This is a genomic window from Pseudomonas sp. NFACC56-3, assembly GCF_900100025.1.
GTDB classification, from domain to species: domain Bacteria; phylum Pseudomonadota; class Gammaproteobacteria; order Pseudomonadales; family Pseudomonadaceae; genus Aquipseudomonas; species Aquipseudomonas fluorescens_AA.
In genome coordinates this window covers 1-214,304 of the sequence record NZ_FMTK01000008.1, presented here as the reverse complement: position 1 = coordinate 214,304, position 214,304 = coordinate 1, and the positions used below count along the sequence as shown (strand labels likewise).

The 214,304-nt window shown below is 62.5% G+C and carries 175 protein-coding genes, 4 pseudogenes and 1 riboswitch; of the genes and pseudogenes, 72 read left to right on the top strand and 107 right to left on the bottom strand.

Annotated elements, in window-relative coordinates:
- A pseudogene (locus BLO80_RS30285) lies at nucleotides 1-131 on the bottom strand (IS110 family transposase); the annotation flags it as partial.
- A gap of 378 nt (nucleotides 132-509) precedes the next feature.
- On the opposite strand from BLO80_RS30285, the gene BLO80_RS14210 reads away from it, so the two are divergent.
- Nucleotides 510-2,267, top strand: coding sequence for a molecular chaperone (locus BLO80_RS14210; protein WP_092334365.1), 1,758 nt, complete (start codon nucleotides 510-512; stop codon nucleotides 2,265-2,267).
- A gap of 168 nt (nucleotides 2,268-2,435) precedes the next feature.
- On the opposite strand, the gene serB is transcribed toward BLO80_RS14210, so the two are convergent.
- On the bottom strand, nucleotides 2,436-3,650 hold the full coding sequence (gene serB, locus BLO80_RS14205; RefSeq protein ID WP_092205345.1) for a phosphoserine phosphatase SerB: 1,215 nt from the start codon (nucleotides 3,648-3,650) through the stop codon (nucleotides 2,436-2,438).
- 133 nt (nucleotides 3,651-3,783) lie between these two features.
- On the opposite strand from serB, the gene BLO80_RS14200 reads away from it, so the two are divergent.
- The gene (locus BLO80_RS14200; RefSeq protein WP_092334363.1) at nucleotides 3,784-5,298 is read left to right on the top strand and encodes an AhpA/YtjB family protein; all 1,515 of its coding nucleotides are present in this window, start codon (nucleotides 3,784-3,786) and stop codon (nucleotides 5,296-5,298) included.
- Nucleotides 5,299-5,528: 230 nt separating this feature from the next.
- Here the strand turns inward: BLO80_RS14200 and BLO80_RS14195 are convergent, their stop codons facing one another.
- The 10 genes from BLO80_RS14195 to BLO80_RS14145 form a co-directional block, all read right to left on the bottom strand.
- Nucleotides 5,529-6,236, bottom strand: coding sequence for a PqiC family protein (locus tag BLO80_RS14195; RefSeq protein WP_092334361.1), 708 nt, complete (start codon nucleotides 6,234-6,236; stop codon nucleotides 5,529-5,531).
- A gap of 179 nt (nucleotides 6,237-6,415) precedes the next feature.
- Nucleotides 6,416-8,680, bottom strand: coding sequence for a DNA topoisomerase IV subunit A (gene parC, locus BLO80_RS14190; RefSeq protein WP_092334359.1), 2,265 nt, complete (start codon nucleotides 8,678-8,680; stop codon nucleotides 6,416-6,418).
- Between the two features lie 10 nt (nucleotides 8,681-8,690).
- On the bottom strand, nucleotides 8,691-9,212 hold the full coding sequence (locus BLO80_RS14185) for a retropepsin-like aspartic protease family protein (protein WP_092205341.1): 522 nt from the start codon (nucleotides 9,210-9,212) through the stop codon (nucleotides 8,691-8,693).
- Nucleotides 9,209-10,195 carry an esterase-like activity of phytase family protein gene (locus BLO80_RS14180; protein WP_092334357.1) on the bottom strand — a complete coding sequence of 329 codons (987 nt, stop codon included), beginning with the start codon at nucleotides 10,193-10,195 and terminating at the stop codon, nucleotides 9,209-9,211. The genes BLO80_RS14185 and BLO80_RS14180 overlap by 4 nt, the downstream gene beginning before the upstream one ends.
- On the bottom strand, nucleotides 10,195-12,099 hold the full coding sequence (parE, locus tag BLO80_RS14175) for a DNA topoisomerase IV subunit B (protein WP_092334355.1): 1,905 nt from the start codon (nucleotides 12,097-12,099) through the stop codon (nucleotides 10,195-10,197). The genes BLO80_RS14180 and parE overlap by 1 nt, the downstream gene beginning before the upstream one ends.
- Before the next feature lie 41 nt (nucleotides 12,100-12,140).
- Nucleotides 12,141-12,749, bottom strand: a complete 609-nt coding sequence (locus tag BLO80_RS14170; protein ID WP_092334353.1) for a YqiA/YcfP family alpha/beta fold hydrolase — start codon at nucleotides 12,747-12,749, stop codon at nucleotides 12,141-12,143.
- A gap of 467 nt (nucleotides 12,750-13,216) precedes the next feature.
- On the bottom strand, nucleotides 13,217-13,576 hold the full coding sequence (locus BLO80_RS14160; protein ID WP_092334351.1) for a DUF6124 family protein: 360 nt from the start codon (nucleotides 13,574-13,576) through the stop codon (nucleotides 13,217-13,219).
- Between the two features lie 736 nt (nucleotides 13,577-14,312).
- Nucleotides 14,313-15,128: a 3',5'-cyclic-AMP phosphodiesterase gene (gene cpdA / locus BLO80_RS14155; protein ID WP_092334034.1), complete on the bottom strand. Its 816-nt coding sequence runs from the start codon at nucleotides 15,126-15,128 to the stop codon at nucleotides 14,313-14,315.
- Nucleotides 15,129-15,227: 99 nt separating this feature from the next.
- The gene (locus tag BLO80_RS14150) at nucleotides 15,228-15,680 is read right to left on the bottom strand and encodes a DUF1249 domain-containing protein (protein ID WP_024618006.1); all 453 of its coding nucleotides are present in this window, start codon (nucleotides 15,678-15,680) and stop codon (nucleotides 15,228-15,230) included.
- On the bottom strand, nucleotides 15,671-16,288 hold the full coding sequence (locus BLO80_RS14145; RefSeq protein WP_072407133.1) for an NUDIX domain-containing protein: 618 nt from the start codon (nucleotides 16,286-16,288) through the stop codon (nucleotides 15,671-15,673). Before BLO80_RS14145 ends, BLO80_RS14150 begins: the two co-directional genes overlap by 10 nt.
- Nucleotides 16,289-16,502: 214 nt before the next feature.
- Here BLO80_RS14145 and BLO80_RS14140 point away from each other — a divergent pair, with 214 nt between their 5' ends.
- Nucleotides 16,503-17,246: a DUF3298 domain-containing protein gene (locus tag BLO80_RS14140; protein ID WP_092253031.1), complete on the top strand. Its 744-nt coding sequence runs from the start codon at nucleotides 16,503-16,505 to the stop codon at nucleotides 17,244-17,246.
- Here the strand turns inward: BLO80_RS14140 and cytX are convergent.
- Together cytX and thiC are read right to left on the bottom strand one after the other, a co-directional pair.
- Nucleotides 17,215-18,507, bottom strand: coding sequence for a putative hydroxymethylpyrimidine transporter CytX (cytX, locus tag BLO80_RS14135; protein WP_092333980.1), 1,293 nt, complete (start codon nucleotides 18,505-18,507; stop codon nucleotides 17,215-17,217). The two genes, BLO80_RS14140 and cytX, sit on opposite strands and share 32 nt — an antisense overlap.
- Nucleotides 18,508-18,677: 170 nt before the next feature.
- The gene (gene thiC / locus BLO80_RS14130) at nucleotides 18,678-20,567 is read right to left on the bottom strand and encodes a phosphomethylpyrimidine synthase ThiC (RefSeq protein ID WP_092333982.1); all 1,890 of its coding nucleotides are present in this window, start codon (nucleotides 20,565-20,567) and stop codon (nucleotides 18,678-18,680) included.
- 160 nt (nucleotides 20,568-20,727) lie between these two features.
- Nucleotides 20,728-20,833, bottom strand: a riboswitch (TPP riboswitch).
- Nucleotides 20,834-20,987: 154 nt separating this feature from the next.
- On the opposite strand from thiC, the gene BLO80_RS14125 reads away from it, so the two are divergent.
- Nucleotides 20,988-22,427: a TolC family outer membrane protein gene (locus BLO80_RS14125; RefSeq protein ID WP_092333984.1), complete on the top strand. Its 1,440-nt coding sequence runs from the start codon at nucleotides 20,988-20,990 to the stop codon at nucleotides 22,425-22,427.
- A 128-nt stretch (nucleotides 22,428-22,555) separates the two neighbouring features.
- Here the strand turns inward: BLO80_RS14125 and waaA are convergent, their stop codons facing one another.
- Nucleotides 22,556-23,836 (bottom strand): lipid IV(A) 3-deoxy-D-manno-octulosonic acid transferase, encoded by a 1,281-nt coding sequence (waaA, locus tag BLO80_RS14115; protein ID WP_092333988.1) that lies wholly within the window; start codon nucleotides 23,834-23,836, stop codon nucleotides 22,556-22,558.
- 22 nt (nucleotides 23,837-23,858) lie between these two features.
- Complete coding sequence (locus tag BLO80_RS14110) at nucleotides 23,859-24,749, bottom strand: LysR family transcriptional regulator (RefSeq protein WP_092333990.1); 891 nt, start codon at nucleotides 24,747-24,749, stop codon at nucleotides 23,859-23,861.
- Between the two features lie 103 nt (nucleotides 24,750-24,852).
- Between BLO80_RS14110 and BLO80_RS14105 the strand changes: the two genes are divergently transcribed.
- The 4 genes from BLO80_RS14105 to BLO80_RS14090 all read left to right on the top strand — a co-directional run bounded on the left by BLO80_RS14105 (nucleotide 24,853) and on the right by BLO80_RS14090 (nucleotide 28,383).
- Entirely contained in the window at nucleotides 24,853-25,185 is a 333-nt protein-coding gene (locus BLO80_RS14105) for a DMT family transporter (RefSeq protein WP_003197153.1), read from the top strand.
- Between the two features lie 213 nt (nucleotides 25,186-25,398).
- Nucleotides 25,399-26,574 (top strand): NAD(P)/FAD-dependent oxidoreductase, encoded by a 1,176-nt coding sequence (locus BLO80_RS14100; RefSeq protein WP_092333992.1) that lies wholly within the window; start codon nucleotides 25,399-25,401, stop codon nucleotides 26,572-26,574.
- Nucleotides 26,571-27,383 (top strand): aldo/keto reductase, encoded by an 813-nt coding sequence (locus BLO80_RS14095; RefSeq protein ID WP_092333994.1) that lies wholly within the window; start codon nucleotides 26,571-26,573, stop codon nucleotides 27,381-27,383. Before BLO80_RS14100 ends, BLO80_RS14095 begins: the two co-directional genes overlap by 4 nt.
- Before the next feature lie 34 nt (nucleotides 27,384-27,417).
- Nucleotides 27,418-28,383, top strand: coding sequence for a metal ABC transporter ATPase (locus BLO80_RS14090; protein ID WP_092333996.1), 966 nt, complete (start codon nucleotides 27,418-27,420; stop codon nucleotides 28,381-28,383).
- A gap of 148 nt (nucleotides 28,384-28,531) precedes the next feature.
- Here the strand turns inward: BLO80_RS14090 and hldE are convergent, their stop codons facing one another.
- The 5 genes and pseudogenes from hldE to BLO80_RS14065 all read right to left on the bottom strand — a co-directional run bounded on the left by hldE (nucleotide 28,532) and on the right by BLO80_RS14065 (nucleotide 34,225).
- Complete coding sequence (gene hldE, locus BLO80_RS14085) at nucleotides 28,532-29,953, bottom strand: bifunctional D-glycero-beta-D-manno-heptose-7-phosphate kinase/D-glycero-beta-D-manno-heptose 1-phosphate adenylyltransferase HldE (protein ID WP_072407151.1); 1,422 nt, start codon at nucleotides 29,951-29,953, stop codon at nucleotides 28,532-28,534.
- Nucleotides 29,954-30,052: 99 nt separating this feature from the next.
- Nucleotides 30,053-30,661, bottom strand: coding sequence for an adenylyl-sulfate kinase (gene cysC, locus BLO80_RS14080; protein ID WP_092333998.1), 609 nt, complete (start codon nucleotides 30,659-30,661; stop codon nucleotides 30,053-30,055).
- Nucleotides 30,654-31,092, bottom strand: a pseudogene (locus BLO80_RS14075) (sulfotransferase family 2 domain-containing protein); the annotation flags it as partial. The pseudogene BLO80_RS14075 and the gene cysC, both read right to left, overlap by 8 nt.
- A gap of 139 nt (nucleotides 31,093-31,231) precedes the next feature.
- Nucleotides 31,232-33,037 (bottom strand): lipid A export permease/ATP-binding protein MsbA, encoded by a 1,806-nt coding sequence (msbA, locus tag BLO80_RS14070; RefSeq protein WP_092334000.1) that lies wholly within the window; start codon nucleotides 33,035-33,037, stop codon nucleotides 31,232-31,234.
- A 15-nt stretch (nucleotides 33,038-33,052) separates the two neighbouring features.
- On the bottom strand, nucleotides 33,053-34,225 hold the full coding sequence (locus BLO80_RS14065) for an O-antigen ligase family protein (protein ID WP_092334002.1): 1,173 nt from the start codon (nucleotides 34,223-34,225) through the stop codon (nucleotides 33,053-33,055).
- Nucleotides 34,226-34,332: 107 nt separating this feature from the next.
- Between BLO80_RS14065 and BLO80_RS14060 the strand changes: the two genes are divergently transcribed.
- A complete protein-coding gene (locus BLO80_RS14060; RefSeq protein WP_092334004.1) occupies nucleotides 34,333-34,938 on the top strand; it encodes a BUD32 family EKC/KEOPS complex subunit in 606 nt (201 codons plus the stop codon).
- On the opposite strand, the gene BLO80_RS14055 is transcribed toward BLO80_RS14060, so the two are convergent.
- The 15 genes from BLO80_RS14055 to glnE form a co-directional block, all read right to left on the bottom strand.
- Nucleotides 34,924-36,027, bottom strand: a complete 1,104-nt coding sequence (locus BLO80_RS14055; protein WP_092334006.1) for a glycosyltransferase — start codon at nucleotides 36,025-36,027, stop codon at nucleotides 34,924-34,926. The two genes, BLO80_RS14060 and BLO80_RS14055, sit on opposite strands and share 15 nt — an antisense overlap.
- A 48-nt stretch (nucleotides 36,028-36,075) precedes the next feature.
- Nucleotides 36,076-36,840, bottom strand: coding sequence for a glycosyltransferase family 2 protein (locus BLO80_RS14050; RefSeq protein WP_092334008.1), 765 nt, complete (start codon nucleotides 36,838-36,840; stop codon nucleotides 36,076-36,078).
- Nucleotides 36,841-36,895: 55 nt separating this feature from the next.
- A complete protein-coding gene (locus tag BLO80_RS14045) occupies nucleotides 36,896-37,852 on the bottom strand; it encodes a glycosyltransferase family protein (protein WP_092334010.1) in 957 nt (318 codons plus the stop codon).
- A gap of 84 nt (nucleotides 37,853-37,936) precedes the next feature.
- Nucleotides 37,937-39,337 (bottom strand): PIG-L deacetylase family protein, encoded by a 1,401-nt coding sequence (locus BLO80_RS14040; protein ID WP_092334012.1) that lies wholly within the window; start codon nucleotides 39,335-39,337, stop codon nucleotides 37,937-37,939.
- 8 nt (nucleotides 39,338-39,345) lie between these two features.
- Entirely contained in the window at nucleotides 39,346-40,242 is an 897-nt protein-coding gene (locus BLO80_RS14035) for an antimicrobial resistance protein Mig-14 (RefSeq protein WP_092334014.1), read from the bottom strand.
- Nucleotides 40,242-41,372: a glycosyltransferase gene (locus BLO80_RS14030; RefSeq protein ID WP_092334016.1), complete on the bottom strand. Its 1,131-nt coding sequence runs from the start codon at nucleotides 41,370-41,372 to the stop codon at nucleotides 40,242-40,244. Before BLO80_RS14030 ends, BLO80_RS14035 begins: the two co-directional genes overlap by 1 nt.
- Entirely contained in the window at nucleotides 41,356-43,113 is a 1,758-nt protein-coding gene (locus BLO80_RS14025; protein WP_092334018.1) for a carbamoyltransferase family protein, read from the bottom strand. Before BLO80_RS14025 ends, BLO80_RS14030 begins: the two co-directional genes overlap by 17 nt.
- A gap of 320 nt (nucleotides 43,114-43,433) precedes the next feature.
- Nucleotides 43,434-44,885 carry a lipopolysaccharide kinase InaA family protein gene (locus BLO80_RS14020; RefSeq protein ID WP_092334020.1) on the bottom strand — a complete coding sequence of 484 codons (1,452 nt, stop codon included), beginning with the start codon at nucleotides 44,883-44,885 and terminating at the stop codon, nucleotides 43,434-43,436.
- Nucleotides 44,885-45,637 carry a lipopolysaccharide kinase InaA family protein gene (locus BLO80_RS14015; RefSeq protein ID WP_092334022.1) on the bottom strand — a complete coding sequence of 251 codons (753 nt, stop codon included), beginning with the start codon at nucleotides 45,635-45,637 and terminating at the stop codon, nucleotides 44,885-44,887. The genes BLO80_RS14020 and BLO80_RS14015 overlap by 1 nt, the downstream gene beginning before the upstream one ends.
- Entirely contained in the window at nucleotides 45,634-46,368 is a 735-nt protein-coding gene (locus tag BLO80_RS14010) for a lipopolysaccharide kinase InaA family protein (RefSeq protein WP_092334024.1), read from the bottom strand. Before BLO80_RS14010 ends, BLO80_RS14015 begins: the two co-directional genes overlap by 4 nt.
- The gene (gene rfaP, locus BLO80_RS14005) at nucleotides 46,368-47,174 is read right to left on the bottom strand and encodes a lipopolysaccharide core heptose(I) kinase RfaP (protein WP_092334026.1); all 807 of its coding nucleotides are present in this window, start codon (nucleotides 47,172-47,174) and stop codon (nucleotides 46,368-46,370) included. The genes BLO80_RS14010 and rfaP overlap by 1 nt, the downstream gene beginning before the upstream one ends.
- A complete protein-coding gene (locus tag BLO80_RS14000; protein WP_092334028.1) occupies nucleotides 47,171-48,295 on the bottom strand; it encodes a glycosyltransferase family 4 protein in 1,125 nt (374 codons plus the stop codon). Before BLO80_RS14000 ends, rfaP begins: the two co-directional genes overlap by 4 nt.
- Nucleotides 48,295-49,353 carry a lipopolysaccharide heptosyltransferase I gene (gene waaC / locus BLO80_RS13995; RefSeq protein ID WP_092334030.1) on the bottom strand — a complete coding sequence of 353 codons (1,059 nt, stop codon included), beginning with the start codon at nucleotides 49,351-49,353 and terminating at the stop codon, nucleotides 48,295-48,297. Before waaC ends, BLO80_RS14000 begins: the two co-directional genes overlap by 1 nt.
- Before the next feature lies 1 nt (nucleotide 49,354).
- The gene (gene waaF, locus BLO80_RS13990) at nucleotides 49,355-50,389 is read right to left on the bottom strand and encodes a lipopolysaccharide heptosyltransferase II (protein WP_092334032.1); all 1,035 of its coding nucleotides are present in this window, start codon (nucleotides 50,387-50,389) and stop codon (nucleotides 49,355-49,357) included.
- A gap of 461 nt (nucleotides 50,390-50,850) precedes the next feature.
- Entirely contained in the window at nucleotides 50,851-53,802 is a 2,952-nt protein-coding gene (gene glnE, locus BLO80_RS13985) for a bifunctional [glutamate--ammonia ligase]-adenylyl-L-tyrosine phosphorylase/[glutamate--ammonia-ligase] adenylyltransferase (protein WP_092328988.1), read from the bottom strand.
- A gap of 382 nt (nucleotides 53,803-54,184) precedes the next feature.
- On the opposite strand from glnE, the gene aceE reads away from it, so the two are divergent.
- The 5 genes from aceE (at nucleotide 54,185) to msrA (ending at nucleotide 63,857) form a co-directional block, all read left to right on the top strand.
- Complete coding sequence (gene aceE, locus BLO80_RS13980) at nucleotides 54,185-56,830, top strand: pyruvate dehydrogenase (acetyl-transferring), homodimeric type (RefSeq protein WP_092328986.1); 2,646 nt, start codon at nucleotides 54,185-54,187, stop codon at nucleotides 56,828-56,830.
- A gap of 11 nt (nucleotides 56,831-56,841) precedes the next feature.
- Nucleotides 56,842-58,482 (top strand): dihydrolipoyllysine-residue acetyltransferase, encoded by a 1,641-nt coding sequence (gene aceF / locus BLO80_RS13975; RefSeq protein WP_092328983.1) that lies wholly within the window; start codon nucleotides 56,842-56,844, stop codon nucleotides 58,480-58,482.
- Nucleotides 58,483-58,857: 375 nt separating this feature from the next.
- Nucleotides 58,858-60,249 (top strand): alkaline phosphatase D family protein, encoded by a 1,392-nt coding sequence (locus BLO80_RS13970; RefSeq protein WP_092328981.1) that lies wholly within the window; start codon nucleotides 58,858-58,860, stop codon nucleotides 60,247-60,249.
- A 182-nt stretch (nucleotides 60,250-60,431) separates the two neighbouring features.
- Nucleotides 60,432-63,125 (top strand): putative bifunctional diguanylate cyclase/phosphodiesterase, encoded by a 2,694-nt coding sequence (locus BLO80_RS13965; RefSeq protein ID WP_092328978.1) that lies wholly within the window; start codon nucleotides 60,432-60,434, stop codon nucleotides 63,123-63,125.
- A gap of 84 nt (nucleotides 63,126-63,209) precedes the next feature.
- Nucleotides 63,210-63,857: a peptide-methionine (S)-S-oxide reductase MsrA gene (gene msrA / locus BLO80_RS13960; RefSeq protein WP_092203469.1), complete on the top strand. Its 648-nt coding sequence runs from the start codon at nucleotides 63,210-63,212 to the stop codon at nucleotides 63,855-63,857.
- Between the two features lie 143 nt (nucleotides 63,858-64,000).
- Here msrA and BLO80_RS13955 read toward each other — a convergent pair whose 3' ends face one another.
- From BLO80_RS13955 to putP, 4 genes are all read right to left on the bottom strand, one after another.
- Nucleotides 64,001-64,837, bottom strand: coding sequence for a 23S rRNA (adenine(2030)-N(6))-methyltransferase RlmJ (locus BLO80_RS13955; protein ID WP_092328976.1), 837 nt, complete (start codon nucleotides 64,835-64,837; stop codon nucleotides 64,001-64,003).
- 81 nt (nucleotides 64,838-64,918) lie between these two features.
- Nucleotides 64,919-65,650 (bottom strand): DUF4123 domain-containing protein, encoded by a 732-nt coding sequence (locus BLO80_RS13950; RefSeq protein WP_175459499.1) that lies wholly within the window; start codon nucleotides 65,648-65,650, stop codon nucleotides 64,919-64,921.
- A complete protein-coding gene (locus BLO80_RS13945; RefSeq protein WP_092328973.1) occupies nucleotides 65,647-67,704 on the bottom strand; it encodes a type VI secretion system Vgr family protein in 2,058 nt (685 codons plus the stop codon). Before BLO80_RS13945 ends, BLO80_RS13950 begins: the two co-directional genes overlap by 4 nt.
- Before the next feature lie 426 nt (nucleotides 67,705-68,130).
- The gene (putP, locus tag BLO80_RS13940) at nucleotides 68,131-69,615 is read right to left on the bottom strand and encodes a sodium/proline symporter PutP (protein ID WP_092328971.1); all 1,485 of its coding nucleotides are present in this window, start codon (nucleotides 69,613-69,615) and stop codon (nucleotides 68,131-68,133) included.
- Nucleotides 69,616-70,077: 462 nt separating this feature from the next.
- Between putP and putA the strand changes: the two genes are divergently transcribed.
- Entirely contained in the window at nucleotides 70,078-74,031 is a 3,954-nt protein-coding gene (putA, locus tag BLO80_RS13935; protein ID WP_092328968.1) for a trifunctional transcriptional regulator/proline dehydrogenase/L-glutamate gamma-semialdehyde dehydrogenase, read from the top strand.
- 256 nt (nucleotides 74,032-74,287) lie between these two features.
- Complete coding sequence (locus BLO80_RS13930; RefSeq protein WP_092328966.1) at nucleotides 74,288-76,090, top strand: acyl-CoA dehydrogenase; 1,803 nt, start codon at nucleotides 74,288-74,290, stop codon at nucleotides 76,088-76,090.
- A gap of 219 nt (nucleotides 76,091-76,309) precedes the next feature.
- Here the strand turns inward: BLO80_RS13930 and BLO80_RS13925 are convergent, their stop codons facing one another.
- Both BLO80_RS13925 and BLO80_RS13920 read right to left on the bottom strand, forming a co-directional pair.
- Complete coding sequence (locus BLO80_RS13925; RefSeq protein ID WP_060739489.1) at nucleotides 76,310-76,612, bottom strand: cell division protein ZapA; 303 nt, start codon at nucleotides 76,610-76,612, stop codon at nucleotides 76,310-76,312.
- A complete protein-coding gene (locus tag BLO80_RS13920) occupies nucleotides 76,609-76,839 on the bottom strand; it encodes a hypothetical protein (protein WP_053117769.1) in 231 nt (76 codons plus the stop codon). The genes BLO80_RS13925 and BLO80_RS13920 overlap by 4 nt, the downstream gene beginning before the upstream one ends.
- A gap of 262 nt (nucleotides 76,840-77,101) precedes the next feature.
- Here BLO80_RS13920 and BLO80_RS13915 point away from each other — a divergent pair, with 262 nt between their 5' ends.
- The 4 genes from BLO80_RS13915 (at nucleotide 77,102) to selO (ending at nucleotide 85,750) form a co-directional block, all read left to right on the top strand.
- Nucleotides 77,102-78,727 carry a methyl-accepting chemotaxis protein gene (locus BLO80_RS13915; RefSeq protein ID WP_092328963.1) on the top strand — a complete coding sequence of 542 codons (1,626 nt, stop codon included), beginning with the start codon at nucleotides 77,102-77,104 and terminating at the stop codon, nucleotides 78,725-78,727.
- 382 nt (nucleotides 78,728-79,109) lie between these two features.
- Nucleotides 79,110-80,852 carry a potassium/proton antiporter gene (locus BLO80_RS13910; protein ID WP_092203455.1) on the top strand — a complete coding sequence of 581 codons (1,743 nt, stop codon included), beginning with the start codon at nucleotides 79,110-79,112 and terminating at the stop codon, nucleotides 80,850-80,852.
- A 34-nt stretch (nucleotides 80,853-80,886) separates the two neighbouring features.
- Nucleotides 80,887-84,249 carry a mechanosensitive channel MscK gene (gene mscK / locus BLO80_RS13905; RefSeq protein ID WP_092328961.1) on the top strand — a complete coding sequence of 1,121 codons (3,363 nt, stop codon included), beginning with the start codon at nucleotides 80,887-80,889 and terminating at the stop codon, nucleotides 84,247-84,249.
- A gap of 37 nt (nucleotides 84,250-84,286) precedes the next feature.
- Complete coding sequence (selO, locus tag BLO80_RS13900) at nucleotides 84,287-85,750, top strand: protein adenylyltransferase SelO (RefSeq protein ID WP_092328958.1); 1,464 nt, start codon at nucleotides 84,287-84,289, stop codon at nucleotides 85,748-85,750.
- Between the two features lie 112 nt (nucleotides 85,751-85,862).
- On the opposite strand, the gene BLO80_RS13895 is transcribed toward selO, so the two are convergent.
- The 4 genes from BLO80_RS13895 to BLO80_RS13880 all read right to left on the bottom strand — a co-directional run bounded on the left by BLO80_RS13895 (nucleotide 85,863) and on the right by BLO80_RS13880 (nucleotide 88,173).
- Nucleotides 85,863-86,264, bottom strand: a complete 402-nt coding sequence (locus BLO80_RS13895; protein WP_092253088.1) for a helix-turn-helix domain-containing protein — start codon at nucleotides 86,262-86,264, stop codon at nucleotides 85,863-85,865.
- Complete coding sequence (locus BLO80_RS13890; protein ID WP_053117759.1) at nucleotides 86,261-86,557, bottom strand: type II toxin-antitoxin system HigB family toxin; 297 nt, start codon at nucleotides 86,555-86,557, stop codon at nucleotides 86,261-86,263. Before BLO80_RS13890 ends, BLO80_RS13895 begins: the two co-directional genes overlap by 4 nt.
- Nucleotides 86,558-86,722: 165 nt before the next feature.
- A complete protein-coding gene (locus tag BLO80_RS13885) occupies nucleotides 86,723-87,001 on the bottom strand; it encodes a hypothetical protein (RefSeq protein ID WP_092328956.1) in 279 nt (92 codons plus the stop codon).
- Nucleotides 87,002-87,267: 266 nt separating this feature from the next.
- Nucleotides 87,268-88,173 (bottom strand): LysR family transcriptional regulator, encoded by a 906-nt coding sequence (locus tag BLO80_RS13880; protein ID WP_218130103.1) that lies wholly within the window; start codon nucleotides 88,171-88,173, stop codon nucleotides 87,268-87,270.
- A gap of 203 nt (nucleotides 88,174-88,376) precedes the next feature.
- On the opposite strand from BLO80_RS13880, the gene ycaC reads away from it, so the two are divergent.
- Both ycaC and trxC read left to right on the top strand, forming a co-directional pair.
- Nucleotides 88,377-89,003, top strand: a complete 627-nt coding sequence (gene ycaC, locus BLO80_RS13875; RefSeq protein WP_025211469.1) for an isochorismate family cysteine hydrolase YcaC — start codon at nucleotides 88,377-88,379, stop codon at nucleotides 89,001-89,003.
- Between the two features lie 171 nt (nucleotides 89,004-89,174).
- Entirely contained in the window at nucleotides 89,175-89,597 is a 423-nt protein-coding gene (gene trxC, locus BLO80_RS13870) for a thioredoxin TrxC (protein ID WP_092328953.1), read from the top strand.
- A gap of 3 nt (nucleotides 89,598-89,600) precedes the next feature.
- Here trxC and BLO80_RS13865 read toward each other — a convergent pair whose 3' ends face one another.
- From BLO80_RS13865 to BLO80_RS13830, 8 genes are all read right to left on the bottom strand, one after another.
- The gene (locus BLO80_RS13865) at nucleotides 89,601-90,797 is read right to left on the bottom strand and encodes an ABC transporter substrate-binding protein (protein ID WP_092328950.1); all 1,197 of its coding nucleotides are present in this window, start codon (nucleotides 90,795-90,797) and stop codon (nucleotides 89,601-89,603) included.
- Nucleotides 90,797-91,801 carry a CobW family GTP-binding protein gene (locus BLO80_RS13860; RefSeq protein ID WP_092328948.1) on the bottom strand — a complete coding sequence of 335 codons (1,005 nt, stop codon included), beginning with the start codon at nucleotides 91,799-91,801 and terminating at the stop codon, nucleotides 90,797-90,799. The genes BLO80_RS13865 and BLO80_RS13860 overlap by 1 nt, the downstream gene beginning before the upstream one ends.
- Nucleotides 91,798-92,097 (bottom strand): hypothetical protein, encoded by a 300-nt coding sequence (locus BLO80_RS13855; RefSeq protein WP_092328945.1) that lies wholly within the window; start codon nucleotides 92,095-92,097, stop codon nucleotides 91,798-91,800. Before BLO80_RS13855 ends, BLO80_RS13860 begins: the two co-directional genes overlap by 4 nt.
- Before the next feature lie 14 nt (nucleotides 92,098-92,111).
- Complete coding sequence (locus tag BLO80_RS13850) at nucleotides 92,112-92,861, bottom strand: SDR family NAD(P)-dependent oxidoreductase (protein ID WP_092328943.1); 750 nt, start codon at nucleotides 92,859-92,861, stop codon at nucleotides 92,112-92,114.
- Nucleotides 92,862-92,931: 70 nt separating this feature from the next.
- Entirely contained in the window at nucleotides 92,932-93,693 is a 762-nt protein-coding gene (locus BLO80_RS13845; protein ID WP_092328940.1) for an SDR family NAD(P)-dependent oxidoreductase, read from the bottom strand.
- Nucleotides 93,694-93,704: 11 nt separating this feature from the next.
- Nucleotides 93,705-95,045, bottom strand: coding sequence for an MFS transporter (locus tag BLO80_RS13840; RefSeq protein WP_092328937.1), 1,341 nt, complete (start codon nucleotides 95,043-95,045; stop codon nucleotides 93,705-93,707).
- Nucleotides 95,046-95,072: 27 nt separating this feature from the next.
- Nucleotides 95,073-95,954: a polysaccharide deacetylase family protein gene (locus BLO80_RS13835; protein ID WP_060739506.1), complete on the bottom strand. Its 882-nt coding sequence runs from the start codon at nucleotides 95,952-95,954 to the stop codon at nucleotides 95,073-95,075.
- 37 nt (nucleotides 95,955-95,991) lie between these two features.
- Entirely contained in the window at nucleotides 95,992-97,353 is a 1,362-nt protein-coding gene (locus BLO80_RS13830; protein WP_092328998.1) for an amidase, read from the bottom strand.
- A gap of 345 nt (nucleotides 97,354-97,698) precedes the next feature.
- Here BLO80_RS13830 and BLO80_RS13825 point away from each other — a divergent pair, with 345 nt between their 5' ends.
- Nucleotides 97,699-98,700: a GntR family transcriptional regulator gene (locus BLO80_RS13825; RefSeq protein WP_060739507.1), complete on the top strand. Its 1,002-nt coding sequence runs from the start codon at nucleotides 97,699-97,701 to the stop codon at nucleotides 98,698-98,700.
- Nucleotides 98,701-98,724: 24 nt separating this feature from the next.
- Here BLO80_RS13825 and BLO80_RS13820 read toward each other — a convergent pair whose 3' ends face one another.
- Complete coding sequence (locus BLO80_RS13820) at nucleotides 98,725-99,492, bottom strand: ParA family protein (RefSeq protein WP_063323262.1); 768 nt, start codon at nucleotides 99,490-99,492, stop codon at nucleotides 98,725-98,727.
- A 357-nt stretch (nucleotides 99,493-99,849) separates the two neighbouring features.
- On the opposite strand from BLO80_RS13820, the gene BLO80_RS13815 reads away from it, so the two are divergent.
- The 20 genes from BLO80_RS13815 to BLO80_RS13720 all read left to right on the top strand — a co-directional run bounded on the left by BLO80_RS13815 (nucleotide 99,850) and on the right by BLO80_RS13720 (nucleotide 117,336).
- On the top strand, nucleotides 99,850-100,569 hold the full coding sequence (locus BLO80_RS13815) for a beta-ketoacyl synthase chain length factor (RefSeq protein WP_092328934.1): 720 nt from the start codon (nucleotides 99,850-99,852) through the stop codon (nucleotides 100,567-100,569).
- Entirely contained in the window at nucleotides 100,545-101,354 is an 810-nt protein-coding gene (locus BLO80_RS13810; RefSeq protein WP_092328932.1) for a lysophospholipid acyltransferase family protein, read from the top strand. The genes BLO80_RS13815 and BLO80_RS13810 overlap by 25 nt, the downstream gene beginning before the upstream one ends.
- Nucleotides 101,335-101,592: a phosphopantetheine-binding protein gene (locus BLO80_RS13805; protein WP_014336216.1), complete on the top strand. Its 258-nt coding sequence runs from the start codon at nucleotides 101,335-101,337 to the stop codon at nucleotides 101,590-101,592. Before BLO80_RS13810 ends, BLO80_RS13805 begins: the two co-directional genes overlap by 20 nt.
- Before the next feature lie 9 nt (nucleotides 101,593-101,601).
- Nucleotides 101,602-101,856: an acyl carrier protein gene (locus BLO80_RS13800; RefSeq protein WP_030140951.1), complete on the top strand. Its 255-nt coding sequence runs from the start codon at nucleotides 101,602-101,604 to the stop codon at nucleotides 101,854-101,856.
- Entirely contained in the window at nucleotides 101,853-102,398 is a 546-nt protein-coding gene (locus tag BLO80_RS13795) for a COG4648 family protein (RefSeq protein WP_072407257.1), read from the top strand. The genes BLO80_RS13800 and BLO80_RS13795 overlap by 4 nt, the downstream gene beginning before the upstream one ends.
- Nucleotides 102,395-104,074 carry an ApeI family dehydratase gene (locus tag BLO80_RS13790; protein ID WP_092328929.1) on the top strand — a complete coding sequence of 560 codons (1,680 nt, stop codon included), beginning with the start codon at nucleotides 102,395-102,397 and terminating at the stop codon, nucleotides 104,072-104,074. The genes BLO80_RS13795 and BLO80_RS13790 overlap by 4 nt, the downstream gene beginning before the upstream one ends.
- A 146-nt stretch (nucleotides 104,075-104,220) precedes the next feature.
- Nucleotides 104,221-104,955: a glycosyltransferase family 2 protein gene (locus BLO80_RS13785; RefSeq protein WP_092253104.1), complete on the top strand. Its 735-nt coding sequence runs from the start codon at nucleotides 104,221-104,223 to the stop codon at nucleotides 104,953-104,955.
- Nucleotides 104,952-105,896, top strand: coding sequence for an LpxL/LpxP family acyltransferase (locus tag BLO80_RS13780; protein ID WP_092328927.1), 945 nt, complete (start codon nucleotides 104,952-104,954; stop codon nucleotides 105,894-105,896). Before BLO80_RS13785 ends, BLO80_RS13780 begins: the two co-directional genes overlap by 4 nt.
- Nucleotides 105,877-107,421: an HAL/PAL/TAL family ammonia-lyase gene (gene hutH / locus BLO80_RS13775; protein ID WP_092328924.1), complete on the top strand. Its 1,545-nt coding sequence runs from the start codon at nucleotides 105,877-105,879 to the stop codon at nucleotides 107,419-107,421. Before BLO80_RS13780 ends, hutH (BLO80_RS13775) begins: the two co-directional genes overlap by 20 nt.
- Nucleotides 107,414-107,839, top strand: a complete 426-nt coding sequence (locus BLO80_RS13770) for an acyl-CoA thioesterase (RefSeq protein ID WP_060739517.1) — start codon at nucleotides 107,414-107,416, stop codon at nucleotides 107,837-107,839. The genes hutH (BLO80_RS13775) and BLO80_RS13770 overlap by 8 nt, the downstream gene beginning before the upstream one ends.
- Nucleotides 107,836-108,429, top strand: coding sequence for an outer membrane lipoprotein carrier protein LolA (locus tag BLO80_RS13765; RefSeq protein WP_092328922.1), 594 nt, complete (start codon nucleotides 107,836-107,838; stop codon nucleotides 108,427-108,429). The genes BLO80_RS13770 and BLO80_RS13765 overlap by 4 nt, the downstream gene beginning before the upstream one ends.
- Nucleotides 108,413-110,752: an MMPL family transporter gene (locus BLO80_RS13760; RefSeq protein WP_092328919.1), complete on the top strand. Its 2,340-nt coding sequence runs from the start codon at nucleotides 108,413-108,415 to the stop codon at nucleotides 110,750-110,752. Before BLO80_RS13765 ends, BLO80_RS13760 begins: the two co-directional genes overlap by 17 nt.
- Nucleotides 110,753-110,775: 23 nt before the next feature.
- On the top strand, nucleotides 110,776-112,035 hold the full coding sequence (locus BLO80_RS13755) for an NAD(P)/FAD-dependent oxidoreductase (RefSeq protein ID WP_092328917.1): 1,260 nt from the start codon (nucleotides 110,776-110,778) through the stop codon (nucleotides 112,033-112,035).
- Nucleotides 112,032-112,760, top strand: coding sequence for a class I SAM-dependent methyltransferase (locus tag BLO80_RS13750; protein ID WP_092328914.1), 729 nt, complete (start codon nucleotides 112,032-112,034; stop codon nucleotides 112,758-112,760). The genes BLO80_RS13755 and BLO80_RS13750 overlap by 4 nt, the downstream gene beginning before the upstream one ends.
- Nucleotides 112,757-113,239: a DUF3261 domain-containing protein gene (locus tag BLO80_RS13745; RefSeq protein ID WP_092328912.1), complete on the top strand. Its 483-nt coding sequence runs from the start codon at nucleotides 112,757-112,759 to the stop codon at nucleotides 113,237-113,239. Before BLO80_RS13750 ends, BLO80_RS13745 begins: the two co-directional genes overlap by 4 nt.
- Nucleotides 113,236-114,432: a beta-ketoacyl-[acyl-carrier-protein] synthase family protein gene (locus tag BLO80_RS13740; RefSeq protein ID WP_092328909.1), complete on the top strand. Its 1,197-nt coding sequence runs from the start codon at nucleotides 113,236-113,238 to the stop codon at nucleotides 114,430-114,432. The genes BLO80_RS13745 and BLO80_RS13740 overlap by 4 nt, the downstream gene beginning before the upstream one ends.
- Entirely contained in the window at nucleotides 114,429-114,896 is a 468-nt protein-coding gene (locus tag BLO80_RS13735; RefSeq protein ID WP_092328907.1) for a hotdog family protein, read from the top strand. The genes BLO80_RS13740 and BLO80_RS13735 overlap by 4 nt, the downstream gene beginning before the upstream one ends.
- The gene (locus BLO80_RS13730) at nucleotides 114,893-115,621 is read left to right on the top strand and encodes a 3-ketoacyl-ACP reductase FabG2 (RefSeq protein WP_072407283.1); all 729 of its coding nucleotides are present in this window, start codon (nucleotides 114,893-114,895) and stop codon (nucleotides 115,619-115,621) included. Before BLO80_RS13735 ends, BLO80_RS13730 begins: the two co-directional genes overlap by 4 nt.
- Nucleotides 115,621-116,847: a beta-ketoacyl-ACP synthase gene (locus BLO80_RS13725; RefSeq protein ID WP_092328904.1), complete on the top strand. Its 1,227-nt coding sequence runs from the start codon at nucleotides 115,621-115,623 to the stop codon at nucleotides 116,845-116,847. Before BLO80_RS13730 ends, BLO80_RS13725 begins: the two co-directional genes overlap by 1 nt.
- Nucleotides 116,848-116,889: 42 nt before the next feature.
- Entirely contained in the window at nucleotides 116,890-117,336 is a 447-nt protein-coding gene (locus BLO80_RS13720) for a hypothetical protein (protein ID WP_003197008.1), read from the top strand.
- 277 nt (nucleotides 117,337-117,613) lie between these two features.
- Here the strand turns inward: BLO80_RS13720 and BLO80_RS13715 are convergent, their stop codons facing one another.
- Nucleotides 117,614-118,165: a hypothetical protein gene (locus BLO80_RS13715; protein ID WP_256573468.1), complete on the bottom strand. Its 552-nt coding sequence runs from the start codon at nucleotides 118,163-118,165 to the stop codon at nucleotides 117,614-117,616.
- Nucleotides 118,166-118,537: 372 nt separating this feature from the next.
- On the opposite strand from BLO80_RS13715, the gene BLO80_RS13710 reads away from it, so the two are divergent.
- Nucleotides 118,538-119,515 (top strand): alpha/beta fold hydrolase, encoded by a 978-nt coding sequence (locus BLO80_RS13710; RefSeq protein ID WP_256574208.1) that lies wholly within the window; start codon nucleotides 118,538-118,540, stop codon nucleotides 119,513-119,515.
- A gap of 137 nt (nucleotides 119,516-119,652) precedes the next feature.
- Complete coding sequence (locus BLO80_RS13705; RefSeq protein ID WP_092328901.1) at nucleotides 119,653-123,741, top strand: dermonecrotic toxin domain-containing protein; 4,089 nt, start codon at nucleotides 119,653-119,655, stop codon at nucleotides 123,739-123,741.
- Between the two features lie 32 nt (nucleotides 123,742-123,773).
- Here the strand turns inward: BLO80_RS13705 and BLO80_RS13700 are convergent, their stop codons facing one another.
- A complete protein-coding gene (locus BLO80_RS13700; RefSeq protein ID WP_092328899.1) occupies nucleotides 123,774-124,667 on the bottom strand; it encodes a LysR family transcriptional regulator in 894 nt (297 codons plus the stop codon).
- A 221-nt stretch (nucleotides 124,668-124,888) separates the two neighbouring features.
- Here BLO80_RS13700 and BLO80_RS13695 point away from each other — a divergent pair, with 221 nt between their 5' ends.
- Nucleotides 124,889-126,064 carry an MFS transporter gene (locus BLO80_RS13695; RefSeq protein ID WP_371914574.1) on the top strand — a complete coding sequence of 392 codons (1,176 nt, stop codon included), beginning with the start codon at nucleotides 124,889-124,891 and terminating at the stop codon, nucleotides 126,062-126,064.
- A 203-nt stretch (nucleotides 126,065-126,267) separates the two neighbouring features.
- Here BLO80_RS13695 and gspM read toward each other — a convergent pair whose 3' ends face one another.
- The 24 genes from gspM to BLO80_RS13570 form a co-directional block, all read right to left on the bottom strand.
- On the bottom strand, nucleotides 126,268-126,723 hold the full coding sequence (gene gspM, locus BLO80_RS13690; protein WP_092328894.1) for a type II secretion system protein GspM: 456 nt from the start codon (nucleotides 126,721-126,723) through the stop codon (nucleotides 126,268-126,270).
- The gene (gene gspL, locus BLO80_RS13685; protein WP_092328891.1) at nucleotides 126,723-127,826 is read right to left on the bottom strand and encodes a type II secretion system protein GspL; all 1,104 of its coding nucleotides are present in this window, start codon (nucleotides 127,824-127,826) and stop codon (nucleotides 126,723-126,725) included. Before gspL ends, gspM begins: the two co-directional genes overlap by 1 nt.
- On the bottom strand, nucleotides 127,826-128,671 hold the full coding sequence (locus tag BLO80_RS13680; RefSeq protein ID WP_092328888.1) for a type II secretion system protein GspK: 846 nt from the start codon (nucleotides 128,669-128,671) through the stop codon (nucleotides 127,826-127,828). Before BLO80_RS13680 ends, gspL begins: the two co-directional genes overlap by 1 nt.
- Nucleotides 128,668-129,201, bottom strand: coding sequence for a type II secretion system protein GspJ (locus tag BLO80_RS13675; RefSeq protein ID WP_092328886.1), 534 nt, complete (start codon nucleotides 129,199-129,201; stop codon nucleotides 128,668-128,670). Before BLO80_RS13675 ends, BLO80_RS13680 begins: the two co-directional genes overlap by 4 nt.
- Complete coding sequence (gene gspI / locus BLO80_RS13670) at nucleotides 129,194-129,580, bottom strand: type II secretion system minor pseudopilin GspI (RefSeq protein WP_092328883.1); 387 nt, start codon at nucleotides 129,578-129,580, stop codon at nucleotides 129,194-129,196. The genes BLO80_RS13675 and gspI overlap by 8 nt, the downstream gene beginning before the upstream one ends.
- Nucleotides 129,573-130,040: a type II secretion system minor pseudopilin GspH gene (gspH, locus tag BLO80_RS13665; RefSeq protein ID WP_092328881.1), complete on the bottom strand. Its 468-nt coding sequence runs from the start codon at nucleotides 130,038-130,040 to the stop codon at nucleotides 129,573-129,575. The genes gspI and gspH overlap by 8 nt, the downstream gene beginning before the upstream one ends.
- A 2-nt stretch (nucleotides 130,041-130,042) precedes the next feature.
- The gene (gspG, locus tag BLO80_RS13660; protein ID WP_092203364.1) at nucleotides 130,043-130,501 is read right to left on the bottom strand and encodes a type II secretion system major pseudopilin GspG; all 459 of its coding nucleotides are present in this window, start codon (nucleotides 130,499-130,501) and stop codon (nucleotides 130,043-130,045) included.
- Between the two features lie 3 nt (nucleotides 130,502-130,504).
- The gene (gspF, locus tag BLO80_RS13655; RefSeq protein WP_092328878.1) at nucleotides 130,505-131,713 is read right to left on the bottom strand and encodes a type II secretion system inner membrane protein GspF; all 1,209 of its coding nucleotides are present in this window, start codon (nucleotides 131,711-131,713) and stop codon (nucleotides 130,505-130,507) included.
- A 4-nt stretch (nucleotides 131,714-131,717) separates the two neighbouring features.
- Nucleotides 131,718-133,181, bottom strand: coding sequence for a type II secretion system ATPase GspE (gene gspE, locus BLO80_RS13650; protein WP_092328876.1), 1,464 nt, complete (start codon nucleotides 133,179-133,181; stop codon nucleotides 131,718-131,720).
- Nucleotides 133,178-135,103, bottom strand: a complete 1,926-nt coding sequence (gene gspD / locus BLO80_RS13645) for a type II secretion system secretin GspD (protein WP_256574206.1) — start codon at nucleotides 135,101-135,103, stop codon at nucleotides 133,178-133,180. The genes gspE and gspD overlap by 4 nt, the downstream gene beginning before the upstream one ends.
- An 8-nt stretch (nucleotides 135,104-135,111) precedes the next feature.
- The gene (locus BLO80_RS13640; protein WP_092328870.1) at nucleotides 135,112-135,642 is read right to left on the bottom strand and encodes a type II secretion system protein N; all 531 of its coding nucleotides are present in this window, start codon (nucleotides 135,640-135,642) and stop codon (nucleotides 135,112-135,114) included.
- Entirely contained in the window at nucleotides 135,639-136,181 is a 543-nt protein-coding gene (locus BLO80_RS13635) for a cytochrome b (protein ID WP_092328867.1), read from the bottom strand. Before BLO80_RS13635 ends, BLO80_RS13640 begins: the two co-directional genes overlap by 4 nt.
- Nucleotides 136,182-136,248: 67 nt before the next feature.
- Complete coding sequence (gene gbpA / locus BLO80_RS13630; RefSeq protein WP_092328865.1) at nucleotides 136,249-137,715, bottom strand: N-acetylglucosamine-binding protein GbpA; 1,467 nt, start codon at nucleotides 137,713-137,715, stop codon at nucleotides 136,249-136,251.
- Nucleotides 137,716-138,070: 355 nt separating this feature from the next.
- Nucleotides 138,071-139,138, bottom strand: a complete 1,068-nt coding sequence (gene hemE / locus BLO80_RS13625; protein ID WP_092203350.1) for a uroporphyrinogen decarboxylase — start codon at nucleotides 139,136-139,138, stop codon at nucleotides 138,071-138,073.
- 252 nt (nucleotides 139,139-139,390) lie between these two features.
- Nucleotides 139,391-140,809: an FAD-dependent oxidoreductase gene (locus BLO80_RS13620; RefSeq protein ID WP_003196992.1), complete on the bottom strand. Its 1,419-nt coding sequence runs from the start codon at nucleotides 140,807-140,809 to the stop codon at nucleotides 139,391-139,393.
- A 33-nt stretch (nucleotides 140,810-140,842) separates the two neighbouring features.
- Complete coding sequence (gene gltB / locus BLO80_RS13615) at nucleotides 140,843-145,291, bottom strand: glutamate synthase large subunit (RefSeq protein ID WP_092328862.1); 4,449 nt, start codon at nucleotides 145,289-145,291, stop codon at nucleotides 140,843-140,845.
- A 350-nt stretch (nucleotides 145,292-145,641) separates the two neighbouring features.
- Nucleotides 145,642-147,213 carry an AAA family ATPase gene (locus BLO80_RS13605; RefSeq protein WP_092328859.1) on the bottom strand — a complete coding sequence of 524 codons (1,572 nt, stop codon included), beginning with the start codon at nucleotides 147,211-147,213 and terminating at the stop codon, nucleotides 145,642-145,644.
- A 10-nt stretch (nucleotides 147,214-147,223) separates the two neighbouring features.
- Nucleotides 147,224-148,324, bottom strand: a complete 1,101-nt coding sequence (aroB, locus tag BLO80_RS13600) for a 3-dehydroquinate synthase (RefSeq protein ID WP_092328856.1) — start codon at nucleotides 148,322-148,324, stop codon at nucleotides 147,224-147,226.
- A gap of 129 nt (nucleotides 148,325-148,453) precedes the next feature.
- Entirely contained in the window at nucleotides 148,454-148,972 is a 519-nt protein-coding gene (aroK, locus tag BLO80_RS13595; protein ID WP_060739556.1) for a shikimate kinase AroK, read from the bottom strand.
- Nucleotides 148,973-148,976: 4 nt separating this feature from the next.
- Entirely contained in the window at nucleotides 148,977-151,079 is a 2,103-nt protein-coding gene (gene pilQ, locus BLO80_RS13590; protein ID WP_092328854.1) for a type IV pilus secretin PilQ, read from the bottom strand.
- Entirely contained in the window at nucleotides 151,076-151,624 is a 549-nt protein-coding gene (locus tag BLO80_RS13585; protein WP_092328851.1) for a pilus assembly protein PilP, read from the bottom strand. Before BLO80_RS13585 ends, pilQ begins: the two co-directional genes overlap by 4 nt.
- Nucleotides 151,621-152,244 carry a type 4a pilus biogenesis protein PilO gene (pilO, locus tag BLO80_RS13580; protein ID WP_092328849.1) on the bottom strand — a complete coding sequence of 208 codons (624 nt, stop codon included), beginning with the start codon at nucleotides 152,242-152,244 and terminating at the stop codon, nucleotides 151,621-151,623. Before pilO ends, BLO80_RS13585 begins: the two co-directional genes overlap by 4 nt.
- Nucleotides 152,241-152,807 carry a PilN domain-containing protein gene (locus BLO80_RS13575; RefSeq protein ID WP_092328846.1) on the bottom strand — a complete coding sequence of 189 codons (567 nt, stop codon included), beginning with the start codon at nucleotides 152,805-152,807 and terminating at the stop codon, nucleotides 152,241-152,243. The genes pilO and BLO80_RS13575 overlap by 4 nt, the downstream gene beginning before the upstream one ends.
- Nucleotides 152,807-153,871: a pilus assembly protein PilM gene (locus BLO80_RS13570; protein WP_092203334.1), complete on the bottom strand. Its 1,065-nt coding sequence runs from the start codon at nucleotides 153,869-153,871 to the stop codon at nucleotides 152,807-152,809. Before BLO80_RS13570 ends, BLO80_RS13575 begins: the two co-directional genes overlap by 1 nt.
- Nucleotides 153,872-154,079: 208 nt before the next feature.
- Here BLO80_RS13570 and BLO80_RS13565 point away from each other — a divergent pair, with 208 nt between their 5' ends.
- Nucleotides 154,080-156,524, top strand: a complete 2,445-nt coding sequence (locus BLO80_RS13565; protein ID WP_175459500.1) for a penicillin-binding protein 1A — start codon at nucleotides 154,080-154,082, stop codon at nucleotides 156,522-156,524.
- Nucleotides 156,525-156,753: 229 nt separating this feature from the next.
- On the opposite strand, the gene BLO80_RS13560 is transcribed toward BLO80_RS13565, so the two are convergent.
- From BLO80_RS13560 to rpmE, 3 genes are all read right to left on the bottom strand, one after another.
- A complete protein-coding gene (locus tag BLO80_RS13560) occupies nucleotides 156,754-158,022 on the bottom strand; it encodes a malic enzyme-like NAD(P)-binding protein (RefSeq protein ID WP_072407352.1) in 1,269 nt (422 codons plus the stop codon).
- Between the two features lie 186 nt (nucleotides 158,023-158,208).
- On the bottom strand, nucleotides 158,209-159,021 hold the full coding sequence (locus BLO80_RS13555) for a thermonuclease family protein (RefSeq protein WP_092328842.1): 813 nt from the start codon (nucleotides 159,019-159,021) through the stop codon (nucleotides 158,209-158,211).
- An 11-nt stretch (nucleotides 159,022-159,032) separates the two neighbouring features.
- Nucleotides 159,033-159,257, bottom strand: coding sequence for a 50S ribosomal protein L31 (gene rpmE / locus BLO80_RS13550; protein ID WP_053117645.1), 225 nt, complete (start codon nucleotides 159,255-159,257; stop codon nucleotides 159,033-159,035).
- Between the two features lie 289 nt (nucleotides 159,258-159,546).
- Here rpmE and BLO80_RS13545 point away from each other — a divergent pair, with 289 nt between their 5' ends.
- From BLO80_RS13545 to BLO80_RS13495, 10 genes are all read left to right on the top strand, one after another.
- Nucleotides 159,547-161,766: a primosomal protein N' gene (locus tag BLO80_RS13545; RefSeq protein WP_092328839.1), complete on the top strand. Its 2,220-nt coding sequence runs from the start codon at nucleotides 159,547-159,549 to the stop codon at nucleotides 161,764-161,766.
- A gap of 269 nt (nucleotides 161,767-162,035) precedes the next feature.
- Entirely contained in the window at nucleotides 162,036-163,772 is a 1,737-nt protein-coding gene (gene argS, locus BLO80_RS13540) for an arginine--tRNA ligase (protein ID WP_092328837.1), read from the top strand.
- A gap of 1 nt (nucleotide 163,773) precedes the next feature.
- Complete coding sequence (locus BLO80_RS13535; RefSeq protein ID WP_003196959.1) at nucleotides 163,774-164,469, top strand: SPOR domain-containing protein; 696 nt, start codon at nucleotides 163,774-163,776, stop codon at nucleotides 164,467-164,469.
- Nucleotides 164,470-164,726: 257 nt separating this feature from the next.
- Nucleotides 164,727-165,257 carry an ATP-dependent protease subunit HslV gene (gene hslV, locus BLO80_RS13525; protein WP_092328832.1) on the top strand — a complete coding sequence of 177 codons (531 nt, stop codon included), beginning with the start codon at nucleotides 164,727-164,729 and terminating at the stop codon, nucleotides 165,255-165,257.
- Nucleotides 165,258-165,307: 50 nt separating this feature from the next.
- Nucleotides 165,308-166,645, top strand: coding sequence for an ATP-dependent protease ATPase subunit HslU (hslU, locus tag BLO80_RS13520; RefSeq protein ID WP_072407360.1), 1,338 nt, complete (start codon nucleotides 165,308-165,310; stop codon nucleotides 166,643-166,645).
- 197 nt (nucleotides 166,646-166,842) lie between these two features.
- Complete coding sequence (locus BLO80_RS13515; protein ID WP_060739567.1) at nucleotides 166,843-167,220, top strand: gamma-butyrobetaine hydroxylase family protein; 378 nt, start codon at nucleotides 166,843-166,845, stop codon at nucleotides 167,218-167,220.
- A 278-nt stretch (nucleotides 167,221-167,498) separates the two neighbouring features.
- Nucleotides 167,499-169,178 carry a class II poly(R)-hydroxyalkanoic acid synthase gene (gene phaC / locus BLO80_RS13510; RefSeq protein WP_092328829.1) on the top strand — a complete coding sequence of 560 codons (1,680 nt, stop codon included), beginning with the start codon at nucleotides 167,499-167,501 and terminating at the stop codon, nucleotides 169,176-169,178.
- A 212-nt stretch (nucleotides 169,179-169,390) separates the two neighbouring features.
- Nucleotides 169,391-170,248 carry a poly(3-hydroxyalkanoate) depolymerase gene (gene phaZ / locus BLO80_RS13505; protein WP_003186648.1) on the top strand — a complete coding sequence of 286 codons (858 nt, stop codon included), beginning with the start codon at nucleotides 169,391-169,393 and terminating at the stop codon, nucleotides 170,246-170,248.
- Nucleotides 170,249-170,361: 113 nt separating this feature from the next.
- Nucleotides 170,362-172,044: a class II poly(R)-hydroxyalkanoic acid synthase gene (phaC, locus tag BLO80_RS13500; RefSeq protein WP_092328827.1), complete on the top strand. Its 1,683-nt coding sequence runs from the start codon at nucleotides 170,362-170,364 to the stop codon at nucleotides 172,042-172,044.
- Nucleotides 172,045-172,104: 60 nt separating this feature from the next.
- The gene (locus tag BLO80_RS13495; RefSeq protein WP_092253156.1) at nucleotides 172,105-172,725 is read left to right on the top strand and encodes a TetR/AcrR family transcriptional regulator; all 621 of its coding nucleotides are present in this window, start codon (nucleotides 172,105-172,107) and stop codon (nucleotides 172,723-172,725) included.
- A 207-nt stretch (nucleotides 172,726-172,932) separates the two neighbouring features.
- Here BLO80_RS13495 and BLO80_RS13490 read toward each other — a convergent pair whose 3' ends face one another.
- The 3 genes from BLO80_RS13490 to BLO80_RS13480 form a co-directional block, all read right to left on the bottom strand.
- A complete protein-coding gene (locus BLO80_RS13490; protein WP_092328824.1) occupies nucleotides 172,933-173,844 on the bottom strand; it encodes a phasin family protein in 912 nt (303 codons plus the stop codon).
- A gap of 10 nt (nucleotides 173,845-173,854) precedes the next feature.
- Nucleotides 173,855-174,277 (bottom strand): phasin family protein, encoded by a 423-nt coding sequence (locus BLO80_RS13485; RefSeq protein WP_060739572.1) that lies wholly within the window; start codon nucleotides 174,275-174,277, stop codon nucleotides 173,855-173,857.
- Nucleotides 174,278-174,543: 266 nt separating this feature from the next.
- Nucleotides 174,544-174,819, bottom strand: a complete 276-nt coding sequence (locus tag BLO80_RS13480; protein WP_092328822.1) for a polyhydroxyalkanoic acid system family protein — start codon at nucleotides 174,817-174,819, stop codon at nucleotides 174,544-174,546.
- Nucleotides 174,820-174,974: 155 nt separating this feature from the next.
- On the opposite strand from BLO80_RS13480, the gene ubiE reads away from it, so the two are divergent.
- The 11 genes and pseudogenes from ubiE to BLO80_RS13425 all read left to right on the top strand — a co-directional run bounded on the left by ubiE (nucleotide 174,975) and on the right by BLO80_RS13425 (nucleotide 184,778).
- Nucleotides 174,975-175,745 carry a bifunctional demethylmenaquinone methyltransferase/2-methoxy-6-polyprenyl-1,4-benzoquinol methylase UbiE gene (ubiE, locus tag BLO80_RS13475; protein ID WP_003196937.1) on the top strand — a complete coding sequence of 257 codons (771 nt, stop codon included), beginning with the start codon at nucleotides 174,975-174,977 and terminating at the stop codon, nucleotides 175,743-175,745.
- Nucleotides 175,745-176,369 (top strand): annotated as a pseudogene (locus BLO80_RS13470) (SCP2 domain-containing protein). The gene ubiE and the pseudogene BLO80_RS13470 overlap by 1 nt, the downstream one beginning before the upstream one ends.
- Nucleotides 176,366-177,970, top strand: a complete 1,605-nt coding sequence (gene ubiB / locus BLO80_RS13465; RefSeq protein WP_092328816.1) for a ubiquinone biosynthesis regulatory protein kinase UbiB — start codon at nucleotides 176,366-176,368, stop codon at nucleotides 177,968-177,970. The pseudogene BLO80_RS13470 and the gene ubiB overlap by 4 nt, the downstream one beginning before the upstream one ends.
- An 81-nt stretch (nucleotides 177,971-178,051) precedes the next feature.
- The gene (gene hisI, locus BLO80_RS13460) at nucleotides 178,052-178,450 is read left to right on the top strand and encodes a phosphoribosyl-AMP cyclohydrolase (RefSeq protein ID WP_003196931.1); all 399 of its coding nucleotides are present in this window, start codon (nucleotides 178,052-178,054) and stop codon (nucleotides 178,448-178,450) included.
- Nucleotides 178,443-178,775 (top strand): phosphoribosyl-ATP diphosphatase, encoded by a 333-nt coding sequence (locus tag BLO80_RS13455; protein ID WP_003186671.1) that lies wholly within the window; start codon nucleotides 178,443-178,445, stop codon nucleotides 178,773-178,775. Before hisI ends, BLO80_RS13455 begins: the two co-directional genes overlap by 8 nt.
- Nucleotides 178,776-178,799: 24 nt before the next feature.
- The gene (locus BLO80_RS13450) at nucleotides 178,800-179,087 is read left to right on the top strand and encodes a twin-arginine translocase TatA/TatE family subunit (protein WP_092328814.1); all 288 of its coding nucleotides are present in this window, start codon (nucleotides 178,800-178,802) and stop codon (nucleotides 179,085-179,087) included.
- 10 nt (nucleotides 179,088-179,097) lie between these two features.
- Nucleotides 179,098-179,517, top strand: coding sequence for a Sec-independent protein translocase protein TatB (tatB, locus tag BLO80_RS13445; protein ID WP_092328811.1), 420 nt, complete (start codon nucleotides 179,098-179,100; stop codon nucleotides 179,515-179,517).
- The gene (gene tatC / locus BLO80_RS13440) at nucleotides 179,514-180,311 is read left to right on the top strand and encodes a twin-arginine translocase subunit TatC (protein ID WP_092203302.1); all 798 of its coding nucleotides are present in this window, start codon (nucleotides 179,514-179,516) and stop codon (nucleotides 180,309-180,311) included. Before tatB ends, tatC begins: the two co-directional genes overlap by 4 nt.
- Complete coding sequence (locus BLO80_RS13435; protein WP_092328808.1) at nucleotides 180,308-181,015, top strand: 16S rRNA (uracil(1498)-N(3))-methyltransferase; 708 nt, start codon at nucleotides 180,308-180,310, stop codon at nucleotides 181,013-181,015. Before tatC ends, BLO80_RS13435 begins: the two co-directional genes overlap by 4 nt.
- Nucleotides 181,016-181,144: 129 nt before the next feature.
- Nucleotides 181,145-183,061, top strand: coding sequence for a methyl-accepting chemotaxis protein (locus tag BLO80_RS13430; RefSeq protein WP_092328806.1), 1,917 nt, complete (start codon nucleotides 181,145-181,147; stop codon nucleotides 183,059-183,061).
- Between the two features lie 1,375 nt (nucleotides 183,062-184,436).
- Complete coding sequence (locus BLO80_RS13425) at nucleotides 184,437-184,778, top strand: DUF6124 family protein (RefSeq protein WP_092328803.1); 342 nt, start codon at nucleotides 184,437-184,439, stop codon at nucleotides 184,776-184,778.
- A 125-nt stretch (nucleotides 184,779-184,903) separates the two neighbouring features.
- Here BLO80_RS13425 and BLO80_RS13420 read toward each other — a convergent pair whose 3' ends face one another.
- Nucleotides 184,904-186,052 carry a PheS-related mystery ligase SrmL gene (locus BLO80_RS13420; protein WP_092328800.1) on the bottom strand — a complete coding sequence of 383 codons (1,149 nt, stop codon included), beginning with the start codon at nucleotides 186,050-186,052 and terminating at the stop codon, nucleotides 184,904-184,906.
- A gap of 431 nt (nucleotides 186,053-186,483) precedes the next feature.
- Between BLO80_RS13420 and BLO80_RS13415 the strand changes: the two genes are divergently transcribed.
- On the top strand, nucleotides 186,484-187,410 hold the full coding sequence (locus BLO80_RS13415; protein WP_092328798.1) for a CgnE/CgnB domain-containing protein: 927 nt from the start codon (nucleotides 186,484-186,486) through the stop codon (nucleotides 187,408-187,410).
- 91 nt (nucleotides 187,411-187,501) lie between these two features.
- On the opposite strand, the gene mdoH is transcribed toward BLO80_RS13415, so the two are convergent.
- The 17 genes from mdoH to hutC form a co-directional block, all read right to left on the bottom strand.
- Nucleotides 187,502-190,072 carry a glucans biosynthesis glucosyltransferase MdoH gene (gene mdoH / locus BLO80_RS13410; protein ID WP_072407405.1) on the bottom strand — a complete coding sequence of 857 codons (2,571 nt, stop codon included), beginning with the start codon at nucleotides 190,070-190,072 and terminating at the stop codon, nucleotides 187,502-187,504.
- A complete protein-coding gene (locus BLO80_RS13405) occupies nucleotides 190,065-191,840 on the bottom strand; it encodes a glucan biosynthesis protein G (RefSeq protein WP_092328991.1) in 1,776 nt (591 codons plus the stop codon). The genes mdoH and BLO80_RS13405 overlap by 8 nt, the downstream gene beginning before the upstream one ends.
- A 320-nt stretch (nucleotides 191,841-192,160) precedes the next feature.
- Nucleotides 192,161-192,598 (bottom strand): D-aminoacyl-tRNA deacylase, encoded by a 438-nt coding sequence (gene dtd / locus BLO80_RS13400; RefSeq protein WP_092201114.1) that lies wholly within the window; start codon nucleotides 192,596-192,598, stop codon nucleotides 192,161-192,163.
- Nucleotides 192,595-193,566 (bottom strand): prolyl aminopeptidase, encoded by a 972-nt coding sequence (gene pip, locus BLO80_RS13395; protein ID WP_072407409.1) that lies wholly within the window; start codon nucleotides 193,564-193,566, stop codon nucleotides 192,595-192,597. Before pip ends, dtd begins: the two co-directional genes overlap by 4 nt.
- 105 nt (nucleotides 193,567-193,671) lie before the next feature.
- Nucleotides 193,672-194,583, bottom strand: a complete 912-nt coding sequence (locus BLO80_RS13390; protein WP_256574204.1) for an alpha/beta hydrolase — start codon at nucleotides 194,581-194,583, stop codon at nucleotides 193,672-193,674.
- 154 nt (nucleotides 194,584-194,737) lie between these two features.
- Nucleotides 194,738-195,685: a choline ABC transporter substrate-binding protein gene (locus tag BLO80_RS13385; RefSeq protein ID WP_092328792.1), complete on the bottom strand. Its 948-nt coding sequence runs from the start codon at nucleotides 195,683-195,685 to the stop codon at nucleotides 194,738-194,740.
- A gap of 263 nt (nucleotides 195,686-195,948) precedes the next feature.
- Nucleotides 195,949-196,752: an N-formylglutamate deformylase gene (gene hutG, locus BLO80_RS13375; protein ID WP_092328787.1), complete on the bottom strand. Its 804-nt coding sequence runs from the start codon at nucleotides 196,750-196,752 to the stop codon at nucleotides 195,949-195,951.
- Between the two features lie 10 nt (nucleotides 196,753-196,762).
- Nucleotides 196,763-197,965 carry an imidazolonepropionase gene (gene hutI / locus BLO80_RS13370; protein WP_092328785.1) on the bottom strand — a complete coding sequence of 401 codons (1,203 nt, stop codon included), beginning with the start codon at nucleotides 197,963-197,965 and terminating at the stop codon, nucleotides 196,763-196,765.
- Nucleotides 197,966-198,075: 110 nt separating this feature from the next.
- Nucleotides 198,076-199,608, bottom strand: coding sequence for a histidine ammonia-lyase (hutH, locus tag BLO80_RS13365; RefSeq protein ID WP_092328782.1), 1,533 nt, complete (start codon nucleotides 199,606-199,608; stop codon nucleotides 198,076-198,078).
- Between the two features lie 128 nt (nucleotides 199,609-199,736).
- On the bottom strand, nucleotides 199,737-201,260 hold the full coding sequence (hutH, locus tag BLO80_RS13360) for a histidine ammonia-lyase (protein ID WP_092328780.1): 1,524 nt from the start codon (nucleotides 201,258-201,260) through the stop codon (nucleotides 199,737-199,739).
- Between the two features lie 218 nt (nucleotides 201,261-201,478).
- Nucleotides 201,479-202,309 carry a quaternary amine ABC transporter ATP-binding protein gene (locus tag BLO80_RS13355; protein ID WP_092328777.1) on the bottom strand — a complete coding sequence of 277 codons (831 nt, stop codon included), beginning with the start codon at nucleotides 202,307-202,309 and terminating at the stop codon, nucleotides 201,479-201,481.
- Complete coding sequence (locus tag BLO80_RS13350) at nucleotides 202,306-203,157, bottom strand: ABC transporter permease (RefSeq protein ID WP_003196893.1); 852 nt, start codon at nucleotides 203,155-203,157, stop codon at nucleotides 202,306-202,308. Before BLO80_RS13350 ends, BLO80_RS13355 begins: the two co-directional genes overlap by 4 nt.
- Nucleotides 203,158-203,228: 71 nt before the next feature.
- Nucleotides 203,229-204,197, bottom strand: coding sequence for an ABC transporter substrate-binding protein (locus tag BLO80_RS13345; protein WP_092328775.1), 969 nt, complete (start codon nucleotides 204,195-204,197; stop codon nucleotides 203,229-203,231).
- A gap of 70 nt (nucleotides 204,198-204,267) precedes the next feature.
- On the bottom strand, nucleotides 204,268-205,734 hold the full coding sequence (locus tag BLO80_RS13340) for a purine-cytosine permease family protein (protein WP_092328772.1): 1,467 nt from the start codon (nucleotides 205,732-205,734) through the stop codon (nucleotides 204,268-204,270).
- Nucleotides 205,735-205,884: 150 nt separating this feature from the next.
- Nucleotides 205,885-207,573, bottom strand: a complete 1,689-nt coding sequence (gene hutU / locus BLO80_RS13335) for a urocanate hydratase (protein WP_092328770.1) — start codon at nucleotides 207,571-207,573, stop codon at nucleotides 205,885-205,887.
- 445 nt (nucleotides 207,574-208,018) lie between these two features.
- Nucleotides 208,019-208,588: a HutD/Ves family protein gene (locus BLO80_RS13330; protein ID WP_092328767.1), complete on the bottom strand. Its 570-nt coding sequence runs from the start codon at nucleotides 208,586-208,588 to the stop codon at nucleotides 208,019-208,021.
- Complete coding sequence (hutC, locus tag BLO80_RS13325; protein ID WP_170842365.1) at nucleotides 208,585-209,295, bottom strand: histidine utilization repressor; 711 nt, start codon at nucleotides 209,293-209,295, stop codon at nucleotides 208,585-208,587. Before hutC ends, BLO80_RS13330 begins: the two co-directional genes overlap by 4 nt.
- Nucleotides 209,296-209,438: 143 nt before the next feature.
- Here hutC and BLO80_RS13320 point away from each other — a divergent pair, with 143 nt between their 5' ends.
- A complete protein-coding gene (locus BLO80_RS13320; protein WP_092328765.1) occupies nucleotides 209,439-210,803 on the top strand; it encodes a formimidoylglutamate deiminase in 1,365 nt (454 codons plus the stop codon).
- Between the two features lie 120 nt (nucleotides 210,804-210,923).
- Here BLO80_RS13320 and BLO80_RS13315 read toward each other — a convergent pair whose 3' ends face one another.
- Both BLO80_RS13315 and BLO80_RS13310 read right to left on the bottom strand, forming a co-directional pair.
- Nucleotides 210,924-211,493: a lipocalin family protein gene (locus tag BLO80_RS13315; protein ID WP_092201136.1), complete on the bottom strand. Its 570-nt coding sequence runs from the start codon at nucleotides 211,491-211,493 to the stop codon at nucleotides 210,924-210,926.
- Between the two features lie 31 nt (nucleotides 211,494-211,524).
- Nucleotides 211,525-211,779 carry a hypothetical protein gene (locus BLO80_RS13310; RefSeq protein WP_092328762.1) on the bottom strand — a complete coding sequence of 85 codons (255 nt, stop codon included), beginning with the start codon at nucleotides 211,777-211,779 and terminating at the stop codon, nucleotides 211,525-211,527.
- Nucleotides 211,780-212,062: 283 nt separating this feature from the next.
- On the opposite strand from BLO80_RS13310, the gene BLO80_RS13305 reads away from it, so the two are divergent.
- Both BLO80_RS13305 and BLO80_RS30275 read left to right on the top strand, forming a co-directional pair.
- On the top strand, nucleotides 212,063-213,955 hold the full coding sequence (locus BLO80_RS13305; RefSeq protein WP_218189373.1) for a methyl-accepting chemotaxis protein: 1,893 nt from the start codon (nucleotides 212,063-212,065) through the stop codon (nucleotides 213,953-213,955).
- Nucleotides 213,956-214,193: 238 nt separating this feature from the next.
- Nucleotides 214,194-214,304: pseudogene (locus BLO80_RS30275) on the top strand (IS110 family transposase); the annotation flags it as partial.

Here is a 214,304-nt window from a genome sequence, read left to right as displayed (position 1 = left end):
CACTTCTTGATCGCTGCCTTGGTGTTGGGGAGCGCTTCCAGTCGATCTGTTTCTGCGTGATAAATCACCAACTCATCTTTGGCGACATCAACACCCACGATCGGCTTTGCGACAGAAACCGGCATTGCCATTGAAAATCCTCCGGGCTAAGGTTTGAACACTTGAAGGGTTCACCCAGAGGCGCAGGCTTGTTCCTATCGTCGGTCTAGGCCAGATGCATTCTTTATCGGCGCTTGGGTGAAAGGAGGAGGGGTGAAATCTCCCACGGTCTGTACTGCGGCTAACAGTCAGAATCGAGCTTTGTCCCTCCTCCCCCCTTCAAGTCCTACCATACAAGCGAGCTTGCTCGCGATGGCGATGTAACGGTCACCTCGATGGCGACTGACCTGGCGTCATCGCGAGCAAGCTCGCTCCCACAGGGTATCCAGCATAGATAGCGCACCTCCTTCGGCTACAACTGCTAGAGTTGGAAACATCACGTTTATTTCCCGCCGGAGCCCGTACACGGCATGAATGAGACCAGCCCTCTCCAGCTATTGCGCGTCCTGACCCCGACACAATCACGCCTGTCGTTCTGCGATGCTACGCCACGGGACCTCAAGCGCTGGATCGCCAACCTGCCCAAGGCCAACATCGGCGAAACGGCCCGCCTGTTGTACCAGGCCCTGGGCGAACTCAACCAACTGCTCACGCCCAGCGACAATCGCCTGCAACTGCTCGAACTGCTGCGGCCCGAGGTGTACTACGTCTGCAAGCACCTGGAGCGGCACTTCCTGCAACAAGCCATCGTGCTGGATGATCGCTCGCGCAAGATCGTCAACCTATGCCAGGCCTTGCAAACCCAACTGGCCATGGGCTACAAACAGATCGTGGCGCGTATCGCGTCGAAATACACCAAGGACCGGGCCCGCCTGCTGAGCACCGCGCTACAACGGGCGATGCATGCCCTCAACGGCCCGCTGCTGCGTGCCAGCCAGCTCTACAGCCCGGTGCCCGAGGGGCTGTGGCTCGACTTGCATCAGTTGTACCGGATCGCCTGCCTGCACCGCTTGCAACACCTGAGCGTGAGTGACGAGCTGGCCAGCCAGGTTCATCAACTGAACGCCGAGCAAACCTATGTCGTCGCCCTGCTGCTGGGCGCGTCACGCAGCAATCAATTGCGCCAGAGCCAGATCGGGCGACTGACCGAGGTGCTCGAATCCTGGAGCCAGTGGGTCAAGCTGGACCCTGCCACCGCTGCCAGCAGCCTGTTCGCCGTCGCTCCAGAGCTGGATGTCGGGCCACGCTACCGCTCCAAGTTCCGAGCCGAACAGCAGCCAACCTTGCAGGGCTTCGATCCCCAGCCACTGGTGCGTGCAATCGCCACTCACCTGGAACAACCTGCCGATAATACGTTGCCAGTCCCTGGTGGCATGAGCGTCGACACTTTGCATCACCTGCAAGCCGCCTGGGGCGAAGCGGCTGAACGCAGCTTCCAGCGCACCGAGGGCAACGGCACGCTGACCCTGTGCGTGGGCATGAGTGCGCTGCACTATTACCTTGGCGGCGAGCGCTCGTTCAACGAAATCCTGAAAAGCCCCGCCACCCGCAAGGCCCGCTTCGAAGCCTCGCCGAGCAAGACAAACGACACCTGGAAGCAAGCGTTCGACGCCGCCCCCGCTGGCGACAGCGACCTGCTGCCCTATGAAGAAATCGAGTACCCGGTCAACCCGGCCGATGACGATGGCACCAGCTCCGACAACCAGCATCACTTCCCCACCTACGACCTGCCGATCATCAACCACAGCCCTGGCGGCTATTGCCTCGGTTGGCCCAAGGAGGTGCCGGAACAACTGCAAGCCGGGGAAATGATCGGCATCCGCGACAGCAGCGACCAAGCCTGGAGCGTCGCCGTGGTGCGCTGGATCCGCCAAGTGCGCAACGGCGCCATGCAAATGGGCATCGAACTGGTCGCCCCCCATGCCCAGCCTTGCGGGCTGCAACTGGTCCGGGAAAACGAGCACGGTCACTACCTGCGCGGGCTGTTACTCCCCGAGATCAGCGCCATTGACCTGCCCCCGACCATGATCGCCCCACGCCTGCCCTTCCAGGAGGGCCAGCGGGTGTTGATCAATACCAACGGCCAGGAACGCCGCGCCGGCCTGGACCGCCGGGTGACCAGCACCCACAGCTTCAACCAGTTTTCCTATCATCCGGAAGACTCGGGAGCCACCGAGGAGAGCAGCGACCAGGAAGGGAATTTTGATTCGTTGTGGAAATCGCTTTGAACCGCACATAACCCGTTGTGGCGAGGGAGCTTGCTCCCGCTGGCCTGCGCAGCAGGCCCCTGCGGTCGATCCGAAACAGTCAGGCCCCAGGCTTCAGGGCCGCTTCGCGCCCCAGCGGGAGCAAGCTCCCTCGCCACAATTGCGCTGACTCCAACGTCAGTGTGTCAGTCAGAGCTGTCCGTCACGATCCCTGAAGCCCAGCAAGTACAACACCCCATCCAGCCCCAGGGTGGAAATCGCTTGCCTGGCCGACTGCTTGACCAGCGGCTTGGCGCGGAATGCCACGCCCAGGCCCGCGATCGCCAGCATCGGCAGGTCGTTGGCGCCGTCGCCCACAGCGATGGTCTGCTCCAGGCGCAGCCCTTCTTTTTCAGCCAGTTCACGCAGCAGGTCGGCCTTGCGCTGGGCATCGACGATCGGCTCGACGGCCACGCCGGTGACCTTGCCGTCCACCACTTCCAACTCGTTGGCGAATACGTAGTCGATACCGAGCTTGGCCTGCAACTGCTTGGCAAAGTAGGTGAAGCCGCCGGACAGGATGGCGGTCTTGTAGCCCAGGCGCTTGAGTTCGGCGAACAGGGTTTCGGCGCCTTCGGTCAGGCGCAGGGAGGCGCCAATGGAATCCAGCACGCTGACATCCAGCCCCTTAAGCAGCGCCAGGCGCTCCTTGAAGCTGGCACGGAAATCCAGCTCGCCGGCCATGGCTCGCTCAGTGATGGCCGAGACCTTGTCGCCCACGCCGGCCGCCTTGGCCAGTTCGTCGATGACCTCGGCCTCGATCAGTGTCGAGTCCATGTCGAACACCGCCAGGCGGCGGTTGCGGCGGAACAGCGAATCTTCCTGGAAGGCAATGTCGACGTTCAGTTCCTGGGCCACGCTGAGGAATTCCGCACGCAACGCCTGGGGATCGGCCGGCTCGCCGCGCACCGAAAACTCGATACAGCCCTTGCCCTTGTCGGCAGGGGTGTCCAGCGGCATGCGCCCGGACAGGCGGTCGATGTGGTCGATGTTCAGGCCATATTGGGCGGTGATCGAGCTGACGCGCTGCAACTGCTCGGCGGTGACCTTGCGAGTCAACAGGGTCACGATATGGCGCTTCTTGCCCTGGCCGGCCACCCAATGCTGGTAATCGTCCTCGGACACCGGGGTGAAGCGCACCTGCTGGTCGAGCTTGTAGGCGGTGAACAGGATGTCCTTGAGCACGGACTTGCTTTGTTCGGCGTCCGGGATTTCAACCAGGATGCCGAACGACAGCGTGTCATGGATCACCGCCTGACCGATGTCGAGAATGTTCACACCACCCTGGGCCAGAACGCCGGTAATGGCCGCAGTCAGACCCGGACGGTCGCTGCCAGTGATGTTTATCAGGACGATTTCGCGCAAGGCGCACCCCCGCAGGTGGAAAAAAACCGCATTCTACCCACATTCAGTGACCATCGGGCACCGCCAGTGCTTTGCCGGCCATGGGCCTGTCGCTATACTGCGCGTCAATTTCACGGACAAAGAGCCGAGCTCAGTGAACCGGCCCACGCCAGTCAAAACCGACAACTTCTTCCTGCTGATCTTCCGTGCACTGCGCCATCGCCGTGTGCCGATCGCATTGCGCATTGCCAGCCATAACGTGATCCTGGTCGCCCTGGCCCTGGTCATCTATGCCTGTGTGATGGGTTTGCAGTTCAAGCAGGCGATGCACGAGCAGGCCGATGCCCTGGGTGAAAGCCTGACCACCCAGACCGCCACGTCCGCCACCGAGCTGCTGGTGTCCAACGACATCCTCAGCCTCAACGTGCTGCTCAACAACCTGACCAAGAACAAGCTGGTGGCCCACGCCGCCATCTACAGCGTGGACAACCGCATCCTCGCCGAGGCCGGCCAGCGGCCCAAGCCTGGCCTGCTGGGCGAGTCCGGCGGCATGTACCAGAGCAAGATCACCTTCCAGGACGTGACCGCCGGGCAACTGCGCATCAGCCTGGACATGGACCAGTTCCAGCAACCGATGACCATCAGCCTGCAAAGCATGGGCATCCTCAGCGCGATCCTGCTGGCCCTGGCACTGGCCCTGAGCCTGCGCCTGGGGCGGCACATCTCCACACCGCTGCTGCAATTGCGCGTCTGGCTGCGGGACATCGACGAACACACGCCGGCCACCCAGCGCCAGGACGAGATCGGCGACCTGGCCCGGCAACTGCACGCCAGCTTCGCCCCGGAACCCGAGCCCCAGCCGGAACCTGAAGACCTCGACTACACGGACGACGATGCCGAGCCAGGCTTCGAAGTGCGTAACCTGCGCGACCCGGGCTTCGACGAAAGCCAGCCGATGCCGGCCTCCAAACCGGCCCCACGCCACGTGGTGCACGCGGTAGAGGACGAGGAAGACGATGATGCCTTCGCCGATCTGCGTGACGAATCGATCGATGGGGCACCCCGGCCGGTCGCCAAGCCTGTGGCCTCGAACCTGCCCCAGCACAGCGCCGTACTGGCCGTGCAACTGGGCGCCCAGGATCAACTGCGTCGCCTGCCCCAGGCACGCCTGAAGGAGTTGCTCGAGCGCTACCGCGACTGCCTGGACCAGGCCGCATCGCTCTACCAGGGCGAATTGCACACCTTGAACGACGGTAGCACGCTGATGCTGTTCCACACCGAAGACAGCGGCGACGACTACCTGACCAATGCCATTTGCTGCGGTGAGTTGCTGCGCGCCCTGGGTCACCAGTTGCAGATCGAAGTCGCTGACAGCGGCATCACCCTGCAACTGCAGTTGGGCCTGACCTTGGGCGATGGCCTGTTCGGCTTGAGCCAGATCGACCTGCTGCTGACCGAAACCGCCCAGGACGCCCTGGCGCTGTCGCAACACAGCCGCAACCTGCTGCTGGTGGAGCGCAAGATCAACGACGACGCCCTGATCCGCCAGCGCGCGCGCATCCGCCCCATCGCCAGCCCCGAAGGCGCGTGTTGCGTGGAGCGCTTGATGGAGCCTTATCCATCGATGCTGGAGCGGCAGTTGGCGCGGATGCATGAGCGCCAGGCCTGAGTCCCGGAACATGAAATAACGAAGCCCGCAGATGAGTGATTGTCTGCGGGCTTTTTGTTGTCTGGGCCGGCCTCATCGCGAGCAAGCTCGCTCCCACAGGGGGCTGACCTCAGGCTTAGCGTGGGAGCGAGCTTGCTCGCGATGAGGCCGGCCCAGGCACAAGAGATCCAACCGGCAGAAACAACAAAGCCCGCATCAACGCGGGCTTTGTCGTGTAGCCGGTCCAACCGTCAGAACCTGAACACTTCCATGTCCGTACGGATCGGCAAGGCCATGGGAATCTTGTCCTTTTCCTTCTCTACCGGTTTGGCCGGGGCTGTCGTGGCCTTGCGAGGCACTTCGGCGGCGACAGGCGGCTGGTTGGCCAGGGGCTTGAGCGACACCGACAGCTGTTCGGCCAGGCGTTGCAGGAGCACGCCCTGGGCCTGGACCTGTGCCGCGGTGGTGCCGGCATGTTGCTCTTGCAGATGAACGATGCGGTTCTCACGCACCTTGCCACGACGGTCGATCAACCGCCATTGGGCATCGAGCACGGCCGGCTGGGCTTTACCCGAGTCCAGGCGGGTAATCGACAGCAGTACCTGCACATCCGGGGTGAAACCCTGGGTCGCCGGTGCCAGCACCACACGCTGGCTGTCCAGGTGCCCGGCGAGCTGGCGCAACAGCAACTGATCGATGTCAGAGGACAGGCTGCCGGCCCAACGGCCGTCAGTGGCGGCTTGCAGGCTGCCGTCCGGTTGGCGTTGCAACAAGGTTTCACGCTGCAGGTAATCAGCGATCAGAACCGGGCCGAGCAATACGGCCATACCTGTGCTTTGCGCAGGCTGGGCCGGGGTGCCGCTGTCCAGTTGGTACAGCGACACCGGCTGGTTCATGCTGCAGCCCGCCAGGCCAAGCAGGCCGGCGAGCCACAAAATAGGGAGGCGCAGAGCAGTCATCGTTCCGTCCAGGTGGCAGCCACAAGGCTTGCCACAGTGAAAAAATACTCGGTCAATGTGAAGAACGCTCGGCTACGCCGGCGCTTGAAAGGGCCTATCATCCGTGAATATGCGCGCCGACTCCAGCGCGAAAGCATCGATCTGCGGCATTTAATCGCAGACCGAGCCCTCTACTACGCCTAATTGAGGTTTTCGACGAGCAGCGCATCGACCCGCTGAAATCCCCTCGGAAGCTTGTTACCCCGCCGACCACGTTCACCCTTGTAATGCTCAAGATCGTCCGCCTTCAACGAAAGCGTACGCTTTCCTGCCTGTAGCACAAGCGTGGCGCCCTCCGGCAACACTGCAATATCCGTGACATATTCCTCACGGCTGGCGACCCGTTCGCCGGAAATACCGATAATCTTGTTGCCCTTGCCTTTACCTAGCTGCGGCAGGTCGCTGATCTTGAACACCAGCAACCGACCTTCGGTGGTCACCGACGCCAGCCAGTTGCTCTCTCGATCGGCCACCGGACGCGGCGCAATCACCTTGGCGTTGTTCGGCAGGCTCAACAACGCCTTGCCCGCCTTGTTCTTGGCTTGCAGGTCCTCGCCCTTGACCACGAACCCGTAACCCGCGTCCGACGCAATGACGTACAGTCCATCATCATCAGGCATCAGCACACATTCAAAAGTTGCACCCGGTGGAGGCGTTAATCGACCGGTCAGCGGCTCGCCCTGGCCGCGAGCCGATGGCAGGGTGTGGGCCGGCACCGAATAGCTGCGCCCGGTAGAGTCGACGAACACCGCGAACTGGTTGGAACGCCCGGCCGCCAAGGCCTTGAAACCGTCCCCGGCCTTGTAGGAAAGCCCCGTCGCATCAATATCATGACCCTTGGCGGAACGTACCCAACCTTTTTCCGACAGCACGACGGTGACTTTCTCGTTCGGCAGCAGATCGTGCTCAGTCAGGGCCTTGGCTTCGGCACGTTCGACGATCGGCGAGCGACGGTCATCGCCATAGGTTTCGGCGTCCTTGAGCAGCTCGGTGCGTACCAGCTTCTTGAGCTTGGCTTCACTGCCCAGCAAGGCTTGCAACTTGGCCTGCTCCTTGAGCAGTTCGTCCTGCTCGGCGCGCAGCTTCATTTCTTCCAACCGCGCCAACTGCCGCAGGCGGGTGTCGAGGATGTAGTCGGCCTGGATTTCGCTCAGGTCAAAGCGGGCGATCAGGCTGGCCTTGGGGTGCTCCTCGGTGCGGATGATGTGGATCACTTCATCCAGGTTGAGGTAGGCAATCAGCAAGCCGTCCAACAGGTGCAGGCGGCGCTCGACCTTGTCCAGGCGGAATTGCAGGCGCCGACGCACGGTCTTGACCCGGAACTCCAGCCACTCCACCAGCAATGCCCGCAGGTTTTTCAACTGCGGCTTGCCGTCCAGGCCGATGATGTTGATGTTGACCCGGTAGCTGGACTCCAGATCGGTGCTGGCGAACAGGTGCTGCATCAGCGCGTCGTGGTCGACCCGGCTGTTGACCGGGATGATCACGATGCGGCAGGGATTTTCATGGTCAGACTCGTCGCGCAGGTCCGCCACTTGCGGCGCTTTCGACGGTTTTGCCTGCATCATCGCGGCAATCTGCTCCAGGACCTTGGCCCCGGAGACCTGATGCGGCAGCGCCGTGACAATGATGTCGCCGTCTTCGATGTGGTACACGGCGCGCATGCGCACCGAACCGCGACCGGTCTCGTAGATCTTCACCAGGTCGGCGCGCGGGGTGATGATTTCGGCTTCGGTCGGATAGTCCGGCCCCTGGATGTGCTCGCAGAGCTGTTCCACCGTGGCTTTTGGCTCGTCCAGCAGACGCACGCACGCCGTGGCCACCTCCCGGAGGTTGTGGGGCGGCACGTCGGTAGCCATGCCCACGGCGATGCCGGTGGTGCCATTGAGGAGGATATTCGGCAAACGTGCTGGCAGAACCAGGGGTTCGTCGAGGGTGCCATCGAAGTTCGGCCCCCAATCCGCAGTGCCCTGGCCCAGCTCGCTGAGCAGCACTTCGGAGTAGCGCGACAGCCGCGCCTCGGTGTAACGCATGGCCGCGAAGGACTTGGGATCGTCCGGCGCCCCCCAGTTACCCTGGCCGTCCACCAGCGTGTAGCGATAGCTGAACGGCTGGGCCATCAGCACCATGGCTTCATAGCAGGCCGAGTCGCCGTGGGGGTGGAATTTACCGAGCACGTCACCGACGGTACGCGCCGATTTCTTGTGCTTGGAATCCGCATCCAGCCCCAGCTCACTCATGGCATAGATGATCCGCCGCTGAACCGGCTTCAAACCGTCGCCGATGTGCGGCAAGGCACGGTCCATGATCACGTACATGGAGTAGTTGAGGTAGGCATTTTCGGTGAAGTCAGCCAGCGATCGGCGTTCTACGCCGTCTAAGCTGTCTGCAAGAATGTCGCTCATGCGGGCCTCATCAGTTCGTTGTCTGGCGCAGCAGCATGGTGCCGTCGCGCTGGGTAAATTCAAGTTTGTTCAAGGCGCTCATGCCCAGCAGCACTTGCGTGCCACCCAGGCCAGGCGCCACCAGGGCACGGACATCGCGCAAGACGATGTCGCCCAATTGCAGCCGGTCGACGCGGGTACGGTAGCCCTCGCTCACACCGTTGGCGGTGCTCAAGGTCACGCCGAAGCCTTTTTCCAGCTTGAGGCGCTCGGCCAGCTCCATCGGGATCGCCACGTCAGTGGCACCGGTGTCGAGCATGAAGTCCACCGGCTGACCATTGATCTGGCCGCTGGCGACGAAATGCCCCTGTTGATTGCCGACCAGCTTCACCTCGATAAAACCTTCACCTTTTTGCGAGTACACCTGGGTATTGGGGTTTTGCTGACGCTGCTCCCATTGGGCAAAAAACCGCGTCGCCAGAAACAGCGCGGCGCACCAGGCCAGGATCATCAGCACCCGGCCGGCGCGCTTGCCCGGCACCTGCTGGCTCACGGCGAGGCACTCCAGCCACCCTCGGGCGCGGCGAAGCGCCAGACGATTGGCCGCCGTTCACCATCGGCCCGCTTGCCATCGTTGTTGTCCAGGCCGATCCAAGCCCCCTCGGCATCCACCACCAGCGCTTCGGCCAGCCCGTAAGCCTGGGGATAACGGCGGTTATCCTGCAACGCCTCGGCGGCGAACGACCAGCAACGCTCGACCTGGGCGGTCTGCGGGTCACGCCGGCAGATCTGATAGGCGTTGCGTTCCAGGGTAAACAGCTTGCCATTGAACAATGACAGGTCCGCGAAATCCCGCGGAACCGCCTTGGCCTTGGGGAACTGCGCCGGCTGCATCTCCCGCCCGGCTTCGCTCAGCAACACGCAATTGCCATCGCAGTCCCACACCGTCTGCTGACGCTTGATCAGCAGCAGGCCGCGCCGTTCGCGTTCGGCGGCCAACCACAGTTGATCACCAGCTGGGTTGATCGCCAGCCCCTCGAACAAGGCGTTGAAATGCAGCAACATGCCACTGCCCCGGGCCTGACGGATCAGAGTCGGGGCGATTTTCAACCAGGATGCGTCTCCCGAAGGCGACACTTGCAACACTGCGGCATGAGACTCGCTGACCACATAACGGTTGCCAGCGCTGTCACAGCTGATGCCTTCGAAATCCAGCTCGCCACCGCGCAGGAACGACGCTGCCCAGGTCCGGGAACGCAAGCCCCAGGGCAAACCGCTGTCCGGCACCTCCGGCACCTCGATTTCAACCACCTCGGCCTGCCAGACCGGCGCCTCGGAGGGTGCGAGGCGATAGATTCGGTCGTCGTCGCGATCGGACACCGTCCACATCTCGCCGCCGCACAGCGCCAGCCCGGACAGGTTGCCGCCGCGCATGCCATCGACGGCGTGCTCGGACAGCAGCTTCAGTTCTGGCGCAGGTCCTGCGACTACCGCCCCCGCCCACAGCCACAACGCCAGGGCGAAACCGTTGCGCATCAGGCCAGCACCTCGGCCAGGTCCCCTTTGGATTCGAGCCAGGACTTGCGGTCGCCGGCGCGCTTCTTCGCCAGCAACATATCCATCATTTCCGAGGTCGCTGCGAAATCATCCAGGGTCAACTGCACCAGGCGGCGAGTGTTCGGATCCATGGTGGTTTCGCGCAACTGCGGCGGGTTCATCTCGCCCAGGCCCTTGAATCGGGTGACTTGCGGCTTGCCACGTTTCTTCTCTGCCACCAGGCGATCGAGGATACCGTCGCGCTCGGCTTCGTCCAGGGCGTAGTAGATTTCCTTGCCCAAGTCGATGCGGTACAGCGGCGGCATCGCCACGTAGACGTGACCGGCGTCCACCAGCGGGCGGAAATGCTGGACGAACAAGGCGCAGAGCAACGTGGCGATGTGCAAGCCGTCGGAGTCGGCGTCGGCCAGGATGCAGATCTTGCCGTAGCGCAGCTGGCTCATGTCCTCGGCGCCCGGGTCGACGCCGATGGCCACGGCGATGTTATGCACTTCCTGGCTGGCCAGCACTTCGCTGCCGTCCACTTCCCAGGTGTTGAGGATCTTGCCCCGCAACGGCAGGATGGCCTGGAACTCTTTGTCCCGCGCCTGCTTGGCCGAACCACCGGCGGAGTCACCTTCCACCAGGAACAGCTCGGAACGCATCGGGTCCTGCCCGGCGCAATCGGCCAGTTTGCCCGGCAAGGCCGGCCCCTGGGTGATGCGCTTGCGCTCGACCTTCTTGCTCGCCTTGAGACGACGGCCGGCGTTGTTGATCGCCAGCTCCGCCAAGGCCAGGCCGGTTTCCGGGTTGGCGTTGAGCCACAGGCTGAACGCATCCTTGACCACCCCGGAAACAAACGCCGCCGCCTCACGGGACGACAGGCGTTCCTTGGTCTGGCCGGAGAATTGCGGTTCCTGCATCTTCATCGACAGGACAAAGGCAATGCGCTCCCAAACGTCTTCCGGCGCCAGCTTCACGCCACGGGGCAGCAGGTTGCGGAACTCGCAGAACTCGCGCATGGCATCGAGCAGGCCCTGGCGCAAGCCGTTGACGTGGGTACCGCCCTGGGCCGTAGGGATCAGGTTGACGTAGCTTTCCTGGACGCTTTCGCCACCTTCGGGCAGCCACAGCAGCGCCCAGTCCACCGCTTCCTTGTTACCGGCCAGGCTGCCGCAGAACGGCTCGTTGGGCAGACGTTCGAAATCGTTGACCGCGTCCACCAGGTAAGAGCGCAGGCCGTCTTCGTAATGCCACTCGACTTTCTCGCCGGTGGCCTTGTCCTCGAAACTGACCAGCAGCCCCGGGCACAACACGGCCTTGGCCTTGAGCACGTGCTTGAGGCGGGTCACGGAGAATTTCGGCGAATCGAAGTACTTCGGGTCCGGGGCGAAATACACACTGGTCCCGGTGTTGCGCTTGCCGACGGTGCCGACCACTTCCAGCTCGGTGGCCTTGTAGCCGTCGGCGAAGGTCATCTGGTATTCGTTGCCATCACGCTTGACCCGAACCCGCACCTGGGTCGACAAGGCGTTGACCACGGAAATACCCACCCCGTGCAAACCGCCGGAGAACTGGTAGTTCTTGTTGGAAAACTTGCCGCCGGCGTGGAGCTTGGTGAGGATCAGCTCGACGCCCGACACACCCTCTTCCGGGTGTATGTCCACCGGCATGCCGCGGCCGTCATCGCTGACTTCCAGCGAGTGATCGGCGTGCAGGATGACCTGCACCGACTTCGCATGCCCGGCCAAGGCTTCGTCGACACTGTTGTCGATGACTTCCTGGGCGAGGTGGTTCGGCCGACTGGTGTCGGTGTACATGCCGGGGCGCTTGCGCACCGGGTCGAGGCCCGAGAGGACTTCGATGGCGTCTGCGTTATAAGAGCTAGCGCTGGGAGTGGCCATGGGGTCTCGTCGTCAGTGTTCAATGAAAAAGGGGCGATGGCTCACAGCGACGTGAAGTCGATCGCCTGGTACAAATCGGCGCCAATGCCGGCAAAACTCAACAGCGCCGGCAACTGCTGGGCAAACCCTTGGAAACTGTGGTCGCCGCCGGCCTGGATGCGCAAGGCACAGGCGCGGTAATACTGCTGGGCGTGGCGATAATCCAGCGTTTCGTCACCGGTTTGCAACCATACCTGATACCGCTGCGGGTCCCGGGGCGCCGGCACTTCCAGCTCGGCCAGGGCCGTCACGTGGTCGTGGGTCAATTCCCAGGTTTCGTCGGTATACAAGTTCTTCTGCGTACCCAGGTAACCGTCGAACATCCGATGCGGGCTGACGGCCGGGTTGACCAACAGGGCCTTGAGGCCGTGGCGCTCGGCCAAGTGAGTCGCATAGTAGCCGCCGAGCGAGCTGCCGACTAGCAGCGGCCGCCCCAGTTGTGCAATCGCCTGTTCCAGCTGACCGATGGCTTGGCGGGGGTGGTGGTGCAGGGCTGGGACTTGTAGGTGGTCGCTCAGGCCCAATTGCGCCATGACTTTGATCAACTGACTGGCTTTGGTCGACGCGGGGGCGCTGTTGAAGCCGTGGATATAAAGGATAGAACCCGCCATTGCCGACTCCCTGGGTGTTGGGCAAAGGCCGGAGTTTACAGGGAGATTGAAGGGGTTTGGGTGTTTTAACACCTTTCCCAAGTGGCCCATTGGCCTTTGTGGCGAGGGAGCTTGCTCCCGCTGGGCTACGCAGTAGCCCTAAACCTATGGACTGGGTGCATATCCATTGCTGCGGTAACGGCTGCTGACGGTTCCGCTCTTACAGCGGCTCACTTTTGAAAAGCCTGCGCGGCCCGGCGAAAAGTAAGCAAAACGCTTCTGCCCCACCACTCGGCACCTCGCCTAGGCTCGGTGTGCCCTCACTCCGGCATTGCTCCATGGGCCCGCTGCGAAGGGCCATCCATGGCCCAGCGCGGTTAACGGGGCGCCGAGATCAACGTCCGACGCGAGGCGGCCTGAGAGCCGGCCTGGTTTAGGGTGATCGCGTTTCTCCAGTGCGAGCTTGCTCGCTTTTGCGCGCGGTGTGGTCAGGGTTGTGTATTGACGTTGTCCAGCACCCGATTTGTCAATAAAGCGCCCAGCTCGATCAGTTGCTGAATGCCAAGGGCAACATGGCGTCGTGAGCCTTCCAGGTCGAAGGCAAGGTCGCTGACCATGGCATCGGCTGAAGCCAGGGTTTCGCTGAGGTTGGCCAGCAGGCTTTCGGTATCGACGCCGTCCACGACAGCGAACAGTTGACCTGAGGGCTTTTTCTTTTTGGCTTGAGGTTTGGGGTCGAGATAGTGGTCGATGACGCGCTTGGCGGCTTCATCAAGTATCGGGGGAATCTGGCTGGCTTCGGGAGAAATGGAATCGTTTTTTGTTGGCCCAGAGTTATCTTCAGACATGTTGGCGCTCCATTAGGATTGAAATAAAGCTCCTTTTTTTTTCAGGTTTCCAGGCCCGGCCGCTGAATTGGCAGCGACGGGAAAAGGTTAGCGACAGCCCTTCCCACCCGGCAACCGCCAGGGCTCGTCGGAAAAATCTACTTGAATCAGAAAGTGTGTCCGACCATTCCCACAAATTTTGGTCGGCTGTCAGACCGCCATCGCGAGCAAGCTCGCTCCCACAATGGACCTGCTGTGCCACAAGATCTGTGTACACCAGCGTTCCACTGTGGGAGCGAGCTTGCTCGCGAAAGCGGTGGGTCAGCTTGCATCAGCATTGCATGTGCCGCCGTCTTCGCGAGCAAGCCCGCTCCCACAATTGGATCGGAGTACGACAAAAGAGCCAGGCCGGCTATAAGGCCGCCTCGCGGTGGACGTTGATTTCGGCGCCCCGTTAACCACGCTGGCCGAACGCAGGTATTGCGCAGTGGGCACCTCGGCATGGATGCCGAGGTAGCCGCGCTGGGCCATGGATGGCCCTTCGCGGCGGCCCACGGAGCAATGCCGGAGTGAGGGCACACCGAGCCTAGGCGAGGTGCCGAGTGGTGGGGCAAAGACCTTTTGGTTACTTTTGGGGCGTTTGCCAAAAGTGACCCGCTGTAAGAGCGGAACCGCCAGTAGCCGTTACCGCAGAAATGGATATGTACTCAATCAGACCGCCATCGCGAGCAAGCTCGCTCCCACAGTTGGGCCGAACTCAGTACCCGTTGGACTCATAGTCCGGGGTAAACGCAAACCCAACCACCCGCTCAACCCCCGTCTCCAACCGCCCATCCGGCAAGAGCCGCAACCACCGATACCCCGGCGCCTGCGAGCCCACCGCAAAATCCTCACTCCCAGGCTCAAACTGAATACAGGTCGAAGGCGAAGCCAACAAACGAACCCCCTCGCGCACCCGATCGACCTCCTGGTGCACATGCCCCCAGAGCACCGCCCGCACCTGGGGAAACCGATCCAGCACCGCAAACAACGCTTCCGGATTACGCAACCCAATCGGCTCCATCCACACACACCCAATCGAAACAGGATGATGGTGCAGACACACCAGATGATGCCGCTCTGGCGCCTCGCTCAACGCATTGGCCAACAGAATCAACTGCTCCTCGGCCAAAAACCCCGGCACCGAACCCGGCACGGCCGAGTCCAGCATCGTCACCCGCCAATTGCCGATGTCCACCACCGGATCGAGCAACGTGCTCTTGACCGCCGCCTCGAGCATCACCCGCGGCTCGTCATGGTTGCCGGGGATCCACCGCGCCGGCGCATCGATTCGGGCAGTCAACTGTCGAAACGCCGCGTAGGACTCCAGCGTGCCGTCCTGGGACAGATCCCCCGTGGCGAGCATCAGGTCAATGCCCGGCTGCTGCTCGAGCACCAGATCGATGACCGCCCGCAAACTGTCACGGGTATTCATGCCCAGCAACGAGGCATCGGCCTCGGCGAACAAATGGCTATCGGACAGTTGGACCAACAACGCCGCGTCGGCAGTGGTCAAGCTGGATACGCTCGGCAAATCGCTTTCTCCCAGGCGCAATCACGCCGCTGCATGAAGCCGCAATTATGCTGGGGGACGATCGAAAGGGGAAACCCGCGAACCGGAACCGGTTCACAACTACCGAACGACTTCGAACTCGTGGCCCAGCGCCAGGCAATGACTCAGCCACTCGCCCAGGAACAGGTTCAACTGGGCCTTTTCATCCGGCTGGTGCATCGAGGCATTCGGATAAGGATAGATGCCACGAAAGCGTCGTGCATGTTCGGCGCTGACGACTTCGGCCATGCGCGCATCGTGATAGACCTGCACTTCCAACTGCGGCACCGGCAACCAGGGCAGGCTGTGCTCCTGGCGCACCTGCAGGGTGGTGGTGTAGGGACAGGTCTGCAGCACTTCCAAGGCCAGCACGCCGAGCATCTGGTCGCCGTGGGTCACGGCGATGCGGCGCGGCAACGGGTCGTTGCGCATGTCCGGCAACAAGCGCATCAGGCGGGCGTAATTGGCCTCGCAGGCGGCCTGCAACCCCACCAGATCGACGCGATAGCGGTCGCGCAGCTTGTTCAGGACCATAGCCCCCTCACTTCATCGCGATTCAAGGCCAGCCATTGCAAGGCAATGATGCTGGCCGCGTTGCAGATACGCCCGTCGCGCACGGCTTGCAAGGCATCTTCGTAGGCCCAGACCTTCACCCGAATGTCCTCGGCTTCTTCCAGAAGGCCATGCAGGCCGCCTGCCCCCGTGCTGTCGCAACGCCCCAAGAACAAATGTACGAATTCATTGCTGCCGCCTGGCGATGGAAAATACTGAGTCATCGGCCAAAGCGCAGCGAAGACAAGCCCAGCTTCCTCCTGCGCTTCGCGATGAGCAACTTCTTCCGGTTGCTCATCCTTGTCGATCAGGCCGGCCACCAATTCCACCAGCCAGGGGTTGGTGGTCTTGCCAATGGCCCCCACGCGAAACTGCTCGATCAACACCACTTCATCGCGCTGCGGGTCATAGGGCAGCACGCACACCGCGTCATGGCGCACGAACAGTTCACGGCTGATCTCACGGCTCATGCCACCGGCAAACAACTCGTGGCGCAAGACGAGGCGGTCGAGCTTATAGAAACCCTTGAAGCAGGTTTCACGCTTGACGATGTCCACGGTGTTCGGTGTGGCGTTGGCGAAGTCGGTCATGACAATCCTCGTGTGCAATGGATCAATACGAGGTTCCAACCTCGGCTTCGCGCCATCCTAACGCGCCCGTACCCTTTGATGCAGCCCCTTTCCGGTGATCGGGATGGACGGCTGCGCTGAAAATCACTCTAATGAGCTTAGTGGCGAACTGATTGCCTTGCCGACAGTCGAAGCGGGTAACTTTTTGCCTTTCCGTGTTTCATGAAGGACGCCCATGTCGCTTTTCAAAACCGCCTCCGTGGCTGCCATTGCCCTGACCCTGGGCGCTTGCCAAAGCCTGTTCCAACCCAACTATCGCGCACCGCTGGAGACCACCCGCGACGCTTCGGAACAACTGCAACCCGGCTGCGCCAGCGCCGACTGCCCATTGGTGAACATCGATACCCTGCACTTTCCCACCGAGCCTGCCTTGGACGGCATCGTCGAAAAACGCCTGCTGCAAATGACCCGCACCCCGGACGCCCCGGCGGCACCGACGCTGGCGGCCTACCGCGAACAGTTTTTGCGCAACGCCGCACCGCGCAACAGCAGCTATTTGCAGGCCAAGGTACGCGAGCAACATGACGGCCTGGTGATCATCGAATTGTCCAGCTACCTGGACACCGGCGGTGCCCACGGCACGCCAGGGCGCGGCTTCATCAACTATTCGCGCCAGCAGCACAAGGTGCTGACCCTGTCGGACATGCTGCTGCCAGGCCAGGAAGAAGCCTTCTGGAAAGCCGCCCAGGTCGCCCACAACAGTTGGCTGATCAGCACCAAGCTGGATCAGGAACCCGAGTTCCTGAAACAGTGGTCCTTCCAGAAAACCCCGCACGTGGCGCTGACCTACGGCGGGGTGATCCTCAAGTACGAAGTGAGCACCATCGCGCCATACGCCCTGGGTCACATCGAACTGAAGATCGCCTATCCCCGCCTCAATGGCATTCTCAAGCCCGAGCTGTTCCCCGGCCGTAGCTGAAAGCCCGACCCAACAGCAGTTGCAGCAACCCTGCCAGAACCAGCGACGGCAGGGTTGCACCGACATCCGGATAGAGGTTGGCCAGCACGTGATAAGTGCTCACCCCACCCAGCCAGGCCAACAGGGCCGGCCAGCGCAACGCGGCTGACACCACTTGGCTGCTGCGCTTGCGCAGGATGAAGTGGTCCACCAGCACCACGCCGAACAGCGGCGCGAACACCGAGCCGATCAGCAACAGGAAGTTCTGGTACTGAGCCAACGGTGCGAAGCAGGCGATCAAGGTGCAGATGACGCCAATCGCCAAGGCCAGGTGCTCGACCTTCAACCCCGACAGCATGCCGCTGGACACTGCCGCCGAGTGGATGTCGGCGAAGGCGTTTTCCGACTCGTCCAGCAGAATCAGCAACAACGGAATGCCCAGCCCGGCACCGGCCAGGGCCAGCAGCAACGCGTTGACTTCACCGCTCGGCGCGAAGGCCAGGGTGTAGGCCACGCCCAGGCTCATCAGCCAGACGTTACCGATGAAGAAACCCACGGCCGTGCCGCCGAAAACGTTCTTGGCGCGTTGGCCGAAGCGTGAGTAGTCGGCGATCAGCGGCAACCACGACAGCGGCATGGCAATGGCGATGTCGAACCCCACCGCCAGCGGCATCGAGCCGTCGCCTGCCTGGGCCCACAGCGCCGCCAGGTCAGCCTTGGCAAACAGGTTCCAGGTCAACCAGAGGCAGGCCGCCAGCAGCAGCCAGATGCCCCATTTGCGCAGGACCTTGCGCACAAAGGTCAACGGCCCGCTCACGGCAAGCAGGGTCGCCAGGGCGCCGAAGAACAGCGTCCACAGCAGCGGGTTCGAGCCCAGGCTGCCTTCGCTGAAGGCTCGGGCACCGAGCAGGCTGGCGGCATCGCGCATGACGATGATTTCGAACGAGCCCCAGCCGATCAATTGCAGCAGGTTCAACACCGCCGGCACGCTCGCGCCTTTGGTGCCGAGGCTGAGCTTGAGGGCGGCCATGGCCGACAGGCCAGTGTCACTGCCGATCACTCCGACCGCCGCCAGCAGCAGGACGCCCACCAGCGTGCCGAGGAAGATGGCCAGCAACGAACCGCTCAGGCCCAGGCCCGGCGCGAGCAAGGCACCGACCTGCAAGACCATCAGGCCGATACCGAGGGAGAACCACAGGGAAAACAGGTCGCGGGCGCCGAAGACGCGTTTGTCCAGGGGCACGGCGGTGTCTGGGGAGTAGGTGCTGGGTTGGATGTTCAAGAGTGTTATCTCAGAGGGATATTTATTGTTCTGATGATCGCCTTCGCGAGCAAGCCCGCTCCCACAATGGACCTTCTGTGAACACAACAGCTGCGTACACCAACGATCTACTGTGGGAGCGGGCTTGCTCGCGAAGGCGGCGGTGAAGTCACCGCCACCTTTGGCTCACATCACACTTTCTTGTAAAGCTGACTACCTTCCTGCTTGAACCGCTCCGCCTGCTCCGCCAAGCCTTGGGCGACATCGACATCCACCGCTTCAATGCGCTGGTTGGCGGCGTACTCGCGCACTTCCTGGGTGATTTTCATCGAGCAGAATTTCGGCCCGCACATCGAGCAGAAATGCGCCACCTTGGCCGAGTCCTTCGGCAGGGTTTCGTCGTGGTACGAACGGGCGGTGTCCGGGTCCAGGCCGAGGTTGAACTGGTCTTCCCAGCGGAACTCGAAACGCGCCTTGCTCAAGGCGTTGTCGCGGATCTGCGCGCCCGGGTGGCCCTTGGCAAGGTCGGCCGCGTGGGCGGCGATCTTGTAGGTGATGATCCCGGTCTTCACGTCATCCTTGTTTGGCAAGCCGAGGTGTTCCTTCGGCGTGACGTAGCAGAGCATGGCGCAACCAAACCAGCCGATCATTGCCGCACCGATACCCGAGGTGATGTGGTCGTAGCCCGGCGCGATGTCGGTGGTCAGTGGGCCGAGGGTGTAGAACGGCGCCTCGTCGCAGCACTCGAGCTGCTTGTCCATGTTCTCCTTGATCAACTGCATCGGCACGTGGCCGGGGCCTTCGATCATGCATTGCACATCGTGCTTCCAGGCGATCTTGGTCAGCTCGCCGAGGGTTTCCAGCTCGCCGAACTGCGCTTCGTCGTTGGCGTCGGCAATCGAGCCCGGACGCAGGCCATCGCCCAGCGAGAAGCTGACGTCGTAGGCCTTCATGATTTCGCAGATGTCTTCGAAGTGGGTGTAGAGGAAGTTTTCTTTATGGTGCGCCAGGCACCACTTGGCCATGATCGAACCGCCACGGCTGACGATGCCGGTGACACGCTTGGCGGTCATCGGCACATAGCGCAGCAACACGCCGGCGTGGATGGTGAAATAGTCGACGCCCTGCTCGGCCTGCTCGATCAACGTGTCGCGGAACAGCTCCCAAGTCAGGTCTTCGGCCACACCGCCGACTTTTTCCAGGGCCTGGTAGATCGGCACGGTGCCGATCGGCACCGGCGAGTTGCGGATGATCCACTCGCGGGTTTCATGGATGTGCTTGCCGGTGGACAGGTCCATGACCGTGTCCGACCCCCAGCGGATGCCCCAGGTCAGCTTCGCCACTTCTTCTTCGATGGACGAACCCAGTGCGCTGTTGCCGATGTTGCCGTTGATCTTCACCAGGAAGTTACGGCCGATGATCATCGGTTCCAGTTCGGTGTGGTTGATGTTGGCCGGGATGATCGCGCGGCCACGGGCGATTTCGTCACGCACGAATTCCGGGGTGATGACTTTCGGCACGCTGGCGCCGAAGCTGTGGCCGGCGTGTTGCTGGTCCAGCAGGCCGGCGGCGCGGGCCACTTCCAGCTTCATGTTTTCGCGGATGGCGACGTATTCCATCTCGGCGGTGATGATGCCTTTGCGCGCGTAGTGCATCTGGCTGACGTTGGCGCCCGGCTTGGCACGACGCGGGTTGTTCACGTGGGCAAAGCGCAGCTTGGTGAGCTCGGGGTCGGCCAGGCGTTCCTGGCCGAAGTTGGAACTCAGGCCCGCCAGGCGCTCAGTGTCGCCACGGTCTTCGATCCACGAAGAGCGCACGTCGGCCAGGCCTTTGCGCACATCGATGATCACGTTCGGGTCGGTGTACGGACCCGACGTGTCGTACACCACCACCGGTGCGTTGATCTCGCCGCCAAAGTCGGTGGGGGTCACGTCCAGGCTGATTTCGCGCATGGGCACGCGGATATCCGGGCGGCTGCCCTGGACATAGATTTTTTGCGAGCGGGTAAAGGGCTGGACCGATTGCTCATCGACCTTGGCCGAATCACTGAGGTTGGTCGCATTTTTTGCTTTTGTCGTCATCACGGGCTCTCCAGACACACATCCAGGCAGTGGATTTTTGTCGGAGCGAACCTGTAGCGAATGGACGCACCCAGCACGAAAGTGCGGATGCTGTGCTTGCTGCTCGAGTGCGTTCAATGGTCGAACGACATCCCGGACGAAGCACAAGAGGACTCGCCGGGTGACGAGAAATCTTGTTCCCTACGCAGGCGTTAACCTGATCAGGTTCAACGGGATCCGAAATTATTCGATCTCAGCCTCATAGCAAGGCACCCCGACAAGAACCCGGCCAGTCTAGACATAACCACCACAGAACGCCATCACCCGGATAAAAGGCGTGATGAATGGCGTATATACAGGATTGTTGCCGTGCGCGGGCGCAACTACACTCGCTACGCCGCGCCTCTTGTGCGCAAACATTCGAGAAGTAGGGATTGCCTCATGCTGCGCAAACTTTCACTGGCCCTCGCCGTGTCTTGTGCGTCCAATGGAATGGCCTGGGCTGCCGAAGCGCCCCTGACCACCAAAACCGATCTGGTGAGCGTCTATCAGGAAGCGGTGGACAATAACGCCGACCTGGCCGCTGCCCGCGCCCAGTATGGTGCCCAGAAGGAAGTGGTGCCCCAGGCGCGTGCCGGGTTGTTGCCCAACCTTTCGGCCGGCGCCGACCTGAACAACACCCGTACCGAGCTCGACCAGCCGGCGATGACCGCTACCCGCAGCTCCACGGTCTACCAGGCCACGCTATCCCAACCGATTTTCCGTGCCGACCGCTGGTTCCAACTCCAGGCGGCCAAGTCCGTCAACGAACAAGCCTCGCTGCAATTGTCGGCCACCGAACAGAACATGATCCTGCAAAGCGCCGAGAGCTACTTCAACGTGCTGCGCAGCCAGGACAATCTGGCTTCGACCAAGGCCGAGGAAGCCGCGCTCAAGCGCCAGCTCGACCAGTCCAACGAACGCTTCGACGTCGGCCTGTCGGACAAGACCGACGTGCTGCAATCCCAGGCCAGCTACGACACCGCACGGGCCAACCGGATCCTCGCCCAGCGCCAGGTCGAGGACGCGTTCGAAGCGCTGATCACCCTGACCAACCGCCAGTACAACTCGCTCCAGGGCATCGTCCACACCCTGCCGATCCTGCCGCCGACGCCGAACGACGCCAAGGCCTGGGTTGACACGGCGGCCAAGCAGAACCTGAACCTGCTGGCCAGCAACTACGCCGTTGATGCCGCCGAAGACACCCTGCGCCAACGCAAAGCCGGTCATGCACCGACCCTCGATGCGATCGCCCAGTACAGAAAAGGTGACAACGACGGCCTCGGCTTCACCAACCCGAGCCCTACCGGACAGCGCTATGGCGGTGATGCCGAGCAACGTACCATCGGTTTGCAGTTGAGTATCCCGATCTATAGCGGCGGGCTGACCAGCTCCCAGGTGCGCGAGTCCTACTCGCAGCTCACCCAGACCGAACAGCAACGCGAAGGCCTGCGCCGGCAGGTGGTGGAGAACACCCGGAACCTGCACCGCGCCGTGAACACGGACGTGGAGCAGGTCCAGGCCCGGCGCCAGTCGATCATCTCCAACCAGAGCGCGGTGGAAGCCACGGAAATCGGCTACCAGGTGGGCACACGCAACATCGTCGATGTGCTCGATGCCCAGCGCCAGCTGTACACCTCGGTGCGCAACTACAACAACGCCCGCTACGACTACATCCTCGACAACCTGCGTCTGAAGCAAGCCGCCGGGACGTTGAGCCCCGCGGACCTGCAGGACCTGTCGCGCTACCTCAAGCCCGACTACAACCCCGACCGCGACTTCCTGCCGCCGGACCTGGCCCAGGCCGCCTCGCAGCAGTTGCGCTCGCGGCCGGCGCAATAACGACGATACCTTTGTGGCGAGGGAGCTTGCTCCCGCTGGATCGCGAAGCGGTCCCATTTCTAGTGGGCGCTTCGCACCCAAGCGGGAGCAAGCTCCCTCGCCACAACAGCGGTTCCCAAGGGCAAAGATCACCGACCAGCGAGCAACCGCCCCAACCCCTCCAGCAACCGCTGCAACGCGCCCTGGTTGGTGCGCATCACCTTCAGCCCTGCCTCGGCCATGCGCTGGGCGTCGCGGGGCAGTTCGAACAGGCGCTGCACCGCCAGGGCCAGGCTTTCGGCATCTTCCACTTCCGCCAGCGCTCCGGCAGCACGCAGTTGCGCGGCGATTTCGAGGAAGTTGAACAGGTGCGGCCCACTGAGCACCGGTTTCGCCAGGGCCGCCGGTTCGAGCAGGTTATGCCCACCGTTGGGCACCAGGCTGCCACCGACAAACGCGCTGTCGGCCAATGCGTAGAGAAACAGCAGTTCGCCCATGGTGTCGCCGAGCAGCACCGAAGCCTGGGCGGTAACCGGCTGGCCGCTGGAGCGCCGCACCGTGACCAGACCTTCGTTTTCACACAACTGGTGCACTGAGTCGAAGCGCTCGGGATGACGTGGCACCAGGATCAGCAATGCATCGCGATGACTGTCGAGCAACCGACGGTGAGCCGCCAGTACCACTTCGTCTTCACCTTCATGGGTGCTGGCGGCGATCCACACCGGGCGCTCGGTTGCCTGCCACTGGCGGCGCAAGGCGCTGGCGTCTTCGAGCAGTTGCGGGTCGATGGTCAAGTCGAACTTGATGGAGCCGGTAACCTCGACGGTTTCCGCCCGGGCGCCCAATTGGCGAAAACGCTCGGCTTCGGCCTCGGTCTGCACGGCGAACAGGCTCATCTCGGCGAGCATGGGCCGGGTGAGCTTGGGAAAGCGTGCATAGCCCCGGGCCGAACGCTCCGACAACCGCGCATTGGCCAGGGCCACGGGAATGCCGCGCCTGGCGCATTGGTGAATGTGATTGGGCCACAGCTCGGTTTCCATGATCACCGCCAGGACCGGGCGGACCCGGTCGAGAAAACGCTTGGCGGCACAGGGCAAGTCGTAAGGCAGGTAACAGTGCTGGATGCGCGGCTCACCGGCGAACAACGCTCGGATCCGCTCCGACCCGGTGGGCGTCATGCAGGTGACGGTGATGGGCAACTGTGGATAACGTTGCAACAAGGCCCGGATCATCGGCGCGGCGGCAATGCTCTCGCCCACCGACACCGCGTGGACCCAGATGCCGCCCGGCACCATGACCGGCAGGCCCCAGGAGAAACGCTCGCCGATGCGCCGGGCATAGGCCGGCGCCTTGCGTGCCCGCAGCCACAGCCGAATCGCTACCAGTGGCAGCCCCAGATAAAACAATGCGCTATAGAGAGTTCTGTTCATGGCGGCGGAGTTTATCGGTTTTTCAGCCGATCGCCTGCAACTGCACGGCAAAACGTTCCGCCAGCCAACGGGCCGCCGGCCCCAGGGGTTCGTCGCGGCGCCAGACCAGTTCCACCACCAGGGCCGGCGGGGTCCATTCGCTGCTGAGTTCGATCATGTCCCCCAGGTACGCCGGGTATTGCACCACGTGCCGCGGCAGCCAGGCCCAACCCAAGCCACTCCTCAGCCATTCGGCCAACACATAGAAACTGTCGGCCCGCCAGACCTGCGGGCTGGCCTGCTCACTGCCGGGATAGACGCTGGACTGGGTCGCCATCAACAACTGGCGGTGCCGGGCCATTTCCCGGCAGGTCACATAAGCATGGTTCGCCAGGGGGTGGCCCCGGCCGCACACCGTGACCATTTCGACGCTGCCCAGTACCCGGCGCTCCAGCGCCTCAGGGATCTGCTCGTGATAGAACAGCAAACCGAGGTCGGCGCGCCGCTCCACCAGTTTGCGCGCCACGTCACCCTGGGCAGCGCTGGCCAGTTGCACTTCGAGGGTGGGAAATTGCTCGGCCAGGGCCGCCAGACTGTCGATGACCGGTTGATAGGGCATGGCTTCATCCTGGGCCAGGCGCAGCGACGCTTCCTGCCCGCGCATCAAGGCCAGGGCCCGACCGTTGAGGCGCTCGCACTGGCGCAGCACTTCCCTGGCTTCTTCGAGCAGGGCTTCACCCGCGTCGGTGAGCCTGGGCTGACGACCGCTGCTGCGCTCGAACAGGCTCACCCCCAAGTCGGCCTCCAGCAAGGCGATCGCGCTGCTGATGGCCGATTGCGCCTTGCGCTGGTCCCGGGCCACGGCGGAAAACGAACGTTTCTCGGCGACCTCGATAAACAGCCGCAATTGCTCCAGGTTCCACTGTACGTTCATGGCCCAGCCTATCTCTATTACAGATAGGTAATGACTTTACCGCATCTGGGCGGTCTCTAGAATGGCCCCATCGAAAGACGCCACCGTCAAAGAGGAACTGCCCATGAACGCTTACTACTACCTGGCCATCGCCATCTGCGCCGAAGTGATCGCCACTGTTTCGATGAAAGCGATCAAGGGCCTGAGCACACCCCTGCCCTTGCTGCTGGTCATCGTCGGCTACGGCACCGCGTTCTGGATGCTGACGCTGGTGGTGCGCACCGTACCGGTGGGCGTGGCCTATGCGGTCTGGGCCGGGCTGGGCATCGTCATGGTCAGCGTGGCGGCGTTGTTCATCTACGGGCAGAAACTGGACGTGCCAGCGATGCTGGGGATGGCGCTGATTGTGTTGGGGGTGGTGGTGATCCAGCTGTTCTCCAAGACCGCCGGGCACTGAAAACACCTGATCATTAAACTGGAATACTTTTGTGGCGAGGGAGCTTGCTCCCGCTGGATCGCGAGCGGTCCCATTTCTAGTGGGCGCTTCGCACCCAAGCGGGAGCAAGCTCCCTCGCCACAGGTTTATCGCCATCGCGATTGATCACCAACAAAATCCCATCCCCATCGAGTCTGTATACTGCGCCCTCGTCTTGAACACTGAGGTCGCTGCATGCCATCCGTTATTTCCACCGACATCTTGATTGTCGGCGCCGGAGTCGCCGGCCTCTGGCTGAACGCGCGCTTGCGCCGCCTAGGGTTTTCAACCGTGCTGGTGGAAAGCGCCAGCCTCGGTGGCGGGCAGAGTGTCAAATCCCAGGGCATCATCCATGGCGGCGCCAAATATGCCTTGCATGGCGCCCTGACCGGGGCCTCGGAAGCCATCGCCGACATGCCGCGCCGCTGGCGCGAAGCCCTGACAGGTGACGGTGAACTGGACCTGTCCGGCGTGCGCATGCTGTCCGATGCCCATTACCTCTGGTCCCCCGGCACCCTGGCCGGCAACCTCACCAGTTTCTTTGCCAGCAAGGCCGTGCGCGGACGGGTCGACCAGGTCAAGGGCGACCAATTGCCGCCGGCCCTGCAAGACAAGCGCTTCAAGGGCAAGGTCTACCGCCTGGCCGAGTTGGTGGTGGATGTTCCCAGCCTGATCGAGCGCCTGGCGGAACTGGCCGGCGACAGCCTGCTGGCCGGGCAGCACATCGAGCCACTGCGCGAAGCGGGTGAATGGGTCGGGCTGAAGGTCGACGACCGCGAGATTCGGGCCCAGCGCATTGTCCTCAGCGCGGGCGCGGGCACCGCTGACCTGCTCAAAGCCCTGGGCCAGGACAAACCGGCCATGCAGACCCGGCCGTTGCACATGGTCCTGGCCAAGGGGCCGAGCCTCAAGCCGCTTTACGCCCATTGCCTGGGCGGCGGGCCGAAGCCACGCGTCACCGTGACCACCCACCCGGCCGCCGATGGCCAATGGGTCTGGTACCTGGGGGGCGACCTCGCCGAGGGCGATGCCATCGCCCGCGAGCCCGCCGAGCAGATCGCCGTCGCGCAGAAAGAACTTGGCCAATTGCTGCCGTGGATCGACCTCAGCACCGCGCAATGGGCCACGTTGCGGGTTGACCGCGCCGAACCGTTGCAGTCGGGCCTGACCCGCCCGGATAACGCCTTCCTCGCCGAGCAGGATCGCCTGCTGGTGGGCTGGCCGACCAAACTGGCCCTGGCCCCGGACTTCGCCGATCGGGTGGTCAACGCGCTGCAACGCGATGGCATCCAGCCCAGTCACCCGGCTCCGCTGCCGGACCTGCCGAAGCCGCCCATGGGCGTGCCTGCCTGGGAGCAACTGCTGCCATGAGCCAAACGACACTGCATGACCTCTATCGTCCTCTGGGCCATGACGGCCCGCGGGTTTCCCCCTTGGGCCTGGGCACCGTCAAGCTGGGACGCGACCAGGGCGTCAAATACCCCAACGGCTTTCAGATCCCCGATGACGACGAAGCGCGCATGTTGCTCAAGCTCGCGCGCGACCTGGGTATCAACCTGATCGACACCGCACCAGCCTATGGCCGCAGCGAAGAACGCCTCGGCCCGCTGCTGCGCGGCCAACGTCACGACTGGGTGATTGTCAGCAAGGTTGGCGAAGAATTCAGTGACGGCCAGTCACGCCACGACTTCAGTGCCGCCCATACCCGACTCTCGGTGGAACGCAGCCTCAAGCGCCTGGAAACCGACTACATCGACCTGGTCCTGGTGCATTCCGACGGCAACGACATGGCGATCCTCAACGACAGCGAGGTCTACCCGACCCTGGCGGCGCTCAAGCGCGAAGGCAAGGTCGGCGGCTTCGGCTTTTCCGGCAAGACCGTCGAAGGTGGCTTGAAGGCCTTGGAGCAAGGCGATTGCGCCATGGTCACCTACAATCTGAACGAACGAAACGAAAAGGCGGTCATTGACTACGCCAACGAGCACGGCAAAGCGATCCTGGTGAAAAAGGCCCTGGCCAGCGGCCACGCCTGCCTGAGCCCCGGGGTCGACCCGGTTCGTGCCAGTTTCGAACTGTTGTTTGAGCATCCTGGGGTCGCCAGTGCTATTGTCGGCACCATCAATCCGCTGCACCTCGCCCATAACGTCGCGACCGTAGCCACGGTCCTGCGTAAACACTGACGCCGCCCTACGCGGCCTTAAGGAAGGAGCCGACATGCCGCGTACGCTCATCAGAAAGAATCCGAGTAACTTCAAGACCCTGCCCCTGTTCGTCGAAGCGACCCCCGAAGGCCTGACTTACCAGAGCGTCGGGATGCCACTGAATTTTGCCCAGACCTTGCAACGCCGCCGTCCTGTCGCGGTGGCCGATGCCGAGCGTTTTTCCCTGGAGCTGGCGAACCTGGGCGTCTCGGTGCGCCTGACCCTGCATTGGCAGAACCGCGACTATTGGGTGCTGGTACGCCAGCGTCGGCAGGATCGCGGCGACGTGGTGCTCAAGCTGATTTCCGGCTACGTCCCGGCCCACGAACTGAACCTGCCGCTGCTCACCGCCATCAGCGAAATCGCCGAAGAGTGCCTGCTGGAAACCCCGGAAGGCTGGCTGGGCGGTCGCTTCAACGACACCTGGCTGCCAGCCCCCTACGCCACGGCCTTGCACTACCGCGAGGCCTTGCCGTTTCGCCTGACGCCCCTGTCGGGCTCGGCCCGCCCGGTGCGTAGCGCCAACCTGCAACTGATCGAACGGCCACGGGCCTACGTGCACCTGCCGACGGCATCCCTGCAATTGATCTATGACTTGCGCCTGGACGTGCCCAAGGAAGCCAAGTCCCTGAGCCTGTTTCACGTCGATGAGCGCCTGGAGGGCGACCAGTTGGTGGCACGCCTGGACCGCAAGCGACCGGACCTGTACCTGATGCCGCTGCAGGATGGGCAACCCTTGCCCGAGCTGTACACCTTGAAAAAGGATCAGCTGTACCCGGCCAGCACCCGGGGGCTGTACCTGGCGGAAAGTTTCGCACGGCAGGACGGCTGGCTGGTGCGTGACGAGCGGATTCGCTGGAAGGACTGGCTGCGCCAGCAAGGGCTGACGCCACCGGGCAAGGAGTCGGGCCTGACCCGGCTCAAGGGCAAGGCCCGGCAATTGCTCAAGAAGATCGTGCCGCGCAAGGTGGTTCGTTAGGCCTGATGTCCATTTTCTGGCTGGACAGTGAGCCCTGTGGGAGCGAGTTTGCTCGCGATGGCGTTGGATCACTCAGCCTTAATTTGGCTGACACACCGCTATCGCGAGCAAGCTCGCTCCCACAGGTTCCGCGCTTTTGCCTGACACATCAGTTGTTGCGGATCTTCTCCACAATCGCGGTCGTCGAGCTGTTTTCCACCAGCCCCAACACCTTCACGGTACCGCCGTAGGCCGCGACGATGTCGGCGCCGACGACCTGGTCGATCCCGTAGTCACCGCCCTTGACCAGCACATCCGGCTTGACCTGGCGCAGCAGGTTTTCCGGCGTGCCCTCGCTGAAGCTGATCACCCAGTCCACCGCGCCCAGGCCGGCCAGGACCGCCATGCGCCGGTCGACGCTGTTGATCGGACGCCCCGGCCCTTTGAGACGGCTCACGGAGGCATCGTCATTGACCGCGACGATCAGGCGATCACCCTGGGCCCTGGCCTGCTCGAGGTAGGTCACATGGCCAGCGTGCAGGATGTCGAAGCAACCGTTGGTGAAGACGATGCTTTCGTTGTGGGCACGGGCGTCGTCAACGGCCAGCAGCAGTTGCTCCAGGCCCAGCACGCCCCGCTCGGAGCCTTCCTCGCGCTGGATGGCGCGGCGCAGCTCGGGGGCGCTGATGGCTGCCGTTCCGAGCTTGCCGACGACAATGCCCGCCGCCAGGTTAGCCAGGGCGACCGCATGGGGCAGTTCCTCGCCGGCAGCGATCGCCGCGGCCAGAGTGGAAATCACGGTGTCGCCGGCACCCGTCACGTCGAACACTTCACGGGCACGGGCCGGCAGGTGCAACGCGGGGTGACCGGGGCGCAGCAAGGTCATGCCGTGCTCGCCACGGGTCACCAGCAAGGCACCGAGGTCGAGGTCTTGCATCAGTTGCGCGCCTTTGCTCACCAATTCGTGCTCATCGACGCAACCGCCGACGATGGTTTCGAATTCGCTGAGGTTCGGCGTGATCAGGCTGGCGCCACGGTAGATGGAAAAATCCTTGCCCTTGGGATCGGCCAGGACCGGAATGCCACGGGCACGGGCGGCCTGGATCAGCGCCTGGTGATTCTTCAACGCGCCTTTGCCATAGTCCGACAACACCAGGACCTTGACGCCCTCGAGCAAGTTGTCGACCTCGGCACCGAGGGCCAGAGGGTCGGTGGCAAAAGGTTCTTCGAAATCGATGCGCAGCAGTTGCTGGTGACGACTCATGACCCGCAGCTTGACGATGGTCGGCTGGTGCGCGACGCGCTGGAATATCGCACGTACACCCGCGCCCTTGAGGCTGTTGGTCAGACTGTCGGCGGCCTCGTCGTCGCCGGTCACGCCCACCAGGGAGGCCGGTGCGCCGAGGGCAGCGATGTTCAAGGCAACGTTGGCGGCACCGCCTGGGCGATCCTCGATGTGCTCGACCTTGACCACCGGTACCGGCGCCTCAGGGGAAATCCGTGAGGTACCGCCATGCCAGTAGCGGTCGAGCATGACATCGCCGACCACCAATACAGGGGCTTGATCGAATCGCGGCATGGACAACTTCATGGAGCATCCCACATACAAAATGAACAGGGCCGCGATATTAGCACAGGGTTGGCGAAGGCTTGTCCATGGCTGCAATGCGAAGCCAAGACGTTCGCTCCGTCAGATTTGCAGCAACGCCGACAGTCGCGCACAGGCCTGGTCCAGCTCCACCTCGCTGGTATCGATCGCGCAGTCTGGCGCAAGCGGCGCTTCGTAGGGGCTGTCGAGCCCGGTGAAGTTCTTGATCCGCCCGGCACGGGCCTCGCGGTACAACCCCTTGGGGTCACGCTGGGCGCAGACGTCAAAGGGTGTACTCACATAAACCTCCACGAAGGTGCCCTCGGAAAACAATTGCCTGGCAGCTTCTCGGTCGGCACGAAACGGGGAGATGGCCGCCACGATGACGATCAGGCCGGCATCGACCATCAGGCGCGCGACCTCGGCAATGCGGCGGATGTTTTCCTTGCGGGCCTCGGCATCCATGCCCAGGCCCCGGCACAACCCCTGGCGCAGGTTGTCGCCATCGAGCAGGGAGGTGTGCAAGCCCTTCTGGTTGAGCTGCACTTCCAAGGCATTGGCCAGGGTCGACTTGCCCGCCCCCGATAGTCCCGTCAGCCAGATGCAGCGTGGCCGCTGGGCTTTGATGGCCGCCCGATCCGCCGGCGTGAGCGACTGTGCATAAGGACGAATCCGCGCCTGCTGCATCGGCACGTTTGACGTTTCATTCATAACCAAGCATCTCGTAATCACGTTGGTATACCCGCTGCACCAGTCGACGGGTCCGTACTGAGCACATGTCCCTGACCGGCATCGTGGTGCGCTGCCAGCTTTGGTTCACATGGGGCAACCTCGCGCCCCCCAGGTGTTCGCACACTCGCTGATAGTCCCGGTCCAGGTATTCCTGGTAGCCGACGAAGTCCATCGCCAGGTGGCCGAGGGAATCGATGAGGAAATCCGTCTGGGGAGCTAAATGCAATTGCCGGGTGATGTTCTCCGGGTGCAGCCATCGCGCGACGAAATCATCGAAGTCGCGGTATTGGCCCACCATTTTCTGCGCCGCCTGATCGCGCGCCCAACGTATTGCCCCGCAGGAAAGCATAGGCTGAATACGCACGCTCCAGCGGATCGCGAACAAAGGCAAATTTGAAACTGACGGCGTATGCGGGCCGGACACACCGCTATCGCGAGCAAGCTCGCTCCCACATGGGTTCCGAGGTGCATGCAACATGTGTGTCCAACACCGGATGGGAGCGAAGCCGGCCGAGAGAAACCGGCCGGCTCACTGCCTGGGGTCCGAACTCAGGCGATATTCTGGGCGGGAGCGTCCAGCCCCATGGCATGAAGACGCGCGTAGTAGCCGTTCTGCGCCAAGAGCTCGCCATGGGTCCCGCGTTCGACGATCCGCCCCTGGTCCATCACCAGGATCAGGTCGGCCTTTTCGATGGTCGACAAACGGTGGGCGATGACCAGGGTCGTACGGCCTTTCATGACCTGGTCCAGCGCGGCCTGGATATGCCGCTCGGACTCGGTGTCCAGCGCCGAGGTGGCCTCGTCGAGGATCAGCAACGGCGCGTTCTTCAACAATGCCCTGGCAATGGCCAGGCGCTGGCGTTGGCCGCCGGACAACAGCACGCCGTTTTCGCCCACCTCGGTGTCCAGGCCATTGGGCAACTGCTCGATGAAGTCCATCGCATAGGCATCCCGGGCCGCCTTTTCAATGTCGGCCCGTGGCGCACCGGCCAGGTCGCCGTAGGCGATATTGTTGGCCACCGTGTCGTTGAACAGGGTGACATGCTGGGTCACCTGGGCGACATGACGACGCAGGTTACGCAGGCGGTAGTCTTCGATTTCCACGTCATCGAGCAGGATCTGGCCGACCTCATGGTGATAGAAGCGCGGGATGAGGCTCGCCAGGGTCGACTTGCCGCTGCCCGAACGACCCACCAGCGCAATCATCTGCCCGGGTGCCGCGGTGAAGCTGATGTCCTTGAGCACTTCGCGCTCAGCGCCGGGGTAGGTGAAGCTCAGGTTGCGCACGTCGAGACGACCGCTGACCCGTTCCTGCTCGACCGTCCCCCCATCGACCTCCGGCTCGACATCCAGTTGCTCGAAGATGCTCTCGGCACCGGCCACGCCTTTCTGGATGGTGGAGCTGACTTCCGAGAGTTGGCGAATCGGCTTGGGCAGCAGGCCGGCAGCCGTGATGTAGGCCACCAGGTCACCGGCCGTCGCGTCACCGCGCAGGAACAGCACCAGGAACATCAGGGCCGCCATGGCGGTGTAGATCACCAGTTGCAGCATCGGCGTATAGACCGCACCGGTACGCGTCATGCGCAATTGCTTGTCGGTGTTGCCCTGGCTGGCGTTGGTAAAGCGCTGCTCTTCATAGGCTTCACCGCCGAAGCTGCGCACCACGCGGTAGCCCTGGATGGTCTCGGAGGCAACGTGAGTCACGTCGCCCATGGCCACCTGGATCTTTTTGCTCTGCTTGCGGAATTTCTTGCTGGTACTGCTGACCATGACCGCGATCAGCGGCAGGATCGCCAACATCACCAGGGTCAGCTTCCAGTTCATCCACACCAGGTAGGCGAAGAGGAACACCACGGTGAGACCTTCGCGGATCACCACCTTGATGGCATCGGTAGCCGCACCGGTAACCATGGTCACGTTGAAGGTGATTCGGGAGATCAGGTGGCCGGAGTTGTGGGTGTCGAAGTAGCGATTGGGCAACACCAGCAACTTCTTGAACAGCTCGACCCGCAGGTCATGCACCAGTCCCAGGGAAACCCTGGCCAGGTAATAGTTGCCCAGGAACGACCCCAGGCCCTGCCAGGCAGCGATCAGAATGATCAGCAGCGGCACCGCCATCAGCAGTTTCAAGTCCTGGAGGTACGGCACGCTGGGAAAGAGCACCGCATCGGGGTTGCTCAAGCCGTCGACGAAATATTTGAGAATCCCGGCCAGCATGGGCTGGGTCGAAGCAAATATCACGAAACCCAGGATGCTCAGCAGAAAAATGCCCGCGTAGGGTTTGACGTATCCCAACAACCGAAAATAGATCTTCAGGCTGGAATCCTGTTCCGCTTTGGGCGGTGCGTCACTCATCGTCGGGCTCACTGATTAGGAAGAACGCGGAATTTTATCACAGCCATCGGCATTGGCCTGCGCCCAGGTCAAAACGCTGGCCAGGCCAATCGGCAACCAACTGATGAACCATTCGGCACGGGGGGTTCCGGTCAGGCTGGCGGCATCGAATTGCATCGCCAGGAACGAAAACACCCACATGCCGAGCACGCCCCGGCCCAACAGGCTGTCCCGGGCCCGCCAGGCTTCGCGCAGCACCGCGAACCAGACGACGCACCATAGCAACAGTCCCGGCAGCCCGAGTTGAATGGCGACATGGCTGAACAGGTTGTGGGCGTGATCGAACGTGAGACCATGGCTGGTAACCCTATAGTCAGCCGCCACACCAAGACCACCCCATGGGTGCTCGGCAATCATGTGCAGGCTCGCCATGAAAATCTCGGGCCGATAGGAAGCGCCACGCTCCATCACCAACGGTTCGAGCAACCAGAAGGTCAGCATCGCCAGCACCAGCGCCGTGGTGGCGATCACGCGGGCCCGCTGGTCCCGGCAATAGATCGGCATGGCCAATACGCTGAGCAGCAAGGCCAGCGCCGCACCACGACTCTGGCTCGCCACCACGAAGCCCCCCAACAGCGCCAGGGCCAGCACCCAAAGCACTTGCAGGCCGCGGTGACGCGGTATCCAATGCAACATCCAGATCGCCGCCAGGCCAATCACGTAGCCGCCGAGGATCGGATGGGACAACTCCCCCAACCCTTCCAGGCGCGCATTCCACGGGTTGTTTGCCATGCCGTAGAAACGGACGATAGCCATCAGCGCCGTCACTGCCAGCCCCAGACCACCCCATTGCATGATGCGTATCACCCGTTCGGGGTGGCCGTCGGCGAAAACCGGGAAAAACATCAGGAACACCAGGATGTAGAGCAGTCGCTTGGCCTCGCGGGCCGGCTCCGCCGCTTCAGCCCAGAACAGCGAGATCAGCGCCCAGCCCATCAGCGCCAGCAACGCCGTGTAGATCAGCCGCTTGGCACGCCATAACTCTGCCAGTCGATGACGGGCCGGCCAGGCGAAGACGATCGCCGGCAACCAGACGAATGCAACCAACCCCTGTTGATAAACCTTGTTGGTCGGTGCCAGGGCTATCGCCAGCAAAAACCATAACAAGCCAAAGGCCATCCAGCCCTGTGCCCAACGTGTTGCCTGCATCTAACGCTCCTAAACGGTCTACCAGCCAAGCCGGCATGGTGAAAACAAAAACTTTTGGGCATCATGGCCCGCCACGGCACCGGTTCTTTCAACAAGGTTTCCCTACGATGCAATCCTCACGGCTTCCCCAAGCCGCTTTGAATCAATTGATTGAAGGCGCCAGCATTCTGGAGGCCGACAGCTACGGCCCAAAAGTCTATCTGCTGCAGGATGGGAATATCCTCAAGCTGTTTCGCCGCAAGCGGCTTTTTTCTTCGGCCCTGCTAAGGCCTTATTCAACGCGTTTCATTGATAATGCGGCCCGCCTGCAGAAACTCGGCGTACCGACTCTCCAGGTGCTGGCCTTCTACAAACTGCAAAAACCCGGCATGACCGCCGTACTGTATCGACCGCTTCCCGGTAAAACCCTGCGTCAATTATCGAATCAGGAAAATTTCAGCTGGCAGCAGACCCTTCCGGCGCTGGTCGAACTGATCCGCAGCCTGCACGCCCGGGGTATTTATTTTCGCTCGCTGCACTTGGGCAACATCGTCGTCACGCCCGAAAGCACACTGGGACTGATCGATGTGGCCGATATGCGCTTCCTGCGCTCGCCATTGCCGCGCTACCTGGCACGCCGCAACCTGCAACATTTCGCTCGTTATATTGCCAGGGAGAACCTGAACGGGAGCTTTCCGATGCAAGCATTGGAGAACGCCCTACTGGCTGCCTGAGATCAACTGCCGCGCGACCTGGCTAAAGCTCGACCAGGCCTCGTCAGGGGCCAGAGCCCGGTACTGGGCCAACGCGACGGCCTCGGCCGGCGCCTCGGCGGCCCGCAGGATCGCCTCGCTCCAGCCCCCGTCGTCATTTACCGGCGCGTACCAGCCGGTGTCGCCCAACTGCTCGCGAAAGACCGCGATATCACTCGCCAGCACCGGAATGCCAGCCAGCACCGCCTCTTGAAGAATCAACCCGAGGCCCTCGTCCCTGGATGGGACCAGCACCCAGTCAAACGCCCTGTAGAGTGTTGCCGCCTCCTCCAGATGCCCCGTCAGCAAGACCTTGCCGAGCAGGTCCGGCTGCTCGATCCGCGCCTGCAACGCCTCACGCGTGGGGCCCTCACCGACAATCACCAGGCGCCAGTCGGGATGGTCCGCCGCAGCCCGGCCAAACGCCTCCAGCAGACTGGCGAAGCCCTTTTTATCCACCAACCGCCCCACCGCTCCAAATACCCGCACGCCTGAGCGCGGCAAGCCCAGCCGGTCACGTGCATCTTCGCGGGGGAGAAGGTCCGCCTGGAACGCCGCCGGATCGAGCGCACTACGCAGTGCAATGACCTGGATACCCAAATCGTCGCGCAGCGACATCGCCAGGGTTTCGGAAACCGCCGCCAGGGCCAGGCGCGAAGCCGGGAACCCACGCAGCAACTTTCGGCCAGCCGGATTGATTCGTGTCGCACCATGGAAAACCACCACCACACGAATCTGCGGCAAATGCTTGAGCACCGGCAGCAAAGTGCGGGCTACGCCGACGCCATCGAGCAACACCACGCGGGCCTGGCTGTCGAGCAACGCCTGGCGGAAACGGCTGTGCATCAGTGGTTTGAGCAGGCGCCAGATGTGCCGGCCCTTGAGCCGGGCCGAGGTCATATTCCACTCGAGCGCCGCCCCCACATCAACCTGGCAGGCAGCCGCCGAGCCCTGCAAGAGCCATGTCTTGACAGGCATCGCTGGTTCCATCCGCGAGAGAATCTGATTATGAACCTTGTGTACCGAAGCGAACGGTGCACCGCCCGCCCACATGACATTGATAATGCTCATCGAGCAGCAAACCTTTTATCGCGGACCGGGACTCATGCTTCGCGGCATTCAGTAGTTGATAAGCCAGCCAATGCAGACTCCGAGCAAGAGGACCAGGGACAGCTTGACTTGCTCGCGGCGCCTGCGGCGTGCCTTGCGTTGACGTTCCACGGGCACTTCCACATGAACCCCGAATCCGGTGTGCAAAACAGCATCCCCTTCCAAAGCGACCGCCGTCAAGTTCAGTTGCGCATAGCGAAGGGACAGGGCTTTTTCGCCGCCGAAACCGGCAAAGGGGGCGCAAAGCTGGTACTCCTTCAGCCGTCGCAGACCCGGGTTGAGAGAAAAGCTTTGCCATTCGGGTTTATCTGAAATCAACGGATAACACGGCACTCCACCGATGACTTCCCGTTCGCCCAGGCGGATATAGGGGCTGTGTACGCACAAGTCATAGACATAGTTGCGCAGCCACACCTGGAGGATCCCGGGCCGCTGCTCCAGGATCGTGCGCGAGTCTTCCACGAAGGCCGGGCGATAGAACTCCCAGTCATCCTCGCAATGGAAAATGTAAGTCGTCTTCACCTGCCCGTACGCCAGGTCGATCGAGGCCAACTGCCCAAGCTTCGGCCGATTGACGAAGACCGTGGTGCGGTCTTTCCAATGGGCGGGAACCACGCCATGCACGCCTTCGTCGCCGGAATCTTCGGTAATGAAGACCTCACGAATGGGCGCGGTATTGAAGCGGTCGAAACTCTCCAAGGTCCGCTTGAGCAGATCGAGCCGGCCGCAACTGGTTACCACCAGGGTAATGTCACTATCGTCGGAAAACTGCACTGAAATACCATTTAGTCAAACGCCATCTGAACACCGGATGGCTCAACGGTTCGTATCAGACGCCCAGCTTCAGGCGCAATGTCTCCAGCAGGCTCAACGGGGCACGAGGCCGCAACGGCGGCTCCAATGCTTCAACGATTTTCTGCCCGATGCGCGCGAAACTGAACTGTTCCAGCGCCAGCTTCTGGCCGTTGTGCGCCACATTGCGCGCCAGCTCGGGGTCGGCGCGCAGCCGGGAAAGCTTTTCCTGGAGTTGCGGGATGTCACGGTACAACACCACGTTATGCATGTCCTGCAACCCCAGCGCCCGTGCCTCGTCGATGCCCTGATCGAACGCCAACAGCACACAGCCGCAGGCCATGGCTTCGAAATTCTTGATCATGAATTCGCCCATGCCCACGTCGGCACTGACGAAAAAGCGGATACGGTTGAGGGTCTCGCAATATTCTTCGCCGGACTTGGTCCGGGTCACGACCAGTGGCTCAACCCGGCCCAGCTCATCCAGCAGCGCTTTGCGACCACTATAGGCAACACTGTTGGTGCTGCCGACGAAGGCCAACTCGATATCCCGTTCACGCCCCTGATCCTGCAATAACGACTGATCGTAGCCCTTGGGCACGAATACCGCATCGAAACCTTCGCCGCGCAGACGTTCGGTCACCATGAAGCCGGAACTGATCACCCGCACCCACGGCAGGCGACGGTAATGCGCACTGAATTTTCCGGTGTATTTGCACGGAATGTAATTCTGATAGGCATCGTGCTCGAGGATCACCAGGTTGGGGATCGTGCGGATGAAGCCGGCCTGACGAATTTCCTGCTTGAAACGCAGGAAAAATATGATCCGGTCATAACGCGATACGTCCACATGGCGACGGAAATACCCCCGCAGGTTGCGTTGTTCCTTGCTGTCGAGCCAGCGCAGGTCGCACTCGCAATGAGCGGCCACGCCTTCGTAGAGTCGGTCCAGGATGGCCCGCTGTTCTTTCTGCACCAGAAACAGAACTTTCATCGTTTTCCTTGCGGCACCGAACGACTTGATAAATAACCGGAGGCCGGTTTGCGCCGTAGCGCAAAGACGCCCCGCCTTGGGCCTCTACAGCCGCCAGAACAGTTCATGACGACGCACAGCCTTGCGAAAAAATTCGTTCTCGCCATAGGCCGAGCCCGTGCGCCCCGCCAGCAGACGCTGGATGCCACGGCGCAGGCGACGCTTGAACGGCGCGCGCGGTTGCAGGTCATGCATCATGCCCAACGCCATGGCCTTGTCGCGCTGGCCGGACAACACCAGCGGCAGGCTGACGGGATGCATCGGCCGCGCCGGATCGAAATACGGCGGCAACGCAATGCCCGCCCCCGCATCACCCATGGGCCAGCGGTCATTGTCGTGCAGGTGATTGGCATAGCCTAGCAGCGTGGTCGGCTGCCAATCCAGGCCTTCGAGGGCTTGCAGGACGGCCTGATGGGCGCAGAGATGATCAGGGTGCGGATCAAGGGTCGGGTGTGGCAATACAATGACTTCAGGACGCGCCCTGAGCAGCAGCTCGCGCAGGTCTGCCAGCAGGTTGTTCCAGGTTGGCGCGCCGTCGTCATCGCCGGGCAGGGCGAACGGGTTCAACTGGCGGAACAGCCGTGTATCGCTCAGACCCGCCTCGCGAGAGCCCTGGGGCTGGCTCGGCGCGGCTTGCATGGCCGCCAGTTGCAGGCAGAAATAACCCAACTGCACACAGTGCGCTTCAGGCACGCCGGCCCAGCGGGGTACGGCGATGCTGTCCCAGGCTCGCAAACGGCCCTTGAGTCGCGCGGCCTCGACACTGTCCAGGCCCATCTTCCGATAATGCCCGGCCTCGATTTCACCCGCTGTCAGCGTCACGATCCAGGCCTCGTCAGCCTGGCTGTACAAACCGTAGGCAGCCAGCTCCGCGTCATCGGCATGGGGAGCGATGACCATCACCCGCTGATGCTGCACTGGCGGCGGCGTGAAGGACCACAGCGTCGGCTCGCCCAGCAAACGGCAATGACGCCCGCGCAGGCGCAAGTCGCCCCGGGACAACGCCGGGCTCTGCTCGCTGACGTTGAGATAGCGCAAGCCATTGACCCCGCGCTCGAAGGCTTGCAGGTCCCTTTCACCACCCGACAACTCGACGAGCGGGTCGATGAAACGTCCCAGCCAGGTGCTCTTGATCCGCAGCGCGAGGATCAGCGTCGCGCCATCATCCAGAATCACGCCTTCGTCCAACCGAAGCCGCCCGGCCTTCAAATGCACCTTGGGTTGCTGGGTGAACGGCGGGAAACTGTATTGGTAATCGTCCCGGGGAGAATAGAACAGGTGATCGGCGAACCACGCCTCGTGGGCGATCCAGCCCAACACCGCCAGTATCAGGGGCAGCCACCAGGCGACCCCGACGCCCAGCGATACCAACACCACCAGGGCAAGCAACAACCCTACGCGCTTGTTGCGACGGTGGCGCCGGAGTAACTGTTGCTTGCGACTCATGGGTGGGTTCATACGGTAAACACCGGCACGGGGTTGCACCAACGGTCCTTGTATTCCCGGTCCGCCCGGCCGAATGAAAAACGCAACGGCTTGCCGGCGGCACGGGCGTGTTCCCAGGCGCTTTGAGTGTTGAGGAAACTCAACACGCTGCCGGGGCTGAATTCGCGGGTCTGCGGGTCGACGCCTCCGTTGATGTACTCGACACTGATCCACTCGGGCGCTTCGACGCGATACACCAGCTGGATCGCAATCGGCGCATCGTTGAGAAAGATCACCGAGCCGATCAGCCATTCGCGCAGCAGCTCGATCACCTCGCCCATGCGTTCGGCGCCGGTGGCCGCAAAGCCCCAGCGACGCAGGAACAGGTCGCAGTAGATCGAGGCCAGCTCGGTGCTGGAAAACTCGCCGACCGGCCGCACCACGCCGCCCGCCTCTTCCAGCAAACGCAGTTCACGGCGCTGGTTGTAGCGAAACTTCTTGGACAGCTCTTCCGGCGTGCGGGCCATGGCCAGTTGTTCCTGCTGCAACTTCAAACCGCTGAAGCGCCCCTCGTTGAGGGCCGACAGGTAACGTCCACGATGACGCAACGGCGCTTGCGCATCGGGGGCCGCCGGCAGGATCAGCTCGGCATTGCCCAGGTCGAACAAGCCCTTCTTGCCGCTGCGCTTGAGCACGTCTTTGGACAGCGCCAGGTCACGGCCCCAGGTCGGTATGGCCGCCTTGAGCTCACCGTCCTGTTCGAACGCCAGGTAACGCACGGGAATCCCGGCCAGGGCCGCCAGGCGCTCGACCACCAGGGGATGAGTGGCCACGCTGCCGCCGAAACGCTGCCAGGCCTGGGCATAAATCGACGCATCGACGGCGGTCCAGCCACGCTCGCGCCAGCCTTGGAATCGGTTGAACATCAGGCCCTCGGCGCCAGTTCGGTGACTTGGGGCAAACGCCAGAATGCCTCGCGTACGGCGCGATCCGAAAAACGTTCGCGCAAGCGATCGAGCATCAGCTCGGCGCATTGACGACGCTGCAGCTCGTCCATGGCCGCCAGGTGTTGCAGCCCCTGGGCCATGTGCTCGACGTCGCCCAACGGAAACAGGATGCCAACGCCCTCGACCACTTCCTTGGCACCACCACAGGCCGTCGCCAGCAACGGTACGCCGGCGGCCATGGCTTCGAGCAGCACCATGCCAAACGGTTCATGGTCGGAGCTCAGGGCGAACACATCAAAAGCACGGAAATAACGGCGCGCCTCGGGCACCTGGCCGAGGAACAGCACACGATCAGCAACGCCCAATTCTCGGGCCAGCGCCTTGAGGTCCTGCTCCAGGCGGCCCTTGCCGAGAATCGCCAACTGGCTGTTGACCGGCAGATGCCCCAGCGCCGCGGCAAAGCCGCGCAACAGTGTGGCCTGGTCCTTGTCCGGGTGCAGACGGCCGACGTTGCCGACAATCCAGGTGTCCGTATCCAGCCCCAGCGTATGCCGCGCCTCCTCCCGGGAGACCAGGCTGGCCTGGACGGCATCCAGGTCGATGCGGTTGTAGAGGGTCTGGATCCGGGCAGCCGGCCATTTCGGCAGGCAATGGCGCATGTCATCACGCACGGCGTCGGAGACCCCGAGCAGGCTCAGGCGCTTGCGGTAAACGTGGGCGAACAAGCGGCGAGTGCGCCGCTGGTAGTCCCCGAAGGCATGGTGCACGCCAATCACCGGCAAGCGAGTACCCAGCAGGGCGATGTAGATCGGCTTGAAGCGATGGGCAATGCAGAAACTGAAATTGCGCGAGGCCGCGATCTTGCGCAGATCGCCGATGGCGCCCAGCTTCAGGCCACGAATGGCGCTGGAGCTGTATTCCATGAACAGCACCTCGTCCGAGGCACAGCCGGCAGCGACTTCGGCATCGGCCGCCCCGGTGAGGAACACCGTGGTCACGCGATAGCCAGTGCCCGCGAACAAGCTGGCGTACTGACGGGCGCAGTCCAGGAACGGCCCGTCATAACCGTGGCAGAACTGCAGCACATGTCGCTCAGCCGAGCGTGTCATAAGCGTCCACGCCGTCTTTGACCACCAGGATGTCTTCCATGATCAAGTACTGCAGGTCAGAGCCATAGAACATGTTCAGCGCGTCGGTCGGCGAGCAGATCATCGGCTCGCCACGACGGTTGAGCGAGGTGTTCAGCGACACGCCGTTGCCGGTCAGCACTTCCAGGGCCTTCATCATGTCGTAGTAGCGCGGGTTGTATTCGCGCTTGAGCACCTGGGCCCGGGAGGTGCCGTCTTCATGGACGACTTCCGGCACGCGGGTCTTCCACTCTTCGGCGACTTCGAAAGTGAAGGTCATGAACGGTGCCGGGTGATCGACCTTGATCATCTGCGGCGCAACGGTGTCGAGCATCGACGGGCAGAAAGGCCTCCAGCGCTCGCGGAACTTGATCTGTTCGTTGATCCGATCGGCCACGCCGCTGGCGCTTGGGCACCCGATGATCGAACGACCGCCCAAGGCACGCGGGCCAAACTCCATGCGGCCCTGGAACCAGGCCACCGGGTTGCCGTCGACCATGATCCTGGCAATGCGCTCGGGGGTGTTGTCGATCTTGCGCCAGGCAGGCTTGCTCGGATGACGAGCGCACGCGGCGATCACGTCTTCGTTGCTGTAGGCCGGGCCGAGGTAGACGTGCTCCATCTTTTCCACGGGCACGCCACGGGCATGGGACACATACGCCGCCGCGCCCACCGCCGTACCGGCGTCACCGGAAGCCGGTTGCACGAACAGCTCCTTGACGTCGTCACGGGCGATGATCTTCTGGTTCAACTTGACGTTCAACGCACAGCCGCCGGCGAAGGCCAGCTTGCCGGTTTCCTTGAGCACGTCGCCCAGGTAGTGGTCGATCATTTGCAGCGCGAGCTTCTCGAACAGCGCCTGCATGCTCGCCGCGTAGTGGATGTACGGCTCGTCGGCGATGTCGCCTTCGCGTTTCGGGCCGAGCCATTCGATCAGCTTCGGCGAGAAATAGAAGCCCTTGCCCTTCTCTTTATAGCGGCGCAGACCGATCACGTTGGCGTAGTCAGTGTTGATCACCAGTTCGCCGTTTTCGAACGAGGCCAGGCGCGAGAAATCGTACTTGGTGGCATCGCCATAGGGCGCCATGCCCATGACCTTGAATTCGCCGTCGAGCATTTCAAAGCCGAGGAACTCGGTGATCGCGCCGTACAGGCCACCCAGGGAATCCGGGTCGAAGAATTCCTTGATCTTGTGGATCTTGCCGTTTTCGCCATAGCCGAAGAAGGTCGTGGCGTATTCGCCTTTGCCGTCGATGCCCAGGATCGCGGTTTTTTCCTGGAAGCCCGAGCAGTGGTAGGCGCTGGAGGCGTGGGCCAAGTGGTGCTCGACCGGCTCGATCTTGATTTTCTTCGGATCGAAGCCCAGTTGCTCCAGGCACCAGACGATCTTGCGGCGATAGCGCTTGTAACGACGGTTGCCCATCAAGATCGCGTCGAGGGCCCGGTCCGGGGCGTACCAGTAACGCTTGGCGTAGTGCCAGCGCGCCTCGCCGAACAGGCTGATCGGGGCGAACGGAATCGCCACCACATCGACGTCGGAAGGCTTGATGCCGGCTTGTTCCAGGCAGAACTTTGCCGACTCGTAGGGCATGCGGTTCTTTGCATGTTTATCGCGTACGAAGCGCTCTTCCTCGGCCGCCGCGATCAGCTTGCCGTCTATGTACAGCGCTGCGGAAGGATCATGGCTAAGGGCGCCGGACAGGCCAAGAATCGTCAATGCCACAGGGTCTAGCCTCTTATGTCTGCATACGGGCGACAAGCGCCGCGAAAAATGGATGTGCCCGCGCGCCAGGGGTGCGGGGCAGCTAAAGGGCGGGATTATAGCTTAAAAGCGATCTTAAGCCTCTAGCGGTGAGTGGCGGGTCGCTGTCCGGTGTTAATTGGGAAGGCAGAGCACCGTCCCTGTGGCGAGGGAGCTTGCTCCCGCTCGGCTGCGCAGCAGTCGTAAAACCTGCCCGCCGTTTTCTTCCTGGCGCACCGCGCTGGATGGCTTTTGGGGCTGCTGCGCAGCCCAGCGGGAGCAAGCTCCCTCGCCACAGGACTCTACGAGGTGCTATCGACTGTTTTGGGCAACCGCTGATCGATCACCCGATACAGCGCACTGTCCTCAGGCCAATTACGCATGAACCGTGCCCGATCCCGGGCGTAGGCCGGGGCGAAGCTGGCCTGGGTGCGGTGTTGGCACATCGAGTCGAGGTCGATCAGCGCCCAGCGGTCATGCTGCCAGAACAGGTTGTGGCCCTTGAAGTCGCCATGGCTGATGCGCTCGCGGATCAGGTCGGCGAACAAGCGATCCAGCGCCAGCAACTCGGCTTCGGGGGCTTCACCGCTCTGCACGTAAGGGCCGAAACGCTCGATGATGTCCGGCCCCGACAAGTGCTCGGTGACCAGATAGGCGGCACGGCGCAACCACAGGAAACGCTTTTCCAGCAAGGCCAGTGGCTTGGGCGTGGCAATGCCGAGGAAGGCCAGGCGATGGCCTTCGCGCCAAGAATGCCAGGCCCGGCTCGGGCGCCAGAAGCGCTTGAGCCAGTGGGCGAAGTTCTTGATGTTGTAGCGCTTGATCACCAAGGTGCGACCGTTCGCCTCGACTTTGCCGACGCTGGCCGCGCCGCCGGTCTTGTACAGATGGCCCTGGTCGAGCAGCGCATCGGCCTGCTCCAGCACCGGCGTCATGGCCGCTTCTTCATCCCGACGGATCGCCCGCAAACCGAACGCCCCGCGCTGTACGCTGAACAGGCTGCACTCGCGCCCGACTTTTTCGAGAAAATCCTTCAGGCGCCAGGCCTGCACCTTGTCGATCTGCTTTTGCAGCGCTTCCATGGGCAGCGCGTGTTCGGCGTTGCCCAACAGGTAATACACCAACAGCTCTTCATTGAACGGCTGGAGGGCCTTGGGAAGCTGGGCGAAAAACACCCCCAGGTTTTCCAGGACTTTCTGCCGCGACAGCGGTTGCCCTGGGGTTTCGGCGCGGATGCCGGCACCGTCGATCAAGTAGAGCTTGCCGTCGTGGCGCAGCAGATTGTCCAGGTGCAGGTCTTCCTGCCACAGGCCTTTGCCATGCAGTTGCGCAATGGCGCCCAGGGCTTCGGCCAGCACCGCCGTCTGTTCGTCGGCCAGCAAGGGCAAGTGTTCGACCCGTTGCCAGGCATCCCCCAGGCTCTCGGCGCCTTCGAGCAATTCGAACAACAACCAGCCGCCTTCAGCCTCGTTCAAGCCATCGGCGAGCAACAGCGGCGTCGTCAGCCCCTGTTCCGCCAGCAAGCGCACGCCTTGCAGTTCCCGCTGGAAGTGCCGGGCGGCTTTGTTGCCCACCAACAATTTGGCCAGCACCGGCCGACCACGCCAGATGCCCGCCCCGACATAACGTTGCCCCGGCAACACCCGCAACAGCGAAAGCAGCTGCAATTGCGCCGGTCCGGCGGCGTCAGCCAGTTCCAGGCTCAATGGCAGGCTGGGACTGCGGCCGGCATTCTTCAATTCGGACAAATGCATCAACGGGCTCCCTTGTGGCTGCGCCGGGCGCTCAGGCGCTCCATCCAGCTGTCGACCAGCCCGGCGTCGAGCGGTTGGGCCAGGTAGACAGACAACAGCTGGCGTACATCGGCCTCACTCCAGATGGACGCGCGCCGCAACAACGGCTCCAGGTCCTTGACCCGATCACGCCGACCAAACAGCAGCGGCCGAGTCTTTTCCAAGTCGATCAATTGCGCTTGATAACCATCGGCGGTGGCTTGCAGGAAGATGTGTTTGGGATAGAAGCAACCGTGCACCTGATGCATGCCATGCAGGCGCCGCGCCAACTGCCCGCAGGCGTCGAGGACGGTGGTGCGCTGCGTCGCCGTCAGGCTCGGCCAGCGTTGCAACAGCGAGTCCAGGTCGTCCCAGCCATCCAGGGCTCGGGTCAGCAGGATCGCCCGCACCTCGCCCTCCACCTTGCGCTGGCCATAGAACACCGCTTGCAGGGCCGGAATCCCCAACTGCCGATAACGGCTGATGTTGCGAAATTCCCGGGAAAAACTCGGCTCGCCAAAGGGGTGGGTCCAGGTCCGGGTCAGGTAATTGCTCTGGCGCTTGAGGTAATAACCCTGCCCTTCCAGTTCAAGCCGGAACACACTGCTCCAGCCGTCGCCCGAGGTATTGGGTTCGTCCACCGCGTCCAGTTGCCGCGCCCACAAGGCTTCGAAGCTGTCCAGGCCATGGCGTTGCAACAACGCTCGGTCTTCAGCGGCCAGAAAGTCAGTCATTCACGCCCCTCGAAAAATCTCACCACGTGACGGATGCGTTTCTTGTCGCACGCATCGAGCCGGTCGCGCTGGCGGTATTGCAGGTAAAAACGCAGGCGCTGCGTGGCCGACAGATGGTATTTGGCCACTTTATCCAGGCATGCCAAATCCTTGGTGATACGGTACTTGAGCCAGAAACCACGCCAGAAATCCCCGTTCGGGCAGTCGATCAGAAACAGCCGCGAGTGGTCGTCGATCAGCAGGTTGCGCCACTTCAGATCGTTATGGGTGAAGCGGTGGTCGTGCATGGTCCGTGTATAGCCGGCCAGTTGCCGACTGACATGATCGACCCAGGCACGGTCCGCCAGCCGCGAATCGTGACGCTCGGCGAGCGCCGAGAGATCTTCGGTGCGGGGCAGTTCGCGGGTGATCAGCGCGCCACGGGCGTAGCTCGCACCGTTTCGCTCCAAGCCCCAGCCCACGACTTCGGCGGTGGGAATGCCCCATTTGGCGAAGCGCTTGAGGTTCTGCCATTCGGACTTGACCCGTGGCTTGCCCAGGTAGCGCCGCAAGCCTTTGCCGGCGCCGACGTAGCGCTTGACGTAATAGTTCACGCCGTTGCGCTGCACCCGGATCACTTCTGACAACGGGTCACGGGTCAAACGCTCCCCTTGCAACGCGAACACCGCTTCAAGGCTGCCAAAATCCTCCGCCAGCTCGACGTACTCCGGTTCCAGATTCCAACCCGACATCAGAGCGCGTCCCCGTACCGCTGCTTGCGGGCATACAGCTTGTTGGCCTTGCCTTCGAGCCAGGCCAGCAACGAAGCCTCTTCGGCGAGGATCCGCCGCAGCGGCTGTTGGAAATACCCCTTGAGAAAACGCAGCTTGTCGCGGCGGGTCAGACCGATGTCCAGCGCAGAGAAATACAGCGCCGCCAGGTCCTTGTTGCGCCAGCGAGTGGTGATGGCGGGACGGGTCTGGGCGCGGTGCAGGTCGATCACCGAGAGTTTGAAATCCCCAGGGGTCACCGGCTTGTCGGTGTGCAGCAGAAAGTGGCAGATGTAGCAGTCACGATGGTTGACGCCGGCGCGGTGCATCATGCCGGTCATACGCGCCACTTCGGCGATCAGCGCACGCTTGAGCGTCGGTTGCGGCGGCTGCTTGACCCAGTCGATGCTGAAATCTTCGAGGCTGACAGTCGGCGCCAGCTCTTCGGTGACGATGAACGAGTGCTGGTCCGCCGGGTTACTGCCCTTCTCGCCGTAGGCGACAGCGGTCATGGTCGGCACGCCGGCTTCCTGCAAACGCTGGATAGCCTTCCACTCCTGCCCTGCGCCGAGTACCGGCAGCTTGGCAGTGAACAGGTTCTTGAAGATCTCGCCCCAACCGATGCCACGGTGGATCTTCACGAAAAAGCCGCGACCGTCCACCTCCGTGCGCAAGGTGCGCCGGGCTTCCAGTTCACGATAGACCTCGCCCTTGAGCGCTTCGACTTCGGTGAACGCATCGCGCCCGGCCCAAAGGCTCTTGAACGGTTCGGCCAGCATCAACTTCATTGTGCGTGCTCCGCCAATATCACATCGGCCGCGTGCTGCGGCATGCTGTAGAGGTCGGCCGTCTCGGCGAAGGCCAGACCGTTGCGGCTCCAGGCCGCCCGGGCATCGGCATCGTTCAACATGCGGCCCAGGTATTCGTTGAGCTGGGCTTGTTCGAACGGCTCATCCAGCACCAGGCCACTGTCGGCCTCGGCGATGTAATGGGCGTACCCACACACCGCGCTGACCAGTACCGGCAACCCGGCCACCAGCGCTTCGAGCAGTACGGTGCCGGTGTTCTCGTTGTACGCCGGATGGATCAACAAATCGGCGCCCAGCAGGAACCGCGGGATGTCGCTGCGGCCCTTGAGGAACCGCACATTGTCGCCCAGACCCAGCGCGGCGCTCTGCAATTGGAATACCTTGGGGTCGTCCTGGCCAATTACAAATAGCCGGGTGCGTTTTCGCAGCTCGGCTGGCAACGCGGCCAGGGCCTTGAGGCTGCGATCCACGCCCTTGGTCTTGAACCCGGAACCAATCTGCACCAGCAGCAGGTCGTCGTCGGCCAGCTCGAACTCGGCCCGGAACGCGGCGCGGATCTCATCGGCATCGGCGGGCCGCCGGCGGTCCTGGGCGATGCCCGGTGGCAGCAGGTGAAAGCGTTCCAGCGGTGTGCCGTAGTGCTTGATGAACAGCGGCTGCTGGACTTCGGAGATCATCAATACGTCGGTTTTTGCATCCTTGGCGAACACGGCCCGCTCGTACTCGGCGAAATGCCGGTAGCGGCCCCAGCGCCGGTACAGCGAGTTGCGCAGGTTCTGCGCCTTGTCTTCGAAACAGCCGTCGGCGGCGTAGTACACGTCCAGGCCGGGCATCTTGTTGAAGCCGATCAAACGGTCCACCGGGCGCCTGGCCAGGTCGGCCTCCATCCACGCACTGAGTTTCTCGTTGCGGCGATGATTGAACAGCGCCTTGACCGGCGCCACCAGCACCTCGAAGCCGGGCGGCACGTCACCTTCCCAGATCAGCGTGTAGACACGGATCTGGTGACCGCGTCGCTGGCATTCCAGGGCGATGCGCATGAAGTCACGCTGCAGGCCACCGAAGGGGAAGTACTTGTAAAGGACAAAAGCCAATTGCATCAGCGCGGCTCCTCAGCCAATAACGTGCTCAGGTGGCTGGCAACACGCTCGGGGTTCAGACGCGTGAAGCACAGGGGCTGCTCGCGTTTCAGGTCAAACCGCCGGGCATCTTCGGCGGTCGGCGGATAAGTGCAATGTTTCTGCATGCACGGCGCGCAAGGGAAATCACTGGCGAGGTGAATTTGGCCCTTGCCATAGGCACCGGTCAGCACCGGATTGGTCGGGCCGAGCAGCGAAATGGTCGGCACGTCCAGGGCCGCGGCCAGATGCCCGAGGCCGGTGTCCACGGCCACGCAGGCCTGGGCGCCGGCAAGCACCTTGCCCATGCCGCCGAGGTTCAGCTTCGGCAGGACCAAGGCGTTGCGCAGCCCGCTGGCGATGCGTTCGGCCCGGGCCTTTTCGGCCGGATTGCCCCAAGGCAGTTTGACGACCACGCCGAACTGCCCCATGCGCTCAGTGAGCTGGCGCCAGTAAAGTTCGGGCCAATGCTTGGACTCCCAGGTGGTGCCGTGCAGGAACACCACGTAGGGATAGGGACGTGGCAACTCCACCAGCCGGTCGACATCGAGGCCGTAGTTACCCAGCGTCTGCGGCAAGTCATACCCCAGCGCCACGGCAAACAGCTGGCGCACGCGCTCGACCGCATGCTGACCACGGGCCACCGCCAGGCGCCGGGAATAAAAGCGCGCCGCCAGGGGCTCACGCGCCGAGTTTTTATCCAACCCGGCCACTGGCGCTTTGATGTAACGGGTCAGCCAGGCGCTTTTCAACAGGCCTTGGGCGTCAATCACCAAGTCATATTTTTCGGCGCGCACGCTCTGCTTGAAACGTCGCCATTCGCCGCTCTTGATGGTTTGCCAGAGGTTCTTGCGCCAGCGCCGGATCGCCACCGGAATGACCTTGCCCACGGCCGGGTGCCAGGTGGGGATTTCGGCGAAGCCTTCTTCCACCACCCAATCGAACTTGATGCCCGGAATCGCCCGTGCCGCATCGGTCAGCGCCGGCAGGGTGTGGACCACATCCCCCAGCGAAGAGGTCTTGATCAGCAATACCCGCAAGTTACCGAACCTCCACGGGTGTGCCCTGCAAACGCTCCAGGGCCTCGTTCACCGACGGCGGCATGAGCTGGCGCAGGCAATTGTAATGGCCGAAACGGCAGGTGCGGTCGAAGCACGGGCTGCATTCGATGCCCAGGCGCACGACTTCGACCTGGTCGGCCAGCGGTGGCGTGAAGCCTGGCGAGGTGGAACCGTAGACCGCCACCAAGGGACGGTTAAGGGCTGCGGCCACATGCATCAGGCCCGAATCGTTGGACACCACCGAATCGGCGCAGGACAGCAGGTCGATGGCCTCGGCCAGGGACGTGTCGCCACTGAGGTTCACCGACTCTTCCCGAAGGCCCGGGATCAATCGCGAGCGAATGTCCTCGCCCACCGGGTGATCTTTTTTCGAGCCGAACAGCCAGACTTGCCAGCCGTCGCGAATCTTCGCTTCGGCCACCTGGGCGTAATGCTCCGCCGGCCAGCGCTTGGATTCGCCGAACTCGGCCCCTGGACACAGGGCCAGCACCGGACGGTCCAGGCTCAGGCCGAACTTGGCCAGCGCCGCGTCACGGGTCACCGGGTCGATCCGCAGGTTCGGTCGCGGATACGGCTTGGGCAACTCGGCCCCTGGCGCGTAGGCCAGGGCCATGAAACGTTCGATCATCAGTGGGTAACGGTCTTTATCCAGGGCGCGCACGTCGTTGAGCAGGCCGTAGCGAAACTCGCCACGCCAACCGGTGCGCTTGGCAATACCGGCGAAGAACGGCACCAACGCCGATTTCAACGAATTGGGCAACAGGATCGCCTGGTCGTACTGACCGGCCAGGGATTTGCCGATGCGTCGACGGGTCGCCAGCTCCAGCACGCCGTGGCCGAGCGGAAAGCTCAAGGCCTTGCGCACTTCGGGCATGCGCTCCAGGATCGGCCGGCTCCACTCGGGGGCCAGGACATCGATTTCGCACTGCGGATGACGCTGCTTCAGGCACTGGAACAGTGTCTGCGCCATCACCATGTCACCGACCCAACTGGGCCCAACGATCAGAATATTCATGTGCTTTCCAAAAACGATACGGGGAGGCCTACGCCTCCCCGCCTCGAGAATCACTGTGGCTTAGGTCGTTGCCTGTTGCCTTCAATCTACACTGTGGGAGCGAGCTCGCTCGCGATGAGGCCAGCCCATTCAACATCAATGTCGCCTGACACTCCGCTATCGCGAGCAAGCTCGCTCCCTCAAGGTCCTGCATAGGTTTCAAATACTGTGCAACACCACATATCCACTGTGGGAGCGAGCTTGCTCGCGATGAGGCCAGCCCATTCAACATCAATTCTTCTTGCTTCTCTGCAACGGCGATTAATCTCGCCCCACCAGGGTCCTGCATAGGTTTCAAATACTGTGCAACACCACATATCCACTGTGGGAGCGAGCTTGCTCGCGATGAGGCCAGCCCATTCAACATCAATGTCGCCTGGCACTCCGCTATCGCGAGCAAGCTCGCTCCCACATTTAAAGCCTCAGCTCAGCCCCAGCTCTCGCCAGATCCGCAATACCTGCCGACGCTCATCCACGAACTGGTCGCCTGCGATCACCCCGGCATCTTTCTGCAAGGCCTGGCGGTGGGCGGCGGAGCGGTAGGCTTTGTAGGCTTCGCGCAACAGCGTGGCATCTTCGACCGACATCAACCCGAGCGCTTGCAACCCGTCCAGGATGCGGATGTTATCGGTATAGCGCACCAGCGATGGATGCTCTTGGGACCACGCCAGGGCCGCGTATTGCACCATAAATTCAATATCGACGATACCTCCGGCATCCTGCTTGAGGTCGAAGGGCGCCGTGGCCTCGAAGGCATTCGCCGCGGTCCCGGCGGCAGTGGCCTTGCTGCCAAGGTTGTCGCGCATCTTGGCGCGCATCTCGCTGACTTCCTGGCGCAGCGTCGGCAAGTCACGCTTGCGTCCCAGTATCTGGACGCGGACCTTCTCGAACGCTTGGCCCACATCCTGGCTGCCCACCAGCACGCGCGCTCGCACCAGCGCCTGATGCTCCCAGGTCCAGGCTTCGTTCTCCTGGTAACGGGCAAACGCCCCGAGGGAGCTGACCAGCAACCCCGACGCCCCGGAAGGCCGCAAGCGCATGTCCACTTCATACAGCTGCCCGGAGTTGGTCTGGGCCGTCAGCAGGTGAATGATCCGCTGACCGAGCCGGGTAAAGAACTGCGCGCCGTCGATGGGTTTCGGGCCGTCGGTTTCCGCCTGTGGGTCGCCATCGTGGATGAACACCAGGTCCAGGTCGGAACCATGCCCCAATTCCAGGCCGCCGACTTTCCCATAACCGACAATAATGAAGCCCGGATCGCACAGGCTGCCGTCGGTGCGCAATGGCACGCCGTGCTTGGCGGCCGTCTGGCGCCAGGCCAGGGCCAGCACTTGCTCGAGAATCGCCTCGGCCAGCCAGGTCAGATAATCGCTGACCTTCATCAGCGGGAGGCTGCCGGCGATTTCCGAAGCCGCCACCCGCAGGCGGTGCGCCAGCTTGAAATGCCGCAACGCCTCCATTTGCTGCTCCAGGTCATCCTCGGGAATGCGTGTCAGGCGCTCACGCAACTCCGCGGCCAACTCCGGCGCCAGGGGTGGCTTGAACAGCCGACCCTCGTTGAGCAACTCATCGAGCAGCAACGGGAAACGGGTGATTTGCTCAGCAATCCACGGGCTCGCCGCGCACAGCGTCAGCAAGCGTCGCAGGGCGCCAGGGTTTTCCGTCAACAACACCAGGTAGGCCGAACGGCGAGCCACGGCCTCCACCAAGGGCAGCACTCGCTCCAGCACCAGGTCCGGATCGGCATGTTCCACGGCCTGGGCCAGCAGGCGTGGAATGAATGCATCCAGGCGCTCGCGCCCCAAGCGCTGCATGGCGCGCAATTGCGGGCTGCCACGCAGGGCGGCCAGGGCCTTGAGGGCTTTGGGCGCATCGGCGAAGCCGCCCTCTTCCAACTGACGGCACGCCGCCCCTTCATCCTGGCTGTCTTCCCACAACGGCAACCATTCGCCGCCCACCACCACTTCGCTTTCGCCGCCCTCGTCTTCATCCGGGTCGGCAATGACCTGGCCGAAATGCCAGGCCACGCGCCCGCGCCAGTGCATCAACTGCTCATGAAAGGCCGACCAGTCGGCGAACCCCAACATGAATGCAATGCGTGCCTGATCCTGCGGGCTGTCCGGGAGCCTCTGAGTCTGGCGGTCGGCGATGGCCTGGATCGCATGCTCGGTGTAACGCAGGAACTCATAGCCCTCGCGCAGCTCGTCGATCACCTTGGCCGGCAGGTAGCCCTGGCCCTCCAGGGTGCTCAACACTTTGAGCAACGGGCGCTGCTGCAAGCTCAAGTCCCGACCGCCATGGATCAGTTGGAACGCCTGGGCAATGAACTCCACCTCGCGAATGCCGCCCGAGCCCAACTTGATGTTGTCGGCCATGCCCTTTCGCCGCACCTCCTGCTGGATCAGTTGCTTCATGGTGCGCAGCGCTTCGATGGCGGAAAAATCCAGGTAACGGCGATAGACGAATGGACGCAGCATGTCGAGCAACTGGGCACCGGCCACCTGGTCGCCCGCCACCACCCGCGCCTTGATCATGGCGTAGCGCTCCCAGTCGCGCCCCTGATCCTGGTAATACTGCTCCAGGGCATTGAAGCTCAGCACCAGCGCACCGGCCGAGCCGTAGGGGCGCAGGCGCATGTCGACGCGGAACACGAAGCCGTCGACGGTCATCGGGTCCAGGGCCTTGATCAGGCGCTGGCCGACACGGATGAAAAATTCCTGGTTATCCAGCGGCCGCTTGACGCCCACGGTTTCGCCGCCCTCGGGGTAGGCGAAGATCAGGTCGATGTCCGACGACAGGTTCAGTTCCATGGCACCCAGCTTGCCCATGCCCAGGATGACCATCTGCTGCGGCTCGCCGCTACGCCGTCCGGTGGGCGTACCGAATTGCTGGCTGAGGCGCTGGTACAACCAGTGGTAAGCCTGGTCGATGCAGGTGTCGGCCATGTCCGAAAGATCGCGACAGGTCTGGACCAGATCGGCCTGACGGGTCAGGTCGCGCCAGATGATCCGTACCTGTTGGCGGGTACGCTGGCGGCGCAGGACGCGGCCCAGTTCGTCTTCGGTTTCGGCGGCCTGCACGGCGGCGGCAATCTGCGCGCGCATTTCACCGGGCGCCAGGCTGCGGTCCAGTTCGCCGCTGCGTACCAGCTCCAGCAGCATCGCCGGGTCACGGACACTCTGCTCGATGACAAAGTCGCTGGCGGCGGCAATACGATTGAACGCTTCCCAGCGTTGAGGGGTCCAGGCCGACAGCCCCCGATCGTCGTCGAGGGAGGCGACCGCCGCACGGAACGACTGCTCGGCACGGTTGACCAATGACTGGAGAATGGCCGGTACCATTTCCGGTATTGGGACAAGCGAGGGCAGGCTCATGGTCTATCCTTGATCGGCGCGGGAGAAGCTGGATGTAGTGTTTTTTCACAAGACACTACCTGCTCGACTGTCGAACAAAGATGATAAATAGCTGAAAATCTGATTTTATTGGCAGCCGGCATCAAGTTTTTACCTGTTCGAGTTGGCTAAAGACCAACAGTAACGATTATTCTCACAACGAAATGAGGGGCCATACGCCGCTCATGTGTAGTTTCACTACTCGTCTATACATTCGAAAGGCTGAAACGGCCGACGATTTGTAGTAAAACTACACGCCGCCGAAACAACCTTCGGCAATCCAAGAATTTATACCGTCTGCCCACAAGGCCAGTCGCAAACTCAGGCAACCGATTCTGGTAGCCTTTCCGCCCTGGAGCAAGCCATGCAAGACCTCGATCCCGTCGAAACCCAGGAATGGCTGGACGCCCTGGAATCGGTTCTCGACAAAGAAGGCGAAGACCGCGCTCATTATCTGATGACCCGCATGGGCGAACTCGCGACCCGCAGCGGCTCGCAACTGCCCTACGCCATCACCACGCCGTACCGCAACACGATCCCCGTTACCCACGAAGCACGCATGCCTGGCGACCTGTTCATGGAACGCCGCATTCGCTCGCTGGTACGCTGGAACGCGTTGGCCATGGTCATGCGTACCAACCTGAAAGATTCTGACCTGGGCGGTCACATCTCCAGCTTCGCCTCCAGCGCGACGCTGTATGACATCGGCTTCAACTACTTCTTCCAGGCCCCGACCGACGAACACGGTGGCGACCTGATCTACTTCCAGGGTCACGCATCGCCAGGCGTCTACGCCCGTGCGTTCATGGAAGGCCGCATCACCGAAGAGCAGATGAACAACTTCCGCCAGGAAGTGGACGGCAACGGCCTGTCCTCGTACCCGCACCCTTGGCTGATGCCGGATTTCTGGCAGTTCCCGACCGTATCCATGGGTCTGGGCCCGATCCAGGCGATCTACCAGGCGCGCTTCATGAAGTACCTGGAAGCCCGCGGTTTCATCCAGCCAGGCAAGCAGAAAGTCTGGTGCTTCATGGGCGACGGCGAGTGCGACGAGCCGGAATCCCTGGGCGCGATCTCCCTGGCCGGCCGCGAGAAGCTGGACAACCTGATCTTCGTCATCAACTGCAACCTGCAGCGCCTCGACGGCCCGGTTCGCGGCAACGCCAAGATCATCCAGGAACTCGAAGGCGTGTTCCGTGGTGCCCAGTGGAACGTCAACAAAGTCATCTGGGGCCGCTTCTGGGACCCACTGCTGGCCAAGGACGTCGACGGCATCCTGCAACGCCGCATGGACGAAGTCATCGACGGCGAGTACCAGAACTACAAGGCCAAGGACGGCGCGTTCGTCCGCGAGCACTTCTTCAACTCGCCTGAACTCAAGGCCATGGTTGCCGACTTGTCCGACGACGAGATCTGGAAGCTCAACCGTGGCGGCCACGACCCGTACAAGGTCTACGCGGCGTACCACCAGGCGGTCAATCACAAAGAACAGCCGACCGTCATCCTGGCCAAGACCATCAAGGGTTATGGCACCGGTGCCGGCGAAGCGAAGAACACTGCGCACAACACCAAGAAGGTCGATGTCGAGAGCCTGAAGTTGTTCCGCGACCGCTTCGACATTCCGGTCAAGGACAGCGAGCTGGAAAACCTGCCGTTCTTCAAGCCTGAAGAAGGCAGTGCCGAAGCCCGTTACCTGGCCGAGCGCCGTGCCGCACTGGGCGGTTTCGTGCCCCAGCGTCGTGCCAAGAGCTTCAGCGTTCCGACCCCGCCACTGGAGACCCTCAAGGCGATCCTGGACGGTTCGGGCGACCGTGAAATCTCCACCACCATGGCCTTCGTGCGAATCCTCGCGCAACTGGTCAAGGACAAGGAAATCGGCCAGCGCATCGTCCCGATCATCCCGGACGAAGCCCGTACCTTCGGTATGGAAGGCATGTTCCGCCAGTTGGGCATCTACTCGTCCGTCGGCCAGCTCTACGAGCCAGTCGATAAAGACCAGGTGATGTTCTACCGCGAAGACAAGAAGGGCCAGATCCTCGAAGAAGGCATCAACGAAGCGGGCGCCATGAGCTCCTTCATTGCCGCCGGTACTTCGTACTCCAGCCACAACCAGCCGATGCTGCCGTTCTACATCTTCTACTCGATGTTCGGCTTCCAGCGCATCGGCGATCTGGCCTGGGCCGCTGGCGACAGCCGTACCCGTGGCTTCCTGATCGGCGGCACCGCCGGCCGCACCACCCTCAACGGTGAAGGCCTGCAGCACGAAGACGGCCACAGCCACATGCTGGCCGGGACCATCCCGAACTGCCGCACCTATGATCCGACCTACGGCTACGAGCTGGCGGTGATCATCCAGGACGGCATGAAGAAGATGATCGAAGAGCAACAGGACGTCTTCTACTACATCACCGTGATGAACGAGTCCTACCAGCAGCCAGCCATGCCGGCCGGTGTCGAGGCAGGCATCGTCAAGGGCATGTACCTGCTCGAGGAAGACACCCGCGAAGCGGCGCACCACGTCCAGTTGATGGGCTCGGGCACCATCCTGCGCGAAGTGCGCGAGGCAGCGAAGATCCTGCGTGAAGAGTTCAACGTCGGTGCCGACGTCTGGAGCGTCACCAGTTTCAACGAACTGCGTCGCGACGGCCTGGCCGTAGAGCGCAGCAACCGCCTGCACCCTGGTCAGAAGCCAAAGCTGAGCTACGTCGAAGAGTGCCTGAACGGCCGCAAAGGTCCGGTCATCGCCTCTACCGACTACATGAAGCTGTTCGCCGAGCAGATCCGCCAGTGGGTTCCTTCCAAGGAATTCAAAGTGCTGGGCACCGACGGTTTCGGCCGTAGCGACAGCCGCAAGAAGCTGCGTCACTTCTTCGAAGTCGACCGTAAGTTCGTTGTGTTGGCAGCCCTCGAAGCCCTGGCTGACCGTGGCGATATCGAACCTAAAGTGGTGGCCGAAGCCATCGCCAAGTTCGGCATCGATCCGGAAAAACGCAACCCACTGGACTGCTGAGGAGAATTTTCGTGAGCGAACTCATTCGCGTACCTGACATCGGCAGCGGTGAAGGTGAAGTAATTGAACTGTTTGTGAAGGTCGGCGACCGTATCGAAGCCGACCAGAGCATCCTGACGCTTGAATCGGACAAGGCCAGCATGGAAGTGCCCGCGCCGAAGGCCGGTGTCATCAAGAGCCTGAAAGTGAAGCTGGGCGACCGCCTGAAAGAAGGCGACGAACTGCTGGAGCTGGAAGTCGAGGGCGCCGCTGCGGCGCCTGAAGCGGCCGCCCCCGCTGCTGCCCCGGCGGCGGCTGAAAAGCCTGCCGCCGCACCGGCTGCCGAAGCGGCTCCCGCGCCCGCCGCCGCCCCTGCCGCAGCCACGGTCCAGGACATTCATGTCCCGGACATCGGTTCGTCGGGCAAGGCCAAGATCATCGAAGTGCTGGTCAAGGTCGGTGACACCGTCGAAGCCGACCAGTCGCTGATCACCCTGGAATCCGACAAGGCCAGCATGGAAATCCCATCGCCGGCCGCCGGTGTGGTGGAAAGCATCGAGATCAAGCTGGAAGACGAAGTCGGCACCGGTGACCTGATCCTGAAGCTCAAAGTGGCAGGCGCCTCGGCACCTGCCGCGCCAGCTCCGGCCGCGGCACCTGCCGCCAAGGCTGAAGCAGCCCCAGCGCCAGCCGCCGCGCCTGCCGCTAAGGCCGAAGCAGCGCCTGCGCCTGTCGCCGCCGCGCCTGCGCCAAGCGGTGCCAAGGTGCACGCCGGCCCGGCGGTGCGTCAGTTGGCCCGTGAATTCGGTGTCGAGCTGTCGGCCGTTGGCCCAAGCGGCCCGCACGGTCGTGTGCTCAAGGAAGACGTGCAAGCCTACGTCAAGGCCATGATGCAGAAGGCCAAGAACGCACCGGCCGAAGGCGCCACCGGCGGCGCGGGTATCCCGCCGATCCCGGCGGTGGACTTCAGCCGCTTCGGTGAGACCGAAGAAGTGGCCATGACTCGCCTGATGCAGATCGGCGCGTCGAGCCTGCACCGCAGCTGGCTGAACATTCCCCACGTGACTCAGTTCGACCAGGCCGACATCACCGAGCTGGAAGCTTTCCGCGTCGCGCAGAAAGCCGTGGCGGAAAAAGCCGGCGTGAAGCTGACCGTGCTGCCACTGCTGCTCAAGGCTTGTGCGCACCTGCTCAAGGAACTGCCGGACTTCAACAGCTCCCTGGCCCCAAGCGGCAAGGCTGTGATCCGCAAGAAATACGTGCACATCGGCTTTGCCGTCGACACCCCGGAAGGCCTGCTGGTACCGGTCATCCGCAACGTCGACCAGAAGAGCTTGCTGCAACTGGCTGGCGAAGCCGCTGCCCTGGCCGAAAAAGCCCGGAACAAGAAGCTCACCGCCGACGACATGCAGGGCGCCTGCTTCACCATCTCCAGCCTCGGCCACATTGGCGGCACCGGCTTCACGCCGATCGTCAACGCGCCGGAAGTGGCGATCCTGGGTGTTTCCAAGGCCACCATCCAGCCGGTCTGGGACGGCAAGGCCTTCCAGCCCAAGCTGATGCTGCCACTGTCGCTGTCCTACGATCACCGTGTGATCAACGGCGCCGCCGCTGCACGCTTCACCAAGCGCCTGAGCGACTTGCTGGGCGACATCCGCACCATCCTGCTGTAACACCGGACGGCCCTCCCTTGGGGAGGGCCATTCGGAGCACCGTTTTCCGAGCGCCACGCTCGTACCTCAACCCCGTCCGTTTGGCGGGGCTTTTTTTGCCTGGCATTCAAGCCAGGTGCAGGGATGTGGCGGCCTCATCGCGAGCAAGCTCGCTCCCACAATTGATTTGCGGTGTTCCTGTGGGAGCGAGCTTGCTCGCGATAGCGGTATTTCCTACCCCGCAAGTTTTAAATGACTACACCCCCTGTTAGTCATTGCCCACAACTTCCGCCCCCTTCCCCGTCGATATTTATGACGCGCCGGGCTTTAGCATCAAAGCCGCCAAGGCCACTTGATGCTTGCACCCACCGACTAAAACTTCGAATGGATTCGAATATGTTCAAACCTACCGTCGGCCCCATTGTCGGGCACACGACCACTGACCACGCCCGGATATTCCTGCGGGGCGATCACGGCAACAACCGGGTATTCGCCGGTATCCGACACCGGCGCCGAGGAGACACACGCTGGTCAAAAGGGCACTTCGTCCAATTGAAGGCCTACCGCGACATGTCCGATGTGATCGTGTTGAAAGACCTTGAACCCGACACCGCCTACGAATACCAGGCCGGCTGGCTCAGCCCCTTGAGCCCGACCCATACCGTGGAAACCATCCAGGAACTGCCACTGCAATGGCCTCGACACACCTATTGTTTGCACACGCCGGCCGACAAACCCGATGCGCCACGGGCTTATATCGTGGGCTCATGTCGCTACTTGCGGATCGCCGCCAGTACCCCGTTACTCCCCAGCCTTGGGGATCGCACCTTTGCCGGCATCAATCGCATCGTCGAACAGGCCGACCCGCCGATCAGCGCGGTGTTGATGACCGGAGACCAGGTTTATCTCGATGACCTGAATATCATCGGCCCGGACCGCACCTATAAGCGCATCCTCTTCAGATACCGAACGGTATTTACCCAGCCACACATCAAAAAGCTGATGTCTGGCACGCCGACCTACATGATCCTCGACGACCACGAAATCGAAGACAACTGGCCCGCCAGGAAAACCGGCCACGACGACGTCCTGTATGCCAATGCCATGAGCGCCTACGGGCTTTACCAGGCCAGCCATGGGCCCGCCCATGAACTGTCGAGCGACGGAACATTGAACAAGTCGTTGACCCGCTACTGGTACACCTTTGCACAGGGCGATATCCACTGGTTCGTCACCGACAGCCGGACGCAACGCAACCTGTCGGCGGACGATCGGCGCATCCTCGACGCGGACCAGGAACAATCCCTGCTCGAATGGCTCGTCAACAGCCCCGCCCGGGTCAAGCTCGTCGTCACCAGCGTGATGTTTTTCCCTGACAGCCAGCGCAATGACGGCGATGCCTGGCAGGCCTTCCCGGAACAACGCCTACGCCTGCTGGAAACCATCCGCCGCCATCGGATCAAAAACGTGGTATTCATCTCGGGTGACGTCCACGGCTCCATGACCAGCCGCCTGCGTCACACTCAGGATCCTGATTTCGAGGTCAACACCGTCGTTGCCTCGCCGTTCTACAACAGCAAATTGTTGCCTTTTGCAAAAGCCGCGGATTTTATTTTCCACAGGCCCATGGCCCGCACGGACAGCGGTGAGTACCGCTATGAACTGACCAGCGAAGTGGTGAGCCAGGACAACTTCGCCCGCCTGCAGGTCACGGCCCAGAGCCTTCACGTTACGTTCCACGACCGTGACGGCGAGCCCTTGCAGACGCTCGATATCGCGCTGCGATGAACTTGCGTGCCCTCTGATCGGCTGGCGACTGGAGAAATCCCTTTGTCGGCCGATAAAAGGTTTATAGCACTTGGCCTTCATCTCTCTTGTCAGCCAGTGCCGCAATGATGCAACCTTGCGCCAATCCGTAATAACGAGGGCGTCAGCCCGGCGCGATCAGCATTTTCGAAGCGAGTTTCCCCATGAAAAGCCAACCCGATGCCGCCAGCCGTATGGCGGCCGAGGTAGTGACGCAGTTACCGGTGCCCGCGCGGCTCGGTATGCTGCGTTTCGAACGGCTGAATGAAGCTAGCTGGGCGCTGTTGTTTCTCGATCCCAATTGCGAGCGACACTTCGGCCTGCCGGCGGTAGAACTGTGCTCGCTGGTCAGCTCGCCCTACGCCAGCCTGATGGAACCCGAAGCGCGCTATCAATTGCACGACGCCATCCAGCAGCAACTGGCCCAGGCCGCGCATTACCAGATTCGCTACACGCTCCACACCGCCAAGGGCCCGATGAATGTGCTGGAGACGGGCGAAGCCTACAGACAGCACAATCGTCATCTGCTGCGCGGTTACCTGCTGGTGGTGGACAATTTGCTGCAAAGCGAACCCTCCCTGCCGGCCCTGGACCTGGAAACCCAGAACTCGCGCCTGCAGATCGCCCTGGAACTGAACCAGCGTGCCCAGCAAGAGCAGCTCCAGCACCTGGACCGGGTACGCGCCCAACAAGACCTCATCCTGCTACTGACCCGCCAACGCTACAGCGCCAACAACTCCCTGCTCGAAGCGGCCGAACTCATCACCCGCAGCGCCTGCGACATCTACCAGATCGACTGCGCCAGCATCTGGAACCTGGACGACGGCAAACTGGTGCCGATTTCCGCCTACAACCGCGCTTCCCAGGAATACTTCCTGCCGGCGGTCATCGACGTCAACGAGTTTCCCGACTACATGGAGGCGCTGCAGACCTGTCGCGCCATCGACGCCCACAATGCGATGCGCGACCCGCGCACCCGGGAAATGGCCGAGAGCCTGCGCGCCCGCGACGTCAACGCCATCCTCGACGCCAGCGTGCGCATCGACGGCCAAGTGGTGGGCGTGCTGTGCCTGGAACAAGTGGGGGCCACCCGCGCCTGGCAGTCGGATGAGATCGCCTTTGCCGGGGAGCTGGCGGACCAGTTCGCCCAGGTCATCAACAACCACAACCGCCGCACCGCAACCAGCGCCCTGCACCTGTTCCAGCGCGCCGTGGAGCAAAGCGCCAACGCGTTCCTGCTGGTCAATTGCGACGGTGTGGTGGAGTACGTCAACCCAAGCTTCACCGCCATCACCCAGTACACCACCGAGGAAGTCCACGGCCAGCGCCTCTCGGAACTGCCGGCCCTGGAGAACCTCAGCGAGTTGCTGTTCGACGCGCCCTCGGCGCTGGCCCAGAGCAACAGTTGGCAGGGCGAGTTCAAGAGCCGACGCAAGAACCTGGAACCCTACTGGGGCCAGTTGTCGATCTCCAAGGTCTACGGCGACAACCGCGAGCTGACCCACTACATCGGCATCTACGAAGACATCACCCAGACCAAACTGGCCCAGCAGCGCATCGAGCGCCTGGCCTACACCGACAACCTGACCAACCTGGGCAACCGCCCGGCGTTCATTCGCAACCTCGATGAGCGCTTTGCCCGGGACAGCGACTCGCCCATCAGCCTGCTGCTGGTGGACATCGACAACTTCAAGCGCATCAACGACAGCCTCGGTCACCAGACCGGTGACAAGCTGCTGATCAGCCTGGCCCGGCGCCTGCGCAACAGCCTGAGCCCCAGCGGCAGCCTGGCGCGCTTCGCCAGTAACGAGTTCGCCGTGCTGCTGGACGACACGAGCCTGGAAGCCGGGCAGCAGATCGCCAGCCAATTGCTGATGACCCTCGACAAACCGATGTTCGTCGATAACCAGTTGATCAGCGTGACCGGCTCCGTAGGCCTGGCCTGCGCGCCGCTGCACGGCCGTGATCCGCAGACCCTGATGCGCAACGCCGGCCTCGCCCTGCACAAGGCCAAGGCCAACGGCAAGCATCAGGTCCAGGTGTTCACCGAGGCGCTGAATGCCGAGGCCAGCTACAAGCTGTTCGTGGAAAACAACCTGCGTCGCGCCCTGACCCAGAACGAACTGGACGTGTTCTACCAGCCCAAGCTGTGCCTGCGCAGCGGCCGTCTGCTGGGCATGGAGGCACTGCTGCGCTGGAACCATCCGGAAAAGGGCATGATCCGCCCGGACCAGTTCATCAGCGTGGCCGAAGAAACCGGCCTGATCATCCCCATCGGCAAATGGATCGCCCGCCAGGCCTGCCGTATGAGCAAACAGCTGACCGCGGCCGGCCTGGGCAACCTGCAAGTGGCGATCAACCTGTCGCCCAAGCAGTTCTCCGACCCGGACCTGGTCGCCTCCATCGCCAGCATCCTCAAGGAAGAACAACTGCCGGCCCGCCTGCTGGAACTGGAGTTGACCGAAGGCTTGCTGCTGGAGGCCACCGAAGATACCCACTTGCAGCTCGACCAGCTCAAGCGCCTGGGGCTGACCCTGGCCATGGACGACTTTGGCACCGGGTATTCGTCCCTGAGCTACCTGAAAAAATTCCCGATCGACATCATCAAGATCGATCGCAGCTTCATCCATGAGATCCCGGACAACCAGGACGACATGGAAATCACCTCGGCGGTGATCGCCATGGCTCACAACCTGAAACTCAAGGTCGTGGCCGAAGGCATCGAAACCGCCCAGCAACTGACGTTCCTGCGGCGTCACCGCTGCGACGTCGGCCAGGGCTACCTGTTCGACCGGCCAATCCCCGGCGCGGAGCTGATCGAAAAGCTCAGGCGCTACCCTCGCGGGCCTCTGGTCTGACAGCTGCGTATAGCTTGCGGCGGCTTTTCTGAGGCACACTGGCGGTCTATTTCCCTCAATTCAATCTGACTGAGAGGACTGATAATGGTCTTGCGCTCGGAAATCCTGGTGAATAAAAACGTGCTTCCTACTCAAGAACAAGCCCTGCCTGGCCGTGAAACCCCGATGACCGTGCCGGACAAACACTTCGTCCTCGACGCGCCCCTGCTGGGCCCGTTCGCCATGGACGTGGATTTCGCGATCTTCGGCCTCGGCTGCTTCTGGGGCGCGGAACGCAAATTCTGGCAGCGCGAAGGCGTGGTCAGTACCGCGGTGGGTTACGCCGGTGGTTTCACACCGAACCCGACGTACGAAGAAGTCTGCTCGGGCCTTACCGGCCACAGCGAAGTGGTGCTGGTGGTCTACGAGCCCGCGAAAGTCAGCTATGAACAGCTTCTGAAGATGTTCTGGGAACTGCACAACCCGACCCAGGGCATGCGCCAGGGGAACGACATCGGCACCCAGTACCGTTCGGTGATCTATACCACCAACCCGGCCCAACTGGCGGCGGCCGAACACAGCAAGCAAGTCTTCCAGGCCGAGCTGACCAAGGCCGGCAAAGGCACCATCACCACCGAAATCGAAGAGGCACCGACGTTCTACTTCGCCGAGGCCTATCACCAGCAGTACCTGGCGAAGAACCCGGAAGGCTATTGCGGGATTGGCGGGACCGGCGTGACCTGCCCGATCTGACTAATAGCGGTGGACCTGGGGCGGTGATGTTGAATGTGCCGCAGTCATCGCGAGCAAGCTCGCTCCCACAGGTACGTACACCCTAGACCCCATGTGGGAGCGAGCTTGCTCGCGATAGCGCCCTTCCGGACGCCAGCAAAACCTCACTCAGCGATCAACCAATCCATCTGCCACCCGCCCTGGGTCTGCCCCAGCTTTTTCGACAGCCACGGCAGCAGCTCACGCAACTCCTCTTCCAGCCCCCACGGCGGATTGGCAATCGCCAGGCCGGAGCCATTCAGGCTGTTGGGCGTCGCCAGCGGGTGCACCAGCAGTTCCACGCGCAACAGCTTCGGCGCTCCCGTGCCGGCCAGGTCCTGGTAGAAGCGGCGCAACATCCGCTGGTCCTTCACCGGGTACCAGATGGCCGCCACCGTCTGGCGCATCCGGCCAACGGCCTCCTTGAGCGAGGCGGCGCAGCGCTGCATCTCGTCAAGCTGCTCGAAGGGCGGATCGATCAGCATCAAGGCACGCTTTTCGGCCACCGGCAGCAACGCCCGCGGCACATGCCAGCCTTCACCCAGGTGCACCGCCACGCGACGGTCGCCTTTCATGTTGTCCTTGAGCAACACGCCGTCTTCGGGGTGCTTTTCGTTGAGCAGCACACGGTCCTGGGGCCGAGTCAGGCGCCGCGCCAGTTCCGGCGAGCCCGGGTAGTAGCGCAGTTGCCCGTCCGGGTTCATCTCGTGCAGCACCTTCATGTAATCGGCGGTCAACGGCGGCAGATCGCCCTCGCCCCACAACCGCGCAATGCCTTCCAGGTACTCACCGGTACGGTTGGCCTGGTCACCCTGCAAGTCGTACAGCCCGATGCCCGCGTGGGTGTCGAGGTAGGCGAAGGGCTGTTCCTTGCGCGACATCAGCGCGATGAGGCGGGTCAAGGTCAGGTGTTTGAACACGTCGGCGTGACTGCCGGCGTGGAAGGCGTGGCGATAATTCATGGCGGCTCCTGCGAAGGGCGACGAGTTTACCTTGAAGCGCGTCGAACGTCAGGGGTTGGCAGCCCGGCGGACGCGCCACGATCAGCCCAGCTCCCGCAGCAAGTACGCCTGCAAGGGCGCCTTTGGCGCGACAACCGGCTTCGATCGCTCAAGAAAGTGAACAATCTTGCGCCGCAGGATGCGGTGGTCGACGCGCTCGTACAGAGACGGATGCTCTTGGCCAAGCCACGTGAGCAAGTTATCCACCAGACAATTCGCCGGGTTCTCGGTCATGGCATCCAGCAGCGCCACCGGCACTTCCCACCAAGGAAAAATCCGCGCCGGTCGCTGGACGTTTCCGACTAACTCAAGGGATTGACCATTGATCAGGCAACGATTGATGACCGGCAAGAGTTCCCCGGCATCCACCGCCGCCGATTGCAGGATCGGCCCCATGAAGCGCCCATCCCAAAAACGCAGGAAAACCGACTTGCCACCCGGCAACAGCACCTGCGTCAACCCACGCAAATGCTCGGCAAGGGTTTCCTGGCTGGCACACGACACCGCCAGCCAACCCCAATCGAGCGAGTCGGTGGCCGCTATCCAATCAAGAAACCCACAGTCTGCGCGAACAAGCCCTACATAGGGCATGACCGCTTCCCACTCGGCATACGGCGTGTCGGCCCAGATCGCCGTGGGTGTCGTGGCCATCGAACGCCGCCAGGCCGCCAACGCCCCCGGGCCGCTGGCGTTGCAGAAAATGGCGAAAAGTTGCTCGGCCGCCTGCAACGGATGGCTCTCAAGCCAGGCGCGGGGCGTTTGACCGCTGTTCATGGGCGCTCCTGTGTATCGACCGTTTTGTGGAAGGCCGATGGCCCTGCGCAGACGCCGTTTCTGCAACGCTCGCACTCCTCGCAGAACGGTGCCGAGCCTTGGAAGCTGAGGATTTGCGCCAGGGAAAGCCGAGGGGCCGGCACAGCGACCTGCTTCCCGGAGCTGTCCGGCGAACCCGCTACCGCCCCCATGACCGCCACCGGCGCCCCACCGACCTCGATCGGCACGCTGCTGAAAATCCCGTCGGCGCCAATGTTGATCCAATGACCGCCAGCCTGGAGGGTCACACTGGCGCCAGCCTCCAGGACCACTTGCTGGCCGGCGCTGACATGAAACTGCCGGCTGGCGCTCAGGACCTGGCTGGTCACGCGAACATGCCGCTCGCCGCCCACCAGCAAATGATCGTCCTGGCGGACCTCAGCCTGGCGCCGGCCATGGGTAACGCGCTGCTCATCGGCCTTGAGTTCGTGCCGTGCCGTACCGGTGACGACGATGCTACGCTCGTGATCGACCTGCACCCGCTGGTCGTGCAGCACGTGCTGGGTCCAGTTGCGCTGGGCCCGCAGGTAGATTTCCTCGGCCCCCTTGCGGTCCTCGATGCGCAACTCGTTGTAGCCTGCCCCACCGGGACTGCTCTGGCTGCGCCATACACTGCGGGTCTTGTCCGCGGGCAGGTCCAACGGCACCGGGTTGGCGCCGTTGGGCAGACAGCCCACCACCAATGGCTTGTCCACGTCGCCATCGATGAACCCCACAAGGACCTCCATGCCGACCCGGGGAATCATCACTGCACCATAGTGATCATGGGCCCAACCCGAGGCCACTCGCAGCCAGCAACTGGAATGCTCGTCGCGCTGGCCGTCGCGATCCCAGACCAGTTGCACCTTGACCCGCCCGAATTCATCACAATGGATCTCGCTGTCCACCGGACCGGTCACCACCGCTGACTGATAACCGTGGGCACGGGGCTTTTCAAGGTGCAGGGGCGGCCGAAAAAACACCTCCCACGGTGTGGCGAGAAAAATGTTTCTGTAGCCCTGGAATTCATCCGGGCCGGCGGAGGCTGTTTCTTCCAGCACCTGGGGCTGGCGGCCATGATGGTCGATATGTGTCAGGAGCCAGAGATCGTTCCACTGCTCCCTGGGGTGGCCCTCGATACGCATGAAATGCCCGCTGACGAAAGCGCTGTCATCGCTGCTGCCCTGCGCCACGCGATGATCGGCGCCGTGACGCTCAAGGGCACGCCGGGCCAGGTGCTTGCCATCGTCCCGGTCGCAGAACCCTCCGGGGTAGCGATAGTCCTCGAGCGCTGGCAGCTGCCGGTTGTCGAGGTGGGTTTGCAACAACAGGCCGGGCTTGCGGAAGTCGTAGTCGCGCAACGTTACGGCCGTGGCGCGGGTCTGGAGTCGCACCGCCAAACGCTTGATGGCCGGCGCGTCGGCAGCCATGCCGCTGTCCGCCAGGTACAGCGTCGATTCGGGCAGGCGGGGGAACCCGGTCTGATCGTCACCGAACACCAGCAAATGGCCGTCAGGGCGGTGCCGAAAGTGATAGTGGATACCGACTTCGGCACAGATCCGCTCGATGAACGCCAGGTCGCTTTCGGCGTACTGCACACAGTATTCACGCTCGGGATAGTGCCCTCCGAGGATGAACTGGAAGGCCCCCTCCAGGACCCCGTGTTCCTTCAACAGCCGAGCGACGATAGCGGGCACGCTCAGATGCTGGAAAATCCGCTGGTTGATGCGGTGGCGCAAGTAGGCCAGGCGCGGCACCAGGCTGACCTGGTAACGGGTCAGGCGCCTGCCTGAATCGCCTTGGGCTACGCTATAGACCTGACCGTGCACGCCCCCTCCCCGGCCATCGAACCGCAGGAATGCCTGGCGATGCAGAAGTTCTTCCAGTACCAGGTCGCAGCGCTCGCTGACCAGTTCCACGTCAAAGCGGTAGGGCTGGCTGATGGTTTCCGTGCCCTTGAACTCAAGCACCCTGAGTTCATTCGGCCCGCTGTCGAAGGTCAGCGTGAAACGCGGTGGATTGGCAGGCGGGAACATCCGATGTGCCTCTGCTGAATGGAGGCGGGCGATTCTGCACGAGCAGTGGGGGACGTGTATGGGAGGTCAGGAAAAACAGATTTCCCCTACATCCAAGAAGCTATAAAGCTGCAAATCGTGATGCATTTTCCGATAGACGTTCGAAGCATCGCAACGCACTCGATCTGGCGGCGGATGGTTCCGGGGGTGTCAATCAGAAATCAGGAACGGCTAGGACGCTGCGCTCAGGTTCCATCGCTTGCAGGCCTACAGAGCCCAGCGGTAGGAGCTGTCGAGCGGAGCGAGGCTGCGATCTTTCTCCAGACACTTGAACCTCAAGTGAAAGATCAAAAGATCGCAGGCTTCGCCAGCGCTTACAGAGCCCAGCGGGAGCAAGCTCCCTCGTCACAATGGATCGCCCGCGGGCTCGAAGCCGCACTGAAGGTCTTACTGGTTCAGACGAAAATCTTTTTCCGCCGCGTCGAAGCGCTGCAACATACCTGCGGTAGGCGAGCCCAGCTTGCTGACGAGGTAGATGGCCAGGCTGGCGAAGAGGAAGCCCGGGATGATTTCGTACAAGCCCAGCAGCGCGAAATGCTTCCAGACGATCACGGTAATTGCACCCACCAGAATACCGGCGAGCGCGCCATTGCGGGTCATGTTCTTCCAGATGACGGAGATCAGGACAACCGGGCCGAAGGCAGCACCGAAACCGGCCCAGGCGTAGCTCACCAGACCCAGTACGCGGTTTTCCGGGTTAGCGGCCAGGGCAATGGCGACCAAGGCCACCAGCAACACCATGGCGCGACCGACCCAGACCAGTTCCAGCTGGGAAGCGCTCTTGCGCAGGAAGGTCTTGTAGAAGTCTTCGGTCAGGGCGCTGGAGCACACCAGCAACTGGCAGCTCAGGGTACTCATCACCGCCGCCAGAATGGCCGACAGCAGTACACCGGCAATCCATGGGTTGAACAGCAGTTTTGCCAACTCGATGAACACGCGCTCAGGGTTATCGGTCACAGGACCGGCCACGTCAGGGTGCGCCGAGAAGTACGCGATACCGAAGAAGCCGACGGCCACGGTGCCGCCCAGGCACAGAATCATCCAGGTCATGGAGATGCGACGTGCGTTGGCGATGGACTTGACCGAATCAGCCGCCATGAAGCGCGCCAGGATATGCGGTTGGCCAAAGTAACCCAGGCCCCAGCCCATCAGCGAGATGATGCCGATGAAGGTGGTGTTCTTGAGCATATCGAACGAAGTAGGGTCTTTCGCTTCGATGGCCAGGAAGGTGGTATCCACGCCGCCAGTGGCCAGCAGCACGATGATCGGCGTGAGGATCAGCGCGAAGATCATCAGGGTCGCTTGTACGGTGTCGGTCCAGCTCACGGCCAGGAAACCGCCAACGAAGGTGTAGGCGATGGTCGCTGCGGCACCGGCCCACAGCGCGGTCTCGTAGGACATGCCGAAGGTGCTTTCGAACAGACGGGCACCGGCCACGATGCCGGAAGCGCAGTAGATGGTGAAGAACACCAGGATCACCACCGCGGAGATAATCCGCAGCAGGCCGCTCTTGTCTTCGAAACGGCTGGAGAAGTAATCCGGCAGCGTCAGGGCATCACCGTTGTGCTCGGTCTGCACCCGCAGGCGACCGGCCACGAACAGCCAGTTCAGATAGGCACCGACGATCAAGCCGATGGCGATCCAGCTTTCCGACAGGCCAGACATATAGATGGCACCCGGCAAACCCATCAACAACCAACCGCTCATGTCGGAGGCACCGGCGGACAAGGCCGTGACCACGCTGCCCAGGCTGCGACCGCCCAGGATGTAATCGGAAAGATTATTGGTGGAGCGGTAAGCCATCAGGCCGATCAGGACCATGGCTGCGATGTAGATCACGAAAGTGATCAAGGTGGGATTACTAACACTCATGAGTTACGCCCTGGCTTTGTTTTTATGGTGCGGTGGCAGTTGGAAGCGCCGACAACGCAGACGTTGTAGCGACGATTTGCAATCCCGCGAATTTATGACTGATGTTTCCCCAGGAAAGCCATCAGCCGATGCCCCTTGGCTTGGAGCCGGTTGCACCTTGGCCGCGAATGCTATTCAACAAATCAAATAAGGTGCAACCAGTTTCGCTCGAATAAGTTGCACCTTATCGTTTTTATCGCGAAATCGCCGTTTTTTGCTCCCTTTTAGTGCAGTCCGTAGGGCATCGCTAGAAGCCAAAGCACTAAGCCGGTGCAGGATTGACGGGGTCGTCCTGGCTTCCGGATGAGCTGCCTGTCGTTTCAAGAAAAAAAGGGTTGCACCCGGTTGCACCTCAATCATCGCGCAGCTAATCTTGCCGCCAGCTGATGCCACGCCATACGTGGTAAACATGAGGATAAAAATATGGCTACCACCACCCTTGGGGTCAAACTCGATGACCCGACCCGCGAACGCCTCAAGGCGGCCGCAACCTCGATCGATCGCACGCCGCACTGGCTGATCAAGCAGGCAATTTTCAATTACCTGGAAAAACTCGAGGGTGGTGCAACCCTGACCGAGCTGAACGGTTCACCTCGCGCCGACAGCGAGGATGCCGGCGACGTACAGGTCGACCACGCTCACCAATGCTTCCTCGAGTTTGCCGAGAGCATCCTGCCGCAATCGGTCCTGCGCGCCTCCATTACCGCCGCTTACCGTCGCCCTGAGCCGGAAGTGGTGCCGATGCTGATCGAGCAGGCCCGTCTGCCGGTGGAAATGGCCGAAGCCACCAACAAGCTGGCGGCGTCGATTGCGGAAAAACTGCGCAACCAGAAAAGTGCCGGCGGCCGTGCCGGTATCGTTCAGGGCTTACTGCAGGAATTTTCCCTGTCGTCCCAGGAAGGCGTAGCCCTGATGTGCCTGGCCGAGGCGCTGCTGCGCATCCCGGACAAAGGCACTCGCGATGCGCTGATCCGCGACAAGATCAGCACCGGCAACTGGCAGCCGCACCTGGGCAACAGCCCGTCGCTGTTCGTCAATGCCGCCACTTGGGGCCTGTTGCTGACCGGCAAGCTGGTCGCCACCCATAACGAAACAGGCCTGACCTCCTCCCTGAGCCGCATCATCGGCAAGAGCGGCGAGCCGATGATCCGCAAGGGCGTCGACATGGCCATGCGCCTGATGGGCGAGCAGTTCGTCACCGGCGAAACCATCGCCGAAGCCCTGGCCAACGCCAGCAAGTTCGAAGCCAAGGGTTTCCGCTATTCCTACGACATGCTGGGTGAAGCCGCGCTCACCGAACATGACGCCCAGAAGTACCTGGCCTCGTACGAACAAGCCATTCACTCGATCGGCAAAGCGTCCCATGGCCGTGGGATTTATGAAGGCCCGGGCATTTCCATCAAGCTCTCGGCCCTGCACCCGCGCTACAGCCGCGCCCAGTACGAGCGCGTCATGGACGAGCTGTACCCGCGCCTGCTGTCGCTGACCCTGCTGGCCAAGCAATACGACATCGGCCTGAACATCGACGCCGAGGAAGCCGACCGCCTCGAACTGTCCCTGGACCTGCTGGAGCGCCTGTGCTTCGAGCCGCAGCTGACCGGCTGGAATGGCATCGGCTTCGTGATCCAGGCCTACCAGAAGCGTTGCCCGTATGTGATCGACTACGTCATCGACCTGGCCCGGCGCAGCCGCCACCGCCTGATGATTCGCCTGGTAAAAGGCGCGTACTGGGACAGCGAGATCAAGCGCGCCCAGGTCGAAGGCCTGGAAGGTTATCCGGTCTACACCCGCAAGGTGTACACCGACGTGTCCTACATCGCCTGCGCGCGCAAGCTGCTGTCGGTGCCGGAAGTCATCTACCCGCAATTCGCCACGCACAACGCCCATACCCTGTCGGCCATTTACCACATCGCCGGTCAGAACTATTACCCGGGCCAGTACGAATTCCAGTGCCTGCACGGCATGGGTGAACCGCTGTACGAACAAGTTGTAGGCAAGGTCTCCGAAGGTAAGCTGAACCGTCCGTGCCGTGTGTACGCCCCGGTCGGCACCCACGAAACACTGCTGGCCTACCTCGTACGCCGCTTGCTGGAAAACGGCGCGAACACCTCGTTCGTCAACCGCATCGCCGACCAGTCGATCTCCATCCAGGAACTGGTGGCCGATCCAGTGGCCAGCATCGAGCAGATGGCAACCCTGGAAGGCGGTTTCGGCCTGCCGCACCCGCGTATTCCGCTGCCGCGCGATCTGTACGGCAGCGACCGCGCCAACTCCAGCGGCATCGACCTGGCCAACGAGCATCGCCTGGCGTCGCTGTCCTGCGCCCTGCTGGCCACCGCCCATAACGACTGGAAAGCCGCGCCGATGCTCGGTTGCGCTGCCAGCGAAGAAACCCCGGCAGCGGTGCTGAACCCGTCCGATCACCGCGATGTGGTCGGCCATGTGCAGGAAGCGACAGTTGCCGACGTCGACAACGCCATTCAGTGCGCCCTCAACGCCGCACCGATCTGGCAGGCCACGCCACCAGCCGAACGCGCCGCGATTCTCGAGCGTGCCGCCGACCTGATGGAAGGCGAGATCCAGCCCCTGATGGGCCTGCTGGCCCGCGAAGCCGGCAAGACCTTCGCCAACGCCATCGCCGAAGTGCGTGAAGCCGTGGACTTCCTGCGGTACTACGCGGTGCAGGCGCGCAACGATTTCACCAACGACGCCCACCGCCCACTGGGCCCGGTGGTCTGCATCAGCCCGTGGAACTTCCCGCTGGCGATTTTCAGCGGCCAGGTCGCCGCCGCACTGGCCGCCGGCAACCCGGTTCTGGCCAAGCCCGCCGAGCAGACGCCGCTGGTGGCGGCCCAGGCGGTGCGCCTGATGCTCGAAGCCGGCATTCCGGAAGGCGTCCTGCAACTGCTGCCGGGCCGCGGCGAAACCGTTGGCGCCCGCCTGGTGGGTGACGAGCGGGTCAAAGGCGTGATGTTCACCGGTTCCACCGAAGTCGCCCGCCTGCTGCAACGCAACATCGCCGGTCGCCTGGACAACCAGGGCCGGCCGATCCCGCTGATCGCCGAGACCGGCGGCCAGAACGCCATGATCGTCGACTCCTCGGCCCTGACCGAACAAGTGGTCATCGACGTCGTGTCCTCGGCCTTCGACAGTGCCGGCCAGCGTTGCTCGGCCCTGCGGGTCCTGTGCCTGCAGGAAGATTCCGCCGACCGCGTCATCGAAATGCTCAAGGGCGCCATGGCCGAATCGCGCCTCGGCAACCCGGAACGCCTGTCGGTGGACATCGGCCCGGTGATCGACGCCGAAGCCAAGGCTGGCATCGAGAAACACATCCAGGCCATGCGCGACAAGGGGCGCACCGTCTACCAGATGGCAATCGCCGACAGCGACGAGTGCAAGCGCGGCACCTTCGTGATGCCGACCCTGATCGAGCTGGAAAGCTTCGACGAGCTGCAGCGGGAGATCTTCGGCCCGGTGCTGCACGTGGTGCGCTACAAGCGCAAGGAACTGGGTCAGCTGATCGACCAGATCAACGCCTCCGGCTACGGCCTGACCCTGGGCGTACACACACGTATCGACGAGACCATCGCCAAGGTGATCGACAACGTCCATGCCGGCAACGTCTACGTCAACCGCAACATTGTCGGCGCCGTGGTCGGTGTACAGCCGTTTGGTGGCGAAGGGCTGTCGGGCACCGGTCCCAAGGCCGGTGGCCCGCTGTACCTGTACCGCCTGCTGTCGACTCGTCCTACCGATGCGATCCAGCAGTCCTTCGTGCGCGGCGATGCCTTGGTTGCGCCGGACCTGCGCTTGCGCGATGCCCTGAGCAAACCGCTGACCGCCCTGCAAGCCTGGGCCGACAGCCAGAAGCTCGCCGAACTGAGCGCCCTGTGCGTGCAGTTCGCGGCCCAATCGCAAAGCGGCATCACCCGCCAGTTGACCGGCCCGACCGGCGAACGCAACAGCTACGCCATCCTGCCGCGCGAGCACGTGCTGTGCCTGGCCGACGTGGAAGGCGACCTGCTGACGCAACTGGCGGCCGTACTGGCCGTGGGCGGCTCGGCCGTGTGGCCGGAAACCGACACCAGCAAGGCCTTGTTCGCCCGCTTGCCGAAAGAGATTCAGGCACGCATCCAGCGAGTTGCCGACTGGACCAAGGACGATGTGCTGTTCGACGCGGTCCTGCATCACGGCGATTCGGACCAACTGCGCGACGTTTGCCAGCAGGTGGCCAAGCGTGCCGGCGCCATCGTCGGGGTGCATGGTTTGTCCCAGGGCGAGACCAACATTGCGTTGGAGCGTCTGGTGATCGAGCGGGCCTTGAGCGTCAACACCGCTGCGGCGGGGGGTAACGCCAGCCTGATGACTATCGGCTAAGCGCGACATTCGCTGAGCATCGGCAATAGATGCTCAGCCCACCGACCCTGTGGGAGCGAGCTTGCTCGCGATAGCGACCTGACAGGCAACATCTTTGTTGTGTGTGAAATCGCTATCGCGAGCAAGCTCGCTCCCACATTTTATCCGCGTCAGATCACCCCCTGCGTTCTGCCACTCCATCACCCAAATCAATCTTGCTGTTCACCCTCCTGCCTCGCACCTAGACTCGGCCCATTCCAAAAAAAGGTAGGCCGCCATGTCCGAGACGCTGCTCAGTTCCCGCAATCTGGCTTTCGAGCTGTACGAAGTCCTCGATGCCGAGGGCCTGACCCAGCGCGAGCGGTTTGCTGAACACAATCGCGAGACCTTCGACGCAGCCCTCGGCACGGCCCGCAGCATCGCCGAAAAATTCTTCGCGCCCCACAACCGCAAGAACGATGAAAACGAACCGCGCTACGAGAACGGCCAGGCGGTCCTGATTCCCGAGGTAAAACCGGCCGTGGATGCCTTTCTGGAGGCCGGTTTTCTCAATGCTGCGCGCAGCTTCGACGCCGGAGGCATGCAGTTGCCGACGCTGCTGTCCCAGGCTTGCTTCGCACACTTCCAGTCGGCCAATGCCGCATCGACCTCTTACCCGTTCCTGACCATGGGCGCGGCGAACCTGATCGAAAGCTTCGGCAGCGATGAGCAGAAGCAACGCTTCCTGCAACCGATGATCGACGGCCGCTTCTTCGGCACCATGGCCCTGACCGAGCCCCATGCAGGTTCTTCGCTGTCGGATATTCGTACACGGGCAGAGCCTGCGTCCGATGGCACCTATCGACTCAAGGGCAACAAGATCTTCATCTCCGGTGGCGATCATCCGCTGTCGGAAAACATCGTGCACATGGTCCTGGCGAAATTGCCGGACGCGCCGCCAGGCGTGAAGGGCATTTCGCTGTTTATCGTGCCCAAGTTCCTGGTCAACGACGATGGCAGCCTCGGCCCGCGTAACGACGTGCTGCTGGCCGGGCTGTTCCACAAGATGGGCTGGCGCGGCACCACGTCGACCGCGTTGAACTTCGGTGACAACGGCGAATGCGTCGGTTACCTCGTGGGCAAGCCGCACCACGGCCTGAGCTACATGTTCCAGATGATGAACGAGGCGCGCATCGGCGTCGGCATGGGTGCGGTGATGCTGGGTTACGCCGGCTACCTGTATTCCCTTGAATACGCCCGCGAACGTCCGCAGGGCCGAGTGCCCGACAGCAAGGACCCGACCACCGCCCCGGTGGCGATCATCCAGCACGCCGACGTGCGCCGCATGCTCTTGACCCAAAAAGCCTACGTCGAGGGTTCGTTTGACCTGGGCTTGTACGCAGCGCGGCTGTTCGACGACACCACCACCCTGGACAGCGAAGCCGAACGTCGGCGCGCCCATGAACTGCTGGACCTGCTGACCCCCATCGTCAAATCCTGGCCCTCGGAGTTCTGCCTGAAAGCCAACGAACTGGCGATCCAGATCCTGGGCGGTCACGGCTACACCCGCGAATACCCGGTGGAGCAGTATTATCGCGACAACCGCCTGAACCCGATCCATGAAGGCACCCACGGCATCCAGTCCCTGGACCTGCTGGGGCGAAAGCTGGCGCAGAATGGCGGCGCCGGGCTCAAGCAGTTGATCCGCCTGGTGGCCGACACCACCGAACGGGCCCAGACGCACCCATCATTGACGCCATTACGCCAGCCGCTGGAAGCGTTGGTGGCGCGCCTGCAAACCGTCACCCTGGGCCTGCTGACGGACCTGGCCCAGGGCAAGGTCAACAGCAGCCTCGCCAACTCGGCGCTGTACCTGAAAGTGTTTGGGCACATGGTGATCGGCTGGCGTTGGCTGGAACAGGCGATTCGTGCCGAGGAAGGCCTGGCCAGGGGCAATGCCGCGGACAGCGACTTCTATAAAGGCAAGCTGCAAGCGGCGCGCTACTTCCTGACCTGGGAAGTGCCGGGGTGCCACCATGAGCTGGCGATTCTCGAGGCGCGAGATGATACGTGCCTGGGGATGCGGGATGAGTGGTTCTGAGGCAAGACTCGTGGCGCGGCTGAGATCCAATCGCGAGCAGGCTCGCTCCCACAGTGGATCGGCGGTGGACACAACTCTGTGTCCACAGAAATATCCTGTGGGAGCGGGCTTGCTCGCGAAAGCGGCGGATCAGACCAATCAATTGTGACTGACATACCGCCTTCGCGAGCAAGCCCGCTCCCACATTAGATCACCACCAACCCTGGGTCCTAAAAGACTTCAGGCCTGCTGGATCGTCTTGGCAATCACCTCGACCGTGGCGCTGACTTGCTCTTGGTAACGGTCGAGTTCCGCCTGATGGCTTTTCTGCATTTCGATCTGTTGCGAACACAGGTTCATGGCCGCCAGTACCAGCAGGCGGTCACCAATCAGCGTCGGGTATTTCCTTTTCGTGTCGGCCAGTGCGGCCTTGAGCATCGAAGCGGCGTCCAACAGGGCCTGTTCCTGCCCGGCCGGCGCTTTGATTGAATAGTCTTCTCCCAGGATCGAGATAACCGTCACTCCATCGGCGCCGTGCTTCATGCGCTGACAGGACCGGCGCTGGCGCGCTCGATCAGGGCCTGGATGCGGGCGGCGGTGGCGCCGTGCAGTTCTTCCTGTTCCATCAGGCTCAGTTGCAGGCTTTCGTTTTCATCCTTGGCCCTGGCAAGTTCGGCGCTCAGGGTTTCGTTCAGGCCGGTGAGGTGCAGGTTCTGTTGCACCAGGTCGTTGACCAGTTGCTCCAGTTGGCTGAGGGATGTTTCCAACATATTGATTTCCAGGCTTTTTCAAGGGGCGCGTACGATAAAGAAAAGTCACCGCCGATGCCACGCTTTACACGGTGGCGGTGCTTGGCTCGCGAGCTGTAGAGACTGCGATTCAAGCATCGGGTTCCTACCCTTCGTCGCGTGGCAGGCCTTGTCCTGCGACAAAAGCCCACAACGCCTCAAGACTTCAGGCCCATGACCGATAAGCCAGCTAACAGCAGTCTCAGCCCCGCACGGACGCCTCTATTTTCTTTCGGTATTTTCCATGTCCCTACGTAATATGAACATCGCGCCGCGGGCGTTCCTGGGGTTTGCCTTGATTGGCGCCCTGATGCTGGCCCTTGGGGTATTCGCCCTGACCCAGATGAGCAAAATCCGCGGGTCTGGCGAAATCATCGCCCAGAACAGCGTGCCCAGTATCAAGGCCCTGGATGAGTTCACCCAACTCACCCTGCGCCTGCGCGTCTTGTCCTATCGCTTGCTGGTCAACCGCGAGCCGGACATCCAGCAGAAAACCTACGATCTGTTGGAACAACGCGGCCAACAGATCCGCGTGGCCCAGGCCGCCTACGAAAAGCTCATCAGTGCTCCAGAAGAACGGGCCGCCTACGATCAGTATGGGCAACTGCTCGGGCAGTACCGCCAACTCGAAGAGCGCATGAAAACCCTGTCACGCAACAATCAGGTCGATGAACTGCGCACGTTGCTCAACACTGAACTGCTGAGCAACTCCGATGCCATCAATGTCGCAATCGGCCGCTTGCTGGAGATCAACAACCTGCAAGCCGAGGCGCTCAATAAGGGCGCGGCGCAACAATATTCAAGCGCTTTCATCTGGGTGGTCACCCTGCTGGTCATCGCCACCGGCCTGACCCTGCTGTTCGCCTGGCTGCTGACCAACAGCATCACCAAGCCGATCGCCAACGCGTTGGATGCCGCCGAGGAAATCGCCAAGGGCAACCTGACCCGGCCGATCACCGTGGACGGCAGCGACGAAGCTGGTCGCCTGCTGCGGGCGATGTCGACCATGCAGGAAAAACTGCGCGATACCTTGCAACGGATCTCCGGTTCGGCCACACAGCTGGCGTCGGCGGCCGAAGAGCTCAACGCCGTCACTGACGAAAGCGCCCGGGGCCTGACCCAGCAGAACAACGAAATCGAACAGGCCGCGACAGCGGTCAACGAGATGACCAGCGCCGTGGAAGAGGTCGCACGCAATGCGGTCAGCACGTCGGAGGCGTCGAAGCACGCCACCACATCCGCTGGCGACGGCCGCGACCTGGTGCAGGAAACCGTCGGTGCCATCGAACGCATGAGTGCCGACGTACAAAGCACCGCCACGCTGATCGGTAACCTGGCCAATGAGTCCCGCGATATTGGCAAAGTGCTGGACGTGATCCGCGGCCTGGCCGACCAGACCAACCTGCTGGCTCTGAACGCCGCCATCGAAGCCGCCCGTGCCGGTGAGGCCGGTCGTGGTTTTGCCGTGGTGGCCGACGAAGTTCGCGCCCTGGCCCACCGTACCCAGCAGTCGACCAGCGAAATCGAACGCATGATCGGCAGCATCCAGAGCGGCACCGAACACGCCGTGGATTCGATGCGCAACAGCACCGAGCGCGCCGAGTCGACCCTGAACATCGCCCGTGGCGCCGGCCTGTCCCTGGACACCATCAACACGGCCATCGTCGAAATCAACGAACGCAACCTGGTGATCGCCAGCGCCGCCGAGGAACAGGCCCAGGTGGCCCGTGAAGTGGACCGCAACCTGGTGAACATCCGCGACCTGTCGGTGCAGTCTGCCACCGGCGCCAACCAGACCAGTGCCGCCAGCGCCGAACTGTCGCGCCTGGCCGTGGACTTGAACAACATGGTCGGGCGGTTCAGCCTGTAACCCACTAATGGTTGATCGTCCACAGACCGTGAGCGATCAACCCTCCAGCTTTTGTGGCGAGGGAGCTTGCTCCCGCTGGGCTGCGAAGCGGCCCCAGGACCTCAAAAGCGACGACTGCTTCGCAGCCGAGCGGGAGCAAGCTCCCTCGCCACGGATGATCGTTCCCACGCTCCGCGTGGGAATGCAGCCGGGGACGCTCTGCGTCCCTAAAGCCAAACGCGGAGCGTCCGTTGAGGCATTCCCACGCAGAGCGTGGGAACGATCAACTCCCCTCCCTCCCAACCTTTTTTGACAGCATCACATTTCAACAGGTTAGAATCGCTGGCACGCAGACTGCATGGTCAGTCTGTGCCCGCCCCTCAGTTTTCCCGGAGTAACGCCTTTGACTGCAGCGACCATCAACAGCCTGTTCTTGATCGGCGCGTTGCTGGTAGGTGCGAGCATCCTGGTCAGTTCTCTTTCGTCCCGCCTGGGCATCCCGATCCTGGTGATCATCCTGGCCGTGGGCATGGTGGCCGGTGTCGACGGCGCCGGTATCCTTTTCGATAACTACGCCACGGCTTATCTGGTCGGCAACCTCGCCTTGGCCGTCATCCTGCTGGACGGCGGCTTGCGCACACGGGTCTCGAGTTTCCGCGTGGCGCTGTGGCCGGCGTTGTCCCTGGCCACGGTCGGTGTGTTGATCACCACCGGGCTGACCGGCTTGGCGGCGGCCTGGCTGTTCAATCTGAACCTGATCCAGGGCCTGTTGATCGGTGCCATCGTCGGCTCGACCGATGCCGCGGCGGTGTTCTCGCTGCTGGGCGGCAAGGGCCTGAACGAGCGGGTCAGCGCCACCCTCGAGATCGAGTCCGGCAGCAACGACCCCATGGCGGTGTTCCTCACCGTCACCCTGATCGGCATGCTCGCCAGCGGTGAAACCGGCCTGCACTGGAGCCTGCTCGGGCACCTGGTGCGTGAGTTCGGCATCGGTTCGGTACTCGGCCTGGGCGGTGGCTGGCTGATGCTGCAGTTGGTCAATCGCATCAATCTGGCCAACGGCCTCTACCCGATCCTCGTCATCAGTGGCGGCCTGGCCGTGTTCGCCCTGACCAACGCCCTGCACGGCAGCGGTTTCCTGGCGGTGTACCTGTGCGGCCTGGTGATCGGCAACCGCCCGGTGCGCAGCCGCCACGGCATCCTGCACATGCTCGATGGCATGGCCTGGCTGGCCCAGATCGGCATGTTCCTGGTGCTGGGGCTGCTGGTCACGCCCCACGACCTGCTGCCGATCGCCCTGCCGGCCCTGGGCCTGGCGCTGTGGATGATCCTGTTTGCCCGTCCGTTGTCGGTCATGGTGGGCCTGCTGCCGTTCAAGGCGTTCCATGGTCGCGAGAAAGCCTTCATTTCCTGGGTCGGCCTGCGCGGCGCGGTGCCGATCATCCTGGCCGTGTTCCCGCTGATGGCCGGCCTGCCCCACGCCCAGCTCTACTTCAACCTGGCGTTCTTTATCGTGCTGGTCTCGCTGCTGGTACAGGGCACGAGCCTGCCGTGGGTCGCCAAGTTGCTGCACGTGACCGTCCCGCCCGAGCCGCTGCCGATTTCCCGGGCCGCGCTGGAAGTGCACGTCACCAGCGAGTGGGAGCTGTTCATCTATCGCCTGGGCGCGGAAAAATGGTGCATCGGCTCGCCCCTGCGGGACCTGAAAATGCCCGAAGGCACCCGCATCGCCGCCCTGTTTCGTGGTCAGCAACTGCTCCATCCGTCGGGTAGTACGGTGTTGGAAGTCGATGATTTGCTGTGTGTTATCGGTCATGAACACGATTTGCCGGCCCTTGGAAAACTGTTCAGCCAAGCGCCGCAACGGGGCCTGGATCTGCGCTTCTTCGGCGACTTCGTACTCGAAGGAGACGCCCAGCTGGCCGCGGTTGCCGCGCTGTACGGGTTGAAGCTGGACGGCATCGATCCGGACATGTCCCTGGGCCGCTTCATCGCTCAGAAAGTAGGCGGCGCACCAGTGGTCGGCGACCAGGTGGATTGGAACAACACCCTGTGGACCGTCGCGGCCATGGACGGGAACAAGATCGGCAAAGTGGGCGTCAGATTCCCCGAAGGAAGTCGCCCGGGCCCCGGCTTGTTCCTCTAAACTGCTCCCACTCTCATTTGCTTGACCGGTCTCTATGCCTACCCTGCGCTCCTTTTTCGCCACCGCCCTGCTGGGCCTGAGTCTCTCCATCTGCACGCTGCAAGCCGCTGATCTTCCCACCAGCGCTTCGGTGCAGGCCAGCCTGGACAAGATCGCCGAAAGCAAACTGCCGGAAGCCGACCAGAAAGCCCTGCAGGCCGTCTTGCAGGGCACGCTGACCCAGCTCAACAACAAGGCCGACTACGAACAGAAGCTGCAGGCGCTCAAGCAGCAACTGGCCACCGCGCCCAAGCAGAACATCGAGAACCAGCGCGAACTGGCACGGCTCAAGGGCACCACGGTGGTGCCGGTGGCGCAACGCTACGCCAACCTGCCGATTCCCCAGCTCGAGCAAATGCTCTCGGATCGCTCCACCCAGCAGGGTGATCTGCAAAAAGCCCTGGCCGACGCCAACAGCCTGATCATCACCGCCCAGACCCGTCCCGAGCGTGCCCAGGCGGAAATTTCCAGCAGCCAGACCCGCATCCAGCAGATCAATGCCATCCTCAAGGCCGGCCGGGACGCCGGCAAGACCCTGAGCAGCGAGCAACGCGACCAGCTCAACGCCGAGTCGGCGGCGCTCAATGCACTGATCCCGCTGCGCCGCCAGGAACTGGCCGGTAACAGCCAACTGCAGGACCTGGGCAACGGCCAGCACGACCTGCTGATGGAAAAAATCGCCCGCATGGAGCAGGAAATCCAAGACCTGCAGAACCTGATCAACCAGAAGCGCCTGGCCCAATCCCAGGAGACGGTGACCCAGCAATCCATCGAAGCCCAGAAGGCCGGTGGCAGCAGCTTGCTGGCGACCGAAAGCGCGGCCAACCTGAAGCTCTCCGACTACCTGCTCAAAAGCACCGACCGCCTCAACGAGGTCACCCAACAGAACCTGCAGACCAAGCAACTGCTGGACAGCGTGACCCAGACCGACGCGGCCCTGGACGAGCAGATCAGCGTGCTCAAGGGCAGCCTGCTGCTCTCCAAGATCCTCTACAAGCAGCGCCAGACCTTGCCGCGCCTCAAGCTCGACCAGAACCTGGCCGACCAGATCGCCGACATCCGCCTGTACCAGTTCGAAGTCAGCCAGCAACGTGAGCTGCTGAACAACCCCAGCGCCTACGTCGACAGCCTGCTGGCCTCCCAGCCGTCGGAACAAGTCACCCCGCAACTGCGCAAGACCTTGCTGGAACTGGCCCTGACCCGTGTCGACCTGCTGGAACGGCTGAACCGCGAATTGAGCGCGGTGCTCAACGAATCGATCACCTTGCAGCTCAACCAGAAACAACTGCTCAGCACCGCCCAGAACCTGCGGGCGACCCTCGAAGAGCAGATGTTCTGGATTCCCAGCAATAAACCGCTGGATTTCGAATGGATGCGTGCCGTACCGACGCGCCTGGAAAAACAGATCGACTCGTTGCCCTGGGCCTCCAGCCTCAGCGAGCTGGCCGATGGCCTGACGCAGCGGCCGCTGCTGTTCCTGCCCCTGGCGCTGCTGATCGGTGCGCTGCTGTGGCGGCGCAAGCATCTCTATGCCCGCCTGAACAAGGTTCACCAAGACGTTGGCCACTTCAAGCGCGACAGCCAGTGGCACACCCCCCAGGCGATCCTGATCAATATCCTGCTGGCCATGCCGGTGGCCCTGGCGCTGACCCTCTGCGGCTATGCCTTGCAGATCGACGCCCGCGGTCAGAACGCCAACCTCGGCGCGGCGCTGCTGCAGATCGGCCAAGCCTGGCTGGTGTTCTACACCGCCTATCGAGTGTTGTCGCCGGGCGGCGTGGCCGAGTTGCATTTCCGCTGGGAGAAACCCCAGGTCGAATTCCTCCAAGGCTGGATCCGCCGGCTCGGGCTGGTGGTGCTGGCGTTGGTGGCCGTGGTGGCCGTGGCCGAGTTGCAACCCGCGAGCCTGGCCGATGACGTGCTCGGCATGCCGGTGGTGCTGACCTGCTACGCGCTGATGGCGTGGTTGCTCAGCCGCCTGCTGCTCAGCAGCCCGACGCACCGGAACACTTCGCTGTTCCGCAAGGCCGTCGGGGTGCTGTTCACCGCGCTGCCCATCGCGCTGTTCGTGGCGGTGTGCTTTGGCTACTACTACACCGCGCTGAAACTCAGCGACCGCTTGATCAATACCCTGTACCTGCTGATGTTCTGGCTGGTGATCGAGGCGACCTTCGTCCGCGGCCTGTCGGTGGCGGCGCGGCGCCTGGCCTACCAGCGCGCCCTGGCCAAGCGCCAGGCGGCCAAGGAGGCCGGCGATGGCGAAGCGGTGGTCGAGGAGCCGACGCTGGACATCGAGAAGGTCAACGAACAGTCCCTGCGCCTGATCCGACTGGCCCTGCTGGGTGGTTTCATCGCCGCGCTGTATTGGGTCTGGTCGGACCTGATCAGCGTGTTCTCGTACCTGGACAACATCACCCTCTACGAATACACCAGCGGCACCGGCGCCAACATGAGCATGGTGCCCATCAGCATCGGCGACATGCTCGGGGCGCTGATCATCATCGGCATCACCTTCGCCCTGGCGCGCAACCTGCCGGGCCTGCTGGAAGTGTTCGTGCTGTCGAAGCTGAACCTGGCCCAGGGCAGTGCCTATGCCACCACCACGCTGCTGTCCTATGTGATCGCCGGCGTCGGTTTCGTCACCACCCTCTCCACCCTGGGCGTGAGCTGGGACAAACTGCAATGGCTGGTGGCCGCGCTGTCGGTGGGCCTGGGCTTCGGCATGCAGGAGATCTTCGCCAACTTCATCTCCGGGATCATGATCCTGTTCGAGCGCCCGGTGCGCATCGGCGACACCATCACCATCGGCAACCTGTCGGGCACGGTGAGCAAGATCCGCATTCGTGCGACCACCATCACCGATTTCGACCGCAAGGACATCATCGTCCCGAACAAGACGTTCATCACCGGGCAACTGATCAACTGGTCGCTGACCGACACCGTCACCCGGGTGACCCTGAAACTGGGTGTGGACTACGGCTCGGACCTGGACCGGGTGCGTGAGTTGCTGCTCAAGGCCGCCCGCGAGAACCCACGGGTGCTGAAGGAACCGGAACCGATCGTGTACTTCCTGAACTTCGGTGAAAGCACCCTGGACCACGAGTTGCGCATGCACGTACGCGACCTCGGTGACCGTAACCCGGTGCTGGACGAAATCAACCGTTTCATCAATCGGGAATTCAAGAAGGAGCACATCAACATCTCCTTCCGGCAGATGGAAATCTATCTGAAGAACATGCAAGGCCAGGAATACAAACTGGTGCCTGCCGAGCCCGACAAAAAGACCATCACGCCCGTGCCGTCGGCTGTCGCCAGCATCAAGCCGGTGCCTGAGCCGCCGCAAGGCACACTCGACTGATCGCGGGTTGCCTGTGGGCGTCCCGCCGGAGACGGCCATGAAAACGCTGGAAACCCTGACCTTCGATAACCGCTTCGCCCGCCTGGGCGACGGTTTCTCGACCCACGTGCTGCCCGAGCCCATCGACAATCCACGCTTGGTGGTCGCCAGCCCGGCGGCCATGGCGTTGCTAGACCTGGACCCGGCGCAAGCCCAGGCACCGCTGTTCGCCGAGATCTTTGGCGGCCACAAGCTCTGGGCCGAAACCGAGCCACGGGCGATGGTGTATTCCGGGCATCAGTTCGGCCACTACAACCCACAACTGGGCGACGGTCGAGGATTGCTGCTGGGCGAGGTGTACAACGAGGCTGGCGAGCACTGGGACCTGCACCTCAAGGGTGCCGGCCAGACGCCGTTCTCACGGATGGGCGACGGGCGCGCGGTGCTGCGTTCCTCGATCCGCGAATTCCTCGCCTCCGAAGCCCTGCACGCCCTCGGCATTCCCACCACCCGGGCCTTGTGCGTGATCGGCTCGGACACCCCGGTATGGCGGGAAAAGCAGGAGCGCGCCGCCATGGTGCTGCGCCTGGCCCCCAGCCATGTGCGCTTCGGGCATTTCGAATACTTCTACTACACCAAGAAACCCGAACTGCAGGCGGCCCTCGCCGAGCACGTGTTGAACCTGCATTTTGCCGAGTGCCGCGAGCAGCCGGAGCCGTACCTGGCGATGTTCCGCGAAATCGTCGAGCGCAACGCCGAGCTGATTGCCAAATGGCAGGCGTACGGTTTCTGCCATGGCGTGATGAACACCGACAACATGTCGATCCTGGGCATCACCTTCGACTTCGGACCGTTCGCCTTCCTCGACGACTTCGATGCCAACTTCATCTGCAACCACTCCGACGATCAGGGCCGTTACTCCTTCAGCAACCAGGTGCCCATCGGCCAATGGAACCTCAGCGCCTTGGCCCAGGCCCTGACACCCTTCATCAACGTCGACGCCCTGCGCGAGACCCTCGGGTTGTACTTGCCGCTGTACCAGGCCCATTACCTGGACCTGATGCGCCGCCGCCTCGGCCTGACCCGCGCCGAAGAAGACGACCAGAAACTGGTGGAGCGCTTGCTGCAATTGATGCAGAACAGCGGCGTCGACTACAGCCTGTTCTTCCGCCAACTGGGCGACCAGGCGCCCGAGCAAGCCGTGGCCACCCTGCGCGATGACTTTGTCGACCTCAAGGGCTTCGACGCCTGGGGCGAACTGTATGTCGCCCGCGTCAATCGCGAAGGCCCCGTCGATCAAGACCAACGCCGCGCGCGCATGCACGCCGTCAACCCGCTGTACGTGCTGCGCAACTACCTGGCACAGAAAGCCATCGACGCCGCCGAATCAGGCGACTACGAAGAAGTACGCCGCTTGCACACCGTGCTGAGCAAACCGTTCGAGGAACAACCGGGCATGGACAGCTACGCGCAACGTCCGCCGGAGTGGGGCAAGCACCTGGAGATCAGTTGCTCGTCGTAACGCGGCGCCACGGCTGAAATCACCTTCCCGCCCCCACACATACTGTTCGGGGGCATGGTTAACCCTGTGGCGAGGGAGCTTGCTCCCTCGCCACAATGAGCGTGCCTAGCCATCAAATAAAGGTTTCCACCGATACACCGAAGCGCTCGGCCAACCAGCGGATCTGCCTCAAATTGAGCTGACGCTTACCGCTCAATACCTCCGATACCACCGACTGGGTACCAACGCCTGGCAAGTCGCTCTGGCTCATGCCATGTTCACGCATCAGGTAACGCAGCGCCTCGACACCGCTCGCCTTGGGCATTGGCCGGTGCTGCTGGTCCCATGCCTCAATCCATTCGCCGATGATATCCACCAGGCTCATGAGAGGATGGGTTTCGTCTTCGCCCACCAACGCCAACAGCTCATCAAGAGCACTCGCCAATCGGTCATAATCCTCTTCGCTCCTGGGTTTTCGCAGCAGGGGCGACACAAACTCCCAATGGGCGGCGACTTGTTCAATCAGTGCACTCATCCCTTTTCCTCCTTCCACTTGCCTCTGTCGTATTCCCGATGGTCAAGCACGCATTTGATATACAGACGCTGTGCTCGGTATCGAATCACCGCAATCAGCCGCAACTTGTTTCCACCGATGTCAAACACATGCAGCGGACCGACCTTATCGGTTGCCGGAAATATGGATTTCATCGCCGCAAAATCAGCCGGGCTATTGCGCTTGATCAGCCGATACCATTGATCCAACGCATTCGCTGAATGTGGCCATTTCTCCTTGGCCTCCCAAATGCGTTTCTCAGTGATCACATGCATGCAACGTCCTTATCGCATTTTGCTATGGGGAAGTTAAACACAAATCTGGCGCATCGCAAATTGCGATAGCGCCAGTTAGACAAATGGTTAGCTCTTGCTGGTTTCCAGCCTAGTCGCCAAAAGATTTAGGTCTCGGTAAGAAATGTGAGCAGAGATGAGTCCTGCTCACCCAACCTTATCGTTCCCCTGCTCGGGCGTCTCGATCCCCGGCTCCGCCTCTTCAACCCCCTTCTCTTTGGGTTTTGCCGGTGGTTTTTCCTCGGGATAACCGGGCATGCCGCGGGCGTCTTCGGGGGTCAGCTCGTCCCGGTCGTGGCGGCGGTCGATGGCGTAGGCCGGGGCGGCGTTGGGGTCTTCATCGCGGCCGGCGGTGCCAAGGACGAAGCCGTCGTCATTGGGGTTGTCCACCGCCTGTGGGGTGTCTGGGTCTTGAGGATTGCTCATGGGACCTCCGGGTTGCGAACAGGTACGTTGTGATTTTTTTGAGGGCCTGGCGGGCGTTGAGTGCAACGCACCTGATGAATGGCAGCCTGGGTGGCTAATGCCGGTCAGTTAAGGATCAAACGACACAAAACCTGTGGGAGCGAAGCTTGCTCGCGATGACGGCAGCCCCGTCAATGGCGTAGTCGACTGCTCACCCCAATCGCGAGCAAGCTTTGCTCCCACGGGATTGAGGCTTAACTGACTCGCATAAACCAACGGGCCCGATCCTACGCCATGTCGCTGTGACTGAACTCCTCGGCCAGAAAATCGATCAGCGTACGCACCGACGGCAGCAACCCGCGTCGTGAGGCGAAGATTGCGTGGACGATCCCGCACTTGGGCGTCCAGCCCGGCACCAGTTCCACCAGCCGGCCAGCCGCGATGTCTTCACGTACCACCACGGTGGGCAAATGGGCGACGCCGATGCCGGCCAGCACGGCGTGCCGCAGGGCCAGCAGGTCGTCGGTGACCATGCGCGGTTCATGGCGGATCAATGCGCGGCTGCCGTCCGGGCCGAATAATTCCCACTGATACTCCCGCTGCGCTCCCCCCCAATGCACGCTCGGCAGGCCGTTGAGGTCCGCCGGCGAAGCGGGTGAAGACAAGCGCTCAAGGTAAGCCGGGCTGCCCACCAGGCATTGGGTGCTGTTGCTCAGCACTTTCATGACCATGTCGGTGTTCTCCAGGGGCGGAAAGCGCACCCGCAAGGCGATGTCGAACCCTTCATGGATCAGGTCGACTCGGCGGTTGGTGCTCTCGATGAACAACTCCACTCGCGGGTACTTGAGCATGTAGCGGGTCAGCATCGGCCCGACCCAACTATTGAGCAGCGCCGTCGGGCAACTGATACGCACCAGTCCCTGGGGCTCGGAGCGGTTGCGCTCGATCACTTCCGCCGCGCTCTCGGCCTCGACCCGCATCGCCAGGCAGCGCTGGTAATAGGCCTGGCCGATCTCCGTCAGCGTGCAGTGGCGACTGGTGCGATGGAGCAAGCGTACCCCGAGCCGATCTTCCAACTGGGCGATACGCCGGCTGAGCTTCGACTTGGGCATGTCCAGCGCCCGGCCCGCAGCGGCGAACCCACGGTGCTCGACCACCTGGGTGAAATAGTAAAGCGTGTTGAGGTCTTCGATGATCGTTCTCCAAATAGAACGCTAAGGCTAATTTTCGCAGTCTAGCGCATCAAAGGTGCCAGTTTTAATCTACACCCATCGAAACGCAACACGGATTGAAGCCGGGCGCTTCGACCGGATGAGTCACCGAACAATCGCTACACCGACATTGAAAACCTTAACCACGCCGACCTTCGGCAACCAAACTTAATGAGGACTACGCCATGACCACTTCCTACAACCGTCTCGACAAAGATAACGCCGCCGTTCTGCTGGTTGACCACCAGGCCGGCCTGCTGTCCCTGGTCCGCGACATCGACCCGGACCGCTTCAAGAACAACGTGCTGGCCCTGGCTGACCTGGCGAAGTACTTCCAACTGCCGACCATTCTCACCACCAGCTTCGAAACCGGCCCCAACGGCCCGTTGATGCCGGAGCTCAAGACGCTGTTCCCGGACGCGCCGTACATCGCTCGCCCTGGCCAGATCAACGCCTGGGACAACGAAGACTTCGTCAAGGCGATCAAGGCCACCGGCAAGAAGCAACTGATCATCGCCGGCGTGGTCACCGAAGTCTGCGTAGCCTTCCCGGCACTGTCGGCCCTGGCCGAAGGTTTCGACGTGTTCGTGGTCACCGATGCCTCCGGCACGTTCAACGAACTGACCCGTCAATCGGCCTGGGACCGCATGTCGTCCTCCGGTGCGCAACTGATGACCTGGTTCGGCCTGGCCTGTGAACTGCACCGCGACTGGCGCAACGACGTGGAAGGTCTGGCGACCTTGTTCTCCAACCACATCCCGGACTACCGCAACCTGATGACCAGCTACAACACGCTGACCAACGCTAAATAAGCAGCAACACCACCTCCTGTGGGAGCGAGCTTGCTCGCGATAGCGGTCTGACAGTCGATGCATTTTTGACTGATCCTCCGCCTTCGCGAGCAAGCTCGCTCCCACAGGGTTTTGTGGTGGTTTATGTATAGTGCTCAATCTGTGCCAACGATTTTCCGGGAGACCGACCTGATGCTGATCCCCTGCCCCCATTGCAACGGGCTCAACCGCATACCCGCCGAACGCTTGGGCGACCAGCCCAAGTGCGGGCGCTGCAAGGCCCAGGTGTTATTGAGCAAACCGTTCGAACTCAAGCAAGGCGACTACGCCAGCCAGATCAAGGGCGACCTGCCGTTGTTGGTGGACGTCTGGGCCAATTGGTGTGGGCCGTGCAAATCCTTCGCCCCGGTGTTCGAACAGGCCGCCGCGCAACTGACGGGCAAATGCCGCTTGGCCAAGCTCGACAGCGAGGCCAACCAGCAACTGTCGGCGCAGTTGGGAATCCGCTCGATTCCCAGCCTGATTCTGTTCAAGGAAGGCCGGGAAGTGGCGCGTCAGAGCGGAGCATTGCCGTTGCCGCAATTGATGAGCTGGTTGCGTAGCCAGGGGATTTGATGCTCAGCGGCCTTTGTTGGCCGCACGCAGAAAATCCCCCCAACGCCGCACCAGGTAGTTGTGCTCGTCCATCACCGAGTTCCACACGGCGATATGGCCCATGCGTTGCTCATACGAACCGCCATCGCGCATTTCGCCGATGTCGATCAGCGGTTCGCCATCGCTGCCAGGCAACACTTCACGGGCCGGTTTGCCGGCGTACCAATAGTCCCATTCGGCATCGCTCAAATGATCGCGGCTGCGGGGCGGGTTGCTGATGTAATACCCCTGGCGCGCCATGACCGCGCCGGGCCATCCCGAAAGCCACCAATTAAGGAACGCATAGGCGGCATCCAGCACCGCTCCCCGGGCATGGCGTGACACCGACAACCCACCGAACCAGGCGCGATAACCTTCACGGGGCACCGCAAGGCGGTACTTGATCCCGGCCCGATGCAGGCGCATGAGGGTCGGGGACCAAAGGCTCTCGATGTCGATGGTCGGGCTGAGCATCAGTTGCGCCGCCTGTTCGTCATCCGACCAGAACGCCGCGAAATGACCTTCGCGCTGCTTGCGCACCAACACGTCGGCCAGGCTGTCGATCTCTTCGATGCTGAGATTGCCGATGTCCTTGAACGACGCCAAACCCATGCCCTGTATCGCCAGCGCCGCGTCGATGGCGCCAATCGCCGCGTCGCTTTGCAGCGCGGTACGCCCGCTCCAGGCCGGATCGAGCAGCCAGCCCCAACTCTCGTTGTCACGGGAAAACCCCGTCGGCAAGCGTTCCGGGCGATAGGCAAAGCTGTCGGCGTTGTGGGTCAACGGCAACATGCTGATGCAGTCGCTGACGGTGCTGCCCAGGCTGCCGTCGTGTTGCACGTACAAGCGCTCATTGGGCACGCTGCCGCTGACCGGGCGATCCGCGGCAGACAACCGGCCGCGCTTGGGCAGGTCGTTGATCTCGTGCCACAGCGCGATGCGCCGGGTGTCGATGGGCTGGATCGCTCTCGCCGGCCAGACGAAATCAACGTTGTGAAACCACTGGTCGTACAGGTCGTAGCTGTCCGGTTGCATCACCGCGATGCGCTGGGCCTGCTCGACACTGTGGACCTGATAGACCAGGCGAATGCCCAGGTCCTGTTCGGCACGAACCCGCAGGGATTCGAGCAAGGTGACGGAGGTGCCAAGCACCCGCAACGTGATAGGTGAGCCGCTAGGCATCAGGCACTCACCTCAGCCGCCGGGGCGAAACAACGGGCGAAGACATCGAACGAATGCCGTAACCGCTCCGGGTCCAGGCCCCTGACGATAAATACCAAGCGCGATTGGCGCTCGGCACAGGGCCAGTTGGGCAAGTGCACCGGCGCGTGCAGGCAATGCTGCACACCATGGATGACGACTGGGGCCTGGAGGCTGTTCACATTGAGCAATCCCTTGACGCGAAGAATGCGTTCGCCGTGGCATCTTAGCAGCATCGACAACCAGACCCCGAAGCCGATCCAGTCCAGCGGCTGATCGAAGGTCAGGCAGCACACCTGGGCCTCGCCGTGGGGCGTGGCCTGGCCGTGCGGACGATGCAATTGCCAACGGGCCACCTCGACTTCAGGCGTGGCGCCACGCAGGCCTTCGCCTAACAATAATTGATCGCCACTGAGCACGTCGTGGGTGTCGAGCAGCGGCACCCCCGGGTTCAACGCTTGCAGCCGCTGACGCAACGCGCTGACAGCCGGCGCAGTGGCCTGATCGGTCTTGCTCAGCAGCAGGCGGTCCGCGGCGGCTACCTGGGCCAGCCACTCCGGATGGATGCGCGCCTGCAACTCGGCGTGACAGGCGTCGACCAGCGTCACCACCAAACCGACATGGAAGCGTCCGCGCAATTGCACGTCGTTGTTGAGTGTCGCCAGGATCGGCGCCGGATCGGCCAGCCCGGTCGTCTCCAGGATCACCCGTCGAAAAGCCGGGATCTCGCCCCGGTCACGCCGCGCCAGCAAATCGAGCAACGCGTCTTTCAACTCGCCGCGGATGGAACAGCAGACGCATCCACTGGGCAACAGCACCGTGTCCGGCGCCACCTCCTGGACCAACAAGTGATCGATGCCGATATCACCGAACTCATTGATCAGCAGCGCTGTGTCGCCGAGGCTTTCGTCTTGCAGCAGACGGTTGAGCAAGGTGGTCTTGCCGCTGCCGAGAAACCCGGTCACGACGTTCAGGGCGATGCTCATGAGGCCGACTCCAAAGACTGGAGCAGGACCGGGTCGAGAGGATCCGCCGCGCGGCCCGTCATCGACTCGGCCAGGCTCCACAATTGGTCGAGCCCACTGGCCAGTTCCTGCCGCCCGGTGGCGCCCAGCAGTAGATACGCCGTGCCCTGGAAATCTTCGACCTTGAGCCGTAACGGCGCCAATACACGATTAATCGCTGAAATCCGCCGCAATCGCTCGCGACGACGGGGCAGCCCGTCACCCAGCGGATCGCTCCAATGCACGTCTTCGCCCAATAGGCCGCACAAGCCACACATGCTTCAGCACTCCTTCATGGCATGACGTCGCCGGCGTTCGGGCCCAGGGTTTGCCCCACGAACAGGTTGCCTCCCGGGTCACTGGCCAGCAGCACGGCGGTGGGCGCCACTTCCGTGGCCAGGCCGAAGCGTCGCAAAGGCAGTTCGGCGGACTTGGCCTGTTTCCAACGCTCACTGATGCCGGCCACCAGCGGTGTTTCGATCGGCCCGGGGGCGATGGCATTGACCAGCACGTTGTCGGCGGCCACCTCCAGGGCCAGTGACTTGGTAAAGCCGATCACCCCGGCCTTGGCCGCCGCGTAGTGGCTGAGCTCGGCCCCGCCCTTGATGCCCAATTGCGAGGCGACGTTGATGATCCGCCCCCAGCGCTGCGCCAGCATGTGGGGCAAGGCTCGCTGGCTGGCGATGAACACGCTGGTCAAGTCGACCCGGAGCATGTCGTTCCACATGTCGATGCTCAGCTCGGTGCAACGCGCCTGGGTCAGCATGCCGGCGTTGTTGACCAGGATATCGATACCGCCGAACTGCTCGACGCACGCATCGACCCCAGCCTGGGCCCCTTCGACCGTGCCGACATCGGCCACGCACTCGTACACCTCGACCGCCAGCGCGCGACAGTCGTTTGCGGTGGCGGACAAGCGTTCCGCATCGCGATCTGCCAACACCAGGCGCGCGCCTTGCGCGGCATAAGCCCGCGCGATGGCGGCACCGATGCCGCTGCCGGCGCCGGTGATCACGGCGCGGCGGTTGAACAGTTGTTGCATGGGACTATCCTCCAGAACCAGGGCAAACAGGGATGGCCGTCACTGAAAACAAAACCCGTGACGCCCGGCTTCAATCCGGCCAACGCACGGTCAGGCCGCCGTCGATGATGATGCTCTGGCCCGTCAAGTAGCTGGACTCATCGCCGGTCAAGAACCGCACCAGCGACGCCACCTCATCGGCGCGGCCGACGCGCCCCAGCGGAATCGCCCGGGCCGCCTTGGCCAGGCCTTCGGGGCCGAGGGAGTTTTTGCTGTCCAAGGACTGCGGCGTCTCGATCAGGCCCGGGATCACCGCATTGCAGCGAATGCCCTGTCCAGCCAACTCCACCGCCAGCGAACGGCATAGGCCTGGCACACCGGCCTTGGCCGCAGCGTAATGAGAATGGTCCTGCCAGCCATACACGCCGCCGGCGATCGAAGAAATCGCCACCAACGCACCGCCCTCGGTCATGTAGCGAACGCTGGCGCGGAAGGTGCGCATCACCCCGGTCAGATCGACATCGAGCATGGCGTTCCAGGCCTCGTCGTTCATTTCCAATAGTGGCGCGCGGCGCAGCAGGCCGGCGTTGGCCACCGCGTAATCAAGGCGCCCGAAGGTGCTGAATGCCTGCTCGGCCAGGTTATCCACCGAACGACTGTCGGTGACGTCCAGTGGCAGCATCAGGCATTCGCCACCCAACGCCTCGATCTGCTGGCGGGTGTCTTGCGGGTTGTGGGGGTCCGCCGGCAAGTAGCCCGCGGCCACGGCCACACCGTGACGGGCATACGCCACGGCCAGCGCCTGGCCGATGCCGCTGGCGGCACCGGTAATCAATGCAACTCTACGGGTCATGAGGGGCCTCCTTATTTCACGGTTTCCGGACGGACGTGGCGTGCCGCGAACATCAGCGCGCCAGAGAGGAAACAAGGCAGCGCGCCGAAGTACAGCGCCGAGGTCTGCCAGTTGCCACCTGCCGCCAGCACCTGGGTGGCACCGAACCCGGCCACCACCGCGCCGATCGGCCCCATGGCATGGATAATCGCGCCGCCCGTGGCGCGGATGCTGGTGGGGAAACTCTCGCCGATGAAGAACAGCGCCGCCGAATAGGGCCCGATCAGGAAGAATAGACCCAGGCTGTAAAGACCGACCACCATCGGCAGGTTGCTCGGCCCGTAGAGCATGCCGGCAAACGACAGCCCGCCCAGCATCCAGCCCAACGCGATGACATTGCGCCGGCCGATCTTGTCGCCCATCCAGCCATGGCTCAGGTAACCGCAGTAGCCCACCAGGTTGGAGAGCACCAGGATGATCAACGAGTTTTCGAAGGAGATATGGTGCACGCTGACGATCACCGTCGTGCCGAGCACGCTGAACACCTGGATCGCCGCCCAATTGAGCAGGATCGCCGCACCGATCACCAGTGTCGCGCGCCGCGACGTGCCGCGAAAGGCCGACGCGAGGCCGGCCTTGCTGTGTTCCTCATAGTCGACGCCGTAGGTGGACGCCACTGCCTGGGCATCGGCGACCGCGCCGCTTTTGCGCAACTGGCCGATACGCTGGTGAATCTGGAACTGTGGGCTTTCCTTGAGCTTGCGCGCCATGATCGCAATGACGATGGCCGGGATCGCCGCAAAGATAAAACAGCCCTGCCAGCCGATGGTCGGCAGCAACACGGCGGTCAATCCGGCGGCGGTCAGCGCGCCCACCGGCCAGCCACCCTGTACCAGGCTGTAGATGAAGCCACGTCGCTTGGCCAGCCTCGGGTCATCGGAGGCGGCATAAAGCTCGCTCAGATAAGTGGCATTGACGGTTTCTTCCGCGTAACCCAACCCGCCGAGAGAACGGATCAGGATCAACGGAGATTTGCCCCAGGCACCGCCGATGGCCGTCAGCGCCGAACAGATCGCCGCGCCGCTGACAGTGAAGATGATCCCCATGCGCCGGCCCAAGCGGTCCACCAGCGGGCCGATGGCCAACGCCACCACCGCCGTGCCGACCGCCACCCAGGTGGCGATTTCGGCTTGCTCGACTTCGCTCCAATTGAAGTGCCGGCCGATTTCCGGCAACAACGTGCCGAACAGAATGAAGTCGTAGACCGCAAACACCCAGGCAAAAAAAGCGATCCAGGTGGCGAAGCGCACCTGGGCCGAGGTCAATTGCTCGGGTTTCCAACCAGTCAGGTCGAGTTTGTTGTAGATGGACATGAGAACACGCCTCGAATAAATGCCGGATCAGCGGCTGCGGGGGTTGCGGCGAATGAAGTCGTCGGCAATTTCATCGAACGTGACGAAGCGCACGCCGGCATGGCCCTGGATGTGTTCGATCAGGCGCTCCAACATCAGCAGCACCTGCGGGCGCCCGGAGACGTCGGGGTGGATCGTCATGGTGAACACGGCATGCTCGTGTTCGCGATAGACCCAGTCGAACTGGTCGCGCCACATCTCTTCGAGGTGCCGCGGGTTGACGAAACCGTGGCTGTTGGGCGACTTCTTGATGAACATCATCGGTGGCAGGTCGTCGAGGTACCAATTCGCTGGGATCTCCACCAGATCGGTTTCCTGGCCACGCACCAGCGGTTTCATCCAAGTGTCCGGGTGCTGGCTGTAGTCGATCTTGGTCCAGCTGTCGCCGACGCGAACGTAGTAGGGGTGGAAGTCGTTGTGCATCAGGCTGTGGTCGTACTTGATGCCTTTCTTGAGCAGCAGCTCGTTGGTCACTTTGCTGAACTCCCACCAGGGCGCGACATAGCCGGTAGGCCGCTTGCCGGTCACCTGGGTAATCAACTCGATGGATTTATCGAGCACCGCCTCTTCCTGCTGTGGGGTCATCGCGATGGGGTTTTCGTGGCTATAGCCGTGCACGCCGATCTCGTGGCCCGCATCCGCCACGGCTTTCATCTGCTCGGGGAAGGTCTCCAGGGAATGCCCGGGGATAAACCAGGTGGTGCGCAGGCCGTAGCGTTCGAACAACTTGAGCAGCCGCGGCGAGCCGACTTCACCGGCAAACAGGCCGCGGGAAATATCGTCGGGTGAGTCTTCACCGCCGTAGGAGCCGAGCCAGCCCGCCACGGCGTCGACATCGACCCCAAATGCACAAAGAATATCTTTAGCCATGATCGGCCTCCGGTTGTGGTGGTTGTTCAAACATCAATCAGCAATTGGCCAGCGTCGCTTCGACCGAGCGCGCGACTCGCAGGAGCCGCGCATCCTCGCCTTGGGGCACGCTGAGCAGCAGGCCGGTGGGCAGCCCCTGGCTGTCACGGCCGCTGGGCAGGTTGACGCCGGGCATGTCGAGCAAACTGCCGGGCATCGTCAGGCTCAGGGTGGCGAGATTGGTACGGACAAACAGTTCGTCGTCGGCCTCCAAAGGCGCCAGCGGCGGGGCGACATGGGCCACGGTCGGCGTGATCAGCACCGCGCCGTCGAGTTCCTCGACGAGTTGGCGTTGCAAGGTCGATCGCGCGTCGTAAAGCTTGAGCACCTGGCTGGCGGTCATGGGCCGCGCCGCTTCGAGACGCCGGCGTACCCGCGGGTCGAGACGTTCGGCATCGGCGCTGTCGAGCAAGGCCTCATGCAAGGCGAACGCCTCGGCGGCCCCCAGCCAGCCGTGGTCGCGGATCAGCGCGAGGCTGGCCTGGAAAGCCGGCAATGGCCGAATCTCCACCAACGCCCCAGCGGTGCGCAGCGCCTGGACACCGGCCAGCACATTGGCCCGCACCGCGGCCTCGACACGGGCATCCTCCATTACCGCTTGCTCGACCCAGAAGCGCTGCCCGGCCAGGCTGCGCACCGGTGGCGCTTGTCGTGGGTCGCGCCCCTGAAGCAGTTCGTCGATCATCCAGGCGTCACGCACGCTGCGAGTCAACGGGCCGATGCTGTCGATGCTGTGGGCCAGAGGAAATACCCCATCGCGACTGTAACGACGGGAACTGGCGCGAAACCCCACCAAAGCGTTGAAAGCCGCCGGGATGCGGATCGAACCGGCGGTATCGGTACCCATGGCGATCGGCACGATGCCCGTCGCGACCGCCACCGCCGAACCGCTGGAGGAGCCGCCGGGGATCCGCGGTTGTGCATCGCTGAACGGGTTGACCGGCGTGCCGAAGTGCGGGTTGAGACCGAGCCCTGAATAGGCGAACTCGCTGAGGTTGGTCTTGCCCAGGCAGACCATGCCGGCCCGGCTGAGCAGGCTGACACTGGCCGCGTCCAGCAGCGCGGGCGGTGCGTTCCGGCGCACCGCCGCTGCCGCGGTGGTGACACTGCCGGCCACATCGAACAAGTCCTTCCAGGCCAACGGTACACCGTCGAAGCCGCTCAACGGTTGCCCGGCACGCCAGCGCGCCGCCGAGGCCTGCGCTTCACGCCGGGCCCGGGCGTCGGTCAGCGACACGAACACGTGTTCGGCGCGAGCGGCTTGCTCCAGCGCTTGTTCCAGCACCTGGACCGGATCTGTGCGCCCTGAGGCGAAGGCTTCGGCGAGTGCAATGGCATCCAGCGAGGAAAATGGGCTCATGGGCTGCGGCATCCGAAAACGTATCTATTATTAAAATGTACATTTTTTATGGAGCAGTTTCCGTGCCAACTACGCTTGCACAATCCATAGCTGCCGAACGCCAATGCTCCCATAGAGGCTGGAACTATCGGCTTAGAGCTGCGTGGATGACTTGGATGAGCGGGGGCCTGGCCAATGTCCGGATGGCATGCTTATCTAATGTATATTTTTATAAAAGATACATTTAGGTGCATAAAAGTAACGTTTTGATGGAGCGAGCCCCACAAAAGGGCGCGCCATGTGACCCTCAGTGACACAGGACACTGTGAGAGAATCCCTCCATCGCCGTCATGCCCAGAGGAATCGATGAAAGCAGCGCCAGCCCAAGACCCGCGTACCGCGTCTCGCTACGCAATGATTCATCAGGTATTGCGTGATGCAATCACCGAGGGCACCGCACTGCAGGGCTTGGTGTTACTGGAAGCCCCCCTGGCGGAGCTGTTCGGCACCAGTCGTGTGCCGGTGCGCAAGGCGCTGGATCTGTTGCACGAGGAGCGGTTGATCAGCCGTTTTGACGGGCGTGGGTACTTGATCAATCCCCTGGGCTTGGACATCGAGCCGCTGCGCCTGCCCTTGAGCCATGTTCACCTTGGCCTGGCGCGTGGCGAAGAACGGGTGGACACGCGACCACTGGGCGAGCGGATCCACGAAGAAATCGGCAGCGCGCTGCTGACCTGTATTACCTTCGGCCACTACCGCCTCGATGAACAAGCCGCCGCCGAGCACTACGGCGTGAGCCGGGCCGTGGTGCGAGAAGCCTTGATGCGCTTGAGGGACCGGGGCTTGCTGGAAAAAGAGCCCTACTCGCAGTGGCTGGCCGGCCCGCTCACGGCCCGGGAAGTCACCGAAGATTATGAGTTGCGCGCCTGCCTGGAGCCCGAAGCGCTACGTCAAAGTGCGCCAGGGCTGAGCCGCGAGCAACTGCAAGCCATGCTGGAACGGGTAACCCAAGCGCAACAGGCTGAGCATTGCCCGGAAGAGACGATCCAGCGCATCGAGGAAGACCTGCACCAGCACTGCCTCAGCGGCCTGCAAAATCGCAAAATGGCAGCACTGATTCGCCAGGCCCAAAGCCCGATGATCATCAGCCGGATTTTTTCCCGGCTGCTGGGGATCGGTGCGGACCCCGCCATGCTGGCCGAGCACCGCCTGATTCTGGAACTGTTGCTACACGGTGCCTTCGACGCCGCCGCGTTGAACCTCAAGGAGCATTTGCAACGCGCCCGGCAACGCATGTTGCAACGCCTCAAGGTGCTATCGGTCGTGCCGGAGCAGGACTTGCCGCCCTACCTGAGCAAAATCAGCTGATCGCCCACGGTCGGCGGCCAGCCCTCAGCTTTCCAGCAATCCATGCAATTCCACGAACTGCTGGGTCAGCTTGTGCCGCGGGTCAAGGTGGATCAGCGGCAGGCTGGCCTGGTGGGATTCGCGCATGCGCACCGAGCTGCTCAGGTACACCGGCAGTACCGGCAGGCCTTCGGCGATCAGTTCGTCGAGAATCTGCTGCGGCAGGCTGGCACGGGCCTGGAACTGGTTGACCACGATGCCTTCGACTTCCAGGCCTTCGTTATGGTCATCCTTGAGTTCTTCAATTTCCGCCAGCAGGCCGTACAAGGCCTGACGGGAGAAGCTGTCGCAGTCAAAGGGAATCAGCACCCGATCAGCGGCGATCAACGCTGAAACCGCATAGAAATTCAGCGCTGGCGGGGTGTCCAGGTAAATCCGGTCGTAATCCTCCTCCAACTCTTCGAGCAATTTGCGCAGCTTGTTGATCTTGTGCTTCGCCTCGAGCTTGGGCTGCAGGTCCGTCAGCTCCGCCGTGGCGGTGATCACGTGCAGGTTGTCGAACGGCGTTTCGTAGATATCCACCTTGTTCTTTTTCGAGAAAGGCCCGGACGACAGGGTCTGCTTGAAGAAGTCGGCAATGCCCATGGGGATATCGTCGCCGGTCAGGCCAGTCAGGTATTGAGTGGAATTGGCCTGGGCATCCAGGTCCACCAACAGCGTGCGATAGCCCTCGCTGGCGCTGACTGCCGCCAGATTGCAGGCGATGCTGGACTTGCCCACGCCACCTTTCTGATTGAACACCACACGCCGCATGTCAAAACCTCCGTGTATCAAAGATTCCCGAGTGTAGTAGGCCGCGACACTGCTTAGCTACCTTCTGCGTAGAAGGACTACAGCAACAGTGGCTTTTCCAACGATTCAGACGTCAATCGTGCCCGGATAAAGACAGAAACAACCGACAGACAAGCCCGTGACAATCGCAATAATGGTCCAAGCCAGCATCGAGTGGACCGACTCGTACATTTTGCCGGGCAAAATGTAACCAGTATTTGCTACAAGCCAACCGCACCGGGATAATGCGCGCCACTTGGGTCGCAAGGCCATGCAGGGTAGGACGCGGGTCAAACCACTGAACCGTGACAATAAAGCCCCGCAGGGGTGGGATGAGTCTTGATCAATTTCAATATCGCCCAATGGCGCGCGTGGGCCCCTGGGCTCGAAAGCGTGGACGACTGGCAGGCCTGGAGCCGACAGCCGGTTGTATTGCCGGCCAGCGATGCCGCCCCTGACGTATCGTTCCTGCCCGCCATGCAGCGTCGTCGCCTCAGCCGCCTGGCGCGGATGGCCTTCAGCGTCGGCTGGCCACTGGCCGAGGGCCAGCCGGACCTACCGTTGGTCTTTATTTCCCGCCACGGCGAAACCCCGCGCACTTTCGAGATTCTCAAGGACCTGGCGGCCGACCAGCCCTTGTCGCCCACCCAGTTCAGCCTGTCGGTGCACAACGCCGTGATCGGCCTGTGGTCGATCATGCGCGGCGAAACCAGCGAAATGACCGCCCTGGCCGCCACCGGCGACGGCTTGGAACACGGCGTGCTGGAGGCCGCCGCCTTGTTGAACGAAGGCGCGCCGGCGGTGTTGCTGGTGATCACCGAAGAACAACCGCCACAAGTCTACGCACCGTGGGTCGATGACGTGCCTTTCCCCTATGCCGTGGGCCTGCTGCTGACGCCGGGCGACGACTGGCAATTGGAGCTGTCCGCGCAGGCCGGCCAACGATCCGGCGGCGACTGGCCCCATGCCCTGGACCTGTTGCGTACCCTGCTGAATAACGAAACCACCTGCCAACATGCCTGGAAGAATCGTGTATGGAACTGGCAACGCAACCGGTGACCGGTAAACATCGCGACGCCTATTACTGGCGCCTGGTCGCGACCGCCGCAAGCTTCGCTCTGTTCGGGCTGGGCGGACTGTGCCTGCGTTTGCTGGTTTTTCCGTTGCTGGCCTGGCTGCCCGGCGATGCCCAGGCCCACCGACAAAGGGCTCGTCGCACCGTCGGGCGGTTGTTCTGGTTTTTTATCCGGTTCATGGCCCGTACCGGCGTGCTCACCTACCAGATCGATGGCGCCGAACGGCTCGGGCGCCCCGGGCAGATGATCATTGCCAATCACCCCTCGCTGATCGACGTGGTGTTCCTGATCGGGCTGGTGCCCAACGCCAACTGCGTGGTCAAGCAAAGCCTGTGGGACAACCCCTTTACCCGTGGTCCATTACGTTCAACCCAGTACATCAGCAACGACGGCAGCATGGACATGCTCGATGCCGCCAGCGATACCCTGCAAGATGGCCAGACGCTGATCGTGTTTCCCGAAGGGACGCGCACCCAGCCAGGCCAGGTGCCGGCCTTTCATCGGGGGGCCGCGGCCATCGCCCTGCGGGGTGCGAAAATCCTCACGCCCGTCACGATCAAGGTCAACCCCACGACCCTGACCAAGGCCGAACCTTGGTATCGCATCCCCCGACGCCGCGTTCACTTCAGTTTTCACGTCGGGGCCGATATAGATCCACAGGCGTTCGCCGCGCTCGGCCCGCCACCCCAGGCTTCGCGCAGGCTCAACGATTTCTTGCATCACTATTTCATCAAGGAGCTCGCCGAAGATGAGCGATCTGCACCGTGACATCAAACAGCTGATCATCGACGCCCTCGGCCTGGAAGACATCGGCATCGACGACATCGGCGACCACCAGACCCTGTTCGGCGAAGGCCTGGGCCTGGATTCGGTGGATGCCCTGGAGCTAGGCCTGGCGATCCAGAAGGAGTACGGCATCAAGATCGACGCCGACGCCAAGGACACTCGTAACCATTTCAGCAATGTGGCAAGCCTTGCGGCCTTCGTCACTGCAAAACGCCCCTGAGACCGGACCATGCAAACTCGTGACGACATTTTCAACACCCTGCGTGACGCCCTGGTCGAGCTCTTCGAGCTGGACCCAGAGCGCGTGACGCTGGAATCGAACCTGTACCAGGACCTGGAAATCGACAGCATCGATGCGGTTGACCTGATCGACCACATCAAACGCCAGACCGGCAAGAAAATCGCCGCCGAGGAATTCAAGTCGGTGCGCACCGTCAATGACGTGGTCGAGGCGGTCTATCGACTGGTTCAACCGGCCGCATGACCCGGCTGATTGGCCTCGGCCTGCTGCTGGCAGGCCTGCTGTACCCCTTTGCGGTGTATTTCGGCATGGAGCATTTCGCCCCGTGGCAGTTCGGGCTGCTGCTGGGTAGCCTGTGGCTGGCCCGGGCGTTGCTAGGCAAGGGCGGTGACGGCAGCCGCTGGATGGCGACCACGGCGATCGTGTTTTGCGTGTTGCTCGCGCTGTTCGACAGCCCGCTCCTGCTGCGTTGGTACCCGGTGCTGATCAGCGGGTTCATGCTTGGGCTGTTTGCCCTGAGCCTGAAATACGGCCCGCCAATGATCGAACGCCTGGCCCGCCTGCGCGAACCGCAGTTGCCGGCCAAGGCGGTGGTCTATACGCGTCAGGTCACGGTGGCCTGGAGTGTGTTTTTCCTGTGTAACGGTTTGCTCGCCGCCGCCCTGACCCTGTGGGCGCCGCTGAGCTGGTGGATGTTGTACACCGGCCTGATTTCCTACGGATTGATGGGGCTGCTGTTTGCCATTGAATGGCTCATACGACAACGGGTAAGAGGCCGCCCATGAATTGGATAACACTTGAGCGGATGTTGCTCAGGGCTCAACCGGAACGCGCCGTCGCGGTCGAGCCGGCGCTGGATCATTCGCAACTGCGGGGCGCGGCGTTGCGCCTGGCGGCCGGCCTGCAAGCCCGGGGCGTGCGCCAGGTGGCGGTGCACCTGGAAGATGCAGCCGACCTGGCCATCGCCCTGTTCGGTGCCTGGCATGCCGGGGTGCGCGTCCTGCTTCCCGCCGACCTGCAAGCGCAGACACGCCAGCGCTGGACGTCCGAGGTGGACCTGTGGCTGACCGACCAGCCCGGCGACACCCATCCCGACGACGTGCAACACGCGCCGATGGACGCCGCCGAACTGGACCTCGATCACTGCTGGCTGAGCCTGTGCACCTCCGGCTCCAGCGGCGAGCCCAAGCGCATCGAGAAAAACCTGCGGCAGTTGAGTAACGAAGTCCAGGCCCTGGAACAGCTGTGGGGCGCCGACCTGGGCCCGGCCTGCATGATCGGCAGCGTTGCCACCCAGCATATCTACGGGCTGCTGTTCCGAGTGCTGTGGCCGCTGTGCGCCGGGCGTCCGTTCGGACGCAGGCAATTGGCGTTCCCCGAAGACCTGCAACGCGCCAGCCGCGAGCAACCGGTGTTCGCCTGGGTCGCCAGCCCGGCGTTGCTCAAGCGCATGGGCGATAACCTCGACTGGCCGGCCCTGAGCAGCGTGCGCCGGGTGTTCTCCTCCGGCGGCGCCTTGCCAACCGAGGCCGCGCAAAGCTTGCAGCGACGGCTGGGACAATGGCCGACGGAAATTTTCGGCAGCTCGGAAACCGGCGGTATCGCCTGGCGCCAGGGTGACCCATGGTGGCAGCCCTTTGCCGACGTCGAGCTGAGCCAGGACAGCGACGGCGCCTTGCTGATCGCTTCGCCCTATCTGCCCGCCGGGCATGTGGAACACACCGCCGACGCGGCGCGCATCGCCGAAGATGGGCGCTTCGAGCTGCTCGGGCGACTGGACCGTATCGTCAAGCTCGAAGAGAAGCGCATCTCCCTGCCCATGCTCGAACAGGCGCTGGTGGCCCACGACTGGGTCAGCGAAGCGCGGCTGGGCGTGGTGCGGGAGAATCGCGCCTCCCTCGGCGCGCTGCTGGTGCTGAGCGAAGCTGGCCTGCGAGCCTTGCGCAACCAGGGTCGACGGGCGGTGACCGGGGGCCTGCGCCGGCACCTGAGCGAACATTGCGAAACCCTGGCCCTGCCACGGCGCTGGCGCTGGCTGCGGCAGTTGCCGCTCAACGCCCAGGGCAAGCTGCCCCAGGCCGAGGTCGAGGCGCTGCTGATGGCGCCACGCCCCAAAGCCCCCGACGTGTTGGAGCAAGTCGAAACCGACGGTGAGTGGAACCTGCGCCTGGTCGTGCCGCCTGACCTCGCGTACTTCAGCGGCCACTTCCCCACCGCCCCGGTCTTGCCCGGCGTGGTGCAGGTCGACTGGGCCTTGAGCCTGGGCCGCCAACTGCTGGACCTGCCGCCCCGGTTCGTCGGCATGGAGGTGCTGAAATTCCAGCAACTGGTTCGCCCCGGTGACGACATCCAACTGCACCTGCGCTTCGACCGCGAGCGCGGCAAGCTGTACTTTGCCTACCGCAATGCCACGGCGGCCTGTTCCAGCGGGCGGATTGTGTTGGGGGAAAACAATGCCTAGGCCTGCAATCAAATCCCTGTGGCGAGGGAGCTTGCTCCCGCTCGAGCGCGCAGCGCTCGCCCGGCGTTCTCAAACACAGGGGCCTGGCAAGCTCCCTCGCCACAATAAGCTTCCTGGTGACAATGGATCGATGGAGGACAGGCAAGATGCATAACCCCTGCGCCGTCATCCCGGTCTACAACCACGAAACCGCCATCTCGGCGGTGGTCCAGGCGTTGCTCGCCAACGGCCTGCCCTGCGTGCTGGTGGATGACGCCAGCAACCCGGCATGTGCCGCCGTACTGGAACGGCTGGCCGAGGGCGAGCAGGTGCATCTGGTCAGGCTGGCCGTCAACCAGGGTAAGGGCGGCGCGGTGATGACCGGCTTGCGCGAAGCGTCGCGCCTGGGTTTCAGCCACGCCTTGCAGGTGGACGCCGACGGGCAGCACGACCTGGGCGACGTGAAGACCTTCATCGAGCAATCCCGTGCCCACCCGGACGCAGTGATCTGCGGCTATCCGCACTACGACGCCAGCGTGCCGAAAGGTCGCCTGTACGCGCGCTACCTGACCCACGTCATGGTCTGGATCAACAGCCTGTCCCTGCAAATCCGCGACTCGATGTGCGGCTTTCGGGTCTATCCCTTGGCACCGACCCTGGCGCTGATCGACTCGGCCAATATCGGCAAGCGCATGGATTTCGACTCGGACATCCTGGTGCGCCTGGCCTGGCGCAATCAGCCGATGCACTGGCTGCACACCCGGGTCCATTACCCTCGGGACGGCGTTTCGCACTTTCGCCTGTTCCACGACAACGTGCTGATTTCCAGCATGCACACCCGGCTGTTCTTCGGCATGCTGGTGCGCGCGCCCCTGATTCTCTGGCGACGGTGGCGGGCATGAGCCTTCAGACAGACAAGCAACATTGGGCCGACCGCCAGGAGCGCGGCAGTTTCTGGCTGATGAAACTCACCGCGCTCGCCGCCAAGGTGCTCGGCCGACGCTTGCTGACCCCGGTGCTGTACGGCATCGTCCTGTACTTTTTCATTTTCGGCCGCAGCGCGCGCCAGGCGGCCTGGCAATACCAGCAGCGCCTGGCCGACTGGAGCGCGCGCCCCGAACTGCGCCCGACCCGCTGGCGGGTGTTCGGGCAGTTCATGGCGTTCGCCGATTCCTTGCTCGACAAGCTCGACGTCTGGAACGGCAAGCTGAGCATCGACCAGATCGAAATCGCCGACCCGGCGCTGCTGCGCAATCACCTGCGCGATGCCCGCGGGCAAATGCTGGTGGGCGCGCACCTGGGCAACCTGGAGATGTGCCGGGCCCTGGCCGAACTGGGCGAGAAAGTGACCATGAACGTGCTGGTGCACACCAAGCACGCCGAGCAGTTCAACCGTTTGCTGGGCGAGGCCGGTGCCACGCACTTGCGGCTGATCCAGGTCAGCGAGCTGAACCCGGTGATCATGTTGCAACTGAGCGAGCGCCTGGAGCGCGGCGAGTGGCTGGCGATTGCCGGCGACCGCGTGCCACTGCACGGCGGACGCAGCGTGATCGTGGACTTCATGGGCCACCCCGCGGCATTCCCCCAGGGGCCCTGGTTGCTGGCCGGCCTGCTGAAATGCCCGGTCAACCTGCTGATGTGCCTCAAGCACGAGGGACGCTATCGCGTCACGCTCGAACCCTTCGTCGAGGCCGTGGCGTGGAAACGCAACGACCGCGAGCAAGTGATCGCCCATTGGGCCGGCCACTATGCCGAGCGCCTGGCGCAGTACTGCCTCCAGGGCCCCCAACAGTGGTTCAACTTTTACCCTTTCTGGAAGACCGATGACGATGCCCACTCTTGAGCCGGTAACCTTCGGCGAACGCCCCCTGCGCATCGAAGATGTGCTGGCCCTGGCCAACCGTCAGGCCCCGACGCAGTTGCAGGATGACCCGGCGTTCCGCCAGCGCATCGCCAAGGGTGCGCAATTCCTCGACTCCTTGCTGGACAAGGAAGGCGTGATCTACGGCGTGACCACCGGCTACGGTGACTCTTGCGTGGTGGCGGTGCCGCTGCACCATGTCGAGGCCCTGCCGCGTCACCTGTACACGTTCCACGGCTGTGGCCTGGGCAAGCTGCTGGACGCCCAGGCCACCCGCGCGGTGCTGGCGGCGCGCTTGCAGTCGCTGTGCCACGGTGTGTCCGGGGTGCGGGTGGAACTGCTGGAGCGGCTCCAGGCCTTTCTCGAACACGACATCTTGCCGCTGATCCCGGAAGAAGGCTCGGTGGGCGCCAGCGGTGACCTGACGCCACTGTCCTATGTGGCGGCCACGTTGTCCGGCGAACGGGAAGTGATGTTCCGCGGCGAGCGGCGCCTGGCCGCCGATGTGCACCGTGAGTTGGGCTGGACCCCACTGGTGCTGCGGCCCAAGGAAGCCCTGGCGCTGATGAACGGCACCGCTGTGATGACCGGCCTGGCCTGCCTGGCCTTCGCCCGGGCCGACTACCTGCTGCAACTGGCGACCCGTATCACCGCGTTGAACGTCGTTGCCCTGCAAGGCAACCCGGAACATTTCGACGAGCGCCTGTTCGCCGCCAAGCCACACCCAGGGCAAATGCAGGTCGCCGCGTGGCTGCGCAAGGACCTGGCGATCGACGCGCCGACGGCGCCGCTGCATCGCCTGCAGGATCGTTATTCCCTGCGCTGCGCGCCCCATGTACTCGGCGTGCTGGCCGACAGCCTGGGCTGGCTGCGTTCGTTCATCGAGACCGAACTCAACAGCGCCAACGACAATCCGATCATCGACGCCGAAGCCGAACGCGTGCTCCACGGCGGGCATTTCTACGGCGGGCATATCGCCTTCGCCATGGACAGCCTGAAGAACCTGGTGGCCAACGTCGCGGATTTGCTGGATCGGCAACTCGCGCTGCTGGTGGACGAGCGCTACAACCATGGCCTGCCGAGCAACCTGTCCGGCGCCAGCGCCGAGCGGGCGATGCTCAACCATGGCTTCAAGGCCGTGCAGATCGGCACCAGCGCCTGGACCGCCGAAGCCCTGAAAAACACCATGCCGGCCAGCGTCTTCTCGCGCTCCACCGAGTGTCACAACCAGGACAAGGTGAGCATGGGCACCATCGCCGCCCGGGACGCGATCCGCGTGCTGGAGCTGACCGAACAAGTCGCTGCCGCCACGCTGCTGGCGGCCAACCAGGGCGTATGGTTGCGCAGTCGCGGCGAAGACGCACGGCCGCTGCCGCCGGCCCTGGCCGCCATGCACCAGCAATTGACCGAGGATTTCGCCCCGGTCATCGAAGACCGCGCCCTGGAAGGCGAACTGCGCCTGTGCCTGCAACGCATCGCCGAACAACATTGGAGGCTGCATGCGTAGCCAAGGCGTTCTGCACGTCGACACCCACATCGTGGTGCCGTTTTTCGACGTCGATTCGATGAACGTGGTCTGGCACGGCCACTACGTCAAATACCTGGAAGTGGCCCGCTGTGCGCTGCTCGACCTGATCGGTCACAACTACAACGACATGCTCGAATCCGGCCATGCCTGGCCGGTCATCGACCTGCAACTGCGCTACGTGCGCAGCGCCGTGTTCGGCCAGGCCCTGACCGTGCGTGCCAGCCTGGTGGAATGGGAAAACCGACTGAAGATCAATTACCTGATCAGCGACGCAGCCACCGGCGAGCGCCTGACCCGCGCCAGTTCGGTGCAAGTGGCCGTGGACATCGCCAGCCGCGAAATGCTGCTGGCCTCGCCCCGGGTCTTTGTCGAAGCCGTCGAAAGGAAACTGCCATGAAGCGTTTGTCGATCTGCCTGCTGCTGTGTTGCCTGGCGCCGTTGGCCCAGGCCTTCGACCTGCAGCAATTGAGCGACCAACTGGCCCGCCCGGAGGTGATCCACGGCCAGTTCATCCAGGAAAAACACCTGCGCGCCCTGCCCCAACCCCTCACCAGCAAGGGCCGCTTCGTACTGGCGAAAAACCACGGCCTGCTGTGGCTGCTGCAAACCCCGCTGCAACAGGACTACCGCATCACCGCCCAAGGCATCGCCCGACGGGACGGCAATGCCTGGCAGATGCTGCCGAACAAGAGTGCCGGCGCCGAGCAGAACCGCCTGTTCCTGGCAGTATTGCAGGGCGACAGCAGTGGCTTGCAACGGGATTTCGAACTGAACCTGTCGGGCGAGCCACAGCAGTGGAAACTCACCCTGACCCCGCGCTCGGTGCTGCTCAAGCAGGTCTTCAAGCAGATCAACATCGACGGCGGCGAACTGGTCCAGCGCATCGAATTGCTGGAAACCCAGGGCGACAGCACCGTACTGCGCATGCAGGACAGCACCAGCGCACAGCCCTTGAGCGAAACGGAGCAACATGATTTTGCCGAGTGAACGGATGCTGCCACGGCTGTTCCTGATCCTGCTGCTGGCCGTGCTCGCGCTCGCCGGCTGGCAGTGGCGCAACGGCGCGCCGCTGTCGGCCAATCTCATGGAGCTGGTGCCGGGCACGTCGCCTGATGCCCTGGAACTGATCGCCGAGCAGCGCATGCAGGAACCGTTGAATCGCGAGGTGCTGGTGCTGGTGGGTCATGCCGATCGCCAGCAAGCCATCGCCCTGGCGCAAACCCTGGGCGAGCAATGGCAGGCCAGCGGCCTGTTCGACAAGGTGCAATGGACATTGCAGGCCGACTTGCCGGCGCTGCGTACGCAACTGCTCAACGGGCGGTTGGCGATGCTCTCGGCGGCGGACCGGCAGCAACTGATCGAACAGCCCCAGGCGTTCATCCAGCAACGGGTGCAGGCCCTGTTCGACCCATTCAGCGGCTTCAGCCTGGTGCCGAACCAGGACGATTGGCTAGGCCTGACCGGGCGCATCCAGAACAGCCAGCCCCAACGCGGCGCGATCAAATTCGACATCGGCAGCGGGGCCCTGGTCGCCGATGCCGACGGTAAAAGCTGGGTGATGCTGCGGGCCCGCGCCCAGGGCAACGCCTTCGACATGAACCTGCCGTTGCAAGTGGCCGAGTTGCTGCAACGCAGCCGCGACCAGGCGGGCCAGGCCCAAGGGCAACTGCTGGCAGCCAGCGGCCTGCTGTACGCCGCCAGCGGCCAGCAACAGGCCTCGCGGGAAATCACCTGGGTCGGCGGTGGCGCGACAGTCGGCATCTTACTGCTGCTGTTGCTGGCCTTCCGACGCCTGCGGGTGTGGCTGGCGTTCGTGCCAGTGCTGGTGGGTATGCTGTTCGGCACTGTGGCGTGCGTGGCCTTGTTCGGGCGCATGCATGTGATGACCCTGGTATTGGGATCCAGCCTGATCGGCGTCGCGGTGGATTACCCCCTGCACTACCTGTCCAAGAGCTGGAGCCTCAAGCCATGGCGCAGCTGGCCGGCCTTGCGCCTGACCCTGCCGGGGCTGAGCCTGAGCCTGGCGACCACCTGCATCGGCTACCTGGCCCTGGCCTGGACGCCGTTCCCGGCCCTGACCCAGATCGCGATATTTTCCGCCGCCGGGCTGGTGGGTGCCTACTTGACCGCGGTGTGCCTGTTGCCGGCGCTGCTCAACGGTGCGGATTTGCGTCCGGCCCAGTGGCCGCTGCGGCTGTGCGAAGGCCTGCTCCAGATCCGCCAGGCGTTGTTGGCACGGGTGCCTACGCCAGTGCTGCTGGTGTTGCTGCTGAGCTTCTGCGCGGGCGGCCTCTGGCACCTGACCACGAAAAACGACATCCGCCAGTGGATCGGCACGCCTCAGCACCTCACCGACGAGGCCCGCGACATCGCGCGCATCACCGGTTTCCAGCCCACCAGCCAGTTCTTCCTGATCCGCGCCGACAATCAGTCTCAACTGCTGGAGCGCCAGACCGCTCTCAACGAACGCCTGGACCAGTTGATCGCCCTGGAAAAGCTCCAGGGCTACCTGTCGCTGAACCAACTGGTGAGCCCACCCGCCGACCAGCAGAAAGTGCGCGAGGCCCTGGCCCGGTTGCCGGCTGTCTGGCAGCCGTTGCTGGACCTGGGCGTGCCGGTCGCCGCGCTGCAAGCGGAACTGGCGCAATTGCAGGCCTTGCCGATCACCGACATCGATGCCGCGCTGGCCGGCCCCCTGGCCGAGCCGTACCGCACGCTCTGGCTCGGCCCCACCGCCCAAGGCGTCGCCGCCATGATCAGCCTGCAAGGCTTGAACGATGCCGCGCTGCTGCGGGTGCAAGCCGTGGATCTGCCGGGGGTACAACTGGTGGATCGCCTGGGCGACCTGAACCGGGTCTTCGCCGCCACGCAGGTCAGCGCCGCCGAGTTGAAACTGGCCTCCTGCGTGCTGATCGTGCTGGTGCTGATCTGGCCGTTCGGGGTCGGTGCGGCCTTGCGCATCGTCGCCCTGCCATTGCTGGCCGCGCTGTGCAGCCTGGCGAGCCTCGGCTGGCTGGGACAGCCACTGACCCTGTTCAGCTTATTCGGCCTGCTGCTGGTGACGGCCATCGGCGTCGATTACGCGATCCTGATGCGCGAGCAGATTGGTGGCGCGGCGGTGAGCCTGCTGGGCACTTTCCTGGCAGCGATCACCACCTGGCTGTCGTTCGGCCTGCTGGCGCTTTCCAGCACACCGGCGGTGAGTAATTTCGGCCTGGCGGTGAGCCTGGGGCTGGCCTTCAGTTTCATGCTGGCGCCGTGGGCCGGGCGTCACGAACACCCCACACCCGCTCAAGAAGACCCACGATGATTACGGATATCCAAGGAATCCCAATGCCTGTGACTGAAACGGAATATCGCCAGGTCGTCGTCATCGGTGCCGGCCCCTCCGGGGCCATTGCCGCCGCGCTGCTCAAGCGCAAGGGCCACGATGTGCTGGTCATCGAGCGCCAGCATTTCCCACGGTTCTCCATCGGTGAAAGCCTGTTGTCCCATTGCCTGGATTTCGTTGAAGAAGCCGGCATGCTCGACGCGGTGAATGCCGCCGGGTTCCAGCGCAAGAACGGCGCCGCGTTCGCCTGGGGCGAGCGCTACAGCGCCTTCGACTTCGGCGATACCTTCAGCAACGGCAAGCCCACCACTTTCCAGGTGCAACGGGCCGACTTCGACAAATTACTGGCCGACCAGGCCGCCCTGCAAGGCGTGGAGATCCGCTACGGCCAAGCGATTGCCAGTGCCGATTTCACCCTCGCCAAACCACGACTGGGCGTGCAGCGTGAAGACGGCAGCCAGTACTGCGTCGAAGCTGACTTCGTGCTCGATGCCAGCGGCTACGGTCGCGTCCTGCCGCGCCTGCTGGACCTTGAGGCGCCGTCGAACTTCCCGTTGCGCCAGGCGGTGTTCACGCACATCGAGGATCGCATCGACGCTCCGACGTTCGACCGGGAAAAGATCCTCATCACCACCCACCCGAGCAAACGTGACGTGTGGTTCTGGACCATTCCGTTCAGCGGCGGGCGCTGCTCGGTGGGCGTGGTCGCGGCGGCGGAACATTTCGCTGGCCGCACCGACGACCTCGATGCCTGCCTGCGTGGTTTCATCGACGAAACCCCAAGCCTGGCCGGCGTACTGCAAAATGCCGAGTGGGACACCCCGGCGCGGACCATCGGCGGCTACTCGGCCAACGTCAAGACCCTGCACGGCCCTGGCTTTGCCCTGTTGGGCAACGCCGCGGAATTCCTCGACCCGGTGTTCTCCTCCGGCGTGACCATTGCCATGCGCTCGGCGAGCATGGCCGCCGACGTGCTCCACCGTCAGTTGCAGGGTGAAAGCGTCGATTGGCAAAGCGAGTTTGCCGAGCCGCTCAAGCGCGGCGTCGACACCTTCCGCTGCTATGTCGAGGGCTGGTACGCCGGTACCTTCCAAGACGTGATTTTCTACACCGAAGGCTCGGACGACATCCGGCGCATGATCAGCTCGATCCTGGCTGGCTACGCCTGGGATCAGCGCAACCCGTTTGTCAGTGAACCCAAGCGGCGCCTGCGCATGCTCTCGGAAATCTGCGCAAGCCCGGCGCCGAGTCAGCAACCATGAGCTACCTGAGCGACAACTACGTCGAAGAAACCCGCTTCGGCTTCTGGTTCCTGCGCAGCCACACCTGGCAGCACCACGTGTTGCGCGTGGCGATCGACGACCTGCGCAGCCTGTTCAGCACCGCGCTGCCCGCCAACCCGGTGCTGCTGGACGCCGGCTGCGGCCAGGGCAAATCATTCCAATACCTGCGCCAGGTGTTCGCGCCACAACGCCTGATTGGCGTGGATGCCGACCCTCACAGCCTGGACTTGAGCCGGGAGGAGGCCGCGCGCCAAGGCATGAGCGTGGAACTGATCGGCAGCGACTGCGCGACCTTGGCGGTGCCCGACGCCAGCGTCGACCTGCTGTTCTGCCACCAGACGTTCCATCACCTGGTGGAGCAGGAAAAAGCCCTCGCCGAGTTCTACCGCGTACTCAAGCCCGGCGGCTATTTGATGTTCGCCGAATCCACCGAAGCCTACATCGATACCTGGGTGATCCGCTGGCTGTTCCGCCACCCCATGCACGTGCAGAAAAGTGCCGCGCAGTACCTGCAGATGATCCGCGAACAAGGGTTCCGGTTCGAAGACCGCAACGTCTCCTACCCGTACCTGTGGTGGAGCCGCGCCAAGGATTTCGGCCTGCTGGAGCGCTTTGGCCTGCGCCGCCCCAAACCATTTGGCGAGCGTGAGGAAACCCTGGTCAATGTGGTGGCGCGCAAGCCTGGCGAAGGGGCTGCCGGATGATCCGTGGCCTGCTGATCGCCTGTGTGTTGCTGCTCAGCGCCTGCGCCAGCCAGGCGCCGCTGCCCGCACGCACGCCGACCCTGGCGTTGCCGATGCAACTGCACATCGAGCGGACCCTGGCCGGCCAACGCCAGGACTGGCTACTGGTGATCCAGCGCGAAGACACCGGCATCCGTTGGTCGATGATGGACCCACTGGGCATTCCCGTGGCCCGCCAGCGCCTGGTCCACGGCCAGTGGCAGGCCGACGGTCTGCTGCCACCCAATGCCGAGGCCCGGGAGTTGTTCGCCGCGCTGTTGTTCGCCCTGACCCCCGAAGCCGAGCTGTCCGGCAACTATCCGGCGGCCCGGCGACAGGCGTCGCAACGGACCCTCGATAATCGCTGGCAGGTGCATTACACGCAGCCGCTGGATTTTGAAATGAGCCTGCCCCAAGGCCCCCGCTACCGCATCACACCGTTGACCGAGAACGCCCCATGACCGCCTACCTGAATGCCCTCGGGGTGATCTGCGCCCTGGGCCGCGACAAGCACACTGTCGCGCGCAACCTGTTTGCCGGCGACTGCTCGGGCGTGCGCAGCGAGGATGGCTGGGTGGCCGAACGGGCCTTGCCGGTCGCCGCGGTACCGGGTGAACTCGCGCCCATCCCCCCAGCCCTGGCGGCGCAACGCAGCCGCAATAATCAACTGCTGTTGGAAGCGGGGCTGCAGATTCGCGCGGAGATCGACCAGGCCATCCAGGCCTATGGGCGCGCTCGCATCGGCATCGTCCTGGGCACCAGCACGTCGGGCATCGATGAGGCCAGCCAGGGCATTGCCCACTACCTGCGCGAGCAGCGCTTCCCCGACGGCTACGACTACCAGCAACAGGAACTCAGCGCGCCGGCCAACTTTCTTTCCGACTGGCTCGGCCTGAGCGGCCCGTCCTACGTGATTTCCACGGCCTGTACCTCCAGCGCCCGCGCCTTGATGAGCGCCCGGCGCCTGTTGGACCTGGGCCTGTGCGATGCGGTGCTGTGCGGTGGCGTGGACAGCCTGTGCAAACTGACCCTCAACGGTTTTTCCGCGCTGGAAGCGGTGTCGAACGAACGCTGCAATCCGTTCTCGGTGAACCGCAGCGGCATCAACATTGGCGAAGCGGCGGTGCTGTTTCTCATGAGCAAGACGCCAGGCGAGGGAACACCGATTGCCTTGCTCGGCGACGGCGCCAGTTCCGATGCCCACCATATTTCCGCGCCCGAACCCAGCGGTCGCGGCGCGCGCCAGGCCATGGAAAAAGCCCTGCGCTGCGCCGGCCTCGACGCCCGCCAGATCGACTACCTGAACCTGCATGGCACCGCTACGCAACACAATGACGCCATGGAAAGCCAGGCCGTGGCCGGACTGTTCCCGGCGGGCGTGCCCTGCTCGTCCACCAAGCCCATGACCGGCCATACCCTCGGCGCGGCCGGGGCGCTGGAAGCGGCGTTCTGCTGGCTGGCCCTGAGCGTCGAAAACACCGCCCAGGCCCTGCCGCCGCACATCTGGGACGGCCAGGCCGATCCTGCCCTGCCAGCGCTGAACTGGGTCACCGCCGATACCCGCCTGAAACCCGCCACTACGCGCCGCCTGATGAGCAATTCATTTGCCTTCGGCGGCAACAACGTCAGCCTGATTATCGGAGACGCCCCATGACTGACTGGCCGCTCGCCGAACTGCTGCCCCATGCCGGCGACATGATCCTCATCGACCGGATCCTGTCGTTCGATGACGAACAGATCCACACCCACGCCATCGTCAAGCCCGGCGGTTTGTTCAACCGCGACGACGGCGCATTGCCGGCCTGGGTCGGCATCGAGCTGATGGCCCAGAGTGTCGCGGCGTTTGCCGGTTGCCACGCCCGCCGACGCGGCGATGCCGTGGAGTTGGGCTTTTTGCTCGGCACCCGCAAGTTCGAATGCAACGTCGACTGCTTTCCCGTCGGCACCGAGCTGAGCATCCATGGCGTGCGCTCCCTGGAAGACGACAACGGCATGGGCGTGTTCGAATGCCACATCCACGCCCCCGGCATCCATGCCACGGCCCGGCTCAATGTATTCCGTCCGCCCCAGGCCGCCCATTACCTTCATGAACCGTCCGCAACAGGAACCCCGCCATGACTGAATCCGTACTGGTCACCGGCTCCAGCCGTGGCATCGGCCGCGCCATCGCCCTGCGCCTGGCCCAGGCCGGGCACGACATCGTGCTGCACTGCCGCAGCGGCCGCGCCGAGGCCGAGGCGGTCCAGGCACAAATCCAGGCCCTGGGCCGCAACGTCCGGGTGCTGCAATTCGACGTGGCCGACCGCGCCGCCTGCAAGGCCATTCTCGAAGCCGATGTCGAGGCCCACGGCGCCTATTACGGCGTGGTGCTCAATGCCGGCCTGACCCGCGATGGCGCCTTCCCGGCCCTGAGCGAAGACGACTGGGATGTGGTGATGCGCACCAACCTCGACGGTTTCTACAACGTACTGCACCCGGTGATGATGCCGATGATCCGTCGTCGCGCCGCTGGAAGGATCGTCTGCATCACTTCGGTTTCCGGGCTGATCGGCAATCGCGGCCAGGTCAACTACAGTGCTTCGAAGGCCGGTCTGATCGGCGCGGCCAAGGCGTTGGCAATCGAGCTGGGCAAGCGCAAGATCACCGTCAATTGCGTCGCGCCGGGGTTGATCGACACCGCCATGCTCGATGAAAACGTACCCGTGGAAGAACTGATGAAAATGATCCCCGCCCAGCGCATGGGCACCCCGGAAGAAGTGGCCGGCGCGGTGAACTTCCTGATGTCCGCCGAAGCCGGCTACATCACCCGGCAGGTGCTGGCCGTCAACGGAGGCTTGTGCTGATGAAGCGCGTCGTCGTCACCGGCATGGCCGGCATCACCTCCGTGGGCAGCGACTGGGAAACCATCGCCAGCAACTTCGCCGCCAACCGCAGCGGCATCCGGCGCATGGATGAGTGGGACCGCTTCACCGAACTGAACACGCGCCTGGCCGGCCCCATCGACGACTTCCAGGTCCCGGCCCACTGGACCCGCAAGCAATTGCGCAGCATGGGGCGGGTTTCGCGCCTGGCGGTCGCGTCGGCGGAACAGGCCCTGGCCGACGCCGGCCTGCTGGGCGACGAATCGATCAAGGACGGGCGCATGGGCGTGTCCTGCGGTTCATCCACTGGCAGCACCGACGAGATCAAGGCGTTCGGCAACATGCTGCTCAACAGCGTGGCCGAAGGCCTGAACGCCAACTCCTATGTGCGCATGATGCCCCACACCACGGCGGCCAACATCAGCATCTTCTTCGGGCTCACCGGGCGCCTGATCCCCACTTCCAGTGCCTGCACCAGCGGCAGCCACGGCATCGGCTATGCCTACGAGGCCATCAAGTTCGGGCGCCTGCCGTTGATGCTGGCCGGCGGTGCGGAAGAACTGTGTCCGACCGAAGCGATGGTCTTCGATGCGCTCTACGCCACCAGCCTGAAAAACGATGCGCCGCAAACCAGCCCGCGTCCCTACGACAAAGACCGCGATGGCCTGGTGATCGGTGAAGGCGCCGGCATGCTCGTGCTCGAGGAACTGGAACACGCCCTGGCCCGTGGCGCACGGATTCATGCCGAGATCGTTGGCTTCGGCAGCAACGCCGACGGCCAGCACGCCACCCGCCCCGAACTGGTCACCATGCGCCGGGCCATGGAACTGGCCCTGGAAGATGCCGGCCTCGAACCCTCGGCCATCGGCTACGTCAACGGCCATGGCACCGCCACCGAACAGGGCGACATCGCCGAAACCCTGGCCACCAGCAGCCTGTTTGGCGAGCACATGCCCATCAGCTCGCAGAAGAGCTTCCTCGGCCACACCCTGGGTGCCTGCGGGGCGCTGGAATCCTGGTTCAGCATCGAAATGCTGAACAGCGACCAGTATGTGCACACCTTCAACCTCGATGAGGTCGATCCCCAATGTGGCCAGCTCGACTACCTGCGCAGCGAGTTCAGGTCGATGAGCAACGAGTACGTGATGAACAACAACTTCGCCTTTGGTGGGGTCAACACCTCGTTGATCTTCCGCCGCTGGCGCTGAATCGGATTCAAAACCCGTTACCCCTACGTCAAGGAGACCCTGATGTCGTTGAAGAAAATCGCCGTGACCGCTGCCCTGTTGCTCAGCACCCTGCCAAGCCTCAGCCAGGCCCGTGATACCGCGCTGTTCCTGCCGTTCGACAAGGTCGTCGCCGAAGCCATCCGCACCGGCAAGATCGACGGCAGCGTGAAGTTCTACCTGGCCGGCAACAAACCGGCTGGCAACGTCACCGTGGTCAGCCCCGGCGCCGTGACCAACAAGAAAACCAACGCCTTCAACAAGTCCGATGAAGTGGCCTGCGAATGGGTGCTGCAATCAGCCCTGATCAGCCTGCACCAGGCCGCCAAGAACGCTGGCGCCAACGCCGTCACCAACATCGTCAGCTTCTACAAGAGCAACGAACGCAAAGACCCCACCACCTACGAATGCCACGCCGGCGCGATCATGGCCGGTGTTGCGTTGAAAGGGGATTTGGCGAAGGTGCAATAAAAAGCGCCTTTAGGGGCATTGGAGAAGCCTGGCGAACGATGCCAGGCCATCCAACAACCCTCATGTGGGAGCGAGCTGGCTCGCGATAGCGGTGGGTCAGTACTGGCGATGCTGAATGTGCTGCCGTCTTCGCGAGCAAGCCCGCTCCCACAGGGTTGAGTGGCATACCTGGATATTCACAGGCATCAGGTAGATCATCTTCACTCTGTTTGTGTGTCCAGCACGAACCTTGTGGCGAGGGAGCTTGCTCCCGCTGGGCTGCGCAGCAGGCCCTCGTTCATGGGATGTCTTCCTTCATCCCATTCGAGTGCAGGCGATGAACATCCGCCCGTTTAAGAGCAGGCAAGAAATCCTCCGCCATCGGCACGCCTTCACGCACGATGATCAGGAAACGTTTCTGAAGCGTATTGATGATTTCGTCACCATTGCTCAAACGACTGCCGACCAGCGCGATATTGCTATTGGCTTCCCCGGCGCCAGTGATGATCCGTGCCGTGCTGCCATCGGCGTAAACCACCTGGTCGCCTTTCTGCGCGGCGCATACTTTCCAGCCATTATCCAAGGTGAACGTCAACGAAGACGACACCTGCTGGATCGTTCCGCCGTAACGCGTCTGGCTGCCCTCGGTGGCCACTCGATAAATGGCGATTGGCGGATGCGCTTGGACGAATGCTTTTTGTCGATTGACGAATGCCGCGACTTCTTCGCCGTAACCCTCCAAGTGGCGTTGCTCCAAGTACAAGTCATCCAAATGACGGAGAGATTCATGGGAGATTTCGTTGGTGTAGAGGGCATCCAAAGATGAGTGCATTTCCAGGGCCTTATTCATGGGCTTCTGGCTGCGCCCCTTGCCGCAGGGAAGGAGCACTGAGCCGGACGATTCGGAATGATGAATAAGACGACGCAGCACAGCCGAGTGGCAATCCCAACGGCGTGGTACCTGGAACGAATAGGAAGTGTCTCAACTAGAAATGCGCTTTTTCCTACAGCCGAAAGGAGCCTGACACAACGTCCGCCCCCCGGCCTTTCTTCTGCCGCCCTCAATCGAAGCAGCACTTTTCGCCTGTTGTCGGAACTGTCAGCTCTGACAGTAGCGAAAGTGCCCGGGGTAGCTTCAGGCTTCCAGACGTCGATGCTCAATCAAGCCGTTCGACCTTATGAGCTGTGATTCGTAGCTCATGAAATTAATCTGGCTCCAAACATGGACAAAAAATTGTTGAACACAATCGCCTGGTCGGGCCGCGCAGCCATGTCCCCCGAACGCCACGCCACCTCGCCTTCAGCGGAACAAAACAGCGTCGTTGTCGACGGTGAGACATTTACACATGCCTATGCATTCGTGAACGGCATTCGCCTTCACTACCTCATGGGCGGTGACGGCAAACAACCGGTTCTGCTGGTGCACGGGTTCCCGGGCAGCTGGCGTAACTGGGAGCCCTTGATGGGCGCATTGGTGCGGGCCGGTTTCAGCCCCATCGTTCCCGATTATCGCGGCGCTGGCGAAACGGATATTTCCGTCGATGGCTACGACAAAAAAAGTATGGCGCATGATCTGCACGAACTGATCACCCTCTTGAACATCAAGCAGGTCGATATCATTGGCCATGACATGGGCTTGATCATTGCCTACGCCTACGGGGCGCTTTATCCACTTGAAACCGGGCGCATTGTATTGATGGATGGATTCATTCCGGGCGTTCCCGGGTGGGAACTTGCCTATAACGGGAATGCTGCAGCCGGCATTGCCAGCAAATGGCACTTTCGTTTCTTTGGCAAAGCGGCCCTCACCCTGATTCAAGGACAAGAGAAAACCTACCTGGACATGTTCTTCGATGACTTCGTATTCGCGGGCAACGCTCAAGTCAGTCGTGAGGTGCGACAGGCGCTGGTGCAAGACTACTCCCGGCCTGGACGCATGGAAGCGGCCTTCAAGCTCTATTCGGCCTGGGTAGAACATGACGCGAACGACAACCTGGAATTCTCCAAGAACAAATTGGTTGTTCCACTGCTCACCATCGGCGGGGACCACTCGAGAGGAAAAACCTTGGCCGAACAGGCCTTGTACATTGCGACGCAGCCGCACTCATTGATACTGGTCGATACCGGGCATTGGGTGCTGGAGGAACAAACGCAGGCGACTCGCGAAGCTATTCTGGCATTTTTCACGATCACTCAATGATCCGTCAGCGCCCACGTCATAGCGCTCATTGACGGTGCTTACCCTATCGCCCTTCCCCCCATGCGGTACCTATATACCACCCACCCGGACTTTTCCTGAATAGGTTGTGCTGCCAACATTCCTCCAGGAAGAAAGCAGTGGAACACACCCCCCTTGCAACGTCTCATGACTTACCGCTCGCCGACAGCACCGCGCTGCCGGATGCCCCGCTGATCAGCCAGCTCAAGGCGTCGCAGCGACACATGATCCGCCTGAACGACGCCATCCCACGGCCTTCCAAGGTGATGAGGCAACACCTGGATTATTGGTTCAGGAGAACCTTCCCTGCCTTGGCGAACAGCATGACGGTACACGAGCTGTCCGTGCGCACGCTACGCGGAGAGACGATCCCGCCTGCGCAGCGCACAGCCGATGCCCCGGCAACCGGTAAGACGGTGGCGGACACCCTCTTGCTGGAAACGCTTTTGCTGCAAGTCGTCGCCGGCAGGATCGATCCGCGCGCGTTCTTCGGTAATCTGGACAACATCGAGATTGTCACCTCCCAGGACAACACCGCAGCAGCGCCCGCCGCCCTGAACGAGCGCGCCGCAAAAACTGAAATCAAGCGGCTGATCAGCGCCACACCGGCGCTTTATGAACGACTGCTCACCCGTGCATTGGATGAGTTCTGGAACACGCCGGCCGACTTCAGCCAGGACCGCAACGTCGGCGACTGGCTGGCGGACGAACTCGCCAGGCAACTCAAGACCCAGGCCGACCTGCATCGGCTGGACACGACATTGAGCCCGCAGATGCACCAGGCGCTGACCGACTATGCGTTGTCGGCGCCGGACGCAGCGTCTCGTGCACAGTTGGCGGAACGGGTCCGACCCGGCGTGTTCAGCCTGGGGATCACACCCCGCCGGTGGAGCTTCAGCGTACCAATGTCGGGCGCCGTGGCCTTGTCGCGGTATGACAACGCCAGCGATTCGGGACCTGCCGTGCTGTACCGCCCGGGCCAGCCGTTGCAACTGTACGACACGCTGGTGGCGCTCAAGGCTGGCCTGGCGCAAGACGGCAACACTGGGGATGAAGTCGACACCGCGCCTGTGACCGAGCACTTCCTCGTTCGCCTGGTCACGGAACTGCGGGCGGAGCAGAAAACTGCCGTGTGCGATGCCGTGCTGGACGGTCCCGCGGCGTCGGAAGAAATCAGCGCCTGGATGAACCGGGTCGATGTGGCCGCGGATATCGGCCACAAACTGGACCTGGCGAACGTCATGGGCGAGCGCGAACTGCGGCTAAACCTCAAGAGACTCAATGACTGGCTGCACGGCAACCCGCACGTTACCGCCAGCGATCGCCTGGCATGGTGGGCGGCGACGCGGGCCCTGCACAAAGCCCTGACGGATCAGCCCCCGCCGCCAGACCCGGTGGCGCTGGCCACCATGGACGCTCTTCGGGACCGGACCCGTCAGTTGCTCGCCGATGTCATCAAGGCGAAATACCCGCCGGTCGACCCTGAGGACGTGTCCCTGAGCATCAGAAGAACCGTGGTCGATCCCCACGCACCGATGGGGAGCTCGCCGTTTGGCTCCGGGGTCTCGCAAGGCAGCGTGAGGGGAATCGTCGATGACCGTCGCTCCCTGACGCAGTGGGCGATGTCCAACCTGACCCAGGACGAACGCAATGCCTCCCACCCGACCGTGGAAGGACCGCTGAGCTTCGCGCAAATTGTGGACGTCATTGAAAGGGCGAACATCGGCGCCCGGCTTCCGGCCGAGCTGCAACGCGTGGCCCGGGCACAGCAGGCGCAGTGGATGGCCTTGAAAGCGCAACAGATGCGCGCCCAAGTGTGGGCCGCGCATATTTCGGGGGACTTGCGGCACGACCGGGACAATACCGGCTTGAAGCTGGTGCTGGCGGCACTGGACGGCCCGACCGCGGCGGCGCGCGACAAGGTCAACGGGCACGAGGTGGTGGTCCGCCAACTGCAATGGGGCGACAGCGTGCTGAAGGAATTGCTGGCGTTTGGGGTGAAGGCGACGGCGAGCCGCCCCTCGTTGACGCTGTACACACCAGGCGCCCCCGACGGCAAGACGTTCAGGGACGTGGATGCGCCAAGCGCGCGGGCGTTGGAAACAACCTTGGCGCACACACTCACTGCCACGTCGGAGATGACCCGTTGGCTCATTTCGCACCTGCCGCTGCTCGAACAGGCCGAGCAACTTGCCAGCATGGTATCGATCTCGGAGAACCTGACGCTCGAGGAAAAAATCAAGAAAGTCACACAGTCTGTCTTCGCGTGGGCCAAGGACCGGGCACAGGATGATTTCGCGAAGACCATCGCTTCGCCCATCGTCGAGGGGGATGTGTTCAAAGCGTTGCATGAGACGCAAATCGCCCATGGGATCAAGACGGTGGACATGTTGACAGTGACCCATGCCGAGCGCGACAGCACCGGCGCCCAGGAGGGACGCCGCAGCGCCGTCATGCTGCTGACGGGAGCGATGTCGATGTTCCCGGCAGGCCGGCTGGGCGGCCTGCTAGGACGGGCGATCCTGCCGACCATGGCCGGCGGTGCCGCGGTCTCGGCGATAGACGAGGAGAACGGCAGCCTGCGGCAGTGGACCCTTGATTTTATCGGCGGGCTGGGAGAGGTCATTGCCGAGGCGGGGCAAGACTTGATCATGGCCCGCGCCGGACGCCGTCGCAGACAAGCACGCCCGGCGCTATCGGCGCTTCCCCCCATGACGGACCCGGAGCTGGGGCCGTACCGGCTCAAAGGATTCGTCGGCCACGGATTGATCCATGAGGGTCGCCACCGGTACCGGGATGCAAGCGGGCAAGGCTACCTGATGCTGGGGAACGGCTATTACAAGACCGCGGTCCAGGCAGGCGAGCAAATCATCTACGCGCCCAACAACCGCTCGGACCAACGGACTGTCATTTGGGAGAATGATCGTTGGCAGGTTGAAGAACGGCAGCGCCTACGCGGAGGCGGCGCGCTCCAGAGCCTGTTCAGGCGAGCCCCGCAGACGCCGCGAGAGCGCAATTTCAATGCATTGGTGGAAGGGGTGCTGGTCAACAACCGCTACCCCACCCTCGAAGCCGTCAACACGGCAAAGGAGATTTTCCACTCCATGCCCGACACGCTGCTCGAACGCCTACTGGACGAAAGCATGGCCGACATAGGCGCGCTCGACATCAACGCTTATCTCTCGAAAATAAGGGACCTGACCCAGGGCCGGGGCAATCTGTCCCGGCATCAGGCTTCCCACGACGAGCTGTTGGACAAGATGAACACCTGGCGAATCGTGACCCTTAGCTATAAGGACATCGAAGCCAACGTGCCTGACGTCGAACTGAGCGAAACACAGAAAATAAAAATATATGACACGATCCTTTCACACAAAAACGTGTTCTTTACCGAAGATCGAATCCAGGTGCACACCACGCTTATCACGGACAATCTGACCGGCGCGGTCTTCATGACCTTCACGCCCCATAAGGGCAGGAAAAGAGTGGCCATGGATAAGATATCCAAGGACACCCGGGCCATGTTGAAGACCGTGGAAGCCAAATTGAATGCCAAAGCCCAGGCGTTATATCCGGGGGACAGGCCGCAAGAGCAGGCCGCCCGAGAAAACTACAGGGCTTCGGAAGATTATTACAACGAGATGATCACTGCGCTTCGGGAAGAGAAGCAGCGCATGCACAAGCCTGGCCTGTTGACGGAAATAAGGAACAATCGCGTGCCTTATCTCATTCTCAACAAAGGCAGGGCCCAGCGAAATACCATGCTGCTCACCGGCGAAGACATTACAAACTTCACCAGTTCGCTCGCAAACTATGAACCCTTCGACATCGAAATCGTTACACAGGCCAAGTCCAACAAAGTGACAGGGACACCCTCACCCACCGCCCCCATGGTTTTACCCGCACCAGAGCCTGTACCGGATAAATTCCAGACCCGCACCAGCGCGTTGGCCGAAACACAGATGTCATACGCCAGCTTTCCCAAGGAGGCTGAAGCCAAGGTCGGGGAAATCCTGGCAGATATCCGCGCCGGCAGGATAACCACCAAGCGAATCTATCGGTACTACTGGTACACCATGGCCCAACTGTCCCCCGGCGGTGGCAAAGGCGCATGGCGCGCCGCGTTCGAACGCCAGGGCGACACCTGGATACTCCAGGGTTTTTATGATTACCACGGCAATAGGCCCGCGACGGTCTGGGAAGGATAGGCCGATCGAATCGAGGTCGAGTGGTTGGGGATTTAACGGCAAGTGCCTTGCGTCAATAAATCCACAAACGCCTTCGCCATCGGCGAACGCTGTTCCTTGCGCTGCACCAGCCACACGGCCGAGACCGCCGCCGGGTCGAGCAGCGGTCGATAGACCACCCCATCGATACGCATGCGTTGGTAGGACGCCGGCAATACCGAGACGCCCAGCCCTGCCGCGACCAGGCCGATGATGGTCATGGCTTCACCGGCTTCCTGGGCGAAGTGCGGGCTGAAGCCGGCGTCGCGGGCCAGGCTCAGCAATTGCGCGTAGAGGCCGCTGCCGTAGCTGCGCGGGAAAAACACGAACGGTTCCTGGGCCAACGCCGAGAGGAATAGGCCTTTTTCATCGCCCTGGGCCAGGGGATGCTTGGCGCTGAGCACGGCCACCAGGGGTTCGCGGCTGAGTTCGATTTCCCTCAGGGCGTCGGGCAGCGGCAACGGCCGCATGATGCCGACCTCGATCGACTCATCCAGCAATGCGTCGGCCACTTGGGTGCTGCTCATTTCCCGAAGGTTCAGGTGCACCGCGGGGAAGCGCTGACGGAACGAGAAGATCGCCTGGGGAATGGTGGAGTTGAACGGCGCCGACGAAGTGAAACCGATTTTCAGCTCACCCAGTTCCCCCAGTTGGGCACGGCGGGCCACGTCGGCGGCCTTGTCGACCTGGGCCAACACCCGTCGCGCTTCTTCAAGGAACAGCCGCCCGGCCTCGCTCAATTCGACTCGACGATTGGTGCGCTCGAACAACCGTGCGCCAATCTCCTGCTCCAATGCCTGTATCTGCTGGCTCAACGGCGGCTGGGAGATGCCCAGGGCCAGCGCGGCGCGGCCGAAATGCAGCTCTTCGGCAACGGCGATGAAGTAACGCAGATGTCGCAGTTCCATGGGTCATCCAGTAGGTCGTCAAACGTCTTAAACAGGTCGAATAATATATTGGATAGAAACATTAGCTAGCTATATGCTTTTTTCATTGCCTGTCTGATCGTGTCCTTGCGAGGTCCACCGTGAAAACTGCTGTCGCTCCATTGGCCCATGAAATCCCGCCCCACGCGCAGGACGATGTCGTCGCCGAACTCAAGGACATCTATATCGAGAAAGGCACGCCGATGTTCATGCGCACGGTGCTGGCGCTGTTCTGCGGAGGCTTTGCAACCTTTGCCCTGCTGTATTGCGTGCAACCGATGATGCCGCTGCTGTCCAGGGAGTTTTCCATCAACGCGGCGCAGAGCAGCCTGATCCTGTCGATGGCGACCGGTATGCTCGCCATCGGCCTGTTGATCACTGGCCCGATTTCCGACCGCATCGGCCGCAAATCGGTGATGGTGACGGCGCTGTTCGCCGCATCGGTGTGCACGATCGCCAGCGCCATGATGCCGACCTGGGAAGGCGTCCTGCTGCTGCGCGCCTTGGTCGGACTGTCGTTGAGCGGGTTGGCGGCGGTCGCGATGACGTATCTGAGCGAAGAGATTCATCCCAAGCACATCGGCCTGGCGATGGGGCTGTATATCGCTGGCAACGCCATCGGCGGCATGTGCGGGCGCCTGATCACCGGGGTCTTGATCGACTTCGTCAGTTGGCACACCGCGATGCTGGTGATTGGCGGCCTGGCGTTGATCGCGGCGGCGGTGTTCTGGCGGATTCTTCCCGAGTCACGCAACTTCCGTCCCCGTTCGCTGCACCCACGCAGTCTGCTGGAGGGTTTCACCCTGCACTTTCGCGACGCCGGGTTACCGCTGCTGTTTCTCGAAGCCTTCGTGCTGATGGGCGCCTTCGTAACGCTGTTCAACTACATCGGCTACCGCCTGCTGGCCGAGCCTTATCATCTGGACCAGGCCTTCGTCGGGTTGCTGTCGGTGGTGTACCTGTCGGGCATCTACAGCTCAGCCAAAGTCGGCGCACTGGCGGACAAACTCGGTCGCCGCAAAATGCTCTGGGCGACCATCGCGCTGATGCTGGCCGGCCTCCTGCTGACCATGGCCACCCCGCTGTGGCTGGTGGTCCTGGGCATGTTGGTGTTCACCTTCGGCTTCTTCGGCGCCCATTCGGTCGCCAGCAGCTGGATCGGCCGCCGCGCCCTCAGGGCCAAGGGCCAGGCTTCGTCGCTTTATCTGTTCAGCTACTACGCCGGATCCAGCGTGGCGGGTACGGCCGGCGGCGTGGCCTGGCACCTGGGCGGCTGGAACGGGATCGGCCTGTTCATCGGTGGCTTGCTGGTGATCGCGTTGTGGGTGGCGGTGAAGCTGGCGAAATTGCCGTTGTTGCCGGGGAATGTGCAGGTCTAGCCATCGCTATCCGCATCGGGAACAAAGTGGACACTTTGTGGCGAGGGAGCTTGCTCCCGCTGGGTGGCGCAGCCGCCCCAAAACCAGCCACCGCGGTGCAACAGGTAAACCCTGTAAACCCGTTTACGACTGCTGCGCAGCCGAGCGGGAGCAAGCTCCCTCGCCACAAAGGCCTCTCGCGCCCTGATCAAAACTGCCGTGTGTCATTGGCGCAAAACCACTCGCGCGCCCAACACACCATGCTCCACTTCCAACGTCAGCGACCGCAGCACCGATCCCTCTCGCTCCTGTTGATCCAACCAATGCAGCAACGCACTCGCCTCACCACTGACGGCGAGTCGCACCGAGTCGCCGTCGACTTCCATTTCCGCCATGTCCAACCCCGCCGCTGACGCACTTTCATTGACGCGCACCGACAAGGGCCGCGTGGCGACAGTCGTATCCCGGGTGGGTTCGGCACGCTGGATCCGGGCGTTCAGTTCAGCCTGTTGCTGGTACTGGCGTTCGGCAACCTCCCGTCGTTGCCAGGTCGGTTGCCAAATCGCGGTGTAGGCCAGCGCCACCGACAATACCCCGGCAAGCCCCAGCAACAGCCCTTGCTCTCGGCGCGACAGGCTTCCCCAACTCTGTTTCAAGACCCGCCATCCATCGATGTTCATCAACTGTTCTCCAGTGTGAGGATGGCCTGCACCCGATTGTTCTGTTTGCTCGCGCTGCCCAGGGTGACGGGCAAGCCGTTTTGCTGCCCGCGTTCACGCAGTTGTTCAAGCTCGACGAAACTGTTCGCCGTCAACTGGATCTTCCAGCCTTCGCCCTCACGAAAATCGATGCGCTGCACCTCGACGTTGCTGGCGCCAATGACCTGCTCGGTCAGACGGGTCAGGCGCGCGACCTGAGTGTCGTGGCTTTGCCCGCGCCGACTCTGCAATGCCTGGAACTGCGCCGCCAGGTCGACGATCCGCTCCTGCCCGGGGTACAGCGACCTGAACCGCTGTTCACTTTGGGCATACAAAAGCCGGGTTTCGCTTTCAAGAAAACGAACGCGGGCATCGCAGAAAACCCAGGTGAGCACCAACATGCCCAGTGCCACTGCCGAAACGCCACGCCATGGCAGCGCTCGACCACGTCGACGGAACTCACCTTGCAACAGGTCGATGGGCCGTCCACCCGCGCTCAGCAGCCATTCATCGATGCCAGGGCAATCGCGCTCTTCGTCCAGCCACTGAATGTCCTCGGGCAAGCCGGGCTTGAGCGTCGCCAGGGCCCGTGCCGACAACGCCAGCCGCGCCGGTAGCCCTGCGCCCAACAACCAGCGCCCGAACCAACGCACGCCCAATGCCTGCTCATCGGCAAGCAGGTCGGCGTCGACATGCACCGCCCGTGTATCGATGCCTTGTTCGGCGAGCAGCGCCAGCAACGCCTGGAACCGGGCGCGCTCCGTCACCATCAGCGGATAGCGGTGCTGACGGTCCCGCGGGCCGACGCTGACGTGCAGCGCCTCCAGGTTTTCACTCAGTTGTTCTTCGATGGCGAATGCCAGGGCCTGGGGCCGGGGCTGGCGTCGAGAGGGCCACGGATCGCTGCGCAACCAACTGCACATTTCCATCGGCAACAGCACATCCACGGGCCGTCCGCTCAACTCGCCGGCCGCCTCGTGCAACGGCAGGCGACGACGCTCGCCAGTGGACGACCACACGCAGCACGGCCAGTTGGCGCAAGGCGCGGTCAGGCCCTCGGCAGTCAGGTAAAGCCAGGTTTTCATCAAGGAAGCTCACTGGGGCTGAAGGGTAAGAAGCGTCGCTGACGAACCGTCCAGCGCCCGCTGACAGCATCACGCTCGATATCCGAGGCCAGGCGCAGACGGCTGTCGGCATGGATCACGCTCACGGTGATTCGAAACCAGCGGCTGCCCACCCCCAGGCCATGGCTGCTGAGGCCCATGCCGGACAGCAACGGGTCGTTGGTGAACGCCTGCACGCTGGGGTATGGCGCGTGGCGACGCTGGTTGACCAAAGCCTGGGCGGTCCCGGCCTCCATGCCATCGAGGGTCATCAGCACGCGCTGCGGGGCGGTATTGATGTTCATCCGCGCGTCCTTGGGAAGCAACGCCACCCAGGGCTCCAGGCGCCGTAGTGTCGGGCCGTCAACGCCGGGCAACAGGCGCAGTTGACTCAACTCCTGCATCGGCCCGACCTGGGGCAACGACAGCGGCGGCAGATCCAGCGAGGCCAGCAAGCGGGTCCAGCGACCGAGGGTGACCTGATCGATTTGCCCTTGGGCCAGCAGTCCGTTGAGGTTCAGGCGCCCGGACAAATCCTCGATAGCGATGCGCAGCTCGGCGCCGTCCATTTCCATGGCAGGCCCGAGCCGGGCCCAATCCTGGCTCAGGTCAACGGGCCCGGACGGCGTTATCCCACTGCTTTCCAACACCACCCGCGCCCAGTCTTCCCCAGCCAAGCCCAATTGCCGCAAATGGACCTGTTGCAGTTGCTGCGCGCTGCTGTGCAACAGCAGGCGATGGCTGCGCAACAGCCCACCGACCAACAGCAATGCCAGGCTCAACACCAGCAGCACGCTGATCAGCGCCACGCCGCGTTGGCGCTTCATGGCAACGCCTCCGGCAACAGCAGCACCCGGCGGATCTGTTCGAAACGCCCCGCGGACACGATCAACTCCAACGCCAACGGCGCGGTGCCGCTCGCGGTTTCACCGTGCCAGCGCCGTTGCCGGTCGAACACGCGCCAGTTCAGGCTGCGGACGTCGTCGAGCACTATCTGCCGCTGCACAAGCGTCATGCCTTCGCCGACACTCTCGCGCCATAACGTGCCGCCCTTGAGCTGATAGCTCACGGTTTGCCGTTCGCTGCGAGGCTGGTCCAGTGGGTTGCGCCAATGGCTGCGCTGCAATTGCAAATGCCCGGGCGCGAGCACGACCGAGTCGGCAACCGCCTGCCACACATCCCGTTCGATCATGCCGACAGCGCGCTGCAAGGCCCTGATGTCGCGCTCATGCTGACCGACTCCCTGCTGGGTCCGCACGACCCCGTCGAACAACCGCCAACTGGCCAGGCCGAGCAAGGCAAAAATGGCGATGGCGATGACCAGCTCCAACAAGGTGAAGCCCGATTGCTTATTCATGATGGCCGCGGATCCAGCCGATGGTGCGGTGCGCGACGGTCGCGCTGTCGTCGCGGCTGACCTGGATCTCGACCTGCAACAGGCGCCCATCGCGGGCCGGGGCGATACGTTGTTGCAAGACCCAATCGCGGCGATCCAGGTGTCGGTTCAGTCGCTGTTGTCCAGGCGACGTGACGACTTCCAGGCGCAGTTCGCTTAGTTGATTGTCCGCCAGCCAGGCGCCGAACAGACGTTCCTCAAGCCCGGCGCTTTGCTTGAGTACGAAATGGCTGGCCGAAAGTACGGCCGCCGCCAGCGTCGCGAAAATCGCCAGGGCGATCATGACTTCCAACAGCGTGAACCCCTGGCAACCGGCGGCCTGCCTGCGCGCGTCACTCATCTATCAGCGGCTCCGCCAGGCCATCGCTCGATACCCGGGCAACCGTCTGCCCAGCGACGTTGATGAACAGCTTGAACGGACTGGTCTCGTCACTGCTGAGCATCAGCAACTGGGGTGAGCCTTGAACGGCATCGAGCGACAGGACATGACCGTCCAGCTCCAACCCGAGCGTCAAGTCCTCGGGCAATCGATGAGGCACCGACACGGCCGTCCAGCCCTGAACTCCGAGTCGCAACGCCTGATAACCGCCCGGCTGCACGTGCACGCCATATTCCTGCCCGTCCAGTACCGCCCGCTCGCGCAACTGCTGCACCAGCGCCACGAAGTCCCGGGCTTGCTGGCGGGCTTCACGCGCCGGGCCCGGCCCCGTGGCGAAGCGGACCATGCCCGCCAGGACGCCGATCAAGACGATAACGACCATCAGCTCCAACAAGGTGAAGCCCCGGCAGAGACGCGGCATGTTCACTCGGACCAATTGCCGATGTCGGCCGCCATCCCTTCACCACCCGACACGCCATCGGCGCCCAGGGAGTAGAGGTCATAGCCACCATCGAGGGATTTGTGCCCGGGGTTGAGGTACTGGTAGGGCGTGCCCCAAGGGTCGACCGGCAAGCTTTTCAGATAACCCTGGGGGTTCCAGTTCCTGGCCGCGGGGGTACCGGACGGGCGTTTGCTCAACGCCTCCAGGCCTTGTTGGGTCGAGGGGTAATGGAAGTTGTCGAGGCGGTACATTTCCAGGGCCGTGGCGATCGCCTGGATGTCGGTGCGGGCGGCCGTGACCTTGGCCTGGTCGGGTCGGCTCATGAACTGCGGCACGACGATGGCGCCCAGCACGCCAATGATGACCACCACCACCATGATTTCGATCAGGGTAAAACCGCGTTGTTGATGATGTGCGGGTCGGTTGCTTTGGAGTTTCATCGGTCAGTTCACCAATTGGTTGAGGCTCAGGATCGGTAGGAGAATGGCCATGACGATCAGCAGCACGACGCCGCCCATCAGCACCAACATGGCCGGTTCGAAAAGGCTCACCACCAGCGCGATGCGCGCCGCGAGGCTGGCCTCCTGTTGTTCGGCGGCCCGGGCCAGCATGTTGTCGAGTTCGCCGGCCCGTTCGCCGCTGGCGATCATGTGCAGCATCAGCGGCGGAATATCACCGCCCTGCTCCAGGCCACGCGTCAGGGTCCCGCCCTCACGTACCGAACGTGCAACGTCAGCCATGCGGGCGCGGATCGTCAGGTTGCCGATCACCTGCGCGGCGATATGCAAGGCCTCCACCAGCGGTACCGCGCTTTTGCTCAGGATCGCCAAGGTGCTGGCGAATCGCGCCGCTTCCATCGCCCGCAGCACCTCGCCCAGCAGCGGCAACCGCAGCAACAAGCGATGCCAGCGCAGGCGCCACGCCGGTTGGCGCAAGCTCCAGCGCCACACCCCGAACAGCCCGGCCAGGGCACCGAACAGCAGCAGGCCATGGCGACGCAAGCCGTCGCTCACAGCGATCAGTGCCTGGGTCAGCCAGGGCAACGGCTGACCGCTGTCGATGAAAATCTTCACCACATCCGGCACCACATACCCCAACAGGAACGCGACAATCGCGACACAGGCCAGCATCAGGATCAGCGGGTACACCAGCGCCAGTTGAATGCGCTGGCGCGAGGCCTGGCGCGCCTGGGTGTAGCTCGCCAGTTGTTCCAACACCTGGCCCAGGTGACCCGACTGCTCGCCCGCCGCGACCGTGGCGCAGAACAGTTCGGGGAACGCTTGAGGGAAGGCCCTCAGTGCCGTCGCCAGCGCGTGGCCTTCCATCACCCGGCTGCGCACCGCCGCCAGCAGGTGGGCAACGCGCCGTTTCTGGCTCTGTTGCGCCACCGCCCCCAGGGATTCCTCAAGGGGCAGGCCGGCCTGGATCAAGGTGGACAGCTGCAACGTCAGCAAGGCCAGATCCGCCGGGCCCAGGCGCCCCCCGGCATGGCGCCCGCCCAGGACTCGCTGCTCCTTGGCTTCCACCAGCTCGCTGGGCAGCAAGCCACGCTCGCGCAACAACTGTCGAGCATGCCGGGGGCTGTCGGCTTCCACACGGCCCTTGCAGCGTCGGCCCTGGGTGTTTTCGGCCCGATAATCGAAGGTCGGCATGGCGCTAATCCTCCTGGGTAATGCGCAGTAATTCGTCGACGCTGGTCAGGCCTTCCAGCACACGCTGGCGACCGTCCTGGAACAGGCTGCGGGAAGTCTTGCGGGCCTCGGCGGCGAGCGCCTGCTCGGTGGCGCCCTGGTGAATCAGCTGCGACAGCGCTGCGTTGACATGCACCAGTTCATAGATGCCGAAGCGCCCGCGATAGCCTTTCTGGCATTGCTCGCAGCCCTGGGCCTTGAACAGCCTGGGCGCGGCGTCGGCGTCGAGGCCCAGGCGCCGACACGTGGCGGCGTCGGCCACATAGGGGGTCTTGCAGGACGGGCACAGACAGCGCAACAAACGCTGGGCGACGATGCCGGCCAGGGACGACGCCAACAGATACGCATCCACGCCCATGTCCACCAGCCGCGTGACCGCGCCGACGGCGGTGTTGGTGTGCAGGGTCGAGAGCACCAGGTGCCCGGTCAGCGATGCCTGGACGGCGATTTCGGCGGTCTCGCGGTCGCGTATTTCGCCGACCATCACCACATCCGGGTCCTGGCGCAAAATGGCCCGCAAACCGCGGGCGAAGGTCATGTCGACTTTCGGGTTGACCGGCATCTGGCCGATGCCCGGCAGGTGATACTCGATGGGGTCTTCGACCGTGAGGATGTTGCGGCTCTGGTCGTTGATGCTGCTCAGCGCCGCGTACAGACTGGTGGTCTTCCCCGACCCCGTGGGCCCGGTGACCAGCACGATGCCGTGGGGCTTGCCGAGCAACTGGCGCAGGCTCGCCAGGGTGTCGTCGGGCAGGCCCAGGCGTTGCAGATCCAGGCGCCCGGCCTGCTTGTCGAGCAGGCGCAACACCACCCGCTCGCCATGGGCCGAAGGCAGGGTCGAGACCCGCACATCGACCTCGTGCCCGGCCAGGCGCAACGCCATCCGGCCGTCCTGAGGCACGCGTTTTTCGGCGATGTCCAGGCGCGCCATGACCTTGATCCGCGACACCAACAGGTTCGCCAGTTCCCGGCGCGGGCGCAGCATTTCCTGCAACTGCCCGTCGATGCGCATGCGCACCGACAGGTATTGCTCGAACGTTTCCAGGTGCACATCCGAGGCATGCTCGCGGACCGCCTCGCTGAGCAATGCATTGATCAGGCGAATGATCGGCGCATCGCCCTGCTGCTCCAACAGGTCGGTGGTCTGCGGCATCTGATCGGCCAGGCTGAGCAGGTCCAGCTCCTCGTCCAGGCCTTGGGCCACCTGCTCGGCGGCGCTCTGGCCCTGGCGATAGACGCTGGCCAGGCGCGCGGCGAACTGCGCCGGCTCCAGGACCTGGATAGGCAGATCCCGCCCACACAGGCGTCGGACTTCCGCCACGGCAGTCAGGGGCGTGTCGCTACGCATCGACAGGCTCAAGGTCGGCCCCGCGCCTTCCAGCAGCACGCCCAGGCGCCTGGCGAAACCAAAGGGCAACGGCTCGCTCACAGGCCCTCCGGCTGCGGTGGACGCACGTCGAGCGCCGGTTCCCGCGCAGACGATTCGAACAACTGGCGGGCGTCCCGGGGCAGCAGCAACGAGTTGTTTTTCCGCGAGCCGGGTTTGCTCAGCTCCCGGAGCGCGTCGTAGCGTTGCCGGCTCACATCGGCCAGGTCTTCGCTGCTGCGCACGATGGTCGGGCGCAGGAACACCATCAGGTTGCTTTTGGTCTGGGTGTCGCGGTTCCAGCGAAACAACGCGCCCAGGTAGGGAATACTGCGCAGCAGCGGCACACCGCTTTGCTGGCTTCGGACACTGTCGCGGATCAGGCCGCCGATCACGATGATCTCGCCATCGTCCGCCAGGATCGTGCTCTTCAAGGCGCGCTTGTTGGTGATCAGGTCCGAGGAGTCCACGCCGGAGACCGACGGCGCGATGTCCGACACCTCCTGCTCGACTTCAAGGCGCAAGGTCGAGCCTTCGTTGATGTAGGGCTTGACCTTGAGGCTGATACCCACGTCCTTGCGCTCCACAGTGGTGAACGGATTGTCCGCGCCGTTGCCGCTGGTGGCGTAGGAACCCGTCTTGAACGGAACGTTCTGGCCCACGATGATTTCCGCTTCCTGGTTATCCAGGGTCAGCAGGCTGGGGGTGGACAGCAGGTTGCTGTGGGCATTGCTCGCCAGGGCCGAGACCAGCGCACTGAAGCGATCGCCACCGAGGCGCAGGAATGCGCTTTCCTTGGTTTTATCCAGCTTGTTGAAGTCCAGGCCGATGATCGGGATGTCGGTTCCCGGGAAATTGATGCTCCCTGCCGCGCTGCCGCTCTTGAGCCCCCACTGCACCCCCAAGGCTTCGGAAATATCTCCGCTCACCTCGACGATGGCCGCATGAATGAGCACTTGGGCCCGGGGTTGGTCCAGCTCCCGGACGATGTTTTCGATGATGCGGACCTGGGCCGGTTCGGCGATCAGGACCAAGGCATTCTGGCTTTCATCGGCCTTGATCCTGAAGGGGCTGGCCCCCGCGGTTTCCCGTTGGCCAGCGAGGACCGGCGTGGTTTTCCTATCCTGCCCGACACCTTCCAGGACCTCGGCCAACTGTTTGGCATCGCTGTGACGCAGACGGATGACCCGCGCGTTGTCCTGGGAAGCGGCTGCCGGTACGTCCAGGGTCCGGGCCAGGTCGACCAGGCGTTGACGCACCGCTGGCGCGCCGATGATCACCAGCCGGTTACTGCGGGCATCGGCGATCACCACCCCCGCCGTATCCCCCTCGCGCTTGCCGCCGGAGGCTTCCACCAGTGCGGCGATGTCCCCGGCCTGGGCGTGCTTCAAGCGCACCACCACGTGATTGCGGTTGCGTCCTGAATCCAACCGTTGCACCACGCCGGCGATGCGCTGGACGTTGGCCGCCGTGTCGGTGACCACCAAGGCGTTGGACGAGACCGAAGGGCCGACATAACCGTTGGTCGACACCAGGGGCCGCACCAGCCCCGCGACATCGGCGGCGATGCTCGATTGCAGGTCAAGGACCCGGGTGACGAACTGCGACGGTGTGGCGCTGTGTTCATCGGCGACACCGGCACGTGTCTTGGCATCGCTGACCGGCGTGATCAGGATCCGCTCGCCTTCGTCGATCACGGTGAAGTTATGGGCATCGAGTACCGAATAGAACAACCGCCGCACCCCTTCGCGGTCCAGCGCCTCCCGGGACATGACGGTGATGCGCCCCGACACCCGGGGATCGAGCACCACGGTCTTGCCCAGGATCGCTGAGAACTCTTCGACCACATCGCGCAGTTCCGCATTGTTCATCGCCAGTTGCCACTGGGCCTCTTCGGCCTGCAGCCAACCGGCGGGCGTCAGCAGGCAAGACGCGGCGAAGCAGAACAGGACACGCGTAACACGCTCCCGGATAAAGCTGTTCATGAATTCGATCACTCTGATTGCCCGGCCACCGGGCGTAGGTATTGCGAGGAACGCGGCGCGGCATGGCCGCCGTCTTCGAGGTCCAGCCGGCGCAGCAAGGGTTTGGCTGCGGGTTGCAAGGCCAAGCGCTCTTCACGTCCGTTGCGCCACAACGTCACATGGCTGGCCTCGACCCGGCGCAGCACGCTGCCACCCGGCAAACGCTCGCCCACTTGGTAAATGCGCGGGCCAGCGGCGTCCGCCAGCAAGGCCCGCGACAAACCTTGGCCAGCGACAAAACTGGCTTGCAACGTGATTGGTTCGGTGCTTGGCGCCTGGGCACCTTCGGGCGCCAAGCCGAGCACAGTCGCCACCGCTTGGACGTTGGGCAAGTCGCGATGCGGCGCCACCGGCGAGTCGCTCACCACCGGCACGTCATGACCCAATGCCTGGCGAAAACGCCACTCCTGCCCGGCCAGCAATGCTCCGTAGAGCAGCGGCACGAGCACCAGCGCCAACGTTGGCAAACGGCTGCCGACCCGCAAAGAAAACAGGCTCAACTTTGCGCTCGCGTGAGGGTGACCGTCGGCTTGGCGAAGGACATCCGGCGCACCACCCTGCGCCCGGAAAACTCATGCCAGAGCACCGCGCACAGGTGCAACGCGACAAGCATCGAAAGCACCATGCAAGACAATGCGTGGATCGTGTTGGCCAGTTCGATCAGCGCCGGATCAGCCAATGGCTGAGGAAATCGAACGAGGCCGAAGACACTGATGGCGCTTTTCATCATCAGCACGCCGGTCACCAGCACGACGCCGATCACCAGGTAGATCAGCGCGTGCACCGCCAAGGCCAGCCTCTTGTTCAATGAAAGCGCCGTCCCCTGGGGCTCCCGTTCGCACACGAACAGCCAGGTCCGCCATACGAAAAACGGAATGAACAGCGTGGTCAGCGACACATTGAATGACCCGACCCATTGTTGGGTCGAAGCGGACACCGGGTTGAACGCCACATAAAAACCGGACGCCAACGCCCACAGGATAATGACCGCCGACAGCCAGTGCAGCAGCACCCGCCGCCTTGAGTAATTGATAGACATCACTGTGTTCTCGTCTGAAGGCCCCAGGCAACCTTTGCGAGTCGCCCGGGGCCGTGCCTGTCAGGACTTACAGCTTGTCCCAGGCGCTTTGCCACGACGCACCGACACCTGGCTCGAAACCGTTCGATGTCGGGGTGTATTGCTTGCAGTAGCCGGACGCTGGGAACGGCTTGCATTCGAAGACTTCGTCAGTCGCGCGCTGCAGCACTTTCGTGCCGGCGGTGTACTCGCTGATGCCATTAGGGAATTCGAAGTCGTACTCGATGCCTACGCCCTCGCCGGTCAGGGTGACCGCCTGGGTCTCCTGGCGAGTGGTGCGGCCGTCTTCGGTGGTCCCCACCAGCGTCAGGGTGTGCGCGCCCGGGGCGCTGCGCACGTCCAGGTTCAGGCCGGTGCTGCCTGCGCCCACGGTCTGGCTGACGACACCCACCTGCTTGTTCTTTTCATCGAACAAAGTGGCTTCCAGATTCATGCTGCGGTTGGTCTGCGCAGTGAACGCCATGCTGACCCGACCTTTGTCGAGGACGTACTCTGGCTGCAGGGAAGCAATCTCCATGTTGGCGCCAGCGTCTTCGCGCATGTCCAGCTGCACTTCGTAGCGCGTCACACCGCTTTCTTTCTGGGCATACAGGCTGTTGGCACCCTTGACTGGCGCGATGTTGCCGTCCTCGTCCCGAACACCGGCACGAATGAGCGGATAGGCCCTGTTGAGGGCCTCGGCCAGTTTGAACGACCAGTTTTCCGCCTTGCCTTCCTCAGCGTTGTCGATGCTGATTTCCACGCTGTACTCGGCATTTTCGCCAGCGGCGGAGAATGCCCGGGCCTTGACCTTGTCGCCCACCAGCAACGGGGTCGATGGCGCAATGCTGCCCACCGCCGACCAGCCGCCCGGCAACGCGGCTTCGGCGAGGATGTTCACATCAATCGGGTTGTAGAACGCGTTGTCGGTGTCGCCCACGGTCCAGACCGCCAGGACGACATGATGTCCCGTCTTGCTGTCGGGAATGACGCAGTTGTGAGGGGCACCTGCTACCGGGACTTGATTACCGCCATCCACCGTACAGAACGGCGTGCTGTCGAACGAGGCACGCTTGAGCACTTCGTTCGGGTTCCAGCCGTCGCGGGTAATGAAATACTCATGTTTGGTCGCCGGGTGCGCGGCCGAGTATTGCCATTGGAAGGCAATGTTGCGGTCCTTGATTTCAGTCAGGTGCCAGCGCGAAGCCGATTGCGCATCAAGGGCAGAAAACAGGGCACTGCCGCCGCTGGCGATCTTGCCATCGACAGGGCCTTGCAATGGCCCGCCACCGGCTCCATTCGGGAAACCCTTGAAGGTTTCGCCGGTACTCTGCGGCTCGTATTGCGCGTCGCCGCAGTTCTGGTTGACACCTCTCTGGCACAACAAAGCACGAGAAGGCGGTACTTCGACGAAACCATGAGCCAGCACACTTTGGGATGCCGCCATGGCCGACAACAGAACTAGCGAGGACGCACACCCCGTTAATACATTGCTCTTGTTGAAGTTGTTCTTCATATAAATTCCAGACTAGTCATCAAAAATGAAAGACGTATCACCGTCCTCTTGAAAGGTGCGCCAGACCGCTCAGCGCCTACCCTTGCAAGTGCCCGGAACCTTATAGAAAGTTGATAGCTCCATGTGTAGGACAAATCTCTCAACTTAGAAGGAATGATCTCTGAATCAATTCCCCCTACATAACTTGAGAAAGTTCTTACGAATAGAAATAACTATCGAAAAAAAGACAAATAAACACACACAAACACGTCAGGCATAACTACCGACGGGGTTCATGACGGATTTGTTAAACAAGTGAGCAATAAAAAAGCCTGTCCGGCACAGGACCGGACAGGCTGGGTGACAGAGGTCGCAATCAGACGTGATATTGCGCCGACAACTCATGCACCGCCCGCAGGAAGGCGCCGGCGTGTTCCGGATCGACTTCCGGGGTGATGCCATGGCCCAGGTTGAACACATGCCCGCTGCCGCTACCATAGCTCGCCAAAATACGCCCGACTTCGGCGCGAATGGCTTCGGGCTTGGCGTAGAGCACGGTCGGGTCCATGTTGCCTTGCAGGGCGACTTTGTGACCGACACGTTCGCGGGCATTGCCAATGTCGCAGGTCCAATCCAGGCCCAAGGCGTCGGCGCCGGCCTCGGCGATGCTTTCCAGCCACAGGCCGCCGTTCTTGGTGAACAGGATCACCGGGACTTTGCGACCTTCGTGCTCGCGGATCAGGCCGCTGACGATCTTGCGCATGTAGGCCAGGGAAAATTCCTGGTATGCCGCCGCCGACAGGTTGCCGCCCCAGGTATCGAAGATCTGCACCGCTTGCGCGCCGGCCAGGATCTGGCCGTTGAGGTAGGACGTGACCGATTGGGCCAGCTTGTCCAGCAACAGGTGCATGGCTTGCGGGTTGTCGTAGAGCATGGCCTTGGTCTTGCGGAAGTCCTTCGACGAACCGCCTTCGACCATGTAGGTGGCCAGGGTCCAGGGGCTGCCGGAGAAACCGATCAGCGGCACGCGACCGTTGAGTTCACGGCGAATGGTGCTGACCGCGTCCATGACGTAGCCCAGGTCCTTCTGCGGATCGGGAATCGGCAGCGCCTCGATGTCGGCCAGGGTGCTGACGACTTTCCTGAAACGCGGGCCTTCGCCGGTCTCGAAGTACAAGCCCTGCCCCATGGCGTCGGGAATGGTGAGGATGTCGGAGAACAGGATCGCCGCGTCCAACTGCGGATAACGGTCCAGCGGCTGCATCGTGACTTCGCAGGCGAACTGGGGGTTCATGCACAGGCTCATGAAGTCACCGGCCTTGGCGCGGCTGGCGCGGTACTCCGGCAGGTAGCGACCGGCCTGGCGCATCATCCAGACAGGGGTGACGTCCACGGGTTGCTTGAGCAGGGCGCGAAGGAAACGGTCGTTCTTCAGGGCAGTCATGTCGGCATCCGGAAAAAAAGTGCGGGCATTTTCTCAGAGCGCGACGCAAAAGGCACGGCAAGAGCCGTGCCTTTTATCTATCGGGGCAATTTGTCGCGGTGTCATGCAATGTTCAGCAACACCACAAAACAATTGTGGGAGCGAGCTTGCTCGCGATGAGGGCGTCCCATTCAACATGTTCGTCGACTGATCCATCGCTATCGCGAGCAAGCTCGCTCCCACATTTTTACTGCATTTCAGCTCGGGGCCGAGTCAGACTTGCAGGTAATCCAGGATCCCTTCCGCCGCATTGCGGCCTTCGAAGATCGCCGTCACCACCAGGTCGGAACCCCGGACCATGTCGCCACCGGCGAAGATCTTCGGGTTGCTGGTCTGGTGCTTGTACTGGCCCTGCTCCGGGGCCACGACGCGGCCCTGGCTGTCGGTCTGGATGCTGAACTGCTCGAACCACGGCGCCGGGCTCGGGCGGAAGCCGAAGGCGATGACCACGGCGTCGGCCGGGATGATCTCTTCGGAACCGGGGATCGGCTCGGGGCTGCGACGACCGCGGGCGTCCGGTTCGCCGAGACGGGTCTCGACCACCTTCACGCCTTCGACCTTGTCTTCACCGACAATGGCGATCGGCTGGCGGTTGTAGAGGAATTTCACGCCTTCTTCCTTGGCGTTCTTCACCTCTTTGCGCGAGCCGGGCATGTTCGCTTCGTCGCGACGATAGGCGCAGGTCACCGACTTGGCGCCCTGGCGGATCGACGTGCGGTTGCAGTCCATCGCCGTGTCGCCACCGCCGAGCACCACAACCTTCTTGCCTTTCATGTCGACGAAATCTTCCGGCGACTTTTCAAAGCCCAGGTTGCGGTTGACGTTGGCGATCAGGAAGTCGAGTGCGTCGTAGACGCCCGGCAGGTCCTCACCGGCAAAGCCACCCTTCATGTAGGTGTAGGTGCCCATGCCCATGAAGACCGCATCGTATTCCTCGAGCAGTTGCTCCATGGTCACGTCCTTGCCCACCTCGGTGTTCAGGCGGAACTCGATGCCCATGCCGGTGAAGACTTCGCGACGATTGCTCAGCACGGTCTTTTCCAGCTTGAACTCGGGAATGCCAAAGGTCAGCAGGCCGCCGATTTCCGGGTTCTTGTCGAACACCACCGGGGTCACGCCACCGCGTACCAGCACGTCGGCACAACCCAGGCCCGCCGGGCCGGCACCGATGATCGCCACGCGCTTACCGGTCGGCTTGACCTTGGACATGTCCGGGCGCCAGCCCATGGCGAACGCGGTGTCGGTGATGTACTTTTCCACCGAACCGATGGTCACCGCGCCAAAACCGTCGTTGAGGGTGCAGGCACCTTCACACAGGCGATCCTGCGGGCACACCCGGCCGCAGACTTCCGGCAGGGTGTTGGTCTGGTGGGACAGCTCGGCGGCCTGGAGGATGTTGCCCTCGGCCACCAGTTTCAGCCAGTTGGGAATGAAGTTGTGCACCGGGCACTTCCATTCGCAATACGGGTTGCCACAACCCAGGCAGCGGTGGGCCTGGTCGGCCGACTGCTGGGGTTTGAAAGGCTCGTAGATTTCCACGAACTCTTTCTTGCGTTGACGCAACAGTTTCTTCTTCGGATCCTTGCGCCCGACATCGATGAACTGGAAGTCGTTATTCAGACGTTCAGCCATTGTTAAAACCTCATCAAACTCTTCAGGCGCATATCACTGCGGGTTGGCACGAGTGCTGGAAAGCAACGATTTCAGGTTGGCAGCCTTGGGCTTGACCAGCCAGAAACGACGCACGTAGTCATCGAGGTTCTCGGCGAGTTCACGACCCCACTCGCTGTCGGTTTCCTCGACGTACTCATCCAGTACACGCTGCAAATGGCTGCGGTAGGCTTCCATCGCCTCGCCGCTGATCCGCTGGATTTCCACCAGTTCGTGGTTGACCCGGTCAACGAAGGTGTTGTCCTGGTCGAGCACGTAGGCGAAACCGCCGGTCATGCCAGAGCCGAAGTTATAACCGGTCTTGCCCAGCACGCAGACAAAACCACCGGTCATGTACTCGCAGCAATGATCGCCGGTGCCTTCCACCACGGTGTGGGCCCCGGAGTTACGCACGGCGAAACGCTCGCCCGCGGTGCCGGCGGCGAACAGCTTGCCGCCCGTGGCGCCATAAAGGCAGGTGTTGCCGATGATGGCACTGTCCTGGGTCTTGTAGACGCTGCCCTTGGGCGGAACGATGACCAGCTTGCCGCCGGTCATGCCCTTGCCCACGTAGTCGTTGGCATCGCCTTCCAGGTACATGTTCAGGCCACCGGCGTTCCAGACGCCGAAGCTCTGGCCTGCGGTGCCCTTGAAGCGGAAGGTGATCGGCGCCTTGGCCATGCCCTGGTTGCCGTGCTTGCGGGCGATCTCGCCGGAGATCCGCGCGCCGATGGAGCGGTCGCAGTTGCAGATATCCAGGTCGAACTCGGCACCGCTCAGGTCGTTGATCGCCGAAGCGGCCATGTCGACCATCCTCTCGGCCAGCTCGCCCTTGTCGAACGGCGGGTTGCGGTCGACCTGGCAGAACTGTGGCTTGTCCGCCGGGATGAGATCGCTGCCCAGCAACGGGGTCAGGTCCAGGTGCTGCTGCTTGGCGGTCTGGCCCTCGATCACGTCCAGCAGGTCGGTGCGGCCAATCAGCTCTTCAAGCGAACGCACGCCCAGCTTGGCCAGCCACTCACGGGTCTCTTCGGCCACGTAGGTGAAGAAATTCACCACCATGTCGACGGTACCGATGTAGTGGTCCTTGCGCAGTTTGTCGTTCTGGGTCGCCACGCCGGTGGCGCAGTTGTTCAGGTGGCAGATGCGCAGGTACTTGCAGCCCAGGGCGATCATCGGCGCGGTGCCGAAGCCGAAGCTCTCGGCGCCGAGGATGGCCGCCTTGATCACGTCCAGGCCGGTTTTCAGGCCACCATCGGTCTGCACCCGGACCTTGCCGCGCAAATCGTTGCCGCGCAGGGTCTGGTGAGTTTCGGCCAGGCCCAGTTCCCACGGCGCGCCGGCGTACTTGATCGAGGTCAGCGGCGATGCGCCGGTGCCGCCGTCGTAGCCGGAGATGGTGATCAGGTCGGCATAGGCCTTGGCCACGCCGGCCGCAATGGTGCCGACGCCGGCTTCCGCCACCAGCTTCACCGAGACCAGCGCCTTGGGGTTCACCTGCTTGAGGTCGAAGATCAGTTGCGACAAGTCTTCGATCGAGTAGATGTCGTGGTGCGGCGGCGGCGAGATCAGGGTCACGCCGGGGACCGCATAACGCAGCTTGGCGATCAGGCCGTTGACCTTGCCACCGGGCAACTGACCGCCTTCGCCGGGCTTGGCGCCTTGGGCGACCTTGATCTGCAGCACTTCAGCGTTGACCAGGTATTCCGGCGTCACACCGAAGCGGCCGGTGGCCACCTGCTTGATTTTCGAACTCTTGATGGTGCCGTAGCGCGCCGGGTCTTCGCCGCCTTCGCCGGAGTTGGACCGCGCACCGAGGCGGTTCATGGCTTCGGCCAGGGCTTCGTGGGCTTCCGGGGACAAGGCGCCGAGGGAAATACCGGCCGAATCGAAGCGCTTGAGCACCGATTCCAGCGGTTCCACTTCACTGATGTCCAGCGGCGTGTCGAGGGTCTTGACCTTGAGCAGGTCGCGGATCATCGACACCGGACGGTTGTCCACCAGCGAGGTGTATTCCTTGAACTTGCTGTAGTCGCCCTGCTGCACAGCCGCTTGCAGGGTGTTGACCACGTCGGGGTTGTAGGCGTGGTATTCGCCACCGTGGACGAACTTCAGCAGGCCGCCCTGCTGGATCGGCTTGCGCGGGCTCCAGGCTTCGGCGGCCAGGGCTTTCTGTTCGGCTTCGATGTCGACGAAACGCGCACCCTTGATGCGGCTCGGCACGCCACGGAAGCTCAGCTCGCAGACTTCCTCGGACAGGCCGATGGCCTCGAACAGTTGCGCGCCACGGTACGAGGCGATGGTCGAGATGCCCATCTTCGACAGGATCTTGAGCAGCCCCTTGGTGATGCCCTTGCGGTAGTTCTTGAACACCTCGTAGAGGTCGCCCAGTACTTCACCGGTGCGGATCAGGTCGCCCAGCACTTCATAGGCCAGGAACGGATACACCGCCGAGGCACCGAAGCCGATCAACACCGCGAAGTGATGCGGATCGCGGGCGGTGGCGGTTTCCACCAGGATGTTGGAATCGCAACGAAGGCCTTTTTCGGTCAGGCGATGGTGCACCGCACCGGTGGCCAGCGAGGCGTGGATCGGCAGCTTCCCTGGGGCGATGTGACGGTCGCTGAGGACGATCTGGGTACGCCCTGCGCGCGCGGCTTCTTCAGCCTGATCGGCGACGTTGCGGATCGCCGCTTCCAGGCCGACGCTTTCGTCGTAGTTCAGGTCGATGACCTGGCGCGCGAAGCCTGGGCGGTCGAGGTTGGTCAACGAACGCCACTTGGCCGGGGAAATGACCGGCGAGCTGAGGATCACCCGCGAGGCGTGTTCCGGCGATTCCTGGAATATATTGCGCTCGGCACCGAGGCAGATTTCCAGGGACATCACGATCGCTTCGCGTAGCGGGTCGATCGGTGGGTTGGTCACCTGGGCGAACTGCTGGCGGAAATAGTCGTACGGCGTGCGCACGCGCTGCGACAGCACGGCCATCGGCGTGTCGTCGCCCATGGAGCCGACCGCCTCGTAGCCCTGTTCGCCCAGCGGACGCAGCACCTGGTCACGCTCTTCGAACGTCACCTGGTACATCTTCATGTACTGCTTGAGCTGGTCTACATCATAGAAAGCCGAGCCGTGGTCGTTGTCTTCCATGGTCGCCTGGATGCGCAGGGCATTCTTGCGCAGCCATTGCTTGTACGGATGACGGGACTTGAGGCGGTTGTCGATGGCGTCGGTGTCGAGGATCTGGCCGGTCTCGGTGTCCACGGCAAAGATCTGGCCCGGGCCTACGCGGCCCTTGGCGATGACGTCTTCGGGCTGGTAGTTCCAGACGCCGATTTCCGACGCCAGGGTGATGAACCCGTTGGTGGTGGTGACCCAGCGCGCCGGACGCAGACCGTTACGGTCCAGCAGGCACACGGCGTAGCGACCGTCGGTCATGACGATACCGGCCGGGCCGTCCCACGGCTCCATGTGCATGGAGTTGTATTCGTAGAAGGCGCGCAGGTCCGGGTCCATGGTCTCGACGTTCTGCCACGCCGGCGGCACCAGCATGCGCACGCCGCGGAACAGGTCGATGCCACCGGTCACCATCAGTTCCAGCATGTTGTCCATGCTCGAGGAGTCCGAACCCACGCGGTTGACCAGCGGGCCGAGCTCTTCGAGCTCCGGCATCAGGTCGTTGGCGAATTTGGTGCGACGGGCCACGGCCCAGTTGCGGTTGCCGGTGATGGTGTTGATCTCGCCGTTGTGGGCGAGGAAGCGGAATGGCTGGGCCAGCGGCCACTTCGGCAGGGTGTTGGTGGAGAAGCGCTGGTGGAACACGCAGATCGCGGTTTTCAGGCGCTCGTCGCTCAGGTCCGGATAGAAGGCGGTGAGGTCCGCCGGCATCATCAGGCCTTTATAGATAATGGTCTTGTGGGAAAAGCTGCAGATGTAGTGATCGGTGTCGGCGGCGTTGGCCACGGACGAACGACGACGGGAGCTGAACAGCTTGATCGACATGTCCTGGTCGCTCAGGCCTTCGCCGGCGATGAACACCTGTTCGATCTGCGGCAGGCGCTCGAGCGCCAGGCGGCCGAGGACGCTGGTGTCGATCGGCACTTTACGCCAGCCAACCAGTTGCAGGCCGGCGGCCAGGATCTCGCGATTCATGTTTTCGCGAGCTGCCTCAGCCTTCACCGGGTCCTGGTTGAAGAACACCATGCCCACGGCGTACTGCTTGGGCAGGGTCACGCCGAACGTTTCCTGGGCTACGGCACGCAGGAACTCGTCGGGCTTTTGAATCAGCAAGCCACAACCGTCGCCGGTCTTGCCGTCGGCGTTGATCCCACCGCGGTGGGTCATGCAGGTCAGGGCCTCAATGGCCGTTTGCAAAAGGGTATGGCTGGGTTCGCCCTGCATATGAGCTATCAGGCCGAAACCGCAGTTATCCTTGAATTCATCTGGTTGGTACAGACCTGCTTTCATAGACACTTTCTCACCAGGCTGCCTCTAATCGAGGCAAATTTCTTTTCAATTCAACCGGTTGCATGCCGCGCCGAACGTACGCCAGCTTTGCGGGGGCAAAAGGGAGGTCATTGTACACACCGACACAGAGGCTCACAAATTTGACGACGAACTGTCGCAAATCCATGTCGCATTTGTGAAAGGTTTAAAGCTATATGCTGTGCTAGTCAAAACTTTTTTGGGTTTGACCGCTACGACTCAAACGCTACTGTGACGCAGACACCACAAGGCGCGCGGCCTGAAAGGTCGCCCGCCCTTGCGGAAATTTTGAGGTTGCCGGGAGAGGCGGCCTGGGTAAGGCCGCCGAATCTTCAGCGAGTTGCAGCCAGTTCCTGTTGGACGCTGGCGACAGTGCGAGGCCAAGGTTTACCAGCCTGAACCTTCGCTGGCAAGGCCTTGATGGCGGAAACGGCCGCATCACGGTTGGCAAAGCTGCCGTAGGTGATGACATACAGCGGCTTGCCGTTGAGCACTTTCTTGAAATAACGGTACTCGCCACCCTGCTCCTTGACGAAGTTCTGCGCCGTGGCTTCGGAACTGGTGCCGAGGATCTGCACCACGTAGTTGCCCGGCGCCTGGCCGGCGTACCAGCTACCGGCCGCGGCCTTGGCTGGAGCAGCAGCTGGCTTGGCCGCCGGTGCTGCTGGCGCCGCTGGCTTGGCCGCAGGCGCCGGAACCGGTGCCGGCTTGGCAGTGGCCAGCTGGGTCGGCTTGGCGGTCGGGGCAGCCGTTGGCGCCGGGCCGGCCGGCACGCCCGCAGGCGGTGCGGTGGTGGTCACGGTCGGCGGCGTGTCGCTGCTGTCGTCGATCGGTGGCGCTGCGCCGTCGTCGCCTTCGGTGATACCGCCGGCCGCTTCGGCCAGCGGGCCGCGCATGACCGGCTGCGACTGGCCGACCAGCGGCAGCGGCATCGGCTGGGTGTTACCGGCGAATTCCACGGCCGGCGCGCCACCGTTGGGTTGCGGCGTACCTTGGCCAAGGGGCAGTTGCGCCTGTTCGTTGGCAGGGGCACCCGTGGCAGGTGCCTTGGTGCGACCCGGCATCAGCCAGGCGGCGGCAACCGCGACCACGACGACGGCGGAAATTGCCAATACGTGTTTCTTCGGCATGTTGAACCCCATACTTGGACGCTTCACCGCTGAGCGGCTGGCAATCATGACTTCGATCAGAGCATCGCGGGCGACCTGGTTGATGTTGCCAGGCCAGCCGTCGGAGCTTTCGTGAATCTCAGAGATCTGATCGGCGGTGAAAAGTTCGATACCCCGGCCCGCGCCCTCGAGACGCTGGGCCAGGTATTCACGGGTTTCTTCCTCGGTGTAGGGCGCCAGCTCGATGACGTGGAAGCGCTCTTCCTCGAGGTTCAACTGGTCCAGGTCGGCGATCAGCGACGACTCGCCGAACAGGAACACGTGAGGCCGGCCCTCCGGCGCACCGGCCGCCAAGGCCAGCAGGGCTTCGAGGGCAGACTCGTCGAGTTGCTCGGCATCGTCCACCAGCAGATAGACTTCCTGCCCGGTCAGCGCCAATTGCACGATCTGATCGAGGATTGCACCGATTTCGGCCTGGGCGACGTTCAGCGACTGGGCCACCTGGCGCAACACACCGGCGGCATCGCCGGCGCCACGGGCCGACACCACCACGCTTTGCACAGATTGTTTGTTGGTACTGGCCACCAAGGCCTGGCGCAGCAAGGTCTTGCCGCTGCCCTGGGGGCCGGTGACCACCAACAGCAACTGGCTGTAGCGCGCCAGGTGATGCAACTGGCCCAGCACCGGCTTGCGCTGGGCGGGGAAGAACTTGAAGCCCGGGACCCGTGGGGCGAAAGGGTCATGACTCAATTGGAAATGGCCGAGGAAAGCCTCGTCGGCATGCAAACTAGTCATCGGAATCTTATTAACCTTTAAGCTGAGCCAGGGCGCGGTAGTCCGCTCCCAGCGTGGCCTGTAGAACTTCTTTCGGATAATCGTCGGTCACCACCGCTTCGCCCATGTGGCGCAGCAGCACCAGGCGCAGACGACCGTCGATCACTTTTTTGTCGATTGCCATGTGTTCAAGAAAATCCGCCTCGCTCATTTCCTCGGGCGGAACCACCGGCAGCCCGGCGCGCTGGAACAGACGAATACCGCGATCGCGCTCCTGTTCGCTGATCCAGCCCAGGCGCGCGGACATCTCCAGGGCCATGACCGTACCGGCCGCAACCGCTTCACCGTGCAGCCAGACACCATAGCCCATGTGAGTTTCGATGGCATGGCCGAAGGTGTGACCCAGGTTGAGCGTGGCGCGTACCCCCGACTCACGTTCATCGGCACCGACCACGGCGGCCTTGGCGGCGCAGGAGCGCTCGATGGCGTAGGTCAGGGCCGCTTGATCCAGCGCACGCAGGCGGTCGACGTTCTCTTCGAGCCAGCCCAGGAACGGTTCGTCGCAGATCAGCCCGTACTTGATGACTTCCGCCAGCCCCGCGGACAGTTCGCGGGCCGGCAGGGTATTGAGGGTGGCGGTGTCGATCAGCACGACGTTGGGCTGATAGAACGCACCGACCATGTTCTTGCCCAGCGGATGGTTGATCCCGGTCTTGCCACCCACCGACGAGTCGACCTGCGACAACAGCGTGGTGGGGAGCTGGATGAAGTCGACGCCACGCTGATAACAAGCGGCGGCAAAACCGGCCATGTCGCCGATCACACCACCGCCCAGGGCAACCACCGTGGTGCGGCGGTCATGCCGTGCGCTCAGCAGGCCGTCGAAAATGAGTTGCAGGGTTTCCCAGTTCTTGAAGGCTTCGCCGTCGGGCAACACCACGGAAATGACGGAGAAAGCCGACAGGCTGCGGGTCAGACGTTCCAGATACAGAGGCGCGACGGTTTCATTGGAAATGATCGCCACTTGCCGCCCGGCGATGTGCGGCGCCAGCAGTTCGGGCTGGTCCAGCAAGCCTTCGCCAATATGAATCGGGTAGCTGCGCTCGCCCAGGTCGACCTTAAGTGTCTGCATGTGTCCCCACAGTGAAGATGGAATCAGGCGTCCTGCCTGCAATTAACGAAAGTACCCTACGGGGATAAATCCCCTCGCCACAGGCGGGCCATGACGGGACGTCGAGGATAGCGCATTTCGCCAGGCGCATTAACGGGGTGGCAGTTGCTGCAGGCGATCGAGAATGTCCAGCACCACCATCCGCGGCGGCCGCTCGTCGGTTTCCACCACCAGGTCGGCGATCTCCCGATACAGCGGATCACGCAGTTCCAGCAGGTCCCGCAGGGTCTTGGCGGGGTCGGCGGTGCGCAACAGCGGCCGGTTGCGATCCCGGGCGGTGCGGCCGACCTGCTGCTCGACAGAGGCGTGCAGATAGACCACTCGTCCGCCTGCATGCAGCGCCCGACGATTGGCTTCGCGCATCACCGCGCCGCCGCCGGTGGCCAACACTACGCCCTCGAACGCGCACAGCTCGGCGATCATCGCCTGCTCACGGTCACGAAAGCCCGGCTCGCCTTCCTTGTCGAAGATCCATGGGATATTGGCACCCGTGCGCAATTCAATTTCCTTGTCGGAATCTTTGAACGGCAGGCGCAGCTCTTTGGCCAGCAAACGGCCGATGGTGCTTTTTCCAGCGCCCATCGGCCCAACAAGAATCAAATTTCGCACAGAATCAACGACTCACAGCAATCGCCTGGTTATTCATGATACGCGGAGTGAGGAACACCAGCAGCTCGGATTTTTTCTCCGAAACCACATCACGCCGGAAAAGGCGGCCAAGATACGGCACATCGCCAAGAAATGGCACCTTATCTACGACCTTGCTCTGAGTATTTGAGAAAACTCCGCCAATCACAATGGTCTCGCCATCATTGACCAGGACCTTGGCGTTGACTTCGTTTTTCTTGATCGGCGGCACTTCCTGCACCTTGTTCAGGTAGTCCGGCTCATCCTTGGTGACCTTGACCTCCATGATGATGCGGTTGTCCGGGGTGATCTGCGGGGTCACCTCCAGCGACAGCGAGGCCTCCTTGAACGACACCGAGGTGGCGCCGCTGGAGCTGGCTTCCTGATAGGGGATTTCCGTGCCCTTGAGGATCTTTGCCGTCTCCTTGTCGGACGTCACCACCTTGGGCTGGGAGACGATTTCGCCGTTGCCGGTCTTCTCCATGGCCGTCAGCTCGAGGTCCAGCAAGACGTTGTCGGTGATGAACGCAATGCCGATCCCCGACGTATTGCCCGAGGCGCCCAGGTCGACGAACGGCTGGTTGGTACCGGTACTGCCCGGCGTGCCGATGGTCGTGGAGGTGCCGCTGGTCACCCCCGAGGAGTTCCAGTTGCCCTTGTTCTGGATCGACCCTCCCCAGCGCACCCCCAGGCTTTTGTCGTAGTCGACGTTGGCCTCGACAATCCGCGCCTCGATCATCACCTGGCGTACCGGAATATCCAGCTGCGCCACGATCCGGCGCAATTCGTCGAGCCGGTCCTGGGTCTGGTAGGCAATGATATTGTTGGTTCGCTCATCCACCGTGATCGTGCCGCGCTCGTCGGCTTTCGCCTCGGCACTGGTCACCGACTGGAACAGCTTGGCGATGTCCGCCGCCTTCGCATAGTTGACCTGCAGCAGCTCACGCCGCAGCGGCGCCAGGTCGGCGATCTGCTTCTGCGACTCCAGTTCCTGGCGTTCGCGCGCGGCGATTTCATCGGCCGGGGCCACCAGCAGCACGTTACCGACCTTGCGCTTGTCCAGGCCCTTGGTCTTGAGCACCAGGTCCAGCGCCTGGTCCCAGGGCACATTCTGCAAGCGCAGGGTGATGCCGCCCTGCACCGTGTCGCTGGCCACCAGGTTCAGGTTGGTGAAATCGGCAATCAGTTGCAGGACCGAACGCACTTCGATGTCCTGGAAGTTGAGCGAGAGCTTCTCGCCGCTATAGGCCGCGCGGTCGGCATTGCGTTTTTGCAGGTCGTCGACGGTCATGGGCCGGACGCTGACGGTGAGCTTGTTGTCGGTCTGGTAGGTCGAGTAGTCGAAGGTGCCACTGGGCTCGATGCTGATAGTCGCCCGGTCGCTGCCGGCGCTGGCATTGACGAATTGCACCGGGGTGGCGAAGTCCTTGACGTCCAGGCGCACCCGCAATGGTTCGGGCAATTGGGTCCTGGCGAAATTGAGGATGATCTTGCCTTCGCGTTCCTGGATGTCCGGGGCGATGGAAGGATCGGACAAATCGATCACCACGTTGCCTTCGCCCTGGGTCCCCCGCTGGAAATCCACCCCACGAATCGCCTTGCCCACCGGCGCACCGGCCCTCGCGGGCGCAGCGCTGGCCAGCGCCGGGCGCGAGGCCTGGGCGGCGTTCTTCGGAACATTACTCTTCGCAGCAGTGTTCTTCGCCGCGGCGCCCTTGCCAACCACCACGAACAGGCTATTGCCTTCGACCCGGGTGTCGTACGGCGCCAGCTGGGTCAGGCCGATGATCAACCGGGTGCGATCACCTGCCTCGACCACGGTGGCGCTACGCGCATTGCCCCCGCCCAGGTCGCGGCGCTTGCTGGCCAGTTGATTGGTCACACCTGGCAGGTCCAGGGCAATCCGGGCCGGTTGTTCGGTGGTGTAGCCCCGGGGGGGCGGCGGCGGCCCGTCGAAGGTGAGCTTCAACTCGACGCGGTCACCCGGCAACGCCGCGACATCCAGTGTCTTCAGACTGGCCGCGTGAACCATCGGCGACAGCAGCGCTATCCATAGCGAAATACCGAAGGCTGACAAAAACCTGTTCATTGTTGGGGTTCCACTATTGAGTGCTCTTTCAAAGGAATGGTCCGAGGTCGTTCCAGCCAGGCACCCTCGCCATCGGGAACGATTTCGATCACATCGACCTGGGTGGCGCTGATGGCGAAGATTCGCCCGTCGTTGCGCCCCAGATAGTCACCGACCTTGAGCCGATGCACCCCGCCCGCGCCCCGCAGGAGCGCGAAGGAGCCACTGGCGTTGGAGATCGTACCGACCATTTCAAACTGCTCGATGTTGAAGCCTTCCAGGTATTGCTTGACCCGGTTGGGGTCGGGCCGGACGTTGCGCGAGCCGCGCTGGCGGTCGGCCTGGTCCACGCGGACTTGCCGGGAAAACGGGCTGCGCAGGTTCGCGGCGCTGTAGGTAAAGGTCTCGTAGGGCCTGAACGTCGGCGTCGGCTCGATCTTGCCGGGCGGACGCAGGCGCACTTCGTTCATGTAAGCGTCCAGGTCGCTGAAACCGTTGTCGTCGTTGCAACCCGCCAGCGCGACCAGGCCCGCCAGCAGGCAGAGGCGACACACCAGCGGCCTCATGGCTGCGCCTCCTGCTCATTGTAGCGGTAGGTCTTGGCCTGGATGCTCATGCGCAGCTTCGTGCCGGCCTCGGACTCCATCGGGGCGATTTCGAAATCGTGCAGCGTGACGATCCGGGGCAGTCCGGCCACGCCACTGACGAATGTCGCCAGGTCGTGGTAGCCGCCGGTCACGGTGATCTGGATCGGCAGCTCGATGTAGAACGGTTGGGTGACTTCCGGCAGCAGCTTGATTTCCTCGAACTCCAGGCCACTGCCCAGGCCGGTGCGGGTAATGTCTTCCAGCAGGCCCGGCACCTCGGTGTCACTGGGCAATTGCCGCAACAGTACACCGAAAGACGTTTCCATCTGCTTCATCTGCTCGGTGTAGCGTTCCAGGTTCGCGGCCATGTGGGCCTTGCCCGCGAATTGTGCCTTGAGGGTATTTTCTTCCTCGCGCACCTGCTGCAACTGGTTTTCCAGGTCGCTCAAGGCAAAGTTATAGCCCAGCCCCAGCACCAGGGCCACCAGCAGGATGCCCGCCAGCCACTTGATGGGCGCTGGCCAGGAACCGATGTTGTTGGTGTCCAGGTCACTGACGTCGATCTTGCGCAGCGCGTCGAGCCATTCCCCCGGCCTCATTGGGCGTCCCCCTCATCGGCCGGACGGGTCTGGCGAACCGTCAGCTGGAAAACGTTGGCCTGGTCGAGCTGACCGGCGGTCGTGGCCTTGACCTCCGTCAGGCTGGGCGCATCGAACAGGTCCGACGAGTCCAGGTTGCGCATCAGGTCCGAGACCCGGTTGTTCGATTCCGCGGCCCCTTTGATGAAGAGCGTCCGGTCCTCCATCTTCACTTCGGTGAAGTACACCCCATCCGGCAAAGTCCTCACCAACTGGTCGAAGATACGCCCGCTGACCGGTCGATTCCCTTGCAAGTTTTGGATAATGCGCATGCGCTCCAGCAATTGCTGGCGACGGGCTTTCAATTCGCTGATCTGCTTGATGCGCTCGTCCAGCACGGCGATCTGCTCGGAGAGGTGACTATTGCGGGCGACCTGGTGGTCGATGGCGCCGTCGATGTAGCGGACGGCGACCAGGACCACGCCGACCGCCCCGATCAGCGCCGCCACCAAGGCCAGTAGAAAGCGCTTGCGCCGCTCTTCGCGCAGCTCTTCGCGCCAGGGAAGCAGGTTGATCCGCGCCATCAGTCGAAACTCCTGAGGGCCAGCCCACAGGCAATCATCAGGGCCGGTGCATCACTGGCCAGGGCACCGGCATTGACCTTGCTGCTCAGGGCCATGTTGGTAAACGGGTTGGCCACCTGGGTCGGCGTGCCCAGGCGCTGCTCGATCAGCCGATCCAGGCCGGCGACCGAAGCCGTGCCCCCGGCCAGCAGGATGTGGTCCACCGCGCTGTACTGGCCCGAGGCGAAGAAGAATTGCAGGGACCGCGAGACCTGCTGCACCAGGGCCTCGCGGAAAGGTTGCAGCACCTCGCTGAGATAATCGTCCGGCAACCCACCCTGCTTCTTTGCCAGGCCGGCCTGCTCGGGTGTCAGGCCGTAGCGGCGCTGGATCTCCTCGGTCAACTGGCGACCGCCGAACAACTGTTCGCGGGTATAGATGATGCGCCCGTTGTGCAACACGCTGAGGGTGGTCATGGTGGCGCCGATGTCGATGACCGCCACCGTCAGCCGTTCCTGGGACGCGGCCAATTGCGTGGCGAGCAGGCCAAACGCCCGCTCCAGCGCATAAGCCTCCACATCGACCACCCGGGCCGTCAGCCCGGCGAGCGCCAACGCGGCCTCGCGAACCTCGACGTTTTCCTTGCGACAGGCGGCCAGCAGCACTTCGACGCGCTCGGCGCTGCGCGGCGAAACGCCCACCACCTCGAAATCGATGGCCACCTCATCCAGCGGATAGGGAATGTACTGATCGGCTTCGATCTTGAGCTGGTTCTCCATGTCATCGTCGGAGAGGCCGGCGTCCATCTCGATGATCTTGGTGATCACCGCCGAACCCGCCACGGCCACCGCCACGCTGCGCAAGGGCGTCCTGGCCTTGGCCAACAGCCGCGACAACGCCTGGCCCACCCCTTCGAGCTCGGCGATGTTCTTCTCGATCACGGCGTTGGCCGGCAACGGTTCGACCGCGTAGGACTCGACGCGGTATCGCTCGCCCTGGCGACTCAACTCGAGCAGCTTCACCGACGTCGAACTGATGTCGATCCCCAGAAGCGCATGGGCTTTTTTATTGAAGAGTCGTAGCACTACCAATTCCCTATGACTATCCGTGAGTTACGGACTCTCTAATATGCATTGCGTTCAATCACGGCCGTCCGACGGACGTCCGGATGGCATTCCCGACGAAAAAAAATGCTTATAATGCCCAGCGTTTTTTTTCGCTTTGTTGCAAGCACGGATCCTTCCCTGCACCTGGCGCCTTTTTCATTCTTTGCCTGGATATCCAAAAGCCTTGATTCGTCTGCTGAAATTTTTCGGATGGTCCATCGTCGCCGTTTTCTGCGGACTGCTCTTGGGCCTGAGCGGTGCCTTTCTTTACCTTAGTCCGGGATTGCCGTCCGTGGAGGCGCTGAGAAGTATTCAGTTGCAGATTCCTTTGCGGGTGTACAGCAGCGATAACAAGCTGATCGCCGAATTTGGCGAAATGCGCCGCACACCGATCCGTTTCGCCGACATTCCCCCCAATTTCATCAATGCGTTACTAAGTGCTGAAGACGATAACTTCGCCAACCACTATGGCGTCGATCCCGGCAGCCTGATGCGCGCCGCCAGCCAGTTGGTCAAGAGCGGGCACATCCAGTCCGGCGGCAGCACCATCACCATGCAGGTGGCCAAGAACTTCTTCCTGACCAGCGAGCGCAGCTTCTCGCGCAAGACCACCGAGATCCTCCTGGCCCTGCAGATCGAGCGGCAGCTGACCAAGGATGAAATCCTGGAGCTGTACGTGAACAAGATTTACCTGGGCAACCGCGCCTACGGCATCGAGGCGGCTGCACAGGTGTATTACGGCAAGTCGATCCGCGACGTGAGCCTGGCGCAGATGGCGATGATCGCCGGCCTGCCCAAGGCACCGTCGCGCTTCAACCCGCTCGCCAACCCGGCGCGCAGCAAGGAGCGTCGCGACTGGATCCTGGGGCGCATGTACAAGCTCGGCAAGATCAGCGAGGCCGACTACACCGCCGCGATCAATGAGCCGCTGAACGCCAGCTATCACGTGCCGACCCCGGAAGTGAACGCCCCGTACATCGCCGAGATGGCCCGTGCCGAGATGGTCGGGCGCTATGGCAGCGACGCCTACACCGAAGGCTTCCGCGTCACCACCACGGTGCCGAGCAACCTGCAGGAAATGGCCAACACCGCGCTGCACGAGGGCCTGATGACCTACGACCAGCGCCACGGCTACCGTGGCCCTGAATCGCGCCTGCCAGGCAAGACCAAGGAAGCCTGGGCCCTGGAACTGACCAAGCAGCGCACCATCAGCAGCCTGGAGCCGGCGATCGTCACCTCGGTGGACAAGGATGGCATCAAGGTGTTGACCCGCAACGGCGAGCAGGAAGAACACGTGGCCTGGGACACCATGAAATGGGCCCGTCCGTTCCTCAATACCAACAGCATGGGCGCCAACCCACGGCAGCCGTCGGACGTTGCCCAGGTCGGAGACCTGATCCGCGTCCAGCGCCAGGCGGACAACACGCTCAAGTTCAGCCAGATCCCGGCGGCCCAGGGCGCCCTGGTGTCCCTCGACCCGCAGGACGGCGCCATCCGCTCGCTAGTGGGTGGCTTCGCCTTCGAGCAAAGCAATTACAACCGTGCACTGCAGGCCAAGCGCCAGCCAGGCTCGAGCTTCAAGCCGTTCATCTACAGCGCCGCCCTGGATAACGGCTACACCGCCGCCAGCCTGGTGAACGATGCGCCGATCGTGTTCGTCGATGAGTACCTGGACAAGGTCTGGCGGCCGAAGAACGACACCAATACATTCCTCGGCCCGATTCGCCTGCGCGAGGCACTGTACAAATCCCGCAACCTGGTATCGATCCGCCTGTTGCAGGCGCTGGGCGTGGATCGCACCATCGACTACATCAGCAAGTTCGGCTTCAACAAGCAGGACCTGCCGCGCAACCTGTCCCTGGCCTTGGGTACCGCGACCCTGACGCCGATGGAAATCGCCACGGGCTGGAGCACGTTCGCCAACGGCGGCTACAAGATCACCCCGTACATCATTGATAAGATCGAAAGCCGCAACGGCGAGACATTGTTCGTTGCCAACCCGCCACGGGTCCCCACGGGCGAGCAGGCCAGCGATGGCGTCGCCGCACCGTCCACCGACACGTTCACGGTCAATGCGACGCCAGGCGAAGCCACCACGGCCCCAGGCCTGCCGCAAGCCCCCGCCGTCGCGGAGCGCATTGTCGATGGCCGCACCACCTTCATTCTCAATAGCATGCTGCAGGACGTGATCAAGCTTGGCACCGGCCGTCGCGCCCTGGCCCTGGGCCGTACCGACCTGGCGGGCAAGACCGGTACCACCAACGAATCCAAGGACGCCTGGTTCTCCGGCTACAACGCCGATTACGTGACCACGGTCTGGACCGGTTTCGACCAGCCCGAAAGCCTGGGTCGCCGTGAGTTCGGTGGTACCGTGGCGCTGCCGATCTGGATGACCTACATGGGCGCCGCCCTCAAGGACAAGCCGCCGCACACCCAGCCGGAACCGGAAGGCATTCTCAGCCTGCGGGTCGACCCGGTCAGCGGCCGCGCGGCCACGCCGGGCACCCCGGGTGCGTACTTCGAGCTGTTCAAGAGCGAAGACACGCCACCGTCGGTCAACGAACTGGGCAACGGTGTCGCACCGGGCAGCCCGCTGCCAGCGGACGAAGCGGCACCCATCGATCTGTTCTGACCGGTCTCATCCAAAAGCCCCGCCTTCGAAAGAAGTGCGGGGCTTTTGTTCTCAATGACACCACAACCTGTGGGAGCGAGCTTGCTCGCGATAGCGTCGGATCAGCTTGCATCGATGTTGAAGCCAGGCCGTCATCGCGAGCAAGCTCGCTCCCACAGGGGTCTGTGGCGGCCAACAAAAAGCCCCGACTCTCAGGAGCCGGGGCTTTTTGTTGAAGCGCTACGACGGCTTAGCCGTTGAACACGTCATCCACGCTCTTGAGCGGGTAGTTCTTCGGGTACGGCAGGGTGGCCACGCCCGTCTCGATGGCGGCCTTGGCCACGGCGTCGGAGATCAGGGTGATCAGGCGGGCGTCCATGGGTTTCGGGATGATGTACTCACGACCGAATTCCAGCTTGATGCCGCCGTAGGCGTCGCACACTTCCTGAGGCACCGGCAGCTTGGCCAGTTCGCGCAGGGCGTTGGCGGCCGCGACTTTCATCTCTTCGTTGATGCGCTTGGCGCGAACGTCCAGGGCACCGCGGAAGATGAACGGGAAGCCCAGTACGTTGTTGACCTGGTTCGGGTAGTCCGAACGGCCGGTGGCCATGATCACGTCGCTGCGAGTCGCGTGAGCCAGCTCCGGGGAGATTTCCGGGTCCGGGTTCGAGCAGGCGAACACGATCGGGTTCGGCGCCATGCGCAGCAGGTTTTCCGGGCTCAGCAGGTTCGGACCCGACAGGCCGACGAACACGTCGGCACCGTCCAGCGCGTCCGCCAGGGAGCGCTTGTCGGTCGCGTGGGCGAAGACGGCCTTGTACTGGTTCAGGTCGTCACGGCCGGAGTGGATCACGCCGGTACGGTCGACCATGAAGATGTTTTCGATCTTGGCGCCCATGCTCACCAGCAACTTCATGCAGGAGATGGCCGCGGCGCCGGCACCCAGGCAGACGATCTTGGCTTCCGGCAGGGTCTTGCCGGCGATTTCCAGGGCGTTGATCATGCCGGCCGCGGTGACGATGGCGGTGCCGTGCTGGTCATCGTGGAACACCGGGATGTCGCACTGTTCGATCAGGGCGCGCTCGATCTCGAAGCACTCAGGTGCCTTGATGTCTTCCAGGTTGATGCCACCGAAGGTGATGGAGATGCGCTTGACGGTGTCGATGAAGGCTTGCGGGCTCTCGGAATCGACTTCGATGTCGAATACGTCGATACCGGCGAAGCGCTTGAACAGTACGCCCTTGCCTTCCATGACAGGCTTGGAAGCCAATGGGCCGAGGTTACCCAGGCCGAGAATCGCGGTGCCATCGGAAATGACTGCAACCAGGTTGCCTTTACCGGTGTATTTGTAGGCCAGTTCAGGGTCGCGAGCGATTTCGCGGACTGGTTCGGCTACGCCGGGGCTGTAGGCCAGCGACAAGTCGCGAGCAGTAGCGGTGGCCTTGGTGAGCTCGACACTCAGCTTTCCTGGACGAGGATGCGCGTGATATTCGAGAGCGGCAGTTTTCAGATCAGACATGTGGGCATTCCGCTTTTTTACTGTGTTGGACAGACGGACCGCCGAGGATACGCGCCTCGCAAAGTCCCTACAAGACTGACCAGTCACCACTGTCAAGCGCCCTACTCTACGACTTTGGACCAAGAGCCGCGGAACACAAGGGCTACATGCATACAATCTTACCGAATAATGTCTACAATTATTTTCCTACAGGACCGCTTCCAACATGGCCGGATCGGTCAGCGGCAGCATCCATCGCGCCTGGCCAGCCTTGTTCCCGCCACGCCGGGCGCGGTCGACGACCCAGCCCCGGGCCTCGACTTTCCGCCCCTTGAGCCGTTCCAGGGCCGAGGCGTCGAAGCGCCTCTGCAACCCCGGCGCAATGTGCAGGACAACCGGCCCCTGCAATTCAATCCAGATGCCACCGCGATTGCGCCGCACGCTTTCCACCCGCCCGCTCATCAGCACGAAACCCGGGGCATCGATCTGTTCCGCCCGGACGACAGGGGATTTCTTCCAGAGGCCTGCCCCGGCTTGCCGCGCATGACGCTCAGCCACTTGCTGGCAACTGACCAGGTCGACGTTCGGCGCGACCGCCACCAGAAACCCCAGCCCCTCGGCAATCAAACGCTCCTCGAGGTTCTCGCCCCGGGCGTTGTAGACGTGGGCCAGGGTACGACCGTAATCATCGCGGTCGTCCTTGCCAGGCAATACGCCCACCCGGCCATCGTTGGCGGCCACCAGGGCTTCGAGCCGCTGGCGCGCCGCCACGGCGAAGGGTTCGTCGGCGCGGCCGCGCTTGCCCAGCTCGGGGCTGTTGAGACCGATCATCCGAACGCGGCGACCATCCTTCAGGTACAAGGTGTCGCCGTCCACCACGCGCTGCACCGCCACCTGGGGCAGGCTGCCCGGCGAAGGACAGGCCCCCTGGGCGCCACCGAGCCAAATCGCAGACACAAAAAAGGCGCCCGCAAGGGACGCCTTCTTTATCAATCTGGAGCAGTCGAAACGACCATCCAAAATGATCAGCCTCAGGCTTTTGGAGTAACTTTGCCGAAAGCACCGAAACGATCGGCGAACTTCTGAACGCGGCCGCCGGTATCCAGAGTCTTTTGCTTACCGGTGTAGAACGGGTGGCATTCGTTGCAAACGTCGATCGCCAGGGCTTTGCCGTAGGTCGAACGCGTTTCGAACTTGTTGCCGCAGCTGCAGGTTACGGCAATTTCTGGGTATTCCGGATGGATATCGGTTTTCATGCTGTTTTCCTCAGGCTAGCGTGCCGCCACCCAACACTATTGTTGAATACCGCACGTAATTAGGCCGCGGATTCTACCAGACATCGTCATTCGCGCAAGCTGTCGCTTATACCAACCGTCTGCTAGGCTCGCGCCCTCAAGCACAATCCCTGTGGGAGCGAGCTTGCTCGCGATAGCGGTGGGTCAGTTGCGGTGATGTTGGCTGTGCCGCCGCTTTCGCGAGCAAGCTCGCTCCCACATTGAATCGCGCTCAGCCTTGCGAACTTGTCCGCTTACCGAGATTCCCCGCGTGCCCAACGCCATCCTGCGCCTCGCCCTGCCGTCACCCCTGCGCCGCCTGTTCGACTACCGCGCCCCCGCCGGGGTTCTGCGCGCCCAGTTGCAGCCGGGCATGCGCCTGCGGGTGCCGTTCGGCCGGCGGGAAATGATCGGCATCCTGGTGGAGGTCACCGATCACAGCGAGGTCCCGGTCGACAAGCTCAAACCAGCCCTGGCCCTGCTCGATGCCACGCCGCCGCTGCCCGCCTCGCTGTTCAAGTTATGCCTGTGGACGTCCCAGTATTACCAGCACAGCCTCGGCGACACCCTGAGCTGGGCGCTGCCGGTGCTGCTGCGCCAGGGTGAGCTGGCCGAGGCGCGCCAGGAGCGGTTCTGGTCGGTGGCCCCTGGAGCCTCGCTGGACGATCCGCGCATCGCCCGCGCGCCGCGCCAGCGCGAGGCCTTGGCCACCCTCGCCCAACACCCCCATGGCGTGGCCCACCAACTGCTGAGCAAACTGATGCTCAGCAAGGACAGCCTCGACCTGTTGCTGGCCAAGGACCTGGTCCAGGTGGAGATCCGTCGGCACGCCCCCGACGCCCGCCACGAACATTGGCTGGCCCAGCCGGAACTGCCGCTCAACGCCGAACAGCGAGCCGCTTGCGAAGCGATTCGCGCAGGTTTCGACAGTTACCACGCCTTTTTGCTGGCGGGCGTCACCGGCAGCGGCAAGACCGAGGTCTACCTGCAACTGATCCGCCAGACCCTGGAGGCCGGCAAGCAGGCCCTGGTGCTGATTCCGGAAATCAACCTCGGCCCCCAGACCCTGGCGCGTTTCGAGCAACGCTTCAATGCGCGAATCGCCCTGGTGCACTCGGCAGTCAACGACCGCGAACGCCTGGAAGCCTGGCTCGCCGCCCGCGACGGCGAGGCCGATATCATCATCGGCACCCGCTCGGCCCTGTTCACGCCGATGAAAAACCCCGGCCTGATCATCATCGACGAAGAACACGACGGCTCTTATAAACAGCAGGAAGGCCTGCGCTATCACGCCCGCGACCTGGCGCTGGTGCGCGCCCGCCAGGAAAACATCCCCATTGTCCTCGGCTCGGCCACGCCCTCGCTGGAAAGCCTGCACAACGCCTACACCGGCCGCTACGGCCTGCTGCGCCTCAACGAACGGGCCGGCGGCGCCAAGCAACCGCGTTTCCTGCGCCTGGACGTGAAAAGTCGTCCACTGGACAGCGGTATTTCCGGGCCGATGCAGCAAGCCATCGGCCAGACCCTGGCCGCCGGACAACAGGTCCTGGTGTTCCTCAATCGCCGCGGTTTTGCCCCGACCCTGCTGTGCCACGACTGCGGCTGGATGTCTGGCTGCGAACGTTGCGACGCGCGGATGACCGTGCATCAACGCCATGGCGAGCTGCGGTGCCACCATTGCGGCCACGTCGAACGCGTGCCAAGGCATTGCCCGCAGTGCGGCAAAGTGGACTTGCGCCCGGTCGGCGCCGGCACCGAGCGCGCCGAGGAACGGCTGGGCATCCTGTTTCCGGACTACCCGGTCTTGCGGGTGGATCGCGACAGCACCTCGCGCAAGGACGCGATGAACCAGCTGTTCGCGACGATCCAGAAGGGCCAGCCGTGCATATTGGTGGGCACGCAGATGCTCGCCAAGGGGCATCACTTCCCGCGGGTCACGCTGGTGTCGATCCTCGATGCCGATGGCGGGTTGTTCTCCGGAGACTTCCGCGCCAGCGAGCGCATGGCGCAGTTGATCGTCCAGGTCGCAGGCCGGGCCGGACGGGCCGAGGAGCCGGGCAAAGTGATTATCCAGACGCACCTGGCCGACCACCCGCTGTTGATCCAACTGACCGAGCAGGGTTATTTCGCCTTCGCCGAACAGGCCTTGAGCGAACGCCGCAGCGCCGGCCTGCCACCCTTTTCCCACCTGGCGCTGCTGCGGGCCGAAGCCCACAAGCCGGGGCAGGCCGAAGGCTTCCTCGATGAGGCCTGTAGCGAGGCGGAGCGTTTGCTGGCAGAGCAGAACCTCACCGGGATCGAACTATTGGGGCCGGTCCCGGCTCCGATGGAACGGCGGGCCGGGCGCTATCGCGCGCAGCTTTTATTGCAGGCCAACGCCCGGGCACCGCTGCATCGACTGCTGAGTGCCTGGCTGCTGGCGCTGGAACAGATGCCGAGTGGGCGCGCGGTGCGCTGGTCGCTGGATGTGGATCCGGTGGATTTGTATTGATTGAGCAGATCGCAAGCTTTGTCCCCTGTGGGAGCGGGCTTGCTCGCGAAGGCGGTGGGTCAGTTGTGGTGATATTGGCTGTGCCGCCGCTTTCGCGAGCAAGCCCGCTCCCACAGGTGGACCGAGTGCATCCAGGCCAGCAAGAATAGTCACCACACATCCCCAACCGACCCGCTACAGTTGGCAAGCTCGTCCGGGCCACGGATAATGCCCAGTTTTTCCACCAGCGCATCGAAGCGCCGCCGCGCCTGCGGTTGAAAGAGAAGACCATGAAAGACACCATTCGCCAGCTCATCCAGCAAGCCATCGCCCAACTCGTCGCTGAAGGTGTGCTGCCAGAAGGCCTGTCGCCGGCGATTCAGGTCGAGAACACCCGCGACAAGACCCACGGCGACTTCGCCAGCAACATCGCGATGATGCTCGCCAAGCCGGCCGGCATGAAACCTCGCGACCTGGCGGAAAAAATCATCGCCGCGCTGCCGACCGACGAAAACGTCAGCAAGGCTGACATCGCCGGCCCCGGGTTCATCAATTTCTTCCAGAACACCCAGGCCCTGGCTTCGCGCCTGGATGCGGCCCTGGCCGACGAACGTATTGGCGTGCGCAAGGCCGGCCCGTTGCAGCGCACCGTGGTCGACCTGTCGGCCCCCAACCTCGCCAAGGAAATGCACGTCGGCCATTTGCGCTCGACCATCATCGGCGACGGCGTGGCCCGGGTCCTGGAGTTTCTTGGCGACACCGTGATCCGCCAGAACCACGTTGGCGACTGGGGCACCCAGTTCGGCATGCTGATGGCCTATCTGCAGGAAAACCCGATCACCAGCGACGAACTGGCGGACCTGGAGAACTTCTACCGCGCCGCCAAGCAACGCTTCGACGAGTCGCCCGAGTTCGCCGACCGTGCCCGTGGCCTGGTGGTCAAGCTGCAGGCCGGCGACGCCGAGTGCCTGGCGCTGTGGAGCAAGTTCAAGGACATCTCCCTGTCCCACTGCCAGAAAATCTACGAACTGCTGAACGTCAAATTGACCATGGCCGACGTGATGGGCGAAAGCGCCTACAACGACGACCTGGCCAACGTGGTCAACGACCTCAGGGCCAAGGGCCTGCTGGTGGAAAGCAACGGCGCCCAGTGCGTGTTCCTCGAGCAGTTCAAGACCGCCGACGGCGAGCCGCTGCCGGTGATCATCGTCAAGGCCGACGGTGGCTACCTCTACGCCACCACCGATCTGGCGGCCGTGCGCTACCGCAACAGCGTGCTCAAGGCCGATCGAGTGCTGTATTTCGTCGACCAGCGCCAGGCCCTGCACTTCCAGCAAGTGTTCGAAGTGGCGCGCCTGGCCGGCTTCGTGACCCGCCCGATGGAAATGGAACACATGGGCTTCGGCACCATGAACGGCGCCGACGGCCGCCCGTTCAAGACCCGCGATGGCGGCACGGTGAAGCTGATCGACCTGCTGACCGAAGCCCAGGACCGCGCCTACACCCTGGTCAAGGGCAAGAACCCGGACTTGGCCGAGGACGAACTGCGCAACATCGCCAAGGTGGTGGGCATCGACGCGGTGAAGTACGCCGACCTGTCCAAGCACCGCACCAGCGACTACAGCTTCAACTTCGACCTGATGCTCAACTTCGAAGGCAACACCGCGCCGTATCTGCTGTACGCCTACACCCGCGTGGCGGGGGTGTTCCGCAAGCTCGGCAAGGGCTTTAACGAAGTGGACGGCCAGATTGTGCTCGAGGCCCCTCAGGAACAGGAGCTGGCGGCGAAGCTGGCGCAGTTCGGCGAGGTCCTGAACAACGTCGCCGACAAGGGCACGCCGCACACCCTGTGCGCCTACCTGTACGACGTGGCCGGCCTGTTCTCCAGCTTCTACGAGAACTGCCCGATCCTCAATGCGCAAACCCCGGAGCAAATGCAGAGCCGCCTGCGCCTCGCCGCGCTGACCGGGCGCACGCTCAAGCAAGGCCTGGAACTGCTGGGCCTGAAAACCCTGGAGCGCATGTAAGTTGGCCGCCAAGAAAAAACCTGCACCCAAGCGCGGCGCCAGTCGTTACCAGCCTCCAGCCAAAAAACCGATTCCAGGTTGGTTGTGGATGGCCATCGGCCTGACCGTCGGCGCGTTCATTGTGTTCTTGATGAAGCTGGAGCCGGGCCAGGGCGATGACGTCAAGCGCGTCCGGCAAGAGCAGCAGAAAGCCACTCGCATCGCCGAGGCCAACAAGACCCCGCCGAGCCCGACACAACCGGTGAAGCCGAAGTACGACTTCTACACGTTGCTGCCGGAATCGGAGGTCATCGTGCCGCCCGATGCCGTGCCGGAGAAAACCCTGCCGACGCCGCAAGTGCCCACCACACCGGTGACCCCGGCCGAAGCGGCGAAGATCGACACCGCTCGCGCCCAGGCGGCCCTGGCCGGCATCACGCCGCCACCCGCCCCTCCGGTGCAGAAAGCCGCGCCGGTGACGAAGTTCTTCCTGCAGGCCGGCTCGTTCCGCAAGGAAGCCGACGCCGACAAGGTCCGCGCGCAGATCATTCTGCTGGGCCAGTCCGTGTCCGTGGAATCCGGGACGGTGAAGGACGAAACCTGGTACCGGGTGTTGGTCGGCCCGTTCAGCAACCGCGAGGAGCTGACCAAGGCCCAGAAACAATTGGCGGGCAGTGGTTTCAGCAATCTGTTGTTACAACAACGCCAGAGCCGCTGATTTCCACCGATAACGCCTGTGGCTATGGCTTTTTGTGGCGAGGGAGCTTGCTCCCGCTGGGCTGCGCAGCAGCCCCCAAAAGCCTGGGACCGCTACGCGGTCCAGCGGGAGCAAGCTCCCTCGCCACAGAGCATTTCTTTGACACAAACGGCCAGATGCCGCTCGTCCCCTCCCCCACCCCGCAGTTGAAAAACCCCACGCCACCCCCATATGAGTTCCATCCGGGCATTTTCGCCCCGCTGCGTGGAGACTCTCCCTTGACCACCATCGTTTCAGTCCGCCGTCATGGCAAAGTCGTCATGGGCGGCGACGGCCAGGTTTCACTGGGCAACACCGTGATGAAAGGCAACGCGAAGAAAGTCCGCCGCCTGTATCACGGCGAGGTCATCGCCGGGTTCGCCGGCGCCACCGCCGATGCCTTCACCCTGTTCGAACGTTTCGAAGCCCAGCTTGAAAAGTACCAGGGCCATCTGATCCGCGCCGCCGTGGAGCTGGCCAAGGAATGGCGGACCGACCGCTCCCTGAGCCGCCTCGAGGCCATGCTCGCGGTCGCCAACAAGGACGCCTCGCTGATCATCACCGGCAACGGCGACGTCGTTGAGCCCGAGGATGGCTTGATCGCCATGGGTTCCGGCGGTGCCTACGCCCAGGCCGCGGCCAGCGCCCTGCTGAAAAAAACCGACCTGTCGGCCCGTGAGATCGTCGAGACTGCCTTGGGCATCGCCGGCGACATCTGCGTCTTCACCAACCACACCCAGACCATTGAGGAGCAGGACCTCGCCGAATAAGCCTGCCACCTGCGCACCGGCTCATTCTTGCTTGAGGACCGCCAATTATTATGTCCATGACTCCCCGCGAAATCGTCCACGAACTCAACCGCCATATCATCGGCCAGGACGATGCCAAGCGCGCCGTCGCCATCGCCCTGCGTAACCGCTGGCGCCGGATGCAACTGCCCGAAGAGCTGCGCGTCGAAGTGACCCCCAAGAACATCCTGATGATCGGCCCGACCGGTGTCGGCAAGACCGAAATCGCCCGGCGCCTGGCCAAGCTCGCCAACGCGCCGTTCATCAAGGTCGAAGCCACCAAGTTCACCGAAGTCGGCTATGTCGGCCGCGACGTCGAGTCGATCATCCGTGACCTGGCCGATGCCGCCATCAAGCTGCTGCGCGAACAGGAAATCACCAAGGTCCGCCACCGCGCCGAAGACGCCGCCGAAGAGCGCATCCTCGACGCCCTGCTGCCACCGGCGCGCATGGGCTTCAACGCCGACGCCGCCGCGACCCAGGACACCAACACCCGCCAGCTGTTCCGCAAGCGCCTGCGCGAAGGCCAGTTGGACGACAAGGAAATCGAGATCGAAGTGGCCGAAATGGCCGGTGTCGATATTTCCGCGCCGCCGGGCATGGAAGAAATGACCAACCAGTTGCAGAGCCTGTTCGCCAACATGGGCAAGGGCAAGAAGAAAAGCCGCAAGCTCAAGGTCAAGGAAGCGCTGAAGCTGGTGCGCGACGAAGAAGCCGGCCGCCTGGTCAACGAAGAAGAATTGAAGGCCAAGGCCCTGGAAGCGGTCGAACAGCATGGCATCGTGTTCATCGACGAAATCGACAAGGTCGCCAAGCGCGGCAACGTCGGCGGTGCCGATGTGTCCCGCGAAGGTGTACAACGCGACCTGCTGCCGCTGATCGAAGGCTGCACGGTCAACACCAAGCTGGGCATGGTCAAGACCGACCACATCCTGTTCATCGCCTCCGGCGCGTTCCACCTGAGCAAGCCGAGCGACCTGGTGCCGGAACTGCAGGGTCGCTTGCCGATCCGTGTCGAACTCAAGGCGCTGACGCCGGAAGACTTCGAACGCATCCTCAGCGAGCCCCATGCGTCCCTGACCGAGCAGTATTGCGCGCTGCTCAAGACCGAAGGCCTGAGCATCGAGTTCACGCCAGAAGGCATCAAGCGCCTGGCCCAGATCGCCTGGCAGGTCAACGAGAAGACCGAGAACATCGGTGCCCGTCGCCTGCACACGCTGCTCGAACGCTTGCTCGAGGAAGTGTCGTTCAGCGCCGGCGACCTGGCCAGCGCCCACAACGAAGCGCCGATCCTCATCGACGCCGAGTACGTCAACAGCCACTTGGGTGAATTGGCGCAGAACGAAGACCTGTCGCGGTATATCCTGTAGGTCACACGCTGTGTGAGCGGGCTCCTGTGGCGAGGGAGCTTGCTCCCGCTGGGTCGCGAAGCGGCCCCAAAAACCCGACGCCGCCGCTTATCCGGCGGATTGTCGCGAGTCTTTTAGGAGGGCTTCGCCCTCCAGCGGGAGCAAGCTCCCTCGCCACGGACCGCCCATGCAAGGCGTCACGAAACGGACGATCTGCCATGACCAAACTCCCCACCGCCATCAACCTGCACAAAGCCTCCAAGACCCTGACGCTCAAATACGCGCCGGACGAGGAGTACCACCTGCCCGCCGAATTCCTGCGGGTGCACTCGCCTTCCGCCGAGGTCCAGGGCCATGGCAAACCCATCCTGCAATACGGCAAGCTCAACGTTGCCCTGACCAAGGTCGAACCGGCCGGCCAGTACGCACTGAAACTGACCTTCGACGACGGCCACGACAGCGGATTGTTCACCTGGGACTATCTCTACCAGTTGGCGGTGCGCCAGCAAGACCTGTGGAACGATTATCTTGGCGAACTCAAGGCCGCCGGAAAAACCCGCGATCCGAACGCGTCCGTCGTCAAGCTGATGCTCTAGCTCACGGGCTGGCGCTTTAGGGCGATTTTTCTAGACTCATCTGCTTGAATGCCCGCGCAGCAACGTCAATGACTGGCCTGCTTGCGAAAAAAATTAAACTCGGGTAACCAATGGAGCTGGCAAGTTCCCTGCAAAGGAACCGGCGAGTTCCTGGCATACGTTTCCTCATTGCCCCTCGATGCGGAATTAATGGTCACCCGAGCAGCGTACCTGGTATCGGATGTGTGGCTTCATGGCACCAACCGGGTACTCGTCTGAAGGACAATGGAGCGTCGTAGATGAGCAACAAGAACAACGATGACCTGAAGTACCAGGCCTCGGAAAACACCCTGGGGTTGAATCCCGTCGTCGGCTTGCGCAGGAAAGACCTGCTGGCCTCTGCCCGCATGGTGCTGAAGCAGGCCATCAGGCAACCGCTGCACAGCGTCAAGCATGTCGCCCATTTCAGCGTCGAACTCAAGAATGTCCTGTTCGGCAAATCCGAACTGCAACCGGCCGGCGACGACCGTCGCTTCGCCGACCCGGCGTGGAGCCAGAACCCGCTCTACAAACGCTACCTGCAAACCTACCTGGCGTGGCGCAAGGAGCTGCACGCCTGGATCGACGACAGCAGCCTCTCGCCCGCGGACATCAGCCGTGGGCATTTCGTGATCAACCTGATGACCGAAGCCATGGCCCCTACCAATTCGGCGGCCAACCCGGCGGCGGTCAAGCGCTTCTTCGAAACCGGCGGCAAAAGCCTGCTGGACGGCCTGTCCCACCTGGCCAAGGACCTGGTGCACAACGGCGGAATGCCGAGCCAGGTGAACATGGGCGCGTTCGAGGTCGGCAAGAGCCTGGGCGTGACCGAAGGCGCCGTGGTGTTTCGCAACGACGTGCTGGAGCTGATCCAGTACCGGCCTATCACCGAGCAGGTCCACGAGCGACCGCTGCTGGTCGTACCGCCCCAGATCAACAAGTTCTACGTGTTCGACCTGAGCCCGGACAAGAGCTTGGCGCGCTTCTGCCTGCGCAGCAATGTGCAGACCTTCATCGTCAGCTGGCGCAACCCCACCAAGGAGCAGCGCGAGTGGGGCCTGTCGACCTACATCGATGCGCTCAAGGAAGCGGTGGATGTGGTCACGGCCATCACCGGCAGCAAGGACGTGAATATGCTCGGCGCCTGCTCGGGCGGCATCACCTGCACCGCGCTGCTGGGCCATTACGCCGCCCTCGGCGAGAAAAAGGTCAACGCCCTGACCTTGTTGGTGAGCGTGCTTGATACCACCCTGGACACCGACGTGGCGCTGTTCGTCGACGAACAGACCCTGGAAGCGGCCAAGCGCCACTCCTATCAGGCCGGCGTACTCGAAGGCCGCGACATGGCCAAGGTCTTCGCCTGGATGCGCCCCAACGACCTGATCTGGAACTACTGGGTCAACAATTACCTGTTGGGCAACGAACCGCCCGTGTTCGACATCCTGTTCTGGAACAACGACACCACGCGGCTGCCGGCGGCGTTCCACGGCGACCTCATCGAAATGTTCAAGAACAATCCACTGATCCGCCCCAACGCACTGGAAGTGTGCGGCACCCCCATCGATCTCAAGCAGGTCACCGCCGACATCTACTCCCTGGCCGGCACCAACGACCACATCACGCCATGGAAGTCCTGCTACAAGTCGGCGCAGCTGTTTGGCGGCAAGGTGGAGTTCGTGCTGTCGAGCAGCGGCCATATTCAGAGCATCCTCAACCCGCCAGGCAACCCCAAGTCGCGCTACATGACCAGTGATGACATGCCGGCCAAGGCCGAAGACTGGCAGGAGAATTCAACCAAGCACACCGACTCCTGGTGGCTGCACTGGCAGGCCTGGCAGGCCGAGCGCTCGGGCAAACTGAAAAAAGCCCCTACCGTGCTGGGCAACAAGGCCTACCCGGCGGGTGAAGCGGCGCCCGGCACCTATGTGCATGAGCGCTAGACAAGACAACTCGTCTGCCGAGGCGTGGGCTTGCTCACGAAAACACCCCGGCAGCCGACACGCTGATAACCCCCGGTGGGAGCGAGCTTGCTCACGATGACGGTGTATCAGGCGACAGCGATGCTGGCTGTAATGCCCTCATCGCGAGCAAGCTCGCTCCCACAGGGACGGGGTACATGAACGACAGCGATTCACCTGACAGGGCTTGAAGCATGCCGCAACCGTACATCTTCCGTACCGTCGATCTGGATGGCCAGACCTTGCGCACCGCGGTACGTCCCGGCAAGCCTCACTTGACGCCCTTGCTGATTTTCAACGGCATCGGCGCCAACCTCGAGCTGGTGTTCCCGTTCATCCAGGCCCTGGACCCGGACCTGGAAGTCATCGCCTTTGACGTGCCCGGCGTCGGCGGTTCATCGACGCCCAACCGGCCGTACCGCTTTCCGGGCCTGGCCAAGCTCACCGCGCGGATGCTCGATTACCTCGACTACGGGCAGGTCAACGTGATCGGCGTGTCCTGGGGAGGTGCCCTGGCCCAGCAGTTTGCCTACGACTACCCGGAGCGCTGCAAGAAGCTGGTGCTGGCGGCCACGGCTGCCGGGGCGGTGATGGTGCCGGGCAAACCGAAGGTGCTGTGGATGATGGCCAGCCCCCGGCGCTACGTTCAGCCTTCCCATGTGATGCGTATCGCACCGCTGATCTATGGCGGTTCGTTCCGCCGGGACCCGAGCCTGGCGGCCAGCCACGCGGCCAAGGTTCGTTCGGCGGGCAAGCTCGGTTATTACTGGCAATTGTTCGCCGGCCTCGGCTGGACCAGCATCCATTGGCTGCACAAGATCCACCAGCCCACGCTGGTGCTGGCCGGCGATGACGACCCGCTGATTCCCCTGATCAACATGCGCATGCTGGCCTGGCGCATCCCCAACGCCCAATTGCACATCATCGATGACGGTCATCTGTTCCTGATCACCCGGGCCGAGGCGGTGGCGCCGATCATCATGAAATTTTTGGAGGAAGAACGTCAGCGTGCCGTGATGCATCCGCATCCCTCGCCGCTGGGCGGCGGCTGAAACCCGCCCATTAGCGCCTGGCAGGACGCCTGATCGCGCAACGACCCGAAACAGCGACTATGTTGTCTGGTTCGGTGTGTTTGTTTTTAGCCTGATGACGAAGGAGTTGACTCATGCGCGACAAACCGGCGAAGGGTTCCATGCCCGCCCCTGCCAGTTTCATCAACGCACAAAGTGCGGTCACCGGCCTGCGCGGCAGGGACCTGCTGTCCACTTTGCGCAGCGTGGCCACACACGGCTTGCGCAACCCGATGCACAGCGCCCGGCATGCGTTGAAACTGGGCGGTCAATTGGGCCGTGTGTTGCTGGGCGAAACCCTGCACCCCACCAACCCCAACGACCCGCGCTTCGCCGACCCCACCTGGCAGCTCAACCCGTTCTACCGCCGCAGCCTGCAGGCCTACCTGAGCTGGCAAAAACAGGTCAAGAGCTGGATTGACGAAAGCGACATGAGCCAGGATGACCGCGCCCGCGCTCACTTCGCCTTCACCCTGCTCAACGACGCCGTATCGCCGTCCAATACCTTGCTCAACCCACTGGCGGTCAAGGAGCTGTTCAACTCCGGCGGCGCCAGCCTGGTTCGAGGCATCAGCCACCTGGTGGACGACCTGCTGCACAACGACGGCTTGCCGCGCCAAACCACGCCCCATGCCTTTGAAGTCGGCAAGACCCTGGCGACTACACCCGGCGCGGTGGTGTTTCGCAACGAATTGCTCGAACTGATCCAGTACCGGCCCATGAGCGAAAAGCAGTACGCCAAGCCATTGCTGATCGTGCCGCCACAGATCAACAAGTTCTACATTTTCGACCTCAGCCCCTCCAACAGCTTCGTCCAGTACGCCCTGAAAAACGGTTTACAGGTATTCATCATCAGTTGGCGCAACCCTGACGTACGCCACCGCGAATGGGGCCTGTCCAGCTATGTCGAGGCCACGGAGGAGGCCATGAACGTCTGCCGGGCGATCACGGGCGCCCGTGAGGTCAACCTGATGGGCGCCTGTGCCGGTGGCATGACCATCGCCGCCCTGCAAGGCCACCTGCAAGCCAAGCGCCAGTTGCGCCGAGTCGCCAGCGCCACCTACCTGGTGAGCCTGCTGGACAGCCAGATCGACAGCCCGGCCACGCTGTTCATCGACGAGCAGGCCCTCGAGGCCGCCAAGCGCCGCTCCTACCAGAAGGGCGTTCTCGATGGTCGCGACATGGCCCGGGTGTTCGCCTGGATGCGTCCCAACGACCTGATCTGGACCTACTTCATCAACAACTACCTGCTGGGCAAAGAGCCGCCGGCCTTCGACATCCTCTACTGGAACAACGACTGCACCCGGCTGCCGGCGGCTTACCACGGCGATCTGTTGGACTTCTTCAAGCACAACCCACTGACCCACCCCGGCGGCCTGGAAGTGTGCGGCACGCCCATCGACCTGCAGAAAGTGACGGTGGACAGCTTCAGCGTGGCCGGCATCAACGACCACATCACGCCCTGGGACGCCGTCTATCGCTCGACGCTGTTGCTCGGTGGCGACAAACGCTTCGTGCTTTCCAACAGTGGCCATGTCCAGAGCATTCTCAACCCGCCGGGCAATCCCAAGGCCAACTACATCGAAAGCGCAAAAATGAGCAGCGATCCACGGGCCTGGTACTACGATGCCGCCCACGTCGAAGGAAGTTGGTGGACGCAATGGCTGGGCTGGATCCAGGAACGCTCCGGCGCCCAGCACGAAACCCAGATGACCTTGGGCAACGCGAACTACCCGCCTCTGGACGCCGCCCCCGGCACCTATGTTCGCGTGCGCTGAAGCCCCCACCCCACGACCAGACGATGGGCCGTGGCACGACTCGATCATTAAGAAGACCGGATGAAAACCCGCGACCGCATCCTTGAATGTGCCCTGCAATTATTCAACGAAAAGGGCGAACCGAACGTATCCACGATGGAAATTGCCAACGAAATGGGCATTAGCCCAGGCAACCTCTACTACCACTTCCATGGCAAGGAACCGCTGATCCTCGGGTTGTTCGAGCGCTTCCAGAGCGAACTGGCACCGCTGCTGGACCCACCGGCGGATGCGCAGTTGGCGCCGGAAGACTACTGGCTGTTCCTGCACTTGATCGTCGAGCGCCTGGCCCAGTACCGGTTTCTGTTCCAGGACCTGTCGAACCTGGCCGGGCGCCTGCCGAAGCTGGCCAAGGGCATCCGTCAATTGCTCAACGCCCTGAAGCGAACCCTCGCCTCACTGCTGGCGCAGCTCAAGGCCCAGGATTTGCTGGTCAGCGATACCCAGGCCCTGGGGCAACTGGTGGAGCAGATCACCATGACGTTGCTGTTCTCCCTGGACTACCAACGGATCCTGGACCGCGAGGGCGAGGTTCGACTGGTGGTCTACCAGATCATGATGCTGGTGGCGCCGCACCTGCCGCCCGCGACCAAGGTGGCGACGGAGCGGCTGGCGTTGCGGTACCTGGAAGAGCATGACTGAGGACCAGCAGTGGAAGATCCATTGTGGGAGCGAGCTTGCTCGCGATTGCGGTGTATCAGTCAAGATCAATACTGCTGACCCACCGCTATCGCGAGCAAGCTCGCTCCCACATTGTTTTCCGGGTGATTTCAAGGTTTGAGATTGATCTGTGTACAAACAAAAACGCCCGACCTTCACAGGCCGGGCGTTTTTGCATGTCCCGCAGAATCAGGACTGGGTGGAAGGCGTCGTTGGAGCCGCCGAGGGTGCTGGAGTGGCGACCGGAGTCGGAGCGGCGGCGGAGTTCGTCGTGCTCGCCGGGGTTGCCGGTTTGGCGGCCGCGGTTGGCGCCTTGGGCGCGGCGGCTTTTGGCGCGGCCGGTTTTTTCACGGCAGGCTTTTTCGCCGCAGCGGGTTTGGCCGCCGCTTTTGCCGCCGGCTTGGCTGCAGGCTTAGCCGCTGGCTTGGCCGCTGCGGGTTTGGCTGCAGCAGTCTTGGTCGCTGGCTTGGCAGCCGGTTTGGCGGCGGGCTTGGCGGCCGCTTTCGCCGCTACCGGCTTGGCCGTCGCCTTGGCAGCAGGTTTGGCCGCAGCGGTTTTAGCCGCGGGCTTGGCCGCTGCTTTCACCGCTGGTTTGGCGGCGGGTTTTGCCGCAGCCTTGGCCAGTGGTTTGGCTGCTGTTTTAGCGGCCGGTTTGGCCGCCGCCGTCTTGGTCGCCACGGGTGCGACTTTGGCGCCGGTGAGTTTTTCGATCTGCTTGGTCAGGGTGTCGACCTTGCTGTGCAGCGCCTTGACTTCATTACGGCTCGGCACGCCCAGGCGAGAGATCGCGCTGTTCAGGCGCTTGTCGAAAGCCCCTTCCAGTTCGTCCCATTTACCCAGTGCCCGATCCTTCACGCCGCCGATGCGCGACTTGGCGGACTCGGCAGAGTCCTTGGCGGCATCGACTTGTTTGCCGACTGCCGTCTTGGTGAGTTTTTCGGCCTTTTCGCCGTCCTTAACCAGGGACTCGAAGAGCTTGCTGCCGTCAGTGTCGATCTTCGAGTACACGCCTAAACCAGCAAGCCAGATTTTGCGGGAATATTTTTCAATCTTCCCGGCCCACGAGCTGCCCTCTTTTTCTGTGATCTTTTTGCCAGCCATCCCGTTCTCCTTAATGTTTACGCGCGACACGTTCGAGCAATGCTGTCAGCTCATCGAGCTTAGCAGAGAGTGTCTCAACGTCATGTTTAGACGGAATGCCGATACGATTCAAGGCACTTGCAACACGCGCATCGAATACCTTCTCGACTTTATCGAGTTGTACTTCAACCCGGGCCTTGAAAGTATTGACGTCACTCTTGGCTTCAATCAATTCGCTGTTGGCCGCTTCAAGTTTCCCGGCAATTTTCTTTTTGCCTTTGGTTTCAATAACTTCGCCAGCCTTAACCAACTCCTGGAAGTACCCGCTGCCTTCCTGGCCGACCTTCGTGTAGGCGCCCAGGCCAGCCAGCCAGATCTTGCGCGCGTACGTTTTCACGTCGCTGAGCGTGGAAGATTCAACGTCGGTTTTTTTCTTCAGAATAACTTTGGCCATGGTGCACCTCACTCGAAAAAAGGTTTGAGGAACTGCCCGCACATGGACGGGCTCAGGCACAAAGTAGTGACAATAATTAGAAACGGCACCCTAACAACTGACACAAAACCGGAGGGCGATGACTATCCCGGTGGGAGCGAGCTTGCTCGCGATGGCGGAGTGTCAGCCAACCTTGATGTGACTGAAACAATGCAATCGCGAGCAAGCTCGCTCCCACAGGGTGGGGAGGGGAATTTCAGCTTTGCGTTCACCTCCCTTTTGGTCGATCAAGCCAACGCCTTATCCAACGCCTTTTCAATTTCCGTCTTGATCGTGCCGCTCATGGCCGACATCAACATGCCCAGTTCCACGTCGACGCGGATCGAATCCTCGCCCACATGCACTTCGCCCTTGACCCCGGAACGCTTGAGTTTCAGGGTGTCGCCCACCCAATGCGGCTCCAGGCCATAGCTGTCGGACAACTTCTGCGCCAGCTTGTCGGCTTTCTCTCGCGCCGCTTCCTTGCCCAGGCCATGGGCACGCTCAACAGTTATACGGGCCATCGGGTGACTCCTGTTTTATCGGGACTTGCCTGAACGTTTCAGACCCTGGCTGCGTCAAAACGTCCCGGCGGTGGCCCATCTTACCTTCAGCCTTGCCAAGACAAAGCCCTCCACCGGGATTAGAATGTCCCGCATTCTTTTTTGGTGACCGCGATATGACTGATCAGCGCAAAGGCAGCGATGCCGAACCCACCACTCACTTCGGCTTCAAGAACGTGCCGGAAAGCCAGAAAGCGGAAAAAGTCGCTGAGGTTTTCCACTCGGTAGCCGCCAAGTACGACTTGATGAACGACCTGCTCTCGGGCGGCATGCACCGCCTGTGGAAGCGTTTCGCGATCGAGTTGTCGGGCGTGCGCAGCGGCAATCGTGTGCTGGACATCGCTGGCGGCACGGGCGACCTGACGAAGAAGTTTTCCCACATCGTCGGGCCGACCGGCCAGGTGGTGCTGGCCGACATCAACGAGTCCATGCTCAAGGTCGGCCGCGACCGCCTGCTGGACCTGGGGGTGGCCGGCAATGTCGAGTTCGTCCAGGCCGACGCCGAAAAGCTGCCGTTCCCCGACAACCATTTCGACTGCGTGACCATCGCCTTCGGCCTGCGCAACGTCACCCACAAGGAAGACGCCCTGCGCTCGATGCTGCGCGTGCTCAAGCCCGGCGGCCGCCTGCTGGTGCTGGAGTTCTCCAAGCCGACCAACGCGCTGATGTCCAAGGCCTATGACGCCTACTCGTTCGCCTTCATGCCGCTGATGGGCAAGCTGATCACCAATGACTCGGAAAGCTATCGCTACCTGGCCGAATCGATCCGCATGCACCCGAACCAGGAAACCCTGAAGTCGATGATGGTCGAAGCCGGTTTCGACCGCGTGACCTACCACAACATGACCGCGGGCATCGTCGCCCTGCACCGCGGTATCAAGCCCTGATGTTGCTCACCGGCCTGCTCGCCAGCGTCGAACTCGGCATCAACCGGGTGCTGCGCCTGGACAGCACGGCGCTCGCGCGCCTGGCGCACTTGAGCGGCAAGGTGATCGCCGTCGACTGCCGCAACCCGGCGTTGCAGTTGTTCATCCTGCCCAGCGACGAAGGCCTGATGCTCGCCGCCCACTGGGAAGCCGAAGCCGATTGCACCCTGCGCGCCCCGGCCTCGAGCCTGCTGAACCTGGGCCTGGGCAAGGACAAGACCGCGGTGCTGCACAGCCCCGAAGTCGAACTCGACGGCGACAGTGGCGTGCTGCTGGAACTGGCGGCGATTCTCCAGGACCTGGAACTGGACTGGGAATATGAAGTGTCCCGCTGGATCGGCCCGGTGGCGACCCAGTTGCTCAGCGGCCATCTGCACAGTCGCCGCCGCTGGTATCGCCAGGGCTTCGCCAGCCTGGGACAGAATCTGAGTGAATACCTGGCCGAAGAATCGCGTACCCTCGTAGGCCAACGCGAGGCCCAGGCCCGTTTTGATGAACTGGACCAGGTCAAGCTTGACCTGGAACGTCTCGAGGCGCGTTTCGAGCGCCTTTCCCGATCCCTTGAAACCAAGCGATAACGCATGAAGCTGCTTGCCGTCCGCCGTTTGTTGCGCATCCAGCGCGTCGTGATCCGCTACCGCCTCGATGACCTGCTGTTCGCCCTGCCGCTGCCCTGGTTTCTCCTGGCGCTGCGCTTCGTGCTGCCGTGGCGCTGGTTCCCCCGGCGAACCCTGGACCTGACGCGTGGCGCGCGCCTGCGCCTGGCCTTGCAGGACCTGGGACCGATCTTCATCAAGTTCGGGCAGATCCTCTCGACCCGGCGCGACCTGCTGCCCGAAGACATCGCCGATGAACTGATGCTGTTGCAAGACCGCGTGCCGCCATTCGATTCCAAGCTGTCGGTGGCGCTGATCGAGGAACAACTGGGCAAGAAGATCAGCGAAGTGTTCAGCCGTTTCGACGTCGAGCCCCTGGCCTCGGCCTCCGTGGCCCAGGTGCACGCCGCCCAGCTCAAGAGCGGCGAAGAGGTGGTGGTCAAGGTCATCCGCCCGGGCCTCAAGCCCATCATCGCCCAGGACCTGGCGTGGCTGTTCATCCTCGCCCGCGCCGCCGAACGGTTGTCGGCCGATGCCCGCCTGCTGCACCCGGTGGACGTGGTCCAGGACTACGAAAAAACCATCTACGACGAACTCGACCTGCTGCGCGAGGCCGCCAACGCCAGCCAACTGCGCCGCAACTTCGAAGGTTCGCCGCTGCTCTATGTGCCGCAGGTCTATTGGGACTGGTGCCGACCGAAAGTACTGGTGATGGAGCGCATCTACGGCATCCAGGTCACCGACCTGGCGACCCTGGCCGACCAGCGCACCGACATGAAACTGCTGGCCGAGCGCGGCGTGGAAATCTTCTTCACCCAGGTGTTCCGCGACAGTTTCTTCCACGCCGACATGCACCCGGGCAACATTTTCGTCAGCACCGTGCAACCGTGGAGCCCGCAATACATCGCCATCGACTGCGGCATCGTCGGCAGCCTGACCCCCGAGGACCAGGACTACCTGGCCCGCAACCTGTTCGCCTTCTTCAAGCGTGATTACCGCCGTGTCGCCCAACTGCATATCGATTCGGGCTGGGTGCCGGCCGAGACCAAGCTCAACGAATTCGAAGCGGCGATCCGAACCGTGTGCGAACCGATCTTCGAAAAACCGTTAAAAGATATTTCCTTCGGCCAGGTACTGATGCGCCTGTTCCAGACCGCGCGACGCTTCAACATGGAGGTCCAGCCCCAGTTGGTGCTGTTGCAGAAAACCCTGTTGAACATCGAAGGCCTCGGTCGCCAGCTGTACCCGGACCTCGACCTGTGGAACACCGCCCAACCGTTCCTCGAGCGCTGGATGCGCGAACGCGTCAGCCCGCGGACCCTGCTGGGCAACGTGCAGAGCCAGTTCGAGCAGATCCCGCACCTGGCCAACATGACCCGCGACCTGCTCGAACGCATGTCCCAACCCCACGCCCACGACCCGGCGCCACCGTGGCAGCGACGCAAGGACGACTGGCTGTTGCGCCTGCTTGGCGCGGCTCACCTGGGCGGCGGCGCGGTGCTGGCGACCGGCGGGCCGTTGAGCGAACTGGGTCACTGGCCGGCGGGTATCATGATGGCGGTCGGTCTGTATCTGGTCGTTCGCCGATAGCCAGCACCGATTCGCGCTGGCACACTGTTTCAACGCTGGGCCCGCCGACGTCAGGTGCGCGGCCCATGGTCGGAGTCAACGATGAAAAACTGGCAGGACGAGATCAAGTGGGACGCTGACGGCCTGGTGCCGGCCATCGCCCAGGACCACAAGACCGGGCGCGTATTGATGATGGCCTGGATGAACCGTGAAGCACTGGCCCTGACCGCCGCCGAGAACCGAGCCATCTATTGGTCACGTTCCCGTGGCAAGCTGTGGCGCAAGGGTGAAGAGTCCGGGCATGTGCAGCACCTGCATGAGATGCGCCTGGATTGCGACGGCGACGTCATCATCCTGATGGTCGAGCAAGTCGGTGAGATTGCTTGCCACACCGGCCGTCAAAGCTGCTTCTATCGCGTCTTCGAGAACGGCGATTGGAAAACCGTCGACCCGGTGCTCAAGGACCCGCATGCCATTTATTCAGGACATACCCATGAGTGACACCCTGACCCGCCTGGCCCAGGTGCTGGAAGAGCGCAAGGGCGCCGCGGCCGACAGCTCCTATGTCGCCAGCCTGTACCACAAGGGCTTGAACAAGATTCTGGAAAAAGTCGGCGAAGAATCCGTCGAGACCATCATCGCTGCCAAGGACGCCGCCATCAGCGGCGACTGCAGCGACGTGATCTACGAGACCGCCGATCTGTGGTTCCACAGCCTGGTCATGCTGGCCCAACTGGGGCAGCATCCGCAGGCCGTACTGGATGAACTCGACCGTCGCTTCGGTCTGTCCGGGCACGTCGAGAAAGCCTCGCGCCCGTCCGCCTGATCCATTTTTGAGAGGAGTAGCCACATGGGTATCTTTGACTGGAAACACTGGGTCGTCATCCTGATCGTCGTGGTGCTAGTGTTCGGCACCAAGAAACTGAAGAACCTCGGCACCGATGTCGGCGAGTCGATCAAGGGTTTTCGCAAGGCCATGAACGATGACGAGAAACCGGCCGATCCGACGACAAACCAGACTCAGCCCGCACAACCGACCCAACCGGTACATCCACAGGCCACTCAGCCTGTGAATGCGCCGAATACCATCGACGTGCAGGCCCAAAAAGTCGAAGAGCCCATCCGTAAAGACTCGTGAGCACTGACTAATGTTTGGGATCAGCTTCACTGAACTGCTGCTCGTCGGCCTCGTCGCCCTGCTGGTACTGGGCCCCGAGCGCCTGCCGGGTGCTGCGCGCACCGCCGGTCTCTGGATCGGGCGCCTGAAGCGCAGCTTCAATGCGATCAAACAGGAAGTTGAACGTGAAATCGGTGCCGACGACATCCGTCGGCAACTGCACAACGAACACATTCTGTCCCTGGAGCAGGAGGCGCGGAAAATCTTCACGCCCACCCAGCAGGAACCGACGCCAGTTCAGCCTGAGGCCGAGCCGACGGTGGCTCCCCAAGTGCCAGAAGGTGGCGCGCCGGTGGCTGAACCGGCGCCAGTGACACCGACGGTCGCGGACACAGCGCCCCCAGCTGTCCCTGCGCCTAACGATCCTACTTTGCCGCCGCGAGCCCCATGAGCGATATTCCTGAAAACGACCAGCCGATGCCGCTGGTATCGCACCTCACCGAGTTGCGCACCCGCCTGCTGCGTTGCGTCGCGTCGGTGTTCATCATCTTCGCCGGGCTGTTTTCCTTCACCCAGCAGATCTACACCTTCGTCTCCACGCCACTGCGCCAGTACCTGCCGGTAGGCGCGACAATGATCGCCACCGACGTGTCGTCGCCGTTCCTGACGCCATTGAAGCTGACGATGATGGTCTCGCTGTTCCTGGCGATCCCGGTGATCCTCCATCAGATCTGGGGCTTCATCGCACCGGGCCTGTACAAGCATGAAAAGCGCATCGCCGTGCCGCTGCTGGTGTCCAGCATCCTGCTGTTCTACACCGGCATGGCTTTCGCCTATTACCTGGTGTTCCCGCTGATCTTCAAGTTCTTCGCCGCCGCCACCCCGGCGGGCGTGGAGATGATGACCGACATCAGCAGCTACCTGGATTTCGTCATGACGCTGTTCTTCGCCTTCGGCGTGGCGTTCGAAATCCCTGTGGCCGTGGTGCTGCTGGTGTGGATCGGCGTGGTCGACGTGGCCTACCTGAAGAAAATCCGCCCCTACGTGATCATCGGCTGCTTCGTGGTCGGCATGATCCTGACCCCGCCGGACATTTTCTCCCAGACCCTGCTGGCGGTGCCGATGTGGCTGCTGTTCGAGATCGGCATCCTGTTCGGCAGCCTGGTGCGCAAGCGCCGGGAAGAAGAACCCGAGGACCAGCCGGTCGATGACCACAACGACCAGCCGCCAGCGACCCAAGCGTGAACCTGCTGCTGCTCGAAGAGGCCGACTTCATCGGGCCTGACCGCGTCATCCTGAGCGATCGCCGGTTGACCCATATGCAGGAAGTCCATCGCAGTGCCGTCGGTGACAGCCTGCGGGTCGGGCGCATCGGTGGGTTGATGGGCTCGGCCCAGGTGCTGCGCCTGGAAGCTCGCGAGGCCGAACTGCAAGTGACCCTCGACCAGCCGCCGCCGGCCAAGTTGCCATTGACCCTGGTGCTGGCGCTGCCACGTCCGAAGATGCTCAGGCGAGTATTCCAGACGGTCGCCACCATGGGCGTGCCGAGGGTGGTGCTGGTCAACAGCTATCGCGTGGAAAAGAGCTTTTGGCAGACACCATTCCTCGAGCCCGAGGCCATCCGCGAGCAACTGATCCTGGGCCTGGAACAAGCCCGGGACAGCGTGCTGCCAGACATCATCATCGAAAAACGCTTCAAACCCTTCGTCGAGGACCGCCTGCCGGCCATCGCCAACGGCACCCTCGGCCTGGTCGGCCACCCTGGCGGCCACCCGCCCTGCCCGCGAGCGCTGACAGAACCGGTGACCTTGGCCATCGGCCCCGAAGGCGGTTGGATTCCCTACGAGATCGACCTGCTGGGCAAGGCCGGCCTGCAACCGGTTCAACTGGGCGAACGAATCCTGCGGGTCGAGACCGCGGTTACGGCGCTGCTTGCCCGGTTGTTCTGAGCCGGCAACCCCCGCACAGACATGATCTTTGTGGCGAGGGAGCTCCCAGCACCTATTTTCTACAGATCCCGCCAAAGCCGCCGATACAGATCCCATAAAACCAATTCAACGCTCCAAGGGAGTATCAGCATGTTCCGGTGGCTTGCCCAGGGTCTGGGAAATGTAAGCGTCAATCGCAAACTCGGCGTAGGCTTCGGCTTGGTGTTGTTCCTCACCTTGATGATCGCATTCACCGGCTGGTCCGGCCTGAGTAATGTCATCAGCCGGGGCGATAAACTGGGGTTCATTGCCAGTCTCAACGACTTGAGCAAAGACTTGAACCTGGCCAGCATCGACTACAACACCACGCGGGGCGAGAAAGGACCGCAAGCGGTCAACGATCTGCTTGGCAAGCTCGAGGCCGGTCTGAAAACCGCTCGCGAGTTGATCGAACAGCCGGCCGACGTCGCGCTGATCGACAAGCAACTGGCTGCCGTCGCCGAATACAAAAGCGCCTTCGCCCAGATGACCCGCGCTACCGTCAGCCGCGAAGATGCACGCAGCAAACTCGGCGCCAGCGCCGACAACGCCGTGGCCCGCGTCGCCGAAGTTGAAAAGTTGATGCTGCAAGCCGGCGATGTCACCCCGTTCAACAGCGTGGTCACCCTGAGCAAGGCCATCCAGCAGGCCCGCTACCAGGTTCGCGGCTACACCTACAGCGGCAAGAGCGAAGCCCAGCAACCCGCCCTCGATGCCATCGACAACGTCCTCAAACTGCTTGCACGCCTGCCAGACGAATTGCCCCAGGAACACGCCGCCAACCTGCAGCAGGCCAGCGACTCGTTCAATCTGTACCGCGCGGCGGTCGCCCAGTTCCGTGATTCACAAATCGAAAACGCCGCCGCACTCCAGCGTATGACTGAGCAGGGCCAGATTCTGATCGATTCCAGCCAGAAACTGACCGTGTCCCAGACAGCCGTGCGTGACCACGACGTTGCCCAAGCCAAGACGCTGCTGGTCGTAGCCGCCACGCTGGCGCTGCTGTTCGGTGTGATCGCTGCCCTGTTCATCACCCGGCAGATCGTCGGCCCGCTCGGCGAGACCTTGAAAGTTGCCGAACGCGTCGCCGCCGGCGACCTGACCCACAACCTCACCTCCGACCGTCGCGACGAACTGGGCCAACTGCAACGCGCCATGCAAAGCATGACCGTGGGCCTGCGACAATTGATCGGTGGCATCAGCGAAGGTGTGACCCAGATCTCCAGCGCCGCCGAACAACTCTCGGCGGTGACCGAGCAGACCAGCGCCGGGGTCAACAGCCAGAAAGTGGAAACCGATCAGGTCGCCACCGCCATGCACGAAATGACCGCCACAGTGCAAGAAGTCGCGCGCAACGCCGAGGAAGCCTCCGAAGCCGCCGTCGCAGCCGACCAACAGGCCCGCGAAGGTGACAAAGTGGTGGGCGAGGCCATTGCCCAGATCGAGCGGCTGGCCAAGGAAGTAGGCAATTCCACCGCCGCCATGGGGGAGTTGAAGCGCGAAAGCGACAAGATCGGCAGCGTCCTGGACGTGATCAAGTCCGTGGCCCAGCAGACCAACCTGCTGGCGCTCAACGCGGCCATCGAAGCGGCCCGCGCCGGCGAAGCCGGGCGTGGTTTTGCCGTGGTGGCCGATGAAGTCCGCAGCCTGGCCCAGCGCACCCAGAAGTCCACCGAAGAAATCGCAGAACTGATTGTTGGCCTGCAAAGCGGCACCGAACAGGTCGCGACCATCATGGACAACAGCCGCAGCCTGACCGACAGCAGCGTCGAACTGACCCGCCGCGCGGGAGGCTCGTTGGAGAGCATTACTCGCACGGTTTCGGCGATCCAATCAATGAACCAGCAGATCGCGGCCGCGGCCGAGCAACAGAGTGCAGTGGCTGAGGAGATCAACCGTAGCGTACTGAATGTGCGTGATGTGTCGGAGCAGACAGCCTCGTCCAGTGAAGAAACTGCGGCCTCCAGTGCCGAGCTGGCGCGGTTGGGGGTTCATTTGCAGACGTTGGTGGGACGGTTCCGGGTTTAACTTGGCGTGGGGATACCCGTGCTCTTCAGGGCACACAGTATTCACGCACACCGCCGAGCCCTGTGGGAGCCGAGCTTGCTCGCGATAGCGGTGGGTCTGCTTGCATCCATGCTGAATGTACCGCCGTCTTCGCGAGCAACTTGGCTCCCAAACAGTTTTTGGTCGTTTACAGGATCAGTGTCCACCGCCGAGCCCTGTGGGAGCCGAGCTTGCTCGCGATGGCGGTAGGTCTGCTTGCATCAATGCTGAATGTGCCGCCTTCGCGAGCAAGCTCGCTCCCACAATTGGATCGGAGTACGACTGGGTGAACCAGGTCGGCTATCAGGCCGCCTCGCGAGCAAGTTTTGCTCCTACACAGGTTTTTGGTCGTTTATAGGATCAGTGTCCACCGCCAAGCCCGGTGGGAGCCGAGCTTGCTCGCGATGGCGGTGGACCTGCTTGCATCCATGCTGAATGTACCGCCGTCTTCGCGAGCAGGCTCGCTCCCACAACTGGATCGGAGTACGACTGGGTGAACCAGGTCGGCTATCAGGCCGCCTCGCGAGCAAGCTGTGCTCCCACACAGTTTTTTGGTCGTTTATAGGATCAGTGTCCACCGCCGAGCCCTGTGGGAGCCGAGCTTGCTCGCGATGGCGGTGGGTCTGCTTGCATCAATGCTGAATGTGCCGCCGTCTTCGCGAGCAAGCCCGCTCCCACAGGGGGAACGCGGTCCCCATCAAGAATCAGGTCGGCTATAAGGCCGCCTCGCGTCGGACGTTGATCTCGGCGCCCCGTTAACCACGCTGGCCGAACGCAGGTATTGTGGAGTGGGCATCCCGGCATGGATGCCGGGATAGCCGCGCTGGGCCATGGATGGCCCTTCGCGGCGGGCCCACGGAGCAATGCCTGCGTTCGGGCACACCGAGCCTAGGCGAGGTGCCGAGTGGTGGGGCATAAAGCGTTTTGGTTACTTTTGCGCTTCTCAAAAGTGACCCGCCGTAAGGGCGGAACCCTAAGCAGCCGTTACCCAAATAACGGATATACACACAAAAACCCCCACTCCCACAATCCGTCATCCCAAGGCTACGGAGCCTTGCGCCATTGCCCACAACTACGCCAGAATCCGCCGGCTTGTGCGCCTTGGGCCTGGGCTTTAACGTTTGCGGGTCGCTGTCAGTTCAGCGATCGGGTTTAGCAGCCTGGACATCCTAGACGTACGCTCTCCACATGCATGAGCAGGCTTCAACGCTTGCGCATCTATGCCATGGCGGTTGTGCGTGGGAGACCTTCGGGTCTGCCGGGTTCTAGGGTCCCGGTCTGCTAACCCGCGTACAGTCGCCACCATTCTCGTTTAGCAGCGATATCTGGCGGCTCCACTACCCTAGGAGCGTCAACCATGCACAAGGTCACACCCAACCCACCCGAACCAGAAACAGACCCCAAGAAACTCCAGGAAGCCTCTGATCGCGCGCTCGATTACTACCTGAACCCCAAACAGGCCAAATCCGAGAATAAACCGTCGCCAGGCCAGCTCTTCACCATCGTCGACGGCATCGACACCGAAAGCCTGCTGGCCAACCTCAGCGAAACCCTGGCCTCAGCCGATGCCATGGTCAGCGACCTTGCGTTCGACCTGAAAGGCTCACGACGCCATGTTGCCCTCGGCATCCTGCAACTGATCGAACTGAGTGGTTTGTTGGCGAATCGACTGTTGGATAACGTCAACCCGCAGCACTGACCAACATCGCCGCAAAACTCAGGACCACAGATAAAAAACTCGCCAACAAAAAGCCCCGCGTTCTTTCAGAGGCGGGGCTATTTTGATTTATCTGGGAGACGGAACCAGCACGATTGGCGAGTGCATTAACGTACCGTCAAGTCCATTCGGTATCCTGCCCCCGGAGCGCCTTCGTGCAACGCCGACTGAATCCTTTCATACAAAGCATTAGCCTCCGCAGTCGTTATTGACCGAGAACAATCACGCAGTACGACGCGCAGTAGAACATTCTCCTGATCGGCCAGAAGGCCAAGCCGCTCAATAGCCTGGGGCGGCAATTCAGATGAAACCCAACGTCCTTTGATCTGCATTTCCTCGATCCAGCCAGAACAGTCCCCGGCCGCCTGAAGCATCCTCTCCGTCAGCACCTCCTCGCTCAATCCAGGAGACACCGCCACCGAAATATCTCGAGAAATCGAAGGCAAGCGCGAAACGGCGCTCCATGGCCGCAGATCTTGCATTTGAGCCTGCACTCGTTCGTTAGAGTCTCGCAACAAACGGATATCTGGAATGCCCTTGCGTAGCATCGTCAACCGATCCAGGCCCATTCCCAACGCTAGTCCACCATGGCTCCGAGGATCAATTTTTAATCGCCTCAGTAGCGAAGTGGCGATGAGGCCGCATTCGAGTACTTCAACATTGGCGCCGTCGTTCAATACATTCACTTCGATTCCACCCTCGGTGTAGTGATGCGGGCTGTCGCTGTAGACCCAAGGCTTATCGGGTACCGCGGCGCCAAGAATATCGCCGACCAGACGCAACAGATGCTCACGATCCGAAAGTTCTGGATCGCCCAGAACCCAAACATCCATTTGATGCGGTTCGGCGCAATGCCACCTATCCCGACTGTCGCGGCGAAATGTGATGCCCGGAGCGGCGAGCAGGATCATTTCCCCCGTCTTGCGCTCTTGAGCAGCCAGTTGAAGGGCGACGGGAATCTGGCTGGTAGTTTGCGTGCGCAATAGCGAATGTTCGCTCACCCAGCGCGTGTGTTCACTGCCCAAGGTGATCTCTGCCGGGTCATAGCCCAGTAGCCCATAGTTTTCTTCGGCAGACACGATACGCGGGCCAGTCTGAATACGTGCCCGAGGCCAGCCGTTACGAATCAATCCCTCGACAATCTCATCGACCATCAGCCGAACCGCGTGGACGGGTGTATGTGTTTCCGTCAGGTCTGTTACGGACAGCGCCTGCTGGAGAGCTGCATCAGACAAATATTTTTTTGTACCTGCCATTTCCGACCCCTTAGTTTAAAACATCAAACGAACAGCAATAAAACCTATCAACACTAGACCACCCAAACAACGCCAGCGGGTCATTTACTTAAATTTCAGAAAACTGCTACAGACACTTCCCACACAAATAACCTCTTCGCAGCCAACAAACAAAAAACAGCACAATCCATTCTAAAAAACTCAAAAAAACCTATTCCAAACATTAGAAATACTTGAATTAATACAACCTCCCTTGTTCGACAAAGGGATTCCCAACAAAAAGGAGGGTAACCATGAAACAGCAAATAGATACATCAGAAAAACTGAGTCGCATGACCTCTGGCCCTGAAAACTTTGGATGGGCTCCATTGGCTTGGGCCTACATGGAGGACTGACTTCCGCTAACCAGCGGACGGCATTGTAGATGCCGTCCGCCTACCCAGGAGCAATCCATGTCATCCATGACCAGTATCCACACACTTTTTGGAGAGGAAGAATTCTGGGTCATTGCAGACTCCCAAGAATTCCTTGATGAATGCAGTCATCAAGGATTAAACACTGCGCACATTCACGAGCTCAGTACTCTTCCTCGAAATAGCATAATTTTCTCGTTCAGCGACAACGCGGCCAAGCTCACGTTGGAGATTGCCAAGGCCACCCCAGTCAAGAAGAGCGTTTTCTGCGCAGCACAGGTCTTCGATCCGTCTTTCAGTAGCGCGAACTACGGTTTACGCTTACTGCTTAACAGCGATTTCAGAAGAGCGTTAGAAAGACAGCGTTTCTTTTTAAACATGCTTAACTCCTATGACTCTTTTCTCCTATCAGGCGAAGACACTTTCGGAAAGGTCACACTCAACCGCCAGGCTGAGCCCTACGCTTTGATAGAGGAGGATATTTCAGAGAACTTCATACACTCAGCAGCCGAATTTTTCGAAGTGCACTATGCCCATATGAATATTCATGAACGCTGCCCGTTCTGTTTGAACGGAAAAATTAAGATTTCTGGAATCTTAACAGTATTAAGAAAAGCCAACCCACAATTACCCAAGAACATTCGAGCCAGGCTTGCGCTGTTATCAGACTCGCTAGCCAAGGCGGGAGGATTTCTGACAGTTGTGGAAAACAAGGTCACGTCTTTACAAGCCGACAACGAGGAGCATATCGAAACATTGAAATTAGCTGCCGGGGCTCGAGGACTCGGACTCACCGAATTCGCCATCGGCGTCAACGAGGAAATAGCAGCCTGCATAGATTACAAGGTGAACTCTCAAATGAATGAGGGCATCAACGGTGTCCACTTGGCTATCGGGGATGGTTCCAGCGGCTTTCACATTGACTTCCTCAGTCCAGACGTCAATGTCACTCCAGTTGTTCAATAACGCTAGTCACTCGAAATCCGGAAGTCCCACGTACAAATCCTTAGGCCAACAAAAAGCCCCGCTTCCTTTCAGAAGCGGGGCTTTTTGCGTATCAGGCCACTTGAGGCTGCACGCTCACCGGCTGTAGCGGTAGCAGCGGTGCATGAGGGTCGGCCTTGACCGACTCACGCCATGCTGCCAGCCACTCGGGATGCGCCTCGCTCCAGACCTGCTCGTGCAGGCGAGACAAGGCCACCGGGTCGCTCAGCAGGGCCAGCCGCTCGGCATTGCTGAGACCGGCAGGGCCGACCTTCAGGGCGTGACGAACGCGTTCGACCCGCAGCCATTCGATCGGCTCGGCCTTGCCGTGACGCGAGGTCGCCAGCGCATACGCCAAGGCGTTCTGTTGTGGATCGACCACCGCCCGGATGAAACCGTCGTTCAGTGCATGCCAACGGTTCTCATGGGTGTACTGGTCAGTCGACAGCAGCTCCTGCGGCGGTGCGTATTCCTCAGGGATCAGGAACAGGCTTTCATCACGGGACTTCAAGCCCAGGCCCACGCGGCTGGAGATCACCGACACCGGGATCGACAGCATCAGCGAACCCACGATCGGCACCAGCCACCACAGGAAGCTCGGGTTCAGCCAGATCACCAGGAGGGCCCAGAAGAAGCCCAACAAGGTCTGCGGACCGTGGCGCTTGACCGCTTCGCTCCAGGGTGTGGAGTCATCGTCACGCTTGGGCGAGTTCCAGGTTGCAGCCCAGCCCAGGAATGCGGCGAGCACAAAGCGGGTGTGGAAGATCATCCGCACCGGCGCCAACAGCATGGAGAAGAGCATCTCCAGCAGCATGGACAACGTCACCTTGAACTTGCCACCGAACGCCTTCGCCCCTTTCGCCCATATCAGCACGATGCTCAAGAGCTTGGGCAGGAACAGCAGCACGATGGTCGTCGAGAACAGGGCGATGGCCTTCTCCGGATGCCATTGCGGCCACAACGGATAAAGCTGGCGTGGCTCGAGGAAGTACTGCGGCTCCATCAATGTGTTCACCGCCAGCAGCGCGGTGGACAGCACCAGGAAGAAGAACCACAGCGGCGCCGACAGGTAGGACATCACGCCGGTCAGGAACACCGCACGGTGCACCGGGTGCATGCCCTTGACCAGGAACAGCCGGAAGTTCATCAGGTTGCCGTGGCACCAGCGACGGTCACGCTTGAGTTCGTCCAGCAGGTTTGGTGGCAGTTCTTCGTAGCTGCCCGGCAGGTCATAGGCAATCCACACGCCCCAGCCGGCACGACGCATCAACGCGGCTTCGACGAAGTCGTGGGACAGGATCGCGCCGGAGAACGCGCCTTTACCCGGCAACGGCGCCAAGGCGCAGTGATCGATGAACGGCTTCATGCGGATGATCGCGTTGTGCCCCCAATAATGGGATTCGCCCAACTGCCAGAAGTGCAGACCGGCAGTGAACAACGGACCATACACCCGGGTGGCGAACTGCTGCATGCGCGCATACAGCGTGTCCATGCCCGAGGCCCGCGGCGCGGTCTGGATGATGCCGGCGTCCGGTGTGGCTTCCATCAGCCGGACCAGGCTGGTCAGGCATTCGCCGCTCATCACCGAGTCCGCGTCGAGCACGACCATGTACTTGTAGTCGCTGCCCCAACGACGGCAGAAGTCGTCGAGGTTGCCACTCTTGCGTTTCACGCGACGGCGACGACGGCGGTAGAAGATCTTGCCGAAGCCCCCGGTTTCACGGCAGACATCCAGCCAGGCCTGCTGTTCGGCCACGCAGATATCGGTTTCGTTACTGTCGCTGAGCACGAAGAAGTCGAAGCGATCCAGGTCGCCGGTGGCGGCCACCGACTCGAAAGTCGCGCGCAAACCGGCGAATACCCGCGGCACGTCTTCGTTGCAGATCGGCATCACCAGCGCAGTGCGGGCGTCCTTGGGAATGGGCTCGTTGCCAGCGCTGGCGCCGGAGATGCGGTATTTGTCATGGCCGGTGAGCAATTCGAGAAAGCCCATCAGCGCCGTCCAGAAACCCGCCGACACCCAGCAGAACAGGATCCCGAACAGAATCAGGATGCTGGTCTGCAACGCATACGGCAGCACTTGCGTGGCCGTCTGCAGCAGCGGTTGGTGCAAGACTTCGTCCAGATCCACCAGCGACCAGCCCTGGTACGGCATGATGCCTTTCATGTACCAACCGGCAACGATGGTCTGGCCGAGCATCAGGATCAGCAGGATGTAGCGGCGGATCGACCCCACGGTACGCCAGCGCGCATGAGGCAGCACGCGCTCATCCTTGGGCGGCTTCGGCGGGTTGGTACGCCCGGTCAGGCGCCGCCAACCGCGCACCAGGATATTGGTGCGCCACGGTTCCGGCACGACCTTGGTGCGGCGAATCGGCGGCGTCGCCTTCAAGCACACCCGGCCGTTGGCATCGAGGGCCAGCATTTCGGCATCCTCGAGTTCCTCGGCAGTGCTCAGCGTCAGGCGACGGCCCACCGAGGCTTGCGCCGCCTCGTTGGGTGCGTCGAATGTCGAAGAAGCCAGGCGCTTGTGCAATTCGCTGAATGACGTGCAGCCCGCCAGCTCGGCGCGCTGCTCGTCGGTCATCGGCAAATGGGCCAGATACTCACTCAGAGATTCTGGTTGTACGGACGTATTACTCATCGGCAGGCAACTGGTAGCTCCAGGTCTCGGTCAGGACTTGTTCAGTCTGCTCCGGTTCCTGTGGGGTTGGGGTCGGCTCGGCAGCGGCGGCGGCGGACGACTTGACGGCCTTGGCCTCTTTCGGCTCGCCGGCCTGCTCGTTGGCTTGCTCTTTTTCGCTCTGCTGCTTGGCGACCTTGTCGGCCTTGGCCAGCGTGGTCACGGAATGCGTGGTGGCTGGCAGCTCGACAGGGACAAGCGGCCTGACCAATGCGGCACGCATCTCGGTCGCTTTGCTCGGGTCCTTGATCTTCATGCGCAGCGTCAGGCGCCAGCCCTTGGTTTCAGGGTTGTAGCGCACGCTGTTCTCGACGATCTCGGCGTTGTCGCCAACGCTCACCTGGCTACGCACCTCGGCCTCTTCAGGCAGCGCTTGCAGGGACGGCCCTTCGAAATCCACCAGGTAAGCCACACTTCCGTCCGGTTGACGGATCAGGTTGGACTGCTTCACGTCACCGGTCGAACGCAGGGTCTGCTTGACCCAGGCGCTGTCTGGCGAGTGCAGGTTGGCTTCGTCGAGGGTCCAGTGCAGACGGTAGGCGAAGTCCAGTGGCTGGCCTGGCTCAGGCAGTTTTTCCGGACTCCAGAACGCAACGATATTGTCGTTGGTTTCGTCGGCGGTCGGGATTTCAACCAGATCGACAGTCCCTTTGCCCCAATCGCCTTTCGGTTCGATCCAGGCGCTTGGACGTTTTTCGTAACGGTCATCCAGGTCTTCGTAATGGCTGAAGTCACGACCACGTTGCAGCAGGCCGAAACCACGCGGGTTTTCTACCGAGAAGTTGCTCACGGCCAAGTGTTTCGGGTTGTTCAGCGGACGCCAGATCCACTCGCCGTTGCCGGCATGGATGGACAGGCCGCTGGAATCGTGGAGTTCACGACGGTAGTTAAGCACCTTGGACGGCTGGTTGGCGCCGAACAGGAACATGCTGGTCAACGGGGCGATGCCCAGCTTGTTGACACGATCACGCAGGAACACCCGTGATTTCACGTCCACAACAGTGTCGGTGCCCGGACGCACGATCAGGCGATAGGCGCCAGTGGCCCGTGGCGAATCCAGCAGGGCGAAGATCACCAGGTGCTTGTCGGTCGGTTTCGGACGCTGGATCCAGAACTCGCGAAAGCGCGGGAACTCCTCGCCGGATGGCAACGCGGTGTCGATGGCCATGCCACGAGCGGACAAGCCGTAGACCTGGCCTTTGCCGATGACGCGGAAATAACTCGCGCCCAGCATGGTCATGATTTCGTCTTGCTTGTCGGCCTTGTTGATCGGGTACAACACGCGGAAACCGGCGTAGCCCAGCTGTTCGGTGGCCTTGGGATCGAACTTCACGTCGCCGAAATCGAAACGTGTCGGGTCGTACTTGATCTCGTCGACGGTGGTCGCGGTGATTTCGTTGATCTTCACCGGTGTGTCGAAATGCATGCCCTGGTGATAGAAGGACAGCCGGAACGGGGTCTTCTGGTCGGCCCATTCAGCTTTTTCGGTGCGGAAACGAATTTTCTGATAATCGGCGAATTTCATTTCGCGGAATTCGTTCGGCAAATTGCTGCGCGGGGCTTCGAACTTCTGCCCGGCCAATTCTTGTGCCTTCGCCGATACATCATCCAGGCTGAATGCCCACAGTTGGCCCGCGCCGAACAGGCACAACAGGGCCGAGCCCGTTACCAGGGCGCTTCTCAACCGTTTGGCCGTCATTTTTGGTGCATTACAGGGACTAACAATCACGAGCAACCCTCGCCGAAAACTGATCAAAAAACCAACGGCCAGATAAAGTATCTGCACGGTAACGGCGCTGAAAAACCGCTCCTGCGGACCACTCTTGCCAAGTTGGCGAGCATTGTTCCGACTCCGACGGGGCAAAATGATTCCCCAAACGGTCCAGGACAACTCTCTACCTAAGTCAAATGGACCAGCGAACGCTGATCCCCCGTAGCGCGCGATTATCTAGTAGCCCGCGTGACAACGCATCAGGGGTAGCAAAGTATTTATCGAGAAAACTCACCGTTTTACCTCGAAACAGAACCGAAAAGATGTTTCTAACGCTTTCAGGACTGTAACAGGAAGGTTACCGGGCCATCATTGACCAGATGAACCTGCATGTCGGCGCCGAATCTACCTGATGCCACAGTGCCATGCACCTGTTTCGCCTGACTCAACAAATAGTTGAACAATTCTTCGCCCAGGGCCGGAGGCGCAGCCGTGGAAAAACTCGGGCGCAGACCGCTCTTGGTGTCTGCCGCCAAGGTGAATTGCGACACCAGCAGCAACCCACCACCGACATCCGCCAAGGACAGGTTCATCTTGCCCTCGGCGTCGCTGAACACCCGATAGTTAAGCAGCTTGTGCAGGAGTTTGTCGGCGCTGGCCCGGGTGTCCCCTGGCTCGACGGCCACCAGCACCAGCAAGCCCTGGTCCACGGCCCCGACGATTTCGCCTGCCACCTCGACCCGGGCGCCGCGCACCCGTTGCAACAGCCCCTTCATGCTTCTTCGGGCGGCAAGTCGAGCAGGCGCCGGGCCATTTGCGCGGCGGCGCGCACCAACGCGTCAGTAATCCCCGGTTCCGAGGCGGCGTGGCCGGCGTCGCGGATCACCTGCAGTTCGCTGTTGGGCCAGTTCTGATGCAGCTCCCAGGCATTGTCCAATGGGCAGATGACGTCGTAGCGGCCGTGCACGATGACGCCTGGCAGATGGGCGATCTTGCCCATGTCGCGAATCAACTGGTTGGGTTCGAGGAAAGCGTTGTTGGTGAAGTAGTGGCATTCGATCCGGGCGATCGACAGCGCCCGCTGCGGCTCGGAGAAGCGATCGACCACCAGCGGGTTCGGACGCAGGGTGGCGGTACGACCTTCCCAGGTGGACCAGGCCTTGGCCGCGTGCATCTGGGCGATCTGGTCGTTGCCGGTCAGGCGCTTGTGGAAAGCGCTGAGCAGGTCGTCGCGCTCGTCCAGCGGGATTGGTGCGATGTAGTCCTGCCAGTAGTCGGGAAACAGGCGACTGGCGCCAGCCTGATAGAACCACTCGATTTCCTGCGGACGGCAGAGAAAGATCCCACGCAAGATCAGGCCATGCACCCGCTCCGGATGGGTCTGGGCGTACGCCAGGGCCAGGGTCGAACCCCAGGAACCGCCGAATAGCACCCATTTGTCGATACCCAGGTGCTTGCGGATACGCTCCAGGTCTTCGACCAGATCCCAGGTGGTGTTGTTTTCCAGGCTGGCGTGGGGGGTGGACCGACCGCAACCGCGCTGGTCGAAGGTGACGATGCGGTACAGGTTCGGATCGAAGTAGCGACGGCTCTGCGCATCGCAGCCGGCACCCGGGCCGCCGTGAATGAACACCACTGGCAGCCCTTCTGGGGAACCGCTTTCATCGACATAGAGCGTATGGGTGTCATCGACAGCCAGATCGTGCCGGGCATGGGGTTTGATCTGCGGGTACAAAGTCTGCATTGCGCGCTCCGTAAGGGGTCGAGTCATCCCTGTAGGGACTTCTATTTAGTCTGCCGTCCGGCATCATAAACCCGAATGACCTTAATGAGCATGTCCCCTGCGCAGTCAAAGCATGTCAGCCAGGTACGCCAGCAGCGCGCGATACATCCGATCGACCTCCGGCACCTGGCCCCGGCCACGCAGGCAACCGTGGACCAGCCCGTTGCCGACATACAGCACGGCGGCCCTCCCTGCGGCGTTCAGCCGCTCGCAATAAAGGATGCCGTCGTCGCGCAGTGGATCCCATTGCGCGACGACAACCAGCGCCGGCGGCAAGCCGTCCAGGTTGTCGGCGAGTAACGGCATGGCATAAGGCGAGGGATGAGCGCCACCCAGGTACAGCGCCTCATAGCGCTCCAGGTCGCGACTGCTCAGGAGCGGGGCATCGAAGCACTCGTGACGCGACGGCAGATCCGCGGGGCCACCGAGCGCCGGATAAATCAAGACCTGGGCCCGGGGCAACGGTTGCCCGGCATCGCGCAAGGCCAGGCATAACGCGGCGGCGAGATTGCCGCCGGCGCTGTCACCGAGCACCAGCCGGCGACGGGGGTCGATGGCAAACGGGGCGTCCGCCAAGTGGCGCCACACCGCGAGGCAATCTTCGAAACCGGCCGGAAACGGATGCTCCGGGGCCAGCCGGTAATCCACCGCCACCACCAACGCGCCCAGCTCAGCGGCCAGCTCCATGCAGATGAAGTCATGGGAATCCAGGTCCCCCACGACCCAGCCGCCACCGTGCAGGTAAAGCATGCATGGCCAGCCGGCGAGCGGTGCCGCACATTGCGGGTAATAGGCCCGCACCGCCACGCCGGCCAGTTCGAAATCCTCGATGGCCAGCGTCGGCGGGCAAGGCGCAGTGAACGCCCGGCACATCTGGCTGTAGGCCTGGCGCGAACCGACGAGGCTGTCGTCCGCGCTGGTGAAGCTCAGGGTTTTGTCGATGAAGGCTGACATTGCCTGGGAGAGTGGGTAAGTCATCTTGGTTTGCCGTGGTGTGGCTTGGAGGCTTTTGTGGCGAGGGAGCTTGCTCCCGCTGGGTGGCGCAGCCGCCCCAAGAATCTTGTGAGCGCTGCGCACTCAAGCGGGAGCAAGCTCCCTCGCCACAGGGGTTATCAGTGCCCGGAAAACTGCCTCAGTTCTTGAGACTGGCCTGCACCGCCGCCACGCCATCCTTGCCATCGAAGCTCGTGACACCCGCCAGCCAGCGCTGAAGATCCTCGGGGTGCTCGCGCAGCCACTGGCGGGCAACGTCCTGGGGTGTCTTGCGCTCCATGATCGGCACCATCAACTGACTCTCCTGGGCAGCGGTGAAGGTGAGGTTTTCCAACAGCCGGCTCACATTCGGGCAACGCTGGGCGTAGTCCGGCGCGGTCACGGTGGACACGGTCGCGGCGCCTTCGTTCGGACCATAGACGTCCTCGCTGCCGGTCAGGTACGTGATGTTCATGTTGATGTTCATCGGGTGCGGGGTCCAGCCGACGAAGACCACGAACTCCTTGCGGTTCACCGCCCGCTGTACCGCCGCCAGCATGCCTGCTTCACCGGATTCGATCAGCTTGAAGTCCTTGAGGCCGAAGTGGTTGGTCTCGATCATGGTCTTGATGGTGGTGTTGGCGCCGCTGCCCGGCTCGATGCCGTAGATCTTGCCGCCAAGCTGATCCTTGAACCGGGCGATGTCGGCAAAGGTCTTGAGGCCCGCCGCCGCCACGTAATCCGGTACGGCCAATGTGGCCTGGGCGTCGGCCAGGCTTGGTTTGTCCAGTACCTTCACCTGGTTGGCCGCCAGGAACGGGGCGATGTTCTTGTCCATCGCCGGCTTCCAATACCCCAGGAAGATGTCGAGCCGCTTGTCGCGGATGCCGGCGAAGATGATCTGTTGCACGGCACTGGTCTGCTTGCTGTCGTAGCCCAGGCCGGTGAGCAGTACATCGGCCATGCCGCTGGTGGCGATCACATCGGTCCAGTTGACCACGCCCATGCGCACGGTCTGGCAGGACGCAGGCTCGGCGGCCATCGCCCCGGTGCTGAGTAGAACGGTACCGCAGAGGAACGACAGACAGCGTTTGAACAGTCTTTTCATCGCGAGGGTCTCGTGCGGCAGCGGATTATTGTAGGGCGGTGTCTTCGCGCACCGTGACCGGAACATTACGCAGCGTCGAGGGGGTCAAGATGAACTGTGGCGACTCGGTTTTGCACGGTGGCGACAGGTAGGGAGGCATGAAATGCTTTTGTGGCGAGGGAGCTTGCTCCCGCTGGGTTGCGCAGCGGCCCGCAAAATTTCACGAGCGCTACGCACTCGAGCGGGAGCAAGCTCCCTCGCCACAAAAGCGGCCTCGCCACAGGTCAGTGTTTGTAAACCTGCTGTCCCCACGCCAGGAAACCTTCCAGCAACTCCTTGAGCACCACCTGGGTCGGCGCCGCCAGATCCGGGCGGTAGTTGAACGGTTCGAATTCTTCCATGTAGGTGCTCTGGCACAGTTCCAGTTGCACCGCGTGGATGTCTTCGGCCGGGTTGCCGTAGTGCCGCGTGATGTGTCCGCCCTTGAAACGCCCGTTGAGCACATGGGTGAACTGGCCGTGGCGGGCGCAGATGGCTTCGAGCTGGCTGGCCAGGGTCGGGTCGCAACTGGCACCGTTGAACGTACCGAGGTTGAAGTCCGGCAGCTTGCCGTCGAACAGGTGCGGGATCACCGAACGGATCGAGTGGGCGTCGAACAGCAAGGCGTAGCCGAACTCGGCCTTGAGCCGCACCAGTTCCTGCCGCAGCGCTTGGTGGTACGGCATCCAGACCTGCTGCAGATACGTCGCCCGTTCCTCGGCCGACGGTTCCAGCCCTTCGCGAAATAACGGCACGCCATCGAACAGCGTCGCCGGGTACAAACCGGTGGTGGCGCCGACGTACATCGGTTTGTCATCGGAGGGGCGATTCAGGTCGACGACGAACCGTGAATACTCGGCGGCCAGGATGCTGGCGCCCAGCTCATTGGCGAACTCATAGAGCTTGGGAATGTGCCAGTCGGTGTCCGGCAGGCTCTGGGCTTCGGGAATCAACCCGGCCTTCACCGCCGGGGTCAGGCGCAGGCCGGCGTGGGGCATGCTGACCAACAGCGGCACGCGCCCTTGCTTGAAATTCAGGACCTTCTCCACAACATTCTCCTCAATCGATTTCAACGCCGTGACGCACGACGCGTTTTTCCAGATCGCCACCGAGCCAGTACGCCAGGTCGGCCGGGCGGTCGATGTGCCAGGCGACAAAATCCGCGACCTTGCCGACTTCCAGCGAACCGTGGGTGGCGGCCATGCCCAAGGCCTGGGCCGCATGAATCGTCGCCCCTGCCAGGGCTTCTTCCGGGGTCATGCGGAAACAGGTGCAGGCCATGTTCAACATCAAGCGCAGCGACAGCGCCGGCGAGGTGCCGGGGTTGAGGTCGCTGGCCACGGCGATTTTCACCCCGTGCTTGCGCAGGGCATCCATGGGCGGCAGTTGGGTTTCCCGCAGGAAATAAAACGCCCCCGGTAACAACACCGCCACGGTGCCGGAAGCGGCCATGGCCTTGGCGTCGTCCTCGGTCATGAACTCCAGGTGATCGGCCGACAGCGCCTGGTAACGCGCCGCCAGGCTGGAACCGTGCAGAGACGACAATTGTTCGGCGTGCAGCTTCACCGGCAACCCTAATTGTTGCGCGGTGATAAACACCCGCTCGACCTGCGCCGGGGAAAACGCCAGGTATTCGCAAAAGGCATCCACCGCGTCCACCAGCCCCTCGGCCGCCAGGGCCGGCAGCATCTCGGTGCAGATGTGTTCGATGTAGTCATCGGCGCGATCCTTGTACTCCGGCGGCAAGGCGTGGGCCGCCAGGCACGTACTGCGCACGCTGACCGGCAATGCGTCACCGAGGCGACGGATGACCCGCAGGATCTTGCGTTCACTGGCCAGGTCCAGGCCGTAGCCGGACTTGATTTCCACCGTGGTCACGCCGTCGCGCATCAGGCTTTTCAGGCGTCTGGCGGCGCTGGCGAACAGTTCGTCTTCACTGGCGGCGCGGGTGGCACGCACGGTACTGGCGATGCCTCCGCCAGCCGCCGCGATTTCGGCGTAGCTGACGCCTTGCAGGCGCTGTTCGAACTCACCGCTGCGGTTGCCACCAAATACCGTGTGGGTGTGGCAGTCGATCAACCCCGGCGTGACCCAGGCGCCCTTGAGGTCGGTGACCGCCGGGTAGTCCCCCGTTGGCAATTCGGCACGCGGGCCGATCCATTGAATGTGCTCGCCCTGGGTGACGATGGCGGCGTCTTCGATGATCGAGTAGACGCCCTGGGCCATGGTGGCGGCGTGGCAGTTTTGCCAGAGGGTTTTCATCCCGGTTTCCTCGTCGCGTTCAAAATCGAATCGCGAGCAAGCTCGCTCCCACAAGGATTTCCGATGCACTCAAAACCCCTGTGGGAGCGAGCTTGCTCGCGATGAGGCCCTTACAGGCTCGGCAACAACTGCGCCGTGACCAATTCGTTCAGGCACCGACTCGCCAGCAACTCACTGGCGGCATTGATGTCCGGCGCAAAGAAGCGATCCTTTTCATAAAACGGCACTTGTGCACGCAACAGACCACGGGCCCGCTCCAGTTTGGAAGAAGTCTTCAAACCGCCGCGCAGGTCCAACCCCTGGCATGCCGCGAGCCATTCCACCGCCAGAATCCCACGGGTGTTCTCGGCCATTTCCCACAGGCGCTTGCCGGCGGCCGGGGCCATGGAGACGTGATCTTCCTGGTTGGCCGAGGTCGGCAGGCTGTCCACCGAATGGGGGTGGGACAGCGCCTTGTTTTCACTGGCCAGGGCCGCCGCGGTGACCTGGGCGATCATGAAGCCGGAGTTCACCCCGCCATTGGCTACCAGGAACGGCGGCAACTGCGACATGTGCTTGTCCATCATCAACGAAATCCGCCGTTCGCTCAGGGAGCCGATTTCGGCAATCGCCAAGGCCATGTTGTCGGCGGCCATCGCCACCGGTTCGGCGTGGAAGTTGCCCCCGGAAATCACGTCACCCTCGGCAGCGAACACCAGCGGGTTATCCGACACGGCGTTCGCTTCGATCACCAGCACTTCGGCGGCCTGGCGGAACTGGGTCAGGCAGGCGCCCATCACTTGCGGTTGGCAACGCAGGGAGTACGGGTCCTGGACCTTGTCGCAGTTCTGGTGCGAGTCGGAGACTTCGCTGCGCTCGCCCAGCAGGTCACGGTAAGCGGCGGCAGCATCGATCTGGCCTTTCTGGCCGCGAGCCGCATGGATGCGCGCGTCGAACGGCGAGCGCGAACCGAGTACCGCTTCCACCGTCAGGCTGCCCAGGGCCAGGGCACCGGCAAACAGGTCTTCGCCTTCGAACAGGCCACGCAGGGCAAACGCAGTGGAGACCTGGGTGCCGTTGAGCAGCGCCAGGCCTTCCTTGGCGGCCAGGGTCAGCGGCGCGAGACCGGCGACTTTCAGCGCCTCGACGGCCGGCAGCCATTCGCCCTTGTAGCGGGCCTTGCCCTCACCCAGCAGCACCAGGGACATGTGGGCCAGCGGCGCCAGGTCACCGGACGCACCGACCGACCCCTTGAGCGGAATGTGCGGGTAGACCTCGGCATTGATCAGCGCAATCAGCGCATCGATCACCTGCCGACGGATGCCGGAAAAACCCCGGCTCAGGCTGTTGACCTTGAGCACCATGACCAAGCGCACCAACGCATCGCTGATCGGCTCGCCCACGCCGGCGGCATGGGACAGCACCAGGGAGCGCTGCAAGTTTTCCAGGTCCTCGCTGGCGATGCGAGTCGAGGCCAGCAGGCCAAAACCGGTGTTGATGCCGTAGGCGGTGCGGTTCTCGGCCAGGATCTGCTCGACGCAGGCGACGCTGGCCTCGATCTGCGCCGACGCGCTGGCGTCGAGGCTCAAGGTCACCGGTTGCTGATAGATGTCACGCAATTGAGCCAGGCTCAATTGACCGGGAATCAGGTTTAAGGCAGTCATGTATTGCTCCTTTTGAGAGTTTTGTTTTTTCACCCGCCAGTCGCTCCGGAATGTTCCGTTGTCCGTCACCTTCGCTTTGGGCGATGCCTTGTGGGCAATGGGTGTCTTGGCACGCTGGCGTTTTTCGATCAATTCAAATCAGGTAAAGCGTTGTGCAGCACAAAGGGATCCTTGAGCAACCCGGCGGCACTGGCGATGTCCGGCGCCAGCCAGCGGTCCTGGTCGTAGGCCGGAACGCGCTCGCGCAGCAGTTTCCAGGCGATGTCGGTGCCGGCGCCGAAACGCTGGGCCTTGAGAAACTCAAAAGCCTGGGCTGCCAGCAGGTACTCGATGGCGAGGATCTGCGTGCAGTTTTCCAGCGCCCGGTGCAGCTTCAGGGCGGCGTTGGTACCCATGCTCAGGTGGTCTTCCTGCAAACCGGAGGTGACGAAATTGTCCAGCACCGCCGGTTGCGCCAGTTGCTTGTTCTCCGCGCACAGCGACGCGGCGACGTATTGCACGATCATCATCCCCGAGTTCACACCGGGATTGGCCACCAGGAACGCTGGCAGGCCACTGACGTGGGGGTTGATCAGGCGGTCGAGGCGACGCTCGGCGATGGAGCCGATTTCGGCCATGGCAATCGCCAGCAAGTCCGCCGCCAAGGCCACCGATTGGCCGTGGGGGTTGGCCTGGGACATGACCCGGAAGTTTTCCGGCGTACCCAGCAACAGCGGGTTATCGGTGACCGCGTTGAGTTCGGTTTCGATCTGTTGCCGGGCATGGGCCAACTGATCGCGAGCCGCGCCGTGCACCTGGGGGATCGAGCGAATGCTCAAGGCATCCTGGGTGCGAATGCCCAGGCTCGAGGCGATGACCTCGCTGCCGTCGAGCAAGGCCCGCAAATTGCTCCCGACCTGTTGCATGCCCGGGTGCGGCTTGAGGGCGATGATCTCGGCATCGAACGCGGCTATCTGGCCGCGCTGGGCCTCGAAGCTCATGGCGCCGATCACATCGGCCCATTGCACCAGCCGCGTCGCATCGGCCAGGGCCAGGCAACTGAGGCCAGTCATGCACGGCGTGCCGTTGACCAGGCACAAACCGTCCTTGGCCCCCAGTTGCACCGGATGCAAACCCTCGGCGGCCAAGGCCTGTTGCGCCGGGACTATTTGTCCGCGATAGCTGACCTGACCAACGCCCAGCAGCGCGATGCCGATGTGGGCCATGTGGGTCAGGTAGCCCACTGAACCCTGGGACGGTACTTGCGGCGTGATGCCGCGATTGAGCAGTGCGAGCAACGCCTCGACCACCCGGCGATGGATGCCGGATTTGCCCTGACTGTAGTTGAGGATGGCGGCGCAGAGGATCGCCCGAGTCTGTTCATCCGTCAGCGGCGCGCCGACGCCACAGGCATGGCTGAGCAGGGTGTTGCGTGACAGTTGGCTGAGTTGTTCGTCCTTGAGCGAGACATTGCACAAGGCCCCCAGGCCGGTATTGACGCCGTAGGCGCGCTCGCCACTTTCGACGATGCGCTGGACGATGGCCTGGGCATTGTCGATACGCGCCCAGGTCTGGGCCGACAGCTCGAGCTCGGCACCGAAGCGGGCGACGGCGACGACGTCCTGCCAGCGCAACGGAGCGCCGGTGATTACGATTTTTTCAGCCTGGGACATCCTCAACCTCGTCTGTACAACTTGAATATTGATGCAGCTGGGCCGGCCCTATCGCGAGCAAGCTCGCTCCCACAGGGTACGCATTCCAAAGTGGGCCGTCCTTGTGGCGAGGGAGCTTGCTCCCGCTGGACTGCGCAGCAGGCCCAAAAAAGCGGCCGCTGCGCGCCCAAGCGGGAGCAAGCTCCCTCGCCACAAAGCACACACAGGCCACCACAGCCTTACACCACCGCCGTTCGCCGCTGCACAAACCGATCGACATACTCATCCGCCGGCGAATGCAGGATCTCCCTGGGCGTGCCGACCTGGATCAGCTTGCCGTCCTTGAGGATCGCAATGCGGTTGCCGATGCGCACGGCCTCGTCGAGGTCGTGGGTGATGAAAACGATGGTCTTGTGCAGGGTCTTCTGCAGCTCCAGCAACTGGTCCTGCATTTCCGCGCGGATCAGCGGGTCGAGGGCGCTGAAGGCTTCGTCCATCAGGATGATGTCGGTGTCCGCCGCCAAGGCCCGGGCCAGGCCAACGCGCTGGCGCATGCCACCGGAGAGCTGGTGCGGGTATTTGTTCTCGTAGCCCTTCAGGCCCACGGTGTCGATCCAGTGCAGCGCCCGCTCGGCGCACACCTGCTTGCTCTCGCCGCGCACTTTCAAGCCATAGGCGACGTTGTCCAGCACGCTCTTGTGGGGCAGCAGGCCGAAGCTCTGGAACACCATGCTGATCTTGTGCCGGCGAAATTCGCGCAGGGCGTCCATGTCCAGTTTCAGGATGTCTTCGCCGTCCACCAGAATCGCGCCGCTGGTGGGGTCGATCAGCCGGTTGAAATGGCGCACCAGGGTGGACTTGCCAGAACCGGACAGGCCCATGATCACGAAGATCTCGCCGGTGCCAATGCTCAGCGACAAGTCGTTCACGCCGACCACGCAACCGGTCTCGGCCAACACCTGGTCCTTGGTCTTGTTCTGGTGGATCAGCGCCAGGGCTTCCTTGGAGCGACTGCCGAAAATCTTGAAGACGTTCTTGACTTCGATCTTGCTGATGGCTGCGTTGCTCATTTGCTCACCTCATGCCGAGGACGACCATAGGCCTGGGTAATGCGGTCGATGACCACGGCGAGAATCACGATGGCCAACCCGGCTTCCAGGCCACGGCCGACGTTGAGGGTCTGGATGCCCACCAGCACGTCTTCGCCCAGGCCACGGGCACCGATCATCGAGGCGATGACCACCATCGACAGAGCCATCATGGTGGTCTGGTTGATCCCGGCCATGATGCTCGGCAGGGCCAGGGGCAGTTGTACGCCGAACAGCTGCTGCCAGCGGTTGGCGCCGAAGGCGTTGATGGCTTCCATCACTTCGCCGTCCACCTGGCGGATGCCCAGGTCGGTCAGGCGGATCAATGGCGGCGCGGCATAGATCACCGTGGCGAAAATCGCCGGGACCTTGCCCAGGCCGAACAGCATCAACACCGGAATCAGGTACACGAAGCTCGGCATGGTCTGCATGATGTCCAGCAATGGCATCAGCACCGAACGCAGGCGGTTGCTGCGTGCCGAGAGAATGCCCAGGGGAATGCCGATCAACACCGAGATCAGCGTCGCCACCAGCATCAGGGCGAGGGTCTGCATCAGCTTGTCCCACAGGCCTACCGCACCCACCAGGAACAACAGGCCGACGATGACTGCCGTGGCCACGACCTTGCGGGTGGCGTGCCAGGCAATGCCGCCGACGATGGCCAGCATCAGCCACCAGGGCGCCATGCGCAACAGGCCTTCGAGGTTGACGATGGCCCACAGCAGGGTGTCGGAGATGTGCCGGAACACATCGCCATAATTGGTCACCAGGGAGTCGACCCAACCGTTGACCCAATCGGCGATGGAGAAGGTAAAGCTTTCGGGAAACATAAGAGACTCTCGATCAAGTGGATGCGGTGAACGTCCCGGCCAGCCCCACGGTTGGCCGGGAAAGATTCGACCTACAGAGCCGCGTCGATTTTCTTGGCAGCGTCTGCACTGACCCAGGCGTGCCAGACTTCAGGATGTTCCTTCAGGAAGATCTTCGCCAGTTTCGGCGACTCGATCCGATCTTTGGCCATGCGCCCGAGGTTCTGGTTCAGGATATCGATCGGCAGGTTGACCTTTTCCAGCACCGCCACCAGCTCCGGGGCTTCGTCGTGGAAGGTCTTGGACAGGCCGACCTTGATGCTCACGCTTTTATCCACGCCGGGTTTTTCTTCCAGTTTCACCAGGTCCACCTGGCCCATCAGCGGCGTAGGCGACCAGTAGTAGAACAGGATCGGCTCCCCACGCTTGTAGCTCGACAGCACCGCCGCATCCAGCGCCGGGCCGGTGCCTGGACGGAAGTTGGTGTAGGTTTTTTCCAAGCCGTAGCTTTTCAGCATTTCGCTGTTGTCCAGCTCACAGGTCCACCCGGCCGGGCAGTTATAGAAACGGCCCTTGGACGGTTCTTCCGGGTCCTTGAACACGGCGGCGTACTGGCCCAGGTCGGCAATGTTCTTCAGGCCCGGGGCCTTGGCTTCGAGCTTGCGCTTGGCGTCGCCTTCAACCACGTAGCGCGGCACATACCAGCCTTCGATGGCGCCCACCACCGGCGCGCCGACGCCCACCACCTTGCCGGCTTTCTCGGCCTTGTTCCACACCTCGCTGCGGCCGACCCACTCTTCGGCGAACACCTGGATGTCGTTGCTGCTCAGGGCGTTTTCCATGGTGATGGAGTTGCCCGGCAGGCTGTCGGTCTTGCAGTCATAGCCTTTTTCCAACACCACTTGCAGGACGTCGGTCAGCAGCATGGCGCTTTCCCAGTTCAGGCCGGCGAACTTCACCGGTTTGCCCGACTCACACCAACCCGCTGCTTGCGTGGCGCCAGCGCTGGCCAACAGGCCCAAGGAAAGCAATGTGGTCAGCAGGGTCTTGTTCGACTTCATTATGTGACGCTCCTAATCAGTTGGATTGGCTTACGGCAGTCAAGAGGCATCCAGCCCTGTCAACGTCCCATCAGACCGCTTGAATGCGGCCCGCCCTGCTCGGTTGTGCGTCAACCGCGTCCTGCTCGAGCGGCAGGATCAATTGATCGGGTACTGCGCTGTGCCACTTCCTGGCGAGGACGTAATACAGCACCGCCGGGACCACCAGGCCGATGATCCAGGAGATATCCACGCCGCCCATGGCTCCCACCAGCGGACCGGTATAGAACTTGGTGGCGATGAACGGCAGTTGAACCAGTACACCGAAGACATAGACGCTGATACCCAAGGCGTTCCAACGACCGTAGCGGCCGTTCGGATCGGCCAGTGCCGGCACGTCATAGCGCTCGCGCGTGATGCAGTAGTAGTCCACCAGGTTGATCGCGCTCCAAGGCGTAAAAAACGCCAGCAAGAACAGGATGAAAGACTTGAACGCACCGAGGAACGAGTGCTGGCCGAGCAGCGCGATCAGGGTCGCAGCGCCGACGATGGCCAGCACGAAGACCAGACGCTGCAAGCGCGTGACGTTCAGGTGACCCCGGAAACCGCTGATGATGGTGGCAATGCACATGAAGCTGCCGTAGGAGTTCAGCGTAGAGATGGTGACCTTGCCGAACGCGATGCTGAAGTACAGCAGCGCAGCGGTGGCGCCGGTACCGCCCAAGCCCACGATGTAGGCCACTTCGTGACCGGCGAACTGCCCATTGGCCGAGGCGGCGGCAAACACGCCGAGGATCATCGCCACCTGCGCGCCGATGACCGAACCGGCGCCTGCGGCGAAAAAGGTTTTCACCGAAGACGTCTTGCTCGGCAGATAACGCGAATAGTCAGCCACATAGGGGCCGAAGGCGATCTGCCAGGAGGCCGCGAGCGACACCGCCAGCAGGAAACTGCTCCAGCTGAAATGGCGGATTTGCAGGAGTGCGCCAATGTCCGTCTGGCTGATCAGGCGAGCGAACAGGTAAACGAAGGCAATCACGCCAATGATGCTGGCGACGCGGCCAATGAAGTGAATCACCCGATACCCAAGCACCGTGACCAACACGATGACGCTGGCGAACATGAGGATACCGGCACTGTCACTGACGCTGAACAGTTGCCCCAGCGCCTGGCCGGAAAGCACGGTGCCCGTCGCGGTGAAACCCAGGTACATCAGGCACACCAGCACGATCGGGATGGCCGCGCCATACACACCGAACTGCACCCGGCTGGAGATCATCTGCGGCAGGCCAAGCTTGGGCCCTTGCGCGGCATGCAAGGCCATGACGCCACCGCCGAGCACTTGGCCGATCAGCAAGCCGATCAACGACCAGAACACATCACCGCCCAGCACCACCGCCAATGCTCCGGTGACGATGGCAGTGATTTGCAGGTTGGCCCCCATCCAGAGGGTGAACTGGCTCAACAGCCGACCGTGTCTCTCCGCTTCCGGGATGTAGTCGATCGAGCGCTTCTCGATCAACGGTTTGCTGCTTGCGCGTGTGCTGGTGACAGCCATGGTTCAACCTCTGTGGATTGTTCTGGAATTCATTTGCGCCGCTGCTTCCCTGTGGGAGCGAGCTTGCTCGCGATAGCGGTGTATCAGCCGATGCCTGTGTCGAATCTGATGACGCCATCGCGAGCAAGCTCGCTCCCACAAGGGCCGGGGTTATTTGCCGGTGATCATCGGCAAGTTCAGCCCCTGTTCCTTGGCACAATCGATGGCGATCTGGTAACCGGCATCGGCATGGCGCATCACCCCGGTGCCCGGGTCGTTGTGCAGTACGCGAGCGATACGTTCGGCCGCTTCGTCGGTACCGTCGCAGACGATCACCATGCCCGAATGCTGGGAGAAGCCCATGCCGACGCCGCCACCGTGGTGCAGCGATACCCAGGTCGCGCCGCTGGCGGTGTTGAGCAAGGCATTGAGCAGCGGCCAGTCGGAAACGGCGTCGGAACCGTCCTGCATGGATTCGGTTTCACGGTTCGGGCTGGCCACGGAACCGGAGTCCAGGTGGTCGCGACCGATGACGATCGGCGCCGACAATTCGCCGCTGCGCACCATCTCGTTGAAGGCCAGGCCCAACTTGGCGCGCTGGCCCAGGCCGACCCAGCAGATACGTGCCGGCAAGCCCTGGAAGCTGATGCGCTCGCGGGCCATGTCCAGCCAGTTGTGCAGGTGAGCGTCGTCGGGGATCAGTTCCTTGACCTTGGCGTCGGTCTTGTAGATGTCCTGGGGGTCGCCGGACAGCGCAGCCCAACGGAACGGGCCGACGCCACGGCAGAACAGCGGGCGGATATACGCCGGAACGAAACCAGGGAAGTCGAAGGCATTTTCGACGCCCTCTTCCTGGGCCATCTGGCGAATGTTGTTGCCGTAGTCGAAGGTCGGCACGCCCATTTTCTGGAAGGCGAGCATGGCTTTGACGTGGACAGCCATCGATTGCTTGGCGGCCTTCACCACGGCAGCGGGCTCGGTCTTGGCGCGGGCACGGTATTCGTCCCAGGTCCAACCGGCCGGCAGGTAGCCGTTGAGGGGATCATGGGCGCTGGTCTGGTCGGTGACCATGTCCGGGCGCACACCACGGCGGACCATTTCCGGCAGGATTTCGGCAGCGTTCCCACACAGTGCGATGGAAATCGCCTTGCCTTCGGCAGTGTATTTCTCGATGCGCGCCAGGGCGTCGTCGAGGTCTTTGGCCTGCTCGTCGACGTAGCGGGTTTTCAGGCGGAAATCGATACTGACCTGCTGGCACTCGATGTTCAGCGAGCACGCACCGGCCAGGGTCGCGGCCAGGGGTTGTGCACCGCCCATGCCTCCCAGGCCGGCGGTCAGGACCCAACGGCCCTTGAGGTTGGAGTCGTAGTGCTGGCGACCGGCCTCGACGAAGGTTTCATACGTACCCTGGACGATGCCCTGGCTGCCGATGTAGATCCAGCTGCCAGCAGTCATCTGGCCGTACATGGCCAGGCCCTTGGCGTCGAGTTCGTTGAAGTGCTCCCAACTGGCCCAGTGCGGCACCAGGTTGGAGTTGGCGATCAGGACGCGAGGGGCGTTGCTGTGGGTCTTGAACACGCCCACCGGCTTGCCGGATTGCACCAGCAGGGTTTCGTCGTCGTTCAGGTTGGTCAGGCTTTCGACGATCTTGTCGTAGCACTCCCAATTGCGCGCCGCGCGGCCGATGCCACCGTATACCACCAGTTCCTTGGGGTTCTCGGCCACTTCCGGGTCGAGGTTGTTCATCAGCATGCGCAGCGGCGCTTCAGTCAGCCAGCTCTTGGCGGTCAGCGTGTTACCGCGAGGGGCGCGGATTTCAACGTCACGGTATTTTTCGGGTTTGCGGGTAGCGTCGGTCACAGCAAAAACTCCTCAGCGATCAATCCAGACCAGCCCGGGCAGTGGGCAGCGATTTCTACGAACGTTGCGTTGAATATCGGCGACTCATACGCATACGTCTTTACTTGTATGTACAAGCATATGCAATCAAGCGGCCAACTTGTTGAGCACACGCTTGCAAGGTGACTTGAGAATTGGCTGAAAGGCCCGTGATTGAGCGGTTTGAGAGCCAGATGAAATTTCTGAAGGAGGGATTTATGAAGAAGACAGGCAGGTTACGAAAGTACGGGGCTGCGCCACGCTGGGGCATTCGGTAACAAATTGGTGCGCACAGAAGGAAACGGTGAGGTGGCTTTTGTGGCGAGGGAGCTTGCTCCCGCTGGGCTGCGCAGCGGCCCCAAGAAACAACGGGCGCTGCGCACCCGAGCGGGAGCAAGCTCCCTCGCCACGGAGGTATAAAGCGAAATCAGCGAGCCGTCAGTTCGATCACACAGCATTGGCCGTGGCTGGTGATGTCCAGCAGCCCGGTGTTACCGCTCAACTGCAAGCAGTCGTAGAGGCCCAGTCCAACGGCGGACTCACCAATCTTGATGGTCAATCCCGGGGCTGCGCTGAACACCAGCAACGTCCCCGCTTCGCTGAAGAATCGTTGCTGCCCCCCCACCCACTGCAATCGCGCGCGGTAACGCTGCGGTGCATAGATCAGGTTGAAATCCCGAATGGGGCCGCCCAGCAAGGTGCAATGCACATGGCTCTCGCCGCTGAAGGCAAAGGGGTCCAGCGGATGCAAAGGTCGCGTGGCCTGGCCATCGACGTTCAGCGTCATGCCGCCCCCCTGCAAGACGCTGATGATCCGCTCGTAACCGGCAAATGTGGAAAAACCACCCGACTCACCGATATCGGCAATCGACAGACGCCAACCGAAACCTTCCAGGCCAGTGCCGGCATCGCGAGTGATTTCCTCGGTGCTGCCGCCACCGTTTTTCCACGGCATGCGTGGGTAATCGGCAGCGCGTAAAACCTTCAACTGGCTCATTTATGAAAGCGCCCTTCCAGACTGTGACGGGAACCCGGATGGATCAGGCGCGCGGCGGTCACCGGCTGGCGCCCGGACCAGGTGCGGCGGCGGATCAACAGGCACGGCTCGCCTCGCTCGATCTGCAGCAGTTTGCACTCGCTCGGCTCGGCCAGGATCGCCTCGACCACATGCTCACCCTCGGTCAGCGGCGCGACCTGGTTCAGATAGGCGTAGGGCGTCTGCAAGGTGAAGTCCTGCTTGAGGTAGTCCGGCGCCACCAGTGCGTTGACGAAACGGTCCTCGATTTGCACAGGGATGTCGTTCTCGAAATGCACGATCAGCGAATGGAACACCTTCTGGCCTTCACGCATGTCCAGGGCCAGGGCTCGCTCGGAACCGGCCGCCTCTTCTTCCAGGGTGATGACCTTGCAGGTGTGGCGATGACCACGGGAGGCGATTTCGTCGGCGATGTTATGCACTTCAAACAACGCGGATTGGCTCTTGGGCTCGGCCACGAACGTACCGACCCCCTGCATGCGCACCAACAGGCCGTCGGCGGTCATTTCCCGCAGGGCACGGTTGATGGTCATGCGACTGAAGCCCAACTGGCTGACCAGCTCGCTTTCCGATGGCACGCGATAATGCGGCGGCCAGTTTCCACTGTCGATCTGCTGGGTGATCATCTGTTTGACGCGGGCGTACAAGGGCGCCGGACTGTCACCCATGTGTGCGGCCAGCGGCGGTTTGGCAGGCGGAGTCGGCACGGCGGTTCCCTGTTCTGCGAATAAGGTTGCTAGCTTGCCGGAGTTTACCGGCCAGGCAAACGTCTGTATATGTATATACAAATTACGCACGATGAGGTTGAACCATGTCCGCCTTCTTTGCCGAACGCGCGCTGCTGCCTAGTGGATGGGCCCATGATGTACGTCTTGAGGTCGATGCCCAGGGCGTCCTGACCCATATCCAGGCCGGTTCCCACGCAGACGGCGCCGAACGGCTGGGCGGTGCGCTGTTGCCGGGCATGCCGAACCTGCACTCCCATGCCTTTCAACGGGCGATGGCCGGGCTGGCGGAAGTGGCGGGCAATCCCAACGACAGTTTCTGGACCTGGCGCGACTTGATGTACCGCCTCGTCGGAAAAATCAGCCCGGATCAACTCGGCATCATCGCCCGCCAGCTGTACATCGAAATGCTCAAGGCCGGCTACACCTCGGTCGCCGAATTCCATTACGTGCACCATGACACCGACGGCGCGCCCTACGCCGACCCGGCGGAGCTGGCCCTGCGCATCAGCCACGCCGCCAGCGCCGCCGGCATCGGCCTGACGCTGCTGCCGGTGCTCTACAGCCATTCCGGTTTTGGCGGCCAGGCGCCCAATGACGGGCAGCGCCGGTTCATCAACAGCACCGAAAACTACCTGAAGCTTCAGTCACGCTTGCAACCGATCCTGGCCGGGCAACCGTCCCAGGCCCTGGGCTTGTGTTTCCACTCGCTGCGCGCCGTGACACCGGGGCAGATCCAGGACGTGCTGGCCGCCAGCGACCGTGATTGCCCGGTGCACATCCACATCGCCGAGCAGCAGAAGGAGGTCGATGATTGCCTGAGCTGGAGCGGCGCCCGCCCGCTGCAATGGCTGTACGAAAACACCGAAGTCGACCAGCGCTGGTGCCTGGTGCATGCCACCCATGCCAACGCCCAGGAAGTCAGCCTCATGGCCAAGAGCCGGGCGATTGCCGGCCTGTGCCTGACCACCGAAGCCAACCTGGGGGACGGCATTTTCCCGGCCGTGGATTTCCTCGCCCAGGGCGGGCGCCTGGGTATCGGTTCCGACAGCCATGTGTCCTTGAGCGTGGTCGAAGAACTGCGCTGGCTGGAATATGGCCAGCGACTGCGTGACCAACGGCGTAACCGCTTGTATCGGTCGGATCAGCCGATGGTCGGCCGCACCTTGTTCGACGCGGCATTGGAAGGCGGCGCCCAGGCCCTGGGGCAACCGGTCGGCGCCCTCGACATCGGCAAGCGCGCCGACTGGCTGGTGCTCGATGACAACGATCCGTACCTGGCCACGGCCAATGGCGACGGGATTCTCAATCGCTGGTTGTTTGCCGGCGGCGATCGTCAGGTGCGGGATGTGATGGTCGGTGGACGGTGGGTTGTGCGTGATGGGCGTCATGCCGGCGAAGAGGAAAGCGCCCGGGCGTTTACCCAGGTATTGCGCGAACTTCTAGACTGACGCGAATAAAAATGTGGGAGCGGGCTTGCTCGCGAAGAGGCCTTCACATTCAACAGAGATGTTGATTGCAAGTCCATCTTCGCGAGCAAGCCCGCTCCCACATTGGCTGTTCGGAGGCAGTTAATTCGAAGTCTTGGCCATCTGCCGATCCGACGCGCGCCAGATCAGTCGTGTCGTGTCGTAGCCCTGCTGGCGCGCCTTGCTCAGCAGCTCCTCGCGCACGACGCTATTGACGGTCGGTGTGCGGGACAGCAGCCACATGTAGCGGCGACTCGGGTCGCCGACGATGGCGGTCTTGTAGTCATCGCTGACGTACAGCACCCAGTATTGCCCTTTCGCCACGCCCGGCACGATCCGTGAAAACCAGTTGTCGAACTCGACCCAGAGCTTGTCGGTCTTGCCCGGCACCTGCGGCGTGGCCGTGCCCCTGGCCTCCTCCCACTGCCAGTCCGAGGTCAGGCAGCGATTGAGCACACCCACGTTGCCGTCTGGCTTGAGGAGGTAGTGAGCTTCCGATTGCGCGCAATTGCGCTGGAAATACATGGGTAGACGGGCCAACTCATACCAGGTCCCTTGGTAACGCTTGAGGTTGACGCTGTTGACCGTCTTGGGCGCCAACGGATCCACGCCAGAAGTGGCGCAGCCGGCCAATACCAGGCCAGCCAAAAGCACAAACACTAACCGCATCATTATTTTTCTCCCGCAGGCCTCTGGCCTCGGTTTACTTCAAGCCTTGGCCGGAAAACATCAACACTTTGTCACCGGCGTACTGCACGCTGATAAAGCTTTTCTGGTCGCCCCAGGTACAGCTGGACATGCCGAGTGCGCCTGAGCAATCGGTCGGTTTCCCCAGCAACGTTTCGACTTCGGCCTTGGGCATGCCAGCCGACAGTTTCGAATAGTTTTCCTGGTTGACCTTGCTGCATGCGGTCAACACGACGCACACAAACAGCAGGGCGATAGATCGCAGCGACATGGTGTAACTCCTGGAACGGAAGGGAGGTGGCAGGGCGCCAACCTGATCCTTAGAAGAGAAAACCCCTATCTGGTTCCCTGACACCCCTAGTATTTATTGGCTGTGCAGAGGTGTTTCATCGATGAATCACCCGGTTTGTGACGCCGTCGTACCTTTCGTCGGGACTGAGGCCCTGGCGCCTGATGGGCCAGGCTTTTACGCCGATAAAAGTCACAGCGCAAAATTCTGCGCTATGGCAAATTGACAGCCCTTCCTGACCCGTCCCTCCGCGGTAGTGTTCTTAATGACCAGAAACATGAAATTCAGCCACAAGATCCTGCTGGCTGCCGCCCTCGTGGTGGCCGTTGCATTCGCCTGTTTCATCCTGTTCAACGACTATCGGCAACGCCAGAGCCTGCACGCCAGCACCGAGACCTCCATGCAGGAACTCGGCAACCTGACCAGCCGTAACATCCAGACGTGGGTCGACGGCCGTATCCAATTGCTGCAGTCGCTGGCCCAACAGATCGCCGTGGACGGCAACAGTGCCGACAGCCTCAAGCGCGCCGTGGGCCTGCCGGTGTATACCGGCAACTTCCAGCTCAGCTATTTCGGCGGCACCGACGGCGTGATGTTCTCGGTACCGGCCGGCAATCGCGCCGCCGACTACGACCCGCGCGCCCGTGGCTGGTACAAGGCCGCCAACAGCGCACAGCAAACCATCGTCACCGAACCGTACATCGCCGCCTCGTCGGGTAAGCTGGTGATCACCGTCGCCACGCCGGTCCAGCGCCAGGGTCAGATGATTGGCGTGGCCGGTGCGGACATCGACCTGTCCAGCGTCAGCGCCATCATCAACTCGCTGAACTTCGGCGGCCACGGCCACGCGTTCATCGTCAGCGCCGACGGCAAGATCCTGATCCATCCCGACAGCAAGCGCGTGCTCAAGACCCTGGCCGAGGCCTACCCCAACGGCGCGCCGCAAATCAGCCCTGGGGTGAAGGAAGTCGACCTCGACGGCAAGACCCAATTCATCTCCTTCACCCACGTCAACGGCGTGCCGGGCACCGACTGGTACGTGGCGCTGGTGCTCGACAAGAACACCGCCCTGGCGATGCTCAGCGAGTTCCGTACCTCGGCGCTGATCGCCATGGTCATCGCGGTGGTGTTCATCATCGCCCTGCTGGGCATGTTGATCCGCGTGCTGATGCAACCACTGCTGACCATGGGCCGTGCCATGCATGACATCGCCGAAGGCGAAGGCGACCTGACTCGCCGCCTGGTCATTCACGGCCATGACGAATTCGGCGCACTGGGCACATCGTTCAACCGCTTTGTCGAACGCATTCACACCTCGATCCGCGAAGTGGCCTCGGCCACCGGCCAGGTCAATGAAGTCGCCTTGCGCGTGGTCAGTGCGTCCAACTCGTCGATGTTCAATTCCGACCAGCAGGCATCACGCACCAGCAGCGTGGCCGCGGCCATCAACCAGCTTGGCGCCGCTGCCCAGGAAATCGCCCAGAACGCCGCCCTCGCCTCGCAACATTCCAGCGAGGCCCGCAACCTGGCCGTAGACGGCCAGCACGTGGTGGATAAAACCATTGCGGCCATGCAGCAGTTGTCGGCCAAGATCAGCGATTCGTGCGGCAACATCGAAACCCTGAACAGCAGCACAGTGAACATCGGCCAGATCCTCGAGGTGATCACCAGCATTTCCCAGCAGACCAACCTGCTCGCCCTCAACGCCGCCATCGAGGCGGCCCGGGCCGGTGATGCCGGGCGCGGTTTCGCGGTGGTGGCCGATGAAGTGCGCAACCTGGCGCACCGCACCCAGGACTCGGCGCAGCAAGTGCAGAAGATGATCGAAGAGCTGCAAGTCGGCGCACGGGAAGCGGTGCTGACCATGACCGATAGCCAGCGCCAGAGCGAAAGCAGCGTCGGCATTGCCAACCAGGCCGGCGAGCGACTGGGCAGCGTGACCCAGCGTATCGGTGAAATCGACGGCATGAACCAATCCGTGGCGACCGCCACTGAAGAGCAGACCGCCGTGGTGGAGTCGATCAACGTCGACATCACCGAGATCAATACCCTGAACCAGGAAGGCGTGGAAAACCTGCAAGCCACCTTGCGCGCCTGTGCCGACCTCGAGCAGCAGGCGGCGCGGTTGAAGCAGTTGGTGGGTAGTTTCCGGATCTAGCGCCTTCAAGGTCCCCATCGCGAGCAAGCTCGCTTGTATGGTAGGACTTGAAGGGGGGAGGAGGGACAAAGCTCGATTCTGACTGTTAGCCGCAGTACAGACCGTGGGAGATTTCACCCCTCCTCCTTTCACCCAAGCGCCGATAAAGAATGCATCTGGCCTAGACCGACGATAGGAACAAGCCTGCGCCTCTGGGTGAACCCTTCAAGTGTTCAAACCTTAGCCCGGAGGATTTTCAATGGCAATGCCGGTTTCTGTCGCAAAGCCGATCGTGGGTGTTGATGTCGCCAAAGATGAGTTGGTGATTTATCACGCAGAAACAGATCGACTGGAAGCGCTCCCCAACACC

Bases quoted from the DNA above. Each gene is read 5' to 3' on its own strand.
- BLO80_RS13310 (WP_092328762.1), bottom strand. From the start codon at position 211,779: ATGTCGCTGCGATCTATCGCCCTGCTGTTTGTGTGCGTCGTGTTGACC.
- BLO80_RS13920 (WP_053117769.1), bottom strand. From the start codon at position 76,839: ATGTTGGAAACATCCCTCAGCCAACTGGAGCAACTGGTCAACGACCTG.
- BLO80_RS14030 (WP_092334016.1), bottom strand. From the start codon at position 41,372: ATGACACGCTCGGCTGAGCGACATGTGCTGCAGTTCTGCCACGGTTAT.
- BLO80_RS13825 (WP_060739507.1), top strand. From the start codon at position 97,699: ATGAAAGCAGCGCCAGCCCAAGACCCGCGTACCGCGTCTCGCTACGCA.
- BLO80_RS13855 (WP_092328945.1), bottom strand. From the start codon at position 92,097: ATGTGTGGCTTGTGCGGCCTATTGGGCGAAGACGTGCATTGGAGCGAT.
- msrA (WP_092203469.1), top strand. From the start codon at position 63,210: ATGGTCTTGCGCTCGGAAATCCTGGTGAATAAAAACGTGCTTCCTACT.
- gbpA (WP_092328865.1), bottom strand. From the start codon at position 137,715: ATGAAGAACAACTTCAACAAGAGCAATGTATTAACGGGGTGTGCGTCC.
- BLO80_RS13720 (WP_003197008.1), top strand. From the start codon at position 116,890: ATGTCGTTGAAGAAAATCGCCGTGACCGCTGCCCTGTTGCTCAGCACC.
- BLO80_RS13955 (WP_092328976.1), bottom strand. From the start codon at position 64,837: ATGAATTATCGCCACGCCTTCCACGCCGGCAGTCACGCCGACGTGTTC.
- BLO80_RS13795 (WP_072407257.1), top strand. From the start codon at position 101,853: ATGACCCGGCTGATTGGCCTCGGCCTGCTGCTGGCAGGCCTGCTGTAC.
- pilO (WP_092328849.1), bottom strand. From the start codon at position 152,244: ATGAGGCCGGGGGAATGGCTCGACGCGCTGCGCAAGATCGACGTCAGT.
- BLO80_RS13620 (WP_003196992.1), bottom strand. From the start codon at position 140,809: ATGGCTGAACGTCTGAATAACGACTTCCAGTTCATCGATGTCGGGCGC.
- gspL (WP_092328891.1), bottom strand. From the start codon at position 127,826: ATGAAAACCTGGCTTTACCTGACTGCCGAGGGCCTGACCGCGCCTTGC.
- hldE (WP_072407151.1), bottom strand. From the start codon at position 29,953: ATGAAGTTGTCCATGCCGCGATTCGATCAAGCCCCTGTATTGGTGGTC.
- hutH (WP_092328924.1), top strand. From the start codon at position 105,877: ATGACGATGCCCACTCTTGAGCCGGTAACCTTCGGCGAACGCCCCCTG.
- BLO80_RS14045 (WP_092334010.1), bottom strand. From the start codon at position 37,852: ATGAAAGTTCTGTTTCTGGTGCAGAAAGAACAGCGGGCCATCCTGGAC.
- BLO80_RS13780 (WP_092328927.1), top strand. From the start codon at position 104,952: ATGAGCCTTCAGACAGACAAGCAACATTGGGCCGACCGCCAGGAGCGC.
- BLO80_RS13710 (WP_256574208.1), top strand. From the start codon at position 118,538: ATGGACAAAAAATTGTTGAACACAATCGCCTGGTCGGGCCGCGCAGCC.
- phaZ (WP_003186648.1), top strand. From the start codon at position 169,391: ATGCCGCAACCGTACATCTTCCGTACCGTCGATCTGGATGGCCAGACC.
- BLO80_RS13945 (WP_092328973.1), bottom strand. From the start codon at position 67,704: ATGTTCCCGCCTGCCAATCCACCGCGTTTCACGCTGACCTTCGACAGC.
- gspI (WP_092328883.1), bottom strand. From the start codon at position 129,580: ATGAGTGACGCGCGCAGGCAGGCCGCCGGTTGCCAGGGGTTCACGCTG.
- BLO80_RS13785 (WP_092253104.1), top strand. From the start codon at position 104,221: ATGCATAACCCCTGCGCCGTCATCCCGGTCTACAACCACGAAACCGCC.
- gspG (WP_092203364.1), bottom strand. From the start codon at position 130,501: ATGAAACTCCAAAGCAACCGACCCGCACATCATCAACAACGCGGTTTT.
- BLO80_RS13810 (WP_092328932.1), top strand. From the start codon at position 100,545: ATGGAACTGGCAACGCAACCGGTGACCGGTAAACATCGCGACGCCTAT.
- waaF (WP_092334032.1), bottom strand. From the start codon at position 50,389: ATGAATATTCTGATCGTTGGGCCCAGTTGGGTCGGTGACATGGTGATG.
- hutI (WP_092328785.1), bottom strand. From the start codon at position 197,965: ATGAAAACCCTCTGGCAAAACTGCCACGCCGCCACCATGGCCCAGGGC.
- trxC (WP_092328953.1), top strand. From the start codon at position 89,175: ATGCTGATCCCCTGCCCCCATTGCAACGGGCTCAACCGCATACCCGCC.
- BLO80_RS14055 (WP_092334006.1), bottom strand. From the start codon at position 36,027: ATGAGCATTATCAATGTCATGTGGGCGGGCGGTGCACCGTTCGCTTCG.
- BLO80_RS14020 (WP_092334020.1), bottom strand. From the start codon at position 44,885: ATGCATTTGTCCGAATTGAAGAATGCCGGCCGCAGTCCCAGCCTGCCA.
- BLO80_RS14125 (WP_092333984.1), top strand. From the start codon at position 20,988: ATGCTGCGCAAACTTTCACTGGCCCTCGCCGTGTCTTGTGCGTCCAAT.
- ycaC (WP_025211469.1), top strand. From the start codon at position 88,377: ATGACCACTTCCTACAACCGTCTCGACAAAGATAACGCCGCCGTTCTG.
- aroB (WP_092328856.1), bottom strand. From the start codon at position 148,324: ATGCAGACACTTAAGGTCGACCTGGGCGAGCGCAGCTACCCGATTCAT.
- aceE (WP_092328986.1), top strand. From the start codon at position 54,185: ATGCAAGACCTCGATCCCGTCGAAACCCAGGAATGGCTGGACGCCCTG.
- gspD (WP_256574206.1), bottom strand. From the start codon at position 135,103: ATGAACAGCTTTATCCGGGAGCGTGTTACGCGTGTCCTGTTCTGCTTC.
- BLO80_RS13315 (WP_092201136.1), bottom strand. From the start codon at position 211,493: ATGATGCGGTTAGTGTTTGTGCTTTTGGCTGGCCTGGTATTGGCCGGC.
- BLO80_RS14040 (WP_092334012.1), bottom strand. From the start codon at position 39,337: ATGAGTCGCAAGCAACAGTTACTCCGGCGCCACCGTCGCAACAAGCGC.
- glnE (WP_092328988.1), bottom strand. From the start codon at position 53,802: ATGAGCCTGCCCTCGCTTGTCCCAATACCGGAAATGGTACCGGCCATT.
- rpmE (WP_053117645.1), bottom strand. From the start codon at position 159,257: ATGAAAACCGATATCCATCCGGAATACCCAGAAATTGCCGTAACCTGC.
- BLO80_RS13895 (WP_092253088.1), bottom strand. From the start codon at position 86,264: ATGAGTGCACTGATTGAACAAGTCGCCGCCCATTGGGAGTTTGTGTCG.
- BLO80_RS13845 (WP_092328940.1), bottom strand. From the start codon at position 93,693: ATGACCCGTAGAGTTGCATTGATTACCGGTGCCGCCAGCGGCATCGGC.
- gltB (WP_092328862.1), bottom strand. From the start codon at position 145,291: ATGAAAGCAGGTCTGTACCAACCAGATGAATTCAAGGATAACTGCGGT.
- BLO80_RS13675 (WP_092328886.1), bottom strand. From the start codon at position 129,201: ATGAATAAGCAATCGGGCTTCACCTTGTTGGAGCTGGTCATCGCCATC.
- BLO80_RS14060 (WP_092334004.1), top strand. From the start codon at position 34,333: ATGCAATCCTCACGGCTTCCCCAAGCCGCTTTGAATCAATTGATTGAA.
- BLO80_RS13585 (WP_092328851.1), bottom strand. From the start codon at position 151,624: ATGAGGCCGCTGGTGTGTCGCCTCTGCCTGCTGGCGGGCCTGGTCGCG.
- BLO80_RS13560 (WP_072407352.1), bottom strand. From the start codon at position 158,022: ATGTCTGATCTGAAAACTGCCGCTCTCGAATATCACGCGCATCCTCGT.
- BLO80_RS13390 (WP_256574204.1), bottom strand. From the start codon at position 194,583: ATGACTTACCCACTCTCCCAGGCAATGTCAGCCTTCATCGACAAAACC.
- hutH (WP_092328780.1), bottom strand. From the start codon at position 201,260: ATGTCCCAGGCTGAAAAAATCGTAATCACCGGCGCTCCGTTGCGCTGG.
- BLO80_RS13835 (WP_060739506.1), bottom strand. From the start codon at position 95,954: ATGGCTAAAGATATTCTTTGTGCATTTGGGGTCGATGTCGACGCCGTG.
- BLO80_RS13755 (WP_092328917.1), top strand. From the start codon at position 110,776: ATGCCTGTGACTGAAACGGAATATCGCCAGGTCGTCGTCATCGGTGCC.
- BLO80_RS14010 (WP_092334024.1), bottom strand. From the start codon at position 46,368: ATGTCGGGTTGGAATCTGGAACCGGAGTACGTCGAGCTGGCGGAGGAT.
- rfaP (WP_092334026.1), bottom strand. From the start codon at position 47,174: ATGAAGTTGATGCTGGCCGAACCGTTCAAGAGCCTTTGGGCCGGGCGC.
- BLO80_RS13355 (WP_092328777.1), bottom strand. From the start codon at position 202,309: ATGAGCAACGCAGCCATCAGCAAGATCGAAGTCAAGAACGTCTTCAAG.
- hutH (WP_092328782.1), bottom strand. From the start codon at position 199,608: ATGACTGCCTTAAACCTGATTCCCGGTCAATTGAGCCTGGCTCAATTG.
- BLO80_RS13455 (WP_003186671.1), top strand. From the start codon at position 178,443: ATGAGTGACACCCTGACCCGCCTGGCCCAGGTGCTGGAAGAGCGCAAG.
- cysC (WP_092333998.1), bottom strand. From the start codon at position 30,661: ATGAATGAAACGTCAAACGTGCCGATGCAGCAGGCGCGGATTCGTCCT.
- tatC (WP_092203302.1), top strand. From the start codon at position 179,514: ATGAGCGATATTCCTGAAAACGACCAGCCGATGCCGCTGGTATCGCAC.
- BLO80_RS13790 (WP_092328929.1), top strand. From the start codon at position 102,395: ATGAATTGGATAACACTTGAGCGGATGTTGCTCAGGGCTCAACCGGAA.
- gspM (WP_092328894.1), bottom strand. From the start codon at position 126,723: ATGAACATCGATGGATGGCGGGTCTTGAAACAGAGTTGGGGAAGCCTG.
- BLO80_RS14015 (WP_092334022.1), bottom strand. From the start codon at position 45,637: ATGACTGACTTTCTGGCCGCTGAAGACCGAGCGTTGTTGCAACGCCAT.
- BLO80_RS14210 (WP_092334365.1), top strand. From the start codon at position 510: ATGAATGAGACCAGCCCTCTCCAGCTATTGCGCGTCCTGACCCCGACA.
- BLO80_RS13305 (WP_218189373.1), top strand. From the start codon at position 212,063: ATGACCAGAAACATGAAATTCAGCCACAAGATCCTGCTGGCTGCCGCC.
- BLO80_RS14000 (WP_092334028.1), bottom strand. From the start codon at position 48,295: ATGCAATTGGCTTTTGTCCTTTACAAGTACTTCCCCTTCGGTGGCCTG.
- BLO80_RS14195 (WP_092334361.1), bottom strand. From the start codon at position 6,236: ATGACTGCTCTGCGCCTCCCTATTTTGTGGCTCGCCGGCCTGCTTGGC.
- hemE (WP_092203350.1), bottom strand. From the start codon at position 139,138: ATGACTGCCCTGAAGAACGACCGTTTCCTTCGCGCCCTGCTCAAGCAA.
- BLO80_RS13800 (WP_030140951.1), top strand. From the start codon at position 101,602: ATGCAAACTCGTGACGACATTTTCAACACCCTGCGTGACGCCCTGGTC.
- BLO80_RS14140 (WP_092253031.1), top strand. From the start codon at position 16,503: ATGTCGCTTTTCAAAACCGCCTCCGTGGCTGCCATTGCCCTGACCCTG.
- waaA (WP_092333988.1), bottom strand. From the start codon at position 23,836: ATGAACAGAACTCTCTATAGCGCATTGTTTTATCTGGGGCTGCCACTG.
- hutC (WP_170842365.1), bottom strand. From the start codon at position 209,295: ATGGGTGACAGTCCGGCGCCCTTGTACGCCCGCGTCAAACAGATGATC.
- BLO80_RS13575 (WP_092328846.1), bottom strand. From the start codon at position 152,807: ATGGCGCGGATCAACCTGCTTCCCTGGCGCGAAGAGCTGCGCGAAGAG.
- putA (WP_092328968.1), top strand. From the start codon at position 70,078: ATGGCTACCACCACCCTTGGGGTCAAACTCGATGACCCGACCCGCGAA.
- BLO80_RS13715 (WP_256573468.1), bottom strand. From the start codon at position 118,165: ATGAATAAGGCCCTGGAAATGCACTCATCTTTGGATGCCCTCTACACC.
- BLO80_RS13830 (WP_092328998.1), bottom strand. From the start codon at position 97,353: ATGAGCCCATTTTCCTCGCTGGATGCCATTGCACTCGCCGAAGCCTTC.
- BLO80_RS14110 (WP_092333990.1), bottom strand. From the start codon at position 24,749: ATGAACGTACAGTGGAACCTGGAGCAATTGCGGCTGTTTATCGAGGTC.
- ubiB (WP_092328816.1), top strand. From the start codon at position 176,366: ATGAAGCTGCTTGCCGTCCGCCGTTTGTTGCGCATCCAGCGCGTCGTG.
- BLO80_RS13915 (WP_092328963.1), top strand. From the start codon at position 77,102: ATGTCCCTACGTAATATGAACATCGCGCCGCGGGCGTTCCTGGGGTTT.
- BLO80_RS13605 (WP_092328859.1), bottom strand. From the start codon at position 147,213: ATGACTAGTTTGCATGCCGACGAGGCTTTCCTCGGCCATTTCCAATTG.
- BLO80_RS13860 (WP_092328948.1), bottom strand. From the start codon at position 91,801: ATGAGCATCGCCCTGAACGTCGTGACCGGGTTTCTCGGCAGCGGCAAG.
- BLO80_RS13865 (WP_092328950.1), bottom strand. From the start codon at position 90,797: ATGCCTAGCGGCTCACCTATCACGTTGCGGGTGCTTGGCACCTCCGTC.
- gspH (WP_092328881.1), bottom strand. From the start codon at position 130,040: ATGCCGCGTCTCTGCCGGGGCTTCACCTTGTTGGAGCTGATGGTCGTT.
- hslU (WP_072407360.1), top strand. From the start codon at position 165,308: ATGTCCATGACTCCCCGCGAAATCGTCCACGAACTCAACCGCCATATC.
- mscK (WP_092328961.1), top strand. From the start codon at position 80,887: ATGCCTACCCTGCGCTCCTTTTTCGCCACCGCCCTGCTGGGCCTGAGT.
- BLO80_RS13695 (WP_371914574.1), top strand. From the start codon at position 124,889: ATGTTCATGCGCACGGTGCTGGCGCTGTTCTGCGGAGGCTTTGCAACC.
- BLO80_RS13840 (WP_092328937.1), bottom strand. From the start codon at position 95,045: ATGTCCATCTACAACAAACTCGACCTGACTGGTTGGAAACCCGAGCAA.
- BLO80_RS13385 (WP_092328792.1), bottom strand. From the start codon at position 195,685: ATGAAAAGACTGTTCAAACGCTGTCTGTCGTTCCTCTGCGGTACCGTT.
- BLO80_RS13885 (WP_092328956.1), bottom strand. From the start codon at position 87,001: ATGAGCAATCCTCAAGACCCAGACACCCCACAGGCGGTGGACAACCCC.
- BLO80_RS14150 (WP_024618006.1), bottom strand. From the start codon at position 15,680: ATGGTCCTGAACAAGCTGCGCGACCGCTATCGCGTCGATCTGGTGGGG.
- BLO80_RS13420 (WP_092328800.1), bottom strand. From the start codon at position 186,052: ATGGCAGGTACAAAAAAATATTTGTCTGATGCAGCTCTCCAGCAGGCG.
- thiC (WP_092333982.1), bottom strand. From the start codon at position 20,567: ATGACGACAAAAGCAAAAAATGCGACCAACCTCAGTGATTCGGCCAAG.
- BLO80_RS13320 (WP_092328765.1), top strand. From the start codon at position 209,439: ATGTCCGCCTTCTTTGCCGAACGCGCGCTGCTGCCTAGTGGATGGGCC.
- BLO80_RS13965 (WP_092328978.1), top strand. From the start codon at position 60,432: ATGAAAAGCCAACCCGATGCCGCCAGCCGTATGGCGGCCGAGGTAGTG.
- hisI (WP_003196931.1), top strand. From the start codon at position 178,052: ATGAAAAACTGGCAGGACGAGATCAAGTGGGACGCTGACGGCCTGGTG.
- BLO80_RS13495 (WP_092253156.1), top strand. From the start codon at position 172,105: ATGAAAACCCGCGACCGCATCCTTGAATGTGCCCTGCAATTATTCAAC.
- BLO80_RS13425 (WP_092328803.1), top strand. From the start codon at position 184,437: ATGCACAAGGTCACACCCAACCCACCCGAACCAGAAACAGACCCCAAG.
- BLO80_RS13485 (WP_060739572.1), bottom strand. From the start codon at position 174,277: ATGGCCAAAGTTATTCTGAAGAAAAAAACCGACGTTGAATCTTCCACG.
- BLO80_RS14090 (WP_092333996.1), top strand. From the start codon at position 27,418: ATGCCGCGTACGCTCATCAGAAAGAATCCGAGTAACTTCAAGACCCTG.
- BLO80_RS13330 (WP_092328767.1), bottom strand. From the start codon at position 208,588: ATGAGCCAGTTGAAGGTTTTACGCGCTGCCGATTACCCACGCATGCCG.
- argS (WP_092328837.1), top strand. From the start codon at position 162,036: ATGAAAGACACCATTCGCCAGCTCATCCAGCAAGCCATCGCCCAACTC.
- BLO80_RS13740 (WP_092328909.1), top strand. From the start codon at position 113,236: ATGACCGCCTACCTGAATGCCCTCGGGGTGATCTGCGCCCTGGGCCGC.
- BLO80_RS13480 (WP_092328822.1), bottom strand. From the start codon at position 174,819: ATGGCCCGTATAACTGTTGAGCGTGCCCATGGCCTGGGCAAGGAAGCG.
- BLO80_RS13680 (WP_092328888.1), bottom strand. From the start codon at position 128,671: ATGAAGCGCCAACGCGGCGTGGCGCTGATCAGCGTGCTGCTGGTGTTG.
- BLO80_RS14180 (WP_092334357.1), bottom strand. From the start codon at position 10,195: ATGCGCAACGGTTTCGCCCTGGCGTTGTGGCTGTGGGCGGGGGCGGTA.
- BLO80_RS14035 (WP_092334014.1), bottom strand. From the start codon at position 40,242: ATGTTCAACCGATTCCAAGGCTGGCGCGAGCGTGGCTGGACCGCCGTC.
- BLO80_RS14160 (WP_092334351.1), bottom strand. From the start codon at position 13,576: ATGTCTGAAGATAACTCTGGGCCAACAAAAAACGATTCCATTTCTCCC.
- parC (WP_092334359.1), bottom strand. From the start codon at position 8,680: ATGAGCGACATTCTTGCAGACAGCTTAGACGGCGTAGAACGCCGATCG.
- BLO80_RS13490 (WP_092328824.1), bottom strand. From the start codon at position 173,844: ATGGCTGGCAAAAAGATCACAGAAAAAGAGGGCAGCTCGTGGGCCGGG.
- ubiE (WP_003196937.1), top strand. From the start codon at position 174,975: ATGACTGATCAGCGCAAAGGCAGCGATGCCGAACCCACCACTCACTTC.
- BLO80_RS13745 (WP_092328912.1), top strand. From the start codon at position 112,757: ATGATCCGTGGCCTGCTGATCGCCTGTGTGTTGCTGCTCAGCGCCTGC.
- dtd (WP_092201114.1), bottom strand. From the start codon at position 192,598: ATGAAGGGGCTGTTGCAACGGGTGCGCGGCGCCCGGGTCGAGGTGGCA.
- BLO80_RS13700 (WP_092328899.1), bottom strand. From the start codon at position 124,667: ATGGAACTGCGACATCTGCGTTACTTCATCGCCGTTGCCGAAGAGCTG.
- BLO80_RS13970 (WP_092328981.1), top strand. From the start codon at position 58,858: ATGTTCAAACCTACCGTCGGCCCCATTGTCGGGCACACGACCACTGAC.
- pilQ (WP_092328854.1), bottom strand. From the start codon at position 151,079: ATGAACAGGTTTTTGTCAGCCTTCGGTATTTCGCTATGGATAGCGCTG.
- gspF (WP_092328878.1), bottom strand. From the start codon at position 131,713: ATGCCGACCTTCGATTATCGGGCCGAAAACACCCAGGGCCGACGCTGC.
- BLO80_RS13345 (WP_092328775.1), bottom strand. From the start codon at position 204,197: ATGAAGTCGAACAAGACCCTGCTGACCACATTGCTTTCCTTGGGCCTG.
- parE (WP_092334355.1), bottom strand. From the start codon at position 12,099: ATGGCCACTCCCAGCGCTAGCTCTTATAACGCAGACGCCATCGAAGTC.
- BLO80_RS13820 (WP_063323262.1), bottom strand. From the start codon at position 99,492: ATGCGGCGTGTGGTGTTCAATCAGAAAGGTGGCGTGGGCAAGTCCAGC.
- phaC (WP_092328829.1), top strand. From the start codon at position 167,499: ATGAGCAACAAGAACAACGATGACCTGAAGTACCAGGCCTCGGAAAAC.
- BLO80_RS13515 (WP_060739567.1), top strand. From the start codon at position 166,843: ATGACCAAACTCCCCACCGCCATCAACCTGCACAAAGCCTCCAAGACC.
- selO (WP_092328958.1), top strand. From the start codon at position 84,287: ATGAAAACGCTGGAAACCCTGACCTTCGATAACCGCTTCGCCCGCCTG.
- BLO80_RS14095 (WP_092333994.1), top strand. From the start codon at position 26,571: ATGAGCCAAACGACACTGCATGACCTCTATCGTCCTCTGGGCCATGAC.
- tatB (WP_092328811.1), top strand. From the start codon at position 179,098: ATGTTTGGGATCAGCTTCACTGAACTGCTGCTCGTCGGCCTCGTCGCC.
- BLO80_RS13950 (WP_175459499.1), bottom strand. From the start codon at position 65,650: ATGAACAGCGGTCAAACGCCCCGCGCCTGGCTTGAGAGCCATCCGTTG.
- BLO80_RS13850 (WP_092328943.1), bottom strand. From the start codon at position 92,861: ATGCAACAACTGTTCAACCGCCGCGCCGTGATCACCGGCGCCGGCAGC.
- BLO80_RS13750 (WP_092328914.1), top strand. From the start codon at position 112,032: ATGAGCTACCTGAGCGACAACTACGTCGAAGAAACCCGCTTCGGCTTC.
- BLO80_RS13805 (WP_014336216.1), top strand. From the start codon at position 101,335: ATGAGCGATCTGCACCGTGACATCAAACAGCTGATCATCGACGCCCTC.
- BLO80_RS14170 (WP_092334353.1), bottom strand. From the start codon at position 12,749: ATGGCGGGTTCTATCCTTTATATCCACGGCTTCAACAGCGCCCCCGCG.
- BLO80_RS14145 (WP_072407133.1), bottom strand. From the start codon at position 16,288: ATGACCGACTTCGCCAACGCCACACCGAACACCGTGGACATCGTCAAG.
- BLO80_RS13430 (WP_092328806.1), top strand. From the start codon at position 181,145: ATGTTCCGGTGGCTTGCCCAGGGTCTGGGAAATGTAAGCGTCAATCGC.
- BLO80_RS13760 (WP_092328919.1), top strand. From the start codon at position 108,413: ATGATTTTGCCGAGTGAACGGATGCTGCCACGGCTGTTCCTGATCCTG.
- BLO80_RS14105 (WP_003197153.1), top strand. From the start codon at position 24,853: ATGAACGCTTACTACTACCTGGCCATCGCCATCTGCGCCGAAGTGATC.
- putP (WP_092328971.1), bottom strand. From the start codon at position 69,615: ATGAGTGTTAGTAATCCCACCTTGATCACTTTCGTGATCTACATCGCA.
- BLO80_RS13925 (WP_060739489.1), bottom strand. From the start codon at position 76,612: ATGAAGCACGGCGCCGATGGAGTGACGGTTATCTCGATCCTGGGAGAA.
- phaC (WP_092328827.1), top strand. From the start codon at position 170,362: ATGCGCGACAAACCGGCGAAGGGTTCCATGCCCGCCCCTGCCAGTTTC.
- BLO80_RS13350 (WP_003196893.1), bottom strand. From the start codon at position 203,157: ATGTTTCCCGAAAGCTTTACCTTCTCCATCGCCGATTGGGTCAACGGT.
- BLO80_RS13450 (WP_092328814.1), top strand. From the start codon at position 178,800: ATGGGTATCTTTGACTGGAAACACTGGGTCGTCATCCTGATCGTCGTG.
- BLO80_RS13730 (WP_072407283.1), top strand. From the start codon at position 114,893: ATGACTGAATCCGTACTGGTCACCGGCTCCAGCCGTGGCATCGGCCGC.
- pip (WP_072407409.1), bottom strand. From the start codon at position 193,566: ATGCAGACTTTGTACCCGCAGATCAAACCCCATGCCCGGCACGATCTG.
- BLO80_RS13725 (WP_092328904.1), top strand. From the start codon at position 115,621: ATGAAGCGCGTCGTCGTCACCGGCATGGCCGGCATCACCTCCGTGGGC.
- BLO80_RS14065 (WP_092334002.1), bottom strand. From the start codon at position 34,225: ATGCAGGCAACACGTTGGGCACAGGGCTGGATGGCCTTTGGCTTGTTA.
- BLO80_RS14100 (WP_092333992.1), top strand. From the start codon at position 25,399: ATGCCATCCGTTATTTCCACCGACATCTTGATTGTCGGCGCCGGAGTC.
- msbA (WP_092334000.1), bottom strand. From the start codon at position 33,037: ATGAGTGACGCACCGCCCAAAGCGGAACAGGATTCCAGCCTGAAGATC.
- BLO80_RS13635 (WP_092328867.1), bottom strand. From the start codon at position 136,181: ATGTCTATCAATTACTCAAGGCGGCGGGTGCTGCTGCACTGGCTGTCG.
- BLO80_RS13340 (WP_092328772.1), bottom strand. From the start codon at position 205,734: ATGGCTGTCACCAGCACACGCGCAAGCAGCAAACCGTTGATCGAGAAG.
- BLO80_RS13930 (WP_092328966.1), top strand. From the start codon at position 74,288: ATGTCCGAGACGCTGCTCAGTTCCCGCAATCTGGCTTTCGAGCTGTAC.
- mdoH (WP_072407405.1), bottom strand. From the start codon at position 190,072: ATGAGTAATACGTCCGTACAACCAGAATCTCTGAGTGAGTATCTGGCC.
- BLO80_RS13770 (WP_060739517.1), top strand. From the start codon at position 107,414: ATGCGTAGCCAAGGCGTTCTGCACGTCGACACCCACATCGTGGTGCCG.
- BLO80_RS13735 (WP_092328907.1), top strand. From the start codon at position 114,429: ATGACTGACTGGCCGCTCGCCGAACTGCTGCCCCATGCCGGCGACATG.
- BLO80_RS13890 (WP_053117759.1), bottom strand. From the start codon at position 86,557: ATGCATGTGATCACTGAGAAACGCATTTGGGAGGCCAAGGAGAAATGG.
- BLO80_RS13765 (WP_092328922.1), top strand. From the start codon at position 107,836: ATGAAGCGTTTGTCGATCTGCCTGCTGCTGTGTTGCCTGGCGCCGTTG.
- BLO80_RS13415 (WP_092328798.1), top strand. From the start codon at position 186,484: ATGTCATCCATGACCAGTATCCACACACTTTTTGGAGAGGAAGAATTC.